This is a genomic window from Streptomyces sp. NPDC044704 (assembly GCF_056433525.1).
In genome coordinates, this window is record NZ_JBWKGY010000011.1 from 118,783 (window position 1) to 280,355 (window position 161,573).

Below are 161,573 nucleotides of genomic sequence, written 5' to 3' on the forward strand. Positions count from 1 at the left end.
CCCCTGGCCCCCGCAAGGGTACGACGGATCCGCCCTACCGCATACTCACTGGTCGCGGAAGCGGACGATCTTGACGAACTCGTCCACGTCCAGTGCCGCGCCGCCGATCAGGGCCCCGTCGACGTCGGGCTGGGCCATGATCGCGGCGATGTTGCCGGACTTCACCGAGCCGCCGTACTGGATGCGGACCTTGTCGGCCAGCTCCTGCGAGTACAGCTCCGCGAGACGGCCGCGGATCGCCCCGCAGACCTCCTGCGCGTCCTCGGGGGTGGCGACCTCGCCGGTCCCGATCGCCCAGACGGGCTCGTACGCGATCACGATGGACTCGACCTGCTCGGCCGGGACGTCCTTGAGGCCGCCGTCGACCTGCTTCAGCGTGTACGGGACCTGCTCGCCGGCCTTGCGGACGTCGAGGCCCTCGCCGACGCACAGGATCGGGGTGATCCCGTGCTTGTAGGCGGCCTTGACCTTGGCGTTGCAGATCTCGTCGTCCTCGCCGTGGTACTGGCGGCGCTCGCTGTGGCCGACGGCCACGAAGGAGCACTTCAGCTTCGACAGCATCGGGCCGGAGATCTCGCCGGTGTAGGCACCGGAGTCGTACTGCGAGATGTCCTGGGCGCCGTACTTGATCTTCAGCTTGTCGCCGTCGACCAGGGTCTGGACCGAGCGCAGGTCGACGAAGGGCGGCAGGACCGCGACCTCGACGGCGTCGTAGTCCTTGTCGGCCAGGGCGAAGGAGAGCTTCTGGACGTGGGCGATGGCCTCGAGGTGGTTGAGGTTCATCTTCCAGTTGCCCGCCATCAGCGGGGTGCGGCCGTTTTCAACTGCGGTCATGTGGGTTCAGCCCTCCAGGGCAGCGAGGCCGGGGAGCGTCTTGCCTTCGAGGTATTCGAGGCTTGCGCCGCCACCGGTGGAAATGTGGCCGAATGCCTTCTCGTCGAAGCCCAGGATGCGGACCGCGGCGGCGCTGTCGCCGCCGCCGACCACGGTGAAGGCGTCGCTGTCGACGAGGGCCTGCGCGATGGCGGTGGTGCCGCCCGCGTAGTCGGGGTGCTCGAAGACGCCGACCGGGCCGTTCCAGAAGACGGTCTTGGCATCGGCGATCTTCGACGCGTAGAGCTCGCGCGTCTTCGGGCCGATGTCCAGGCCCTCCTTGTCGGCGGGGATCTTGTCCGCGGCGACGGTGTCGAAGACCGCCGGGGCCTTGGTCTTCAGGTCCGGGAACTCGGCCGAGACCAGGACGTCGACCGGGAGGACCAGCTCGACGCCGGTCTTCTTGGCGCGCTCCATGTACTCCGTGACGACCGGGATCTGGTCTTCCTGGAGCAGGGAGATGCCGACCTCGTGGCCCTGGGCCTTGAGGAAGGTGTAGGCCATGCCGCCGCCGATGAGGATGCGGTCGGCCTTGCCGAGCAGCTCGTCGATGACGGCGAGCTTGTCGGAGACCTTGGCGCCGCCGAGGACCACGACGTAGGGGCGCTCGACCTCGTCGGTCAGCTTCTTCAGGACGCCGACCTCGGTGGCGATGAGGTAGCCGGCCGCGTGCGGGAGGCGGGCGGGCAGGTCGAAGACCGAGGCGTGCTTGCGGTGGACGGCGCCGAAGCCGTCGCCGACGTAGACGTCCGCCAGCTCGGCGAGCTGGTCCGCGAAGGCGCCGCGCTCGGCGTCGTCCTTCGAGGTCTCACCGGCGTTGAAGCGCAGGTTCTCGATCACGGCGACCTGGCCGTCGGCGAGGGCGGCGACGGTCTCCTTGGCGGACGCGCCGACGGTGTCGGTGGCGAACGCGACCTCCGTGCCGAGCAGCTCGCCGAGGCGGGCGGCGGCGGGGGCGAGGGAGAACTCCGGCTCGACGCCGGTGCCCTTCGGGCGGCCCAGGTGCGAAGCGACGACCACGCGGGCGCCGGCTTCGGCGAGCTTCGCGACGGTCGGCCGGACGGCGCGGATGCGGCCGTCGTCGGTGATCGTGGTGGTGCCCTTGGCGAACGGGACGTTGAGGTCCGCGCGGACGAATACCCGCTTGCCCTGGACGCCCTCGGCGAGCAGTTCGTCGATCGTCTTCATGCTGTTCCTACTCCTTTGATGCCTTCACCCGAAGGGCGAGGAAGGGAGAACGAGGCAAGCAACAGGGCCCGTGCCGCGCTCCATCGCGCTGCCCGGACCCTGTGCTCACATCGTGGTGCCTTGCCCTGCGTACTTAGAGCTGACCGCCGACGAAGACGGTGAGGTCGACGAGACGGTTGGAGTAGCCCCACTCGTTGTCGTACCAGCCGACGACCTTAACCTGCGTCCCGTCCTGCACCATCGTCAGGGAGGAGTCGAACGTGCAGGAGGCCGGCCAGTTGACGATGTCCGAGGACACGATGGCGTCCTCGGTGTAGTCGAGGATGCCCTTCAGCTGGCCCTCGGAGGCCTTCTGGAACGCGGCGTTGATCTCTTCCACGGTGGTCTCGCGGGAGAGCTCCAGTACGAGGTCGGTGACCGAGCCGGTGGGGACCGGGACGCGCATGGCGATGCCGTCCAGCTTGCCCTTGAGCTGCGGGAGGACCAGCGCGGTGGCCTTGGCGGCACCGGTGGAGGTCGGGATGATGTTCTCGGCGGCGGCGCGGGCGCGGCGCAGGTCCGAGTGCGGGAAGTCCAGGATGCGCTGGTCGTTCGTGTACGCGTGGACCGTCGTCATCATGCCCTTGACGATGCCGAAGTTCTCGTCGAGGACCTTGGCCATCGGCGCCACGCAGTTGGTGGTGCAGGAGGCGTTGGAGATGACGTGGTGGTTGGCCGCGTCGTACTTGTCGTGGTTGACGCCCATCACGATCGTGATGTCCTCGTCCTTGGCCGGAGCCGAGATGAGGACCTTCTTCGCGCCGGCCGCGATGTGCTTGGCGGCGTCGGCCTTCTTCGTGAAGATGCCGGTCGACTCGATGACGATGTCGGCGCCCAGTTCGCCCCAGGGGAGGTTCGCGGGGTCGCGCTCGGCGAACGTCTTGAAGGTGTTGCCACCCACCGTGATGGTGTCCGCGGTGTGGGAGACCTCGGCCTTGAGGCGGCCCAGGATGGTGTCGTACTTGAGCAGGTGCACCAGAGTGGCGTTGTCAGTCAGGTCGTTGACACCGACGATCTCGATGTCCGCTCCCTGCTCCAGGAGCGCACGGAAGTAGTTGCGGCCAATTCGGCCAAAACCGTTGATGCCTACGCGGATCGTCACGAACCGATCTCCTCGTTGGTGCGCCGGTCTGTCCGCCGGCGAGCTGTATGGGATGTCCCCGACCGCTTACGACCCTACCTCTCCGTGAGCTTCCAAGTGACATCGGCCGGGGCCTGACACGCCCCGGAGCCCCGTACCACTGGTGCTGGTACGGGGTCCTGGGACTTTGTGCCCCGTCACTCAGGGTGAGTGACGGGAGGGGTGCTGATCAGCGGTTCAGCGCCCGGAGCGCCTTACCGACGAGTACGGCACGATCGGCCGTGGCCGGCACGTGTTCCAGCCCGAAGCCGAGGAGCACGGTGTCACGCGTAGTGACCGCGGCGTAGGACTTGAACAGTTCGCCGGTCCTGGACCAATCGCCCGGAACATCGGGACTTCCGGCCGGGGCGCCCGGGACGGTCCAGCCGCCGAGGGAGGTTTCGAAGCCCTCCGCGGCCTGGTCGGCTCCGGCCACGTTCAAGCGGGCCTCGTCTGCGAACACGCCGCGGCCGCCGGAGCCCGGGTCGGTGATGTAGGCGAGGGAGACCTCGACGGACTTGCCGGCGTAGGCGCTCAGGTCGAAGGAGACCTGCTTCCAGCCGCCGGAGGAGCCGGTGAAGCTGTTCCAGGTTCCGCTGGAGCCCTTCGGCGCGCAGCCGCCCGCCTCCACGGTGAGGTAGCGGCGCAGGAAGGGGTGGCCGTTGACGAAGAACCCGGCCCCGCACTCCGCCGGGACGGCGGCCGAGGTCAGTCCGCCCGCGTCCGGGAGCGTGGTCCAGTCGTCCCCGCCGGCCGTACGGGCCTCCAGCGCGGCGTGGTCGTAGCCCTCCTCGGTGTTCCAGTTGAGGGCCAGCTTGAGCTGCGGCTTGTCGGCGGCGGTGACCTTGGTGAGGTCGATGGTGCGGGTGAGCCGGCGCCAGTCGTCGTCGTCATGGGTGGCCGAGGCCATCCCGGTGCCGGCGTACGGGGCGTACGGGTTCTTCACTCCGGCGTACTGGCCCGCCTGCGCGCTCTTGAACTGCGGGAACTGCGCGGGCGCCAGGGTCTCGGAGGTCACGGTGTAGGCGCCCGGGGCGTTGAGCGGGTTGCCCGCGGCGTCGCCCAGGCCGCCCTTGCCGCCGGTCAGCGCGCCCGCTCCGGTGAAGCCGGTGGGGCCGGTGACGCCGGCCCGGCCGTAGGCGCCGAGCCAGTACTGGCTGAAGTCGTTGGTCACGGCCCGGCCGACCTGGGCGTTGCCGCCCGCCAGTTCACCGGACTCGATGAGCTTGCCGCCCTCGTTGAGGAAGTCGCGGACCGCCAGCTGGGTGTCGCCGCCGGGGGTCTTGGCGCCCGTGTAGTGGACGACGGTGCCGAAGTGCGACAGCACCCCGAGGTGGTGCGGGGCGCCCTGGGTGGCCACGTCCCAGACGGCCGCGGACTTTCCGTTGGCGCGCAGCGCGTCGACGTAGGCCGAGGCGTGCTGGGCCTTGGCGCCCTCCTCGGCCACGACCAGGACGTCCGCGCGGGGCCGCTCGGCGACGGTGTACGTGAAGTGCTCGCTGGAGACCTGCCCGCCGGAGCGGTCGCGGCCGGTGAACCAGACCTCGACCTTGTCACCGGGCCGGGTGCCGTCGACCTCGGCCCGGTACTCGTCGAACCAGTTGTTGTCCTCGCCGCCGTAGGTCTCGCCGCCCTTCCAGGGCTCCAGCTCCTCGTCGTGGGTGCGGCCGCCGTTGACGCGGAAGTTGAGTTCCTTGTCGCGCAGGGACTTGCGGGCGGTGACGGAGACCGTCTGGTCCTCGCCGCGGGCGACGTAGGAGGTCGTGAACGGGTCCGGGGTGAAGTCCGCGGCGCTCAGGCCGACGGCGGAGGCCGGCCGGTCGGGGTGCGCGGCGCTCTCGCCGACGGTCAGCGCGAAGGGGACGTTCTTGGCGAACTCCGCCTGGATGAGCTTCTCGTCGTCCGGGAAGTTGAAGCCGGAGGCGCAGTCCTCGGGCTTCCACCGGTCGTTCGGGTCGATCTCGGAGGCCGTCTGGCAGGTGGTCATCTCGGGCGTGAACATCATGGCGCCGTTGACGTTCGCGGCGTGTCCGTCGGCCTCGCCGTTGGTGGTGTACAGCTCGGAGGAGAGCTGCGGGTAGTAGCCGGGGACGGCCGGGTTCTCCGGGGTGCCGGCGAGCGCCTTGTAGGCGACGTCGTCCGGGGTGGGGGTGGCCACCTGCCAGCCGACGCCGTAGAGGATCAGTTCGGACGCGGAGTGGTAGTTGATGGCGTACTCGAAGCCGATGCGCTTCTGGAAGGCGTCCAGGGCGCGCGTCTCGGGCTCGGAGGCCGCCTTGGGGCCGCGGTAGGTCTCGCTCGCCTCGTTCGGCGAGGAACCCTCGTTGTCATAGCCCCACTTGTAGGAGAAGTTGCGGTTGAGGTCCACGCCGTCGCCGGCGCCGATCTTGCCGTCGCCGTTGTTGTCACGGAGGTTCTTGCGCCACAGGCGGGCGTCGTCGGCGGTGAACGTGTGGTCGTAGCCGTCGGGGTTGGCGGAGAGCAGGAACCAGAGCTCGGTGGAGTCCACCAGCTTCGTGATCCGCGGGTCCTTGCCGTAGTTGTCGAGGGTGTGGTGCATCAGCCGCCGGGTCATCTCGGGGGTGATCCACTCGCGGGCGTGCTGGTTGGACATGTAGAGCACGGAGGGCTTGTCGCCGTCCTTGGCCTTCTTGGCGTTCTTGGTCACCTTGAGGGCGAGGATGTCCTTGCCCTGGACGGTCTTGCCGATGGAGACGACCTTGGTGAGCGCCTGGTGCTGCTGTGCCGTGCGCAGGATCTCCTCCCCCAGGCCGCCGCCGCCGCTGTAGGGGCGGAACACCCCGTCCCCGGCGGCCTTGGCGCGGGCCAGGCCCTGGGCGGGGACCTTGCGTTCGGCGAGTGCGATCCCCTGGGCGGCGAGCTGCTCGGCCTGGTCGCCGGTGAGGAAGAGCTCGACCTTGGCCGTCCCGGTCTCCGGGGCACGCTCGGCGAGTTCGTGGGCGTCCTGGCCGGCTGCCAGGACGAGCGGGACCTGCTCGCGGGTGATGTCGGCGTCGTAGACCCGCACCTCGTCGGCGCCGGATGCGGTGCCGGGCACGGGCTGGGCCTGGGCCGTCGCGGGTAGTGCGGCCAGTGTGGTTCCGAAGACGAGTGCGCTTGCGGCGAGGATCGTTCTCGCGCGGTGCCTCATGTGCCCCCCTGGGCGTCGTCTGCCACGAAAGCGTGCGGACGCCAGGCTCACGACCGGCCCGTGCTCATGTCAATGGGGCATACCGCGAAGGGCCCGCACGGGTGAGCGTGCGGGCCCCTGTCGGCGTACGGGTGCGGCCGGGTCAGCCGGCCATGTTGTCGGCCAGTTCCTCGCTGAGGTCGAGGTTGCACTCGGTGCCCGGGATGCCGAGGTCCTGGGCCCGCTTGTCGGCCATGGCGAGCAGGCGGCGGATCCGGCCCGCGACCGCGTCCTTGGTCAGCGGCGGGTCGGCCAGTGCGCCGAGCTCCTCCAGGGAGGCCTGCTTGTGCTCCATGCGCAGCCGGCCGGCCGCGGCGAGGTGCTCGGGGACCTCCTCGCCGAGGATCTCCAGCGCGCGTTGCACGCGGGCTCCGGCGGCCACCGCGGCCCGCGCCGAGCGGCGCAGGTTGGCGTCGTCGAAGTTGGCGAGGCGGTTCGCGGTGGCGCGGACCTCGCGGCGCATCCGGCGCTCTTCCCAGGCCAGCACCGATTCGTGGGCGCCGAGGCGGGTCAGCAGGGCGCCGATCGCGTCGCCGTCGCGGACCACGACCCGGTCCACGCCGCGCACCTCGCGCGCCTTGGCGGCGATGGAGAGCCGTCGGGCGGCGCCGACCAGGGCCAGGGCGGCCTCCGGTCCGGGGCAGGTGACCTCCAGGGAGGAGGACCGGCCCGGCTCGGTGAGGGAGCCGTGGGCCAGGAAGGCGCCGCGCCAGGCCGCCTCCGCGTCACAGGTGGCCCCCGAGACCACCTGCGGGGGCAGACCCCGGATGGGGCGGCCGCGGCCGTCCACGAGGCCGGTCTGGCGTGCCAGCTGGTCGCCGCCCGCCACGACCCGGACGACGAAGCGGCTGCCCCGGCGCAGACCGCCCGGGGCCATCACGACCAGGTCCGAGGAGTGTCCGAAGATCTCCAGGATGTCCTTGCGCAGCCGGCGGGCGGCGATACCGGTGTCCAGTTCCGCCTCGATGACGATGCGGCCGCTCACCAGGTGCAGCCCGCCCGCGAACCGAAGAATCGCCGAAACCTCCGCCTTCCTGCAGCAGGTCCGGGTGACGGGCAGGCGGGAGATCTCATCCTTCACCGCGGGCGTCATCGCCATGGGCCGATCCTTCCATGCATCCGAAAAATACGGTCGTACGCGGCGGCCAGCAGCTCCGGGTCGTGTTTCGGAGAGCCGTCCTGTCGGGCCACCGGCGCCAGCTCGACCGCGGCACCGAACCGTTTTGCGGCATCGGAGAGGGACTCGCGGTCGGGCACGGCGGCCTCGTCGGCCAGCACCACGTCCAGGGCGAGTTTAGGGGCGTGTCGGGCCAAAACCTCCAAATGACGCTGCGGAGAGAAGCCTTCTGTTTCGCCGGGCTGCGGTGCGAGGTTCAGCGACAGGACGCGCCGCGCCTTCGTCTGGACCAGCGCGTCGAGCAGTTCCGGCACCAGCAGGTGCGGGATGACGGAGGAGAACCAGGACCCCGGACCGAGGACCACCCAGTCGGCGTCGAGCACCGCGGCGACGGCCTCGGGCACCGCCGGCGGGTCCCTCGGCACGACCTGGACGGAGAGCACCTCACCGGGGGTGAGGGCCACCGTGGCCTGTCCCCGGACGGTGTCGACGTCCTCCGGGCGGGCCGGATCGTGCCCCTTGACGAGCGCCTGGAGTTCCAGCGGCACCGCCGACATCGGCAGGACGCGGCCCTGCGCGCCCAGCAGTTTCCCGACCAGGTCGAGGGCCTGGACGGGGTCCCCGAGCTGTTCCCACAGGGCCACGATCAGCAGGTTGCCGACGGCGTGCTCGTGCAGGTCGCCGCGCGACTGGAAGCGGTGCTGGATGACGCGGGACCAGGTCTGGCCCCACTCGTCGTCCCCGCACAGCGCGGCCAGGGCCTTGCGCAGGTCGCCGGGCGGCAGGACGCCGAGCTCCTCCCGGAGCCGGCCGCTGGAGCCGCCGTCGTCGGCGACGGTGACCACCGCGGTGAGCTCACCGGTGATCCGGCGCAGCGCGGCGAGGGAGGCCGACAGCCCCATGCCGCCGCCGAGGGCGACGACCTTGGGGGCGACCACCTTGGGTGCCGCGCCGCGGCGGCCGGTGCGGCCCGCGCCCTCCTCGCCCGTGGGGGCGAGGCGGCGCAGGCGGCGCAGCCGCAGGGTCCGTCCGGTCACTCGCGCCCCATGTCCCGGTGGACGACGACGGTCTCGACTCCCTCGGAGGCGAGGCGGGCGGCGAGCTTCTCGGACATGGCCACGCTGCGGTGCTTGCCGCCCGTGCAGCCGACCGCGATGGTCACGTACCGCTTGCCCTCGCGGCGGTAGCCGGTGGCGATGAGCTGGAGCAGCTCGGTGTAGCGGTCGAGGAACTCCTTGGCGCCGGGCTGGCTGAAGACGTAGCCCGACACCTCCTCGTTGAGCCCGGTGAAGGGGCGCAGCTCCGGGACCCAGTGCGGGTTGGGGATGAAGCGGCAGTCGACGACGAGGTCCGCGTCGACGGGGAGGCCGTACTTGTAGCCGAAGGACATGACGGTGGCCCGCAGCTCGGGCTCCTCGTCGCCGGCGAACTGGGCGTCCATCTTGGCGCGCAGTTCGTGGACGTTCAGGCTGGAGGTGTCGATGACCAGGTCCGCGTCGCCGCGCAGCTCGCGCAGCAGGTCGCGCTCGGCGGCGATGCCGTCGGTGATGCGGCCGTCGCCCTGGAGGGGGTGCGGGCGGCGGACCGACTCGAAGCGGCGGACCAGGGCGTCGTCGGAGGACTCCAGGAAGACGATGCGCCGGGTGACGCCCTTGCTGTCGAGGTCCGAGAGGGACTCGCGCAGCGCGTCAAAGAACTGCCGGCCCCGGACGTCGACGACGACGGCGATGCGCGCCACGTTGCCCTGGGAGCGGGCGCCGAGCTCCACCATGGTGGGGATCAGCGCGGGCGGCAGGTTGTCGACGACGAACCAGCCGAGGTCCTCCAGGCACTTGGCCGCCGTACTGCGGCCGGCTCCGGACATGCCGGAGATGATCACCAGCTCGGGGATGGCCGCCTCGGCGTTGTCGCCGGGCTCCACGGTCGTGCCCGTACTCACCTGTGCTCCGTCTCGGTCGTGCTCGGTCTTGCGTTCGGACTCGTGCTCGGTCATTGCTCGGTCCCCCGTTCGGACGATGCTCCCGCTGGCGCGGGGGTCTCGTCCTCCATGATCTCTCCTGTCGCCGTGTTGACGGCAGGACCAGCGGGAACCGCCTGGGCGAGGGCCGCGGCCACGGTCTCGGCCGTCTTGCGGCCTATGCCCGGGACCTCGCAGATCTGGTCGATTGTCGCCTGTCTCAGCTTCTTCACCGAACCGAAGTGTTTGATCAAGGCCTGCTTGCGGCTCTCGCCGAGGCCGGACACCTCGTCCAGCGGCCCGGACCGCAGCCGCTTGCCGCGCTTGCTGCGCTGGTACTGGATGGCGAACCGGTGGGCTTCGTCACGGACCCGCTGGAGCAGGTACAGGCCCTCGCTGGTGCGGGGCAGGACGACGGGGTCGTCCTCTCCGGGCAGCCAGACCTCTTCCAGGCGCTTGGCCAGGCCGCACACCGCCACGTCGTCGACGCCGAGCTCTTCCAGGGCCCGCTTGGCGGCGGCGACCTGCGGCTGACCGCCGTCGACCACGACCAGCTGCGGCGGGTAGGCGAACCGCTTGGGCCGGCCGTCGTCCTCGGCGGGGACCTCGCCGCCCCGCAGGGCCGCGGTGTCCTCGGCGTGCCCGGTGTGCTCGGCGGTCTCGGCGGTCTCGGCGGTCTCGGCGTTCCGGGCGTCCTCGGGGGACCACTCCCCCGTCTTCAGCTTCTCCTGGAGGTAGCGGCGGAAGCGGCGGGAGACGACCTCGTGCATGGAGCGGACGTCGTCCTGCCCCTCGAAGGACTTGATCTGGAAGCGGCGGTATTCGCTCTTGCGGGCGAGTCCGTCCTCGAAGACGACCATGGAGGCCACGACGTCGTCGCCCTGGAGGTGGGAGATGTCGAAGCACTCGATGCGCAGCGGGGCGCTGTCCAGTTCCAGCGCCTCGGCGATCTCCTCCAGGGCCCGGGAGCGGGTGGTGAGGTCGCCGGCCCGCTTGGTCTTGTGCAGGGCGAGGGACTGCTGGGCGTTGCGGTGGACGGTCTCCATGAGGGCCTTCTTGTCGCCGCGCTGCGGGATGCGCAGGCTGACCAGCGAGCCGCGCCGCTCGGCGAGCCACAGGGCCAGCGCCGGGGTGTCCTCGGGGAGCGCCGGGACGAGCACCTCCTTGGGGACGGCCTCGCCCTGCTCCTCCCCGTAGAGCTGCTGGAGGGCGTGCTCGACGAGTCCGGCGGTGTCCACGGCCTCGACCTTGTCGGTGACCCAGCCGCGCTGGCCGCGGACGCGGCCGCCGCGGACGTGGAAGATCTGCACGGCGGCTTCGAGCTCGTCCTCGGCGACGGCGATCAGGTCGGCGTCGGTGGCGTCGGCGAGGACGACGGCGTTCTTCTCCATGGCCCGGCGCAGGGCCCCCATGTCGTCGCGCAGGCGGGCCGCCTTCTCGTACTCCATCTCCTCGGCCGCCTCGTGCATCTGCTGTTCGAGGCGGGAGAGGTAGGTGCCGGTGCGGCCTGCCATGAAGTCGCAGAAGTCCTCGGCGAGTTCGCGGTGCTCCTCGGGGGTGACCCGGCCGACGCAGGGCGCGGAGCACTTGCCGATGTAGCCGAGCAGGCAGGGCCGGCCGATCTGCGCGGACCGCTTGAACACGCCCGCGGAGCAGGTCCGTACCGGGAACACCCGGAGCATCAGGTCGACGGTCTCGCGGATGGCCCAGGCGTGCCCGTACGGGCCGAAGTAGCGCACGCCCTTCTTCTTGGGGCCGCGCATCACCTGGACGCGGGGGTACTCCTCGTTCATGGTCACGGCGAGGGAGGGGTAGCTCTTGTCGTCCCGGTACTTGACGTTGAACCGGGGGTCGAACTCCTTGATCCAGGAGTATTCGAGCTGGAGCGCCTCGACCTCGGTGGAGACCACGGTCCACTCGACGGAGGCGGCGGTGGTGACCATCGTGGCGGTGCGGGGGTGCAGGCCTGCGACGTCCTGGAAGTAGCTGGCCAGGCGTTGGCGCAGGCTCTTGGCCTTCCCGACGTAGATCACCCGGCGGTGCTCGTCGCGGAACTTGTAGACCCCCGGGGAGTCGGGGACCTGCCCAGGCTTGGGGCGGTAGCTGGAAGGGTCGGCCATGCCGCCCACCCTACTGTCGCGCACCGACAACCGGCCGTACCCGCCGCCTCCGGCACCTCCCCGGGCCCGCCCCGCCGGCGTCCGCCGCCCCGGCCGCGGCGGGACGGGTCGGGGCGGGGCGGGCCCGAGCCGGAGGGCCCGGCCCCTGGAGCGGAGCCGGACCCTGCGGGCGGGGAGGCGGGTGGTCAGGGCCGGCGGGCCGCCGGGCTCCGGCGGCGCAGCACCAGCACCCCCGCTCCGGCCAGCGCGAGCGCCCCCGCTCCGGCCCCGGCCAGCAGGCCGACCGGTGCTCCCGACGCGGGCGGGGCCGGCTCCGCGAAGCCGCCCGCCGCGCCCCGCCGGGCGTACGCGGAGCCGGGGAGCTTGTCCCCGTACGCCTGCGTCACGCGGACCCGGTACGCGGCGAGGCTGGTCCCCCCGGCGCCGACGGCCCGCTCCGCGTCCTCGTCCAGCGGCAGGACACGCCCGCCGGCGGCGACGTACCAGGCGTCGGTCTGGGGTTCGCGGAACACGGTGCCGCCGGGGAGTCTGGCCGCGCCGAGGCCGGCGTAGCGGAATTCGTCGTCGCCGGTGGCGATGTTCACCACCTGCCAGCCGGTCTCCGTCTTCGCGGTCCACAGGGCGGCCTGCTGGCCGTCGGAGGAGACCGCCTTGGTGGCGAGGAACTCCAGGCGGGCGACGTCCGCGCCGGACTTGCCGGCGACGAAGTCCGGGGAGAGGTAGTGGACGGGTACGGTCTCGCCCTCGATCCGGGGCTGCGCCGCGGTGAGCGACACCTTGCCCTCGCGGGAGAAGAACCGGGAGAGGGTGGCCAGGGTTTCGGGCGCGGCGGCCGCCTCCCGGGCCTGCGCCGTGGTCTCGGCGGTGGCGGTCCGCGGCTGCGGGACGGGTGCGGCGGCGGCCTGTCCGCCGAGGGTGAGTACGGCGGTGGCGGCGAGGGCCGCGACGGCGGCGCGGCGCGCGGCCCGGGGTGCGGGGGTCATGGCGGTCACGCCCCGATCCGGTAGAGGGAGTGGGTCCAGGAGAAGGTGCCGTTGTCGACGTACCAGGCGTGGGAGGCCCAGTTGTAGCGGTCGCTGGAGGGCCAGGGGTCGCCCCAGTAGACCCAGCTGCTGGCGGTGTCGTAGCCGTAGATCACGTGCATGTGGCCGCCGCCGTTGGACCACTGGATGCGGGTCTCGACGGGCCTGTTGGCGTTGATCTCGGTCTGGACGGTGGAGTACTGGAGCCAGCCGGTGACGTAGCTGCCGGAGTTGACTCCGGCCCAGCGCAGGCCGGTCTGGACGTTGCCGAGGGTGGCCTGGTTGTTGGGGCACTCGGTGCCCTGCTGGCGGTTGAAGGCGGCGTTGCAGAACTGGTTCTGGCTGTAGCCGCGGCCGAACCAGGTGGCGATGGTGTTGCCGCCCGCGGCCCAGCACCAGTTGGTCTTCTGCTGGGCCTGCATCGTGATGTTCAGGCGCTTGGAGGCGAGGGCGGCATTCGCGGTGTCGGTGCCCGCACCGGCGGCGGCGGCGGTGCCGGAGCCGGTGGGCAGCAGGACGAGGAGCAGGGCGGAGACGAAGGCGGCGAGGGGTAACCGCCTGGTTCTGTTGCGCATCGCGTTCCTCCCGAGGTGGGGACCCGAGGTGGGAAGTGGGGGGATGTGGGGGGGGTGGAGGAGCGCGTCCGGACGCTGTGGAGGAGCATCAGGGTGTTGTCGCGATCAGGTCAACACGCTTCAATACGCGGTGACGTCGCGGTGTGAACGGTGGGGCTGCGGTGTGAACGGTTGACTTCGTTCCACCTGGTCTCCCCGGCCCCGCCGGCCGGCCCCCACGTCGGCTGATGTGAACGTTCACAGAGGAGTCGCCATGCGGCCGACCGGCGACCAGGCGGGCAGGGCGGGCGGGCCGGGAACGGCGGAGATCGGCCAATTGCTGCGCGGCGGTCCCTTCCACCTCGCCCTGCGCGCGGCGCTGGCCGCGCGCGGGCTGCCCCTGCACCGGGTGCAGCACCGGCTCGCCGCCCGCGGCATCAAGGTCGGGGTCACGAGCCTCAGTTACTGGCAGCAGGGCGCCCGCAGGCCCCGGCACCCGGAATCCCTGCGGGCCGTCTCCGCGCTGGAGCAGATCCTGGAGCTGCCGGACGGCGCCCTGCTGCGGCTGCTGGGCACCCCGGAGGGCCCCACCGGGCCGGCCCGGCCGGCGGCCCGCTCGTACCGGGCGCTGGTGAGCGTCGGCGCGGCGGTGGAGCAGCTGCTGGACGGGATGGAACTCCCGGCGGACGGCGGGCTGCACTCGGTCGGGCACCACGAGCGGGTCCGCATCGGGGCGGCGGGCGAGCTGCGCCGCCGCGCCTCGCAGCAGATCGTCCGCGCGCACCGCGACGGGGTGGACCGGTACCTGGCCGTCCACCACGGGGATCCGGGCTGCGACGCCGCCCGCGTGGAGGTCCGGGCCCACGAGAACTGCCGGACGGGCCGGATCCGCTGCCACCCGGAGGCCGGGGTGGTGGTGGCGGAGCTCCTGTTCGACGCCCGGCTGCGGCGCGGGGACACGTACGTCTTCGGCTACGGCATCGAGGACGGCACGGGGGCGCGGAGCACGGAGTACGTGCGCGGGTTCAGCTACGCGGGCGGCCAGTACATGCTCCAGGTCCGCTTCGACGGGGCGGCGCTGCCCGTGCGCTGCCGCCGGTTCGCGCGGACCGGCCCGCTGGCCCCCCGCACCGGGCTGGCCGACCTGACGCCGAGCGGCCGCCACCGGTCCGTCCACCTGGTGGAGCAGGGGGTCCGGCGCGGGATCCTCGGGATCGCCTGGGACTGGGAGTAGCCGACGGGCCCGTACGGCGCGGCCCGGATCGCGAGGGCCGGGAGCCGGGGGACGGGCGGACGGGCGGGGGGCCGGGCGGACGGGCGGGGGTTCGCTCAGCCCGCGATGAGCTTGCCGTTCTCCGCCTTGACCGGGACGGCGGGCAGCGGGGTGGTGGCCGGGCCGCGCAGGACCTCGCCCGTGCCGAGGTCGAAGCGGCTGCCGTGGCAGGGGCAGTTGCCCTGACCTTCGACGATCTTGTCGAGGACGCAGCCGGCGTGCGTGCACTGCGCGCTGAACGCCTTGTACTGGCCCTCCGCCGGGCAGCTGACGACGACCTTGCGCTCCCGGAACAGCTTCGCGCCGCCGACCGGGACGGCGGCCGCATCGCCCAGCTCGACCGGCTCCGTCGGCACGGCGGGGCTGCCGTAGCCGCTGTTGGTTTCGGTGGAGCACGCCGACAGGGCCGCTCCGGCGCCGACGGCCCCGGCGAGCGCGGCGGCGCCCTTGAGGACGGTACGGCGGGCGGCGGGCTGTGACGCGGACATGCGGTTCTCCTGGCGCGAGGGCCGGGCCGCGGGGCGGGCCCGGTGGGGGCGGTGCCCGGCAGGCCCGTCCCGAGGGAGGCCCTGGGCGGGCCCACCCGACGATACCGGGGCCCGATGGGATACCTTCCCCCGCGTGATCGTCGTCGGTGGAGAAGCCCTGATCGACCTCGTGCCCGTCGCGCAGCCGCCGGGCGCCCTGTTGCCGCGGCCCGGCGGGGGGCCGTACAACACCGCGCTGGCGCTCGGCCGGCTCGGTGCGAGCGCCGCCTTCTGCTCCCGGGTGTCCACGGACGGCTTCGGGGAGGGCCTCCTCGCCGGGCTGCGCGCCGCCGGGGTGGACCTCTCGCTCGTGCAGCGCGGGCCGGAGCCCACCACCCTGGCCGTGCCCTCGCTGGCCCCGGACGGCTCGGCCGCGTACCGCTTCTACGTCGAGGGGACCGCCGACCGGCTCTTCACCCTGCCGACCGCGCTGCCGACCGGCGTACGGGCCCTCGCGCTCGGCACCTGCTCGCTCGTGCTGGAGCCCGGCGCGAGCGCGTACGAGGCCCTCCTGCGCCGGGAGTCGCGGCGCGGCCTGCTCACCCTGATGGACCCCAACATCCGCCCGGCGCTGATCTCGGACCCGGCGGCCTACCGCAAGCGCTTCCTCGGCCGGCTGCCGTACGTGTCGGTGCTGAAGCTGTCCGAGGAGGACGCGGCCTGGCTCGGCGGGCGGCCCGCCGACTGGCTCGCGGCGGGCCCGTCGGCCGTGGTGCTCACCCGGGGCTCGGCCGGGCTGACGGTGTGGACGGCCGGGGGCGCCGAGCACAGCGCGGCGGCCAGCCCGGTCACCGTCGCCGACACCATCGGCGCGGGCGACACCGTGAACGCGGCGCTGCTGCACCGGCTCGTGGGGACGGACCCCGCCCGCGCCGACTGGCCGGACCTGCTCGCGTACGCCGCCCGCGCGGCGGCGCTCACCTGCACCCGGGCCGGCGCCGAGCCGCCCTACGCGGCCGAGCTGGACCTCAGCCGATAGCGGCCCACACGGTGCGGGCGACGGCGGGGGCGAACTCCTCGACCGGCTGGACCACTTCGGCGCCGGAGAAGTGCAGGAAGAAGGCCCGCTGGAAGCAGGCGCCGAGGAGCAGCGCGGCGGCGGCGCCGGGGTCGGCGCCGGGCCGCAGGCGGCCTGCGGCGAGGTCGCGGCGCAGCTTCTCGGTCAGGGCCTCCAGCACCAGGTGCGGGCCCGCGCCGATCTTCTGGACGCCCTCGCGGTGGCGGGTGAGCAGGGCCGGCTCGGCGAAGAGCGAGGCCGCCATCGGGATGGCGTCCGCGTAGAAGAGCGAGGCGTTGCGGGCGATGCCGGTCAGGGCCTCTTCGACGGTGTGCTCCCCCGGGTCGGCGGCCAGCGCGGCCATGAGCGGCCCGGCGTTGGGGGTGCGCTCCATCAGCACGCGCACGAAGAGCTCCTCCTTGTTGGCGTAGTGCTTGTAGAGCGCGGCCTCCGAGCAGCCCGCCTCGCGGGCGATGGCCTTGGTGGTGGTGTTGGCGAGGCCGATGGTGCGCATGAGGCTCTCGGCGGCGTCCAGGAGCCGCTCGGGGGTGGGACGGCTTGACGTGGCGGCGGGCATGCGCTCACCCTAGTGGACAGGGGGGTGAGTGAATACTCACCCACCCCTGCTGGGACCATCTACACACACGGGAAGCATCCGTACAGACACAGGGGTCCACGATGAAGCTCACGGTGTTCGGAGCAACGGGCGGCGTCGGCCGCGAGGTCGTCCGTCAGGCGCTCGCCGCAGGCCACGAGGTGACCGCGGTCGTGCGCGACCCCGCCCGGCTGGGCGTGCCCGCGCACGAGCGCCTGCACGTGGCCGTGGTGGCCGATCTGACCGACGAGACGGCCCTGGCGCCCGTCGTGGCGGGCCGGGACGCGGTGGTGTCGGCGCTGGGCGCCGCGAACAACAAGCAGGCACGGCTCACTCCCGTCGCGGGGCCCGCGCTCGCCGCCGTCCTGGCCGTGATGGAGCGGACCGGGGTCAGCCGCCTGTCGGCGATCAGCGCGGCGCCGCTGGGGCCCGACTGCCCCGAGGACGGGGCACTGCTGCGGGTGGCGGTCTACCCGCTGCTGCGGCGGGCCCTGCGCGACCTGTACGCGGACCTCGCGGTCATGGAGGCCGCGATCGGCGCGAGCCGCACCGAGTGGACGGTGATCCGCCCGCCCCGGCTGCTCGACCGGCCCCGCACCGGCACCTACCGGCGCGCCCTCGACGCCAACGTGCCGGGCGGGAAGCACATCGCCCGCGCGGACGTCGCGGACGCCCTCCTGACGACCCTGACCGACCCCTCCACGGTCGGCCACGCGGTGGGCGTGGCCGCCTGACCGGCCGGAGGGGCCGGAGTGGCCGGAGCCATGAGAGCCACCGGGGCACCCTGCGGCCGCCTGCCCTCACGGGCCCGGCCGGGGACCACCCCGCGGCTCCCTGCCGGCCCGGGACCGCCGCGCCGCGCCCGCGCCTCCGCCGGGGAGGGCGGGCGGCCCCGCCCCTGCCCGGCACGCCGCACGGGGCGGGGCCCGGCCATGGATGGCCGGGCCCCGCTCCGTGACGCGTCCTGGCGGCGCGGCGCCCCGCCCTCTCGGCGTGCCCTACGCCTTGCGGGCGCGCGTCGCCTTCTTCGCCGGAGCGGCCTGCTTCGCGGCCGCCGCCGTCTTGGCCGCCGTCGTCTTCTTCGCCGCCGTCTTCTTCGCCGGGGCCGCCTTCTTCGCGGCCGCCGTCGTCTTCTTCGCCGGCCGGGCCGGAGCGGCCGGGGCCGTCGCGTCGGACACCCGGTCCGCGCCCAGGATGTCCCTCAGGAACTTGCCCGTGTGGCTCGTGCTCACCGACGCGACCTGCTCCGGGGTGCCCTCCGCGACGACGAGGCCACCGCCGTAACCACCCTCGGGACCCATGTCCACGACCCAGTCCGCGGTCTTGATGACGTCCAGGTTGTGCTCGATGACGATCACCGAGTTCCCCTTGTCGACCAGACCCGACAGCACCTTGATCAGCTTCGAGATGTCCTCGAAGTGCAGACCGGTCGTCGGCTCGTCCAGGACGTACACCGTCCGGCCCGTCGAGCGCTTCTGGAGCTCGGACGCCAGCTTGACGCGCTGCGCCTCACCGCCCGACAGGGTCGGCGCGGACTGGCCGAGCCGGACGTACCCGAGACCGACCTCGTTGAGCGTCTTGAGGTGGCGCGCGATGGTCGGCACCGCCTCGAAGAAGCCCAGCGCCTCCTCGATCGGCATGTTCAGGACCTCGGCGATGGACTTGCCCTTGTAGTGGACCTCCAGCGTCTCCCGGTTGTACCGGTCGCCGTGGCACACCTCGCACGGGACGTACACGTCCGGCAGGAAGTTCATCTCGATCTTGATCGTGCCGTCGCCGGAGCAGTTCTCGCACCGGCCGCCCTTGACGTTGAAGGAGAAGCGGCCCGGCAGGTAGCCGCGGACCTTCGCCTCCATCGTCTCCGCGAAGAGCTTGCGCACGTGGTCGAAGACACCGGTGTACGTCGCCGGGTTGGACCGCGGGGTCCGGCCGATCGGCGACTGGTCGACGTGGACGACCTTGTCGACCAGGTCGTCGCCCTCGACCCGCGTGTGCCGGCCCGGCACGGACCGGGCGCCGTTCAGCTCGCGGGCCAGGTGCGTGTACAGGATGTCGTTGACCAGGGTGGACTTGCCGGAGCCGGAGACACCGGTGACCGCGGTGAGCACGCCCAGCGGGAAGGACACGTCGATGTCCCGCAGGTTGTTCTCCTTGGCGCCGTGAACGGTCAGCTTGCGCTCCCCGTTCACGGGGCGGCGTACGTCCGGGAGCGGGATGGACCGCTTGCCCGACAGGTACTGCCCGGTCATCGACTCGGGGTTCTTCAGCAGGTCCTTCAGCGAACCGCTGTGGACCACCTTGCCGCCGTGCTCGCCCGCGCCCGGGCCGATGTCGACGACCCAGTCGGCCACCTTGATGGTGTCCTCGTCGTGCTCGACGACGATCAGGGTGTTGCCCATGTCCCGGAGCCGCACCAGCGTCTCGATGAGCCGGTGGTTGTCCCGCTGGTGCAGGCCGATCGACGGCTCGTCCAGCACGTAGAGCACGCCGACCAGGCCGGAGCCGATCTGCGTGGCCAGCCGGATGCGCTGGGCCTCGCCGCCCGACAGGGTGCCGGCGGCACGGTTCAGCGAGAGGTAGTCCAGTCCGACGTCCACGAGGAAGCGCAGCCGCTCGTTGACCTCCTTGAGGACCCGCTCGGCGATCTTCTTGTCGCGGGCGTCGAGCCGCATCTGGCCGAGGAAGTCCGCGCACTCGCTGATCGACATCGCGGCGACCTCGGCGATGGACTTCTCCATCACCGTCACCGCGAGCACGATCGGCTTGAGGCGCGTGCCCTCACAGGTCGGGCAGGGCACCTCGCGCATGTAGCCCTCGAAGCGCTCGCGGCTGGCGTCGCTCTCGGACTCCGCGTGCCGGCGCTTGACGAACGGCACCGCGCCCTCGAAGGCGGTCGTGTACGCGCGCTCCCGCCCGTACCGGTTGCGGTAGCGCACCTCGATCTGCGTCTTGTGCCCGTAGAGCAGGGCCTTCTTCGCGCGCAGCGGCAGCCCGGCCCAGGCGATGTCCGTACGGAAGCCGAGCTCTCCGGCGAGCGCGCCGATCAGCCGCTGGAAGTAGTCCTTGGTGTGGCCGAGCGACCACGGGGAGACCGCGCCCTCGTCGAGCGACTTGTCCTCGTCCGGAACGATCAGCTCCGGGTCCACTTCCATGCGCGTGCCGATGCCGGTGCACTCGGGGCAGGCGCCGAAGGGGGAGTTGAAGGAGAAGGAGCGGGGCTCCAGTTCCTCGAAGGAGAGGTCGTCGTACGGGCAGTAGAGGTGCTCCGAGTACATCCGCTCGCGCTCGGGGTCGTCCTCGGCGAGGTCGACGAAGTCCAGGATCACCATGCCGCCGGAGAGGCCGAGGGCGGTCTCGACGGAGTCCGTCAGCCGGCGCTTGGCGCCGTCCTTGACGGTGAGGCGGTCGATGACCACCTCGATGGTGTGCTTCTCCTGCTTCTTCAGCGTGGGCGGCTCGGAGAGCTGGACGGTCACCCCGTCCACCCTGGCCCGGCTGTAGCCCTTGGTCTGGAGGTCGGAGAACAGGTCGACGAACTCGCCCTTGCGCTCGCGGACCAGCGGGGACAGCACCTGGAAGCGGCTGCCCTCGGGCAGCGCGAGCACCTTGTCGACGATCGCCTGCGGCGACTGCCGCGAGATCGGACGGCGGCACTCGGGGCAGTGGGGCTTGCCGATGCGGGCGAAGAGCAGGCGGAGGTAGTCGTAGACCTCCGTGATGGTGCCGACGGTGGAGCGCGGGTTGCGCGAGGTCGACTTCTGGTCGATCGAGACGGCCGGGGAGAGGCCCTCGATGAAGTCGACGTCGGGCTTGTCCATCTGCCCGAGGAACTGGCGGGCGTACGACGAGAGCGACTCGACGTAGCGGCGCTGCCCCTCGGCGAAGATCGTGTCGAAGGCCAGGGAGGACTTCCCCGACCCGGAGAGGCCGGTGAAGACGATGAGCGAATCGCGGGGGAGGTCGAGCGAGACGTTCTTGAGGTTGTGCTCGCGAGCGCCACGAACGATGAGACGGTCGGTCACGCCGGTCCGCACCTTTCTTGAGAGAGCGGGGGCACGGCCCCCGTCCCAGGGTATGGGGGACGCCGCTGCGATGGACTTGGTCGATGGACTTCCGAGCGTATAGCACGCACATTCGATTTACGGCACTCGGAAGACCGCTTCACCCGATCGTGTGGCGGCGGATCCGGGCCCACTAGGCTCGGTTCCATGACTGATCATGTGCACGACCTGCGATCTGTACGTGAAGCCACGGACCGGCTGCTGACCGCGGTCGCGAAACTGGACAACGCCGCCCTCGCCGAGGAGTCACACCTCCCCGGCTGGACCCGTGGCCACATCCTGGCCCACCTCGCGCGCAACGCGGACGCCCTGGTGAACGTCTTCGAGGCGCGCCCGATGTACGAGAGCGCCGAAGCGCGCGACGCGGACATCGCACGCGACGCCGGCCGGTCCCTGGAAGAACACCTGACGGACCTCCGTGATTCCGGGGCCCGCTTCCTCGCCACCACCGAACCCGACCAGGACTGGTCCCGCACCGTCGAGCTGCGCAACGGCGTCACCGACCTCGCCGCCAACGTGCCCTTCCGCCGCCTCGTCGAGGTCGAGCTGCACCACGTGGACCTGAACGTCGGCTACGAGCTCCACGACCTGCCGGAGGAGTTCACCGACCGCGAGATCGCCTTCCTCGCCGACCGCTGGTCCGGCCGCCCGGACGTCCCACCGGTCACGCTCACGGCGCACGGCGGCCCCGTCTGGCACACCGGCGGCCCGCAGGGCACCCCGGTCACCGTGAGCGGCCCCAAGGACGAGCTCCTGGGCTGGCTGGCCGGCCGCGGCCGCAAGGGCGCCCGCCTCTCCGTCGAGGCCGGCGACGGCCTCCCCGAGCTCCCCGCCCTGTAGGACACCGCCGTCACCGGCACGCACCCCTCTAGGATCGAGACATGACGTACAGCGGAGCGGTCAAAGTCGGCGGTCCGGCCGACGTGCACGAACTCGCGGACCTGATGATCTCCAAGGTCGCGGTGGGTTCGATGAACAACAACGCCTACCTCCTGCGCTGCCGGGCCACCGGCGCGCAGCTGCTGATCGACGCGGCCGCGGAAGCGGACACGCTGCTCAGCCTGATCGGCGACGACGGCATCGAGTCCGTCGTCACCACCCACCGGCACGGCGACCACTGGGGCGCGCTCGCGGACGTGGTCGCCGCGACGGGTGCGCGGACGTACGCCGGCGCCCACGACGCCGAGGGCATCCCGGTCGGCACGGACGTCCTCGTCGAGGACGGCGACACCATCCGGGTCGGCCGCGTCGAGCTGACCGCGCGGCACCTGGTCGGGCACACGCCCGGCTCGATCGCGCTGGTCTACGACGACCCGCACGGGCACCCGCACGTGTTCACCGGCGACTGCCTCTTCCCGGGCGGCGTCGGCAACACGTGGGGGGACGCGCAGGCCTTCGTCCAGCTGCTCGACGACGTCCAGCACAAGCTCTTCGAGCGGCTGCCGGACGAGGCGTGGGTCTACCCGGGCCACGGGAACGACACGACGATCGGTGCCGAGCGGCCGCACCTGGCCGAGTGGCGCGAGCGCGGCTGGTAACGCGCGGCCGCAGCGCGTGGGCGTCGTACGTGGGTTTCGTGCGCGGCCGTAGTGCGCGGCCCGCACGGCCCGGCCGTCAACACCGCGGGGGGCCGTGCACTCCTTCCGGTCGATGATGTCCGAACGCCTGTCCTGGGGGTGTGGGTTGGGGTAGTTGCTGCACCATGCGACAGCACCCCTCCCCGCTCCCCTCCCCCCGTCCCGCTCCCGCACCCGCTCCCGCTCCGCCCTCGATGCTCCGGCTCGCCTCGGCCGCCCTCGCCGGGACCGCCATCGAGTTCTACGACTTCTTCGTCTACGGCACGGCCGCCGCCCTGGTCCTCGGGCCGCTCTTCTTCCCGTCCTTCTCGCCGCTCGCCGGGACCCTCGCCGCGTTCGCCACCTTCGGCGTCGGCTTCCTGGCCCGCCCCCTGGGCTCCGCCGTCTTCGGCCACATCGGCGACCGCTACGGGCGCCGCCCGGTCCTGCTCGGCTCGCTGCTCCTCACCGGCCTCGCCACGGTGGCCGTCGGCTGCGTGCCCTCGTACGCCTCGATCGGCATCGCCGCGCCCCTCCTGCTGGTCCTGCTGCGGTTCCTCCAGGGGTTCGGGCTCGGCGGCGAATGGGGCGGAGCGGTGCTGCTGACCGCCGAGCACGCCCCCGAGCGGCGGCGCGGGCTGTGGTCGAGCTTCCCGCAGATCGGCCCGGCCGTGGGCTTCCTGGCGGCCAACGGCCTGGTGCTGGTCCTGTCGGGCTCCCTGACCGACGCGGAGTTCGCCGCCTGGGGCTGGCGGGTGCCGTTCTGGGCGGCCGGGCTGCTGGCCCTGGCCGGGCTGTGGCTGCGGCGCTCGGTCGAGGAGACCCCGGAGTTCCGTGCGCTCGCCGAGAGCGGCCGGCGGGCCGAGGCCCCGTTCGCCGAGGTCGTACGCGGCCACTGGCGGCTGCTCCTGCTGACCGGCGGGGCGCTCGCGATCGCGTACGCCGTCTTCTACGCGGTCACGACGTGGGCCCTGGCCTACGCGACGGCGGCCCTGGGCGTGGACCGCACGGTGATGCTGGGCTGCGTGATGGCGGCGGTCCTGGTGATGGGGCTGGCGACCCCGCTGCTGGCGGTGCTCGGCGACCGCTGGGGCCGGCGGCCGCTGTGTCTGGCCGGCTGCGCGGCCTGCCTGGTGTGGATGCTGCCGTTCGTGGCCCTGCTGCGGACGGCGGACCCGCTGCTGATGACCCTGGGGTGCACGGTCGCGCTGGTGGGGATGGTGACGATGTTCGCGGTGGTGGGCGCGTACCTGCCCGAGCTGTACGCCCCGCGGATCCGGTGCACGGGCGCCGCCGTCGGCTACAACCTGGGCGGGGTGCTGGGCGGGGCGCTGACGCCCGTCGTGGCGACGGCCCTGGCCGAGGGTTCGGGTCCGCCGTGGGGCGTGGCGGTGTACCTGACCGCGATCGCGGTCGTGAGTCTGGGCTGCTTCGCCCTGCTGCCGGAGACGAACCCGGCGGTGACGGGCGTACGCGCTGACGCCGGGGCGCACGCGGACACGGATGCGGGGGCGGCCGAAGCGGCCGCCCCCGCATAGCCCCGAAGGGCCGTGGTCACGCGTCGACGCTCTCGCTCTCCGGGCCGGCGGCGGCTTCGGCCGCCGCCTGCTTCTTCGAGGCGATCAGGCTGGTGATCGTGGTGATCACCAGGACGCCGCAGATGACGCCCAGGGAGACCGGGATGGAGATCTGCGGGACGTGCACCCCGGACTCGTGCAGGGCGTGCAGCACCAGCTTGACGCCGATGAAGCCCAGGATGACGGACAGGCCGTAGCTGAGGTGGACCAGCTTCTTGAGCAGGCCGCCGATGAGGAAGTACAGCTGGCGCAGACCCATGAGGGCGAAGGCGTTGGCGGTGAAGACGATGTACGGGTCCTGGGTGAGGCCGAAGATCGCGGGGATCGAGTCCAGGGCGAACAGCACGTCGGTGGTGCCGATGGCGAGCATCACGATCATGAGGGGGGTCATGATGCGCTTGCCGTTGTTCAGGATGAAGAGCTTGGTGCCGTGGTACTGGTCCGCGACGCCGAACTTCTTCTCGACGGACTTGAGGAGACGGTTCTCCTCGAACTCCTCGTCCTCCTCGTCCTTGCGGGCTTCCTGGATCAGCTTCCACGCCGTGTAGATCAGGAACGCGCCGAAGATGTAGAAGACCCAGGAGAAGCTGGCGATGATCGCGGCGCCGGCCGCGATGAAGATCGCGCGCAGTACCAGGGCGATCAGGACGCCCACGAGCAGCACGCGCTGCTGGAGGTGGGACGGGACCGCGAACTTCGCCATGATCAGGACGAAGACGAAGAGGTTGTCGACGCTCAGGGACTTCTCGGTGATGAAGCCGGCGAAGAACTCCTGCGAGGCCTGCCCGCTCCCGAAGAACCAGAGGCCGAGGCCGAAGAGCGCGGCGAGGACGATCCAGACGACCGTCCAGATGCCCGCTTCCTTGATCGAAACGTCATGCGGTTTGCGGCCGATGAAGAAATCGGCGCCGATGAGCAGGGAGAGACCCAGAATGGTCGCGACCCAAAGGGCCCAGGAAACTTCCACGGTGAACACGCCTCCGGCGGATGGCTCAGCACTTCGTCAGCGTCATCGCTGCCGGAGGTCTCTTCCACCCGGGCGGCCTGGAGGCCGTGGGCCGACGCCCCGGGACCGGCCGCGTTGGTGAAAACCGCAGTGGTCCGTATTGACGGGCACGCCGTAGCAGGAAAGCAGGAATACTCCCCTCCGCACGCACCAGAGTACCCGTCGACCCCCGAGAAGGTAAAGGGAATCCCAAAGACTGGTCAGCGACTGGTCATCGACCGCTCCGCCGGGCCCGCGCTATGCGCTCCAGTGCCTGGTCCAGGACCCGGCTGCCCTGCGGGGGCAGATCGGGCTCGAAGGTCCAGGCGTGCTGCACCCACGGGTCGGCCAGGTGGTTGTCCGGTACCGGCGACAGCCGCATCAGCGAGCGCCACAGCGGGTCCAGGAGCGGCCCGTACGCCGAGGCCTCGTCACGGTCCGCGACCATCAGCAGGTGCACGCCCACGGCCGGGCCCTCGTCGGCCAGGTAGCGCAGCTGGGTGACGGCACGGTCGTCGAAGCCGTGGGGGAAGTCGTGGACGACGAGCAGCTGCTCGGCCCGGTCCACGTCCGCCGGCAGTTCCTCCGGCGCTCCGGCGCGCAGGGCCATCTGTACGAGGTCCACCCGCCGGGTCAGGTCCGCGAGCGTCCGGGTCACCCCGGCGGCTCCGGCGGCGGGCGGCGAAGCCAGGACACCGGCGCGCACCAGCGGGGCCAGTGCGGCGGCGCCCGCCCCGGCGGCGTCGATGACGTGGACGGACAGGCGGCCCGCCGGCTGGACGGCGAGCAGCCGCACGGCGTGCGCGACGGCCATGTCCATGGCGGCGCGGCGCAGCCGGTCGGTGTCCATCGCCATGGCGGCCTCGGAGCCGGTGCGGCCGTTGTCGATCCACAGTCCGCGCTCCAGCGGGAACCGCATCAGCATGGGGATCCGCAGGTCGGGCCGCTCGGGCAGGCTCAGGTCGCCGAGGCGCAGGGCCAGCGGGGCCTCCTCCGGGGCGACCTGGCCGTGCCAGACCGGGTTGTCCCAGCGGGCGTACGCGGCGGGCAGCGCCGGTTCGACCACCTCGGCCTCGGCGGTCAGCTGGACCAGGTCCCGGTCGAGGACGGCCCGGGCCTGGGCGACGAGCTCCTCGCGGCGGGCCCGGGCGGTGTCGCGGGCGGCGTTGCCGGAGCCGCCGAGGCGGTGGCGGGGGTCGGACAGGGCGTCGTCGAGCTCGCGGTCCAGCCGGGAGTCGGCGAAGTCGACGGCACTGCGGTAGGCGGCGACGGTACGGGCCAGGTCCTCGAACATGCCCCAGACCTGGTTGTAGAGCCGCTCCTCCATGGACCAGCCGCTGGCGTCGCCCGCGACGGGGCGCGGCGGCTGTCCGGGCCCGGCGGCCGGGGCGGGGCGGGGCGCGGGCTCGGGCGGCTCCGTGCTGGTGCGGCGCCTTCGCGGGTGGGCGTAGTCGATGGTGGGCGGGCCGCCGGCGGTGTCCCCGGGGGCGGGGGCGGGGCCGGGCGTTCCCGCGTACGGGACCCCGGAGACGGGGATCGGCTCGGGCGGTTCGGGCGCGGGCGTGACGGACTGCGGGACGGCGTCCTGCGGCCCGGAGTCCGGGCGGGCCGGGTCCTGGTGGCCGGTGTCCCCGAGCGCGTGCGCGTCCCGTACCTGGGTCGGCATGGTGGCGAGCGTGCGGTCGGCGTCGGCGAGCGGCGGGACGGCCCCCAGCGCGGCGGCGGCCAGGGCGGCGGCCTCCGGTCCGGCCAGTCCGCCGTCGGTGAGCAGGGCGGGGAGGCCGGTGGCGTAGCCCTGGCCGACGGCCCGGACCTTCCAGGCGCCCTGGCGCCGGTACAGCTCCACGGCCACGACGGCCGTCTCGGCGTCGAGGTCAGTCAGGGTGAAGCAGGCCAGTTCGGGCCCGCCCTCGGCGGCGACCGCCACGTACGGGGCCGGGACCGCGCCGAAGCGGACCGCTCCGCCGGGCGGGAGCACGAGCACGACGCCGATCCGGTGGACGCCGGCCGCGACCGCGTCGAGGTCGACGGCGAGGGCGTGCCGGTCGGCGACGTCCCCGGGCGCCCGGAGCCCTGGGAGGGCCGGGGAGCCGGCGTGGGCCAGCGCCCCCGGGCCGGTGAACCGGCCCTGCTCGTCGGCGAGCGTGGCCAGGGCCAGTACGGGCGCGCCCGCCGAGACCCTGACCTCCACCCGGCTGTGGGACACGGGGTGGTTCTGCCCCCGGACCAGTTCGGCCGTCATCGTGCAGCCCCTCCCCCGTGCCTTCTTCTCTTCTGCTGTTCCGTGCTGCTCGCGGTACCGCTTCCGGTACCGCTGTCCGTCCTGTTACAGGTGCGGCAGGATCGCCGGCATCAGGTCCTGGAAGGTCCGGCCGTTGGCCGGGTTACCGAGGGCCGTCATCTGCCAGCCGCTGCCGACCCGGGACACCTTCGCCATGATCTGCGCGGTGTACTGGCCGCCGCCGTCGAGGGTGTAACGGGCCAGTTCCTGGCCGTTGGTCTCGTCGACGATGCGGCAGAACGCGTTCTGCACTTCCTGGAAGGTCTGGCCGGTGAACGAGTTCACCGTGAAGACGATCTGGTCGATGTGCACGGGCACGCGCTGGAGGTCGACGAGGATGGCCTCGTCGTCCCCGCCCTGCCCGACGCCGCCGACGAGGTTGTCACCGGTGTGCCGGACCGAGCCGTCGTCGCTCTGAAGGTGCCGGAAGAACACCACGTCGACGGGCTGCTTGTCGGCGAAGAGCACCGCCGACGCGTCCAGGTCGATCTCCCGGGTCCGCGAGCCGAACAGTCCGCGGCGCTTGGCCGCCTGCCAGCCGAGGCCCATGCGGACCGCGGTCAGCGTGCCGCCGTCCGCCTTCTGCAGACTGATGGCCTGACCCTTGGTCATGTTGACCGTCACGCGCTGTCCCCTCTCCATAGCCCGCCCCGATAACGGGTGCGCAGCGTGTACCTGCGGCTGTGACCCAACCCTACTGACCGGCCCCGGGTCAGGCGAGGCCTGCTTCCTTCATCTGGCGAAGCTCCTTCTTCAGCTCCCCGACCTCGTCCCGGATCCGGGCCGCGACCTCGAACTGGAGCTCCGCCGCCGCCGCCCGCATCCGATCGGTCATCTGCTCGATCAGCGAGGCCAGTTCGGCGGCCGGCCGGTCGGTGAGGACCTCGGCCCCCTTGGCGGCCTTGGCGCCCTTGGCTCCCTTCCCGGCCTTGCCCGCGGCCGCCTTGCCGCCCAGCGCGGGGACCGGCGCCTTGGCGCCCTTGCCCTCCTGCCGGTAGCCGGTGCCGAGCAGCTCCTCGGTGTCCAGCTCCTCGCGGGCGATGGTGGCGACGATGTCGTTGATCTTCTTGCGGAGCGGCTGCGGGTCGATGCCGTGCGCGGTGTTGTAGGCGATCTGCTTCTCGCGGCGCCGGTTCGTCTCGTCGATGGCCTTCTCCATCGCCGGGGTCATCTTGTCCGCGTACATGTGGACCTGGCCCGATACGTTGCGGGCGGCGCGGCCGATCGTCTGGATGAGGGAGGTCCCGGAGCGCAGGAAGCCCTCCTTGTCGGCGTCGAGGATCGCCACCAGGGACACCTCGGGCAGGTCGAGGCCCTCGCGGAGCAGGTTGATGCCCACCAGGACGTCGTACTCGCCGGCCCGCAGCTCGCGCAGCAGCTCGATGCGGCGCAGGGTGTCGACGTCGCTGTGGAGGTAGCGGACCTGGATGCCCAGTTCCAGGAAGTAGTCCGTGAGGTCCTCGGACATCTTCTTGGTGAGGGTGGTGACCAGGACGCGCTCGTCCTTCTCGACGCGCGCGCGGATCTCGTGCACCAGGTCGTCGATCTGCCCCTCGGTGGGCTTGACCACGACCTCGGGGTCGACGAGGCCCGTGGGGCGGATGATCTGCTCGACGAAGCCGTCGCCCCGCGAGAGCTCGTACTTGCCGGGGGTGGCCGACAGGTAGACGGTCTGGCCGATCCGCTCCTGGAACTCCTCCCACTTCAGCGGCCGGTTGTCGAGCGCGGACGGCAGCCGGAAGCCGTGGTCGACCAGGGTCCGCTTGCGCGAGGCGTCGCCCTCGTACATCGCGCCGATCTGGGGCACGGTGACGTGGGACTCGTCGATGACGAGGAGGAAGTCCTCGGGGAAGTAGTCGATGAGGGTGTTGGGGGCGGAGCCGCGCTCGCGGTCGTCCATGTGCAGCGAGTAGTTCTCGATGCCGGAGCAGGACCCGATCTGGCGCATCATCTCCAGGTCGTAGGTGGTGCGCATGCGCAGCCGCTGGGCCTCCAGCATCTTGCCCTGCTTCTCCAGCTCCGCGAGGCGCTCGGCCAGCTCGGCCTCGATGCCGCGGACCGCCTTCTCCATGCGCTCGGGGCCGGCGACGTAGTGGCTGGCGGGGAAGACGTAGAGCTCGCGGTCCTCGCTGATGACCTCGCCGGTCAGCGGGTGCAGGGTGGACAGCGCCTCGATCTCGTCGCCGAACATCTCGATGCGGACGGCCAGTTCCTCGTAGACCGGGAAGATCTCGATGGTGTCGCCGCGGACCCGGAAGGTTCCGCGGGTGAAGGCGACGTCGTTGCGCGTGTACTGGATGTCGACGAAGCGGCGGAGCAGCTGGTCCCGGTCGATCTCCTCGCCGATCTTGAGGGAGACCATCCGGTCGACGTACTCCTGCGGGGTGCCGAGACCGTAGATGCAGGACACGGAGGCGACGACGATCACGTCGCGCCGGGTCAGCAGCGAGTTGGTCGCGGAGTGGCGCAGCCGCTCCACCTCCTCGTTGATCGAGGAGTCCTTCTCGATGTAGGTGTCCGACTGCGGTACGTAGGCCTCGGGCTGGTAGTAGTCGTAGTACGAGACGAAGTACTCGACGGCGTTGTTCGGCAGGAGCTCGCGGAACTCGTTCGCCAGCTGGGCGGCGAGGGTTTTGTTCGGCGCCATGACCAGGGTGGGGCGCTGAAGCTTCTCGATCATCCAGGCGGTGGTCGCCGACTTGCCGGTACCCGTCGCACCCAGCAGTACGACGTCCTTCTCACCTGCACGGATGCGCTTCTCCAGCTCGGCGATGGCCGCCGGCTGGTCGCCGCTGGGCTGGTAGGGGCTGACGACCTCGAAAGGCGCCACCGTGCGTTCGATCTTCGATACGGGCCGCATGGGTCAACCGTACGGCCCCCCACTGACAGCAGCGCGGGTCTGGTCCGTTTGTCGTAGTTCGGTGGCGCCGCGGTGATCTTCAACCCATGATCGCCGTGCAACGGCTCTCCGCAGTGCACCGCCGCAACGTCTGCCGCTCCGCACCCGTTTGACGCAGCGGCAGGGCTCACGATCCGAGGAGAACGCACATGTACGTCGTCCGACCCGCCGCCGCGGCCGCGGCCGCCTTCCTGGGACTCACCCTCACCGTGCTGTGCGGCGGGACGACCGCGGCCGCCCCCGGCCCCGGTCCCGCGGCCCCGGCCGCCGGGCCCGGGCCGATGGGGCTCGGCGGCCCCGTCGTGTACGCCCACCGGGGGGCCTCCGCCTACGCCCCGGAGAACACCCTCGACGCGATCGACCTGGCGATGGGGCTCGGCTTCGACTGGGTCGAGAACGACGTCCAGCGCACCAGGGACGGCGAGCTGGTAGTGATCCACGACGACACCCTGGCCCGGACGACCGACGTCGAGGAGGTGTTCCCCGACCGCGGTCCGTGGCGGGTGCGGGACTTCACGGCGGCGGAGATCGCCCGGCTGGACGCGGGGAGCTGGTTCGGGGACGGCCGCTACGCGGGGGCCCGGGTGCCGACGCTGCGGGAGTACCTGGACCGGGTGTCACGGAACCAGCAGCGGCTGCTGCTGGAGATCAAGAAGCCGGAGCTGTACCCGGGGATCGAGGAGGAGACCCTGCGGGTGCTGGAGGAGGCGGGCTGGCTCGACGAGCGCCACGTCAGCGGCCGCCTGGTGGTGCAGAGCTTCAGCGCCGACTCGGTCCGCATCGTGCACGGCCTGCGCCCTGACCTCGTGACCGCCTTCCTGGGCACGCCGACGGTGGCCGACCTGCCCCGGTACGCCGAGTTCACGGACCGGATCAACCCCTGGCACACGACGATCTCCGCGGACTGGGTGGCGGCGGTGCACCGGCTGCGGGGCGCCCACGGCCGGGCCATGGAGGTGGACACCTGGATCGTGGACGACGCGGCCACGGCCCGGAAGGTCCAGGACATGGGCGTCGACGGCATCATCACGAACGCCCCCGACGTGGTGCGCGAGGCGGTGGGCGGCTTCTGACCCCCGGCCCCCGACCCTAGGGCGGCCACTGACCCTCGGGGGCCCCTGACCCCGGCCGCGCTGTCGGTGCGGGGCCGTACCGTGGACGCGTGGACAGCACCGAGCGGCCCCGCGGGCCGCACCTCGAATGGACCGTCGTCCCCAGCGACATCGGTCCCCTGCTCCTGGCCGCGACCCCCGAGGGTCTGGTCCGGGTCGAGTTCCATGCCGGGCCCGACCGGGCCGACCGGATGATCGCCTCGCTGGAATCCCGGCTCGGCGCGGACGCCCGGCGGCCCGAACGGGGCGCGGAGGTCCTGCTGGCCGAGCCGATACGCCAGCTGAAGGCCTACTTCGCCGGCTCCCTGCGGCGCTTCGAGCTGCCGCTGGACTGGCGGCTCAGCTCCGGCTTCAACCGCCAGGTGCTGCTGGAGCTGGACCGGTCCGTGCCGTACGGCTCGGTCGTCGGGTACGGAGAGCTGGCCGCCCGGATCGGGCAGCCGGGGGCGGCGCAGGCCGTGGGCAACGCCATGGGGTCGAACCCGCTGCCGCTGGTGGTGGCCTGCCACCGGGTCGTGGAGAACGACGGCGGCATCGGGGGGTTCGGGGGCGGCGTGGAGACGAAGCGGATCCTGCTCGCGCTGGAGGGAGTGCTCCCGCAACCCCTGTTCTGACCTGGGTGTTCGCGGTCCCGGCGGGTGCGCGCGGCCGTGGCGGAATGCGCCCCGGATACGCGGTTCCCCCGCGCGGTAAGGGGTGGGACACTTCCGCGGTGACTACTCCTGCCGCACCAGGCCTCACCCCGCGCGTCCTGCCCCCGCGACCGCGACGGGGGTGTCCGGCGTGACCGCCTCCCCCGGGACCGCCCCCGGCGCCCCGCCCGTGGCGGGCCGCGAGGGCCCGTCGTTCGACGCGGCGGAGCTGCCGCGGCTGCGGCGCCGGATCTCCGGCGTGCTGATCGCCAGCCAGGCGCTCGGCGGGATGGGCGTGCCGATCAGCATCGCCCTGGCCCCCGTACTGGCCACCGAGATCAGCGGGACCGAGGCGCTGTCCGGCATCGCCTCCACCGCCGCGGTGATCGGCACCGCCCTCGTCTCGCTGCCGCTGGCCGCCCTGATGACCTCCCGGGGGCGGCGGCCCGGGCTGGTCGTCGCGTACGGCGTCGGCACGCTCGGTGCGGGCCTCGTGGTGCTGGCCGCCGCCGTCAAGAGCTTCCCCCTGTTGATGATCGGCATGGCCGCCTTCGGGGCCGCCTCCTCCGCGAACCTCCAGGCCCGGTTCGCCGCGGCCGACCTCGCGGAGCCCGACCGGCGGGCCCGCGCGATCTCCGTGGTCGTCTGGGCCTCCACCGTCGGCGCCGTCCTCGGCCCCAACCTCTCGGCCCCCGCCAGCGACAGCTTCGCCGGCACCTCGATACCCCAGACGGCGGGGCCCTTCGTCTGGGCCGCCGCCGTCTTCGTCCTCACCGGCACCCTGATCGCCGTGTTCCTGCGGCCCGACCCGCTGCTGACGGCCCGGGCGCTGGCCCCGGCCGCGGAACAGGGCCCGCAGGGGCGCTCGCTGCGCGCCGGGCTGGCCGCCGTCAAGGCGTCGCCGCGGGCCCGGCTCGCCCTGCTGACCGTCGCGGTGTCCCACACCACCATGGTCTCGATCATGGTGATGACCCCGGTCGACCTGGGGCACCACGGCGCCGACCTCAGGCTCGTCGGCCTGGTGATCAGCGGCCACATCGCCGGCATGTTCGCCTTCTCCCCCGTCATGGGATGGCTCGCCGACCGCCTCGGCCGGCTCTCCGTGATCGGCCTCGCGGCCGGACTGCTGTCCGTCGCCGCCCTGCTCGCCGGTACCGCGCGGGAGAGCCACACCCAGAGCGCGATCGGCCTCTTCCTGCTCGGTCTCGGCTGGTCCGCCGGCATGGTCTCCGGGTCGGCGCTGCTGACCGACTCGGTGCCGCAGCCCGCGCGGGCCGCCGTACAGGGCCTGAGCGACCTGACGATGAACACGGCGGCCGGCGTCGGCGGCGCCGCGGCCGGGCTGGTCATGTCCCAGGCCGGCTACGGCTGGCTCAACGCGATCGGCGCCGCGCTGCTCCTGCCCATGGCGGCGCTGGCCCTGTTCACGGCGCGGCGCCACCCCGTGGCCGCCAAGGACGGGGGGCGCGCGGACGCGTGAGGGGCCGGCGGCCGCCCGTCGGGCCCGGCAGCGGGCCGGCCGGGCTCAGCAGTTGATGTGGTAGGCCTTGCGCAGCGTCTCGTGGACGGTCCAGGTGGTCCGGTCGCCCTCCCGCAGGACGCAGGCGGACCCGGGCCCGACCTCCAGGGTCGCGCCGCCCTCGACCTCGATGGTCGCGCGCCCGCTGACGACCACGAACAGCTCGTCCGCCTCGGTGTCGGTGACCACCCCGGGGGTGATCTGCCAGATGCCCCGGATCTGCGAGCCGTCCTCGGACTCCCACAGCACCTTGCCGGTCACGACGGGCGTACCGGAGAGGATCTGTCCGGGGTCGAGCTCCTCGGTCTCCAGCTCGGCGTCGGGGACGTCGGCGACGGACACGGCGAAGGAGGCGGGGGCGGCGGGGGCGGGGCTGCGGTCACTGGTGCTCATGGCGCGTCAGCCTAGGGCCGCCGCACCGGCGCCGGGGTGTTCACAGCGTCCAGCGCGGGCTCCGGTGACGCGTCATTCCGTCGAGCGCGTACGGGTCACCGGCCGCCTGGCGCCCAGTACGGGCTGGTGGAACCCGGTGGCGGCCGAGGGGTGCCAGACCGGCTCTCCGAAGCCGGCCTCCCGCACGTACCGCGCCGTCTCCTCCTCGGGCAGGGCCCAGTAGGTCGCCCCCGAGGTGTGCGTGGTCCAGGTCCCGCCGGACGGCAGCAGCTGGAACAGCTCGACGTCGTACCGCTCCCCGTCGGGGTGCCAGTGCCACAGCTGGAAGGTGATGGTCCGCCCGTCGGGGCCGGTGCGCACGTGCGGGGCCTCGCCGCCGGGCCGGGTCCGGCGCAGGGCGCCGTAGGGGCGGGTCGAGAGAAGCAGCAGGCCGCCCGGGCGGAGCACCCGCCGGGTTTCGGCCAGAGCGGCGCGGACGTCCGCCTCGGTCAGCAGGTGCGGGAGGGCGTTGTCGGCGCACACCACCGCGTCGAAGGCCGCGTCGGGGAAGGGCAGGGCCCGCATGTCGGCCGCCGCGACCGGCAGCGCCAGCCCCCGGGCGGTCGCCTCGCGGGCGGCGCGGGCGGCGGCGCGGGCGCTGAGGTCGGTGCCCGTGACGCGGTGGCCCAGGCGGGCCAGGCCCAGCGCCTGGGTGCCGATCCCGCAGGCGTTGTCCAGCACGGTGTGCGGTCCGGGCCCGAGGGAGGCGGTGAGCAGGGCGTCCAGGGCCCGGCCCTGCCGGGTGGTGCTGGCGTCCCAGTCCGCGTACATGAGGTCGTACCGGTCGGCGAGTTCGTCGTAGAAACCGCGGGTGTCCATGGGGGAACGCTAGTGCCGTGGCCGGGAAGGTCTGCCGGGTCGCGGCGTCCGGTGCGGTGCATCTCAAGGCGGAGGGCCGCGGCTCGTACCGGACGTACCTCCGTGGTCCGACAACGCGGAGAGGTGCCGTGCCGGGCGTCGCGACCCGGTGGACCTTTCCGGTCACGGCACTAGTCGGACAGGTTGGTGCGGGAGCGGGGGCAGCGCGTTTGGGGGCGCGCATCATGCGCCATGGATGGGGACATGCCACAGCACAGAGCAACCGAGGTCCCGGTCCTGTCGGAAGAGGTACGCGAGGCGCTCGCCGCCGGGCGGCCCGTCGTCGCCCTGGAGTCGACGATCATCGCGCACGGCCTGCCCCGTCCGCGCAATCTGGAGGTGGGCTTGGAACTGGAGTCCCTGGTCCGGGCGGAGGGTGCGGTTCCGGCGACGATCGCGGTGATCGACGGGGTGGCGTACGCGGGTCTGGACAAGGCCCGGCTGGAGCGGATCGCCTCGGGCGGGGACGTGCGCAAACTCGGGCACCGGGATCTGGCTCCGGCCCTGGCGACGGGCGCGACCGGGGCGACGACGGTCTCCGCGACGGCCCTGCTGGCGGCGCGGGCCGGGCTGCGGGTGTTCGCCACGGGCGGGCTGGGCGGGGTGCACCGGGAGTGGGCGCGGTCGCTGGACGAGTCGGCGGACCTGTCGCTGCTCGCGCGGACCCGGATCACGGTGGTGTGCGCGGGGGTGAAGTCGATCCTGGACGTGCCGGCGACGCTCCAGCGCCTGGAGACGCTCGGGGTGGGGCTGCTCGGGTACGGGACGGCGCGGTTCCCCGGGTTCTACCTCGCCGACTCCGGTGAACCGGTGGACTGGACCGTCCACCGGCCGGAGGAGGTAGCCGAGGTGATGGCCGCCCAGGACGCGGTCGGAGGCCCCGAGTCCGCCCTGGTCGTCGCCCATCCGGTCCCGGAGGCGGACCAGTTGGATCCGCGGCTGCACGACCGGGTGCTGGGCGAGGCCCTCGCCGCATGCCGCGAGCGGGGCATCACGGGCCAGGCGGTGACGCCGTTCCTGCTGGAGTTCCTGGTACGGGCGACGGGCGGCGCCTCACTGGAGGCGAACCTGGCGGCGGTACGGGGCAACGTGCGGCTCGGGGCCCGGATCGCGCGGGCCTGGGCGGCGCGGCCGTGAGCGCGCCCGCGGCTCCGACGGCCCCGCCGGGGGCGCTGCTGGTCGTCGGCGACGTGGTGACGGACGTCGTCGCGGTGCATCCGGAACCCCTGGCCCCGGCCACCGACACCGCCGCCCGGATCCGCACCCTGCCGGGCGGGGCAGGCGCCAACGCCGCCTGCTGGGCAGCGCGTACGGGAACCGCCGAGGTACGCCTCCTCGCCCGGGTGGGCTCCGAATCGGCACGCTGGCACGAGCGGGCCCTGGTCGACGCGGGGGTGCGGCCCCGGCTGGTCGTCGACCGGTCGGAACCGACCGGGACGGTCGTGGCCCTGGTCGGCAAGGACGCCGAGCGGACCTTCCTGACCGACAGCGGGGCCTCCCTGCGCCTGTGCCCCGCCGACTGGGCGCCGGCCCTGCTGGACGGCGCCGCGCACCTGCACCTGTCGGGGTACCTGTTCTTCGCGGACACCAGCCGGGAGCTGGCCCTGGTCGCGCTGCGGGCGGCGCGGACGCGGGGGGTGCCGGTCAGCGTGGACCCCGCTTCGGCGGGGTTCCTGGCCGCGCTGGGCCGCGAGAGGTTCCTGGCCGCCGTCACCGGGGCCGGGGTGCTCCTGCCCAACGAGGACGAGGCCCGGCTGCTGGCCGGCCTGCCCGAACCGGCCGGGGCGACCCGGGCGGCCGAGGAGCTGAGCCGGCGGATACCGCTGGTGGTCGTCACGCGGGGGGCGGGTGGGGCATTGGTGGCCGAGGGCGGCCGGATCACCGCCGAGGTCGCGGCGGAACCCGTCGCTGCGGTGGATTCCACGGGCGCCGGGGACGCCTTCACCGGCGGGTTCCTCGCCGCCCGGCTGGACGGCGCGGACCCGGTGGAGGCTGCCCGCGCCGGCTGCCGGACCGCCGCGCTGGCCGTCGGCCGGCTGGGCGGCCGGCCCTCGTAGGGCGGGCCCGCGGGGTCGCGCCGGACGTGCGGCGTCCGGCACGGCACCGGGGCGGCGGGCGGGCGCTCCTTCCCCGGGCTCAGTCCGGCAGGCCGCTCCAGGCCGGGTGCCCAGGGTCGTCCGCCCTGACCAGGACGTCGGCGGCCTCGGCCGGGCCGGTCTCCCGCGCGTAGCGGGCGAAGGCCGGCAGCGTCCAGCGCGCGGACTCCTCGGTACGGCGGGCAAGGGCCGCCGGGGAGAGGCTGATGTGCACGCCGAGGTCGAAGGGGAACCAGTGCCCCATCAGCAGCGGACCGTGGACGATCACCGCGCTGCCCGGGGCGAGTTCGACGTACGGGCTGCGGGTGGCCCGGTCGGTCACCGGGTCCCACAGGTCGGGCAGGACCCGGCCGCTCCCGCCGGGGTCGGTCGGGCCGAAGACCTCGCGCCACAGGGCGCCGGTGTCGTACCAGCCGCCGAGGTAGGAATCCACGTCCTGGCGCCCGTACTCGAAGCGGAGCGAGGCCGGCCGCAGGAAGCCCTCGGCCGACACCACCAGCACCGAACGGCCGCGCAGGCGCAGCGCGTCGGCGAGGCGGCCGGCGAGCACGCCGGTCCCGGCGGCGGGCGCGCCGTCGATGCCGATGCGCTGCCAAGTCCCCTGCTCCGGGGCCGTGCCGGGGCCGTCGAGGTGGTCGGCCAGGCGTTCGGCCAGCCGCTGCCAGGTGATCGCTTCGAGCTGCACCCGTCCATTGTCAGTGGTGGGGCTTAGTTTTTTCACGAGGGGATCACCGGTGCACAGGAGCCGGCGGCCCGGCTTCGAGGAGGGGTCTGTCATGGCTCGGGAGACGACGTATCTGGAGCTGTCGCAGGAAGACGGCGCCGCGCACAAGTTCTACGAGGTGACGGTGGACGGCACCGCCGTCTCGGTGCGCTACGGACGCATCGGCGCCGACGGCCAGTTGCAGAGTTCCTCGTTCCCGACGGCGGAGAAGGCCCGGGCGGCCGCGGCCAAGAAGATCGGCGAGAAGGTCCGCAAGGGGTACGCGCCGGCCGTGCGCGGGGCGCGCGCCGCCCGTTCGGTGACCCGCCGCCAGGTTGCCTCGGCGCCTTCGACGGCGCGCGCCGTGGCCCCGGTGCTGTGGCGGTTCCGTACCGGCTCCTCGGCGTTCGGCATCCACGTGGACGAGGACCGCTGCTGGGTCGGCAACCAGGCCGGTGACGTCTACACAGTGAGCCACTCCGGTGAGGTACTGGCCCGCTACTCCCTGCCGGACGGGGTGAAGTGCCTGGTCGCGGACGAGTTCTGGATATACGCGGGCTGCGACGACGGCACGGTGTACGACCTGTCGTCGAAGGTGCCGTTCGGGGCCTACGGCATCGCGGCGGACGTGGACATCTACTGGCTCGACATCCACGAGGGCGTCCTGAACGTCTCGGACGCGAACGGCGGCCTCACCGTCATCGACCACGAGGACGAGCACCAGTGGTCGCGGAAGTCCTCCGGGGCCGGTGCCTGGATGGTCCGGGCGGACGAGCGTGCGGTCTACCACGGTCACGGCAACGGCGTGACGGCCTACGCGGCCGACGGCACCGGGGAGTTGTGGCACACGAAGACCCCGGGCGGGGTGCTGTTCGGCTGGCAGGAGGAGCACGCCGTGTACGCGGGCACGGTGCGCAACACCGTGCAGCGCCTGTCGAAGGCGACGGGGGCGGTCGAGGCCGCCTACCCGTGTGACGCGGCGGTGTACTCGTGTGCGACCTCGCCCGACGGGCGGCACGTGTTCGCGGGCGACTCGTCGTCGTCGGTGTACTGCTTCGACGCGGACGGGCGCCGGCTGTGGAAGCTCGGCACCGGGGGTGGCTCCGCGCTGTCGATGCAGTACCTGGACGAGCGGCTGTACCTGGTCACCACGGACGGTTCGCTGGTGTGCGTGGACGCGAGCGAGGCGGCGATCGCGGCCGCCCAGCAGGGTTCCGTGCCCACGGCGGTGGACGTGAAGTCGGCGGCGGCCCTGCCCGTGTTCACCCCGGCGGCCTCGGCCGCCGCGGTGGCGACGGTCTCGCGGGCCTCGGTCCCGGTCGGCGGCATCGTCGTCGAGTGCGTCCAGCAGGGGTCCCGGATGCGGGTGCAGGTGGTCTCGGAGGGCTTCGACTCCGCGTGGAACGTCCAGTTCCCGCGCGGGATCCGGGAGGCCGGGGCGCGGTACGTGGTGGACGGGCTGCACCCGGCCGCCGGTGGCTTCTACCGGGTGCGCGGGGAGATCCGCCGGCTGGTCTGAGCGGGCGCGGGGGGGGCTGGGGCGGCCCGTCCCGCGCGGGTGCGGCCGGGGTCCGTGGTGGACGGGGGTCTCCACGGGCTCCGGCCGTACCCGCGCGGGGCGGGCCGGCTCAGCGGCGGTGTTCGGGGCAGGCGCAGGGGGTGGCGCCGCGCGGGGCCGGGACGGACACCGCGAAGGGGGCGTCCTGCGGGAGGGCGCAGGTCACGTGGAGCACGATCGGCTCGGTGCCGAGGTTGCGGCCGAGGTGGATGTGTCCGGTGCCTTCGGGTTCGACGAAGGTGTCCCCGACCGTGTGCACCTCGACGCTGTCGTCGTCGAGGATCCGCGTCAGGGTTCCGGCCTTGACGACCGCCATCAGCGGCACCTGGTGGTAGTGCCAGCCCGTGCAGCCTCCGGGTTCTATGACGACCTCCCGGCGCATGAGGTCCGAGGGCTCTTTCTCCCTCGGCCGCCTCGCCGTGGCCTGCCGTCCGCCCATGTGCCCTCCCTCATGGGCCCGCCGTGGCCCACTCGACTCACGGTAGGAGGACATCATGACGTCCGAGAAGAGTTGATGAAAGGCTAACAACCTATCTTTACAAGGTGATATACGCACCGGTCAGCGGTATCACCCCCACATGAGTCTCGTCGTTTTCGAGTCACAGAAGCAGATCCACTGCGCGGAGTGCCGGCAGGGCCCGCTGCGTCACCTCGTCCGCGAGGCGGGGGTTCCGCGATGTCTGGAATGTGCCGATCTGGGACACCTGGTCTACCTGCCGCGGGGAGACGCGGCGCTCACCCGGCGCGCCCGGGAGGCCAGTTCGCTGTCGGCCGTCGTCGTACGCCGGCACAAGCGCCGCCGCCGGTACGAACGGCAGGGGCTGTTGGTAGAGGAAGCGGCCCTGGCGCGTGCCGAACGGGCCTGTCTCGCGGACGCCGACGCGCGCGCCCGCCGCCGGGAGCGTGACCGGCAGCGGCGCGCGGCCGAGGACGTCCGCTTCACCGCGGCCTTCACCGCCGAGATCCTGCGGTTGTTCCCCGGGTGCCCGCCGGAGCGCGCGCGGGCCATCGCCGCGCACGCCTCGCTGCGCGGCAGCGGCCGCGTCGGGCGCAGCGCGGCCGGCCGGGCCCTCGACGAACCGGCGGTGTCGGTGGCGGTCCGGGCGGCCGTGCGGCACATCGACACCGAGTACGACGCCCTGCTGATGGCGGGCGTCCCCCGGTTCGCGGCCCGGGCCCGGCTGGCGGCGCGGATCGACGCGATCCTGGACGGCTGGCGGGCGCGGCCCGCTAGTTGAGGCGGAAGCGGCGGTACAGCAGCGCCCCGCCGAGGAGCAGCCCGCCGCCGGCGGGCAGCAGGTAGCCGATGCCCTCGGAACCGGTGTGGGCGAGTGCCGAGGTGTGCCGCGGCGGGACCGGCGGCGCGGGGGGCGCGGGAGGTGCGGGCGGGGTCACCGGCCGCGGGGCGACGGGCGGGGTGACCGGCTGCGGCGGCTTGCCGCCGGTGGGGGTCTCCCCGTTGACGGAGGTGTTCCCGTGGGAGCTGTTGCCGACCCCGACGACGCTCACGGAGTTGCCGCTGAGGTTGATCGGAAGATCGACGGGAAGCTGGATCCCGTTGCCGGACAGCAGTCCTGGCGAATCCTTTCCGCTTCCATGGGCCACCGCTCCTCCGCCGTTGGCCGCAGCGGATCCGCCCCCGCCGGCCCGCTCCGGACCGGAGGGCCTCGGCCCGGGGTTCCCCTCTCCCGGGGAGACGTTCGTACAGCGGTTGCCGGCGGCCGAGTTGAGGACTCCGACCACGCTCACCGTGTTCCCGCACACGTTCAGCGGGGTGTGCACGGGCAGTTGCACCAGGTTCCCCGCGAGCAGCCCGGGGGAGCGTTCCGCCTTCCCGCCCGCTTCCGCATCGGCATGGGCCAGGCCGCCCACCCCCGCGACCGCCAGTCCACCGCCCGCGACCATCGCCGCGATCAAGCCGTTCCGACGACTGTGACGCATCAGTTTTCCTGCCTTCCGGAGGGTTCAGGGGGCATTGCCCCCACACCGGAAACAACGCCGTAAACCCATTCGGGTTATAGCGACGGTAGGCATTTCACTCCATCGTGTACTGGGTACTGCCTACTTCATGACTGAACGCCCGCTGCTCCTCCTCGACGTGGACGGCCCGCTCAACCCGTTCCGGTCCCCCTTCGCCGCCCTGCGCGGGTACACGAGCCACCGGATGCGACCGGACGTCTGGCTCTCCTACCGCGATCCGCAGTCGCGCGCGGCCCGACGCGGTGCCCGGGTCCGCCTCCATCCCTCCCACGGCGCACGGCTGTTGGCCCTGCCCTTCGAGATCGTCTGGGCCACCGCCTGGACGCACCAGGCCAACACGATGATCTCCCCGCACGTCGGTCTCCCCACCGATCTTCCGGTCGTCGAGTGGCCTGAGCTGTTCGCCCGCGACCCCGAGGGCCTCTCGTGGAAGACGCGGCCCCTGCTGGAGTGGGCGGCGGGCCGCCCCTTCGCCTGGGTCGACGACATGATCACTCCCCGCGACCGGGCCTGGATCGCGGCCCGGCACCCGGCCCCCGCCCTGCTCCTGCGGGTCCTCCCCCGGCACGGGCTGCGCGCACGGGACTTCACCACCCTGTCCCGGTGGGCGGGTGAGGTCAGCGGGACAGCGCCGTGACCGGGTCCGGGGAGGGGGCCGCGGCGGGCCACCAGTCCTCGTCGTCCGCGCGGGACTCGTAGGCGTACCAGAGGCCTTCGCGGCCGAGGCGGAGCTGACGGGTGCGGGCGGTGAGGCGGTTGCGCTCCGGACGGAAGCTCCCCAGTCCGGCGGCGAGGAGGGCGGGCCGGGCCCGGTCGAAGGGGCCGGCCGGGGGGTCCCAGGGCTCGTCGAGGACGGTGAGCGCGGGCAGCCCGCCCTGCCGCCAGGCCGCGGCGGCCCGGGCCAGCTCGGTGGTGGAGCGGCCGGTGGCGCGCGCGAGGTCCCGGTACAGGACGCGGGCCGGGCCGGTGAGCCCCGCGGTGTGGTGCGCCGAGGCCAGCCGGACGGCGTCCTGCCACAGGGTGAGGTGTCCGGTCGGGTCGGCTCCGGTGGTGAGCAGCGCGAGGGCGCGGGCGGCCGCGTCGGTCGCGAGCTGGTCCAGGGCCAGCGGGTCCGGCGCGGCGGGGTCGGCCGGGTAGGCGGGCGGCAGACCCGCGGCGGCGGGCGGCGCGAGCGGGGCGGGCAGCGGGGGCAGGCCGGTGCGGGCCACCGCCGCGCGGGCGGGCACGCCGGGGAAGTCCGGTGCGGCGTCGGGCTGTTCGCGCGCGGCGTGGGCGGCGTTGCGCCGGGCGAGTTCGTCGAGGAGTTCCCGCTCGCCGCGGCCCCGCAGCAGGAGCAGCACGAAGGGGTCCTGGTCGAGGAGACGGGCCGCCCGGTAGCAGAGGGCCGCCGCGTGCTTGCAGGGCCGGCCCGCGTCGGGGCAGGAGCAGCGGGGTACGAGCTCGCCGGCTCCGGGCAGGACCGTCTCCGCGAGGGACTGCGGGACCTCCCGCTCCAGGAGGGCCGCGAGGGCGGCGGGATCCGCCGCCACCGCCTCCAGGACCTCCGCCCACTCTGCGTCCGTGAAGGCGCCGAGGGACAGCTCCGTGCGGTACGGGCGGGCATTGCTGCCCCGTACGTAGGCCACGATCCGGCCGGGGGTGACCGTGACGGCTTCGACGTGTCCTTCGGTCGCGTACGTCCGGCCGCGCGCGAGCCGGGCCGCGTCGTGCGCGCGGGCCTCCAGCGCGGCGACCCAGGCCCGCCCCCACCAGGTCTTCGCGTCCAGTCCGGCGGGTACGGTCTCGAAGGTGCGGCGCCGGTCGTCCCGTGCGGTGATCATGCGGGCCTCCGCAGCGAGACGAGGTCGGCGAGTTCCCGGTCGGTGAGTTCGGTCAGCGCCGACTCCCCGGAGCCCAGGACGGCGTCGGCCAGCGCGCGCTTGGACTCCAGGAGTTCGGCGATGCGGTCCTCGACGGTGCCCTCGGCGATGATCCGGTGGACCTGGACGGGCTGGGTCTGGCCGATGCGGTAGGCGCGGTCGGTGGCCTGTTCCTCGACGGCCGGGTTCCACCAGCGGTCGAAGTGGACGACGTGTCCGGCCCGGGTCAGGTTCAGGCCCGTCCCGGCCGCCTTGAGGGACAGCAGGAACACCGGGACCTCCCCGGACTGGAAGCGGTCGACGAGCTCCTCGCGGCGCGGGACCGGCGTCCCGCCGTGCAGGAACTGGTGGGAGATGCCCCGGGCCGCCAGGTGCCGCTCGATGATCCGGCCCATCGTCACGTACTGCGTGAAGACCAGCACCGAGCCGCCCTCGGCCAGGATCGTGTCCAGCAGTTCGTCCAGCAGGGCCAGCTTGCCCGAGCGGTGCGGGATCCGGGGCGGCTCCTCCTTCAGGTACTGGGCGGGGTGGTTGCAGATCTGCTTGAGCGAGGCCAGCAGCTTCATGATCATGCCGCGCCGTTCGATGCCCTCGCTCGCCTCGATCACGGCCATCGCCTCCTCCACCGCCGCCTGGTAGAGGGAGGCCTGTTCGCGGGTGAGGGACACGGGGTGGTCGGTCTCCGTCTTCGGCGGGAGCTCGGGGGCGATGCCCGGGTCGGACTTCTTGCGCCGCAGCAGGAACGGCCGCACCAGCGCCGCCAGCCGGGCCACCGCCGCCTCGTTGCCGCCGTCCTCCTCCTGCTGGTGCTCGACCGGACGGGCGTGGCGGGCGCGGAAGGCGGTGAGGGGACCGAGCAGCCCCGGAGTCGTCCAGTCGAGCAGGGCCCACAGCTCCGACAGGTTGTTCTCCACGGGAGTGCCGGTGAGCGCGACGCGGGCCGGCGCCGGGATGGTGCGCAGCGCCTTCGCCGTCGCCGAATGCGGGTTCTTCACGTGCTGGGCCTCGTCCGCGACGACCATGCCCCAGTCCTGCCCGGCGAGGCGGGCGGCTCCGGCGCGCATGGTGGCGTACGTGGTGAGGACGAAGCCGCCTTCGAGTCCGTCGAGGGTGCGGCTGCCGCCGTGGAAGCGGCGTACCGGCGTGCCGGGCGCGAACCTCTCGATCTCCCGCTGCCAGTTGCCCAGGAGGGAGGCCGGGCAGACGACGAGGGTGGGCTCGGGGCGGTCGCGGTGCAGGTGCAGGGCGATCAGGGTGACGGTCTTGCCGAGGCCCATGTCGTCGGCCAGGCAGCCGCCGAGGCCGAGCGAGGTCATCAGGTCGAGCCACGCCAGCCCGCGCAGCTGATAGTCCCGCAGCGTGGCCTTCAGGGCGGCGGGCGGCGCGACCGGGTCGAGGTCCCCGGTCAGCCGGTCGCGCAGCGCGGCCAGCGCGCCCACGGGGACGGCGGGCACCGGCTCCCCGTCGACCTCGGCCGTCCCGCTCAGGACGGTGGCGAGCGCGTCCACCGGGTCCAGCAGGCCCAGCTCCCGCTTGCGCGCCTTGCGCACCAGCGCCGGATCGACCCGCACCCACTGGTCGCGCAGCCGCACCACGGGCCGGTGCGCCTGCGCGAGGGCGTCCATCTCCCCGGGGGTGAGCCGGTCGCCGCCCAGCGCCAGCTCCCAGGAGAAGGCGAACAGCCCCGCCGCGTCGAAGAAGGCGGTGCCGTCGGTGGCGGAACCCGGAGCGGTGGACCGGACCACGGCGGTCGCGGAGAGCGTACGGGCCAGCTCGCGCGGCCAGTGGACCGGTACTCCCGCCGCCGCGAGCCGGGGTGCGGCCGCGCCCAGCAGGTCCTCCAGCTCCGGGTCGGACAGCGCGAGGGCGTCCGGTACGGGCTGGTCGAGCAGGCGCAGCAGCGGCGGCCAGACCCGGGCGGCGCGGCGCAGCGCGAGCACGGCGTCGATCCGGGCGCGGGGCCCGAACGCGGCGGCGGCCGCACCGGCCCACAGCAGCCCGGCGTCGGTCACCAGCGTCGGGTCGGCGAGGCTGTGGACCTGGACCACCGCGGCGCCCGCCCGGCGCACGTCCTGCGGTTCGGCCTCGTCGAAGAGGCGGAAGGACGACAGGTCGAGCCGCAGCGAGATGCCCACCCCGGCATCGGCTCCGGCCGCGACCTGCGCGGCCCATTCCTGTATCCCCGGTACCCGCTGCGGCTCCTGCGCGGCGAACGGCCGGCCGGCGGCGAAAGGCGCCGCCGCGGTCCTGGGCAGCGTGTCGGCGACGGCGTCGAGGAAGGCCCGCACCAGGGCCTCCGGTTCGGGCAGGGTCAGCGGGCGGCGGCCCGCGAGCGGGCTGGCGTACCCCTCGTACGGCAGGGCGGCGGCGACGGCACGCAGGTGGCCGACGTCCCCGGCGTCGAGCGGGCCCGCGCGCCAGGCGTCGATGCCGTCCGGTGTGACCCCGGGCAGCAGCCGGCCCCGGGCCACGAGGGACAGGGCCTGGGCCGCGGCGGTGCCCCAGGCCCGGGTGACGGGCGAGGCCGCCGGGCTGCGGGCGGCCCGCACGAGGAGGGGGAGGGCTTCGGCGACGGACAGGGACACGCCGGGCACGGTGCGGGTGCGGACCCCGTCGCCGTGCGGGCGGACCACCTGGAGCGGATGGGGGCTCCCGGCCTCGGGCAGCGGATCACCGGCGGGACACCAGAAGACGACCCGCCCCTCACGGGGCACGGCGGCGGGCAGGAACACGGCGGCGCGCCGGAGCAACGACGACGTCGACGCTGCGGGTGATGGCGACTGCGGCATCACGGCGTCCTCCCCCTTCCTGCTCGCCCCGGCTCCGCCCGGTCATGGCGGACCCACTGCCGCCGAGTCTAGGCGGGCCCACCGACAACACCCCCTGACCTGCGGCTACGGCCGCCCCGCCGATGCTGCGCCGCCTACTTCGCCCAGCGGCCCAGCTCGCTCGCGAAGCCGTACTCGGGCCGCCCGGCGGTGGCGCTCGTCCGCCAGGGCCGGCCGTTCTCGTCGAGGCGGAGGGTGCCGGACCCGCCGGGGCCCGTCCAGCGCAGGTCGAGGTACCACTCGCAGTCGCAGCCGGTGGCGGCCGCCACCACCCGCAGCACGGCCGGTTCCCCCGCCGAGACCCGCAGCGGGAACGCCGGTGCCGGGATCCGGTCCCCGCCGTCGTTCCCCGCGACGGGCCGCGCCTGCGGCCTCGGCGCGTCGAGGTTGACGGCGAAGGCGGCCGGGGTGAGGGCGCCGCCACAGCCCTGGGACATCTGGTAGACGTTCCAGGCCGGCGGGGTGCGCCGCGCGGTGACCCGTACGTCCAGGTCCTGGAGGACCACGGCGCCCTCCCCCGTCCCGTGCACGGTGATCTCGACGGTCTGGCTCCCGGCGTGCACCGCCTGCTGCGCCCGCGCCCAGGCGGGGGCGTCCGCCTCCACGGGGGGCGGGGGCATCTGCGCCGGGGTGCGCTCGGAGAGGTAGGCGTGCTCGCAGCCCGCCGCCCACACGTGGGACCGTACGGCCGTCCTGAGCGGCGCCACCGCCGCCGTCGGCGGGGTCGGTGCGGGCGCCGGCGCGGCGGCCGGCGGGGCGGAGGGGGAGGGCGAGGACGCCGGCGGGGTGGCGGCGGGCGGCACCGACGCCGACGGGGAGGGGACGGGCGGGCCCCCGGAGGCCGGCGTACGGGGCTGCGACGGCGAGACGGCGGCCTGGTCCCCCGTCGGCCCCGCCTGTGCGTGACGGCGCTCCGGTCCGGCCGCGGCCAGCACCCCCGCCACCACCGCGGCGGCCGTCACACCGGCGGCGGCCACCGCGACGCCCCGCCGTCGGTACCAGGCCCGCCGCCCTCCCCCAGCGCCCCCGGCCCCGGGAACGGCCCCGGCCCCGACGACCACCACGGCCCCGTTCCCGGAACCGGACGCCGAAGCGGTTGCGCGTACGGCGCCCGGGACCGCCTCCCGGACAGCTGCGGCAGCCGGGCCCGGGAGGGCCTCCGGCCCGGCCCCGGGAGCGGGAGCGGGCACCGCCGCGGACGGCGTCCCGGCGATGGGCTCCGGTCCCGCCCCTGGCGACTCCCCCGGCGCCGGGTCGAGCACCGGCCCGGACGACACCTTCGGCACGGGGCCGGTCTTCGCCCCCGGCTCCCCCACGGGGGCCTCCCCGGGCTCCGCCACAGGCACTGCCCCGGGCGCCGCTCCGGCCCCCACCACGGAGGCCGCCTCCGCCGCCCGGTCCCGTTCGGGCCCCCGTACCGGATCGTGTTCCGCGTGCGCCGCCGACCTGCGCCGGGCGTCGGCCAGCAGCCAGGCCCGGTGCAGTTCCACCGCCTGCTCCCGGCTCGCCCCGCAGGCCCGTGCGAAGCGGTCCAGCACCGCGAACTCCGCGGGCACCGCCTCCCCGTTGCAGTACCGGTGCAGGGTCGACGTACTGGTGTGCAGCCGCCGCGCCAGCGACCCGTAACTCAGCCCCCCGCGTTCCTTCAGCTCCCGCATCAGCCGCGCGAACGTCTCCGTCTCGACCGGCCCCCGCGCCGGCCGTTCCGCCTCGCCCACAGCACTCCCCCGTCCCGTGACGCCGTTCCATGCAGGGGGTGTTCCCCCAGGTGACGGCATGTACGGCCGTTCCAGTGTCCCGGATCGGGCGGGTTCCCTGGCCTGACACCCCGCAGCGGGGGAAGGCTGTGGACGCAGTCGACCTCCACACCGCACCTCTACGGGGAGAACACCGTGTTCCGACGCTCCGCCTCCGGCGCCTCCGCCCTGGCCACCGCGGTCCTCGCGGCCGCCGCCGCCCTGCTCCTGACCACCTCGACCACCGCGACGGCCGCCCCGACCGCGCCCGGGTTCCTGAGCGGAACCGACCTGCCGCCGCACCCCTCCTCCCCCTGGTTCGCCGGGAAGGTCACCAAGGGGCTCCCGGAGACCGCTCCGTTCTGCCTGGACGGGGTGCTCCCGGCGGCCGGCAGCTGGCACCGCACCTTCGGCACCGAGTTCGACACCGGCGCCGCCCAGATCTCCGTGCGGACCGCCTCGGACGCCGCGGCCGCCAAGCTGGTGACGGCCCTGGAGCGCAAGGTCGCGGCCTGCGCCGCCGACTGGCTGCGCGCGACCCCGGGCGGGACGGCTTCCTGGCAGGACTACGGGAAGCTCGCGGTCGAGGAGGGCGCACACGTCTACGGGGTCCACGCCTCCATTCCGGAGTCCGAGCCGGGCGTGCACCTGTACGGGATCGGACGCGACGGTTCCACGGTGACCGTCGTGAACTGGGGCCAGATGGGACACCTGACGGACGCCCCCGTGCCCGCCTTCAAGAAGACGACCACCACGGCCGTCAAGAAGCTCAACCCGTAGCCCGGGCGCCCCGCACCCGCCCCCCGAGTGGGACCATGGAATCCGAGACCCGGCGATCCAGCACGGGACGAGGCGATGGGCATGCGTTCCGGAAACGAGCCGGTGACCGCCCGCAGTCCGCTGCGGCTGCGGTTCTGGCTGAGCTTGTGGGGGCTGGTGTGGGCCGCGGCGGGGACGGCCGCCTTCTCGCTGGCCGGCCGGCCCGGGTGGGCGGCCGCCTGCGGGGTGGTCGCCCTGCTCGCCGCGGTCGACCTGGTCGTCGTGACCCGGCACATCCGCCAGGGCCCGCACTACCAGCCCGGCCGCGACGTCCCGCCGTACGAGCCGCCGCGCGGCTAGGCCGTGTGAAGGCCTCGTGGTGGGAGGCCTCGTGTTCGAAGGCCTCGCCCGGACCGGAACGTCGGGGGGCGTCGTCGAACCGCGAACGTCAGGGGGTGTCGTCGAACCGCGCCGCCGCCAGGTACTCGGGCTGCGGATCGAGGGCGGCGGCCAGCCGGAAGTGCCGGCGGGCCTGCTCGCGCCGGCCGGAGCGTTCGTGGGTGCGGGCCAGCGCGAAGTGGGCGAAGGCGTTGTCCGGCTCGCGCTCCAGCACCAGCTCGAACTCCAGCTCGGCCGGCCGCAGCTGCGCGGCCGCGAAGAAGGCCCGGGCGCGCAGCAGCCGGGCGGCGGTGTTCTCGGGGTGGGCGGCTATGACGGAGTCGAGGAGCTTGACCGCGCCGCGCGGGTCGCGTGCGGCCAGCAGCTGCTCGGCGGCCCGGAAGTCGATGACGTGCGTCTCGGGGCTCGCGGAGCCGGACGACCCCGCTCCGGACGGCGTGGACGGCGGCTGCTGGGGCGGGGGCGTGGTATCGGACACGGTGTCTTTCCTTCCCTCTACGGGCGCGTTCAACGCGCTCCGCAGCACCCGCTATTCCGCGCCGGGCGCTCCCCGCGTGCGCGCCGGACCCGTCAGGCCCCGACGCCGTCCGCGCCGCCGGCGCCCGCGGCGGCCCGCTCGGCCAGCTGTTCCCACACCTTGCGGACCTGGGGCTCCAGCGCCTCCAGCGGTCCGTCGTTGTCGATCACGAGGGTGGCCACCGCCAGCCGCTGCTCGCGAGTGGCCTGCGCGGCCATCCGGGCCCGGGCGTCCTCCTCGGTCATCCCGCGCGGGCCGGTCAGCCGGGCCAGCTGGGTTCCGGGCGAGGCGTCCACGACCACGACCAGGTCGTACAGGGGGGCCAGGCCGTTCTCCGTGAGCAGCGGTACGTCGTGCACGACGATCGCGTCGGGCCCCGCCGCCGCTTCCAGCTCGGCGGAGCGGGCCCCGACCAGGGGGTGCACGATCGCGTTCAGCGTGCGGAGCTTCGCCGGGTCGCCGAAGACGAGGGCTCCGAGTACGGGCCGGTCGAGCGCGCCGTCCGGGGTGAGTACGGACTCCCCGAAGGCCGCCACCACGGCCGCGAGGCCGGGCGTACCGGGCTCCACGACCTCCCGCGCGATCCGGTCGGCGTCGACGACGACCGCCCCGTACCCCGCGAGCAGCCGCGAGACCTCGCTCTTGCCGGCACCGATTCCGCCTGTCAGGCCCACTTTCAGCATGGTCGGCAGCCTAGGGGGTGCCGGTCCGGCCGGACCAGGCCCCCCTGGGCTCCCGTTCCTACTGCTCGCCCTCGCGTTCCGCGAGGAACCGCTCGAACTCGCGGCCGATCTCGTCCGCCGAGGGGATCTCGGCCGGTTCGGCGATCATGTTGCCGCGGGTCTCGGCCCCGGCGGCGGCGTCGTACTGGTGCTCCAGCCCCTGGACCAGGGCGACGAGCTCCTCGTCCCCCTCGCGGATCTGCCGGTCGATCTCGGTCTGCGTACGGTGCGCCTCGGTCCGCAGGGCGTGCGCGACGGCCGGCAGGACCAGCCCGGTCGCGGCGGTGATCGCCTCCAGCGCGGTCAGCGCCGCGTCCGGGTACGGGGAGCGGGCGACGTAGTGCGGTACGTGCGCGGCGACGCCGAGGACGTCGTGCCCGGACTGGCCGAGGCGGAACTCGACGAGCGATTCCGCGCTGCCCGGTACCTGCGCCTCGTCGAAGGGGCTGCGGTGTCCGGGCATCAGGTCGGTCCGGTTGCCGTGCGGGGTGATGCCGACGGGCCGGGTGTGCGGGACTCCCATGGGGATGCCGTGGAAGTTGACCGAGAGCCGGACGCCGAGCCGCTCGACGATCTGCCGGACGGCGACGGCGAACCGCTCCCACTCCACGTCCGGCTCGGGGCCGGAGAGCAGCAGGAAGGGTGCGCCGGTGGCGTCCTGGACGAGCCGGACCTCCAGCCGGGGTTCCTCGAACTCCGTCCAGTGGTCGCGCTGGAAGGTCAGCAGCGGGCGGCGGGCCCGGTAGTCCACGAGCCGGTCCGCGTCGAAGCGGGCCACGACCTGGTGGGGCAGGGTCTCCAGGAGCCGCTCGACGATCTGCTCCCCGGCCTCCCCCGCGTCGATGTACCCCTCGAAGTGGTAGAGCATGACCAGTCCGGCCGAGTCCTGGGCCAGCGCCAGGTCGGCCACCGCCAGGCCCTTGGCGTCCCATTCGTACAAACCCTGTGGATCAAGCACTGTCACCATTCCTCCCTCGCCGCGTTCTCTGGCAAGAACGTCCAAGGGGGCGGCCGCATTCCCCAGTTGACGCCCTGTCCGGTGACGCGGCCCGGTGGCCTCGGGGACGCGGCGGAGCCGGGAACGCGGAAAGGCCCGCCCCCCGGAGGGGACGGGCCTTTCCGTCGGTCTCAGCTCGGCTCACACCGGAGTGTGATGCGCGCTGCGATCAGCTCTGGCCGCCGGCCAGCTTCTCGCGGAGCGCGGCCAGGGCCTCGTCGGACGCCAGGGCGCCCGAGGTCTCGTCCGACTCCGAGGAGTACGAACCACCGGAGAGGCTGGCGCCGCCACCGGCGTTGCCACCGGCGGCCGGGGCGGCAGCGCCCTCGGCAGCGGCGGCCTCGTCGGCCTCGCGGCTCTTGATGACCTGAGCCTGGTGCTGCTCGAAGCGGACCTGCGCCTCGGCGTACTGGCGCTCCCACGTCTCGCGCTGGGTGTCGAAGCCCTCGAGCCAGTCGTTGGTCTCGGGGTCGAAGCCCTCGGGGTAGATGTAGTTGCCCTGGTCGTCGTAGGACGCGGCCATGCCGTACAGGGTCGGGTCGAACTCGACCGACGCCGGGTCGGCACCGAAGGACTCGTTGGCCTGCTTCAGGGACAGCGAGATCCGGCGACGCTCGAGGTCGATGTCGATGACCTTGACGAAGATCTCGTCGTTGACCTGGACGACCTGCTCCGGGATCTCCACGTGGCGCTCGGCCAGCTCGGAGATGTGGACCAGACCCTCGATGCCCTCGTCCACGCGGACGAACGCACCGAACGGAACCAGCTTGGTGACCTTACCCGGGACGACCTGGCCGATCTGGTGGGTCCGGGCGAACTGCTGCCACGGGTCTTCCTGCGTCGCCTTCAGCGACAGGGAGACGCGCTCGCGGTCCATGTCGACGTCGAGGACCTCGACGGTGACTTCCTGACCGACCTCGACAACCTCGGACGGGTGGTCGATGTGCTTCCAGGACAGCTCGGAGACGTGCACGAGACCGTCGACGCCACCCAGGTCCACGAAGGCACCGAAGTTGACGATCGAGGAGACGACGCCGGAGCGGACCTGACCCTTCTGCAGGGTGGTGAGGAACGTCTGGCGAACCTCGGACTGGGTCTGCTCGAGCCAGGCGCGGCGGGACAGGACCACGTTGTTGCGGTTCTTGTCCAGCTCGATGATCTTCGCCTCGAGCTCCTTGCCCACGTAGGGCTGGAGGTCGCGGACGCGACGCATCTCGACGAGAGAGGCCGGCAGGAAGCCGCGGAGGCCGATGTCGAGGATGAGACCACCCTTGACGACCTCGATGACGGTACCGGTGACGATGCCGTCTTCTTCCTTGATCTTCTCGATCGTGCCCCAGGCACGCTCGTACTGAGCGCGCTTCTTGGACAGGATCAGACGGCCTTCCTTGTCCTCCTTCTGGAGAACCAGGGCCTCGATCTCGTCGCCGACCTTGACGACCTCGTTCGGGTCGACGTCGTGCTTGATCGAGAGCTCGCGGCTCGGGATCACGCCTTCGGTCTTGTAACCGATGTCGAGCAGGACCTCGTCCCGGTCGACCTTCACGATGACGCCGTCGACGATGTCGCCGTCGTTGAAGTACTTGATCGTCTCGTCGATCGCGGCCAGGAAGGCTTCCGCGTTACCGATGTCGTTGACCGCTACCTGCGGAGGGGTGGTGGCGGTGGTCTCGGTGCTGCTCGTCATGTGGGAAAGGGCTCCGGTTACGGACAGAAAGTCGTAGGTACTGCTACGCCGGGAGCCCTTATCGGCATCTGCCGAAGAAGCCGGACAGCCAAAGAAGCCCAGAATCCCCAGAGGGGGAGGGCCTCGAAAACCGAGGGGACATTCAACAGATGCAAGCGCAGCCTGCTAGGTCTGAGGAGCACAGGCTCGCAGCGCAACTTGTAGCATACGGGGGCAGCCGGACAGGGTCAATGCGCGAAGGCGCACACCCCGGGCAGATCACCGCACAACCGGCACAAATCGTGGGCGCAGAAGCCCCGATGGGCGATCGGCGACGATTTCCCGAGCCACTCGCAGACTACGACGACGGGCCCCATGAACCAAGAGGACTACGCCCACGAAGACGCGCACGAGGCCGGCTCCGCCGCCGAGGACGACGCGCAGGCCACCCGGCGTGACGCCGGGGAGGCCGAGAGCAGCCGCGCGAGCCGCGGCTGGTGGGACCGCAACGCCGACGACTACCAGAGCGAGCACGGCGCGTTCCTGGGCGACGACCGCTTCGTGTGGGGCCCCGAGGGACTGGACGAGGCGGAGGCGGCCCTGCTCGGCCCGGCGGCCTCCCTCAAGGGCAAGGACGTCCTGGAGATCGGCGCCGGCGCCGCCCAGTGCTCCCGCTGGCTCGCCTCCCGGGGCGCCCGCCCGGTGGCCCTGGACCTCTCGCACCGCCAGCTCCAGCACGCCCTGCGCATCGGCGACGACGTACCCCTGGTCGAGGCCGACGCCGGGAGGCTGCCCTTCCGCGACGCCTCCTTCGACCTGGCCTGCTCCGCCTACGGGGCGGTCCCCTTCGTCGCCGACCCGGTGAACGTCATGCGCGAGGTGCGCCGCGTCCTGCGCCCCGGCGGCCGCTGGGTCTTCTCCGTCACCCATCCGATCCGCTGGGCCTTCCCCGACGAGCCCGGCCCGGAGGGACTGTCCGTCGCCGCGTCCTACTTCGACCGGACCCCGTACGTGGAGCAGGACGAGGACGGCAACGCCGTCTACGTCGAGCACCACCGCACGGTCGGCGACCGGGTCCGGGACGTGGTCGCGGGCGGCTTCCGCCTCGTCGACCTCGTCGAACCGGAGTGGCCGGAGTGGAACGCCCAGGAGTGGGGCGGCTGGTCCCCGCTGCGCGGCAACCTCATCCCCGGTACCGCGATCTTCGTGTGCGAGAGGGACTGACCCCTTGATCCGCCAGGCCGACCTCGACGCCCTTCCCGTACGGGAGGCCGTGCCCGCCCTCGTCTCGGCACTGGACGCCCGCGGCACCGCCGTGCTGTGCGCCCCGCCCGGCACCGGCAAGACCACGCTGGTGCCGCTGGTGCTGGCCGGGCTGGTGGGCGGCGGCCCCCGGCGCCGGGTCGTGGTCGCCGAGCCCCGCCGGATCGCCGCCCGGGCGGCGGCGCGGCGGATGGCCTGGCTGCTGGGCGAGCGGCCCGGCGGGTCGGTGGGCTTCACCGTGCGCGGGGAGCGGGTGGCCGGCGCCGGGACCGTGGTGGAGGTCGTCACGACCGGGGTGCTGCTCCAGCGGCTCCAGCGGGACCAGGAGCTGGCCGGCACGGACGTGGTGGTCCTGGACGAGTGCCACGAGCGGCACCTGGACGCCGACACCGTCGCCGCCTTCCTCCTGGACGTACGCGAAACCCTGCGCCCGGAGCTGCGCCTGGTCGCGGCTTCGGCGACGACGGACGCGGCCGGCTGGGCCCGGCTGCTGGGGGACGCGCCGGTGGTGGAGGCCGCCGGGGTCGCGTACCCGGTGGAGACGGTGTGGGCGCCGCCGCCGCGGCCGGTGCGGCCGCCGCACGGGATGCGGGTGGACCCGGCGCAGCTGACGCACGTGGCGTCGGTGGTGCGGCGGGCGCTGGCGGAACGTTCCGGCGACGTGCTGTGCTTCCTGCCCGGGGTGGGCGAGATCGCCCGGGTCGCGGGGCAGCTGGGCGGGGTGGACGCGGAGGTGCTCCAGGTCCACGGCCGGGCTCCGGCGGCCGTGCAGGACGCGGCGCTGACCCCGGCGGACCACCGCCGGGTGATCCTCTCCACGGCGGTGGCGGAGTCGAGCCTGACCGTGCCGGGCGTACGGGTGGTCGTGGACTCCGGGCTGGCTCGCGAGCCGCGGGTGGACCACGCGCGGGGGCTGGGCGCGCTGGCGACCGTACGGGCGTCCCGCGCGGCGGGCCGCCAGCGGGCGGGCCGGGCCGGGCGGGAGGCGCCGGGGGTGGTGTACCGGTGCTGGGAGCAGGCCGAGGACGCGCGGCTGGCGTCCTTCCCCTCCCCGGAGATCCGGATCGCGGACCTGGCGCAGTTCGCGCTGCAGGCCGCCTGCTGGGGCGATCCGGAGGCGTCCGGGCTGGCCCTGCTGGACCCGCCGCCGGCCGGTGCGATGGCCGCGGCGCGGGAGGTGCTGCTCGCCGTCGGCGCGGTGGACGGCGCCGGCCGGCCGACGCCGCGCGGGCTGCGGATGGCCAGGCTGGGCCTGCACCCGCGGCTGGCGCGGGCCCTGCTGGACGGTTCGGCGGCGCTGGGAGCGCGGCGGGCCGCGGAGGTGGTGGCGCTGCTGAGCGAGGAGCCGCCGCGGGAGTACGGGGACGACCTGGCCGGGGCCTGGCGGGCGGCCCGGCGCGGCGGTGACGGCTACGCGGGCCGATGGCGCGCGGAGGCCGGCCGCCTGGAGCGCGCCGTGCGCGACCCCGCGGGGTCCTCCCCCGCGCCGCCCGTTCCCGGAACCGGCGTGCCCGACGACGGCGCCGCCGGGCTCGTCGCCGCCCTGGCGTTTCCGGAGCGGGTGGCGAAGGCCAAGGGCGCGGGGGCCTTCCTGATGGCCTCCGGGACCGGGGCGGAGCTCGGCGACGGCTCGGGCCTGCGCCAGGCCCCCTGGCTGGCGGTCGCCGTCGCCGACCGGCCGCCGCACTCGGCGTCGGCCCGCGTCCGGATGGCGGCCGTGATCGACGAGGACACCGCGCGGACCGCCGCCGCGCACCTGCTCACCGAGGGCGAGGAGGTCCGCTGGGAGGACGGGGACCTGATCGCCCGCACCGCGCAGCGCCTCGGCGCCGTCGAGCTGGCCGTACGTCCCCTGCGCGCTCCTGATCCGGCGCTCGTGCGGGCCGCCCTGCTCGACGGGCTGCGCGCGGAGGGCCTGGGCCTGCTGCGCTGGTCCGAGGACGCGCGGGCACTGCGGGCCCGGCTGGGTTTCCTGCACCGCGCGCTGGGCGGCGGCTGGCCCGACGTGGCCGGTGACGCCGCCCTGGTGGAGCGGGCCGACGACTGGCTGGAGCCCGAGCTGTCCCGGGCGCGCCGCCGGGCCGACCTGGGCCGGATCGATGCCGGGCAGGCCCTGAACCGGCTGCTGCCGTGGGCCACCGGGGAGGCGGGCCGGCTCGACGAGCTGGCCCCCGAGCGGATCCAGGTGCCGAGCGGTTCCCGGATCCGCGTCGACTACTCCGGTGAGCAGCCGGTGCTCGCGGTGAAGCTCCAGGAGCTGTTCGGGCTGGCCGAGACGCCCCGGGTGGCGGGGGTTCCCGTACTCGTCCACCTGCTGTCGCCGGCGGGCCGCCCCGCCGCGGTGACCGCCGACCTCGCCTCGTTCTGGCAGGGCGGTTACCGCGCGGTGCGGGCGGAGCTGCGGGGCCGGTACCCGAAGCACCCGTGGCCGGAGGACCCGGCGACCGCCGAGCCGACCCGGCACACGAACGCCCGGCTCAGGCGCTGAGCGCTCCGGGCGGCTGCGGGGTCCGCTGCCGTTCGCGGCGGCCGCGGGCCTCCAGCCAGAGGGCGAGGCCGAGGAGGCCGAGGGCGCCGACGGCGAGCCCGGCCGGGGCGTAGGTGTGCAGGGCGAGGACCTTCGTACGGTTGGAGCGGACGAGGTCGAGGGTGTGGTCGGCGTAGTCGGCGCGTATCTTGACGTGTCCGGCGAAGGCGGTGAGCTTGCCGTCGGGGCCGCCGGCCGCGATCCCGCCGCGCATCTCCTGCTGGATGACCTGCTCGGCGTTGACGGGTGCGCCGGTGACCGGGTCGACCCAGAACATCGCCTTGACCGTGTACCAGAGGCTGGTTCCGGTGGTCTGTTCGATCGTCGCCGGGTCGATGCCCTCGATGGGCATCTTCTTCGGCATGGGGACCTTGGTCCAGGGCACGGTCTGCTCGAAGTAGTAGACCTCCATGCCCCGGTAGGTGCGCGGGCCGACGTAGTGGATCGGCGAGGAGGAGCGGGTCTGCGCGTCGAAGTAGAGGTAGTCGCGCGGTTCGGTGAAGAAGGGCCACTTGAACTCGATGCCCTGGCGCGTGACCGGGTCCCCGTCGACCATCTCGCCGGTGGCGTGCACCGGGTCCTGGGTGTGGGCGTCGAAGATGTAGCGCTCGGGGATCTGGGAGACCATCTTCCCGTCCGGGCCGATGATGTACGACAGGGTGTCCCAGACCACGACGTCCTTGCCGGCGTCGGCCTCGATCTCCTTCGAGGCCTCGACGTTGCCCTTGAGGGTCTGGACGATGGTGACCTTGTCCACCTTCTTGGGCTTCATGCCGTCGTTGTAGTCGATGAGGGTCGCGTCCTTCGCCTCCAGCACCATCTCCTGGTACTGGTCGGGCGGGATCTTGGCGAGCCGCGGGTACGCGTACCAGCGCAGCAGTGGTGCGAGGGCCGCGCAGAACACGGCGAGGGCAAGCAGGACGAGGCTCGCTCTGCGTCGCATGGCCGGGCCTCCTCTACTTTCCGGGCGCGGGGGGCGCGGTGGTGAGCAGCGGCTTGGGCGAGGTCTTGCCCTCCGGCACCCCTGCCGCCGTGACGGCGAGGACGAGGGCGAGCGCGGCGGCCAGCCCGATGGCGGCGGCGACGAGTGCGCGCATGCCGGGGCCTCCGAAATCTGATAGGGCGTCAGAGATGGGGCACCGTAGCAACGCGGGGGTGAGATGAGAACCGTCTGGTGCGGGGAGCGCGGGGGGGGGCGGCCGCGGTCCGCGCGGGGGCGGGGACCGCGGCCCGCCCCGTCAGCCGTCCTGGACGTCGGCGCGGCTGACCGCGGGGCCGAGCCCGGGCGGCATGTGCTCCACGACGAGGGCGACGGCCTCCTCGGCGGTGTCGACCAGGGCGATCACGCCGGCGCTGCGCGGGAGGCGGACCCGGAACCGGCCGTCGGGCAGCGGGTCCACGGCCGGGACCTGCACGAGGTACGGGAACTCGGTACAGCTGCTGAGGTTCAGGCTGTGGTGGCTGGTGAAGGGGTGGAGCACGCGCAGGCTCGGCTGCGCGTACGCGGCTTCCAGGAGCGGGACGATCGGCGGGTACGGGCGGTCGGGGCGCCGCTCCAGCTGGTGGTCGCGCATGGCCCGCCAGCTCACCAGGAGCCGCTGCCAGCTCACCTCGACGAACTCCGCCGGTCCCCGCCGGCGCGCGGCCGCCGCATCGGGCAGGACGGGCCGGGGCAGGAGCGGTCTTTCGCCCACGGGGGCGTCAACGTTCTCGTTCATCGCGCCAGTGTGGCGGCGGTCACCGCCCCTGACCAGGGGTGGCGAGCAGGTGAGTACCCGTACTCATGCCCCGGCCGCCCGGGCCGGGCAGGGTGGCGGCATGACCACCGGTGCGCATGACCCACCCGACGGCGCGGAGCGGCCCCGGAGCCTGCCCGCCGACATCGCCACGGCGTTCGGCCTGATCCTCGTCGAACTCCTCGCGCTGGCCCTGCTGTTCGTCGTGTGGGCGCTGTCCGGGTTCGACCTGAACCCCGACAACCCGCCGAGCACCCACCCGGTGTGGGGCTACCTGGTGGGCGCCGGGGTGCTGGTGGTGTTGATGGCGCGGTCGGGGCTGCGCGCCTCCCGTCGGGGGGCGGGGGTGACGGCGACGACGCAGGCGGTCATGGCCATGGGGACCGTGACCCTGATCGTGGCCGCGGCGTACTACCAGGTGCGCGAGGACACCCCGCCCCCGCCGAGCCCCTGCCTCACGTCGCCGTCCGCGCCCTGGTGCAACGGCTGACGCCGGTGCCCGCGCCTACCGGGTACCGCTCGGACTCGCGGAGGGCGCCGGGCCGGGCTTGCCCGAGGAGGTGGGGCCCGGGGCCGAGGGGCTCGGGGCGGGGGTGGTGGGCCGGGCACTGGCGGTCGGACTCGCACTGGGCTTCGGCGTCGGGGTCGGGCTCGGCGCCGGCGTAGGGCTCCCCGTCGGGGTGGGAGTCGGCGTGGGGGTGGGAGTCGGCGTGGGCGTGGGAGTCGGCGTCGGGGTCGGCGTGGGAGTCGGGGCCGGGGTCGACGTCGGCGTCGGGGTCGGCGTGGGCGTCGGCTTCGGACTCGGTGTCGGCTCCGGGGTCGGCTTCGGGTCCGGGGTGGGGCTCGGCTTCGGGCTCGGGGTGGTCACCGGGCCGGGGGCCGGCTTCGTGCCGGGCTGCCCGGCCGGGATACCCGTACCCGTGCCGGGGCCGGTACCGGGGCCCGTGCCGTCGGGGACCTCGTGCGCGCCCGCGAGGTAGTACGAGAACCAGGACCGCACCGTCCGCAGGTACTCCGTGGACTGGTTGTACGAGAGCACGGCCCGGTCCAGGTCGGCCGGGATCCGCAGGTCCCGGGTGCCCGCGCACAGGTAGCGCCCGGCGGCCAGGGCCGCGTCGTGGATGTTGTTCGGGTTGCGCCGTCCGTCGCCGTCGGCGTCCTGGCCCCAGGACGCCCAGGTGGAGGGGATGAACTGCATCGGGCCGACGGCCCGGTCGTAGCGGGAGTCTCCGTCGTAGGCGCCGCCGTCGGTGTCGGAGATGTTCGCGAAGCCGTTGCCGTCGAGGACGGGCCCGAGGATCGGACGCAGCGTGGTCCCGGCGGAGTCCACCCGTCCGCCGCCCGCCTGTCCCGACTCGACCTTGCCGATGGCGGCGAGGAGCTGCCAGCGCAGCCCGCACCCGGGGTCGCTCGCCGCCACCTCCTGCTCGGCCTTCCGGTACGCGGCGAGCACGCTCGCCGGTATCCCCTGCGCGCCCGCGACGGCGGCGACGGGTTCGGTGCGCGGGACCTCGGCCGGGGCCGGGGCCGGTGCGGCGGCGGCCGGGGGCGCGTCGTCCACCGGGAGCACGACGGCGGGGGGCAGGGGGCTCACCAGGGGCGGCAGTTCGGTGAAGTAGGCGGAGTCGCCGCCGGATCCGGCCGCGGACGGCCGGGGCCGTACGCCGTCCTCCCCCGCCGCGGTCATCCGTCCGGTGTCGTCGCCGTTCGGGCCCTGCGAGGCGGTCACCGCGGCGACGACCAGCGCCGAGACCACCGCGGCGAGCCCGCCCCTGCGCAGCCTGCGTCCGAATATTCGAGCCGACATGAGCCGGACCCCTCCCCTAGACGTCCGCGTGACCCTACGTCAACTCCCTTCACAGGGCACGAACAGCGGCCCGGATTTCACCACATCCCCACGTCCTGCGCAGGTCACGCATACTGTCCCGACATCCGGATCCGAGGAGAAGCGCCGTGCCGTTCACTCTCAGCCACGCGGCTGCCGTACTTCCGGCCGTGCGCCGCACCGGGCGGGCGCGGGGGCCCCTGGTGGCTTCGGCACTGGTCCTGGGGTCCTTCGCGCCGGACACCTTCTACTTCATGGACGCGATCGTCGAGGGCGTGATGGGCTACGGCACGTTCACGCATTCCCTGGTGGGCGTGCTCACCGCGGACGCCGCCCTGACCGCCGTCCTCGCCGCGTACTGGCTGCTGCTGCGGGAGCCGCTGACCGCCCTGCTGCCGCGCCGGCGGCAGGGCCGCGTCCACGCCTTCGTCCGCGGTGAACCCTGGCGCGGGCGGCGGCTGCCGTCCCTCGCCCTGTGGTTCTACCTGTCGGCGGTGGCCGGTTCCCTCACCCACGTCGTGTGGGACAGCTTCACGCACCTGGACCGCTGGGGCACGAACGCGCTCCCGGAGCTGGGCGAACCGCTCGCCTTCGGCCTGCCCCTCTACTCCTACCTCCAGTACGGCTCGTCGGCGGCCGCCGCCTGCGCCCTGCTCTGGTTCACGGTGACCGGCCTGCGGCGGCTGCCCGACGGTCCGGCCCCGGCTTCCGTGCCGGTGCTCGGCCGCGCCGAGGTGCTGGGCGCCCTCGCGCTCGTCGCCCTGTGCGTGGCCGCGGGGGTGACGATGCGGGTGGTCCGCTTCTACACGTTCTTCGACCGGATCCGCTCCCCGCTCGACATCATCCCCACCGTCTGCTTCGGCGCCGGCGGCGGTCTCGCCGTGGGCCTCCTCCTCTACGGCGCCCTCGTCCGGCTCCGCCACCGCCACGACCGCCCCCGGAACACCGACGACGAAGCCCGCGCTCGCGTCGCCGCCTGAGCCGTCACCTCCGCACGCACGACCGCCCGCCCCCCTCCGGCACGGGCAGGGGGCGGGCGGTCGTGGCGACGTGCGCGCGTCAGTGCGCGGCGGACTCCCAGTCGGGGCCCACGCCCACGGAGACGTCGAGTGCGGCGCGGAGGTCCACGGCGGCGCCCATCTCCCGGCGGACCAGTTCCTCGACCCGCGCGCGCTCGCCGGGCGCGATCTCCAGGACGATTTCGTCGTGGACCTGGAGCAGCATCCGCGACTTCAGGCCGGCCTCCGAGATGGCCTTGTCGACGCGGAGCATGGCCACCTTGACGATGTCGGCGGCGGTGCCCTGGATCGGGGCGTTCAGCGCCATCCGCTCGGCGGCCTCGCGGCGCTGACGGTTGTCGCTGTTCAGGTCGGGCAGGTAGCGGCGGCGCCCGAACACGGTCGCCGTGTAACCCGTGGCCCGCGCCTCGTCCACCACCCGCTGGAGGTACTCGCGGACCCCGCCGAACCGCTCGAAGAACGTTTCCATCAGGCCGCGGGCCTCGGCGGGCTCGATGTTCAGCTGCTGCGCGAGACCGAACGCGGAGAGCCCGTACGCCAGCCCGTAGGACATGGCCTTGATCTTGCGGCGCATCTCCGCGTCGACCTGGGAACGTTCGACCCCGAACACCTGGGAGGCGACGGTGGTGTGCAGGTCCTCGCCGGTGGCGAACGCCTCGATCAGGCCCTCGTCCTCGGAGAGGTGCGCCATGACCCGCAGCTCGATCTGGCTGTAGTCGGCGGTCATCAGCGACTCGTAGCCCTCGCCGACGACGAAGCCGCGGCGGATCGCCCGGCCCTCGTCGGTGCGCACCGGCACGTTCTGCAGGTTCGGGTCGGTGGAGGACAGCCGGCCGGTCGCGGCGACGGTCTGGCTGAAGCTGGTGTGGACCCGGCCGTCGGCGGCGACCGACTTGACCAGACCCTCGACGGTCACGCGCAGCTTGGCCTGCTCCCGGTGCCGCAGCATGATCACCGGGAGTTCGTGGTCGGTCTGCGTGGCCAGCCAGGCCAGCGCGTCCGCGTCGGTGGTGTAGCCGGTCTTGGTCTTCTTCGTCTTCGGCAGGTCCAGCTCGCCGAAGAACACCTCCTGCAGCTGCTTGGGCGACCCGAGGTTGAACTCGTGCCCGACCGCCGCGTGCGCCTCCTTCACCGCCTGCTGCACGGCTCCGGCGAACTGCTGCTCCATGCCTTCCAGGTGGTCCCGGTCGGCGGCGATGCCCGCCCGCTCCAGCCGGGCCAGCAGCTCGGAGGTCGGCAGCTCCATGCCGTGGAGCAGCTCCGTCGCACCGACCTCCTCCAGCTTGGCCGTGAAGGCGTCGCCGAGGTCCAGGACCGCGCGGGCCTGCGCCATCAGCGCGTCCGCCTCGGCGCTCTCGTCGGCACCGAAGGCCAGCTGGCCGTCCGCGGCGGCGGGCGCCAGCTCCCGGTGCAGGTACTCCATCGACAGGACGTCCAGCGCGAAGGACCGCCGGCCCGGCTTGACGAGGTAGGCGGCGAGCGCGGTGTCCATGGTGACCCCGGCCAGGGTCCAGCCGTGCTCGGGGAAGACCCGCATGAGGCCCTTGGCGTTGTGCACGACCTTGGGCTTCTTCGCGTCGGCCGCCCAGGCCGCGAAGGCCTTCTCGTCGGCCTCGTCCAGGGCGGACGGGTCGAACCAGGCCGCCGCCCCGCCGGCCGCCGCCAGGGCGATCTCGCTGACGTTGCCCTGACCCAGTGCCCAGCTGTCCACGGTGGACACGCCCAGCGGGCCCGCCCCGTGGCTCTTCAGCCACGGCGCCAGCTCACCCGCGCCCAGGACCGAACCGTCCAGTTCCACGGCCGCCACCGGGGCCGGCGCCGCCTCCTCCTCGGCCGCGCCCGGGTCCACGGCCAGCAGCCGCTCGCGCAGCGAGGCGTTGCGGATCTCCAGCACGTCCAGCACCCCGGTCACCGCGGACCGGTCGTACGGCGCACGGGCCAGGTCGGCGGGGCCCTTCGCCAGCTCCACGTCCTTGACCATCTCGGTCAGGACCCGGTTGAGCTTGACGGCCTCCAGGTGGTCCCGGAAGTTCTGCCCGGCCTTGCCCTTGACCTCGTCCGCCCGCTCCACGAGCTCCGCGAACGACCCGAACTGGGTGATCCACTTGGCGGCCGTCTTCTCGCCGACGCCCGGGATACCCGGCAGGTTGTCCGACGGGTCACCGCGCAGCGCCGCGAAGTCCGGGTACTGCTGCGGGGTGAGCCCGTACTTCTCCTCGACCTTCTCCGGGGTGAACCGGGTCAGCTCGGAGACGCCCTTGGTCGGGTACAGCACCGTCGTGTGCGCGGAGACCAGCTGGAAGGAGTCACGGTCACCGGTGACGATCAGGACGTCGAAGCCGGCGGCCTCCGCCTGCGTCGCCAGCGTCGCGATCACGTCGTCGGCCTCGAAGCCGTCCACCGCGAACCGCGGCACCTTCATCGCGTCGAGGAGCTCGCCGATCAGCTCGACCTGCCCCTTGAACTCGTCGGGGGTCTTCGAACGGTTCGCCTTGTACTCGGGGAACTCCGTCGAACGCCACGTCTTGCGCGAGACGTCGAAGGCCACCGCGAAGTGCGTGGGCGCCTCGTCGCGCAGCGTGTTCGCCAGCATCGACGCGAAGCCGTAGATGGCGTTCGTCGGCTGGCCCGTCGCGGTCGTGAAGTTCTCCGCCGGCAGCGCGAAGAACGCCCGGTACGCCAGGGAGTGCCCGTCCATGAGCATCAGGCGGGGGCGGTCCGCTGCGGTCGTCTGGTCGGTCTTCTTCGATGCTGAATCTGCCACGCCCCCGATCCTAGGCGCCCCCGCTGACAAATCCGGCGACGGCGATACCCGGTGCCCGCCCCCGCGCACCGCGCCGGACGGCCCCCGCCCCGGCAGACCGGGCCCCCACCCCGGAAAATCCGGCGCCCACCCCGCCCCCTCAGGCGCATCCGCCCCACCGGCCACCCCCGGCGCACCCCGTCCCGGCCCGGCCGCCCCCGACCGCCCTCCCCCGTTCCCCGAGGCCGTGAAAGGATCGAAAGATGCGGCCACACGCGCTGCACCCGTACGCACGCTCGAAGGGGAGCGCCATGGCGACCAAGCCGCCCAAAGGTGATCCGGTGCAGGACGCGCCGCAGGTCACGCCGCCGAAGCAGGCCGCCGCGGGCCTGCCGGCGATCGGCCACACGCTGAAGGTCGCGCAGGCACAGATGGGCCTCGCCCGCACCGCCCGGACCCTCCTCAAGGTCAACCAGAAGAACGGCTTCGACTGCCCCGGCTGCGCCTGGCCCGAGGGCGACCACCGGCACGCGGCCGAATTCTGCGAGAACGGCGCCAAGGCCGTCGCCGAGGAGGCCACGCTGCGCCGGGTCACCCCCGCGTTCTTCGCCGCGCACCCCCTCGCCGACCTCGCGGAGCGCTCCGGCTACTGGCTGGGCCAGCAGGGCCGGATCACCGAGCCGATGCTCCTGCCGGAAGGCGGCGACCGGTACGAGCCCGTCACCTGGGAACGGGCCTTCGCGATCATCGCGGAGGAGCTGACCGCCCTCGCCTCCCCCGACGAGGCCCTCTTCTACACCTCCGGCCGCACCAGCAACGAGGCCGCGTTCCTCTTCCAGCTCTTCGCCCGCGAGTTCGGCACCAACAACCTGCCCGACTGCTCCAACATGTGCCACGAGTCCTCGGGCTCCGCGCTGAACGAGACCATAGGGATCGGCAAGGGCAGCGTCTCCCTCGAAGACCTCCACCAGGCCGACCTGATCATCGTCGCCGGACAGAACCCGGGCACCAACCACCCGCGCATGCTCTCCGCCCTGGAGAAGGCCAAGTCCGCCGGCGCGAAGATCATTTCGGTGAACCCGCTGCCCGAAGCCGGCCTGGAACGCTTCAAGAACCCCCAGACCCCCCTCGGCATGCTCAAGGGCACCGCCCTCAACGACCTGTTCCTCCAGATCCGCATCGGCGGCGACCAGGCCCTCTTCCGCCTCCTCAACAAACTCGTCATCGAGGCCGAAGGCGCCACCGACGAGGACTTCATCCGCGAACACACCCACGGATACGAGGAGTTCGCGGCCGCCGCCAAGGAAGCCGACTGGGCCGGGACCCTCACCGCGACCGGACTCACCCGCCCCGACATCGAAGCCGCCCTCGCCATGGTCCTCGCCTCCCGGCGGACCATCGTCTGCTGGGCCATGGGCCTCACCCAGCACAAACACGCCGTCGCCACCATCCGCGAGGTCGTCAACCTGCTCCTGCTGCGCGGCGACATCGGCCGCCCCGGCTCCGGCGTCTGCCCCGTACGCGGCCACTCCAACGTCCAGGGCGACCGCACCATGGGCATCTTCGAACGCCCCGCACCCGCCTTCCTCGACGCCCTCGACCGCGAGTTCGGCATCACCTCGCCCCGCGGCCACGGCTTCGACGTCGTCCGCTCCATCCAGGCCCTGCGCGACGGCGAGGCCAAGGTCCTCTTCGCCATGGGCGGCAACTTCGTCGGCGCCACCCCCGACACCGAGGTCACCGAGGCCGCGATCCGCCGCGCCTCCCTGACCGTGCACGTCTCCACCAAACTCAACCGCTCCCACGCGGTCACCGGCCGGCGCGCGCTGATCCTGCCCACCCTCGGCCGCACCGACAAGGACGTCCAGGCGAGCGGCAAGCAGTTCGTCACCGTCGAGGACTCCATGGGCATGGTCCACGCCTCCCGCGGCAACCTCGCCCCCGCCTCCCCGCACCTGCTCTCCGAACCCGCCATCGTGGCCCGCATGGCCCGCGCCGTCCTCGGCGCCGCCTCCGCCACCCCGTGGGAGGAGTTCGAAGCGGACTACGCCGCCGTCCGCGACCGGATCGCCCGCGTCATCCCCGGCTTCGAGGACTTCAACACCCGCATCGCCCACCCCGGCGGCTTCCGGCTCCCCCACGCCCCCCGCGACGAACGCCGCTTCCCCACCAAGACCGGCAAGGCCAACTTCACCGCCGCACCCGTCGAGTACCCGCACCTGCCGCCCGGCCGGCTGCTCCTGCAGACCCTGCGCAGCCACGACCAGTACAACACCACCATCTACGGCCTCGACGACCGCTACCGCGGCATCACCGGCGGCCGCCGCGTCGTCATGGTCAACCCCGACGACGCCGCCGAGCTCGGCCTCGCCGACGGCTCCTACACCGACCTCGTCAGCGAGTGGAAGGACGGCGTGGAACGCCGCGCCCCCGGCTTCCGCGTCGTGCACTACCCCACCGCACGCGGCTGCGCCGCCGCCTACTACCCCGAGACCAACGTGCTGGTCCCCCTCGACTCCACCGCCGACACCAGCAACACCCCCGCGAGCAAGTCCGTCGTCGTGCGCTTCGAACCGGCCTGATAGAACGAGCCACGACACAATGGTTAACGATCGTTGACGAACGGAGCCGGCCCATGGGCGAGCAGCACAGCGTGAAGTTCCCGCAGGAGGTCCTCGACGAGTACGCGGCCCTGGGCATAGACCTGCCCGCGCTGTTCTCGGCGGGCGACCTCGGCCGCCGGATGGAGATCCAGATCCTGGAGGCCTCGGCCGAGCGGGTCGTCGCCACCATGCCCGTCAAGGGCAACACCCAGCCCTACGGACTCCTCCACGGCGGAGCCTCCGCGGTACTCGCCGAGACCCTCGGGTCCGTCGGCGCGATGATGCACGGCGGCATCACCAAGGTCGCCGTCGGCGTCGACCTGAACTGCACCCACCACCGGGGCGTGCGCTCCGGCACCGTCACCGGCGTCGCCACCCCCGTCCACCGGGGCCGCTCCACCGCCACCTACGAGGTCGTGATCTCCGACGAGCAGGACCGGCGCGTGTGCACCGCCCGCCTGACCTGCCTGCTCCGCGACGCCGACCCGGGCACCGCCGGGGCCTGACCCCGCCGCACGGACCCTCCCGCGGGCCCGGACCCGCCCCTCCCGGCGGCTCCGGGCCCGCGCCGCTTCCGGGAACCGGCGCCCGCCGGGGGCCGCGCGTACGGGCGCACGCGTCCCCGCGCCACGGCCCGCACCCCGCGCCCGCGCCCGGCCCGTCCGCCGGACCGTGCGCCGGATCCGGACCCGCGGATCCCGGCAACCGCCCGGAATCCGCCAGTCCGCACACAGGGGCTCCACCGCTGTTGTGTCACCGATGGTGACCGCTTACCGTCCCCTCATGGGGACCCAGCCAGCCACCGCGGCCCGGTACGGATCCGCCGCCCTCCTCGCGGCACTCACCCTGACCGGATGCACCCGTTCCGCCCCACCCGCACCACCGCCGGTCACGGTCACGAGCCCGGCCCCCCGCCCCTCCTCACCCGCACAGGTCTGCACGAGCCTGGTGTCCTACTGGGCGAAGGAGACCCTCAAGGGCAGCAAATGGTCCGGCCTGGACTGGGAGCAGAAGGGCCTGTCCAACGAGCAGTACGAGATCCACGAGGAAGCCGTCGCCGCAGGTCGCGCCGAGGAGCGAACGGCCGGACAGGACAAGGCACTTGAGCTGATCGACCGGCTCGTGACGCAGCGCTGCGCCGAGCGGGACGGAGCCACGGGCAGCTCCGAGAACTGGCGGCCGCCGACGTGAGCCGGGTCACCGGAATCCGCGCGCGCTGTCCGGCTTCCGGGCAGGTGCCCCCGTACCGCCGAACCGCAGGTCGCGGGTTCGCGGCCGGCCGCAGCAAGATCGAACCACCCGGAGCGGACCACAGCGGATCGTCACGCTCTGTATTACCCACGCCATACGGAATCCACCCTTTCCCCCCAAGGAAAGCGACCCCCCGGATTCTTTCGGACACTCACCGCCACATTCGGCCGAATTTGATCAGAGACAGGAGCATGAGGGCCTCAAGCCCCTTAGGGGAACAGGTATTTCTCAGCATGTGGTCATTCCCCGACGTTGCTTAACGCCCGATCTGTCCACACTCCCACCACGCATTCTTGCCCTTGGCATAACAAGAGCGTCACATCCTCCTTTCCCGGCTCCCCGTGCTCGCCACCTCGGGCCTAGAGTCACGGCCAGTCACCGCGCCGCCGGGCGCGAATCAGCACGGCCGTGTACCTCCCAGTGCGGCCCGGCGACCTAACGGCACCTCGACAAGAGGGCGCCGCGCCAGGGAAAGGAAGAATCGTGCGACACCGTTCTTTGCTCGTCCTCACCACCGTGATCACCACGGGAGCACTGACCCTCACCGCTTGCGGATCGCGCGACGGAGGCTCCACCGACAACAACGCCGACGGCAAGAAGACCGTCGTCGTCATCGGCGTGGACGCACCCCTCACCGGCTCCCTCTCGGCCCTCGGCCAGGGCATCAAGAACTCCGTCGACCTCGCGGCCAAAACGGCCAACAAGAACAACGAGGTCCCGGGCATCGAGTTCAAGGTCGAGGCCCTCGACGACCAGGCCGTCCCCGCCTCCGGCCAGGCCAACGCCACCAAGCTCGTCGGCAACAAGGACGTCCTCGGCGTCGTCGGCCCCCTGAACTCCGGCGTCGCCCAGCAGATGCAGGGCGTCTTCGCCTCCGCCAACCTGGCGCAGGTCTCCCCCGCCAACACCAACCCCGCGCTCAGCCAGGGCGACAACTGGGGCAAGGGCGAGATCAAGCGCCCCTTCAAGACCTACTTCCGCACCGCCGCCACCGACGTGGTCCAGGGCAAGTTCGCCGCCCAGTACCTCTTCAAGGACGCCGGCAAGAAGAAGGTCTTCGTCGTCGACGACAAGCAGACCTACGGCGCCGGCCTCGCCGCGATCTTCTCCGACGAGTTCAAGAAGCTCGGCGGCGAGGTCGTCGGCACCGACCACGTCACCGTGAAGGAGACCGACTTCTCCTCCACCGCCGACAAGGTCAAGTCCTCCGGCGCCGACTCCGTCTACTTCGGCGGCCAGTACCCCGAGGGCGGCCTCCTCGCCGACCAGATCAAGAAGACCGGCGCCAACATCCCCACCATGGGCGGCGACGGCATCCAGGACCCCGCCTTCATCAGCGCCTCCGGTGAGGCCAACGAAGGCGACCTCTCCACCTCCATCGGCTACCCGGTCGAGAAGCTCCCCACCGCCAAGACCTTCATCGCCGACTACCAGGCAGCCGGCTACAAGGACCCCTACGCGGCCTACGGCGGCTACTCCTACGACGCCGGCTGGTCCGTCGTCCAGGCCGTCAAGGCCGTCGTCGCCGCCAACGGCGGCAAGCTCCCCACCGACGCCCGCGCCAAGGTCGTCGAGGCACTCGGCAAGGTCTCCTTCGAAGGCGTGACCGGCAAGGTCGCCTTCGACGAGAACGGCGACACCACCAACAAGCAGCTCACGGTCTACAAGGTCGAGGGCGGCAAGTGGATCGACGTCAAGAGCGACACCTTCAACCAGTAAGCCCCTAGCACCACACACCACCCGCACCACCTGAACCACCCCACCACCGCGCGAGGGCGCAAACAGCGCCCTCGCGCGGAGTCTTATCCGACACGCTCATCGGAGGCCCTGCGGTGCACGAACTGCCGCAACAGCTGGCCAACGGCCTGGCCCTCGGTGCCCTGTATGGCCTCATCGCCATCGGGTACACCATGGTCTACGGCATCGTCCAGCTCATCAACTTCGCCCACGGCGAGATATTCATGATCGGCGGCTTCGGCGCGCTCACCGCCTACGCCATCCTCCCGACCGGCACCTCCCTGCTGATCGCGATACCCGTCATGATCATCGGAGGCTCCCTCGTCTCCGTCCTCGTCGCCATGGGAGCCGAACGCTTCGCATACCGTCCCCTGCGCAGCGCACCCCGGCTCGCACCCCTCATCACCGCAATCGGCCTCTCGATCGCGCTCCAGCAGCTCGTCTGGCAGTTCTACCCGGACGCCAAGAAGGCAGTCAGCTTCCCCGAGTTCAAGGGCGAAGCCTTCAAGATCACCGACAGCCTCGCCATCCAGCGCGCTGACGCCTTCGTCCTCATCCTCGCCCCCCTCTGCATGCTCGCCCTCGGCGTCTTCGTCTCGAAGAGCCGCAGCGGCCGCGCCATGCAGGCCACCGCGCAGGACCCCGACACCGCCAAGCTGATGGGCATCAACACCGACCGCATCATCGTCATGGCCTTCGCCATCGGTGCCGCGTTCGCCGCCATCGCCGCCGTCGCCTACGGCCTCGACAAGGGCCAGATCAACTTCGAAATGGGCTTCATCCTCGGCCTCAAGGCGTTCACCGCAGCCGTCCTCGGCGGCATCGGCAACATCTACGGAGCCATGGTCGGCGGCGTCGTCCTCGGCCTCGCCGAAGCCCTCTCGATCGCCTACATCGAAGAGATCCCCGGCATGCAGCAGCTCGGCGGTGGAGCCTGGTCCAACGTCTGGGCGTTCGTACTCCTCATCGTCGTCCTCCTCGTGCGGCCCCAAGGCCTGCTCGGCGAGCGCGTCGCGGATCGGGCGTGAGAACCATGACCACCCACACCACCCCCCAGACCGACGCGGTCAAGCAGGCACCCAAGCCCACCGCCCTGCTCTACGCGATCATCGGCGGAAGCCTCCTGACCGTAGTCAGCGCCTTCCTCGCCTGGACCTGGACCGCAGAGTTCCCCGGCGACCTCACCTACTACGGCAGCCCGGCACCCATCCAGTTCCTCAGCCTCGCCGGAGCCCTCCTCACCACCGCCCACGCGCTCTCCGCGCTCGGCGTCAAGGGCCTGCGCTGGCTCACCCCCACCGGCGCCCGCAAGCCCGTCTGGATCCTCTCCCTCGGCACCCTCGCCGGCACCTGGTTCACGGTCATCGCCATCACCTGGGTCCTCGGCGGCTTCGCCCACCTGGAACCCGGCGCCTACGTCGCCCTCATCGGCTCGCTCGTCCCGGCCCTCGCCGCGTACAAGCTCCCCGACGACAGCCACAAGGCGGCCCCCGCCAAGAAGCTGCCCTCCTGGGCCGAGATCCTCGTCATCACGGTCGCCTTCGCCCTCGGCCTCTTCGTGATCACCTTCGGCATCGACACCGATGACAAGGAACCGCAGCTCTTCGTCACCTACCTGATCATCGTCGGCTTCGCGGCCATCGCCCTCCTCAAGTCCGGTCTCTTCGACCGACTCGGCCTCATCACCGCGAACAACCGCCAGGTCACCCTCATCGGAACCGCGGCCGCCGCGATCGCCTTCCCCTTCATCCAGCAGAGCGGCGACACCTACACGCTCATCGCGGTCAACATCCTCATCTTCGCGACCGTCGCCCTCGGCCTCAACGTCGTCGTCGGCCTCGCCGGCCTCCTCGACCTCGGCTACGTCGCCTTCCTCGGCGTCGGCGCCTACGCCGCCGCCCTGGTCTCCGGAAGCACCGCCTCCGCCTTCGGCATCCACCTCCCCTTCTGGGCAGCGGTCATCGTCGGCGCCCTCGCCTCCCTCATCTTCGGCGTGGTCATCGGCGCACCCACCCTCCGCCTGCGCGGCGACTACCTCGCCATCGTCACCCTCGGCTTCGGAGAAATCTTCCGCATCGCCATGGGCAACCTCGACGGCACCTCCGGCCCCGACATCACCAACGGCCCCAACGGCATCCCCAACATCCCCCACCTCGAACTCTTCGGGTGGAACTTCGGGGAATCCCACACCGTCGGCGGCATCGTCCTCGGCGCCTACGCCAACTACTACTTCCTGATGCTCCTCGTCATGGCCGTAGTCGTCCTGGTCTTCGCCCGAGCCGGCAACAGCCGCATCGGCCGCGCCTGGGTCGCCATCCGCGAAGACGAAACCGCCGCCGAAGCCATGGGCATCAACGGCTTCAAGGTCAAGCTCATCGCCTTCGCCCTCGGCGCCACCCTCGCCGGCCTCGCCGGCACCGTCCAGGCACACGTCAACAGCACGGTCGTCCCCGAGAACTACGTCTTCGCCGGGCCCGTCCCGCCGAACTCCGCGTTCCTCCTCGCCGCCGTCATCCTCGGCGGCATGGGCACCATCCGCGGCCCCATCCTCGGCGCCGCACTCCTCTTCCTGATCCCGGCGAAGCTGGCCTTCCTCCAGGACTACCAGCTCCTCGCCTTCGGCATCGCCCTCATCCTGCTCATGCGCTTCCGCCCCGAAGGCCTCATCGCCAACAAGCGCGCGCAGCTCGAGTACCACGACGACACCGCTGACCAGGCCCCCACGGACCTGGCCACCGCCAAGGCGGGGGCGTGAACACCATGACCACCACAGACACCACCACCAGCACCAAGGCCACCGTCCTCGAAGCCAGCGGCGTCACCATGCGCTTCGGCGGCCTCACCGCCGTCAAGGGCGTCGACCTCAAGGTCAACGCAGGCGAGATCGTCGGCCTCATCGGCCCCAACGGCGCCGGCAAGACCACCTTCTTCAACTGCCTCACCGGCCTGTACGTCCCCACCGAGGGCAGCGTCACCTACAAGGGCACCGTCCTGCCGCCCACACCCCACAAGGTCACCGCAGCAGGCGTCGCCCGCACCTTCCAGAACATCCGGCTCTTCCACAACATGACCGTGCTGGAAAACGTCCTCGTCGGACGCCACACCCGCACCAAGGAAGGCCTCTGGTCCGCCCTCCTGCGCGGCCCCGGCTTCAAGAAGGCCGAAGCCGCCAGCGAAGCCCGCGCCATGGAACTCCTCGAGTTCATCGGCCTCCAGCACAAGGCCGGCCACCTCGCGAAGAACCTCCCCTACGGCGAACAGCGCAAGCTCGAAATCGCCCGCGCCCTCGCCAGCGACCCCGGACTCATCCTCCTGGACGAGCCCACCGCCGGCATGAACCCCCAGGAAACCCGCGCCGCCGAAGAACTCATCTTCGCCATCCGCGACATGGGCATCGCCGTCCTCGTCATCGAGCACGACATGCGCTTCATCTTCAACCTGTGCGACCGCGTCGCCTGCCTCGTCCAGGGCGAAAAGCTCATCGAAGGCACCGCCGCGGAAGTCCAGGGCGACGAACGCGTCATCGCCGCCTACCTCGGCACCCCCTTCGAAGGCGCCCCCGGCGCCGAAGAAGACGCCGCGGTCCAGGCCGCCGAAGCCCACGCCGAAGCCACGGCCACCGAAGCCGAAGCCCCCGCCGAAGCTCCGGCCGACGCGGAAACGGAAGCGGAAGCTCCCGCCGAAGCCGAAGCCGAAGCCACCCCGGAAACCCAGGCCGACGCAGACACCACCACGGACACGGACGAAGACGCGCCCCCCACCCCGGACGCGGACACGGACGGCACCACCAGCACCACCCGCACGGAGGGAGAGGCCAAGTGACCGCACTGCTCAAGGTCGAAGACCTCAAGGTCGCCTACGGCAAGATCGAAGCCGTCAAGGGAATCTCCTTCGAAGTCAACCAGGGCGAAATCGTCTGCCTCGTCGGCACCAACGGCGCCGGCAAGACCACCACCCTGCGCACCCTCTCCGGGCTCCTCAAGCCCAGCGGCGGCAACATCACCTTCGACGGCCAGCCCCTGGCCAACGTACCCGCCCACAAGATCGTCGCCATGAAGCTGGCCCACTCCCCCGAGGGACGCCACATCTTCCCCCGGCTGACGATCACCGAAAACCTCCAGCTCGGCGCCTTCCTGCGCACCGACAAGGAGGGCATCGAGAAGGACATCCAGCGCGCCTACGACCTCTTCCCCATCCTTGGAGAGCGCCGCAAGCAGGCCGCAGGCACCCTCTCCGGCGGTGAGCAGCAGATGCTCGCCATGGGCCGCGCGCTCATGTGCCAGCCGAAGCTCCTCATGCTGGACGAGCCCTCCATGGGCCTGTCCCCGCTGATGATGCAGAAGATCATGGCGACCATCGCCGAACTCAAGGCCACCGGGACCACCATCCTGCTGGTCGAGCAGAACGCCCAGGCGGCCCTGTCGCTGGCCGACCGGGCGCACGTGATGGAAATCGGCAAGATTGTGCTCTCGGGCACCGGCCAGGAACTCCTCCACAACGAGGACGTCCGCAAGGCCTACCTCGGCGAGGACTGACCCCGCCCACCAAGCCGTGAGGCCCGTCTCCCCTCGGGGGGAGACGGGCCTCACGCGCGTGTTCCGGGCGGCGATCCGCGGGGGTCAGCCCTTGGCGGCGTTCGCCTTCTTCTCCTCGGAGTCCTCGATGACCGCCTCGGCGACCTGCTGCATCGACATGCGGCGGTCCATCGACGTCTTCTGGATCCACCGGAAGGCGGCCGGCTCCGACAGCCCGTACTGGGTCTGCAGGATGCTCTTGGCGCGGTCCACCAGCTTGCGGGTCTCCAGGCGCAGCGAGAGGTCCGCGACCTCCTTCTCCAGCGCCTTCAGCTCCGCGAAGCGGGACACGGCCATCTCGATGGCCGGCACGACGTCGCTCTTGCTGAACGGCTTCACCAGGTACGCCATCGCGCCGGCGTCCCGGGCCCGCTCGACGAGGTCGCGCTGCGAGAACGCGGTGAGCATCAGCACGGGGGCGATGGACTCCTCCGCGATCTTCTCGGCGGCGGAGATCCCGTCCAGGACGGGCATCTTCACGTCCAGGATCACCAGGTCGGGGCGGTGCTCGCGGGCGAGCTCGACGGCCTTCTGGCCGTCCCCGGCCTCACCAACGACGGAGTACCCCTCCTCTTCGAGCATCTCCTTGAGGTCAAGACGGATGAGCGCCTCGTCCTCGGCGATGACGACGCGCGTCGTCAGCGGCGGAACGTGCGACTGGTCGGCGTCGGGCGTGGGCGTCGACTCGTGCTCGGCGGTCACGGGGGCTCCTCTTTGCGGGGCTGTGCTGCTTTAGATGAGCCTACCTAGCAGCGCCGCTGGCTGGTCACCCGGTACACTCCCACCAGCAACCCCTGCCGGGTTGGCGCAATTGGTTGACGCGGAGGTCTCAAACACCTCTGTCCGAGAGGACGTGTGGGTTCGAATCCCATACCCGGCACATCCCCTAAAGCGGACGTTCACCTTCTCGTGAATGTCCGCTTTTTGCTACACAGCGCGATTCAGGGTCACACACAGTGTGGGTATGGAGTTCCACAGCTCAGAAACCCGACAAACGGCCATCTCTCTGCTGCGCGGCGGCACACCCAACGCCCAAGTGGCCCGTCAGCTCGGCGTGCCCGTCGGCACGGTCGGCTACTGGAAGCACGCGGACCGCGCCAAGCGAGGCGAGTGTCCCGGTTCCCACCAGTCAGAGTGCCCTCACTGCTTGGACAGCCCCCTCGACTCCGAGGCGTACGCCTACGTTCTCGGCCTCTATCTCGGCGACGGCCACATATCCCGCTACTCAGAGCACCGCGTACCGAACCTGATGATCACGTGTGATGACAAGTGGCCAGGGCTGATGGAGCTGGCCGAGCGAGCCATCAGGCGCGTATTCCCCACGAACAAGGTCTGCCGGGTCCGGAAGACCGGCTGCCACAACGTCAAGGTCTACTCGCTCCACCTGGAGTGCTTCTTCCCCCAGCACGGCCCAGGCCGCAAACACGAGCGGCGGATCGTCCTCGACGGGTGGCAGCAGGAGATCGTCGATGCGTACCCCTGGGAGTTCATCAGGGGGCTGATCCACTCCGACGGGTGCCGGATCACGAACTGGACCACCCGCATGGTCGGCGGGGAACGCAAGCGGTACGAGTACCCGCGGTACTTCTTCACCAACAAGTCGGACGACATCCGTCGGCTGTGTACGGACACGCTCACCAAGGTGGGGGTCGAGTGGACGGTGCTCGCGCGGGGCAGTGACCCCTTCAACGTGTCGATCGCCCGCAAGGCGTCCGTCGCGCTGATGGACGCCCATGTGGGGCCGAAGCACTGAGCCGCGGCTACGGGAGGTCGCTGTCGCCGCCGAGGTTGTCGATCATGCGGCGCAGGACGTTGACGGCCGCCGTGTACTCGGGGGTGTCGATGCCGGCGTGCATGCGTTCGTGGACGGGGCGGGTGCGGGCCCGGGCGCGGCGGCGGCCTGCTTCGCCGGCTTCGGTGAGGGTGAGGCGGTGGTCGGGGGTTTCCGTGGTCCAGCCGCGGGTTGCGAGGTCGTCGTAGAGGGCTTCGAAGTCGAGGTGCTGGGTGTCGAAGCGGGCGAGTTTGGCGGTGAGGGTGGTGCGTGTCCAGGTGGCGGGGGTGGCGGAGAGGTGGTTGAGGATCCACCAGTGGGGCTGGGTGAGGTCTTCTTGGGCGAGGGCCTTGCGGATGCCGTTGATGATGATCGTGTTGGCCGCGCCGGTCCAGTAGCCGATGGCCTGGGCCGCGAGCTGCTCCTGGGGGTATTCCTTGAGCGTCATGGGAGGAACGTAAGACCTTCAGTTAACTTGAGGTCAAGGTGGCGCGCGGGGGTCGACGTAGGGTGCGTACACGATTCGGCCACCACGGAATGGGGACTTCGGTGATGAGTGAGAAGGCTCGTAAGTTGTTCGACGCGCTGGATCTGGACCAGGACGGTGAGCTGACGCGGGTGGAGGTGATCAGCGCGTTGCGGTCGAAGGGGCCGACGTTGGCGGCTCGTGGGGATCTGCCGTTCTGGGCTGTGCAGGATGCGGAGGCGTCGTCGGCGTTGTTCGATGCGGCGGATGCGAATGGTGATGCGGTGTTGTCGTTCGAGGAGTTCGCGGCGGTGGTGGACCGGCGTTTCGGCTGGTGAGGCCGTGCGGCCGGTGAGGTCGGGGGGTGGGGTGGCGGTGGCCGCGTCGGGCCGGGAGGGTGCCCGACGCTGACCGGGGTGCGGGGTGCGGGGTGCGGGGTGCGGGGGTGGGGGTTAGCGGACGGGGTCGCCGATGTGGTGGATGCGGACGAGGTTGGTCTTGCCGCTGACGCCGGGGGGTGAGCCGGCGGTGATGACGACGATGTCGCCGGGTACGCAGCGTCCGATGCGCAGGAGTTCTTCTTCGACCTGGGCGACCATGGCGTCGGTGGAGTCGACGTGGGGTCCGAGGAAGGTTTCGACGCCCCAGGTGAGGTTGAGCTGGGAGCGGGTGGCTTGGTCGGGGGTGAAGGCGAGGAGGGGGATGGGTGAGCGGTAGCGGGAGAGCCGGCGGACGGTGTCTCCGCTCTGGGTGAAGGCGACGAGGAACTTGGCGCCGAGGAAGTCGCCCATTTCGGCTGCGGCGCGGGCGACGGCTCCGCCTTGGGTGCGGGGTTTGTTGCGTTCGGTGAGGGGCGGGAGTCCCTTGGCGAGGATGTCTTCTTCGGCGGCTTCGACGATGCGGGACATGGTCCGCACGGTTTCGACGGGGTGTTTGCCGACGCTGGTTTCGCCGGAGAGCATGACGGCGTCGGTGCCGTCGATGACGGCGTTGGCGACGTCGGAGGCTTCGGCGCGGGTGGGGCGGGAGTTCTCGATCATCGAGTCGAGCATCTGGGTGGCGACGATGACGGGTTTGGCGTTGCGTTTGGCGAGTTTGACGGCGCGCTTTTGGACGATGGGGACTTGTTCCAGGGGCATTTCGACGCCGAGGTCGCCGCGGGCGACCATGATGCCGTCGAAGGCGGCGACGATGTCGTCGATGTTGTCGACGGCCTGGGGTTTTTCGATTTTGGCGATGACGGGGAGGCGGCGGCCTTCTTCGTCCATGATGCGGTGGACGTCTTCGATGTCGTGGCCGCTGCGGACGAAGGAGAGGGCGATGACGTCGGCGCCGGTGCGCAGGGCCCAGCGGAGGTCTTCGATGTCCTTGTCGGAGAGGGCGGGGACGGAGACGGCGACGCCGGGGAGGTTGAGTCCCTTGTGGTCGGAGACCATGCCGCCTTCGATGACGCGGGTGTGGACGCGGGGTCCGTCGATGGCGGTGACTTCGAGGGTGACGCGGCCGTCGTCGACGAGGATGCGTTCGCCGGTGGTGACGTCGGTGGCGAGTCCGTTGTAGGTGGTGCCGCAGGTGTGGCGGTCGCCGGGGTGGTCTTCGGTGGTGATGGTGAACTCGTCTCCGCGTTCAAGGAGTACGGGTCCTTCGTGGAAGCGGCCGAGGCGGATCTTCGGGCCTTGAAGGTCGGCGAGGATTCCGACGCTGCGGCCGGTTTCGTCGGAGGCTTTGCGGACGCGCTCGTAGCGCTCTTCGTGTTCGGCGTAGGTGCCGTGGCTGAGGTTGAGGCGGGCGATGTCCATTCCGGCTTCGACCAGGGCTTTGATCTGGTCGTATGAGTCGGTGGCGGGGCCCAGGGTGCAGACGATTTTCGCTCGGCGCATGGGTCGAGCGTATGCCCCTACCTGTGAGTAGGAAATTGGTTCCGGGTGTCGTCCCAACAACCTTTGGGCGAAAGCTTGTTGACATTTGTTGAATGTGCGTGGGGGTGCTCATCGGAGCACCCCCACGGTGCGTTTTGGGTGGGTTTCGCAGGGGTGCCGGGGTGGGTGTCAGAGCTGGGGCGGGGTCATGGTGAAGCGGGCGTTCACCTGTGCGTGGACGGTCTGGCGCTGGGGTTCGAGGTCGAGGGGCGGGGCGGTGTCGTCTTCGGTGGCGGTGGCGAAGGCCATGGTGCGCATGCCGCTGCCGCCGGGGCGGGCGAAGGGGGTTTCGTTCTCGGCGCCGAGGTCGGCGAGTTCGACGAGGGCGGCGAGGTCGGTGCCGAGGGCGTGGGCGTATTCGCGGGCGCGTTGGACGGCTTCGAGTACGGCTTGGCGGCGGGCTTCGCCGTGGGCGGGTGAGGTGGGGCGCAGGGCCCACCAGGGGCCGTCGACGCGGGTGAGTTCGAGGTCGGCGAGGCGGGTGGTGAGTTCGCCGAGGGTGGTGAAGTCGTTGAGTTCGGCGGTGATGTTGACGCGGCCGTGGTAGGCGCGGACGCGTTCGCCGCGGCCGTGGCGGGTGAGTTCGGGGGTGATGGAGAAGGCGCCGGTTTCGAGTTTTTCGACGGGTTCGCCGTAGCTCTTGACGAGTTCGAGGACGGTGTTGTTGCGTCGGGTGAGGTCTTCGAGTGCGGTGCGGCGGTCGGTGCCGCGGGCGTTGACGGTGATGGTGATGCGGGCGATTTCGGGTTCGACTTCGAGGGTGGCTTCGCCGCGGACGGCTACGCGGGGTACTTCGGGGGTTCCGTAGGGCTGGTGTGCGGTGTCCTGGGTCATGGTTTCACTGTCGCACCGTGGTTGGTGGGGGTGTGTGGTCATCGGATCGAAACCTGGTGGGGGTGTTGCGTCTTGTTACCCGTGGGTCAGAATCTACGCGCGTTGTTCAGGGCCTCACGAGGGAGATGGCATGACGTTCGACCGTAGGAAGTTCATGGGGGCTTCGGCCGCGACGGGTGCGGCCGTGGCGTTGGCGGGTGCCGCGGGCACGCCGGCCGCCGCCGCGCAGCAGGAGCAGGAGGGGGCGCGGGGGCGGGAGCCGCGGACGTACGCGTTCACGGTGATGGGGACGACGGATCTGCACGGGAACGTCTTCAACTGGGACTACTTCACGGACAAGGAGTTCGACGACAAGGCGCACAACGACGTGGGTCTGGCGAAGATCTCGACGTTGGTGGAGCGGGTGCGGGCGGAGAAGGGGCGGCGGAACACGCTGCTGATCGACGCGGGTGACACGATCCAGGGGACGCAGTTGTCGTACTACTACGCGAAGGTGGATCCGATCACGGCGCGGCGTGGTCCGGTGCATCCGATGGCGCGGGCGATGAACGCGATCGGTTATGACGCGGCGGCGCTGGGGAACCACGAGTTCAATTACGGGATTCCGGTGTTGCGGAAGTTCGAGGAGCAGTGTGATTTTCCGCTGCTGGGGGCGAACGCGCTGGATGCGAAGACGTTGCGGCCGGCGTTCGCGCCGTACAGCATGCACCGGTTGCGGACGCCGTGCGGGCGGGACGTGAAGGTGGCGGTGCTGGGGTTGACGAATCCGGGGATCGCGATCTGGGACAAGGCGAACGTGCAGGGGAAGATGACGTTCCCGGGTCTGGAGGAGCAGGCGGCGAAGTACGTGCCGCGGCTGCGGTCGATGGGTGCGGACGTGGTGATCGTGTCGGCGCATTCGGGGTCGAGCGGTACGTCTTCGTACGGTGATCAGTTGCCGTACGTGGAGAACGCGGCGGCTCTGGTGGCGGAGCAGGTGGCGGGGATCGACGCGATCCTGGTGGGTCACGCGCACACGGAGATCCCGGAGTACCGGGTGCGGAACGGGGCGACGGGCAAGGACGTGGTGCTGTCGGAGCCGTTGAAGTGGGGGCAGCGGTTGACGTTGTTCGACTTCGAGCTGGTGTGGGAGCGGGGTCGCTGGTCGGTGTCGAAGGTGGCGGCTCAGGTGCTGAATTCGAACACGGTGGCGGAGGACCGGAAGATCACGCGGCTGTTGTCGGACGAGCACCGGAAGGTGGTGGCGTACGTCAACCAGGTGATCGGTACGTCGACGCAGGCGATGTCGTCGGCGGAGGGTCCGGTGAAGGACGTGCCGGTCATCGATCTGATCAACCACGTGCAGGCGGAGACGGTGAAGGGGGCGCTGGCCGGTACGGAGTGGGCGGCGCTGCCGGTGTTGTCGCAGGCGTCGTGTTTCTCGCGGACGGCGGCGATACCGGCGGGTCAGGTGACGATCCGGGACGCGGCGGGGCTGTATCCGTTCGAGAACACGCTGGAGGCGCGGCTGTTGACGGGTGCGCAGGTGAAGGACTACCTGGAGTATTCGGCGCGGTACTACGTGCGGACGGCGCCGGGTGCGCCGGTGGATCCGGCGGCGTTGACGAACGCGGAGGGGATTCCGGACTACAACTACGACGCGGTGTACGGGGTGACGTACGACGTGGACGTGGCGCAGCCGGTGGGGTCGCGGATCGTGGGGTTGTCGTTCGAGGGTCGGGCGGTGGATCCGGGGGCGCGGTTCGTGTTGGCGGTGAACAACTACCGGGCCTCGGGTGGGGGGAATTTCCCGCATGTTCCGCAGGCCAGGCAGTTGTGGGCGGATTCGGACGAGATCCGCAACACGATCGTGCAGTGGGTGAAGGCGAAGGGGACGGTGGATCCCGCGGGGTTCGCTTCGGTGGGGTGGCGGCTGACGCGGGCGGGTGTGCCGGTGTTCTAGGTGTGCTGCCCGGCGGTCGCCGTGGGGGGGCCGCCGTTCGGGCCGGCTAGGGGTGTTCGACCAGCGGGAGCAGTTCGCCTGTGGGGTGGGGGCGGGTGTGCTCCCGCTGTTCGAGGCCGAAGGTGGTGAAGGCGGTGCGGTGGGGCTGGGGGTAGGGCTCTTTGTCGGTGAGGGTGTTGAGGATGGCGGCGCTGCGCCAGGCGGCGAGGCCGAGGTCGGGGGCGCCGACGCCGTGGGTGTGGCGTTCGCCGTTCTGGACGTAGAGGCTGCCGGTGACGGAGGGGTCGAGGATCATCCGGTGGCGGTCGTCGATGCGGGGGCGGCCGGAGGAGTCCTTGCGGAGGTAGGGGTCGAGGCCGGCGAGGAGGCTGGTGAGGGGGCGTTCGCGGTAGCCGGTGGCGAGGACGACGGCGTCGGTGGTGAGGCGGGTGCGGGTGCCCTGCTGGGTGTGTTCGAGGTGGAGTTCGATCTTGGTGGTGGCGACGCGGCCGGCGGTGCGGACGGTGACGCCGGGGGTGAGGACGGTGTCGGGCCAGCCGCCGTGGAGGGTGCGGCGGTAGAGCTCTTCGTGGATGGCGGCGATGGTGGCGGCGTCGATGCCCTTGTGGAGTTGCCATTGGGCGGGGACGAGCTGGTCGCGGACGGGTTCGGGGAGGGCGTGGAAGTAGCGGGTGTAGTCGGGGGTGAAGTGTTCGAGGCCGAGCTTGGAGTACTCCATGGGGGCGAAGGCGGGGGTGCGGGCGAGCCAGGTGAGGCCTTCGTGGCCGGTGGGGCGGCTGCGGAGGAGGTCGAGGAAGACTTCGGCTCCGGACTGGCCTGATCCGATGACGGTGACGTGGTCGGCGCCGAGGATGCGCTGCCGGTTGTCGAGGTAGTCGGCGGAGTGGATGACGGGGACGGTGGGGGCGTCGGCGAGGGGGCGCAGGGGTTCGGGGACGTAGGGGGCGGTGCCGATGCCGAGGGCGAGGTTGCGGGTGTAGGTGCGGCCGAGGGCTTCGGCTTCGCCGTCGGGGTCGAGTTGGGTGTAGTCGACTTCGAAGAGGTCGCGTTCGGGGTTCCAGCGGACGGCGTCGACCTGGTGGCCGAAGTGGAGTCCGGGGAGGCGGCCGGCGACCCAGCGGCAGTAGGCGTCGTATTCGGCGCGCTGGATGTGGAACTGCTCGGCGAAGTAGAAGGGGAAGAGGCGCTCCTTGTGCTTGAGGTAGTTGAGGAAGGTCCAGGGGCTGGTGGGGTCGGCGAGGGTGACGAGGTCGGCGAGGAAGGGGACTTGGAGGGTGGCTCCGTCGATGAGGAGTCCGGGGTGCCAGCGGAAGTCGCGGCGTTGGTCGTAGAAGGCGGTGGCGAGGGGGCCGATGCCTTGTTGGGGGAGGCCGTGGGCGAGGGCGGCGAGGGAGAGGTTGAAGGGGCCGATCCCGATTCCGACGAGGTCGTGGGGTGCGTCGAGTTGGGCGGTCATCGGTGGGTTCTGCCTTCCAGGAGGGTGACGAGGGTGTCCAGGTCCCGCGCGGTGGTGTGGGGGTTGAGGAGGGTGGCTTTGAGCCAGAGGCGGCCGTCGGTGGTGGTGCGGCCGAGGACGGCGGTGCCGTCGTGGAGGAGGGTGCGGCGCAGGGTGGCGAGGTGGTCGTCGTCCGTGGGGGTGGGCCGGAAGAGGACGGTGGTGATGGTGGGGGGTGCGTGGAGTTCGAAGCGGGGGTGTGCGTCGAGGAGTTCGGCGAGCCGGTGGGCTGCGGTGCAGGTGAGGTCGATGAGGTGGGCGAGGCCGTCGCGGCCGAGTGAGCGCAGGGTGGCGGCGATTTTGAAGGCGTCGGGGCGGCGGGTGGTGCGCAGGGAGCGGCCGAGGAGGTCGGGGAGGCCGGCTTCGGTGTCGTCGGTGGCGTTGAGGTAGTCGGCCTGGTGGGCGAGGGGGGTGAGGAGGTCCCGGTCGGGGACGAGGAGGAGGCCTGCGGCGACGGGTTGCCAGCCGAGTTTGTGCAGGTCGACGGTGAGGGAGTGGGCGCGGTGGAGTCCGGTGACCTTGTGGCGGTGGCGGGGGCTGAGGGCGAGGGGTCCGCCGTAGGCGGCGTCGATGTGGAGTTCGGCGCCGTGGTGGTGGCAGAGGTCGGCGATGGGGCCGAGGGGGTCGATGAGTCCGGCGTCGGTGGTGCCGGCGGTGGCGGTGACGAGTACGGGGCCGGGGGTGTGGGTGAGGGCTTCGGCGAGGGTGGCGGGGTCGAGCACGCCGGTGGGGGTGGGGAGGGTGGTGGCGGGGGGTAGTCCGAGGAGCCAGGCGGCGCGGGGGATGGAGTGGTGGGCGTTGGCGCCGTGGAGGACGGTGAGGTGGGGGCCGTGGCGTTCGCGGGCGAGGAGGAGGGCGAGTTGGTTGGCTTCGGTGCCGCCGGTGGTGAGGAGGGCGTCGGGGTGGGGGGTGTCGTAGAACGCGGTGGCGAGGGTGTGGGTGAGGCGGGCTTCGATGGCGGAGGCGGCGGGGGCCTGGTCCCAGGAGTCGAGGGAGGGGTTGAGGGCGCTGGCGGCGAGGTCGGCGGCGGCCGCGACGGCGAGGGGTGGGCAGTGCAGGTGGGCGGCGCACAGGGGGTGGGCGGGGTCGGCGGCGCCGGCGGCGAGGGTGTGGACGAGGGTGCGGAGTGCTTCGTGGTCGCCGGTGCCGTGGGTGGGGAACATGTCGCCGAGTGCGGTGTGGACGCGGGCGGTGACGGTTGCGGGGCCGCCGGCGGGGAGGGGGCCGTCGCGTTCGGCGGTTCCGGTGCGGAGGGCGTCGAGGACGGTGTCGATGAGGGGCCGCAGGGCTTCGGCTCCGCCGTGGCCGCCGGCGAGTGGGGGCGGCGGGGGCGGGGTGCGGGGCGGCTCGGTCATCCGGGGTCCTTCGCGGAGGCTGGGCGGGGACAGCCTGGTCCCCGCCCAGCTCAACGATGAGACCCGAATGGGGTAACCGCCGGGGTTTGTCCGCCTCTCCGGTGTCGGCCAGGCGTTCGAGGGGGGCCGTCGGGGCCGGGCGGGCGGGGCGGGGCCCGCGCGGGCCGACCGGGCCGCACAGGCCGCACAGGCCGGACCGCGCCGGACCGCGCCGGGCCGCACCGGGCCGTCGGGCCGGGCCGGACCGGGCCGGAAGGACCGGGCCGCACCGCCGGGCCGGGCGGCCGGGCGGGCGGGCGGGCTGGGGGGTTAGGGGGTGGGGGTGCGGATTTGGAGGGCTCGGGCGAGGTCGTCGAGTTGGTCGACGAGCTTGCGGCGGAGGAGGGGGATGAGGTCGGGGTCGTCGAGGGCGGCGCGGCCGGTGCGGAGGTTGGCTTCGTCGATGGCGTGGGCGGGGAAGGCCCAGCGGCCGGCGGCTTCGGCGATGGCGGGGCCGCGGCGGGCTCCGAGGGCGACGGCTTCGGGGTAGTAGCGGGGTACGTAGTCCTGGACGAGGTGGGCCTGTTCGGGCTGCCAGAAGCCCTGGGCGGTGGCGGTGAAGAGGTAGTTGGAGAGGGTGTCGTCGTGGAAGAGGCGCTGCCAGGCGGCGGCTTTGGCCTCGGCGGTGGGCAGGGCGGCGCGGCAGCGGGCGGCGCCCTGCTGTCCGGTGGCGCTGGGGTCGGCTTCGAGGGCGGCGTCGATGGTGTCCTCGTCGAGGGCGCCGAGTACGGCGAGGCGGGCGAGGATGCGCCAGCGCAGTTCGGGGTCGAGTTCGGGGCCGCCGGTGACGGTGCCGTCGGCGAGCCAGGCCGCGAGGGTGTCGGGGTGGGTGGCGCTGTCGATGAGGACGCGGACGGCGGCGAGGCGCAGGCCGGGGTCGGTGCCGTCCTCGGTGCGGCGCAGGAGGTCGCGGGTGAGGGAGGTGATGAGGGTGAGGGCGGCGGCGCGTTCGGTGGGGGCGAGGTAGCGGTCGGCGATGTGGTGGCGGGCGAAGCCGAGGACGCCCTGGACGACGGCGAGGTCGGTTTCCTCGGGGAGGTGGGCGTCGGCGGTGGTGAGGTAGGCGCCGGGTTCGAGTTCGCCGTCGCGGACCATGTCGCGCAGGGAGCCCCAGACGACGGCGCGGGTGAGGGGGTCGGGGATGCGGGAGAGGGAGCGCAGGGCGGTTTCGAGGGAGAGTTCGTCGAGGCGGATCTTGGCGTAGCCGAGGTCTCCGTCGTTGAGGACGAGGAGGTCGGGGCGGCGGCCGCTGCCGGAGAGGATCTCGTCGGTGGGGACGTCGATGCCGAGGAGTTCGCCCCGTTCGAGGAGGCCGTCGGGGGCGAGGGCGTAGGTGCCGGCGGCGATGTGGTGGGGGCGGCTGCCGGTGCGGTCGACGGTGAGGGTCCAGCCTCCGGGGCTTTCCTCGATGCGGGGGGTGAGGGTGTCGACGCCGGTGGTGCGCAGCCATGCCCGGGCCCAGGTGTGGACGTCGCGGTCGGTGTGGGCGGCGAGGGAGTCGACGAAGTCGGCGAGGGAGGCGTTGGCGAACTTGTGGCGGGCGAAGTGGGTGTTGATGCCGGCGAGGAAGTCCTTCTCGCCGAGCCAGGCGACGAGCTGGCGCAGGGCGGAGGCGCCCTTGGCGTAGGAGATGCCGTCGAAGTTGAGGAGGGCGGAGGCGGTGTCGGGGACGTCGTCGGGGGCGGGGGCCACGGGGTGGGTGGAGGGGCGCTGGTCGGCGTCGTAGCCCCAGGGCTTGCGTTCCATGCCGAATTCGGTCCAGGTGCCGGTGAAGCGGGTGGCTTCGGTGAGGGTCTGGTAGCCCATGTATTCGGCGAAGGATTCGTTGAGCCAGATGTCGTCGAACCAGGTGAGGGTGACGAGGTCGCCGAACCACATGTGGGCCATTTCGTGGGCGATGACCATGGCGCGGCGCTGGCGTTCGGTGTCGGTGACGGCGGAGCGGAAGACGAACTCGTCGCGGAAGGTGACGAGGCCGGGGTTCTCCATGGCGCCGGCGTTGAATTCGGGGACGAAGGCCTGGTCGTAGGAGTCGAAGGGGTAGGGCTCGGCGAACTTCTCGTGGTAGCGGTCGTAGCAGTCGGTGGTGACGGAGAGGATTTCGGCGGCGTCGGCGTCGAGGTGGGGGGCGAGGGACTTGCGGCAGTGGATGCCGAAGGGGAGTCCGGCGTGTTCGGTGGTGATGCTGTGCCAGGGGCCGGCGGCGACGGCGGCGAGGTAGGTGGAGATGACGGGGGTGGGGGCGGACGTCCAGGTGGCGGTGTCGTCTTCGCGGTGGCCGGTGCGGGTGGTGATGCCGTTGGCGAGGACGGTCCAGTGGGCGGGGGCGGTGACGGTGAACTCGAAGACGGCCTTGAGGTCGGGCTGGTCGAAGGCCGGGAAGACGCGCTGGACGTCGTCGAGGAACATCTGGGAGTAGACGTACGTCTCCCCGTCCGCGGGGTCGGTGAAGCGGTGGAGGCCTTCGCCGGTGCGGGAGTAGCGCATGCGGGTGTCGGCGCGCAGCTCGTGGGGGCCGGTGGTGAGGCCGGTGAGGGGGAGGCGGTTGCCGGTGAGGCTGGCGGGGTCGAGGGGGCGGCCGTCGAGCGTGGCGGAGCGCAGTTCGTCCGGTTTCAGTTCCACGAAGGTGTCTCCGGCGGCGCGTGCGCTGAAGCGGATGACGGTGGTGGAGTCGAAGGTGTCGTCGCCTGTGGTGAGGTCGAGGGTGACGGCGTAGTGGTGGACGTCGAGGAGCTCGGCTCGGAGCTGCGCTTCGTTGCGCGTCAGTGCGGACATGGGGTCATGCTGCCTGACGGGCGGGCCGTGCCCCAGGGGGTGTCGGCGGGGTGGCGCCGGTGTTCCCGCGGGGGGTGGCCGGCGCCGGTCCGGGGGGTGGTTATTCTTCGCCGGCCGCGATGGTCTCGTGGTGGCGGATGACCTCGGCGATGATGAAGTTGAGGAGCTTCTCGGCGAAGGCCGGGTCGAGCTTGGCGTTCTCGGCGAGCTGGCGGAGCCGGGCGATCTGGCTGGCTTCGCGGCCGGGGTCGGCGGGGGGCAGCTGGTGGCGGGCCTTGAGGTGGCCGACCTGCTGGGTGCACTTGAAGCGCTCGGCGAGCATGTGGACCACGGCCGCGTCGATGTTGTCGATGCTGTCGCGCAGGCGGGACAGTTCCGCGGCGACGGACTCGTCGATATCGCTGTTGTTCATGGTTCCCGAGAATACGTGGCGTGCGGGAGGGATTTTCGGGGGTGGCCGGTCCGTGAGACGGGGGCGGGCGGGGCGGGGTCACAGGGGCAGGGTGGCGGTGACGAGCCAGCCTCCTTCGGGGGCGGGTCCGGCGGTGAGGGTGCCGCCGAGGGCTTCGGCGCGTTCGGCCATTCCGGCGAGGCCGTAGCCGCCGCCGCGGGCCTTTTCGGAGAGGCGGGCGGGGTGGCCGCCGTCGTCGGCGATGCGGATTTCGAGGCCTTCGGGGACGGTGCGCAGGCTGATGCGCACGGCGGTGGCGGTGGAGGCGTGTTTGCCGATGTTGGTGAGGGCTTCGAGGACGATGCGGTGGGCGGTGGCGGCGACGTCGCCGGGGAGGCGGGTGTCGAGGCCTTCTTCGATGTGGAGGGCGACGGGCGGGCCGGTGACGGTGAAGCGTTCGGTGAGCTCGCGGAGGTCGGCGAGGCCGGCGACGGGGGTGGTGGCGGGGGCGGGTGTGCGGTCGTCGTCGTCGTTGTCGTTGTCGCGGAGGATCTTGACGAGGCGGCGCATGGAGCCGAGGGCTTCGTCGCCGGCGGTTTCGATGCGACCGAAGATTTCGGCGGCGCGTTCGGCGGAGACCTGGGTGAAGCGGGCGGCGCGGGCCTCGACGACGATGCCGGTGACGTGGTGGGCGACGAGGTCGTGGAGCTCGCGGGCGAGTTCGAGGCGTTCGGCGGTGCGGACGGCGCGGAGTTCGCGGACGCGTTGGACGGACTGGAGGCGCAGGAGGAGGGAGTAGGCGGCGACGACGACGGCAAGGACGGAGAAGAGCAGGGTGAAGCGGCCGGGGTCGGTGTCGCGGACGGGTGCGGCCATGCAGCCGAGGCCGAGGAGGGGGCCGAGGGTGGCGGCGGTGCGGGCGGGGGCGCGCAGGAGGACCTGGGAGAGGAGGACGAGCAGGGCGATGGCTTCGCCGCCGCCCCAGACGACGAGGGGGTGGTTGCCGAAGACGAGGAGGAGGAGGGTGACGGTCCAGGTGGTGGCGGCCGCGAACCAGGCGCGGGTCAGGAGGGGGATGCGGGGCCAGGGTGCCGCGCTGAGGCAGACGAGGATGCCGGAGACCCAGACGGCGGCGTGGGGGAGGCTGGGCTGGCGGGCGAGGACGACGCCCTCGAAGGTGACGAGGGCGAGGAGCAGCATGGAGAGGAAGAGCCGGATCCAGTCGGCGGCGTGCGGGTGACGCCGCGCCCAGCTCGCGAGCGGACTCACCGTGGGCCTCCGGCGGGCGGAGCGTGACGGACGCCGTCCGCGGCCGCCGCGGACCACGTACGGATCCCCGGCGGGCGCGGCACGGGCCGTACGCCGCCTCCCGGCGGCGGCGCGGGCGGCGCGGCGGCGCCGCGCGGCGCGGGACGTACCGGAGCTCCCGGGGGCGGGGGTGGTGCGGGCTGGGCTGCGGGCTCAGGCGGCGCGGGAAGCGCGGGGACTCCCAGCCGAGGCGGCACGACGGCTTCGGGGCGCGGCGGGGCGGGCCGGGCGGCGGATGCGGGTGGCGCGGGGGCTTCCGACGGCAGGGGCGGCGCGGGGCGCACCGCGGCCCCGGGCGGCGCGGGACGTACGGCGCCTCCCTGCGGCGGGAACAGCGAGGACGGTCCCGGCGGCGGTGCGGGCCGGGCGGCGGGGGCGGGCTGCGGGGAGGGCGTGGGGGCTTTCGGCCGGGGTGGCGCGAGGGCCTCCGACGGCAGGGGCGGCGGTGCGGGCTGGGTGGTGGGGGTGGGTTGGGGGGAGGGTGTGGGGGGTTTCGGTGGGGGTGCGGGGCGTGCCGGGGCCGGGGGTGGTGTGGGGGGTCGGCGCGGGGGCGGGCCGGGGTGGGGGTGGGTCACGCCGTGGTGGCGGCCAGGCCGCTTTCCCAGGCCCAGGCGGCGATCTCGACGCGGTTGCGGGCGTCGAGTTTGGCCTGGACGTTGGCCAGGTGGGTTTTGACGGTGGACAGCGATACGTACAGTTCGGCGGCGATCTCGGCGTTGGTCATCCCGCGGGCGAGGCAGCGTACGACGTCCCGTTCGCGTTCCGTGAGGGGCTCGGCGGGGCGGCGGGCGGCCTGGGCGGCGGGGATGCGGGGGGCCATTTCGCGCAGCAGTCGTACGGTGATGGCGGGTGAGACGAGGGAGTCGCCGACGGCCGCCGCCCGTACCGCTTCAACCAGCATGGCCGGGCTCGCGTCCTTCAGGAGGAAGCCGGAGGCTCCGCCGTGGAGCGCCGCGTGGACGTACTCGTCGAGGTCGAAGGTGGTGACGATGACGATGCGCGGTTTGTCCTGGCCGGCGAGGCGGCGGGTGACTTCGAGTCCGTCGAGGCGGGGCATGCGGATGTCGAGGAGGAGGACGTCGGGCTGGTGCGCGGCGACGGCGGCCAGTGCGGCTTCGCCGTCGACGACGTCGGCGACGACCTCGATGTCGGGCATGCTTTCGAGGATCATGCGGAAGCCGGTTCTGACCATTTCCTGGTCGTCCGCGATGACCACTCTGATCGCCATGCGCTGCCTGCCCCACTGTCGCCCGCTGCCGCCGATGGACTCTTCCCATCGGACCGGTGCGGGCGCCGGTCCGCAACCGCACAGCGGACCGCCGGGAGGGTGCCGCGGGGCCGGGACAGCGGTGTTCCAGCCTCGCGGTACGTCTCTCGACGGTAGGTGCGTTCGGGGCGGGGCGCTTCGTCCTTCCGGCCGGTTCGTGGCCGGCCGGAAGGACGACGGGGTGCCGTGCGGGGTGCCTCGGGCGGTGCCGGTGCCACGAGCCGTGCCGCTGGCCGTGCCACTAGCCGTGCCGCCAGCCGTGCCGCGGGGCGTACCGCGGGCCGTGCCGCTAGAGGGTCGCCGCGGCGTTCTTGATCTGGCTGGCGAAGGTGGAGACCTCCGTGTACACGCCGGGGTAGTCGGGGCGGGCGCAGCCCTGGCCCCAGCTGACGATGCCGACCTGGATCCAGGCGTTGGCGTTGTCGCGGCGGAACATGGGGCCGCCGGAGTCACCCTGACAGGTGTCGACGCCGCCCTGGGCGAAGCCGGCGCAGATCTCCTCGCCGGGGACGATGTCGCCGCCGTAGGAGCTCTGGCAGGAGGCGTCGGAGACGAAGGGGACGGTGGCCTTCATCAGGTAGCGCTGCTGGCCGCCGCCCTCGCGGGTGGCGCCCCAGCCGGCGACGGTGAAGGTGCCGTTGTCGTAGGCCTTGGTCTCGGCGATCTTCAGGGTGGGCAGGTTGATGGGCTTGGCGAGCTTGATCAGGGCCCAGTCCTTGCCCGTGCCGTTGTAGCCGGGGGCCTGGAGGACCTTGGTGGACTTGACCTTGATGGCGCTGGAGCTGTTGAGGTCGACGACGCCGGCGGTGGCGGTGATGGAGGTGTTGTTGCCGGAGCCGTTCACGCAGTGGGCGGCGGTGAGGACGATCTGCTGGGTGTAGAGGGCTCCGCCGCAGCCCATGGAGAGGCGGACCATGAAGGGGAACTCGCCCTGCGCGGCGCGGGTTCCGCCGACGACGGGGGCCTGGGCGGCGCCGGCGCTGGCGGGCTGGAGGCTGGCGGCCGCGAGGGCGACGGCGCCGACGGCGAGGGTGCGCTTGAGGAATCTGGCAAGGGTGGCCATGGTCGACACGCTGCCTTTCGTGGGGGGTTGGGCCGTGCGCGTCATCGGGTGAATGACGGGTCCATGACACATCCGAACGCCGGATCCCATCAAGAACGCGTTTTCGGACAACTTCCGGCCGGGGAGGCGGCGTGACGCAGAACGGCAGGCACAACAGCCCCGTCGAGCACGGATTTCCGCACCTGGAGACCGTCCGCGCCTCGCTCACGGCCCTGTTCCGCCGCCTGTCCCCCGCGGGCGTCCGGGCCTACGCCACGAGCGTCACCCCGGCCGACGCGGCGTTCGGCGACGCCGATGACCTGCACCTCGGCGCCCACCGGGTGGCCTCCGCGATGGTGCGCGCCCTCCGGCTGCCGGACGCGCGCGTGGTGGTCGCGTTCCGGCCGATGCGGGACGCGGCGTCGGTGGAGCTGACGGCGGGTCCGGAGTACTTCGTCGAGGTGAACGACCGCTTCCGCGGGCACCGGCGGGATCTGGCCGCCGCGCTGGCCCACGAGGTCACCCACGTCCTGCTGCACCGCCTGGACCTGCGCATGCCCACCACCGCGGAGGACGAGATCCTCACCGACACGGCCGCCGCCTACCTCGGGGCCGGCTGGCTGCTCCTCGACGCCTACCGGGAGGACGCGCTGAGCCACCAGAAGCTCGGCTACCTCACCCCCGAGGAGTTCGGCTACGTCCTGGCCAAGCGGGCCCTCCACTTCGGGGAGGACCCCTCCCCCTGGTTCAGCAGCCCGCAGGCTTACGAGGCGTACGCGCGCGGCCGCGCCCTGGCCGTGCGGGACCTCGGCCGGGCGCCCCTGGCGGCCGCGGGCCCGCTGGAGCGGCTGCGCTACGCGCGGGCCCGCCGCGAGGGGAGCGGCCCGCCGCGCGGGGCGGCGTACCACTTCGAACGGTGCGCGGGAGAGCGGCGGGTGAGCTTCCCCTGCCCGGTGTGCGCGCAGCGGCTGCGGGTCGCGGTGCGGGGGCCGTCGAGGGTGCGGTGCGGGGTCTGCCGCACGGTGCTGGATTGCGACACGTAGGCCGTCCTCCCGTCCCCGCGCGAGGGGGATTCACCGGGCGGCTACGAAAAGTTTCCTACCGACCGGTAGACAAGGGGTCCGCGCTCATCGAGCCTGGTCGCGTACATGCCAATCCTGTGACCGAGGAGCGCCCCCACATGCGCAGCACCCGCCGCACCTTCCCCACCCGTACGGTCCTTTCCCGCCACGGCGCCGCCGCCGGCGCGGCCGTCGCGGGCGTCGTCCTGGCCCTCCTGCCCGCCGCCTCCGCCGGGGCGGCCCCGGCCCCCGCGCCGCGGCCCGCCACCGCGCCGGCCGCCGTCACCGCCTCCGCGCCCGGGGGCAACGCGGCGATCCTCGGCATCGACTACGCCACCTGGCAGCGCGACGTCGCCGCCGTCATCGACGCGGCCCGTCCCGCGATCGAGCAGCGCATCGCCGCCTCCCCGGCCGGGGAGAAGCCGGCGATCGTCCTCGACATCGACAACTCCTCGCTGGAGACGGACTTCCACTGGTTCTGGACCTTCCCGACGCCGGCGATCGGCAAGGTCCGCGAGCTGACCCGGTACGCGCACGACCGGGGCGTCGCTATCTTCTTCGTCACCGCCCGCCCGGGGATCATCTACTCCCTGACCGAGCACAACCTCAAGGCGGTCGGCTACCCCGTCTCGGGCCTCTACGTCCGTGACCTGCCCGACCTGTTCGGCGAGGTGAGCGCCTACAAGACCGGCAAGCGCGCCGAGATCGAGGCCCGCGGCTACACGATCATCGCGAACATCGGGAACAAGCAGAGCGACCTGGTCGGCGGCCACGCCGAACGCACCGTCAAGCTCCCGGACTACGACGGCAAGCTGTCCTGACCGACGGCGCGCGCGGGGTGCCGGCGGCCGTCAGGCGCCGCCGCCCCCGCCGCAGCCGCCTCCCCCACCGCCGCAACCCCCGCCGCCGCCACAGGAACCGCCCCCGTCACCGCCGAGCCCGCCGAGTCCGACGCCTTCACCGCCGCCGCCCCGGCTTCCGCCCGGGCCGCCCGGGCCGCCCGAGCCGCCCGAGCCGACGATCAGCACCATGCCCAGGGCGAACGACACGACCACGGGCACGAGGGCGATCGCCGCGGTCCACGCCCCCAGCCCGTCCTGCACGTCCTGGAGTCCGGGATCCACGGCGACCCACACCAGGGCGCCCCAGGTACCGGCGCACAGCACTCCACTGACCAGGGCCCAGACCGCGTCCCGGTTCACTCCCCCGCCGCCTTCGTCTTCACACCGCCGTTGTCCCCGCGCCCCGACCGCGGAACACGGGCGTCCGGCCCACGGGACGGCAAAGGCCGTCAGGTGCCGGAGGGGGCCAGCTCCTCCGCGATCACGTTGACCGCCGCCCAGGCGAAGGCCATCGCGGGGCCGATCGTCGCGCCGGGGCCGGGGTAGGTCTCCCCCATGACCGCCGCCGAGCAGTTGCCGGCCGCGTAGAGGCCCGCGATCGGGGCCGCGTCCTCGCGCAGGACACGGCCGTCCCCGTCCGTGACCAGCCCGCCCTTGGTGCCGATGTCCCCCGGGTGCACGGGGACCGCGTAGAAGGGGCCCTTGTCGAGGGGCGCCAGGTTCGGGTGGGGCAGCGTCGGGTCGCCGTAGTAGCGGTCGTAGACGCTCTCGCCCCGGCCGAAGTCCTCGTCGGCGCCCCGCGCGGCGAAGCCGTTGAAGCGGCGGACCGTGGCGGGCAGGCCCGGCGCCGCCATCAGCCCGGCCAGTTCCTCCACGGTCGCGGCCTTCTTCACGAAGCCGCTCTCCAGCCACCGCGCCGGGAAGGGCTGTCCGGGCAACAGCCCGGCGAACAGGTAGCGGGCCTTCGAGCGGGCGTCGAGGACCAGCCAGGACGGCACCGTGCCCGCCCCGGGCCGGTCGGCGGCGTACATCCGGTCGACGAACGCGTGGTACGGCAGGGCCTCGTTGGCGTACCGCTCCCCGTTCTGGCCGACGATCACCATGCCGGGGATGCCCCGGTCGGCGACCAGGAAGAACGGCCGCTCCCCCGGCGGGCACACCGACGGCGCCCCCCACACCCGGTCCAGCAGGTCGGTGGCCGCGCCGAGTTCCCCGCCGAGCCGCAGGGCGTCACCCGTCTGCCCCTCGGAGGCGTGCGTCCAGGCGGTGGAGGTCGGCGCGGGCAGGTGCTTCTCGCGCAGCTCCGCGTCGTGCGAGAAACCGCCCGAGGCCAGCACCACCCCGCCCGCGGCCCGCACCGTCAGCTCCCGGCCCGCACGCGTGACCCGTACTCCGCTCACCCTGCCGGAGGCGTCCGTGACCAGCCCGGTCAGGGGCGCCGACAGCCACAGCTCCCCGCCGAGCCGGTCCAGCGACAGCCGCATCCGGGCGATCAGCGCCTCCCCCAGGGAGAGCGGCCTGCGGCCGGTGACGAGCGCCTTCACCGCCCGCGCCCCGACCTTCAGGGAGGTCCGCCGGCCGGCCCAGGTGCGGCCCGCCATGTTCAGGAAGCGGAAGTCGTACGAGGTCATCGTCAGCCCGTACGTCGGCAGGCCCGCCCGGCGCATTCCGGCGCCGAGCTCCCCCAGCCGCCGGAAGTCGACGATGCACGGTTCGACGGAGCGGCCCTGGGCCATGCCGCCCTGCGCCTCGGGGAAGTAGTCCGGGTATCCGGGGGTGTACATGAAGCGGACCTCGGTGCGGTCGTGGAACTCCCGCACCATGCGCGGCCCGTGGGCGAGGTAGGCCTCCTTGCGGGCGTCGGGGACCCGGTCGCCGACGGTCGCGTCGAGGTAGGCGCGCGCCTTGTCGTGGGTGTCGGCGAGCCCGGCCCGGTCGAGGTGGAAGTTGCCGGGAACCCAGACGGCGCCTCCGGACAGGGCGGTGGAGCCGCCGTACTTGTCGGTCTTCTCCACGACCAGGACGGTCAGGCCCCGCAGCCGGGCGGTGAGGGCGGCGGCCAGTCCGGCCGCGCCGGAGCCGACCACCACCACGTCGTACGCGTGCGCGAACGCGTCGGTCGTATCGGGGGTGTCGGGGGTGTCGGTCGTGTCGGGGGTGTCGGTCGTGTCGGGGGTGTCGGTCGTGTCGGGGGTGTCGGTCATCCGAATGCTCCGGTGGCGTAGTCGCTGCGGAAGTACAGCAGGGGCGATCCGCCGTCGCGGGCGGCGAGTTCGAGGACCCGGGCCGTGACCAGCCAGTGGTCGCCCGCCTCGTGGACGGTGTCGAGCGCGCACTCCACGGTGGCCAGGGCCCCGGCGACGCGGACGGCTCCGTGCGCGGAACGCTCCCAGCCGATCCCGGCGAACTTCTCCTCCCCCGGGCGCCCGAGGGCCTCGCACACCTCCCGCTGCTCCTCGGCGAGGATGCTCACCCCGAACCGGCCTGCGGCCCGTACCCGGGGCCAGCTCGTGGAGGCCTTGCCGACGCACAGCAGCACCAGCGGCGGGTCCAGGGACAGCGAGGCGAAGGACTGGCAGGCCAGGCCCGCCGGGCGGCCGTCGTCGCCGACGGCGGCGACGACGGTGACCCCCGAGGCGAAGGCCCCGAGCGCCTCGCGGAACGCGGCGGGATCCACCGCGGCCGGGTCCACCGCGGCGCCTTCCGGCGCGGTGGGGGTCAGCCGCTCCACTGGTGGCCCCAGAAGCTGTCGGCGGTGATCTCCTTCGCGGTCCAGGTGGCCGGGTCGACGACGAGGCCGTCCCAGCCGTACTCGACCTGGAAGCCGCCGGGGGCCTGGGCGTAGAAGGACACCATGCGGTCGTTGGAGTGCCGGCCGAGGGTGGAGGCGATGGGGATGCCCGCCGCGTGCATCCGGTCGAGGCAGTAGCCGACGTCGTCGAGGCTCTCCAGTTCGACCATGAAGTGGACGATGCCGGGCGGCAGGGCGCCCGGGTAGAGGCCGAGGCTGTGGTGGCGGCCGTTGGGGCTGAGGAAGTACATCCGGTGGACGTCCTTGCCGGGGGCTCCGGTGGGGACGGCGGCCGGGGGCAGCCTCATCGAGTCGCGCAGCTGGAAGCCGAGCAGGTCCTCGTAGAAGGCGAGGGTGGTCTCGGTGTCGGGGGCGGGCAGGACGACGTGGCCCAGACCCAGGTCGCCGGTGACGAAGCGGTTGCCGTACGGGGCGGCGAGGGGGCCGTGGTCCTGGGCCTGACCCCAGTAGATCTCCAGGGGGTTGCCGCCGGGGTCCTCGCAGTGGATCAGGCCCTGGACGCGCCGGTCGGCGAGGGTGGCGTCGTCACCGTGCTCGACGGCGACGCCGGCGGCCTCCAGTTCCCGCGCGGCCTGTGCCAGGGCCTTGGCGTTGGCGACCTCGAACCCGGCGGCGAGGAGGCGGTCCCGGGTCCCGGCGACGAACTGGAAGCGGTGGACGCGGTCGTCGATCCGGACGAGGAGGCGGCTGTCGGTGCTGCCCCGGCCCTCGGTCATGCCGAGGACGTCGAGGACGTACGTGCGCCAGGCGGCGAGGTCGGCGGTCTCGATGCGGAGGTAGCCGAGTGCGCGGATGTCCATGGGGCTCCTAGTGGAGGAAGAAGTCGGTGGCGAGGCGGTTGAACTCGGCGGCGGCCTCGGTCTGGGCCCAGTGGCCGCAGCGCGGGAAGACGTGGAGGCGGGCGTCGGGAATGGCCTTGAGCGCGAGGAAGGCGCCGTCGACGGGGTTGACCCGGTCCTCGCGGCCCCAGGTGAGCAGCACCGGGCAGGTGATGCGGTGGGCCTCGCGCCAGAGCATGGACTCCTCGGGCCAGCGGGCGAAGGCGGCGGCCATCCGGGCGTTGCCGAGCCGGGCGTCGGGGTCGGTGGCCCCGGCGTGGCGCTCCTCGACGAGGGCGTCGGTGACGAGGGCCGGGTCGTGGACGAGGGTGGTGAGGAAGGTGCGCATCCGCTCGCGGGTGGGCTCGGGGTCGAGGCTGAACTCGAAGAGCCGCTTGATGCCCTCGGTGGGGTCGGCGGAGAACAGGTTCAGGGAGATGCCGCCGGGGCCCATCAGGAGCAGCTTCGCGACGCGGCCGGGGTGGTCGAGGGCGATCCGGGTGGCGGTGCCGCCGCCGAGGGAGTTGCCGATGAAGTGGGCGCGTTCGATGCCGAGTTCGTCCATGAGGGCGACGACGGCGCGGGCGCTGAAGGTGAAGTAGTCGCGGTCGGGTTCGGGTTTGGCGGAGCGGCCGTAGCAGGGCAGGTCGACCAGGAGGGTGCGGAAGCGGGCGGCGAAGTGGGGCAGGTTGGCGCCGAAGTTGGACCAGCCGCAGGCGCCGGGGCCGCCGCCGTGCAGCATGATCACGACGGGTGCGGTGGCGGGGCCCGCCTCGTGGTGGTGGAGGGTGAGGCCGGCGGCCCGCGTGGTCCGGGAGGTGTTCTCGTAGGTGGGGTTCACGGCGTCGGTTCCCGTCACAGCATGGTGTCCTGGATGTCGAGGCCGAGGGCGCCCTGGCCGAAGAGGACCAGTGCCCGCTCGGGGTCGTTGGCGGCGTGGCCGCGGCCGGTGTGGACGTCGCGCCAGGCCCGCTGGAGGGGGTTGGCGCCGGTGCGCAGGGCGCCGCCCCCGGCGTTCTCCATGAGGAGGTCGACGGCGGCGACGCAGCGTTCGGTGGCGAGGACCTGGTCGCGGCGGGCCCTGGTGCGCAGGGTCAGCGGGAGGGGTTCGCCCCGTTCGGCGAGGGCGTACAAGTCGCCGATGTTGCGCTGGAGCTGGAGCCAGGAGGCGTCGATGTCACTGGCGGCGCGGGCGATGCGGACCTGGGCGAAGGGGTCCTCGGCGACGTGCTGGCCGTAGGAGATCCGGAAGCGGTCGCGGGTGGCGGCCACGTGGTCCTCGTAGGCGCCTTCGGCGATGCCGACGATCGGGGCGGAGATGGTGGTGGTGAAGACGGCGGCGTACGGGAGCCGGTAGAGGGGCTCGGGGTTGACGGCGTGGCCGGGGACGTCGAGGGCGGTGACGGGGCCGAAGCTGAGGGCGCGGTGCCCGGGGACGAACACCTCCTCGACGACGATGTCGTTGGAGCCGGATCCGCGCAGGCCGACGGTGTCCCAGACCTCGTCGACGCGGTACTGGGTACGGGGGACGAGGAAGGTCCGCATGTCGACGGGCCGGCCCTCGGCGTCGGTGACGAGCGCGCCGAGCAGGGCCCAGTCGGCGTGGTCGCAGCCGGAGGAGAAGTGCCAGCGGCCGCTGAGGGTGAAGCCTCCGGCGACGGGGGCGACCTTGCCGGTGGGGGCGTACGAGGAGCAGATGCGGGTGTCGCGGTCCTCGCCCCAGACCTCGTCCTGGGCGCGGGGGTCGTAGAGCGCGACGTGCCAGGGGTGGACGCCGGTCACGGAGGCGACCCAGCCGGTGGAGCCGCAGGCTTTGGCGATCTCCTTGACGGCGGCGTAGAAGACGCCGGGGTGTGCGGCGCGGCCACCGTGGGCGCGGGGCTGGAGCAGGCGGAAGAAGCCGGCTTCGGTCAGCTCCTTGACGCTCTCCTCGGGGACCTTGCGCCGCTCCTCCGCCTCGCAGGCGCGGGCGCGCAGGGCCGGGGCGAGGGCGCGGACGGCGTCGAGGACGTCTTCGTCGCTCATGGTGTCCCTTTCTCGGGGCGTTGCCGGGGTGGTCGGGTGCCGGGGTGGTCGGGTGCCGGGGTGCGGTGAACGTACGCCGGGGGGTCCGGGGCGCGGAACGGGGTGTTCCCGCTGAGTGGGAAGCCGCCCGCGGAGCGCCCCGCACCCGCCTTTCCACCGATCAGGAGTATTACTGAATGAAATACATGGTTCCGGGTCCTTCCCCCCGCCCGGGCCCGCGTGGCAGGGTCGCCCCAACGCCTCCCCAACGCCTCCCCAAACGCCTCGCCCAGGGGGTTCCTCGTGCTCGATCAGGCCATGGAGACCGGGCCCGTACCGCTCTCGCTGCTGGAGAAGGCCGCCAAGGTCCTGGGTGCCTTCGAGGGCGCGCAGCCGCGGCTCTCGCTGACGGAAGTGGTGCGCCGCTCCGGGATCCCGCGCTCCTCCGCCCACCGGATCCTCGACCAGCTGGTGCGGTTGCGCTGGCTGGACCGGGACGGCCGGGACTACCGGATGGGCATGCGGATGCTGGAGCTGGGCGCGCTCGCCGCCCACCACAACCGGCTGCGCCGGGCGGCCCTGCCGCTGCTGCACGCGCTGCACGAGCAGACGGGGCAGCTGGTGCACCTCTCGGTGCTGGACGGGGCGGAAGTGGTCTGTCTGGAGCGGATCGGCGGCTCGGAGGCCACCGGCGTGCCCTCCCGGGTCGGCGGCCGGATGCCCGCGTACTCCACGGCCGCGGGCAAGGCGATCCTCGCCTTCGGCGACCAGGAGGGCGTCGAGCGGGTCCTGGCCCGGGGGCTGCGCCCGCGCACAGCCCGGACGCTGGTGCGCCCGGCCGCGCTGCGGGCGGAGCTGGCGGCGACCCGCGAACGCGGGACCGCCTACGACCGGGAGGAGAGCTTCCGCGGGATCTGCTGCGTGGCCGCGCCGCTGCGGGGCGCGGGGCGGGCGGTCGCCGCCGTGTCGGTCTCCTCCTGCCGGGGCGAGCGCGAACTGGCCCGGCTGGCGCCGGCGGTCCTGACGTGCGCGCGGGCCGTGTGGCGGGAACTGTACGGGCCGGGCAGGGCGGGCCGTTCGGCGGCCGCGCCGCCCCCGGAGCAGCGGCCGGCGGTCTCGGCGCGGGCGATGGACAACATGATGGGCTGGCTGCGGTTCAGCGAGTGGATGTAGCGGGTACAGATACCCCATCGCACACGTGCCGGGCCCGACCCCTCGCCAGGGGGCCGGGCCCGGCCCCTTTCGGTCGCGGGCCCGGGCGCGGGTTCGGGGCTCGGGTTCGGGTCCGGTTCGGGTTCGGGTTCGGGTTCGGGTTCGGTTCAGTCGTAGGTGACCCGGACCCGGTCGGTCCGCGGGAGGGCCTGGCAGGCCAGGACGTAGCCGTCGGCGAGGTCCTCGCCGTCCAGGACCTCGTTGCGGGTCATCGTGACCTCGCCCTCGACGACCCGGCAGCAGCAGGCGGCGCAGGCGCCCTCCCGGCAGGAGTACGGGGCTTCGACGCCGGCCGCGAGGAGGGCGTCGAGGAGCGTGGTCCGGCGCGGCCAGGGCGCGGTACGGGTGCTCCCGTCGAGTTCCGCCACGGCGACCGCGTCGTCACCGGCCCCCGGGGAGGGCTTCGCGGGGGCGGACGCGTCGGCGAACACGTCGGCGCCGAGGGAGAAGTAGCGCTCGCGGCGGATGCGGGTTCCGGGGGTCCCGGCCGCCCGCAGGGCGGCCTCGGCGGCGTCCATGAGCGGGCCGGGGCCGCACAGCCAGGCCTCGCGGCCGGAGTACGGGGCGACGAGCTCGCCGAGCCGCCCGGCGGTCGGCAGGCCCCGCAGGCTCTCCAGCCAGTGCACGACGGTGAGCCGCTCCGGGTGCCGTGCGGCCAGCCGCTCCAGCTCGTCCCGGAAGATCACCGACGCGGAGTCGCGGTTGGCGTACAGCAGGGCGGTGCGGCCCCGCCCGGCGGCGAGGGCCGACTTGGCCAGGGAGAGTACGGGGGTGATGCCGCTGCCGCCCGCGACGAGCAGCAGGTCCCGGTCCAGGCCGTCCGGGCCGGGGGTGAAGGTACCGGCGGGCGGCAGGACCTCCAGTTCGTCGCCCGGGGCCACGGTGTCGCAGACCCAGGTGGATCCGGGTCCGCCGGGGACCTTCTTGACGGTGATCCGCATCGGCTCGCCGGTGTGCGGGGAGCTGGCCAGCGAGTAGCAGCGGGCCGCCCCGCCGGGTATCCGGAGGGTGAGGAACTGTCCGGGTTCGTAGGGGAGTTCGGGGTCCAGGAGGAGGGAGACCGCGTCCGGGGTCTCCTGGATCCGCTCCAGCACGCGGACCCGCAGCGGCCCGGCGGCCCCGGGGACGCGGGCGGGAGCGGGAGCAGCGACCGGTGCCGGTGCCGGGTTCTCACGCATCGGCGGGCACCTCCAGCCGGCCCTCCCGGACGGCCTCCTCGATGCCGGCGCGCAGCGCCGGGCAGGAGCGGACGCGGGCGCTGAGTTCCCCCGCGGCGACCCGGGCCGCGATGCGCGGGCACACCTGCGCCGCCCGGCCGGTCCACTGCACCTGGGTGTGGGCGGGGCTGAACTTCTCGCACAGCACCTCGGTGCCGCATTCCCCGCAGGTGACGGGGGTCATCACGCGCCGCCCGGGGAGACGGCGCGGCGGGCGAGGTTCTCGGCCACCTCCGCCTTCCAGGCGGCGGTGGCGCGGGTGGTGTCGATCTCGTACTCGAAGCGGCGGACCATCTCGTCCCTGACGTCGGCGGCGTCGACGTAGAACTGCTCGTACCAGCGGCGGAGCTGGTAGACGGGGCCGTCCTCCTCGGTGAGGAGGGGGTTGTCGATGCGGGTCTTGTTCTTCCAGATCTCCACGTCCTGCTCGAAGCCGACGGCGAGGCCCTCGGCGGTGAGGCGGGCCGCCTCGGCGGCCTGTTCGTCGCTCATGCCGGGAAGCTTCTTCACCGTCGCCCCGTACATGAGGACGAAGCTGTTCTCGTCGACCGGGTAGTGGCAGTTGATCAGTACGGATTCCATCTCCAGGCCGCCGCCGACGTCGCTCCACAGCCGGTCGATCATGTACGAGGGGCCGTGGTAGGAGGCGTCGGAGCGCAGGCCGCCGCCAGTGGAGAGGGTGCCGAGGTCGACGTCGCCGCGCGGGGTGGACTCCATGTACTGGGTGGCCACGTGTCCGTCGAAGACGTTCTTGAAGTAGTGCGGGAAGGCGTAGTGCACGTAGTAGAAGTGCGCCATGTCCACGATGTTGTCGACGATCTCCCGGCAGTTGGCGTTCTCCACGCGCAGGGAGTTCCAGCTCCAGTCGCTCCAGTCGGCGCTGCCGTGGCCCTCGATCTCGGGGATGGTGACGTCCGGGGGCGGCGGGCTGCCCTCCGGGTCGTGCCACACGTAGAGCTGGCCGTTGCGTTCGAGGGTGGTCCAGGCGCGGGTCCGGGCGCGCGGCGGGACGCGGCGGGCGTAGGGGACGTCGGCGCAGCGGCCGTTGCCGGACCAGCGCCAGTCGTGGAAGGGGCAGGCGACGGTGTCGCCCTTGACGCTGCCGTGCGCCAGGTTGCCGCCCATGTGGGGGCAGTAGGCGTTCAGGACGCCGAGCTCGCCGTTGTCCGCGCCCCGGAAGACGACGAGGCGGGTCCCGAAGGCCTCGACCTCGTGGGGTCTGCCGTCCTTGAAGGGGGCGGCGAGGCCGAGGCAGTGCCAGCCGCGGGCGAACCGGGTGGGCACGGCCGCCGCCTCGATGACGCGGGGTCCTTCGTCGGTCGGGGCCATGGGGCCCTCCACTTCTTCGTGGTGTGCTGCGGAAGGGCGTACCAGTGCCGGTGGACCTTTTCGGTCACGGCACTAGGCGGGTGGGGCGGAGGCGGCCCGGGCCTCGGCGGCGAGTTCCAGGGCGATGTCGATGAGCTGGTCCTCCTGGCCGCCGACGAGGCGGCGTTCGCCCGCGCGCAGCAGGATCCGCGCGCCGGAGACCCCGTAGCGTTCCGCCTGCCGGTAGGCGTGCACGAGGAAGCTGGAGTAGACGCCGGCGTGGCCCATGAGCAGGGACATGCGGTCGAGGCGGCACTCCTCGTCCATGACGGGCCGCACCACGTCCTCGGCGGCGTCGATGATCGCGAGGACGTCGATGCCGGTGCGGATGCCCATCTTCTGGCAGACGGCGGCGAAGGCCTCGACGGGGGTGTTTCCGGCTCCGGCGCCCAGGCGCCGGGTCGAGCCGTCGATCTGGAGGGCTCCGGCGCGTACGGCGGCGACCGAGTTGCCGACGCCGAGTCCGAGGTTCTCGTGGCCGTGGAAGCCGACCTGGGCGTCGGAGCCCAGCTCGGCGACCAGGGCCGCGACCCGGTCGGTGACCTGGTCCATGACGAGGGCGCCCGCGGAGTCGACGACGTACACGCACTGGCAGCCGGCGTCGGCCATGATCCGGGCCTGGCGGGCGAGGTTCTCGGGGCTGGTGGAGTGGGCCATCATCAGGAAGCCGACGGTCTCCAGGCCCATGGCGCGGGCGAGGCCGAAGTGCTGGACGGAGATGTCGGCCTCGGTGCAGTGGGTGGCGATGCGGCAGATCCGGCCGCCGCTCGCGTGGGCGGCGCGGATGTCGTCCTTCACGCCGAGTCCGGGCAGCATCAGGAAGGCGATCTTCGCGGTGCGGGCGGTGTCGGCGGCGGCCTTGATGAGTTCCTGCTCGGGGGTGCGGGAGAAGCCGTAGTTGAAGGAGGATCCGCCGAGTCCGTCGCCGTGCGCGACCTCGATGACGGGGACTCCCGCGGCGTCGAGCGCGGCGACGACCGAGGTGACGTCCTCGACGGTGAACCGGTGCCGTTTGGCGTGCGAGCCGTCCCGTAGGGAGGAGTCGGTGATCCGGATGTCGAGGGTGTCGGAGTGGGCGGTCACTTCAGCAGCTCCTTGGCGAACTCCTCGCCGACCTTGGTGGCGGCGGCGGTCATGATGTCGAGGTTCCCGGCGTACGGCGGCAGGTAGTCGCCCGCGCCCTCCACCTCCAGGAAGACCGCGACGCGGGCGGCGCCGCCGGTCGCCTCGGAGGGTTCGTCGAACTGCGGCTCGGTGCGCAGCCGGTAGCCGGGGACGTACGAGGCCACCTCGCGCACCACCTGGTGGATCGAGGCGGCGACGGCCGCGCGGTCCGCGTCCGGCGGGATCGCGCAGAAGACGGTGTCGCGCATCGTCACCGGCGGTTCGGCCGGGTTGAGGATGATGACGGCCTTGCCGCGGGCGGCGCCGCCGATGTCCTCGATGCCGCGGGCGGTGGTGCGGGTGAACTCGTCGATGTTGGCGCGGGTTCCGGGGCCGGCGGAGACGGAGGCCACCGAGGCGACGATCTCGGCGTAGGCGACGGGCACCACGCGGGAGACGGCGTACACCATGGGGATGGTGGCCTGTCCGCCGCAGGTGATCATGTTGACGTTGGTCCGGTCGAGGTGGGCGGTCAGGTTGGCGGGCGGGACCACGGCGGGGCCGACGGCCGCGGGGGTGAGGTCGACGGCCTTGATGCCGAGCTCGGCGTAGCGCGGGGCGTTGGCCCGGTGCACGGAGGCGGAGGTGGCCTCGAAGACCAGGTCGGGCAGTTCGCCGCGGGCCAGGAGCCAGTCGACGCCCTCGTGGGAGGTGTCGAGCCCGGCGCGGCGGGCGCGGGCGAGGCCTTCGCTGGCGGGGTCCACGCCGATCATCCAGCGGGGCTCGATGTGCGGGGAGCGGCGCAGCTTGTGGAGCAGGTCGGTCCCGATGTTGCCGGAGCCGACGACGGCTGCGGTGGCTTTCTTCATGCGGTACTCCCGTACGGGCCTCAGGTGAAGGAGAGGGACACCGGGCCGAGCCCGGTGAAGTCGGCGGTGTAGGTCCGTCCGGGGCGCACGTCCACGGCGCGGGTGCACGAACCGGGCAGGATCAGGTGGCCCTTGCGGAGCGGGACGCCGAAGCGGGCGACGGTGCGGGCCAGCCAGGCGACGGCGGTGGCGGGGTCGCCGAGGACGGCGTCGGCGCGGCCCTCGGCGAGGGTTTCGCCGTCGGCGGCGACCCGGACTTCGACGGTCTTCGGGTCGAGCGAGCGGGGGTCGCGGCCCTCGCCGATGACGTAGCCGGCGGAGGAGGCGTTGTCGGCGATGGTGTCGGCGATGGTGATGCGCCAGTCGGCGATGCGGCTGTCGATCAGTTCCAGCGCGGGGACGACGCGTTCGGTGGCGGCCAGGACGTCGGCCTCGGTGCAGCCCTCGCCCGGCAGGTCGGCGCCGAGGACGAAGCCGACCTCGGCCTCGATCCGGGGCGCGCAGTACGCGGCGGCCCGGACGGGGGTGCCGGGGCGCAGTTCCATCGTGTCGAGCAGGTGGCCGTAGTCGGGTTCGCCGACGCCCATCATGGCCTGCATGACGGGCGAGGAGAGCCCGACCTTGTGTCCGGTGACGCGGGCGCCCGCGGTGCCGGTGCGGTGGCGGACGTTGATCAGCTGGATCTCGTACGCGTCCTGTGCGTCGATCCCCTCGAAGAGCTCGGTCAGCGGCCGTACGGGGGCCCGGTGGCGTTCCGCCGCGCGCAGCAGCCGGGCGGCCTCGCGCCGGCGCCGGTCGTCGATCATGGGGCCTCCCGGCCGCGGTGGTGTGTGGTGCGGCAGACGGTAGGCGGGCGGCGGGCCCGGGCGGGAGGTCACGTTCCCGCTGAGCGGGAAAACAGGTGGGGTCCCGCTGAGCGGGAAAAGGGGCGGGGTGCCGCCGAGCGGGAAAGGGGTGGGTCCTGCCGGGCGGGACCGGCCGGGGCGCCGGGGGCAGTGCGCGGCGGGGGGCGGGGCCGCCCCGGCCCCGCCCCCCGCCTCACCTCGCTCCGGCCGTGACGGCGGGCCCTATCGGGGAGGGCACACCGCCCAGGCGAGGTGGTAGAGGGTGTTGACGCTGGCGTCGGTGGAGTCCATCGCCATGAAGCTGGTCGCGGTCTGCGGGTTGGACGTGCCCGCATTCACGCGCAGTTCGGTATTGATGTTGAAATTGCGTTTTTCCCCGCAGGGGGCCCATACCAGGTCGGCGTATTCCGTTTTGTCGGTCGCCTGCCAGTTGTCGTTGAACGGCCCGTTGAACTGATGGGTCCGCTGGGATGTCTGGGGCATTCCCTGGAAGTAGTAGTTCGCCCTTTCCTGGCCCCACGCGCCGGGCTGGAGGAATGCGAATCCGCGGTAGTCCGCCTGGACGATCGCGTAGGTGAAGCCGTTGGGCACGTGGACGCGCAGGTTCAGCTGACAGTTCTTGCGGAAGGCCGTCGGCGGGGCGCCGGGGCCGACCTGGGCGAGGTACTCGCTGTACGTGACGGTGAAGGCGGTGTTGTCCGGGGCGACGGCGACTTCGGCCGTGCCCTCGCGGCAGCCGGATCCGTTCACGGTGGCGAGTTCGATGACGATCTTGTCGGGCGGTGCCGTGATCGGGCCGGGTACGGGGCCGGCGGCGCCGGCCGGTGTCGCCGTGGCGATCAGGGCGGCGACCGCGCCGCCGGCGAGCAGGGTGCGGGACAGCGAGGGGGTCATCGTTGTCACTCCTGACCTTGAGTCGGGGGTTTGCCGTTCTCGCGCCGGGTCAGGCCGCGGTGCATTCCTTCCACTCGAAGTGGTAGACCGTGCTGACGCTGCCGTCGGTGGAGTCCATGCTCATGAAGCTCAGGGCCTGCGGGTTCGACGTCCCGGGGTAGACGCGCAGTTCGGTGTTGACGTTGAGGTTGCGTTCCTCGCCGCAGGGCGCCCAGACCAGGTCGGCGTACTCGGTGCGGTCGCTCGCCTGCCAGTTGTCGCTGAAGGGGCCGTTGAACTGGTGGGTGGTGCGGGCGGTCTGGGCCTGGCCCTGGAAGTAGTAGTTCGCGCGCTCCTGGCCGTAGGCGCCGCGCTGGAGGTGCGCGAAGCCGCGGTAGTCGGCGCGGGCGATGGCGTACGTGAACCCCTGGGGCACGTGGATCCGCAGGGCGAGCTGACAGTTCTTGCGGAACTCGGTGCCGCCGGAGCCGGCGCCCGACTGGGCGAGGTAGTTGCTGTACGTGACGGTGAAGGCGGTGTTGTCGGAGGCGGCGGCGACGTCCGCGGTGCCCTGCGGGCAGCCCGAGCCGTTCACTCCGACGACGTCGACGGTGATTCTGCCGGGCGGCGGTGTCTCCGGGGAGTCGGCTTGAACGGGTACGGCCACGGCCGCGAGGGCCAGGGCCGCCGCGCCGACGCTGAGTCTGCGGAGCTGCATTCTCTTTTCTCCATCCGGTCGGACTTCCACGGGAATTCGGCGTGGACATGCCACCACAACGGTGAGGGGACTGGGAAGGACCCGATATGGCCAACGGTCCGCGTCCGCATTTCCTGGCCGGATTCCGCGAGGGCCGAAAGGCCCGCCGCACCCCGCCCATCAGCCCCGCCGCCCCGCACCGGCGGAACAGGGAGGGGCGGGCCCGGCGCCGAAGATGTCCAGAAGCACGCAGCGGGGGCACGGCCCCCACCGGACCGTGCCCCCGCCGCTCGCCGCCGCTCTCGCCGCCGGCCCCGCTACGACGCCCCGTACACCGGCTGCGGCGGCTCGGAGGCGGCCAGGAGTTTCGCCGCCGCCTCCCCCGCCTCGGCCGGGGTCCAGCGGGCGCCGCGGTCCGCCGTGGGGCCGGGGCGCCAGCCCTCCATCACCGTGATCCGGCCGCCCTCGGTCTCGAAGACCCGGCCCGTGACCCCGGCCGAGGCGTCGGAGCCCAGCCACACCACCAGCGGGGACACGTTCTCGGGGGCCATCGCGTCGAAGGCCCCGGCGGCGGGGGCGGCCATCTCCCGGGCGAAGGTCCGCTCGGTCATCCGGGTCCGGGCGGCGGGCGCGATCGCGTTGACCTGGACCCCGTACCGGCCCATCTCGGCCGCCGCGACCAGGGTCATGCCGAGGATGCCCGCCTTGGCCGCGCTGTAGTTGCCCTGACCCACCGAGCCGAGCAGTCCGGCGCCGGACGAGGTGTTGACCACCCGCGCCGCGACCGGCCGGCCGGCTTTCGCCTCCGCCCGCCACCAGGCGGCGGCGTGCCTGAGCGGCAGGAAGTGGCCCTTGAGGTGGACCCGTACGACCGCGTCCCAGTCGTCCTCGCCGAGGTTCACGAGCATCCGGTCGCGCAGGAACCCGGCGTTGTTGACGAGGGTGTCCAGCCGGCCGAAGGCGGACACCGCGCACTCCACCAGGGCGGCCGCGCCCTCGCCCGTCGCGATGTCCCCGCCGTGCGCCACCGCCTCCCCGCCGCGCTCGCGGATCTCCGCCACGACCCGTGCGGCGGGCCCGTCCGCCTCCGGCCTGCCGTCGAGCCCGACGCCCAGGTCGTTGACCACGACCCGCGCCCCTTCCGCCGCGAAGGCCAGCGCGTGGGCCCGGCCCAGCCCCCGCCCCGCGCCCGTCACGATGACCACGCGTCCGTCCGCCATGCCCATTTCAGGCCTCCTTGTTGACAGTTGCCGCATCCAAAAAAGCCGGGCGCTCCCCGCCGCCGTGCACCAGCAGGCTCGCCCCGCTCACGTACGCCGCCCGGTCCGAGGCCAGGAACACCGCCGCCTCCCCCACGTCCGAGGGCTCCGCCAGCCGCCCCAGGGGCACCGTCGCGCCGACCGCGGCGACGCCCGCCTCGTCCCCGTAGTGCAGGTGCGACAGCTCGGTCCGCACCATGCCCAGGACCAGCGAGTTGACCCGCACCTCGGGCGCCCACTCCACGGCCATCGACCGGGCCAGGTTCTCCAGGCCCGCCTTCGCCGCCCCGTAGGCCGCCGTCCCGGGCGAGGGCCGGGTGCCGCTGACGCTGCCGATCATCACGACCGAGCCGCGCGCCGCGCGCAGCCACGGGTGCGCGGCCAGCGAGGCCGTCAGCGGGGCCACCAGGTTGAGCTCGACGACCCGCGCGTGCCGTTCGGCCTCCCCCTCGCCCAGCAGCCGGTACGGGGTCCCGCCCGCGTTGTTCACCAGGCAGTCGAGCCGCCCGTACCGGTCGGCGACGGCCGCGAAGGCCTCCCGTACGGCGTCCGGGTCGCGCAGGTCGAGGGCGGTGAAGGCGGCCTGCCGGCCGCCCGCCCGCACCGGCCGCTCGGGCGGGCGCCGCGCGCAGAGCACCACCTCGGCGCCCGCCGCGAGGAACGAGCGGGCGATCCCGGCGCCGACGCCGCGGGTTCCGCCCGTGACGACCGCGACCCTCCCCTTGAGCTCCATCGGCTGCTACCTTCCTCACCTAACAAATGTTTGGTGGAAAGGTAGCTGATCCGCTCATGGGTGTCTCCACCTCCAGCCCGGACAAGGGCATCGCACTCGTCACAGTCGACTTCCCGCCCGTCAACGCGCTGCCCGTACGGGGCTGGTACGACCTCGCCGACGCCCTGCGCGCCGCCGGCCGCGACCCGGAGGTGCGCTGCGTCGTCCTGGCCGCCGGGGGGCGCGGCTTCAACGCCGGGGTCGACATCAAGGAGATGCAGCGCGACGCCGGGCACGCCTCCCTCATCGGGGCCAACCGCGGCTGCGCCGAGGCCTTCGCCGCCGTCTACGAATGCGAGGTCCCGGTCGTCGCGGCCGTGCACGGCTTCTGCCTCGGCGGCGGCATCGGCCTGGCGGGCAACGCCGACGCGATCGTCGCCTCCGACGACGCCACCTTCGGCCTGCCCGAACTGGACCGGGGCGCCCTCGGCGCCGCCACCCACCTGGCCCGCCTCGTCCCCCAGCACCTGATGCGCGCCCTCTACTACACCTCCCGCACCGCGACCGCCGCCGAACTGCACGCGCACGGCTCGGTCTGGAAGGTGGTGCCCCGGGCGGAGCTGCGGGCCGCCGCCCTGGAACTGGCGGCCGAGATCGCGAAGAAGGACGGCTACCTGATCCGGCTGGCCAAGGCCGCCATCAACGGCATCGACCCCGTGGACGTGCGCCGCAGCTACCGCTTCGAGCAGGGCTTCACCTTCGAGGCCAACCTCAGCGGCGTCGCCGACCGGGTCCGCGACACCTTCGGGAAGGAAGGGACCCCGTGACCGACAAGACGATGACCCCCGAGGAGGTGGTCGGCCGGCTGAGCAGCGGCATGACCCTCGGCATCGGCGGCTGGGGCTCCCGGCGCAAGCCGATGGCCCTGGTGAGAGCACTGCTCCGGTCCGAGGTCACCGATCTCACCGTGGTCTCCTACGGGGGCCCTGACGTGGGCCTGCTCGCCGCCGCCGGCCGGATCCGCCGGCTGGTCGCCCCCTTCGCCACCCTCGACTCCATCCCGCTGGAACCGCACTTCCGGGCCGCCCGCGAGAGCGGCGCCCTCGCCCTCACCGAGTACGACGAGGCCATGTTCATGTGGGGCCTGCACGCCGCCGCGAACCGGCTGCCCTTCCTGCCCGTCCGGGCCGGCCTCGGCTCCGACGTGATGCGGGTCAACCCCGAGCTGCGCACGGTGACCTCGCCCTACGCCGACGGCGAGGAGTTCGTCGCCGTCCCCGCCCTGCGCCTGGACGCCGCCCTGGTCCACCTCAACCGCGCGGACCGCCTCGGCAACGCCCAGTACCTGGGCCCGGACCCGTACTTCGACGACCTGTTCTGCGAGGCGGCGGACGCCGCGTACGTCTCCTGCGAACAGCTCGTGGAGACCGCCGAGCTCGCCAAGTCCGGCCCGCCGCAGTCCCTCCTCGTCAGCCGGCACGCGGTCACCGGCGTCGTGGAGACCCCGAACGGCGCGCACTTCACCTCCTGCGCCCCCGACTACGACCGCGACGAGGCCTTCCAGAAGCTCTACGCGTCCACCCCCTGGCCCGAGTTCGCCGCCCGCTTCCTCTCCGGCGCGGGCGAGCACGACTACCAGTCCGCCGTCCGGACCTGGCACGAGGAGCAGAGTTGAGCAGCGAGAGCACCCCGGCCGTCAGCCGGGCCGAGTACTGCGTGATCGCCTGCGCCGAGGCCTGGCGCGACAACGGCGAGGTCCTCGCGAGCCCGATGGGCCTGATCCCCTCGTTCGGGGCCCGGCTCGCCAAGCGGACCTTCTCCCCCGACCTGCTGCTGACCGACGGGGAGGCGATGCTGGTCGGCCTCGACGGCACGCCGGAGGGCTGGCTCCCCTACCGCCGCCACCTGACGATGGTCACGGGCGGCAAGCGGCACGTGATGATGGGCGCGAGCCAGATCGACCGGTTCGGCAACCAGAACATCTCCTGCATCGGCGACTGGGAGCGGCCGGCCCGCCAGCTCCTGGGGGTGCGGGGGGCGCCCGTCAACACCCTCAACAACCCGGTGAGCTACTGGATCCCCCGGCATTCGACCCGGGTGTTCGTCGAGCGCGTGGACATGGTGAGCGGGGTCGGCCACGACCGGGCCGAGGCGGCCGGGGTGACCCGTTTCCACCGCCTGCCCCGCGTCGTCAGCGACCTCGGCGTCTTCGACTTCGCCGGCCCGGACCGCTCGATGCGCCTGGCCTCCGTCCATCCGGGGGTGACCCTCGACCAGGTCCGCGGGGCGACCGGCTTCGAGCTCGCGGTGGACGGCGAGGTCCCGTACACGCGGGAGCCGTCGCCGCGGGAGCTGCGGCTGATCCGCGAGGTGATCGACCCCAAGGGGCTGCGCGAGCGCGAAGTGCGGGGCTGACCCGGTGGAGACGGCATTCACGAAGCTGGTCGGGGTCCGCCACCCGATCGTGCAGACGGGCATGGGCTGGGTGGCCGGGCCGCGTCTGGTGTCGGGGGCGGCGAACGCGGGGGCCCTCGGGATCCTGGCCTCGGCGACGATGACGGTGGAGCAGCTGCGGGCGGCGGTCCGGGAGGTCAGGTCCCGTACGCGGGCTCCGTTCGGGGTCAACCTGCGGGCGGACGCCGGGGACGCCGCCGAGCGGGTGGAACTGATCGTCGAAGAGGGCGTCCGGGTGGCCTCCTTCGCCCTCGCCCCTTCCCGGGAGCTGATCGCCCGGCTGAAGGACGCGGGAGTGGTCGTGATCCCCTCGGTCGGTGCGCGCCGGCACGCCGAGAAGGTCGCCGCCTGGGGCGCGGACGCTGTGATCGTGCAGGGCGGGGAGGGCGGCGGGCACACCGGGGACGTGGCGACGACGGTGCTGCTGCCACAGGTGGTCGACGCGGTGGACGTACCGGTGGTCGCGGCGGGCGGCTTCCACGACGGGCGGGGGCTGGTCGCGGCGCTCGCCTACGGGGCGGCGGGCATCGCCATGGGCACCCGGTTCCTGCTGACCTCCGACTCCACCGTCCCCGACGCCGTGAAGGCCGAGTACCTGAAGGCCACCGTCAAGGACGTCACCGTCACGACGGCCGTCGACGGGATGCCGCACCGGATGCTGCGGACGGAACTGGTCGACGCCCTGGAGCGGTCGGGCCGCGCGAGGGCGCTGGCGCGGGCGGTCCGGCACGCGGCGGGCTTCCGGAAGCTGTCGGGGCTGTCGTGGCGGGCGATGGTGCGCGACGGCCTGGCGATGAAACACGGCAAGGACCTGTCCTGGAGCCAGGTCCTGCTCGCCGCGAACACCCCCATGCTCCTCAAGGCGTCCATGGTCGAGGGCCGTACGGACCTCGGAGTCATGGCATCCGGCCAGGTCGCGGGGGTGATCGAGGATCTGCCGTCCTGCGCGGAACTCGTCGACCGCGTCATGGCCGAGGCACACACCGTGCTGGACCGCCTGTACGGACACGGCGGTCCGCACGCGCTCGGCACCCTGCCACCACCAGGGTGATCCCCCTTCTCCGTCACAGGAGTCGTCCACATGAGCCGTGCCCGAATCCGTCTGGCGATCGCGGCGGCCGCCGCCGCGCTCGCCGTCGGAACCCTGCCCGCCTCCGCGAACGCGCAGGCGGCGCCCGGTGCCGGGGTCAGCGCCCGGCACCACCAGCCGTCGTACGGGCAGCAAGCTGAAACAATTCGCCAGATCCCTCTCCAGGGCGCCGTCAACGTCCGGGACCTCGGCGGCTACCTCACCTACACCGGCGGCCGGGTCCGCCAGGGGCTGGTCTACCGCTCCGACGCCCTGAGCAAGCTGACCGCGGCGGACATCACCACCGTCGCCGGTCTCGGCCTCACGAAGGCCGTCGACTTCCGCATCCCGATGGAGGTCCAGTACGACGGCGCCGACAAGCTGCCGCCCGGCCTCTCCCCCACCGCCCGCCCGGTCAGCGACCTCGGTCTCTACGGAACCCTCGTCGGCGCGATCGGCAGCGGCGATCCGGTCAAGCAGGAACAGATGCTCGGCGGCGGCCGCGCCGAGGCCTACATGCGCGACATCTACCGCACGTTCGTGACGAGCCCCGAGAACCGGGCGCAGTTCGCGACCACCCTGCGCGAGATCGCGAACGGCGGCCAGGGCCCGCTGCTGTACCACTGCACGTCCGGCAAGGACCGTACGGGCTGGATGAGTTACGTGCTGCTGCGCGCCCTGGCCGTTCCGGAGGGGACGGCCGAGCGCGACTACCTGGCGTCGAACACCTTCCGGGGTGCCTACGACGCCCAGGTCCGCGCGGGTCTCAAGCAGTCCGGCCGGATGCAGAACCCCGACCTGCTGATCCCGCTCCAGGAGGTCCGCCAGGACTACCTGGACTCCGCGACCGCACAGATGGAGGCCGACTACGGCGACTTCTACGGCTACCTGACGCGGGGCCTCGGCCTGGACCTGCGGACGCTGGCGAAGCTCCAGAGCAAGATGGTCCGGTAGGGGCCGCGGCGGAAAACGCCACCGGGCCGGGCGGCGCGTGATGCGCTGCCCGGCCCGGTGGTACGTCGTACGCCGTCGGCGGGTCAGACCGCCCGGCGGCGGCCCTGGCCGGCGGAACCGACCCGGCTGCGCGCGGACGCCGCGGCCGCGCCACCGGAGGCGCCGCCCCCGCTGCGCCGGCCCTGACCGGCGGAGCCGGCGGCTGCGCCGCCCTGACCGCCCTGGCCGCGGCGGGCCTGGCCCGACCCGGCCGCGGGGGCCTGGCCGGACGCGCCCGAACCGGCGCCGGAGCGGCGGCCACGGCCGCCGGCCGCCGGTGCGCCGCCCGTGGCGGCACCGGTGCGCGAACCGCCGGAGCGGCGGCGCGAGCCCGAACCGGAGCCCGAACCGGAGCCGTTGCGGGGCTTCGGCGGGGTCGCCTGCGGCACCTCCAGCACCACGGGGATGCCCGAGGGCTCCTTGGCGCCGGTGAGGCGGGACAGTTCCTCGTCGGAGGACTTGATCTGCGCGGTGCGCGGGGAGATCCCGGCGTCCGACATCAGGCGGGTCATGTCCCGCTTCTGGTCGGGGAGCACGAGGGTGACCACGCTGCCGGACTCGCCGGCACGGGCGGTACGGCCGCCGCGGTGCAGGTAGTCCTTGTGGTCGGTGGGCGGGTCCACGTTGACGACGAGGTCGAGGTCGTCGATGTGGATGCCGCGCGCGGCCACGTTGGTGGCGACCAGCGCGGTGACCTCGCCCGTCTTGAACCAGTCCAGGGTGCGGTTGCGCTGCGGCTGGGAACGGCCGCCGTGCAGGCCGGAGGCGCGGACGCCGTCCGCGAGGAGCTTCTTGACCATGCGGTCGACCCCGCGCTTGGTGTCGACGAACATGATCACCCGGCCGTCGCGAGCGGCTATGCGGGTGGCCACGGCCTTCTTGTCGGTCTCGTCCATGACGTACAGGACGTGGTGCTCCATCGTGCTGACCGCGCCGGCGGACGGGTCGACGGAGAAGGCGACCGGGTCGTGCAGGAACATCTTGACGAGCTTGTCGATGTTCTTGTCGAGCGTCGCCGAGAACAGCATGGTCTGGCCCTCGGGCTCGACCTGCTTGAGCAGCGCGGTGACCTGCGGCATGAAGCCCATGTCGGTCATCTGGTCGGCCTCGTCGAGGACCGTGATGGCGACCTGCGAGAGGTCGGCGTCACCGCGGTCGATGAGGTCCTTCAGACGGCCGGGGGTGGCGACGAGGACCTCGGCGCCGCGGCGCAGGGCGCCGGACTGCCGGTTGATCGACATGCCGCCGACGACGGTGGCGATGCGCAGGTTGACGGACGTGGCGTACGGCGCGAGGGCGTCGGTGACCTGCTGCGCGAGCTCACGGGTCGGTACGAGGACCAGGGCGAGCGGCTGCTTCGGCTGCGCGCGGCGGCCGGCGGTGCGGGACAGCAGGGCCAGGCCGAAGGCCAGCGTCTTGCCGGAGCCGGTGCGGCCGCGGCCGAGCAGGTCACGGCCGACGAGGGAGTTCGGCAGCGTCGCGGCCTGGATGGGGAAGGGTTCGGTCACGCCCTGGGCGGCGAGGGTCTTCAGCAGCGCCTCGGGCATGTCCATGTCCTCGAACGCGGCGACCGGCGGCAGGGCCGGGGTCAGCGGTTCGGGCATGGTGAACTCTTGGGGCCGGGCTACGGGGGCGGACTTCTGCCGTCCCGCGCCAGCCTTCGGACGCCCCTGGGCCGCACCTCGACCCCGGGTGGGGCGGCGGCTGGGTCGTGCGGAGCTGGTGCTGGTCATGCGGAAAATGCCCTCCTGATACCGGCAGGTAAAACGCGGTCGTGCGTCGTGCCAAACACTGTCGTGCCGAACGCTGCCGTGCCGAACGCCGTCGAGACAGCAGACAAGCCGGGGCCCGCACCTCGCGGCGCGGACCCCGGCATGCTGAAGGAATTAGGCGGGAACGATGTTCTCCGCCTGGGGGCCCTTCTGGCCCTGGGTGACGTCGAAGGACACGCGCTGGCCCTCCTGGAGCTCACGGAAGCCCTGGGTGGCGATGTTCGAGTAGTGGGCGAACACGTCCGGACCGCCACCGTCCTGCTCGATGAAGCCGAAGCCCTTTTCCGAGTTGAACCACTTCACGGTGCCAAGTGCCATTTTGAATCTCCTGAATAGGCGGCAAGGGCCCCATCCGGAGACTCCGGTAAAAACAATTAAAGCGCCTGTCGGAGCATTCCCGTCAGGCGCACATAAAGTTCATGGGTACCACAACTGCAACGAGCTCTAAGCTAGCACACGTCCATCCGGGAGCGCTGCCCCGAGGGTGTGACCTGCTCCGCATCGCCTCCGGAGCAGGTCAGGAGCAGGTCAAGAGCGGGGCACGGCCCGCTACAGCCGCTCGATGATCGTCACGTTCGCCTGGCCGCCGCCCTCGCACATGGTCTGGAGGCCGTAGCGGCCCCCGGTGCGTTCCAGCTCGTGCAGGAGGGTGGTCATCAGCTTGACGCCGGTGGCGCCCAGCGGGTGGCCGAGCGCGATCGCGCCGCCGTTGACGTTGACCCGTGCGGGATCGGCTCCCGTCTCCTTGAGCCAGGCCAGGACCACGGGGGCGAAGGCCTCGTTGATCTCGACCAGGTCGATGTCGGCCAGGGACAGACCGGTCTTCTTCAGGGCGTGCGCGGTGGCCGGGATGGGGGCCGACAGCATGCGGATCGGGTCCTCACCGCGCACGGACAGGTGGTGGATGCGGGCGCGCGGCCGCAGGCCGTGTTCGCGGACCGCCCGTTCGGAGGCGATCAGCATCGCCGCCGCGCCGTCGGAGACCTGGGAGGAGACGGCCGCCGTGATGGTGCCGCCCTCGACGACGGGCTTGAGTCCGGCCATCTTCTCCAGGGTGGTGTCGCGGCGCGGGCCCTCGTCGGTGCGCACGTCCCGGTACGGGACGGTCTCCCGCTCGAAGCGGCCCTCGTCGATCGCCCGCAGGGCCCGCTGGTGGGAGCGCAGGGCGAACTCCTCCATGTCCCGGCGCGTGATGCCCCATTTCGCGGCGATGAGCTGGGCGCCGTGGAACTGGTTGACGGGGGCGTCGCCGTAGCGGGCGCGCCAGCCGGCCGAGCCGGCGTAGGGGCCCTCGGTGAGTCCGAGCGGCTCGGCCGCCTGCCGGGAGGCGAAGGCGATCGGGATCATCGACATGTTCTGGGTGCCGCCCGCGACCACCAGGTCCTGGGTGCCGGACAGGACGCCCTGGGCCGCGAAGTGCACGGCCTGCTGCGAGGAGCCGCACTGGCGGTCGACGGTCACCCCGGGGACCTCCTCGGGCAGACCGGCCGCCAGCCACGCCGTACGGGCGATGTCCCCGGCCTGCGGTCCGACCGTGTCGAGGCAGCCGAACACGACGTCCTCCACGGCGGCCGGGTCGATCCCGGAGCGTTCGACCAGCGCCTTCAGCACGTGGGCGCCGAGGTCGGCCGGGTGGACCGCGGACAGGCCGCCGCCGCGCCGCCCCACGGGGGTGCGCACGGCTTCGACTACGTAGGCCTCGGGCATCGGAACTCCTCTGTTGGGGTCAGGTACGCAGGGCGATCCCGTCGAGCACCATCGACAGGTACTGGCGGGCGATCTCCTCGGGGCTGTGCTGTCCTCCGGGCCGGTACCAGGACGCCGCGACCCACACCGTGTCGCGGACGAAGCGGTAGGTGAGGCGGATGTCGAGGTCGGCGCGGAAGACCCGGTCCGCGACCCCGCGCTCCAGCGTCCCGAGCCAGGCCTTCTCGAACTTCTGCTGCGAGTCGGAGAGGTAGTGGAAGCGGGGCTGGGCGGAGAGGGTGCGCGATTCCTTCTGGTAGATGGCGACGGCGGCGCGGTGCCGGTCGATCTCGCGGAAGGACTCGGTGACGAGGGCCTCGATGGTCTCCCTGGGGCCGAGGCCCGCGGCGAGGACGGTGTCGTAGCCCTGCCACAGTTCGTTCAGGAAGGCCGAGAGGATCTCGTCGAGCATCGATTCCTTGGAATCGAAGTGGTAGTAGAGGCTGCCGGCGAGCATGCCGGCGGCGTCGGCGATCTTCCGGACGGTGGTGGCGTTGTAGCCCTGCGCGGCGAAGACCTCGGCGGCGGTGTCGAGGAGTTCGCGGCGGCGTTCGGGGGACGCCGTCACCTGCGTCTTCTTCTTGTTCGTTGGCACGGGCCCATTCTCGGCCTACGCGTGCTGGCTGCTGACCGACACCGTCTCGCCCGTCATGTACGACGAGTAGCCGCTGGCCAGGAAGACGATGACGTTGGCGATCTCCCAGGGCTCGGCGTACCGGCCGAAGGCCTCGCGGGCGGTGAGCTCGGTGAGCAGTTCCTCACTGGTGACCTTCACCAGGTGCGGGTGCATGGCCAGGCTGGGGGCGACCGCGTTGATCCGTACGCCGTACTCGGCGGCCTCCAGGGCGGCGCAGCGGGTCAGGGCCATCACCCCGGCCTTGGCGGCGGCGTAGTGGGCCTGGCCGCGCTGGGCGCGCCAGCCGATGACGGAGGCGTTGTTGACGACGACGCCGCCGCGGCCGGCGGCCCTGAAGGAGCGCAGGGCGGCGCGGGTGCAGCGGAAGGTGCCGTTCAGGGTGACGTCGAGGACGCGGCCCCACTGGTCGTCGGTCATGTCGACGAGGTCGGCGGTGCCGCCGAGGCCGGCGTTGTTGACGACGACGTCGAGGCCGCCGTGGGTCTCCTCGGCGAGGGCGAACAGGGCGCGGACCTGGTCCTCGTCGGTGACGTCGCAGGGGAGGGAGGTGACGCGTCCGGGTCCGAACTCGGCGGCGAGCGCGTCCTCGGTCTCCTTCAGGCGGCGGGCGTGGGCGTCGCTGACGAGGACGCGGGCGCCCTCCTCCAGGAAGCGGCGGGCGGTGGCGCCGCCGATGCCGGCTCCGGCGGCGGCGGTGATGACGGCGGTGCGCTCTCGCAGCAGCGCGTGGGGGGCCTCGTACCGGGGAGCGGTCATGCCCGTACCTCCTTGGGAAGGCCGAGGATCCGCTCGGCGATGAGGTTGCGCTGGATCTCGTCGGAGCCGGCGTAGATGGTGTCGGCGCGGGAGAAGAGGAAGAGCCGCTGGTGGTCGTCGAGGTCGTACGGGTCCCCGTGCACGCCGGCGGCGACGAGCGAGGCGGCTCCGCAGACGTCCATGGCGAGCTCGCCGAGGTCGCGGTGCCAGCGGGCCCGGAACAGCTTGGCGGTGGAGGGGGCGGTGCCGGGCCGCAGGGCGGTGGCGCGCATGGTTTCCAGTCCGATCCAGGCCTGGACGAGGCGGTCGCGGATCAGCGGGTCGGTGAGGGCTCCGTTGCGCCGGGCGAGGTCGGCGAGGGCTTCGAGTTCGCGGCGGAAGCCGACCTGCTGGCCGAGGGTGGAGACGCCGCGTTCGTAGCCGAGGGTGGCCATGGCGACCGCCCAGCCCTCGCCGGGGGCGCCGACGACGTGGGAGGCGTCGGTGCGGGCGCCGTCGAAGAAGACCTCGTTGAACTCGGAGGTGCCGGTGAGCTGGGTGATGGGCCGCACCTCGACGCCGGGCTGGTCCATGGGGACCAGGAGGTAGGACAGGCCGGCGTGGCGGCGGGAGCCCGGTTCGGTGCGGGCGAGGACGAAGCACCACTGGGCCTGGTGGGCGAGGGAGGTCCAGGTCTTCTGCCCGTCCACGACCCACGAGCCGTCCCGGAGCGCGGCGCGGGTGCGGACGCCCGCGAGGTCGGAGCCGGCGCCGGGTTCGCTGTAGCCCTGGCACCACAGTTCCTCCACGGCGCGGATCGGCGGCAGGAAGCGGCGGCGCTGCTCGTCGGTGCCGTGGGCGATGAGGGTCGGGCCGAGGAGCTGTTCGCCGATGTGGTTGACGCGGGCGGGGGCGTCGGCGAGGGCGTACTCCTCGTGGAAGGCGAGCTGCTCCCCGGTGCTCGCGCCGCGGCCGCCGTGGGCGGTGGGCCAGCCGAGGCAGGTCCAGCCGTGGGCGGCCATGTGCCGTTCCCAGGCGAGGCGTTCGGCGAAGGCCTCGTGCTCGCGGCCGGGTCCGCCGCGCCCCTTGAGGGCGGCGAACTCCCCGGTGAGGTGGGTGCGGAGCCAACTCCGCACCTCGGTGCGGAACTCCTCGACGCTGCTCATGGCCGTACGTTAACCTACCAAACACTTGTTAGGGAAGGATGCCGGTATGCCCGCTGACGACTCCGGAACGCCGGTGCTCTACGAGCGCCGCGGCCCGGTCGCGTACGTGACCATGAACCGCCCCCGCTACCGCAACGCCCAGAACAGCGCGATGACCTACGCCCTGGACGACGCCTTCTACCGGGCCGCCGACGACCCCGCCGTCAAGACGGTCGTCCTGGCCGGGGCGGGCGGGCACTTCTCCGCGGGCCACGACATCGGCACCCCCGGCCGCGACGCCCACCTGCCCTTCGAGCGGCGGGCCGGACTGTGGTGGGACCACAGCACCCGGCCCGGCGCGGAGTCCCGCTTCGCCCGGGAGTCGGAGGTGTACCTGGGGATGTGCCGGCGCTGGCGGGAACTGCCCAAGCCGGTGATCGCCTCCGTCCAGGGGGCCTGCGTGGCGGGCGGGCTGATGCTGGCCTGGGTGTGCGACCTGATCGTGGCGAGCGAGGACGCCTTCTTCGCGGACCCGGTGGTGCGCATGGGCATCCCCGGCGTCGAGTACTTCGCGCACCCGTGGGCGATGCCGCCGCGGATCGCGAAGGAGTTCCTGTACACCGGCGACCGGATGCCCGCCCGGCGCGCGTACGAGATCGGCATGGTCAACCGGGTCGTCGACCGGACGGAGCTGGAGGCCGAGACCGGCCGGCTGGCCCTGCGGATCGCGCAGATGCCCGCCTTCGGACTGGCCCTGACGAAACGGGCCGTCAACCAGGCCGAGGACCTCCAGGGCCTGCACGCCGGCATGGACTCGGTGTTCGGGCTGCACCACCTGGCGCACTCCCACAACGCCGAGACGGCGGCGGACTCGCTCGGCGGCATGAACGTGGCCGCCATGAAGGAGGCGAACGGCTGATGGACCTCGACCACTCGGCGGACGTGGCGGCCTTCCGGGCCGGGGCCCGCTCCTGGCTCCGCGCGCACGTGCCCGCCCGGCCCCTGCCCTCCCTGGAGACGGAGGAGGGCTTCGCGGCGCACCGGGAATGGGAGGCGCTCCTGCACGCGGACCGCTGGTCGGTGGTGTCCTGGCCCGAGGAGTACGGGGGCCGGGGCGCGGACATCGAGCGGTGGCTGGTCTTCGAGGAGGAGTACTGGGCGGCCGGCGCGCCCGGCCGGGTCTCGCAGAACGGCATCAGCCTGCTGGCCCCGACCCTCTTCGACCACGCGAGCCCCGCGCAGCGGGCCCGGGTGCTGCCGTCCATGGCGAGCGGCGAGGTGATCTGGGCGCAGGCCTGGTCGGAGCCGGAGTCCGGTTCCGACCTGGCCTCGCTGCGCTCGCGCGCCGAGCGCACGGAGGGCGGCTGGCTGCTGTCCGGGCAGAAGACCTGGTCCTCGCGGGCCGCGTTCGCGGACCGGGCCTTCGGGATCTTCCGTACGGACCCGGACGCCCCGAAGCCGCACCAGGGGCTGACGTACCTGATGTTCGACCTGCGGGCGCCGGGCGTGACGGTGCGGCCCATCGGACGGCTCGACGGGAAGCCCGCCTTCGCGGAGCTCTTCCTCGACCGGGTCTTCGTACCGGACGAGGACGTCATCGGGGAGCCGGGGCAGGGCTGGCGGATCGCGATGTCGACCACCGGCAACGAGCGCGGGCTGACCCTGCGCTCCCCCGGCCGGTTCCTCGCGGCGGCCGGACGGCTGGTGGCCCTGTGGGAGGAGGCGGGAAACCCCGCCGACACGGCGCTGCGCGACCGGGTCGCGGACGCGGTGGTCGGGGCGCGCGCCTACGAGCTGTTCACCTGGACCCACGCCTCCCGGTTCGCGCAGGGCCACGCGATCGGCGCCGAGTCCAGCCTGAACAAGGTGTTCTGGTCCCAGTACGACATCGCCCTGCACGAGTGCGCCCTGGACCTGCTGGGGGCGGACGCGGAGCTGGCGGACGGCGCGTGGGCCGAGCCGTGGCTGTTCTCGCTGGCCGGGCCGATCTACGCGGGCTCGAACGAGATCCAGCGCGACATCATCGCCGAGCGGCTGCTCGGCCTCCCGAAGGGCCGCCGCTGATGCGCTTCCTGCCGACCGACGAGCAGTCGGACTTCGCCCGTACGCTGCGTTCCCTGCTCGGCGCCGCCGCCGTCCCGGGGACGGTACGGGCCTGGGCGGCCGGGGACCACGCGCCGGGCCGGGCCCTGTGGTCGCGGCTCGCGGACACCGGCCTGTTCGCGCTGGCCGCGGGGGAGGCGTACGAGGGGCTGGGCCCACTGCCGGTGGAACTGGCCCTGGGTTTCGTCGAGCTGGGGCGGGCCGGGGTGGCGGGGCCGGTCGTGGAGACGGCCGCCGCGTCGGTGCTGCTCGCGCACCTGGGCGACGAAGGCCCGGCGAAGCGCTTCCTGCCGGGGCTGCTCTCGGGCGGGGACCTGGCCACGCTGACCCTGCCGGGCGGGTCCCCGTACGCCCTGGACGCGGACGCGGCCGCCCACCGCTTCACCGTGTCCGAGGGCGGCGAACTGCGCCTCGCGGAGGGCCCCGGCGAGCCGCTGGCCTCCCTCGATCCGGCCCGCCGGCTCTCGGCACCGGCGGGCGGGGGCGAACTCCTCGCGGCGGGCCCGGCCGTGACCGCGGCGGCCGGGGAGGCGCTGCGCTGGGCGCGGCTGCTGACGGCCGCCCAGTGCCTGGGCCTCGGCGAGGCCCTGCTGGCGAGCACGGTGGAGTACGCGAAGCGGCGCAGCCAGTTCGGGACGCCGATCGGCGGCTTCCAGGCGGTGAAGCACCGGCTGGCGGACACCCTGCTGGCACTGGAGTTCGCCCGGCCGCTGCTGTGGGCGGCGGCGCTGTCCCTGGCGCCGGGCGAGGTCGCGGCGGCGAAGCTGACGGCCGGGGAGGCGGCGTACGGGGCGGCGCTGACGGCGCTCCAGGTGCACGGCGCGGTCGGCTACACGCAGGAGCTGGACCTGTCGCTGTGGCTGCGCAAGGCCCGCCCGCTGCGCGACGCGTGGGGAACCCCGGCGGCGTGCCGGGCGGAGGTGCTCCGGGCGGGGGCGCGGTAGCTCCGAACAACGGTGCCGCCGGCGGGGCCGGCGGCGTCCGGGGCCGCGGCCCGCGCGGCGGACAGGGCCCGCGTACGGGAGCCTGCGCGGTCCCGCCGCGGTCCCGGCTCCGCGTCAGAGGAGGGCCACGTGGAGGGAGACCACGTAGGGCTCCTCGACCGTGCCGTCCGGGAAGAGGCGCTCCAGCCGGGCGCGTTCGGCGTCCATGAAGGCGCGCGTGCCCTCCTCGCCGAGGAGGAGGAAGGCGGAGTGGCTGGAGAGGTTGGCGAGGTGCGCGTCGAGGGGGATGCGCCGCGACCAGGCGACCGTCCGGGTGGCGAACCCGGACGCGATGCCCTGCGGGAGGGTGCGGAAGTGGGTGGCGCCGTCGGCGGCGAAGAACGCGTGGATGCGGGCGCCCTGTTCGGCGACCCAGGGGACGGCCGCGTCGCTGTCGTTCCACCAGATCGCGAGCGCGCCGCCGGGGCGCAGCACGCGCCGGGCCTCGGGGACGGCGCGGGCGGGGTCGGTCCAGTGCCAGGCCTGCGCGTAGGTGACGAGGTCGAAGGCGCCGGTGGCCAGGGGCAGCCGGTCGCCGTCCCCGCGGACGACCGGGACCGCCGGATGGGCCCGCCGGAACTCGGCGGCCATCCCGTCGCCGGGCTCCACGGCGACCACCCGCGCCCCGCGCGCCCGCATCGGCCCGGTCCCCAGGCCGGTCCCCGCGCCCACGTCGGCCACGCGGGCCCCGGCGAGCGGTCTGCCGGACAGCTCCTCGACTGCGTCGTACAGCGCGTCGGGGTAGCCGGGGCGGTGCGCCGCGTACAGGGCGGCGGCGCTGTCGAACGAGCGGGCGCGTGTGGTCATGCGCCCATGGTGGGCGATGCCCCGCCCCCCGACCAGCCCATTTCGCCCGGGCGGCCGGTCCGGCGGGCGGCGGTTCAGCGGAACTCGCCGACGACCTCGATGCGGCCGACGATGTGCGCGTTGAACTCGGGGAGTTCCCCGGCCGGGACCCACAGTTCCAGGATCGTCTCGCCGCCCGCCTGCCGGACCGGGTAGCGCTCCAGGAAGGCGGAGTCCACCTCGAAGCGGGTCACGTAGCCGACGCCGCTGTGCTTGACGTTCCAGTCGCGGGCGATGCGGTTCGCGTAGTCCTCGTTCAGCACCGGGTAGAAGATCGGCTGCTCCGGCAGCCGGGGCGGCCAGGCGCGCCAGTCGAGGGCGCGGACCAGGTCGAGCTCGGTCGGGCCGGTGGGGCGCCAGAGGGTGGTGGTGGGTGCGGTGGGGACGGACATGCCGGCGAACCTACGCGGTCACGGGCGCGGGCCGCGAGCGGGTTTCGGCGGCGGGGACGGCGGCCGGGGCGGGCTCGTCGTGGCGGGGGCGCCGGTCCGCGCGGGCCCTCAGCGGCGCGGTCGGCGGTCCGCCCGGGCCGTGAGCCGCAGCAGGGTCACGGTCTGGAGCAGCAGCAGCGCCCCGAGCCCGGCCCAGGCGGCCACCGGTTCGCCCGGGCCGCCGTGGCCCTCCCACGCGTCGGCGCCGAGGCGGGCCGCCCCCACCGCGACGAGGGCGACCAGGAAGCGGGCGGTGAACTCCCCCCGGGTTCCGTGCGGTACGGCGGACCCGGCGACGAACACCGCCAGCAGGACGGGGATCCAGGGCGCCCCGGCTTCGGCCAGCAGCAGGGCGGCCCCGGTCTCCACGGCGAGGAGCAGGCAGGTGCGCAGGAGGAAACCAGGCATGGACACATCATGCCGGAGCCCTCCCGCCGCAGCTCCGCCGGCCCGCGCCCGCCCCCGCCCGGCCGTCCCCGCTACGGTGTCGCCGCGAGCCAGGCCGCCGCCCCCGTCCGCGCCGCCGCGCCGGCCGGCAGCGGCAGGCCCAGGAAGCCGTGGAAGACCCCCGGGTAGAGCCGGACCTCGCAGTCCACGCCCGCCTCCCCCAGCCGGCGCCCGTACGCCAGCCCCTCGTCCCGCAGCAGGTCGCAGTCGGCGAGGACGATCAGCGTGCGCGGCAGCCCGGACAGGTCGGGGGCGCGCAGCGGGGACACGTGCGGGTGGGCGGGGTCGCCGCCGTACTGGTCCCAGTACCAGGCCATGTGCGCGGCGGTGTGGAAGTGGCCGCGCCCGTACGCGGTCACGGACTCGGAGCCCATCGAGGCGTCCAGCGGCGGGTACACCAGCAGCTGTCCGGCGACGAGTTCCGGTGCCCGCAGCGCGGTGACGGCCGCGAGGTTGGCGCCGCTGGAGTCCCCCGCGACCACCACCCGTCCCGGGTCGCAGCCGAGGGACGCCGCCCGGGCGCGCGCCCAGAGCAGCACGTTCAGCGCGTCGTCGGGGGCCGCCGGCCAGGGGTGTTCCGGGGCCAGCCGGTAGCCGGCGGAGACGATCACCGCCCCGGAGGCGGCGGCCAGTTCGCGGCAGAGCCGGTCGTGGGTGTCCAGCCCGCACATCACCCAGCCGCCGCCGTGGAGGTACACGGCCAGCGGCCGGCCCGCGGCTCCGGGCGCGGGGTCGTAGACCCTGACCGGGACGCCCCCGGCGAGGGTGTCCCGTACGGAGGCCACGTCCGGGCCCGGCGGGCCGGGTACGGCCGCCGCCCGCAGGGCCGCCACGTCCCCGGGGCCGGGGAAGCCGGCCGTCATCGCGTCGCACAGCAGCCGGGCGGCGGGCGACAGGGAGTCCCGGGTCATCCGGCCGTCATCCCCCCGTCGACCGCGAACTCGGTGCCGGTCACGTAGGAGGAGGCGTCCGAGCACAGGAACACCACCAGCTCGCCGACCTCCCGCGGCCGGCCCATGCGTCCCAGCGGTACGTGCGACCAGTCCCGGCCGGCGACGGCCTCGGCCACCATCGGGGTGTCGATGGCGCCCGGGTGCACGGAATTGACCCGGATCCCGTCCCCGGCGAGGTCGAGCGCCGCCGAGCGGGTCAGCCCGCGCAGGGCGAACTTGGTGGATCCGTAGGCGGCGTGACCGCGGATCCCGACGAGCCCGGCCGTGGAGGAGATGTTGACGACCGAGCCGCCGCCGGCGGCCCGCAGCAGCGGGGCCACCGCCTGGATGCCGAGGAAGGGGCCCAGCAGGTTGACCCGCAGCAGGGCCTCGAAGCCCTCCGCGCTCTGCTGCTCGACGTGCGCGGTGCGCCACAGGGCGGCGTTGTTGACCAGTGCCGAGACGGTGCCGAAGGCCGCGACGGCCGCCTCGGTCACCCGGGCCCAGCCGGCGGCCTCGGTCACGTCGTGGTGGACGTAGAGGCCCTGCGCGCCGAGCTCGGCGGCGACCGCGCGGCCCTCCTCCTCCCGGACGTCGGTGACGACGACCCGTGCCCCCGCCTCCGCGCACAGCCGGGCTTCCGCCGCGCCCTGGCCGCGCCCGGCCCCGGTGATGACGACGACCTTCCCGTCGAGGGTGATCACGGCTCAGCCCTCCAGTTCCAGGGTGCGGAAGTGCGGGATGACCTTCTCGCCCCACTGCCGGATGGTCTCCATGCAGGCCTCCTGCGGCACGGTGCCCATCTGGATCAGGCACATCACCTCGTCGACGCCGATCTGGCGGAGCTGTTCCACGTAGGCGATGGCCGTGTCGGCGCTGCCGTACGCGTGCTCCGCGTTGTAGGTACCGGTGTCGACGGGACGGGCCGGGATGTTCGCCTCGTGCAGCCGGGCGACCAGTTCCTCGCGGCCCTGGGCGAGGGCGGCGACGTGGGAGGCGGCGTCCTCGTCCTCGGAGTATCCGGTCGGCGCGGGCGCGTTGCCGTACCAGTGCGCGATGGACTCGGCGAAGAAGCGCTGCCCCCGGGTGCCCAGGCGCAGGGCCCGTTCGGCGTCGTCCAGGACGATGGTCGGGCAGAGGGCGGAGAGGTGGTCGTTGACCTCGCTCGACACGAGGCGCTCGCCGCTGCGGCCGGCGACGGCCTCGTCGTAGACCTTGCGCATGGCCCGTACGTCGTCGGCGCCGGCGAAGCCCATCACCAGGGCTCCGATGCCCAGTTCGGCGGCCAGCTTGAGGGTGTCGTGCTTGGAGCAGGCCATGAACAGGGGCGGGTGCGGGTCCTGCACGGGCCGGGGCAGGACCGCCCCGGGACCGATGTCAAGGGAGCCGTGCCACTCGAACTCCGGCTCCCGCCAGGCGGCGGAGAAGATCCGCAGCGCCTCCTCCATCTGCGGGTAGGTGTCCTCGGGGCGCACCCCGTACATGGACATCTCCTGGCGGGTGGCCCCGCGCCCGGCGCCGATGTCGACGCGGCCCCCGGAGAGGACGTCGAGCATGGCGGCCCGCTCGGCGACGCGCACGGGGTGCTGGTAGCCGAACGGCATGGTGACCACGCCGTGGCCGATGCGGATCTTGTGCGTGCGGGCGGCGACCCAGGTCAGGAAGATCTCGGAGGCGCTCATGTGCGCGTACTGGGTCAGCGCGTGGTGCTCGACGGCCCAGATCCGGTCGAAGCCCATCTCCTCGGCGAAGACGGCCTGTTCGACGCAGTCGTGGATGACCTGGCGTTCGCGTGCGGGGGTGGGGTCGACGAGCTGCGCCTCGAAGATCATCGAGAACTTCACGGTGAGGTTCCTCCGTCCGGTGGCCCGCGCGCGTGCTTCCCGCGGCAGGCGTTCCCAGGATGTATTTCTAATAGGAATACTTCTAGCAGTCATACACCTTGGAGGGAAGGGCGCCGGCGGGAGCGGTCGTAGACTGCGCTGCGTGGCAGACGAGACGAACAAGCGAGCGCTCCCCGCGACCAGCTGGGCGGTGCTCGGCCTGCTCTCCTTCGGCGAGGAACTGTCCGGCTACGACCTGAAGAAGTGGTCGGACTGGTCCCTGCGCTTCTTCTACTGGAGCCCGTCCTTCAGCCAGATCTACAGCGAGCTCAAGCGCCTGGAGAAGGCCGGCTACGCCACCTCGCGGATGATCGCCCAGGACACCGGGACCCGCGACAAGCGCGTCTACCGGATCACCGACGAGGGCACGGCGGCCGTACGGGAATGGGCGCGCGAGGCGCCGGTCGACCCGCCGGTGCTCAAGCACGGGCCGATGCTGCGACTGTGGCTGGGCCACCTGCTGGAGCCGGAGCAGATGCGCGAAGTGCTGGCCGGGCACCAGGAGTTCGCGGAGAAGATGCGCCGCCGGGCGGTGGCCGACACCGAGGGCGCGAAGGACGAGGCGGCGTGGGCGTACCCCGCGCTCACCCTCAAGTGGGCCGAGCGGTACTACGCCTCCGAGCGCGACCTCGCGGCGGCCATGCTGGAGGACATCGAGGCCCTGTCGGCGGAGCGCGGCAAGCAGCCGTAGGAGCGCCGGAAGTAGAGCAGCGGCGCGCCGTCGCGGCGCGCCGCCGGCGCGGTGACCCGGCCGAGGGCGATGAGGTGGTCGCCGCCGTCCAGTACGTCCTCCAGGGCGCATTCCACGGTCGCGAGGACCCCGTCGAGCAGGGGTGCGCCGCCCGCGCCCGGCCGCCAGGGCACGCCGGCGAACTTGTCGCCGCCCGTGACCGCGAACCGGCGGCACAGCTCCTCCTGGTCCGCCGCCAGGATGTTGACGGCGAAGGCGCCCGCGGCGCGGATCCGCGGCCAGGTGGCCGAGGTGCGGGCCGGGCAGAAGCAGACCAGCGGCGGATCGAGGGACACCGAGGAGAAGGACTGCACGGCCATCCCGGCGGGACGGCCGTCGCTTCCGCACGCCGTGATGACGGCGACGCCCGTGCAGAAGCTGGACAGCACCGCCTTCAGGTCCGCCCCGGGCGGGACGGGCGCGGCAGGCGGGATGGAAGGGGTGGCGGGGGTCGACACGAGGGGCCTCCGGAGAAGGTTATTCCTACTAGGTATATGCCTAACCGAAACACCTGTGATTGGATACCGCCCACGCTCGCTCGTCAAGTAGGGAGGGTTCGTGACCAGCCCCCGCCAGACCCCGCAAGTGCCCCCGCCCGCACCGTGGTTGACGCCCAAGGCGCCCCCGCTGCCCGCCACCCTCGCCCTGCTCCCCGCGTACGCCGCCGCCGCGTTCGGGGACCGCGAGGCACTGGCCGACGGGGAGGTCCGCTGGAGCTTCGCCCGGCTGGCCGCCGAGATCGCCGCCGCCTCCCGGGCCGCCCTCGCCCACGGCATCCGCCCCGGCGACCGGGTCGCCGTCTGGGCCCCCAACAGCCGCCAGTGGATCACCGCCGCCCTCGGCGCGGTCGGCGTCGGCGCCGTCCTCGTACCGGTCAACACCCGCTACAAGCCCGCCGAGGCCGCCGACGTCATCCGCCGCAGCGGCGCCCGCGTGCTGTTCACCGAACGCGGCTTCCTCGGCACCGACTACGCCCGCGACCTGCACGCCTCCGGCGAGGACCTCGGCGCGCTCGCCTCCACCGTGCTCCTGCGCGGCGGCAGCGGACCCGAGTCCTACGAGGCCTACCTCGCCGCCGGGGAGGCCGTCCCCGAAACCGAACGGGCCGCCCGCGCCTCTCTCGTACGCCCCGAAGACCTCAGCGACCTCCTGTACACCTCCGGCACCACCGGCCGCCCCAAGGGCGTGATGGCCACCCACGGCCAGGGCGTCCGCCTCTACGCCTCCTGGTCGGAGCTGGTCACGCTGCGCCCCGGCGACCGCTGCCTGCTGGTCAACCCCTTCTTCCACACCTTCGGATACAAAGCCGGGGTCCTCGCCTGCCTGCTGCGCGGGGCCACCATGCTCCCCGAGGCCCGTTACGACACCGACCGCGTCCTGGCCCGCATGGCCGCCGAGCGGGTCACCTGCCTGATGGGCCCGCCGACCGTCTTCCACGGCCTGGTCCGCCACCCCGCCCGGGCCGCCCACGACCTCTCCGCGCTGCGCCTCGCCGGTACCGGCGCCGCCTCCGTGCCCGCCTCCCTCGTCGAGGAGATCCGCGGCGAACTGGGCGCGCCCGAGGTGTTCACCGCGTACGGGCTGACCGAGTCCGGCGGCGTCGTCTCCGTCTGCCCCACCGACGCCGACGCCCTGACCGTCGCGCACACCGTCGGCCGGCCCCTGCCCGGCACCGAGGTCCGCATCGCGGGCCCCCTCGGCGAGGTGCTGCCCGCCGGGGAGCCCGGCGAGGTGCAGGTCCGCGGCTACCACGTCACCCCGGGCTACCTGGACGACCCGGCGGCCACCGCCGAGGCGATCCTGCCCGGCGGCTGGCTGCGCACCGGGGACGTCGGGGTCCTGGACGGGCGCGGCTACCTCGCCATCACCGACCGGCTGAAGGACATGTACGTGGTCGGCGGCTTCAACGCCTATCCGGCCGAGGTGGAGAACGTGCTCCTGACCCATCCCGCCGTCGCCGACGCCGCCGTCGTCGGCGCCCCGGACGAACGCCTCGGCGAGGTCGGGGTCGCCTTCCTCGTCACCACCGCCCCGGTCACGGCCGAGGAGCTGACCGCCTGGGCCCGGGAGCGGCTGGCCAACTTCAAGGTCCCCCGGCGGTTCACGGTGCTGGCGGAGCTGCCGCGCAACGCCGGCGGCAAGCTCCTGAAGAACGGGCTGCGCCGCGCGGCGCGAGGGGAGTCGGCGTGATCACCCTGGAGCCCACCGCCGAGCAGCGGGAACTGCGGGACGCCGTACGGGCGGTCCTCGCGCGGCACCCCGGCCACGCGGCCTGGGTCCCGCTGACGGCTCAGGTCGGCGCGGCCGCGCTGGCGGTGCCGCAGGAGTACGGCGGACTGGGCTGCGGGGCCGCCGAGGTCGCCGTGGTGATGGCGGAGCTGGGCCGCGCGCTGAGCCCCGTACCGTACCTGGGTTCGGCGGTGCTGACCGTGGGGGCCCTCCTCGCGGCCGGGGACCGGCGGGCCTGCGCGGAGCACCTGCCGGGGCTGGCGGAGGGGTCCGCGGTGGGGGCGCTGGCGTGGGCCGAGGAACCGGCCGGGGGCGGCGGGCGCGGCAGCTGGGAGGCGGCCGCCCTGCACGCCCGGGCCGAGCCGGACGGCGGCCACTGGCTGCTCACGGGGACCAAGCGGTACGTCCTGGCCGGCCCGGTGGAGCCCTCCCTGCTGCTGGCGTTCGCCCGGGACCGGGACACCGGGCGACTCGGCCTGTACGAACTCACCGCCCCGCCGGACGGGTTCACCGTACGGTCCACCATGGATCCGAGCCGCCCCCTCGCGGAGGTGCTCCTGGACCGCACCCCGGCCCGGCTGCTCGCCGCCCACGGCGACGCGGTGCTCGCCCGGGTCCGCGACGTGGCGTGCACCGCGCTGGCCGCCGAACAGGCGGGCGCCGCCGGGCGGGCGCTGGAGGTCACGGTCCGCCACGCGAAGGACCGCTGCCAGTTCGGCCGCCCCATCGGCTCCTTCCAGGCGGTCAAGCACCGCCTCGCCGACATGCACACCGCCGTCGAGACCTCCCGTTCCCTCGCCCTCGCGGCGGCCTCCGCCGGAGCCCCGCCGGAACTCGCCGCGGCCGCCCGGTCGGCCTGCTCGCAGGCGTACGCGTACGTCGCGGGCGAGATGATCCAGCTGCACGGCGGCATCGGCATCACCTGGGAGCACGAGGCCCACGCCTTCTTCAAGCGTTCCCACGGCTCCGCCCAACTGTTCGGCGCCCCCTCCACCCACCGCTCCCGCCTTGCCGCAACCCTGGGATTCACCCCGGCCCCCTGACGTACGCTCGGCACATGACGGGCAGCGCGATGGACCTCCGCACGGTCGAAAGGACCGCTCCGGCACTCGTGAACCTGTACAAGAGCGCCGGGATCTCGCTCCGCAAGCACGGCCTGGAAGGCGGGCGGGCCGCGGTCTACCTGGTCCTGGACTACTCCGGCTCCATGCGCCCGTACTACCGGGACGGCAGCGTCCAGGCCCTCGCGGACCGGGTGCTGGGCCTCTCCGCGCACCTGGACGACGACGGTCGGGTGCCGGTGGTGTTCTTCTCCACCGAGGTCGACGCGGTCGAGGAGATCACCCTCAGCGCGCACGAGGGGCGGGTCACCGCGATCGCCGAAGGCCTCGGCCACATGGGGAAGACGGCCTACCACGCGGCGATGGAGGCGGTCATCGACCACTACCTGGACTCGGGGGCGACGGATCCGGCCCTGGTCGTCTTCCAGACCGACGGCGGACCGACCAGCAAGCCGGCGGCGGAGGAGTACCTGTGCAAGGCGGCCCGCCTCCCGCTGTTCTGGCAGTTCGTCGGCTTCGGCAACACCCGCAGCACCCAGTTCGACTTCCTGCGCCGGCTCGACGAACTGCCCGTGCCGGCCCGGCGGGTCGTGGACAACGCGGGCTACTTCCACGCCGGAGCCGACCCCCGCGCGGTGGCCGACGACGACCTGTACGACCGGCTCCTCGGGGAGTTCCCCTCCTGGCTGGCGGCGGCCCGGTCCGCGGGCGTCGTGCGCGCCTGACCGGCGGGTGTCGGGGGCGGCGCTTTGATGGAGGGATGACGACGAACAACTGGGCCGCCTTCGAAAAGGCCCAACCGGAGTTCGCGGCGGCCGTCCGGGCCCGCTTCGCGCAGTTCCCGCACCACGTGCTCGCCACCCTGCGCAAGGACGGCTCCCCCCGGGTGGCCGGGCTCAACGTCGACTTCCGCGGCGGCGAGCTGTGGCTCGGCATGATGCCCGGCTCCCTGAAGGCCAAGGACCTCCAGCGCGACCCGCGTTTCGCCCTGCACACGAACCCGGGCGAGGGGGAGACGATGCCGGACGGGGACGTACGGATCTCCGGGCGGGCGGTGGAGGTGGTCGACCCGCCCGAACTGCACCGGTACGCGGAGGAGACCGAGAGCCCCCACCCCTTCCACCTCTTCCACGCCGACCTGACCGAGGTCGTCCACATCGGCGTGGAGGGCGACGACCTGGTCGTCCGGTCCTGGACCCCGGCGCGCGGCGTCCGCACCCTGCGCCGGGGCAACGACGACGAGCCTCCGCGCGAGGACCCGCCGGGCGGCGGCGGCCCCTCCGGCGAACAGCCCGGCGGGCAGCCCGGCGGGCAGCCCGCTAGCTGAGCGGCGGGAGACCGCCGGCCGGGCCGAGGGCGGCGGGGTCGACGTCCAGCCAGTTCCGGTCGATGTTGAGGGTCACCCCGCCGTACGAGGCGTCGTGGTCGCCCCGGAACTGGTGGGCGCGGCGCGGCCCGGCCCACTGCGCGGTGCGCGCGGGCAGGCCCAGGTCCTTGTCGGCGACGGAGGCCGCGCCGTTCCACTGGGCGCCCCACAGCACGTCGGGCATGGCCTGCGGGGCCTGGTGGTAGTGGGCGCTGAGCGCCTTCACCCCGGAGCTGGCCGCCACGTACGCCCCCGAGCGGAAGCCCCGCTCGTGCAGCCGCACCGTCCAGGCGGTGAGGTAGGCGACGGCCGGCGCGTCCCAGGTCGCGCGGTCCGAGTAGTTCTCCAGGTCGTTGTACAGGATCGTGCCGGGAGCCAGCCCGAGGGAGCGCGCCGCGTCCGCCGCCCCGTCGGCGGCGGCCTTGCCCTGCTCGTTCGCCTCGGAGGGGTCGGGCGACAGTCCGGTGCTCGGGCTGTGCCAGGGCTGGGGACCCACCCAGATCGGCATCAGGTGCCAGCCCGCCGCGGTCTGCCGCCGGATCCAGCCGGCCGTCAGCTGCGGCTGGGCGCAGGCCCGGGCCTTGCCCCCGATGTAGATGCCGACCGCGCCGAAGGGGGATCCGGACCGCCAGCTGTCCATCGCACGCTGGGTCGGGGCGGTGCAGGCGTCGAAGCCCAGCCCGGTGAAGGCCTCCTGGGCGGAGCGGGGCGCCGCCGCCACCGCGGGTACGGCGGGGGCGGCGGGGCCCGGCCGGGCGGGAGCGCCCTCGCCCCCGCCCGGGGCCCGGCCGGCTTCGACGGCCCGCGCCAGGAGGCCGCGTACGGTGTCCGGCGCGGCCCCGTACGAGAGCGTGGCCATCACCCCGGAGCGGCGCAGGGCGTACCGCACCTCGTTGCTGTCGCCCTCGGCCGGTGGCAGGGCCCGGCCGCCGGCCACCGCGAGGGTGGGGATGTCGGCGCGCGGCGGGGCGCCGTCGATCGGCTCCAGGTGCAGGGTGTCGGCGCGGGGGGCGACGGCCCGGCCGCCGCACTCGCTCTGGGTGCCGGCGTGCCCGAGGTAGAGCGTGGGCAGGTCCAGGCGCAGACAGGTCTCGGGGTGGCGGTCGAGGTCGAGGATCCGCCAGTCCGCGGGGACGGTCAGGCGCAGCCCCTGGTAGTCGACGGTCCGCCCGTCGGCGGCGACGGCGGGCGACAGGGACGCGACGGGCAGCAGCAGGGCGGCGCCCAACAGGCAGCGCAGCAGCGTTCGGGAGGCCATGGGGCCAGTGTCCAGAGTCCGCGGGCCCGCTTCCGGGGCCCTCGGATCCGACGGCTGGTCCGTCCGGCCCAGCGGGTCCCGCCGCTTCTGACGGGGCGTCGGTCAAGGGTCCGCGCCACTTCACCCGCACGAGCGAACCGGTCCCGGCCGCGTCGGAGTCGGGCTGACGACGGGCGGCGCGCACCCCCGTGGCACGCCGCCCGCCGGCCCCGGTCAGCAGGATTCCGGGTGACGGAGGGCCCCACCACCCCGGCCTTCGCGCACCGTCGGCACCCACCTGCCGCACATCTACCGCAAGACGGGCGTCACGACGCGGTCCGGCCGATGGCGCGCCCGAACCCCGGGGCGCTGTCGGTGGGTTGGAGTAGCGTGACGGAGATCGAACGGATCTGCGAACCAACGGGGGAACCATGAAGCGCACGCGCACGCGCACGAACAAGGGCCGCAAGGCCGTCACCCTGGCAGCCGTGGGCGCGGCGCTGGCGATGACGGTGGGGGCGGGCCAGTCCGCCGCGGACGAGGAACTCATCGGCTACCCGGGGCCGGACGGCCTGATCTGGGTACAGGAGCAGACCGGCAACGGCGGCTTCGTCTCGGGCGGGCTGGCGCCCTGGCTGGACAGCTTCACCACCTTCGCCTGCGAGGGCGGCGGCAGCATCGAGGTGGTCTTCCACCTGGAGAACCACCCGGACCGGGACCCCGCGCCCTTCACCCTGGACTGCCCGTCCGGCACCCCGGCGCGCATCACCGTCCCCCTCGGCACCGGCCTGAAGGGCGGCTTCGTCGCCACGGTGACGGCCTCGTCCCCATCCACCCGCTGGGCCGCCACGGTCGTCCAGCCGGAGTAGCCGACCCGGAAGGTGCCCGCCCCCTCGATGCGCGGAGGCGGCGGGCAACCGGGCCACTCGACTCAGGCTTCCGCCGACTTGAACCCGGCCCAGGCCGACTTACCGACCCGATCGTCACGGATCTCGAATTCGTCCGCGAGGGCGGTCACCAGCCAGAGTCCCCGGCCACGCTCGGCGTCGGGTTCCGCGTGTTGCACAGTCGGGCGACCCGGCCCACTGTCGCGCACTTCGAGCCACAGAATCCCCGCCTCTCGGGCGACGCGGACGGAGAACTCACGCCCCCACGGAACTCCGTGCACCACGGCGTTCGAAGCAAGCTCCGAAACGCAGAGCCGCATGTCGTCCCGCCGCTCGGACACACCCCACTCGGCGAGCGTGTCACCGACGAACTGCCGGGCCGCACGCACCGAGGTGCGCGCACGAGGGAAACGCTGCTGCCGGGACAAGGACACAGCCCCCACCACTTTCACTCTGTGCGTCCAGTGCCACACCGAACGTATCGGTATTCGCGAAAAGCAGCAAGGTTTGCAAGGGTGGGTTCACTCCATCCCGTCGCATACCGTGGGGGGTTGGAGTACGCACCACATCCAGGAGGCATCGTGAGCGGCAATGAGTGGACCAGCACATCGATGCCGTACCTGACTCCGCGAGCGTCCGGCACCACCGACGCGTGGTCCGAAGAGGCCAGGGCTGCGGGCCGTTCCGGGAGTCAGCGCATCGTCCACGCCGGCAAGGTTCCGGCGCCCGCAGCCGTAGCGCTCCTCCTCCGCCTGCCCGAGGGCGACCCCGTCGTGGTGCGTCGCCGGATCATCGAACTCGACGATGAGCCGAACGAGTTGACGGACACGTACTATCCGGCGGACATCGCGTCGGACACTCCTCTGGCTGCCAAGGAAAAGATCCGTGGCGGCGCCGTGACCCTCCTCGCCACCCTCGGACATGTAGGCGTACGGGTCGTGGAGGACGTGACGGCGAGGATGCCGCGCGCCGAGGAGCGTGAGCAGCTCCGCCTCGGGTCCGGCGAACCGGTGCTGCAACTCACGCGCACCACCTATGACACGGCGGACCGACCTGTCCAAGCGGACGTGATGGTCATGCCGGCCTCCCGTCAACAGCTGCGGTACGAGATCAGGATCGGTTGACCTGTGCCCCACTCCGAAGCCGAAGCACTCGATCCACGGCCGCTCCACGCCCGCATCGCCGCCGATCTTCGCGACGAGATCATGAGCGGCAGTATCGCGCCAGGCGCCAAACTGCCCTCGACCGCACAATTGAAGGCCCGGTTCGACGCTTCCAACGCCACGATCCAAAAGGCCGTTCACCTGCTGAAGGACGAAGGACTCGCGATCGGCCGCGCGGGAGCCGCCGTGACGGTACGGGAGAACCGCCAGCGAACACTCCGCCCCGCGAAATCCCTCACGCCGGCGGCGGACGGAGAAACGTACCCGTGGCTCGCCGAGCTCTCCGAGCAACCTTCGGCCGCGCGCAGCACACTGCTCGCCGTCGAAGAGGTGCGCACCACTGGTGACGTCGCCGCCGCACTCGGATGCGCTGAGGGGAGTCCGGCCGTGTGTCGCCACCAGCTGATCCGCATCGACGGCGAACCTGCGGAGCTGGTGAGCTCGTACTATCCGCCGGACATCGCCCACGGCACTCCGCTGGCCGAACCGCGCAGGATCCGAGGAGGCACGCCGACGCTCCTCGCAGAACTGGGGTTCCCACCCCGTCACAGCGTCGACCGGATCTCCGCCAGGGTCGCCACGCAGGAGCAGTACACCGCCCTCCGGCTGCCCGGTGATCTCCCGGTCCTCCGCACCCTTCGTACGGTGTACGGGGACGGCCAGCGAACCATCGAGGTCACGGTGATGGTCAAAGCCGGGCACCTCTACGAGCTGCGGTACGAGTTCGGTCCCGAATGACCGCCCCCGCACGCCACGGCGCCCGTCATCCCTGGTCGGGGACATGACGGGCGCCGTGTCGGAGTTCCGCACTTCGTTGTACGGACCGTATGAGGGGTCCCGCCCCGAGGGGCGGGGGGTGACGGTGGTTACACCATCAGGGAGCGGTCCGTCGGCTTGACCGGGTACGGGAGGGCGCTGGCGCCGGTCAGGAAGCGGTCCACGCCGCGGGCGGCCGAGCGGCCTTCCGCGATGGCCCAGACGATGAGCGACTGGCCGCGGCCCGCGTCACCGGCGACGAAGACGCCGTCGACGTTGGTCTTGTAGGAGGCGTCGCGCTCGATGTTGCCGCGCGCGTCCATCGCCAGGCCGAACTGCTGGACCAGGCCGTTCTCCTGGTCGGTGCCCGTGAAGCCCATCGCCAGGGTGACCAGCTGCGCGGGGAGGACGCGCTCGGTGCCGGGCTTCTGGGTGAGCTTGCCGTCGACGAACTCGACCTCGACCAGGTGCAGGGCCTTGACGTTGCCGTCCTCGTCGCCCTCGAAGTGGGTGGTGGAGACGGAGTAGACCCGCTCGCCGCCCTCCTCGTGCGCCGAGGTGACCTTGTACAGCATGGGGAACGTCGGCCAGGGCTGGTTCGCGGTGCGGTCCTCGCCCGGCTTCGGCATGATCTCCAGCTGCGTGACCGAGGCCGCGCCCTGGCGGTGGGCGGTGCCCACGCAGTCCGCGCCGGTGTCACCGCCGCCGATGACGACGACGTGCTTGCCCTCGGCCGTGATGGGGGGCGCCATGAAGTCGCCCTCCTGGACCTTGTTCGCGAGCGGCAGGTACTCCATCGCGAAGTGGATGCCGTTCAGCTCGCGGCCGGGGACGGGCAGGTCGCGGGAGACCGTGGCGCCCGCCGCGATGACCACCGCGTCGAACCGCTTGCGCAGGTCGGTTGCCGTGATGTCCCGGCCGACCTCGATGCCCGTACGGAACTTGGTGCCCTCCGCGCGCATCTGCTCGATGCGGCGGTTGATGTGCACCTTCTCCATCTTGAACTCGGGGATGCCGTAGCGCAGCAGCCCGCCGACGCGGTCGGCGCGCTCGTACACGACCACCGTGTGCCCGGCCCGGGTCAGCTGCTGGGCCGCGGCGAGACCCGCCGGGCCGGAGCCGATGACGGCGGCCGTCTTGCCGGACAGGCGCTCCGGCGGCTGCGGGGTGACGTCGCCGTTGTCCCAGGCCTTGTCGATGATCGAGACTTCGACGTTCTTGATCGTGACGGCGGGCTGGTTGATCCCGAGGACGCACGCCGACTCGCACGGAGCGGGGCACAGGCGGCCCGTGAACTCCGGGAAGTTGTTCGTGGCGTGCAGGCGCTCGGAGGCCGCGCTCCAGTCGTCGCGGTACGCGAAGTCGTTCCACTCGGGGATCAGGTTCCCGAGCGGGCAGCCGTTGTGGCAGAACGGGATGCCGCAGTCCATGCAGCGGCCGGCCTGCTTGCTGATGATCGGGAGCAGCGAGCCCGGGACGTAGACCTCGTTCCAGTCCTTGAGGCGGTCAGCCACGGGACGGGAACAGGCGGTCTCGCGCCCGGTGGTGAGGAAGCCCTTCGGGTCAGCCATGGGTCGCCGCCTCCATCATCTTCTCCGTGGTCTCGGATTCCGAGAGTCCGGCCAGCTCAGCGGCGTCCTTGGCGGCGAGCACTGCCTTGTACGTGGTCGGGATGATCTTGCTGAAGCGGTCCACGGAGGTGGACCAGTCAGCGAGGAGCTTCGCGGCCACGGTCGAGCCGGTCTCCTCCTCGTGGCGGCGCACCACATCGTGCAGCCACTGCTTGTCGGCGTCGGAGAGGACGGTCTCGACCGCCTCCGCGTTGCCGGTGTTGACGTTGTGCGGGTCGAGGTCGATGACGTACGCGACGCCGCCCGACATGCCCGCCGCGAAGTTGCGGCCGGTCTCGCCGAGGACCACGGCCTGGCCGCCCGTCATGTACTCGCAGCCGTGGTCGCCCACGCCCTCCGAGACGACCAGGGCGCCGGAGTTGCGGACGCAGAAGCGTTCGCCGGTGCGGCCGCGCAGGAACATCTCGCCGCCGGTGGCTCCGTAGCCGATGGTGTTGCCGGCGATGGTGGAGTACTCGGCGAGGTGGTCGGCGCCGCGGTCCGGGCGGACGACGACGCGGCCGCCGGAGAGGCCCTTGCCGACGTAGTCGTTGGCGTCGCCCTCCAGGCGGAGGGTGACCCCCTTCGGCAGGAAGGCGCCGAAGGACTGGCCGGCGGAGCCGGTGAAGGTCAGGTCGACGGTGTTGTCGGGCAGGCCCGCACCGCCGAACTTCTTGGTGACCTCGTGGCCGAGCATGGTGCCGACGGTCCGGTTGATGTTGCGGATCGCGACCTGGGCGCGGACCGGCTGGGCTTCCTCGGCCGTCGCGGCGTTCAGCGCGTCGGCGGCGAGCTTGATCAGCTCGTTGTCGAGGGCCTTCTCCAGCCCGTGGTCCTGCTCGATCAGAGCGTGGCGGACCGCGCCCTCGGGCAGCTCGGGCACGTAGAAGAGGGGCTCCAGGTCGAGGCCCTGCGCCTTCCAGTGCGTGACGGCCTTGCTGGTGTCGAGGAGCTCGGCGTGGCCGACGGCCTCCTCGATGGAGCGGAAGCCGAGCTCGGCGAGGAGCTCGCGCACCTCCTGCGCGATGAACTCGAAGAAGTTCACGACGAACTCGGGCTTGCCGGAGAAGCGGTCGCGCAGGACCGGGTTCTGGGTGGCGATGCCGACCGGGCAGGTGTCCAGGTGGCAGACGCGCATCATGACGCAGCCGGAGACGACGAGCGGCGCGGTCGCGAAACCGAACTCCTCGGCGCCGAGCAGCGCGGCGATGACCACGTCGCGGCCGGTCTTGAGCTGGCCGTCCGTCTGGACCACGATGCGGTCGCGCAGCCCGTTGAGCAGCAGCGTCTGCTGGGTCTCGGCGAGGCCGAGCTCCCAGGGGCCGCCCGCGTGCTTGAGCGAGGTGAGCGGGGAGGCGCCCGTACCGCCGTCGTGGCCGGAGATGAGGACGACGTCCGCGTGGGCCTTGGAGACGCCCGCGGCGACCGTTCCGACGCCGACCTCGGAGACCAGCTTCACGTGGATGCGGGCGGCCGGGTTGGCGTTCTTGAGGTCGTGGATCAGCTGGGCGAGGTCTTCGATGGAGTAGATGTCGTGGTGCGGCGGCGGGGAGATCAGGCCGACGCCCGGGGTGGAGTGCCGGGTCTTGGCGACCCACGGGTAGACCTTGTGGCCGGGCAGCTGGCCGCCCTCGCCGGGCTTGGCGCCCTGCGCCATCTTGATCTGGATGTCGTCCGCGTTGACCAGGTACTCGGAGGTCACGCCGAAGCGGCCGGAGGCGACCTGCTTGATGGACGAGCGGCGCGCCGGGTCGTACAGGCGGTCCGGGTCCTCGCCGCCCTCACCGGTGTTGGACTTGCCGCCCAGCTGGTTCATGGCGATGGCGAGGGTTTCGTGCGCCTCCTTGGAGATGGAGCCGTACGACATGGCGCCGGTGGAGAAGCGCTTGACGATCTCGGAGACCGACTCGACCTCGTCGACGGAGATCGACGGGCGGTCGCTCTTGAAGCCGAACAGGCCGCGGAGCGTCATCAGGCGCTCCGACTGCTCGTTCACGCGGTCCGTGTACTGCCGGAAGATGTCGTACCGGCGGTTGCGGGTGGCGTGCTGGAGGCGGAAGACCGTCTCCGGGTCGAACAGGTGCGGCTCGCCCTCGCGGCGCCACTGGTACTCGCCGCCGATCTCCAGCGCGCGGTGCGTGGCCGCGATGCCGGAGACGGGGTAGGCCTTGGCGTGGCGCGCGGCCACCTCCTTGGCGATGACGTCCAGGCCGGCGCCGCCGATCTTCGTGGCGGTGCCCGCGAAGTAGGTGCCGACGAACTCCTCGTTCAGGCCGACGGCCTCGAAGACCTGGGCGCCGCGGTAGGAGGCGACGGTGGAGATGCCCATCTTCGACATGACCTTGAGGACGCCCTTGCCGAGCGCGTAGATCAGGTTCTTGATGGCCTGCTCCGGCTCCAGGCCGGACAGGAAGGTACCGGCGCGCAGGAGGTCCTCGACGGACTCCATGGCGAGGTACGGGTTGACGGCGGCCGCGCCGTAGCCGATCAGCAGCGCGACGTGGTGGACCTCGCGGACGTCACCGGCCTCGACCAGCAGGCCCACCTGGGTGCGCTGCTTGGTGGCGATGAGGTGGTGGTGCACGGCGGAGGTGAGCAGCAGCGACGGGATCGGCGCGTGCTCGGCGTCCGAGTGGCGGTCGGAGAGGACGATCAGGTGCGCGCCGTTGGCGATGGCCGCGTCGACCTCGCCCCGGATCTCCTCCAGGCGGGCGGCCAGCGCGTCGCCGCCGCCGGAGACCCGGTAGAGGCCGGACAGCGTGGCGGCCTTCATGCCCGGCATGTCGCCGTCGGCGTTGACGTGTATGAGCTTGGCCAGCTCGTCGTTGTCGATCACCGGGAAGGGCAGGGTGACGCTGCGACAGGACGCGGCGGTCGGCTCCAGGAGGTTGCCCTGGGGGCCCAGCGAGGACAGCAGCGAGGTGACGAGCTCCTCGCGGATGGCGTCCAGCGGCGGGTTGGTGACCTGCGCGAAGAGCTGCGTGAAGTAGTCGAAGAGCAGCCGGGGGCGCTCGGACAGGGCCGCGATCGGGGAGTCCGTGCCCATCGAGCCGAGGGGCTCGCCGGCGGTGCGGGCCATCGGCGCGAGGATGACGCGGAGCTCTTCCTCGGTGTAGCCGAAGGTCTGCTGGCGGCGGGTGACCGAGGCGTGGGTGTGGACGATGTGCTCGCGCTCGGGCAGGTCCGTCAGCTCGATCTCGCCGGTTTCCAGCCATTCGGCGTAGGGCGCGGCGGAGGCCAGCTCGTCCTTGATCTCGTCGTCCTCGATGATCCGCTTCTGGGCGGTGTCGACGAGGAACATCTTGCCGGGCTGGAGGCGGCCCTTGCGGACGACCTTGGCCGGGTCGATGTCGAGGACGCCGACCTCGGAGCCGAGGACGACGAGGCCGTCGTCGGTGACCCAGTAGCGGCCGGGGCGCAGGCCGTTGCGGTCGAGGACCGCGCCGACCTGGGTGCCGTCGGTGAAGGTGACGCAGGCCGGGCCGTCCCAGGGCTCCATCATCGTGGAGTGGTACTGGTAGAACGCGCGGCGGGCCGGGGCCATGGAGGTGTGGTTCTCCCACGCCTCCGGGATCATCATCAGCACGCTGTGAGGCAGCGACCGGCCGCCGAGGTGGAGGAGCTCCAGGACCTCGTCGAAGGAGGCCGAGTCGGAGGCGTCCGGGGTGCAGATCGGGAAGATCCGGTCGAGGGCGCCCTCGCCGAAGACTCCGGAGGCCAGCTGGGACTCGCGGGCCTTCATCCAGTTCCGGTTGCCCTTGACCGTGTTGATCTCGCCGTTGTGCGCGACGAAGCGGTACGGGTGGGCGAGCGGCCAGGACGGGAAGGTGTTCGTCGAGAACCGGGAGTGGACCAGCGCGAGCGTCGACGCGAAGCGGCGGTCGGAGAGGTCCGGGAAGAAGGGCTCCAGCTGGCCGGTGGTCAGCATGCCCTTGTAGACGATGGTGCGGGCGGACAGCGACGGGAAGTAGACGCCGGCCTCGCGCTCGGCGCGCTTGCGCAGCACGAAGGCCTTGCGGTCCAGCTCGATGCCGGTGCTGCCGTTGCTCACGAAGAGCTGGGAGAAGGCCGGCATCGTGGCGCGGGCGCCGTTGCCGAGGAGGTCCGGGGAAACCGGAACCTCGCGCCAGCCGAGGACGGTCAGCTTCTCCTGGGCGGCGATGGCCTCGATCTGCTCCACGGCGACGGCCTGTGCGGTGCCGTCGGCGGGGAGGAAGGCGATGCCGACGGCGTAGGCGCCGGCCTCGGGAAGGTCGAAACCGGCCACCTCGCGCAGGAACGCGTCGGGGACCTGGGAGAGGATTCCGGCGCCGTCGCCCGAGTCCGGCTCGGAGCCGGTCGCGCCACGGTGCTCAAGGTTCCGCAGTACGGTCAGCGCCTGCTCGACGAGGGTGTGGGTCGCCTCGCCGGTGAGGTTCGCCACGAATCCGACGCCGCAGGCGTCCTTCTCGTTGCGCGGGTCGTACATGCCCTGCTGGGCGGGGCGACCGTCCATGGGCGACCAGGCGTTGGTGCTGAAGCCGGTCGCGGAGTGCGTGGATGCGGAACGCATCGGCTCTCCCGTCGTCGTCGTGGCATATGTGCATAGCCGAGGGACGACGTTGGCCCTCTGCGAAATTTCGTGCAGGTTACATGATGGCGGCAATCCCGAGAAGCGGATATTGCGTTCCAGCATGCGGACACGGCACGAAGCCAGAAAGAAAGGGACCCACGCGGAGACTGCGGCCGTTCCACAGGGTTTGCTGCGGACACGGCCCGGGGCGGAGGTCCCGGCGCGAGGCGGGCATCATTGCCCGCGCGCCCTGGTGTGATGCCCGGTGGACACGGAATCGAAACCGCCGGGTAACGGACTACTTATGTTGCGTACTGCATAGTGTCTCACTCCTGCGACGGTCAGCCTACGACGCCACCGATCCAGGTTCCCAGGATGTACGTCACACCGGCGGCCGCGCCACCCAGGACGAGCTGGCGCAGCCCGCTGTACCACCAGGAGCGGGCCGTGACCCGGGAGACGACGGCGCCGCAGGCGAAGAGCCCGACGAGGGCCAGCAGCACCGCGGGCCACAGGGCGGTCGCCCCGAGCAGGTAGGGCAGTACGGGGAGCAGCGCGCCCAGGGCGAACGAGCCGAACGACGAGACCGCGGCGACGGCCGGCGAGGGCAGGTCGTCGGGGTCGATGCCGAGCTCCTCGCGGGCGTGTATCTCCAGCGCCTGCTCCGGGTCGCGCGACAGCTGCATGGCGACCTCGCGGGCGAGGGACGGCTCGACCCCGCGCGAGACGTACAGCTCGGCCAGCTCCTCCATCTCGTCGACGGGGTGCTTGCGCAGCTGCTGGCGTTCGACGTCGAGCTCCGCCAGGACGAGCTCGCGCTGCGAGGCCACCGAGGTGTATTCACCGGCGGCCATCGAGAAGGCACCGGCCGCGAGACCGGCCAGTCCGGTGATCACGACGGTCTGCGGGGCGACCGCACCGCCGGCCACGCCGGTCATCAGGGCGAGGTTGGAGACCAGCCCGTCCATGGCACCGAACACGGCCGGCCGCAGCCATCCGCCGTTGACGTCCCGGTGGGTGTGGTTGTCACGGTGGGCGGTGTGCAGCGGTGCTTCGATGTCGATGATGGACATGCGTGGTTCCTCCCCATTACGTGTGAGTGGGTACGCGAAAGCAACGCGAGCCCTGCCCACGCGGGGCCACTCCCCCTGAACACCTCGAAACTACGCACGATTTTTGCCGCCCGCCAGCAAGGAAGGCCGTACTTACCTGGGGTTTCGTCCCTCGGCGACCGGGTGACGGGGGCGTTCGGGGGGTGTTTCGCGGCGACCGACAAACCACATGCCGTGGCACAAATCCCCCAAGGGCTCATCATGAGTCCCATCAAGTGGAGAGGCGCGCCATGGAGCTGATTGCATGCAATCCGCAGGTCCTCCTCGAACGGGCCAGGGGCGCACTTCTCGGCCTCGCCGTGGGTGACGCGCTGGGCGCCCCCGCCGAGAACATGAAGCCGTCGGAGATCCGGGCGAAGTGGGGCCGGATCGAGGGGTTCGTCTCGGACGACCCGGCCGGCACGGACGACACCGAGTACGCCATCTTCTCGGGCCTGCTGCTGGCCCGGCACGGCTCCGCCCTCACCGTCGCGCACGTCGAACGGGCCTGGCACCACTGGATCGCCGACCTCGACGAGGGGCCGTTCCGCGGCGCGGGCTTCTCCGAGCGGGGCACCCTGGAGAACCTCCGCCGGGGCCTGGCCGCGCCGATCTCGGCGCAGCACCGCCACGCCTGGTCGGACGGTCTCGCCATGCGGGCGGCCCCGTTCGGGGTGTTCGCGGCGGGCCGGCCGGCCGAAGCGGCCCGGCTGGTCGCGATCGACGGCACCGTCAGTCACGACGGCGAGGGCATCTACGGCGGCCAGGCCGTGGCGGCGGGCGTCGCCGCGGCGATGGCGGGCGGCTCCCCCGCCTCCGTGGTCTCGGCGGCCCTGTCGGTGATCCCGTCCGACTCCTGGACGGCCCGCTCCCTGCGCCGCGCCGTGACCGCCGCCCCGCGCGGGGAACGGGCGGTCCGCTCGGCCGTCGTGATCGGCGGGTACCCGTGGACGGACCTGGCGCCGGAGGCGGTGGGACTGGCGTTCGGCGCGTTCGCGGCGTGCCGGGGGGACTTCACGGACTCCGTCCTGACCGCCGTCAACATGGGCCGCGACGCCGACACCACGGCCGCGGTGGCGGGCGCCCTCTCCGGCGCCCTGTCCGGCGCCGCGGCGATCCCCGCCGACTGGGCGGCGGTCATCGGCCCGGTGCGCGGCAGCTGCCTCCCCTCGATGCGGGGCTACCACGTCCTCGACATCGCGGACCTCCTCACCCCCGAATACGAGACCCCCCGATGACCCCGCCCCCGTACGCCCCGGACGACTCGCCCGCTCCGGCCGCAGGGGCCGTCCCCCCGATCCCCACCGCACCGGAAGCGGCCGCCCCGGCCCGGCCCGGCGGCCCCTCCACCGCCCCGGGCCCGGTGGCAGTGCTCTCCGCCGGGGTGGCCGCGGATCCCCCGCCGCCGCCCGGCTCCACCGCACCCGCCGGCGCGTGCGCACCCGCCCCGGCCCCGGCCCCGGCCCCGGCGGAGCCGTACCGGCCGACGGGGCCCGGAGTCCCGGAGGGGCCGGGGCCCCGGGCGCTGCCGCCGTCCCGGGGCGCGGCCGTGGACGCCGGCCCCCCGGGCCCCGCGCCGCACCCGGTGCGGGCCCGCCCCGCCCCTGCCGGAGCCGCGCTCCTCACCTCCGACGCCGCCGGTACGGCCCCGCCCGGGGGCCGGGTCGCCGAACGCCTCCGCCCCGCCGCCGAGCCGCCCGCCCGGGAGGCCGGACCCGGTGGCGGAGGGACGCGTACGGCCGGGGTCCGGGTCGTCGGACGACCGGCCGCCGCCGATCCGCCCGACGGGGACCCGCCCGACGGGGACCCGCGCCCCGGGACCGCCGGACCCCGCACCCCGCCGGAGGCGCCCCGGCGGATCGAGGGGCTGCTCCTCGGGCTCGCCGCCGGCGACGCGGCCGGCTGGCCCGCCGCCCGGCACCGGGCCAGCCGGATGCCCGAGTGGACCCGCCGCCTCACCCGCGAGCTCGACACCTTCGCCGAGCACAACGCCACCACCACCCTCCCCGTCCCCATCGCCCTGAACCAGCCCCCCGAGCCGTTGCGCCTCGGCCCGTCCGACGACGCCGAATGGGCGGCCTTCGCCGCCGAGTCCGTGCTCACCGCCGCCGGGGTGCTGCTCAGCGACCTCTCCCGGTCCCGCCGCATGCGCGCCGCCATCGACCTGGCCTGGAACGCCCTGGCCTCCGAGGTCGCCGCGGCGGCCGAACGCGCGCCCGAGGTCGAGTCGGCCGTCCTGCCGCTGCGCGCCCGGATCTCCGTCCGCGCCGGCCTCGGCAACCTCGCCGCAGGACTGCGCCCGCCCGCCACCGGCCACGACAACCCGCACTACTTCGACGACGCCGCCTGCGTCCGCGCCTGCGTCCTCGCCGTCGTCCACCCCGGCGACCCCCGGGCCGCCGCCGACCTCGCCGAGTTCGACGCCCGCTACACCCAGGACGGCGACGGAGTCCACGGCGCCCGCGCCATGGCGGCCGCCCTCGCCACCGCGCTCGGCGGCGCGGACACGGACGCCGCCGTCGACGCCGCCCTGCACCAGCTCCCCGGGTCCACCGAGATCGGCCGCAACGCCCGGCACGCCGTCGCCCTCGCCCGCGCCGAACCGGACGGCGGCGCCTTCGCCCTCGTACCGCTCCTGGAACACCAGATCGTCGACCACGTCTACAGCTACGGCATCGCCGCCGCCGAGACCGTCCCCGTCGCCCTCGCCCTGGCCACCGCCGCCCGCGGCCGGGTCTCCGAGGCCGTACCCGCCGCCGCCTGCCTCTCCCGCGTCGCGGACTCCGCCCCCGCCCTCGCGGGCGCCCTCACCGGGGCCCTCGGAGGCGGGGACTCCCTCCCCCCGTCCTGGCGCGAGGCCTGCCGCGTCCTGTCCGGCTGCGCCCTGCCCCGGCTCGCCGGAACGGACCTCGTCGAACTCGCCGCGCTCCTCACCCGCACGGAACTCACCTCACCCAAGGGATGATTCGGACATGACCCACACCCCCCTCACGCTCGACGACCGGGTGGCCGGCTGCCTGGTCGGGGCCGCCGTGGGAGACGCGCTCGGCGGCCCCGTGGAGGGCTGGTCCCCGGAGCAGATCGCCGAACGGCACGGCGGCCGCGTGCACGGCATCGTCGGCCCCTGGTACGAGGACTGGCGCACCGCCCGGCCCATCGCGCCGTACCACAAGGGCGACGGACACGTCACGGACGACACCCTCATGACGCACGCGCTGGTACGGGTCTACGCGGCCGTGCGCGACCACCTCGACGCCTACGCGATCGCCGAGCACCTCGTCCCCGACCTCATGTCCACCCCCCGCTGGATCCCCGAACTCGAAGCCGAGGCCCTCCCCCTCCAGCGGGTCTTCCTCGCCGAGAAGTGGATCGTGACCCGGATCCACTACGCCCACGCCGACCCGCGCGAAGCCGGCACCGGCAACATCGTCAACTGCGGCGCCGCGATGTACACGGCGCCGGTCGGGCTGGTCAACGCGGGCAACCCGGCGGCCGCGTACGCGGAGGCACTGGACGTCACCGGCGCGCACCAGTCCTCGTACGGACGGGAGGCCGCGGGCGTCTTCGCGGCGGCCGTCGCGGCCGCCTGCACCCCGGGCGCGACGGCGGCCTCGGTCGTGGAGACGGCCCTGTCCCTGGCCAAGGACGGCACCCGGTCCGCGATCGCCGCCGTCTGCGAAGTCGCCTCGCGGCACCGGGACTTCGAGTCGTCCCTCGTCCCGCTGCGCGCGGCGGTGGCCCCGTACGACTCGGTCGGCCCGGACTACCGCAACCCCTCCCTCGGCGCCCGCCGCCCGTCCCGCCTGCACTCGATCGAGGAACTCCCGGTCGCCCTCGGCATGCTGCTGATCGGGAACGGCTCCTACGAGGCCTCCGTGCTCGGCGCGGTCAACTACGGCCGGGACTGCGACTCGACCGCGACGATGGCCGGGGCGCTCGCCGGCGCGCTGGGCGGGGAGGGCGCGGTGCCGGCCGGCTGGGCGAAGCAGGTCGCCGAGGCCAGCCGCCTGGACCTGCACGCCCCGGCCGCGGAACTGGCCGCCGTGGCGCGGGAGGTGTTCGCGCGGGACCGGGACCGGCGCCGCGCCCACGAGAGCGCCTTCACGGCGATGGCGTCCCCCCGGTGACGGGATCCCCCGCCGGGGATCCGGCGCCGCCGGCCGGCACCCGGCCCGCCCCCGGTGCGCCGGGTGGCCCGCCGGACGGGCCGGCCCCCGCCCACCTGGTACGGCTCACCTGGGCCCAGCCGGAGGACCTCCTCGGGCACGAGCTCCGCCAGGCCGCGGAGGACGGCCGCGATCCCGGCCCCGTCCTGCGCGCCTGGCTCGCGGCGGGCGGCCGCCCGGCCCCCACCCGCGCCGGGGCCTCCCCCGCCCCGGCCCCGCCGGAACTGCGCGCCCTCGCCGCCCGCCTCCTGACGGACCTCGACGCCCTCCCCCTCCCCGCCCCCCACGACGAACCCGACACCTGGCCCGCCATCCAAGCCACCTGGCCCCCGGCCACGTCCCCGGCCGCCACCCCGCCCGGACGCGCGGCCTTCCCCGGCGGCACGCCCGCCGCCCACCGCCCCGCACCCGCCCCGGGCCCGGTCGGGGCGCCCCCACCACCCGGGCCCGCCGACACGAACCGCACGCCCGGCCCCGGGCCCGGGACCGGCCCGGGCGGCCGCGGCGTGGAGGGCGGGCTGCGGCGCAGGCTGGAGGCGGCGTGGGTCGGCCGCGCCGTCGGCTGCGTGCTCGGGAAGCCCGTCGAGAAGCTGCCGCTCGACGGGATCCGGGCCCTGGCCCGCGCCACCGGCAACTGGCCGCTGGACGACTGGTTCACCGCCCGCGGCGTCCCGGCGGAGCTCCTCGCCGCCCACCCGTGGAACCGCCGCTCCGCCGCCACCTCCCTCGCCGAGAACATCGACGGCGCGCCCGAGGACGACGACCTCAACTACCCCCTGCTCGGCCTGCTGCTGCTCCAACGGCACGGCAAGGGCTTCACCACCGCCGACGTCGGCCGGCTCTGGCTCGACGAACTCCCGGCGGGCCGGACCTTCACCGCCGAGCGGATCGCCTACCGCAACCTCCTCCAGGGCCTCGAACCCCCGCTCACGGCCCGCCACCACAACCCGTTCCGCGAGTGGATCGGCGCCCTCATCCGTGCCGACGTCCACGGCTGGACCAACCCCGGCGACCCGGCCGCCGCCGCCGCGCAGGCCCACCGTGACGCCGTCCTCACCCACACCGCCAACGGTGTCTACGCCGCCCTGTTCGTGGCCGCCGCGATCGCCGAGGCCGCCGGCGGCCGGGCCGACGTCCACGGGGCGCTCCGGGCCGGGCTGGCCGTCGTACCGCCCCGCTCGCGGCTCGCCGCGGCCGTGCGCTTCGGGATCCGTACCGCCCGCGACGAGGCGGACTTCGACCGGGTCGTGGACCGGCTCCACACCTGTTACGGCCACTACCACTGGGTACACGCCCTGCCGAACACCGCGCTGCTCGCGGCCGCCCTCACCCACGCGGACGGCGACTTCACCCACTCCGTGTGCCGGGCGGTGTCCGGCGGCTGGGACACCGACTCCAACGGCGCCACAGCCGGTTCGATCGCCGGGATCCTGGCGGGGTCCCCCGACCGGATCCCGGACCGGTGGACCGCCCCGCTGAAGAACCGGCTCGCCACGACCGTCCCCGGCTTCGACGGCATCGGCTTCGACACCCTCGCCCACCTCACCGCCCAGGAGGCAGCCCGCTCATGACGGCCATCGCCGTGCTCGGCAGTACGAACATGGACCTCGTCGCCTACGTGCCCAAGGCCCCCCGCCTCGGGGAGACCGTGACCGGCCGCGAGTTCCGCACCGTCCCCGGCGGAAAGGGCGCCAACCAGGCGGTCGCCGCCGCCCTCCTCGGCGGGGAGGTGGTGATGATCGGCGCGGTCGGGGCCGACGCGTTCGGGGTGCGGCTGCGCGCCGCGCTCTCCGCCTCCGGCGTCGACACGACCGCCCTGCGCACCGTCGAGGGCGCCAGCGGCACCGCCCACATCACCGTCGACGACGAGGGCGCGAACAGCATCATCGTCATCCCGGCCGCCAACGCCCTCGTCACCGGCCTGGAGGCGGGCGACGAGGCGCGGATCGGTTCCGCCGACTCCCTGCTCCTCCAGCTCGAACTCCCGCTGGAGGCCGTGGCCGCGGGCGCCCGGGCCGCCCGCGCCCACGGGGTCCGTACGGTCCTCACCCCGGCCCCCGCCCGCCCGCTGCCGCGCGACCTGCTGGAACTGGTCGACGTCCTGGTGCCCAACGAGCACGAGGCCGCCACCCTCACCGGTTTCACCGATCCCCTCGGGGCCGCCGAGGCGCTGCTGCGCGAGGTGCCGGAGGTGGTGGTCACGCTGGGCGCGGCCGGGGCCCTGTACGCGGCCCGGGGGCGGGAGCCGCTGACGGTGGCCGCGCCCCGGGTGCGGGCCGTGGACACCACCGCCGCCGGGGACACGTTCGTCGGCGCGCTCGCGGTGGCCCTGGGCGAAGGCCGTCCGATGCCGGAGGCCCTCGCCTGGGCCGCGTGCGGCGCCGCGCTGTCCGTGCAGCGGCCCGGCGCCCAGGACTCGATGCCCTCCCGTGCCGACCTCGTGGCGTTCGCCGCCGGACAGGGCATCCGCTGATGACCGCCCCCCTCGCGGCCGCCCGGCCCGGCTCCGGTCCCGGTCCCCTCGCCGGGCTCCGCGTCCTCGACCTGGCCACCCTCTTCGCCGGGCCGCTGGCCGCCACCCTGCTCGGCGACTTCGGTGCCGAGGTGGTCAAGGTGGAGCACCCCGGCCGCCCCGACCCGTCCCGCGGCCACGGTCCCGCCAAGGACGGGATCGGCCTGTGGTGGAAGCTGCTGGGCCGGAACAAGCGGACGATGACCCTCGACCTGTCCACGTCCGGCGGCCGGGACACCCTGCTGCGGCTCGCCGCCACCGCCGACGTCGTCATCGAGAACTTCCGCCCCGGCACCCTGGAGAAGTGGGGTCTGGGCTGGCCGGAGCTGTCGGCCGCCAACCCGCGCCTGGTCCTGGCCCGTGTCACGGCCTTCGGCCAGCACGGCCCGTACGCCCACCGTCCCGGGTTCGGGACCCTGGCCGAGGCCATGAGCGGCTTCGCGGCGATCACCGGGGAGCCTGACGGCCCGCCGACGCTGCCGCCCTTCGGGCTCGCGGACTCCATCGCCGCGCTGACCACCGCGTACGCGGTGATGACGGCCCTCGCCGGCCGCGACCGCACCGGGCACGGGCAGGTCGTGGACCTGGCCATCATCGAGCCGATGCTGGCCGTCCTCGGCCCGCACCCGCTCTGGTACGACCAGCTCGGCTACGTCCAGCCGCGCACCGGCAACCGGTCCACGAACAACGCCCCCCGCAACACCTACCGCAGCGCGGACGGCCGCTGGCTGGCGGTGTCCGCCTCCGCCCAGTCGGTCGCCGAGCGCGTCGTACGGCTGGTCGGGCGGCCCGAGCTGGCCGGCGAGCCCTGGTTCGCGACCGGCTCCGGCCGCGCCGCGCACGCGGACGTACTGGACGACGCGGTCGGCGGCTGGATCGCCCGGCACAAGGCGGACGAGGCGGTCGCGGCCTTCGAGGACGCCGAAGCGGCCGTCGCCCGGGTCTACGACGTACGGGACGTCATGGACGATCCGCAGTTCGCGGCCCTCGACACGGTCACCGAGGTCGAGGATCCCGAACTCGGTCCGATCCGCATGCAGAACGTCCTCTTCCGGCTTTCCGGGACCCCCGGCGGGATCCGCTGGGCGGGCCGCCCGCACGGAGCGGACACCGACGAGGTCCTCACCGGACTCGGCCTGACCGGGGACGAGATCGCCGCACTGCGCACCGAGGGGGCACTGTGATCCTGACCTGGCTCTACGCACCGGGCGACCGCCCGGAGGTGGTCGCGAAGGCGCTGCGCTGCGGTGCCGACGCCGTCATCGTGGACCTGGAGGACTCGGTGTCGGTCTCCCGCAAGGAGTACGCGCGCGCCGCCACCGCCGAGCTGCTCACCGAGCGGCCGCCGGTGCCCGTCCACGTCCGCGTCAACGCGCTGGGCTCGCCCTGGGCGGGCGCCGACATGACGGCGCTGGCCCGGCTGCACGGGCTCGCCGGGCTGCGCCTGCCCAAGATCGACGCCCCGGAGCAGATCACCCGCGTCGCCGACCGCACGGGCGGAGTGGCCCTGTACGCGCTGCTGGAGTCGGCGCTGGGCGTGGAGAGGGCGTACGAGATCGCCCGGGCCCACCCGTCGCTGCACGGGCTGACCCTCGGTGAGGCGGACCTGCGGGCCGACCTGGGGGTGAGCGCGGAGGCGGGGCTGGACTGGCCGCGGTCCCGGGTGGTGGTCGCCGCCCGCGCGGCCGGGCTCGCGCCGCCGGCCCAGTCGGTGTTCCCCGACATCCGGGACCTGGAGGCGCTGGCCGCGTCCTGCGTGCGCGGCCGGTCGCTGGGTTTCCTGGGCCGGGCGGCGATCCATCCGCGCCAGCTCCCGGTCATCGAGCGGTCCTACCTGCCGGGGCCCGAGGAGGTCACCGCCGCCGAGGAGATCGTGTCGGCGGCCCGGGCGATGCCGGGGGCGCTGGCGCTGCCCGACGGCCGGTTCGTGGACCCGGCGGTGGTGGCGGCAGCGCACCGGACGCTGACCCTGTCGCGGCGGTCCGGGTAGCCGGAAGGGGGCGCCGCGACCCGCGACGCCCCCTTCCGGAGGAAACCCCTGGCGAAGACCCCGGCAAGAACCCCCCGAGGAACCGGTTCAGCTCTTGCCCGCCCCCGCGGCCTCGTCCTCGCCGCCCTTGGCGAGGTCGGTCTTGGCGAGGTCGGTCTTGACGCCGCCCGCGGGCTTCGGGGCCCCGGCACCCGGCGTGCCCGGCTTGGCGGGCTCGGCCGGCTTGCGCGGTGCGTCCTTGACGGCCTTGGCACCGGCCACGGCGGCCTTCGGCGCGTCCTTCCCGCCCTCGGCCGGGGTGTCGCCCGCGGCCGCCTGGGGCTCCACGACCTCCTCGCGGCCGGGCCGCAGCCTCGCCGACAGGACGAAGTAGGTCACGGCCAGGACGAAGACCACGATCGCGGTCCACACGTTCAGGCGCAGGCCCAGGATGTGGTGGGCCTCGTCGACGCGCATGTACTCGATCCAGGCGCGGCCCGCGCAGTACGAGGCGACGTACAGGGCGAAGGCGCGCCCGTGGCCGAGCTTGAAGCGCCGGTCGGCCCAGATCACCAGAAGGGCGACGCCGACGCACCACAGCGACTCGTACAGGAAGGTCGGGTGGTAGGTTCCGGCCTCCCGGTTCGGGCCCTCGGTGATCTTCACCGCCCACGGCAGGTCGGTGGCCCGGCCGTACAGCTCCTGGTTGAACCAGTTGCCCCAGCGGCCGAAGGCCTGGGCCAGGGCGATGCCGGGGGCCAGGGCGTCGGCCCAGGCCGGCAGCGGGATGCCGCGCAGCCGGCAGCCGATCCAGGCACCGACCGCACCGAGCGCGATCGCGCCCCAGATGCCGAGGCCGCCCTCCCAGATCTTGAAGGCGTCGACCCAGTTGCGGCCGGCGCCGAAGTACAGCTGGTAGTCGGTGATCACGTGGTAGAGGCGACCGCCGACAAGGCCGAAGGGCACCGCCCACACGGCGATGTCCGCGACCGTGCCCGGCTTTCCGCCGCGCGCGATCCAGCGCTTGTTGCCGAGCCAGACGGCGACGAAGACGCCGATGATGATGCAGAACGCGTAGCCGCGGAGCGGGATCGGTCCGAGATGGATCACGCCGGTCGACGGACTGGGGATATAGGCAAGGGTCATGGCAGACCTGACGCTACCCTGCCGGGCGGTACCGACCGCAACCCGCCCGGCAAGCTGACATCAAAACCACACACGGCCCGCACCCGCTCCGGGCCGCCTTCCCTCCCGCGGTCACCCGCCGCGGCCCCTCTCCGCGGCCCGTCTCCGCTCAGTCCCGCGCGGTGCCCCCGTCCACCGCCTTCGCCCCGGTCGCGGGGGACGTCTTCCCGGAGCCCGACGGGGACGCGGAGGCCGAGGGGGAACCCTTGCCGGAGGTCTTCGGGGCCCCGGACGCGCCGCCGGGGGCCTTCGCCGCCGCCTCGACCTTCGCCTTGAGCTTCTGCGGGGTCAGCGGGTCGGCCTGGTCGGCGAAGATGTCCTTGCCGTCGAGCAGCACGGTGGGGGTGCCCCGGAAGTTCCCGGCCCGGAAGGCCTCCTGTGACTTCCCGACCCAGCTGTTGTGCGTGCCGTCCTCCACGCAGCTGCGGAAGGCGGGGGTGTCGAGCCCGTCGACCTTCCCGGCCAGCTCCAGCAGCTTGGCGTTCTTGCCGTAGGCGTCGTCGACCTCCTCGGGCTGGTTCGCGAAGAGGACGTCGTGGTACTCGGCGAACTTGCCGGCGTCCTGCGCGCAGGCCGCGGCGTTCGCGGCCTTCAGCGAACCGCTGCCGCCCATGTTTCCGTCGATGAGGGTGACGATGTGGTAGTCGGTCTTGAGGAGCCCCTTGGCTTCGAGCTCGTGGATGGTGTCCTTGTAGTTGGTCTCGAAGGACTTGCAGGCGGGGCAGCGGAAGTCCTCCCAGACGGTCAGCTGCGAGGGGGCCTCGCCCTTGCCCGTCTGGATGGCGAGCGCGTCCTTGCCGGTGGCCCCCGACGGCGCGACCACCGGGCCGGCCTTCGCGGACTTGTCGCCGGATCCGGCATTGGCGGCGATCAGGCCGACGACGGCCGCCAGGCCGAGTACGCCGACCACCGCCGCCGACACGACGAGGGTCCGCCGGCGCTTGTCCCGGGTCTTCTGCCGCTCGCGCTCCACTTGGAGTCGCTCCCGGGCCGATCGTTTCGTCGCATCGCGGTTCGCACCGTCGTTCTTCTCGCTCACGTTCGGCCAAACGAAGCGGGGAGGCACTCGCGTGCCTCCCCGCTCCCACTTCCACCCGATCGGGCTACAGAACCCCCGATGGGGCCCGCCCGGCGTCAGGACCTGCGTACGCCTTCCGCAAGTTCGCCCGCCAGGGCCCGCACGGCGGTCAGGCCGGACGGCAGGTCCGGGGCGTCCAGCAGCAGCTTCACGAAGGCCGAGCCGACGATGACCCCGTCGGCGAAGCCCGCGACCTGCTTGGCCTGTACGGCGTTCGAGACGCCCAGGCCGACGCAGACGGGGAGCTCGGTCGTGGCGCGGGTGCGGCGCACCAGCTCCTGGGCCTCGTTGCCGACCGACTCGCGGGTGCCGGTGACGCCCATGAGGGAGGCGGCGTAGACGAAGCCGGAACCGGCGGCGGTGATGGTGGCCAGCCGCGCGTCCTGGCTGCTGGGGGCCACGACGAAGACGGTCGCCAGACCGTGCTTCTGCGCGTGCTCGCGCCACAGCGCGGACTCCTGGACCGGCAGGTCGGGCAGGATGCAGCCCGCGCCGCCGGCCGCCGCGAGCTCGGCGGTGAACCGCTCGACGCCGTAGCGGTCGATGGGGTTCCAGTACGTCATGACCAGGATCGGGACCCCGGTCGCCTCGAAGGCCTCGCGGACGGTGCGCATGACGTCGGCGATCTTCACGCCGCCGCGCAGGGCGATGTCGTCGGCGGTCTGGATGATCGCGCCGTCCAGGACCGGGTCGCTGTGCGGCAGGCCGATCTCGACGACGTCGGCGCCGCCCTCGATGACGGCCTTGACGGCCTCGATGGCGCCGTCGACGGTCGGGAAGCCGGCCGGGAGGTAGGCGACGAGGGCCGCCCGGTCCTCGGACTTGGCCTTCGCGAGGGTGCTGCTCAGCAGTTCGATGTTGCCGTTGCTCACTTCGACTCCCCCTCGGTGCCTTCGCCGTCGTACAGCCCGAAGTAGCGGGCCGCCGTGTCCATGTCCTTGTCGCCGCGGCCGGACAGGTTGACCACGATCAGGCCGTCCTCGCCCAGCTCCTTGCCCAGGTCGAGGGCGCCGGCGAGGGCGTGCGCCGACTCGATGGCCGGGATGATGCCCTCGGTGCGGGAGAGCAGGCGCAGGGCCTGCATGGCGGCGTCGTCGGTGACGGCGCGGTACTCGCCGCGGCCGGTGTCCTTGAGGTAGGAGTGCTCGGGGCCGATGCCCGGGTAGTCCAGACCGGCGGAGATCGAGTAGGGCTCGGTGATCTGGCCCTCCTCGTCCTGGAGGACGTAGGAGCGGGAGCCGTGCAGGATGCCGGGTTCGCCCGCGGTCAGCGTGGCGGCGTGCTCGCCCGAGTCCACGCCGTGTCCGGCGGGCTCGAAGCCGACCAGGCGGACGCCGGCGTCCGGGATGAAGGCGTGGAAGAGGCCGATGGCGTTGGAGCCGCCGCCGACACAGGCCGCGACGGCGTCGGGGAGCCGGCCGGTGCGCTCCAGGATCTGGCGGCGGGCCTCGACGCCGATGACGCGGTGGAAGTCGCGGACCATCGCGGGGAAGGGGTGCGGGCCGGCGACGGTGCCGAAGAGGTAGTGGGTCTCGTCCACGTTGGCGACCCAGTCGCGGAACGCCTCGTTGATGGCGTCCTTGAGGGTCCGGGAGCCGGACTTCACGGCGATGACCTCGGCGCCGAGCATCCGCATGCGGGCCACGTTGAGGGCCTGGCGCTGGGTGTCGATCTCGCCCATGTAGATGGTGCAGTCGAGGCCGAAGAGGGCGCAGGCGGTGGCGGTGGCCACGCCGTGCTGGCCGGCTCCGGTCTCGGCGATGACGCGGGTCTTGCCCATGCGCTTGGTGAGCAGCGCCTGGCCCAGCACGTTGTTGATCTTGTGCGAGCCGGTGTGGTTCAGGTCCTCGCGCTTGAGGAAGATCCGCGCGCCGCCCGCGTGCCCGGCGAAGCGGGGCACCTCGGTGAGGGAGCTGGGCCGGCCCGTGTAGTTGACCATGAGCTCGTCGAGCTCGGCCGCGAAGGCCGGGTCGTTCTTGGCCTTCTCGTACTCGACGGCGACCTCGTCCACGGCGGCGACGAGGGCCTCCGGGATGAACTTGCCGCCGAAGTCGCCGAAGTAGCCCTCGGCGTTGGGGACGTGACCCTCGGGGTCCGGGATGAAGAACGAGCTGGTGGGCATGGCCACTACTCCTACGTGATGCGGAAGCGGTACCGACGGCTGGCTGGCGAGCACCGTATTGCGCCCCCGGTCCACGGCCCGTGCGCCCCGCCGGGGGCTCTGGGCGTACGGACGGGCCGGTCCGCGCCGGGAGCCTGGGGCTGCGGGCGAGGGACCGTGCGCGGCCGCCGGCCGGTCACCCCTCGGGGGGTACCGGGCCGGGAACGGCCGTCGTCAGGGCGCGGTTCCGCCGCGCCATCGCATGCCGTTGACCTGACCGGGCTCGGAGCCGATCACGTAGCGCACCCGCCGGCCGTGCACGCGCCGGGCCGGGGCGCGGCAGCCGCGGGGGCGGCAGCCGCGCGCCAGGGGCGCGTGCGTCGTCGGCACACCGGCCGGGCCGTTGCCGGGCCGGGTGCGGACGCAGGAGCGGGGGGCGGCCACGGAGGGGTCAGCTCCGGCCGTGGCGCAGGGCGGGGTGGGCGCCGGCGGCGACGAGGTCGGCCACGGCCGCCTTCGGGTCGCGGCCGGTGACCAGGGATTCGCCGACGAGCACGGCGTCCGCACCCTCGTTGGCGTAGGCGATCAGGTCGTGCGGTCCGCGGATGCCGGACTCGGCGATCTTCACGATGTGGTCGGGGATCTCCGGGGCGACGCGCTCGAAGGTGGAGCGGTCGACCTTGAGGTCCTTCAGGTTGCGCGCGTTGACGCCGATGATCTTGGCGCCCGCGGCCACCGCGCGTTCGACCTCGTCCTCGTCGTGGACCTCGACGAGCGGGGTCAGGCCGATGGATTCGGCCCGCTCGATGAGGGAGACCAGGGCCTCCTGCTCCAGGGCCGCGACGATCAGCAGCGCGAGGTCGGCGCCGTAGGCGCGGGCCTCCCACAGCTGGTAGGCCGTGACGATGAAGTCCTTGCGCAGGATCGGGATGTCCACGCGGGCGCGGACGGCCTCCAGGTCGGCCAGCGAACCGCCGAAACGACGCTGCTCGGTGAGGACGGAGATGACCGCCGCACCGCCCGCCTCGTAGTCGGCGGCGAGCCCGGCCGGATCTGCGATCGCGGCCAGCGCGCCCTTGGACGGGCTGGACCGCTTGACCTCGCAGATCACCTTGACGCTGTCGCCACGCAGCGCGGCGACACCGTCCTTGGCCTGGGGCGCCTTGGCGGCACGCTCCTTGAGCTCGTCGAGGCTCACGCGGGCCTGCCGTTCGGCAAGGTCTTCGCGGACCCCTTCGATGATCTCGTCGAGCACACTCACGCGAGCGGCCCCCTTCCGGGTTGATGACGGTCGGCCGCCTTGCGGAACAGGTATCACTGCAAGGTCGACACTCAAATGGTATCCGCAGGTCGCCGCGGCCTCCGCACGGACTTCGTCGTTTCCCATTGACTGGACAGTCGGAATATGGCCTTCCCCTAGGCCACGCCTAGGCCCCGCCCGGGTTCAGGGCGCCAGAGCGGAGCCGAACGGGAAATTCCGGACAACGGCGAAAGCCGTCGTCAGCGCGGCGACCGTCCACCAGGCGACCGGACCCAGCGCGAGCCGGGGCGCCGGCCGGCCCCGGAAGGCCCGGACGAGCCACAGGGCCGCGAAAGCGGCGAAGACGAGGTAGCCGGCCACCGCGAGGGCGTTCGCCCCGAGGGCGGTCACCAGGTCGCCGTGGGCGAAGGCGTGCGCACTGCGCAGGCCGCCGCAGCCGGGACACAGGACGCCGGTCAGGCGGAACAGCGGGCAGACCGGATAGTGCCCGGGCTCGTTGGGATCCACGGCGCCCACGTACGCGAAGGCGGCCGCGGCCCCGGCCACGGCGAGCACGGGCGCGGCCAGCCGCCGGGCCCGGGAGGCCGGTACGGGCCCGGCCGGCGGCCGGGGCGCCGCGGGCACCGGGGGCGGCGGAGCGGAGGGGGTGCGAGGGGCGTCCACCCGCAGATTCTCTCCGCTCATGACAAAAGGCGCAGCCCGACGGGCCGCGCCTTCCGCGTCTGCGGGCCCTGCCGGACCACGGTCCGCGCTCAGACCTTGGCGGGAACCCGGTTCGCGGCGATGACCTCGGCGAGGTCGCGGTGGGTGGCCTTCGGCGCGCCCATGCCCGCGGCCCGCATCGCGAGACCGACGACGCCGCCGAGCGCGACGACGACGAGGCCCGCCCAGAACCCGAGCGGGTTCGCCAGCACCATGAAGGCGCCGGAGACGCAGAAACCGATGAAGGCGATGATGACACCGGTCCAGGCGGCCGGGGTGTGTCCGTGGCTCGTGCCCGCCATGAGTTGCTCCTCGTTGCTCTGTCTCACGTGCTGTGCCGCACGCTCGCTGTCATTGTCCCGCACGGGACGGGGTGATCCTTCAGCGGGTCGGGTCCTCGCCGCGGTCCAGAGCCTTCCACAAGTCCTCCGGCCGGTCCGGGTCCACCACCGCCGGTTTGCGCGGGCGCGGGCTGCCGTCCCGCTCGTAGCGGCCCCCCATGGCGGGCCAGCTCCGGCCGAAGCGCAGCGCGAGCAGCCCCGCGAGGAGGATCAGCACCGCTCCGCCGGCCGTGATGTACGGCCACGCCGTATGGGTCACCTCCGCCACCCGCGCGGCCGTGTCCGCCGTCGCGGTGGCGGCCCGGTCGTCCAGCGTGCGGCGGTCGTCGGCGGCGGCCAGCGCGGACAGCGCGGCGCCGAGGCCGCTCAGCGCGAGCAGCCCGGACACCAGCAGCCGGCTCCGGCCGCGCACGGCGAACACCGCGACCAGGGCCGCGAGGCCGACGATGGCCAGCGCCGCCGGCAGGCCGGTCACGGCCCGCCCGTCCGCGCTCAGCGGGAGCAGGCCACCGCCGACGGCGGCACTGCCCCGCGCCCAGACGCGGCCGGAGGCGAGCAGGACGACGGTGGCACCGAGCGCGCCGAGCAGCAGGGCGACGGCCACACTGCGGCGGCCTGCGGAGCTCTCGGGGGCCTCGGCTTCGTTCCGGGGGTGGGGTACGGCACTCACGTACCCCACTATCCCCTACGGCCTCAGGCCCGGTGGAGGCGGTTCGCCGCTCCCACCGCGCGGAGCACGGCCGCCGCCTTGTTGCGGCACTCGTTGTCCTCCAGCTCGGGCACCGAATCCGCGACGACACCCGCGCCGGCCTGCACGTACGCCGTCCCGTCGCGCAGCAGCGCGGTACGGATGGCGATGGCCGTGTCGGAGTCCCCGGCGAAGTCCAGGTAGCCGACGCAGCCGCCGTACAGGCCGCGGCGGGAGGGCTCCAGCTCCTCGATGATCTGCATCGCGCGCGGCTTGGGCGCGCCCGAGAGGGTGCCGGCCGGGAAGCAGGCGGTGAGCACGTCGAAGGCCGTCCGGCCCTCGGCGACCCGCCCGGTGACCGTGGACACGATGTGCATGACGTGCGAGTACCGCTCGATGCTCATGAAGTCGACGACCTCGACGGAGCCCGGCTCGCACACCCGGCCCAGGTCGTTGCGCCCCAGGTCGACGAGCATCAGGTGCTCGGCGCGCTCCTTGGGGTCGGCCAGCAGCTCCTCGGCGAGGTCGTTGTCCTCCTGCGGGGTCGCGCCGCGGTGGCGGGTGCCGGCGATCGGGTGGACCATCGCCCGCCCGTCCTCGACCTTGACCAGCGCCTCGGGGCTGGACCCGACCACGTCGAAGCCGTTCTCGAAGCGGAAGAGGTACATGTACGGCGACGGGTTCGTGGCCCGCAGCACCCGGTACACGTCCAGCGCGGACGCCTCGCAGGGGGTCTCGAACCGCTGCGAGGGCACCACCTGGAAGGCCTCGCCGGCCCGGATCCGCTCCTTGACGTCCTCGACGGCCGCCTGGTACTGCTCGCCGCCCCACAGGGCGGAGAACTCGGGCAGCTCGGAGGCCGGCAGCGGGGTCGGGACGTACGGGGCGGGCCGCGCGAGGTCCGCCTCCATGGCGTCGAGGCGGGCCACGGCGTCCGCGTACGCCTCGTCCACGCCCGTGTCCAGGTCGTTGTGGTTGATCGCGTTGGCGATCAGCTGGACCGTCCCGTCCCAGTGGTCCAGGACCGCCAGGTCGGAGGTCAGCAGCATGGTGAGCTCGGGCAGCTCCAGGTCGTCGCGGGTGTGCTCCCCGATGCGCTCCAGGCGGCGCACGATGTCGTAGCCGAGGTAGCCGACCATCCCTCCCGTGAAGGGGGGCGTGCCGCCCGCGAGGTCGCGGGGGGTGTGCAGGGCCTCGACGGTGGCGCGCAGCGCGTCGAGGGGGTCGCCGTCCGTGGGGACGCCGACGGGCGGGGTGCCGATCCAGTGCGCCTGCCCGTCCCGGACGGTCAGGGTGGAGTCGCTGCGCACGCCGATGAAGGAGTACCGGGACCAGGAGCGGCCGTTCTCGGCGGACTCCAGCAGGAACGTCCCGGGGCGCTCCCCGGCCAGCTTGCGGTAGAGCCCCACCGGGGTGTCCCCGTCGGCGAGCAGCTTGCGGCTGACGGGGATGACGCGGCGGTCCACCGCGAGTTTGCGGAACGTCTCGAGATCCATGGCGTGGGAACCTACCTATTCGGCGTCGGCGAGCAGGACATCGGCGTCGAAGCACGTGCGGGCGCCGGTGTGGCAGGCGGCCCCTACCTGGTCGACCTTGACGAGCACGGTGTCCGCGTCGCAGTCCAGGGCGACGGACTTCACGTGCTGGAAGTGGCCGGAAGTATCCCCCTTGACCCAGTACTCGCCGCGGCTGCGGGACCAGTAGGTGCAGCGGCCCGTGGTCAGGGTGCGGTGCAGGGCCTCGTCGTCCATCCAGCCGAGCATGAGCACCTCACCGGTGTCGTACTGCTGGGCGATGGCCGGTACCAGGCCGTCCGCGGAGCGCTTGAGGCGCGCGGCGATGGCGGGGTCGAGGGAGGACGTACTCATGTGGGACATTGTGCCGGGTCACCGGGGCCGCGATGGATCACTGTCCACGTGATGGGCGGGCGGGGGGCTGCTTCCGGCCGTAGGCTTGCCGCCATGTCTACCCATGCGAAGCGTGAACGACTGCTGCTGGCCGACCTGTTGGAAGCGGCGGGCCCGGAGGCGCCGACGCTGTGCGAAGGCTGGCGGGCGCGGGAACTGGCCGCGCACGTGGTGGTGCGGGAGCGGCGGCCGGACGCGGCGGGGGGTCTGCTGCTGAACGTGCTCAAGGCGCGGCTGGACAAGGCCATGGAGGAGTACACCGCCAAGCCGTACGAGGAGCTGCTTCAGCTGATCCGGACCGGGCCGCCGAAGATGTCGCTGTACGCGCTGAAGCAGATCGACGAGGCGGCGAACGCGGTGGAGTTCTACGTCCACGCCGAGGACGTGCGGCGGGCCCAGCCGGACTGGTCGCCGCGGGAGCTGGACCCGGTGTTCTCGGACGTCCTGTGGTCCCGCCTGGACCGGCTGGCCCGCCTCACGGGGCGCCGCTCGCCGGTGGGCCTCGTCCTGCGGCGGCCGAACGGCCAGACCACGGTCGCCCACAAGGGCACCCCGGTGGTGACGGTCACCGGGGAACCGGGGGAACTGACGCTGTTCTGCTTCGGCCGCCAGGCCGCTGCCGCGGTGGAACTGGACGGCCCGAAGGAAGCAGTGGCGACCCTGACGACTACCCGCCTGGGCCTCTGACCTGGCCGGTCGGAGGTCACGGGGCAGCTGCTGCGGGGCACTCCCCCTGGCCGGGGGCTGCGGGTGGGTCGGGGCCGGGGGCTGCGGGTGGGTCGGGGCCGGGGGCTGCGGGTGGGTCGGGGCCGGGGGCTGCGGGTGGGTCGGGGCCGGGGGCGGGGGGGGGGGGGGGGGGGGGGGGGGGGGGGTTTTGGGGGGGGGGGGGGGGGCCCCCGTGCGCGGGGGGCCGGGGCGCCCAAAAC

Annotated in this window: 148 protein-coding genes and 1 tRNA gene; 59 read left to right on the forward strand and 90 right to left on the reverse strand. The window is 73.0% G+C overall.

The annotated features are described in order from the left end of the window. Nucleotides 1-45: 45 nt before the first annotated feature. The 10 genes from tpiA to AC07B0_RS25540 all read right to left on the reverse strand — a co-directional run bounded on the left by tpiA (nt 46) and on the right by AC07B0_RS25540 (nt 13,201). Entirely contained in the window at nt 46-834 is a 789-nt protein-coding gene (gene tpiA / locus AC07B0_RS25495) for a triose-phosphate isomerase (protein WP_478898997.1), read from the reverse strand. Between the two features lie 6 nt (nt 835-840). After that, complete coding sequence (locus AC07B0_RS25500; RefSeq protein WP_356879730.1) at nt 841-2,061, reverse strand: phosphoglycerate kinase; 1,221 nt, start codon at nt 2,059-2,061, stop codon at nt 841-843. A gap of 133 nt (nt 2,062-2,194) precedes the next feature. Beyond that, nucleotides 2,195-3,202 (reverse strand): type I glyceraldehyde-3-phosphate dehydrogenase, encoded by a 1,008-nt coding sequence (gene gap / locus AC07B0_RS25505; RefSeq protein WP_356879732.1) that lies wholly within the window; start codon nt 3,200-3,202, stop codon nt 2,195-2,197. Nucleotides 3,203-3,410: 208 nt separating this feature from the next. Further along, nucleotides 3,411-6,371 carry a M14 family metallopeptidase gene (locus tag AC07B0_RS25510; RefSeq protein ID WP_478898998.1) on the reverse strand — a complete coding sequence of 987 codons (2,961 nt, stop codon included), beginning with the start codon at nt 6,369-6,371 and terminating at the stop codon, nt 3,411-3,413. Between the two features lie 142 nt (nt 6,372-6,513). Further along, nucleotides 6,514-7,509 carry a DNA-binding protein WhiA gene (whiA, locus tag AC07B0_RS25515; RefSeq protein ID WP_356879736.1) on the reverse strand — a complete coding sequence of 332 codons (996 nt, stop codon included), beginning with the start codon at nt 7,507-7,509 and terminating at the stop codon, nt 6,514-6,516. Next, a complete protein-coding gene (locus tag AC07B0_RS25520; RefSeq protein WP_467291330.1) occupies nt 7,500-8,564 on the reverse strand; it encodes a gluconeogenesis factor YvcK family protein in 1,065 nt (354 codons plus the stop codon). The genes whiA and AC07B0_RS25520 overlap by 10 nt, the downstream gene beginning before the upstream one ends. After that, nucleotides 8,561-9,520 (reverse strand): RNase adapter RapZ, encoded by a 960-nt coding sequence (gene rapZ / locus AC07B0_RS25525; RefSeq protein WP_356879740.1) that lies wholly within the window; start codon nt 9,518-9,520, stop codon nt 8,561-8,563. Before rapZ ends, AC07B0_RS25520 begins: the two co-directional genes overlap by 4 nt. After that, nucleotides 9,517-11,604, reverse strand: coding sequence for an excinuclease ABC subunit UvrC (uvrC, locus tag AC07B0_RS25530; RefSeq protein WP_478866017.1), 2,088 nt, complete (start codon nt 11,602-11,604; stop codon nt 9,517-9,519). Before uvrC ends, rapZ begins: the two co-directional genes overlap by 4 nt. 185 nt (nt 11,605-11,789) lie before the next feature. After that, nucleotides 11,790-12,587: a hypothetical protein gene (locus AC07B0_RS25535; RefSeq protein WP_469380306.1), complete on the reverse strand. Its 798-nt coding sequence runs from the start codon at nt 12,585-12,587 to the stop codon at nt 11,790-11,792. Nucleotides 12,588-12,592: 5 nt separating this feature from the next. After that, nucleotides 12,593-13,201: a papain-like cysteine protease family protein gene (locus AC07B0_RS25540; RefSeq protein WP_467291326.1), complete on the reverse strand. Its 609-nt coding sequence runs from the start codon at nt 13,199-13,201 to the stop codon at nt 12,593-12,595. Nucleotides 13,202-13,454: 253 nt separating this feature from the next. On the opposite strand from AC07B0_RS25540, the gene AC07B0_RS25545 reads away from it, so the two are divergent. Continuing rightward, nucleotides 13,455-14,414, forward strand: a complete 960-nt coding sequence (locus AC07B0_RS25545) for a hypothetical protein (RefSeq protein ID WP_469380231.1) — start codon at nt 13,455-13,457, stop codon at nt 14,412-14,414. Nucleotides 14,415-14,509: 95 nt separating this feature from the next. Here the strand turns inward: AC07B0_RS25545 and AC07B0_RS25550 are convergent, their stop codons facing one another. Further along, the gene (locus AC07B0_RS25550; RefSeq protein WP_478898999.1) at nt 14,510-14,941 is read right to left on the reverse strand and encodes a Rieske (2Fe-2S) protein; all 432 of its coding nucleotides are present in this window, start codon (nt 14,939-14,941) and stop codon (nt 14,510-14,512) included. Between the two features lie 133 nt (nt 14,942-15,074). Between AC07B0_RS25550 and AC07B0_RS25555 the strand changes: the two genes are divergently transcribed. Further along, complete coding sequence (locus AC07B0_RS25555) at nt 15,075-15,959, forward strand: carbohydrate kinase family protein (RefSeq protein ID WP_467291321.1); 885 nt, start codon at nt 15,075-15,077, stop codon at nt 15,957-15,959. Here the strand turns inward: AC07B0_RS25555 and AC07B0_RS25560 are convergent. Next, entirely contained in the window at nt 15,949-16,554 is a 606-nt protein-coding gene (locus tag AC07B0_RS25560; RefSeq protein ID WP_478899000.1) for a TetR/AcrR family transcriptional regulator, read from the reverse strand. The two genes, AC07B0_RS25555 and AC07B0_RS25560, sit on opposite strands and share 11 nt — an antisense overlap. A 101-nt stretch (nt 16,555-16,655) precedes the next feature. Between AC07B0_RS25560 and AC07B0_RS25565 the strand changes: the two genes are divergently transcribed. After that, the gene (locus AC07B0_RS25565; RefSeq protein ID WP_356879754.1) at nt 16,656-17,306 is read left to right on the forward strand and encodes an NAD(P)-dependent oxidoreductase; all 651 of its coding nucleotides are present in this window, start codon (nt 16,656-16,658) and stop codon (nt 17,304-17,306) included. A 264-nt stretch (nt 17,307-17,570) separates the two neighbouring features. Here the strand turns inward: AC07B0_RS25565 and uvrA are convergent, their stop codons facing one another. Next, nucleotides 17,571-20,594: an excinuclease ABC subunit UvrA gene (gene uvrA, locus AC07B0_RS25570; protein ID WP_478899001.1), complete on the reverse strand. Its 3,024-nt coding sequence runs from the start codon at nt 20,592-20,594 to the stop codon at nt 17,571-17,573. A gap of 186 nt (nt 20,595-20,780) precedes the next feature. Between uvrA and AC07B0_RS25575 the strand changes: the two genes are divergently transcribed. The 3 genes from AC07B0_RS25575 to AC07B0_RS25585 all read left to right on the forward strand — a co-directional run bounded on the left by AC07B0_RS25575 (nt 20,781) and on the right by AC07B0_RS25585 (nt 23,727). After that, nucleotides 20,781-21,473, forward strand: coding sequence for a maleylpyruvate isomerase family mycothiol-dependent enzyme (locus AC07B0_RS25575; RefSeq protein WP_478899002.1), 693 nt, complete (start codon nt 20,781-20,783; stop codon nt 21,471-21,473). Nucleotides 21,474-21,514: 41 nt separating this feature from the next. Continuing rightward, nucleotides 21,515-22,171, forward strand: coding sequence for an MBL fold metallo-hydrolase (locus AC07B0_RS25580; protein WP_469380218.1), 657 nt, complete (start codon nt 21,515-21,517; stop codon nt 22,169-22,171). A 233-nt stretch (nt 22,172-22,404) separates the two neighbouring features. Next, nucleotides 22,405-23,727: an MFS transporter gene (locus tag AC07B0_RS25585; protein ID WP_478899037.1), complete on the forward strand. Its 1,323-nt coding sequence runs from the start codon at nt 22,405-22,407 to the stop codon at nt 23,725-23,727. 16 nt (nt 23,728-23,743) lie between these two features. Here the strand turns inward: AC07B0_RS25585 and AC07B0_RS25590 are convergent, their stop codons facing one another. From AC07B0_RS25590 to uvrB, 4 genes are all read right to left on the reverse strand, one after another. Beyond that, nucleotides 23,744-24,733: a TerC family protein gene (locus tag AC07B0_RS25590; protein ID WP_356879762.1), complete on the reverse strand. Its 990-nt coding sequence runs from the start codon at nt 24,731-24,733 to the stop codon at nt 23,744-23,746. Nucleotides 24,734-24,983: 250 nt separating this feature from the next. Further along, nucleotides 24,984-26,993, reverse strand: coding sequence for a TerD family protein (locus AC07B0_RS25595; protein ID WP_469380215.1), 2,010 nt, complete (start codon nt 26,991-26,993; stop codon nt 24,984-24,986). Between the two features lie 84 nt (nt 26,994-27,077). Beyond that, entirely contained in the window at nt 27,078-27,656 is a 579-nt protein-coding gene (locus AC07B0_RS25600) for a TerD family protein (protein ID WP_329103171.1), read from the reverse strand. Nucleotides 27,657-27,744: 88 nt separating this feature from the next. Next, complete coding sequence (gene uvrB, locus AC07B0_RS25605; protein WP_356879766.1) at nt 27,745-29,892, reverse strand: excinuclease ABC subunit UvrB; 2,148 nt, start codon at nt 29,890-29,892, stop codon at nt 27,745-27,747. 188 nt (nt 29,893-30,080) lie between these two features. On the opposite strand from uvrB, the gene AC07B0_RS25610 reads away from it, so the two are divergent. The 3 genes from AC07B0_RS25610 to AC07B0_RS25620 all read left to right on the forward strand — a co-directional run bounded on the left by AC07B0_RS25610 (nt 30,081) and on the right by AC07B0_RS25620 (nt 33,155). Continuing rightward, complete coding sequence (locus tag AC07B0_RS25610) at nt 30,081-31,004, forward strand: glycerophosphodiester phosphodiesterase (protein ID WP_478899003.1); 924 nt, start codon at nt 30,081-30,083, stop codon at nt 31,002-31,004. Between the two features lie 89 nt (nt 31,005-31,093). Continuing rightward, nucleotides 31,094-31,657: a methylated-DNA--[protein]-cysteine S-methyltransferase gene (locus AC07B0_RS25615; RefSeq protein ID WP_478899004.1), complete on the forward strand. Its 564-nt coding sequence runs from the start codon at nt 31,094-31,096 to the stop codon at nt 31,655-31,657. Nucleotides 31,658-31,865: 208 nt separating this feature from the next. Next, on the forward strand, nt 31,866-33,155 hold the full coding sequence (locus tag AC07B0_RS25620) for an MFS transporter (RefSeq protein ID WP_478899038.1): 1,290 nt from the start codon (nt 31,866-31,868) through the stop codon (nt 33,153-33,155). Between the two features lie 45 nt (nt 33,156-33,200). Here AC07B0_RS25620 and AC07B0_RS25625 read toward each other — a convergent pair whose 3' ends face one another. Next, complete coding sequence (locus AC07B0_RS25625) at nt 33,201-33,587, reverse strand: cupin domain-containing protein (protein ID WP_467291305.1); 387 nt, start codon at nt 33,585-33,587, stop codon at nt 33,201-33,203. A gap of 72 nt (nt 33,588-33,659) precedes the next feature. Then, nucleotides 33,660-34,445, reverse strand: coding sequence for a class I SAM-dependent methyltransferase (locus tag AC07B0_RS25630; protein WP_478866022.1), 786 nt, complete (start codon nt 34,443-34,445; stop codon nt 33,660-33,662). A 243-nt stretch (nt 34,446-34,688) separates the two neighbouring features. On the opposite strand from AC07B0_RS25630, the gene AC07B0_RS25635 reads away from it, so the two are divergent. Then, the gene (locus AC07B0_RS25635; protein ID WP_478866023.1) at nt 34,689-35,621 is read left to right on the forward strand and encodes a pseudouridine-5'-phosphate glycosidase; all 933 of its coding nucleotides are present in this window, start codon (nt 34,689-34,691) and stop codon (nt 35,619-35,621) included. Next, entirely contained in the window at nt 35,618-36,541 is a 924-nt protein-coding gene (locus AC07B0_RS25640; protein WP_469380206.1) for a carbohydrate kinase family protein, read from the forward strand. Before AC07B0_RS25635 ends, AC07B0_RS25640 begins: the two co-directional genes overlap by 4 nt. Nucleotides 36,542-36,620: 79 nt before the next feature. Here AC07B0_RS25640 and AC07B0_RS25645 read toward each other — a convergent pair whose 3' ends face one another. Continuing rightward, the gene (locus AC07B0_RS25645) at nt 36,621-37,265 is read right to left on the reverse strand and encodes a nucleoside/nucleotide kinase family protein (protein WP_469380203.1); all 645 of its coding nucleotides are present in this window, start codon (nt 37,263-37,265) and stop codon (nt 36,621-36,623) included. 91 nt (nt 37,266-37,356) lie between these two features. Between AC07B0_RS25645 and AC07B0_RS25650 the strand changes: the two genes are divergently transcribed. Beyond that, entirely contained in the window at nt 37,357-38,802 is a 1,446-nt protein-coding gene (locus tag AC07B0_RS25650; RefSeq protein ID WP_469380201.1) for a WGR domain-containing protein, read from the forward strand. A gap of 109 nt (nt 38,803-38,911) precedes the next feature. On the opposite strand, the gene AC07B0_RS25655 is transcribed toward AC07B0_RS25650, so the two are convergent. Next, nucleotides 38,912-39,280 (reverse strand): cupin domain-containing protein, encoded by a 369-nt coding sequence (locus AC07B0_RS25655; RefSeq protein WP_467291294.1) that lies wholly within the window; start codon nt 39,278-39,280, stop codon nt 38,912-38,914. 139 nt (nt 39,281-39,419) lie between these two features. Between AC07B0_RS25655 and AC07B0_RS25660 the strand changes: the two genes are divergently transcribed. Continuing rightward, on the forward strand, nt 39,420-40,079 hold the full coding sequence (locus AC07B0_RS25660; protein WP_478899005.1) for a DUF2293 domain-containing protein: 660 nt from the start codon (nt 39,420-39,422) through the stop codon (nt 40,077-40,079). On the opposite strand, the gene AC07B0_RS25665 is transcribed toward AC07B0_RS25660, so the two are convergent. After that, nucleotides 40,072-40,782: a chaplin gene (locus AC07B0_RS25665; protein WP_356879960.1), complete on the reverse strand. Its 711-nt coding sequence runs from the start codon at nt 40,780-40,782 to the stop codon at nt 40,072-40,074. The two genes, AC07B0_RS25660 and AC07B0_RS25665, sit on opposite strands and share 8 nt — an antisense overlap. A gap of 127 nt (nt 40,783-40,909) precedes the next feature. On the opposite strand from AC07B0_RS25665, the gene AC07B0_RS25670 reads away from it, so the two are divergent. Next, nucleotides 40,910-41,458, forward strand: coding sequence for a hypothetical protein (locus tag AC07B0_RS25670; RefSeq protein ID WP_356879962.1), 549 nt, complete (start codon nt 40,910-40,912; stop codon nt 41,456-41,458). Here AC07B0_RS25670 and AC07B0_RS25675 read toward each other — a convergent pair. The 3 genes from AC07B0_RS25675 to AC07B0_RS25685 all read right to left on the reverse strand — a co-directional run bounded on the left by AC07B0_RS25675 (nt 41,439) and on the right by AC07B0_RS25685 (nt 47,226). After that, a complete protein-coding gene (locus AC07B0_RS25675) occupies nt 41,439-42,641 on the reverse strand; it encodes an SWIM zinc finger family protein (protein ID WP_469380197.1) in 1,203 nt (400 codons plus the stop codon). The genes AC07B0_RS25670 and AC07B0_RS25675 overlap by 20 nt on opposite strands. Further along, a complete protein-coding gene (locus tag AC07B0_RS25680; RefSeq protein ID WP_478899006.1) occupies nt 42,638-45,469 on the reverse strand; it encodes a DEAD/DEAH box helicase in 2,832 nt (943 codons plus the stop codon). Before AC07B0_RS25680 ends, AC07B0_RS25675 begins: the two co-directional genes overlap by 4 nt. A 134-nt stretch (nt 45,470-45,603) precedes the next feature. Then, complete coding sequence (locus tag AC07B0_RS25685) at nt 45,604-47,226, reverse strand: helix-turn-helix domain-containing protein (protein ID WP_478899007.1); 1,623 nt, start codon at nt 47,224-47,226, stop codon at nt 45,604-45,606. 174 nt (nt 47,227-47,400) lie between these two features. Between AC07B0_RS25685 and AC07B0_RS25690 the strand changes: the two genes are divergently transcribed. Both AC07B0_RS25690 and AC07B0_RS25695 read left to right on the forward strand, forming a co-directional pair. Beyond that, nucleotides 47,401-48,024, forward strand: coding sequence for a hypothetical protein (locus AC07B0_RS25690; protein ID WP_469380190.1), 624 nt, complete (start codon nt 47,401-47,403; stop codon nt 48,022-48,024). Nucleotides 48,025-48,105: 81 nt separating this feature from the next. Beyond that, nucleotides 48,106-48,363, forward strand: coding sequence for a DUF6343 family protein (locus tag AC07B0_RS25695; protein WP_467291282.1), 258 nt, complete (start codon nt 48,106-48,108; stop codon nt 48,361-48,363). Between the two features lie 88 nt (nt 48,364-48,451). On the opposite strand, the gene AC07B0_RS25700 is transcribed toward AC07B0_RS25695, so the two are convergent. The 4 genes from AC07B0_RS25700 to rpsA form a co-directional block, all read right to left on the reverse strand. Further along, nucleotides 48,452-48,880 carry a tetratricopeptide repeat protein gene (locus AC07B0_RS25700; RefSeq protein WP_356879974.1) on the reverse strand — a complete coding sequence of 143 codons (429 nt, stop codon included), beginning with the start codon at nt 48,878-48,880 and terminating at the stop codon, nt 48,452-48,454. Nucleotides 48,881-48,972: 92 nt separating this feature from the next. Further along, nucleotides 48,973-49,602 carry a dephospho-CoA kinase gene (coaE, locus tag AC07B0_RS25705; RefSeq protein WP_356879976.1) on the reverse strand — a complete coding sequence of 210 codons (630 nt, stop codon included), beginning with the start codon at nt 49,600-49,602 and terminating at the stop codon, nt 48,973-48,975. A 58-nt stretch (nt 49,603-49,660) separates the two neighbouring features. Further along, nucleotides 49,661-50,599 (reverse strand): PAC2 family protein, encoded by a 939-nt coding sequence (locus AC07B0_RS25710; RefSeq protein ID WP_356879978.1) that lies wholly within the window; start codon nt 50,597-50,599, stop codon nt 49,661-49,663. Between the two features lie 208 nt (nt 50,600-50,807). Beyond that, nucleotides 50,808-52,325 carry a 30S ribosomal protein S1 gene (gene rpsA, locus AC07B0_RS25715; protein ID WP_356879980.1) on the reverse strand — a complete coding sequence of 506 codons (1,518 nt, stop codon included), beginning with the start codon at nt 52,323-52,325 and terminating at the stop codon, nt 50,808-50,810. A 354-nt stretch (nt 52,326-52,679) separates the two neighbouring features. Here rpsA and AC07B0_RS25720 point away from each other — a divergent pair, with 354 nt between their 5' ends. Beyond that, nucleotides 52,680-53,528, forward strand: coding sequence for a class I SAM-dependent methyltransferase (locus AC07B0_RS25720; protein ID WP_467291278.1), 849 nt, complete (start codon nt 52,680-52,682; stop codon nt 53,526-53,528). A 4-nt stretch (nt 53,529-53,532) separates the two neighbouring features. Further along, nucleotides 53,533-56,055 carry an ATP-dependent helicase HrpB gene (gene hrpB / locus AC07B0_RS25725; RefSeq protein WP_469380183.1) on the forward strand — a complete coding sequence of 841 codons (2,523 nt, stop codon included), beginning with the start codon at nt 53,533-53,535 and terminating at the stop codon, nt 56,053-56,055. Here hrpB and pgfA read toward each other — a convergent pair. From pgfA to AC07B0_RS25740, 3 genes are all read right to left on the reverse strand, one after another. After that, nucleotides 56,045-57,037 carry a cell envelope lipid trafficking protein PgfA gene (pgfA, locus tag AC07B0_RS25730; protein WP_478899008.1) on the reverse strand — a complete coding sequence of 331 codons (993 nt, stop codon included), beginning with the start codon at nt 57,035-57,037 and terminating at the stop codon, nt 56,045-56,047. The genes hrpB and pgfA overlap by 11 nt on opposite strands. Nucleotides 57,038-57,050: 13 nt before the next feature. Beyond that, nucleotides 57,051-57,191, reverse strand: a complete 141-nt coding sequence (locus AC07B0_RS25735; RefSeq protein ID WP_356879988.1) for an SPW_0924 family protein — start codon at nt 57,189-57,191, stop codon at nt 57,051-57,053. A 141-nt stretch (nt 57,192-57,332) separates the two neighbouring features. Then, nucleotides 57,333-57,812, reverse strand: a complete 480-nt coding sequence (locus AC07B0_RS25740) for a DUF6193 family natural product biosynthesis protein (protein ID WP_478899009.1) — start codon at nt 57,810-57,812, stop codon at nt 57,333-57,335. Nucleotides 57,813-57,912: 100 nt separating this feature from the next. Between AC07B0_RS25740 and AC07B0_RS25745 the strand changes: the two genes are divergently transcribed. After that, nucleotides 57,913-58,320 (forward strand): DUF6234 family protein, encoded by a 408-nt coding sequence (locus tag AC07B0_RS25745; RefSeq protein WP_356879992.1) that lies wholly within the window; start codon nt 57,913-57,915, stop codon nt 58,318-58,320. A gap of 15 nt (nt 58,321-58,335) precedes the next feature. On the opposite strand, the gene AC07B0_RS25750 is transcribed toward AC07B0_RS25745, so the two are convergent. After that, nucleotides 58,336-59,637: a lytic transglycosylase domain-containing protein gene (locus tag AC07B0_RS25750; protein ID WP_478899010.1), complete on the reverse strand. Its 1,302-nt coding sequence runs from the start codon at nt 59,635-59,637 to the stop codon at nt 58,336-58,338. A gap of 146 nt (nt 59,638-59,783) precedes the next feature. Here AC07B0_RS25750 and AC07B0_RS25755 point away from each other — a divergent pair, with 146 nt between their 5' ends. Further along, nucleotides 59,784-60,635 (forward strand): DUF4184 family protein, encoded by an 852-nt coding sequence (locus AC07B0_RS25755; RefSeq protein ID WP_356879996.1) that lies wholly within the window; start codon nt 59,784-59,786, stop codon nt 60,633-60,635. 79 nt (nt 60,636-60,714) lie between these two features. Here the strand turns inward: AC07B0_RS25755 and polA are convergent, their stop codons facing one another. After that, nucleotides 60,715-63,438 (reverse strand): DNA polymerase I, encoded by a 2,724-nt coding sequence (polA, locus tag AC07B0_RS25760; RefSeq protein ID WP_356879998.1) that lies wholly within the window; start codon nt 63,436-63,438, stop codon nt 60,715-60,717. 290 nt (nt 63,439-63,728) lie between these two features. On the opposite strand from polA, the gene AC07B0_RS25765 reads away from it, so the two are divergent. The 8 genes from AC07B0_RS25765 (at nt 63,729) to AC07B0_RS25800 (ending at nt 73,543) form a co-directional block, all read left to right on the forward strand. Continuing rightward, nucleotides 63,729-65,999 (forward strand): FdhF/YdeP family oxidoreductase, encoded by a 2,271-nt coding sequence (locus AC07B0_RS25765; protein ID WP_478899039.1) that lies wholly within the window; start codon nt 63,729-63,731, stop codon nt 65,997-65,999. 53 nt (nt 66,000-66,052) lie between these two features. Continuing rightward, nucleotides 66,053-66,526: a PaaI family thioesterase gene (locus AC07B0_RS25770; protein WP_356880000.1), complete on the forward strand. Its 474-nt coding sequence runs from the start codon at nt 66,053-66,055 to the stop codon at nt 66,524-66,526. A 277-nt stretch (nt 66,527-66,803) separates the two neighbouring features. Next, nucleotides 66,804-67,211: a hypothetical protein gene (locus tag AC07B0_RS25775; RefSeq protein ID WP_478899011.1), complete on the forward strand. Its 408-nt coding sequence runs from the start codon at nt 66,804-66,806 to the stop codon at nt 67,209-67,211. A 543-nt stretch (nt 67,212-67,754) separates the two neighbouring features. Continuing rightward, nucleotides 67,755-68,990: a branched-chain amino acid ABC transporter substrate-binding protein gene (locus tag AC07B0_RS25780; protein WP_356880004.1), complete on the forward strand. Its 1,236-nt coding sequence runs from the start codon at nt 67,755-67,757 to the stop codon at nt 68,988-68,990. A 113-nt stretch (nt 68,991-69,103) separates the two neighbouring features. After that, nucleotides 69,104-70,036, forward strand: coding sequence for a branched-chain amino acid ABC transporter permease (locus AC07B0_RS25785; RefSeq protein ID WP_356880006.1), 933 nt, complete (start codon nt 69,104-69,106; stop codon nt 70,034-70,036). Nucleotides 70,037-70,041: 5 nt separating this feature from the next. Further along, on the forward strand, nt 70,042-71,763 hold the full coding sequence (locus tag AC07B0_RS25790) for a branched-chain amino acid ABC transporter permease (RefSeq protein WP_469380297.1): 1,722 nt from the start codon (nt 70,042-70,044) through the stop codon (nt 71,761-71,763). Between the two features lie 5 nt (nt 71,764-71,768). Next, nucleotides 71,769-72,830 (forward strand): ABC transporter ATP-binding protein, encoded by a 1,062-nt coding sequence (locus AC07B0_RS25795; protein ID WP_478899040.1) that lies wholly within the window; start codon nt 71,769-71,771, stop codon nt 72,828-72,830. Continuing rightward, nucleotides 72,827-73,543, forward strand: coding sequence for an ABC transporter ATP-binding protein (locus tag AC07B0_RS25800; protein ID WP_356880010.1), 717 nt, complete (start codon nt 72,827-72,829; stop codon nt 73,541-73,543). Before AC07B0_RS25795 ends, AC07B0_RS25800 begins: the two co-directional genes overlap by 4 nt. An 84-nt stretch (nt 73,544-73,627) precedes the next feature. Here the strand turns inward: AC07B0_RS25800 and AC07B0_RS25805 are convergent, their stop codons facing one another. Beyond that, entirely contained in the window at nt 73,628-74,284 is a 657-nt protein-coding gene (locus AC07B0_RS25805) for an ANTAR domain-containing response regulator (protein ID WP_356880012.1), read from the reverse strand. 94 nt (nt 74,285-74,378) lie between these two features. Between AC07B0_RS25805 and AC07B0_RS25810 the strand changes: the two genes are divergently transcribed. Then, a tRNA-Leu gene (locus AC07B0_RS25810) sits at nt 74,379-74,462 on the forward strand. Between the two features lie 84 nt (nt 74,463-74,546). Further along, a complete protein-coding gene (locus AC07B0_RS25815; protein WP_478899012.1) occupies nt 74,547-75,335 on the forward strand; it encodes a transposase in 789 nt (262 codons plus the stop codon). A 7-nt stretch (nt 75,336-75,342) separates the two neighbouring features. Here AC07B0_RS25815 and AC07B0_RS25820 read toward each other — a convergent pair whose 3' ends face one another. Then, nucleotides 75,343-75,801 carry a MarR family transcriptional regulator gene (locus tag AC07B0_RS25820; RefSeq protein WP_356880014.1) on the reverse strand — a complete coding sequence of 153 codons (459 nt, stop codon included), beginning with the start codon at nt 75,799-75,801 and terminating at the stop codon, nt 75,343-75,345. A 104-nt stretch (nt 75,802-75,905) separates the two neighbouring features. On the opposite strand from AC07B0_RS25820, the gene AC07B0_RS25825 reads away from it, so the two are divergent. Beyond that, nucleotides 75,906-76,157, forward strand: coding sequence for an EF-hand domain-containing protein (locus tag AC07B0_RS25825; protein WP_478899013.1), 252 nt, complete (start codon nt 75,906-75,908; stop codon nt 76,155-76,157). A 114-nt stretch (nt 76,158-76,271) separates the two neighbouring features. Here AC07B0_RS25825 and pyk read toward each other — a convergent pair whose 3' ends face one another. After that, nucleotides 76,272-77,699, reverse strand: coding sequence for a pyruvate kinase (gene pyk, locus AC07B0_RS25830; RefSeq protein WP_356880018.1), 1,428 nt, complete (start codon nt 77,697-77,699; stop codon nt 76,272-76,274). Nucleotides 77,700-77,867: 168 nt separating this feature from the next. Continuing rightward, the gene (locus AC07B0_RS25835; protein ID WP_469380163.1) at nt 77,868-78,572 is read right to left on the reverse strand and encodes an SIMPL domain-containing protein; all 705 of its coding nucleotides are present in this window, start codon (nt 78,570-78,572) and stop codon (nt 77,868-77,870) included. 130 nt (nt 78,573-78,702) lie between these two features. Here AC07B0_RS25835 and AC07B0_RS25840 point away from each other — a divergent pair, with 130 nt between their 5' ends. Next, entirely contained in the window at nt 78,703-80,514 is a 1,812-nt protein-coding gene (locus tag AC07B0_RS25840; protein WP_469380161.1) for a bifunctional metallophosphatase/5'-nucleotidase, read from the forward strand. Nucleotides 80,515-80,560: 46 nt separating this feature from the next. Here the strand turns inward: AC07B0_RS25840 and AC07B0_RS25845 are convergent, their stop codons facing one another. From AC07B0_RS25845 to AC07B0_RS25875, 7 genes are all read right to left on the reverse strand, one after another. Then, entirely contained in the window at nt 80,561-81,970 is a 1,410-nt protein-coding gene (locus tag AC07B0_RS25845; protein ID WP_478899014.1) for a lysine N(6)-hydroxylase/L-ornithine N(5)-oxygenase family protein, read from the reverse strand. Next, the gene (locus tag AC07B0_RS25850; protein WP_469380157.1) at nt 81,967-83,364 is read right to left on the reverse strand and encodes a pyridoxal phosphate-dependent decarboxylase family protein; all 1,398 of its coding nucleotides are present in this window, start codon (nt 83,362-83,364) and stop codon (nt 81,967-81,969) included. The genes AC07B0_RS25845 and AC07B0_RS25850 overlap by 4 nt, the downstream gene beginning before the upstream one ends. A gap of 309 nt (nt 83,365-83,673) precedes the next feature. Next, nucleotides 83,674-86,178 carry an aminopeptidase N gene (pepN, locus tag AC07B0_RS25855; protein ID WP_478899015.1) on the reverse strand — a complete coding sequence of 835 codons (2,505 nt, stop codon included), beginning with the start codon at nt 86,176-86,178 and terminating at the stop codon, nt 83,674-83,676. 100 nt (nt 86,179-86,278) lie between these two features. Beyond that, nucleotides 86,279-86,590 carry a chorismate mutase gene (locus AC07B0_RS25860; protein WP_356880030.1) on the reverse strand — a complete coding sequence of 104 codons (312 nt, stop codon included), beginning with the start codon at nt 86,588-86,590 and terminating at the stop codon, nt 86,279-86,281. Between the two features lie 78 nt (nt 86,591-86,668). Continuing rightward, nucleotides 86,669-87,838, reverse strand: coding sequence for a sensor histidine kinase (locus tag AC07B0_RS25865; RefSeq protein ID WP_478899016.1), 1,170 nt, complete (start codon nt 87,836-87,838; stop codon nt 86,669-86,671). A 610-nt stretch (nt 87,839-88,448) separates the two neighbouring features. Then, nucleotides 88,449-89,105 carry a response regulator transcription factor gene (locus AC07B0_RS25870; RefSeq protein ID WP_356880034.1) on the reverse strand — a complete coding sequence of 219 codons (657 nt, stop codon included), beginning with the start codon at nt 89,103-89,105 and terminating at the stop codon, nt 88,449-88,451. A gap of 328 nt (nt 89,106-89,433) precedes the next feature. Continuing rightward, nucleotides 89,434-90,207, reverse strand: coding sequence for a S1 family peptidase (locus AC07B0_RS25875; RefSeq protein WP_467291239.1), 774 nt, complete (start codon nt 90,205-90,207; stop codon nt 89,434-89,436). Nucleotides 90,208-90,338: 131 nt separating this feature from the next. Between AC07B0_RS25875 and AC07B0_RS25880 the strand changes: the two genes are divergently transcribed. Further along, entirely contained in the window at nt 90,339-91,229 is an 891-nt protein-coding gene (locus AC07B0_RS25880) for a hypothetical protein (protein ID WP_478899017.1), read from the forward strand. A 137-nt stretch (nt 91,230-91,366) separates the two neighbouring features. Beyond that, nucleotides 91,367-92,068, forward strand: coding sequence for an HAD family acid phosphatase (locus AC07B0_RS25885; RefSeq protein WP_356880040.1), 702 nt, complete (start codon nt 91,367-91,369; stop codon nt 92,066-92,068). Between the two features lie 30 nt (nt 92,069-92,098). Here AC07B0_RS25885 and AC07B0_RS25890 read toward each other — a convergent pair whose 3' ends face one another. The 6 genes from AC07B0_RS25890 to hsaA all read right to left on the reverse strand — a co-directional run bounded on the left by AC07B0_RS25890 (nt 92,099) and on the right by hsaA (nt 97,744). Next, nucleotides 92,099-92,449, reverse strand: a complete 351-nt coding sequence (locus AC07B0_RS25890; protein ID WP_478899018.1) for a hypothetical protein — start codon at nt 92,447-92,449, stop codon at nt 92,099-92,101. Between the two features lie 89 nt (nt 92,450-92,538). Next, entirely contained in the window at nt 92,539-94,293 is a 1,755-nt protein-coding gene (locus AC07B0_RS25895; RefSeq protein WP_478899019.1) for an FAD-dependent oxidoreductase, read from the reverse strand. Next, nucleotides 94,290-94,820: a flavin reductase family protein gene (locus AC07B0_RS25900; protein ID WP_478899020.1), complete on the reverse strand. Its 531-nt coding sequence runs from the start codon at nt 94,818-94,820 to the stop codon at nt 94,290-94,292. Before AC07B0_RS25900 ends, AC07B0_RS25895 begins: the two co-directional genes overlap by 4 nt. Continuing rightward, nucleotides 94,808-95,701: a VOC family protein gene (locus AC07B0_RS25905; protein WP_478899021.1), complete on the reverse strand. Its 894-nt coding sequence runs from the start codon at nt 95,699-95,701 to the stop codon at nt 94,808-94,810. Before AC07B0_RS25905 ends, AC07B0_RS25900 begins: the two co-directional genes overlap by 13 nt. Before the next feature lie 7 nt (nt 95,702-95,708). Continuing rightward, nucleotides 95,709-96,578 carry a 4,5:9,10-diseco-3-hydroxy-5,9,17-trioxoandrosta-1(10),2-diene-4-oate hydrolase gene (gene hsaD, locus AC07B0_RS25910; protein ID WP_478899022.1) on the reverse strand — a complete coding sequence of 290 codons (870 nt, stop codon included), beginning with the start codon at nt 96,576-96,578 and terminating at the stop codon, nt 95,709-95,711. Further along, nucleotides 96,575-97,744 carry a 3-hydroxy-9,10-secoandrosta-1,3,5(10)-triene-9,17-dione monooxygenase oxygenase subunit gene (hsaA, locus tag AC07B0_RS25915; protein ID WP_478899023.1) on the reverse strand — a complete coding sequence of 390 codons (1,170 nt, stop codon included), beginning with the start codon at nt 97,742-97,744 and terminating at the stop codon, nt 96,575-96,577. Before hsaA ends, hsaD begins: the two co-directional genes overlap by 4 nt. A gap of 282 nt (nt 97,745-98,026) precedes the next feature. On the opposite strand from hsaA, the gene AC07B0_RS25920 reads away from it, so the two are divergent. Continuing rightward, nucleotides 98,027-98,896 (forward strand): IclR family transcriptional regulator, encoded by an 870-nt coding sequence (locus AC07B0_RS25920; RefSeq protein ID WP_356880053.1) that lies wholly within the window; start codon nt 98,027-98,029, stop codon nt 98,894-98,896. A gap of 146 nt (nt 98,897-99,042) precedes the next feature. On the opposite strand, the gene AC07B0_RS25925 is transcribed toward AC07B0_RS25920, so the two are convergent. The 10 genes from AC07B0_RS25925 to AC07B0_RS25970 form a co-directional block, all read right to left on the reverse strand. Continuing rightward, nucleotides 99,043-100,113 (reverse strand): 2Fe-2S iron-sulfur cluster-binding protein, encoded by a 1,071-nt coding sequence (locus AC07B0_RS25925; RefSeq protein WP_478899024.1) that lies wholly within the window; start codon nt 100,111-100,113, stop codon nt 99,043-99,045. Next, nucleotides 100,106-100,336: a hypothetical protein gene (locus tag AC07B0_RS25930; RefSeq protein ID WP_356880057.1), complete on the reverse strand. Its 231-nt coding sequence runs from the start codon at nt 100,334-100,336 to the stop codon at nt 100,106-100,108. The genes AC07B0_RS25925 and AC07B0_RS25930 overlap by 8 nt, the downstream gene beginning before the upstream one ends. After that, nucleotides 100,336-101,481 carry a 3-ketosteroid-9-alpha-monooxygenase, oxygenase component gene (locus AC07B0_RS25935; protein ID WP_478899025.1) on the reverse strand — a complete coding sequence of 382 codons (1,146 nt, stop codon included), beginning with the start codon at nt 101,479-101,481 and terminating at the stop codon, nt 100,336-100,338. Before AC07B0_RS25935 ends, AC07B0_RS25930 begins: the two co-directional genes overlap by 1 nt. A 72-nt stretch (nt 101,482-101,553) precedes the next feature. After that, complete coding sequence (dmpG, locus tag AC07B0_RS25940; RefSeq protein WP_356884296.1) at nt 101,554-102,603, reverse strand: 4-hydroxy-2-oxovalerate aldolase; 1,050 nt, start codon at nt 102,601-102,603, stop codon at nt 101,554-101,556. Next, the gene (locus AC07B0_RS25945; protein WP_469380133.1) at nt 102,600-103,493 is read right to left on the reverse strand and encodes an acetaldehyde dehydrogenase (acetylating); all 894 of its coding nucleotides are present in this window, start codon (nt 103,491-103,493) and stop codon (nt 102,600-102,602) included. Before AC07B0_RS25945 ends, dmpG begins: the two co-directional genes overlap by 4 nt. A 20-nt stretch (nt 103,494-103,513) precedes the next feature. Then, nucleotides 103,514-104,299 carry a 2-keto-4-pentenoate hydratase gene (locus AC07B0_RS25950; RefSeq protein ID WP_469380132.1) on the reverse strand — a complete coding sequence of 262 codons (786 nt, stop codon included), beginning with the start codon at nt 104,297-104,299 and terminating at the stop codon, nt 103,514-103,516. A 261-nt stretch (nt 104,300-104,560) separates the two neighbouring features. Next, a complete protein-coding gene (locus AC07B0_RS25955) occupies nt 104,561-105,220 on the reverse strand; it encodes a DUF4360 domain-containing protein (RefSeq protein WP_356882748.1) in 660 nt (219 codons plus the stop codon). Between the two features lie 61 nt (nt 105,221-105,281). After that, the gene (locus AC07B0_RS25960) at nt 105,282-105,929 is read right to left on the reverse strand and encodes a DUF4360 domain-containing protein (protein WP_356882675.1); all 648 of its coding nucleotides are present in this window, start codon (nt 105,927-105,929) and stop codon (nt 105,282-105,284) included. A 296-nt stretch (nt 105,930-106,225) separates the two neighbouring features. Further along, the gene (locus AC07B0_RS25965; protein WP_356882677.1) at nt 106,226-107,134 is read right to left on the reverse strand and encodes an SDR family oxidoreductase; all 909 of its coding nucleotides are present in this window, start codon (nt 107,132-107,134) and stop codon (nt 106,226-106,228) included. 1 nt (nt 107,135) lies between these two features. Next, complete coding sequence (locus tag AC07B0_RS25970; protein WP_469380129.1) at nt 107,136-107,900, reverse strand: SDR family oxidoreductase; 765 nt, start codon at nt 107,898-107,900, stop codon at nt 107,136-107,138. 56 nt (nt 107,901-107,956) lie between these two features. Between AC07B0_RS25970 and AC07B0_RS25975 the strand changes: the two genes are divergently transcribed. From AC07B0_RS25975 to AC07B0_RS25995, 5 genes are read left to right on the forward strand one after another with little or no spacing between them, the layout of a single operon-like run. Then, nucleotides 107,957-108,706: an enoyl-CoA hydratase family protein gene (locus AC07B0_RS25975; RefSeq protein WP_356882681.1), complete on the forward strand. Its 750-nt coding sequence runs from the start codon at nt 107,957-107,959 to the stop codon at nt 108,704-108,706. Beyond that, a complete protein-coding gene (locus tag AC07B0_RS25980; protein ID WP_356882683.1) occupies nt 108,703-109,554 on the forward strand; it encodes a CoA transferase subunit A in 852 nt (283 codons plus the stop codon). Before AC07B0_RS25975 ends, AC07B0_RS25980 begins: the two co-directional genes overlap by 4 nt. Then, the gene (locus AC07B0_RS25985; RefSeq protein ID WP_469380126.1) at nt 109,551-110,294 is read left to right on the forward strand and encodes a CoA-transferase subunit beta; all 744 of its coding nucleotides are present in this window, start codon (nt 109,551-109,553) and stop codon (nt 110,292-110,294) included. Before AC07B0_RS25980 ends, AC07B0_RS25985 begins: the two co-directional genes overlap by 4 nt. A 4-nt stretch (nt 110,295-110,298) precedes the next feature. Beyond that, a complete protein-coding gene (locus AC07B0_RS25990; RefSeq protein ID WP_469380125.1) occupies nt 110,299-111,384 on the forward strand; it encodes an NAD(P)H-dependent flavin oxidoreductase in 1,086 nt (361 codons plus the stop codon). A 30-nt stretch (nt 111,385-111,414) separates the two neighbouring features. Then, the gene (locus AC07B0_RS25995) at nt 111,415-112,356 is read left to right on the forward strand and encodes a tyrosine-protein phosphatase (RefSeq protein WP_356882689.1); all 942 of its coding nucleotides are present in this window, start codon (nt 111,415-111,417) and stop codon (nt 112,354-112,356) included. 83 nt (nt 112,357-112,439) lie between these two features. On the opposite strand, the gene AC07B0_RS26000 is transcribed toward AC07B0_RS25995, so the two are convergent. The 6 genes from AC07B0_RS26000 to AC07B0_RS26025 form a co-directional block, all read right to left on the reverse strand. After that, nucleotides 112,440-114,128, reverse strand: a complete 1,689-nt coding sequence (locus AC07B0_RS26000; RefSeq protein WP_469380123.1) for a DEAD/DEAH box helicase — start codon at nt 114,126-114,128, stop codon at nt 112,440-112,442. A gap of 153 nt (nt 114,129-114,281) precedes the next feature. Further along, nucleotides 114,282-114,485, reverse strand: coding sequence for a cold-shock protein (locus AC07B0_RS26005; RefSeq protein ID WP_052872633.1), 204 nt, complete (start codon nt 114,483-114,485; stop codon nt 114,282-114,284). Between the two features lie 231 nt (nt 114,486-114,716). Next, complete coding sequence (locus AC07B0_RS26010; protein WP_469380119.1) at nt 114,717-115,874, reverse strand: acetyl-CoA C-acetyltransferase; 1,158 nt, start codon at nt 115,872-115,874, stop codon at nt 114,717-114,719. Nucleotides 115,875-115,893: 19 nt separating this feature from the next. After that, nucleotides 115,894-116,508: a TetR/AcrR family transcriptional regulator gene (locus AC07B0_RS26015; RefSeq protein WP_356882695.1), complete on the reverse strand. Its 615-nt coding sequence runs from the start codon at nt 116,506-116,508 to the stop codon at nt 115,894-115,896. A 15-nt stretch (nt 116,509-116,523) separates the two neighbouring features. Beyond that, nucleotides 116,524-117,306, reverse strand: coding sequence for an SDR family oxidoreductase (locus AC07B0_RS26020; RefSeq protein WP_356882697.1), 783 nt, complete (start codon nt 117,304-117,306; stop codon nt 116,524-116,526). Continuing rightward, nucleotides 117,303-118,451 (reverse strand): acyl-CoA dehydrogenase family protein, encoded by a 1,149-nt coding sequence (locus tag AC07B0_RS26025; RefSeq protein ID WP_478899026.1) that lies wholly within the window; start codon nt 118,449-118,451, stop codon nt 117,303-117,305. The genes AC07B0_RS26020 and AC07B0_RS26025 overlap by 4 nt, the downstream gene beginning before the upstream one ends. A 46-nt stretch (nt 118,452-118,497) precedes the next feature. Here AC07B0_RS26025 and AC07B0_RS26030 point away from each other — a divergent pair, with 46 nt between their 5' ends. From AC07B0_RS26030 to AC07B0_RS26040, 3 genes are read left to right on the forward strand one after another with little or no spacing between them, the layout of a single operon-like run. Then, nucleotides 118,498-119,349, forward strand: coding sequence for an enoyl-CoA hydratase (locus AC07B0_RS26030; RefSeq protein ID WP_469380115.1), 852 nt, complete (start codon nt 118,498-118,500; stop codon nt 119,347-119,349). Further along, on the forward strand, nt 119,349-120,494 hold the full coding sequence (locus AC07B0_RS26035; RefSeq protein ID WP_478899027.1) for an acyl-CoA dehydrogenase family protein: 1,146 nt from the start codon (nt 119,349-119,351) through the stop codon (nt 120,492-120,494). The genes AC07B0_RS26030 and AC07B0_RS26035 overlap by 1 nt, the downstream gene beginning before the upstream one ends. Further along, nucleotides 120,494-121,477 (forward strand): acyl-CoA dehydrogenase family protein, encoded by a 984-nt coding sequence (locus tag AC07B0_RS26040; RefSeq protein WP_478899028.1) that lies wholly within the window; start codon nt 120,494-120,496, stop codon nt 121,475-121,477. The genes AC07B0_RS26035 and AC07B0_RS26040 overlap by 1 nt, the downstream gene beginning before the upstream one ends. Before the next feature lie 114 nt (nt 121,478-121,591). On the opposite strand, the gene AC07B0_RS26045 is transcribed toward AC07B0_RS26040, so the two are convergent. From AC07B0_RS26045 to AC07B0_RS26070, 6 genes are all read right to left on the reverse strand, one after another. After that, the gene (locus AC07B0_RS26045; protein ID WP_478899029.1) at nt 121,592-122,323 is read right to left on the reverse strand and encodes a class I SAM-dependent methyltransferase; all 732 of its coding nucleotides are present in this window, start codon (nt 122,321-122,323) and stop codon (nt 121,592-121,594) included. A 74-nt stretch (nt 122,324-122,397) separates the two neighbouring features. Continuing rightward, the gene (locus AC07B0_RS26050; RefSeq protein ID WP_356882709.1) at nt 122,398-122,754 is read right to left on the reverse strand and encodes a hypothetical protein; all 357 of its coding nucleotides are present in this window, start codon (nt 122,752-122,754) and stop codon (nt 122,398-122,400) included. 108 nt (nt 122,755-122,862) lie between these two features. Next, nucleotides 122,863-123,201, reverse strand: coding sequence for a hypothetical protein (locus tag AC07B0_RS26055; protein ID WP_469380105.1), 339 nt, complete (start codon nt 123,199-123,201; stop codon nt 122,863-122,865). Between the two features lie 71 nt (nt 123,202-123,272). Beyond that, nucleotides 123,273-124,151, reverse strand: a complete 879-nt coding sequence (locus AC07B0_RS26060; RefSeq protein ID WP_478899030.1) for an alpha/beta hydrolase — start codon at nt 124,149-124,151, stop codon at nt 123,273-123,275. Then, nucleotides 124,148-124,876, reverse strand: a complete 729-nt coding sequence (locus AC07B0_RS26065) for an SDR family NAD(P)-dependent oxidoreductase (RefSeq protein ID WP_356882715.1) — start codon at nt 124,874-124,876, stop codon at nt 124,148-124,150. Before AC07B0_RS26065 ends, AC07B0_RS26060 begins: the two co-directional genes overlap by 4 nt. A gap of 3 nt (nt 124,877-124,879) precedes the next feature. Then, nucleotides 124,880-126,016, reverse strand: a complete 1,137-nt coding sequence (locus AC07B0_RS26070; RefSeq protein WP_469380100.1) for an LLM class flavin-dependent oxidoreductase — start codon at nt 126,014-126,016, stop codon at nt 124,880-124,882. Nucleotides 126,017-126,158: 142 nt separating this feature from the next. On the opposite strand from AC07B0_RS26070, the gene AC07B0_RS26075 reads away from it, so the two are divergent. Continuing rightward, entirely contained in the window at nt 126,159-126,746 is a 588-nt protein-coding gene (locus AC07B0_RS26075) for a PadR family transcriptional regulator (protein ID WP_356882719.1), read from the forward strand. Here the strand turns inward: AC07B0_RS26075 and AC07B0_RS26080 are convergent. Continuing rightward, entirely contained in the window at nt 126,665-127,243 is a 579-nt protein-coding gene (locus AC07B0_RS26080; RefSeq protein WP_356882721.1) for a flavin reductase family protein, read from the reverse strand. The two genes, AC07B0_RS26075 and AC07B0_RS26080, sit on opposite strands and share 82 nt — an antisense overlap. A 100-nt stretch (nt 127,244-127,343) precedes the next feature. On the opposite strand from AC07B0_RS26080, the gene AC07B0_RS26085 reads away from it, so the two are divergent. The 4 genes from AC07B0_RS26085 to AC07B0_RS26100 are packed head-to-tail and all read left to right on the forward strand — an operon-like array spanning nt 127,344 to nt 131,402. After that, complete coding sequence (locus AC07B0_RS26085; protein ID WP_478899031.1) at nt 127,344-128,975, forward strand: FadD3 family acyl-CoA ligase; 1,632 nt, start codon at nt 127,344-127,346, stop codon at nt 128,973-128,975. Next, nucleotides 128,972-130,057: an acyl-CoA dehydrogenase family protein gene (locus AC07B0_RS26090; protein ID WP_478899032.1), complete on the forward strand. Its 1,086-nt coding sequence runs from the start codon at nt 128,972-128,974 to the stop codon at nt 130,055-130,057. Before AC07B0_RS26085 ends, AC07B0_RS26090 begins: the two co-directional genes overlap by 4 nt. 14 nt (nt 130,058-130,071) lie before the next feature. After that, nucleotides 130,072-130,800 (forward strand): VWA domain-containing protein, encoded by a 729-nt coding sequence (locus AC07B0_RS26095; RefSeq protein WP_478899033.1) that lies wholly within the window; start codon nt 130,072-130,074, stop codon nt 130,798-130,800. A gap of 35 nt (nt 130,801-130,835) precedes the next feature. Beyond that, a complete protein-coding gene (locus tag AC07B0_RS26100; protein ID WP_469380090.1) occupies nt 130,836-131,402 on the forward strand; it encodes a pyridoxamine 5'-phosphate oxidase family protein in 567 nt (188 codons plus the stop codon). On the opposite strand, the gene AC07B0_RS26105 is transcribed toward AC07B0_RS26100, so the two are convergent. Next, nucleotides 131,395-132,699 (reverse strand): DUF1906 domain-containing protein, encoded by a 1,305-nt coding sequence (locus AC07B0_RS26105; protein ID WP_469380087.1) that lies wholly within the window; start codon nt 132,697-132,699, stop codon nt 131,395-131,397. The genes AC07B0_RS26100 and AC07B0_RS26105 overlap by 8 nt on opposite strands. Nucleotides 132,700-133,109: 410 nt before the next feature. On the opposite strand from AC07B0_RS26105, the gene AC07B0_RS26110 reads away from it, so the two are divergent. Beyond that, entirely contained in the window at nt 133,110-133,547 is a 438-nt protein-coding gene (locus tag AC07B0_RS26110; protein ID WP_356882733.1) for a hypothetical protein, read from the forward strand. Between the two features lie 62 nt (nt 133,548-133,609). On the opposite strand, the gene AC07B0_RS26115 is transcribed toward AC07B0_RS26110, so the two are convergent. Next, the gene (locus AC07B0_RS26115) at nt 133,610-133,999 is read right to left on the reverse strand and encodes an ATP-binding protein (protein ID WP_469380085.1); all 390 of its coding nucleotides are present in this window, start codon (nt 133,997-133,999) and stop codon (nt 133,610-133,612) included. 177 nt (nt 134,000-134,176) lie between these two features. On the opposite strand from AC07B0_RS26115, the gene AC07B0_RS26120 reads away from it, so the two are divergent. Together AC07B0_RS26120 and AC07B0_RS26125 are read left to right on the forward strand one after the other, a co-directional pair. Then, nucleotides 134,177-134,689 carry a GntR family transcriptional regulator gene (locus AC07B0_RS26120; RefSeq protein WP_469380295.1) on the forward strand — a complete coding sequence of 171 codons (513 nt, stop codon included), beginning with the start codon at nt 134,177-134,179 and terminating at the stop codon, nt 134,687-134,689. Between the two features lie 3 nt (nt 134,690-134,692). Beyond that, nucleotides 134,693-135,466 carry a GntR family transcriptional regulator gene (locus AC07B0_RS26125; protein WP_356882740.1) on the forward strand — a complete coding sequence of 258 codons (774 nt, stop codon included), beginning with the start codon at nt 134,693-134,695 and terminating at the stop codon, nt 135,464-135,466. A 128-nt stretch (nt 135,467-135,594) separates the two neighbouring features. On the opposite strand, the gene AC07B0_RS26130 is transcribed toward AC07B0_RS26125, so the two are convergent. From AC07B0_RS26130 to AC07B0_RS26140, 3 genes are all read right to left on the reverse strand, one after another. Next, complete coding sequence (locus AC07B0_RS26130) at nt 135,595-137,055, reverse strand: glutamate synthase subunit beta (RefSeq protein WP_467291180.1); 1,461 nt, start codon at nt 137,053-137,055, stop codon at nt 135,595-135,597. Next, complete coding sequence (gene gltB, locus AC07B0_RS26135; RefSeq protein WP_478899041.1) at nt 137,048-141,589, reverse strand: glutamate synthase large subunit; 4,542 nt, start codon at nt 141,587-141,589, stop codon at nt 137,048-137,050. Before gltB ends, AC07B0_RS26130 begins: the two co-directional genes overlap by 8 nt. A 398-nt stretch (nt 141,590-141,987) precedes the next feature. Further along, nucleotides 141,988-142,719 (reverse strand): VIT1/CCC1 transporter family protein, encoded by a 732-nt coding sequence (locus AC07B0_RS26140; RefSeq protein WP_478899034.1) that lies wholly within the window; start codon nt 142,717-142,719, stop codon nt 141,988-141,990. Between the two features lie 269 nt (nt 142,720-142,988). Here AC07B0_RS26140 and AC07B0_RS26145 point away from each other — a divergent pair, with 269 nt between their 5' ends. The 7 genes from AC07B0_RS26145 (at nt 142,989) to AC07B0_RS26175 (ending at nt 151,405) form a co-directional block, all read left to right on the forward strand. Continuing rightward, nucleotides 142,989-143,975, forward strand: coding sequence for an ADP-ribosylglycohydrolase family protein (locus AC07B0_RS26145; RefSeq protein WP_356882746.1), 987 nt, complete (start codon nt 142,989-142,991; stop codon nt 143,973-143,975). A 287-nt stretch (nt 143,976-144,262) separates the two neighbouring features. Then, complete coding sequence (locus tag AC07B0_RS26150; protein WP_478899042.1) at nt 144,263-145,702, forward strand: ADP-ribosylglycohydrolase family protein; 1,440 nt, start codon at nt 144,263-144,265, stop codon at nt 145,700-145,702. A gap of 7 nt (nt 145,703-145,709) precedes the next feature. Beyond that, nucleotides 145,710-146,864, forward strand: a complete 1,155-nt coding sequence (locus AC07B0_RS26155; protein WP_469380080.1) for an ADP-ribosylglycohydrolase family protein — start codon at nt 145,710-145,712, stop codon at nt 146,862-146,864. Nucleotides 146,865-146,959: 95 nt separating this feature from the next. Further along, on the forward strand, nt 146,960-148,474 hold the full coding sequence (locus AC07B0_RS26160) for an ADP-ribosylglycohydrolase family protein (protein ID WP_478899043.1): 1,515 nt from the start codon (nt 146,960-146,962) through the stop codon (nt 148,472-148,474). Then, on the forward strand, nt 148,471-149,376 hold the full coding sequence (rbsK, locus tag AC07B0_RS26165; protein ID WP_356882662.1) for a ribokinase: 906 nt from the start codon (nt 148,471-148,473) through the stop codon (nt 149,374-149,376). The genes AC07B0_RS26160 and rbsK overlap by 4 nt, the downstream gene beginning before the upstream one ends. Next, complete coding sequence (locus AC07B0_RS26170) at nt 149,376-150,599, forward strand: CaiB/BaiF CoA transferase family protein (RefSeq protein WP_356882660.1); 1,224 nt, start codon at nt 149,376-149,378, stop codon at nt 150,597-150,599. Before rbsK ends, AC07B0_RS26170 begins: the two co-directional genes overlap by 1 nt. Next, nucleotides 150,596-151,405 (forward strand): HpcH/HpaI aldolase/citrate lyase family protein, encoded by an 810-nt coding sequence (locus AC07B0_RS26175; RefSeq protein ID WP_356882658.1) that lies wholly within the window; start codon nt 150,596-150,598, stop codon nt 151,403-151,405. The genes AC07B0_RS26170 and AC07B0_RS26175 overlap by 4 nt, the downstream gene beginning before the upstream one ends. 87 nt (nt 151,406-151,492) lie before the next feature. Here AC07B0_RS26175 and lgt read toward each other — a convergent pair whose 3' ends face one another. From lgt to hisI, 11 genes are all read right to left on the reverse strand, one after another. After that, nucleotides 151,493-152,530 (reverse strand): prolipoprotein diacylglyceryl transferase, encoded by a 1,038-nt coding sequence (gene lgt / locus AC07B0_RS26180; protein WP_478899035.1) that lies wholly within the window; start codon nt 152,528-152,530, stop codon nt 151,493-151,495. Between the two features lie 148 nt (nt 152,531-152,678). Then, nucleotides 152,679-153,608, reverse strand: a complete 930-nt coding sequence (locus AC07B0_RS26185; protein ID WP_469380073.1) for a DsbA family protein — start codon at nt 153,606-153,608, stop codon at nt 152,679-152,681. A gap of 95 nt (nt 153,609-153,703) precedes the next feature. Further along, on the reverse strand, nt 153,704-154,519 hold the full coding sequence (gene trpA, locus AC07B0_RS26190) for a tryptophan synthase subunit alpha (protein WP_356882652.1): 816 nt from the start codon (nt 154,517-154,519) through the stop codon (nt 153,704-153,706). Next, nucleotides 154,516-155,769 carry a tryptophan synthase subunit beta gene (trpB, locus tag AC07B0_RS26195; protein WP_478865547.1) on the reverse strand — a complete coding sequence of 418 codons (1,254 nt, stop codon included), beginning with the start codon at nt 155,767-155,769 and terminating at the stop codon, nt 154,516-154,518. Before trpB ends, trpA begins: the two co-directional genes overlap by 4 nt. A gap of 213 nt (nt 155,770-155,982) precedes the next feature. Continuing rightward, nucleotides 155,983-156,192 carry a tryptophan biosynthesis modulator TrpM gene (gene trpM, locus AC07B0_RS26200; RefSeq protein WP_467291163.1) on the reverse strand — a complete coding sequence of 70 codons (210 nt, stop codon included), beginning with the start codon at nt 156,190-156,192 and terminating at the stop codon, nt 155,983-155,985. Nucleotides 156,193-156,199: 7 nt separating this feature from the next. Continuing rightward, on the reverse strand, nt 156,200-157,009 hold the full coding sequence (gene trpC, locus AC07B0_RS26205; RefSeq protein WP_266788879.1) for an indole-3-glycerol phosphate synthase TrpC: 810 nt from the start codon (nt 157,007-157,009) through the stop codon (nt 156,200-156,202). Nucleotides 157,010-157,192: 183 nt separating this feature from the next. After that, nucleotides 157,193-157,693, reverse strand: a complete 501-nt coding sequence (locus AC07B0_RS26210) for a DUF2752 domain-containing protein (RefSeq protein ID WP_478865546.1) — start codon at nt 157,691-157,693, stop codon at nt 157,193-157,195. A gap of 68 nt (nt 157,694-157,761) precedes the next feature. Beyond that, nucleotides 157,762-158,013, reverse strand: coding sequence for an HGxxPAAW family protein (locus AC07B0_RS26215; RefSeq protein WP_356882646.1), 252 nt, complete (start codon nt 158,011-158,013; stop codon nt 157,762-157,764). A 79-nt stretch (nt 158,014-158,092) separates the two neighbouring features. Beyond that, on the reverse strand, nt 158,093-158,731 hold the full coding sequence (locus AC07B0_RS26220) for a TIGR02234 family membrane protein (RefSeq protein WP_469380065.1): 639 nt from the start codon (nt 158,729-158,731) through the stop codon (nt 158,093-158,095). A 14-nt stretch (nt 158,732-158,745) separates the two neighbouring features. After that, nucleotides 158,746-160,236, reverse strand: coding sequence for an anthranilate synthase component I (locus AC07B0_RS26225; protein ID WP_356882642.1), 1,491 nt, complete (start codon nt 160,234-160,236; stop codon nt 158,746-158,748). 15 nt (nt 160,237-160,251) lie between these two features. Further along, on the reverse strand, nt 160,252-160,617 hold the full coding sequence (gene hisI, locus AC07B0_RS26230; protein ID WP_356882640.1) for a phosphoribosyl-AMP cyclohydrolase: 366 nt from the start codon (nt 160,615-160,617) through the stop codon (nt 160,252-160,254). Nucleotides 160,618-160,701: 84 nt separating this feature from the next. On the opposite strand from hisI, the gene AC07B0_RS26235 reads away from it, so the two are divergent. Then, nucleotides 160,702-161,334: a TIGR03085 family metal-binding protein gene (locus tag AC07B0_RS26235; RefSeq protein WP_356882638.1), complete on the forward strand. Its 633-nt coding sequence runs from the start codon at nt 160,702-160,704 to the stop codon at nt 161,332-161,334. The last annotated feature ends 239 nt before the right edge of the window (nt 161,335-161,573 follow it).

Excerpts from the sequence above, each read along its gene's own strand:
- whiA (WP_356879736.1), bottom strand. The coding sequence starts at position 7,509 with ATGGCGATGACGCCCGCGGTGAAGGATGAGATCTCCCGCCTGCCCGTC.
- AC07B0_RS25500 (WP_356879730.1), bottom strand. The coding sequence starts at position 2,061 with ATGAAGACGATCGACGAACTGCTCGCCGAGGGCGTCCAGGGCAAGCGG.
- uvrC (WP_478866017.1), bottom strand. The coding sequence starts at position 11,604 with ATGGCCGACCCTTCCAGCTACCGCCCCAAGCCTGGGCAGGTCCCCGAC.
- AC07B0_RS25565 (WP_356879754.1), top strand. The coding sequence starts at position 16,656 with ATGAAGCTCACGGTGTTCGGAGCAACGGGCGGCGTCGGCCGCGAGGTC.
- AC07B0_RS25750 (WP_478899010.1), bottom strand. The coding sequence starts at position 59,637 with ATGTCGGCTCGAATATTCGGACGCAGGCTGCGCAGGGGCGGGCTCGCC.
- AC07B0_RS25585 (WP_478899037.1), top strand. The coding sequence starts at position 22,405 with ATGCTCCGGCTCGCCTCGGCCGCCCTCGCCGGGACCGCCATCGAGTTC.
- AC07B0_RS26225 (WP_356882642.1), bottom strand. The coding sequence starts at position 160,236 with ATGGATCTCGAGACGTTCCGCAAACTCGCGGTGGACCGCCGCGTCATC.
- AC07B0_RS25770 (WP_356880000.1), top strand. The coding sequence starts at position 66,053 with ATGGGCGAGCAGCACAGCGTGAAGTTCCCGCAGGAGGTCCTCGACGAG.
- AC07B0_RS26145 (WP_356882746.1), top strand. The coding sequence starts at position 142,989 with ATGGAGCTGATTGCATGCAATCCGCAGGTCCTCCTCGAACGGGCCAGG.
- gltB (WP_478899041.1), bottom strand. The coding sequence starts at position 141,589 with ATGGACGGTCGCCCCGCCCAGCAGGGCATGTACGACCCGCGCAACGAG.
- AC07B0_RS26210 (WP_478865546.1), bottom strand. The coding sequence starts at position 157,693 with ATGAGCGGAGAGAATCTGCGGGTGGACGCCCCTCGCACCCCCTCCGCT.
- AC07B0_RS26235 (WP_356882638.1), top strand. The coding sequence starts at position 160,702 with ATGTCTACCCATGCGAAGCGTGAACGACTGCTGCTGGCCGACCTGTTG.
- AC07B0_RS26215 (WP_356882646.1), bottom strand. The coding sequence starts at position 158,013 with ATGGCGGGCACGAGCCACGGACACACCCCGGCCGCCTGGACCGGTGTC.
- AC07B0_RS25960 (WP_356882675.1), bottom strand. The coding sequence starts at position 105,929 with ATGCAGCTCCGCAGACTCAGCGTCGGCGCGGCGGCCCTGGCCCTCGCG.
- AC07B0_RS25560 (WP_478899000.1), bottom strand. The coding sequence starts at position 16,554 with ATGCCCGCCGCCACGTCAAGCCGTCCCACCCCCGAGCGGCTCCTGGAC.
- hsaA (WP_478899023.1), bottom strand. The coding sequence starts at position 97,744 with ATGAGCGACGAAGACGTCCTCGACGCCGTCCGCGCCCTCGCCCCGGCC.
- AC07B0_RS25680 (WP_478899006.1), bottom strand. The coding sequence starts at position 45,469 with ATGCCGCAGTCGCCATCACCCGCAGCGTCGACGTCGTCGTTGCTCCGG.
- trpB (WP_478865547.1), bottom strand. The coding sequence starts at position 155,769 with ATGCCCACCAGCTCGTTCTTCATCCCGGACCCCGAGGGTCACGTCCCC.
- AC07B0_RS25885 (WP_356880040.1), top strand. The coding sequence starts at position 91,367 with ATGCGCAGCACCCGCCGCACCTTCCCCACCCGTACGGTCCTTTCCCGC.
- AC07B0_RS25790 (WP_469380297.1), top strand. The coding sequence starts at position 70,042 with ATGACCACCCACACCACCCCCCAGACCGACGCGGTCAAGCAGGCACCC.
- AC07B0_RS25655 (WP_467291294.1), bottom strand. The coding sequence starts at position 39,280 with ATGGGCGGACGGCAGGCCACGGCGAGGCGGCCGAGGGAGAAAGAGCCC.
- AC07B0_RS25540 (WP_467291326.1), bottom strand. The coding sequence starts at position 13,201 with ATGCGCAACAGAACCAGGCGGTTACCCCTCGCCGCCTTCGTCTCCGCC.
- AC07B0_RS26170 (WP_356882660.1), top strand. The coding sequence starts at position 149,376 with ATGACCGCCCCCCTCGCGGCCGCCCGGCCCGGCTCCGGTCCCGGTCCC.
- AC07B0_RS25510 (WP_478898998.1), bottom strand. The coding sequence starts at position 6,371 with ATGAGGCACCGCGCGAGAACGATCCTCGCCGCAAGCGCACTCGTCTTC.
- AC07B0_RS26050 (WP_356882709.1), bottom strand. The coding sequence starts at position 122,754 with ATGTCCGTCCCCACCGCACCCACCACCACCCTCTGGCGCCCCACCGGC.
- AC07B0_RS25650 (WP_469380201.1), top strand. The coding sequence starts at position 37,357 with ATGGCTCGGGAGACGACGTATCTGGAGCTGTCGCAGGAAGACGGCGCC.
- rpsA (WP_356879980.1), bottom strand. The coding sequence starts at position 52,325 with ATGACGAGCAGCACCGAGACCACCGCCACCACCCCTCCGCAGGTAGCG.
- pgfA (WP_478899008.1), bottom strand. The coding sequence starts at position 57,037 with ATGCGACGCAGAGCGAGCCTCGTCCTGCTTGCCCTCGCCGTGTTCTGC.
- AC07B0_RS26000 (WP_469380123.1), bottom strand. The coding sequence starts at position 114,128 with ATGACCAGCACCAGCTCCGCACGACCCAGCCGCCGCCCCACCCGGGGT.
- AC07B0_RS25840 (WP_469380161.1), top strand. The coding sequence starts at position 78,703 with ATGACGTTCGACCGTAGGAAGTTCATGGGGGCTTCGGCCGCGACGGGT.
- AC07B0_RS25925 (WP_478899024.1), bottom strand. The coding sequence starts at position 100,113 with ATGCGTGAGAACCCGGCACCGGCACCGGTCGCTGCTCCCGCTCCCGCC.
- AC07B0_RS25850 (WP_469380157.1), bottom strand. The coding sequence starts at position 83,364 with ATGACCGAGCCGCCCCGCACCCCGCCCCCGCCGCCCCCACTCGCCGGC.
- pyk (WP_356880018.1), bottom strand. The coding sequence starts at position 77,699 with ATGCGCCGAGCGAAAATCGTCTGCACCCTGGGCCCCGCCACCGACTCA.
- AC07B0_RS26030 (WP_469380115.1), top strand. The coding sequence starts at position 118,498 with ATGCCCGCTGACGACTCCGGAACGCCGGTGCTCTACGAGCGCCGCGGC.
- AC07B0_RS25735 (WP_356879988.1), bottom strand. The coding sequence starts at position 57,191 with ATGCGCGCACTCGTCGCCGCCGCCATCGGGCTGGCCGCCGCGCTCGCC.
- AC07B0_RS26010 (WP_469380119.1), bottom strand. The coding sequence starts at position 115,874 with ATGCCCGAGGCCTACGTAGTCGAAGCCGTGCGCACCCCCGTGGGGCGG.
- AC07B0_RS26095 (WP_478899033.1), top strand. The coding sequence starts at position 130,072 with ATGACGGGCAGCGCGATGGACCTCCGCACGGTCGAAAGGACCGCTCCG.
- AC07B0_RS25765 (WP_478899039.1), top strand. The coding sequence starts at position 63,729 with ATGGCGACCAAGCCGCCCAAAGGTGATCCGGTGCAGGACGCGCCGCAG.
- AC07B0_RS25860 (WP_356880030.1), bottom strand. The coding sequence starts at position 86,590 with ATGAACAACAGCGATATCGACGAGTCCGTCGCCGCGGAACTGTCCCGC.
- AC07B0_RS26060 (WP_478899030.1), bottom strand. The coding sequence starts at position 124,151 with ATGACCCGGGACTCCCTGTCGCCCGCCGCCCGGCTGCTGTGCGACGCG.
- AC07B0_RS25610 (WP_478899003.1), top strand. The coding sequence starts at position 30,081 with ATGTACGTCGTCCGACCCGCCGCCGCGGCCGCGGCCGCCTTCCTGGGA.
- AC07B0_RS25835 (WP_469380163.1), bottom strand. The coding sequence starts at position 78,572 with ATGACCCAGGACACCGCACACCAGCCCTACGGAACCCCCGAAGTACCC.
- AC07B0_RS25630 (WP_478866022.1), bottom strand. The coding sequence starts at position 34,445 with ATGGACACCCGCGGTTTCTACGACGAACTCGCCGACCGGTACGACCTC.
- AC07B0_RS25665 (WP_356879960.1), bottom strand. The coding sequence starts at position 40,782 with ATGCGTCACAGTCGTCGGAACGGCTTGATCGCGGCGATGGTCGCGGGC.
- uvrB (WP_356879766.1), bottom strand. The coding sequence starts at position 29,892 with ATGCGGCCCGTATCGAAGATCGAACGCACGGTGGCGCCTTTCGAGGTC.
- AC07B0_RS25935 (WP_478899025.1), bottom strand. The coding sequence starts at position 101,481 with ATGGCCCCGACCGACGAAGGACCCCGCGTCATCGAGGCGGCGGCCGTG.
- AC07B0_RS26130 (WP_467291180.1), bottom strand. The coding sequence starts at position 137,055 with ATGGCTGACCCGAAGGGCTTCCTCACCACCGGGCGCGAGACCGCCTGT.
- AC07B0_RS26020 (WP_356882697.1), bottom strand. The coding sequence starts at position 117,306 with ATGACCGCTCCCCGGTACGAGGCCCCCCACGCGCTGCTGCGAGAGCGC.
- tpiA (WP_478898997.1), bottom strand. The coding sequence starts at position 834 with ATGACCGCAGTTGAAAACGGCCGCACCCCGCTGATGGCGGGCAACTGG.
- AC07B0_RS25945 (WP_469380133.1), bottom strand. The coding sequence starts at position 103,493 with ATGAAGAAAGCCACCGCAGCCGTCGTCGGCTCCGGCAACATCGGGACC.
- AC07B0_RS25895 (WP_478899019.1), bottom strand. The coding sequence starts at position 94,293 with ATGACCGACACCCCCGACACGACCGACACCCCCGACACGACCGACACC.
- AC07B0_RS26055 (WP_469380105.1), bottom strand. The coding sequence starts at position 123,201 with ATGCCTGGTTTCCTCCTGCGCACCTGCCTGCTCCTCGCCGTGGAGACC.
- AC07B0_RS25670 (WP_356879962.1), top strand. The coding sequence starts at position 40,910 with ATGACTGAACGCCCGCTGCTCCTCCTCGACGTGGACGGCCCGCTCAAC.
- AC07B0_RS25675 (WP_469380197.1), bottom strand. The coding sequence starts at position 42,641 with ATGATCACCGCACGGGACGACCGGCGCCGCACCTTCGAGACCGTACCC.
- AC07B0_RS25845 (WP_478899014.1), bottom strand. The coding sequence starts at position 81,970 with ATGACCGCCCAACTCGACGCACCCCACGACCTCGTCGGAATCGGGATC.
- AC07B0_RS25905 (WP_478899021.1), bottom strand. The coding sequence starts at position 95,701 with ATGGACATCCGCGCACTCGGCTACCTCCGCATCGAGACCGCCGACCTC.
- pepN (WP_478899015.1), bottom strand. The coding sequence starts at position 86,178 with ATGTCCGCACTGACGCGCAACGAAGCGCAGCTCCGAGCCGAGCTCCTC.
- AC07B0_RS25970 (WP_469380129.1), bottom strand. The coding sequence starts at position 107,900 with ATGGAGCTCAAGGGGAGGGTCGCGGTCGTCACGGGCGGAACCCGCGGC.
- AC07B0_RS25720 (WP_467291278.1), top strand. The coding sequence starts at position 52,680 with ATGAACCAAGAGGACTACGCCCACGAAGACGCGCACGAGGCCGGCTCC.
- AC07B0_RS25795 (WP_478899040.1), top strand. The coding sequence starts at position 71,769 with ATGACCACCACAGACACCACCACCAGCACCAAGGCCACCGTCCTCGAA.
- AC07B0_RS26045 (WP_478899029.1), bottom strand. The coding sequence starts at position 122,323 with ATGACCACACGCGCCCGCTCGTTCGACAGCGCCGCCGCCCTGTACGCG.
- AC07B0_RS25815 (WP_478899012.1), top strand. The coding sequence starts at position 74,547 with ATGGAGTTCCACAGCTCAGAAACCCGACAAACGGCCATCTCTCTGCTG.
- AC07B0_RS25550 (WP_478898999.1), bottom strand. The coding sequence starts at position 14,941 with ATGTCCGCGTCACAGCCCGCCGCCCGCCGTACCGTCCTCAAGGGCGCC.
- AC07B0_RS25535 (WP_469380306.1), bottom strand. The coding sequence starts at position 12,587 with ATGACCCCCGCACCCCGGGCCGCGCGCCGCGCCGCCGTCGCGGCCCTC.
- AC07B0_RS26110 (WP_356882733.1), top strand. The coding sequence starts at position 133,110 with ATGAAGCGCACGCGCACGCGCACGAACAAGGGCCGCAAGGCCGTCACC.
- AC07B0_RS26140 (WP_478899034.1), bottom strand. The coding sequence starts at position 142,719 with ATGTCCATCATCGACATCGAAGCACCGCTGCACACCGCCCACCGTGAC.
- AC07B0_RS25545 (WP_469380231.1), top strand. The coding sequence starts at position 13,455 with ATGCGGCCGACCGGCGACCAGGCGGGCAGGGCGGGCGGGCCGGGAACG.
- AC07B0_RS25930 (WP_356880057.1), bottom strand. The coding sequence starts at position 100,336 with ATGACCCCCGTCACCTGCGGGGAATGCGGCACCGAGGTGCTGTGCGAG.
- AC07B0_RS26025 (WP_478899026.1), bottom strand. The coding sequence starts at position 118,451 with ATGAGCAGCGTCGAGGAGTTCCGCACCGAGGTGCGGAGTTGGCTCCGC.
- AC07B0_RS25995 (WP_356882689.1), top strand. The coding sequence starts at position 111,415 with ATGAGCCGTGCCCGAATCCGTCTGGCGATCGCGGCGGCCGCCGCCGCG.
- AC07B0_RS25820 (WP_356880014.1), bottom strand. The coding sequence starts at position 75,801 with ATGACGCTCAAGGAATACCCCCAGGAGCAGCTCGCGGCCCAGGCCATC.
- AC07B0_RS26105 (WP_469380087.1), bottom strand. The coding sequence starts at position 132,699 with ATGGCCTCCCGAACGCTGCTGCGCTGCCTGTTGGGCGCCGCCCTGCTG.
- AC07B0_RS25580 (WP_469380218.1), top strand. The coding sequence starts at position 21,515 with ATGACGTACAGCGGAGCGGTCAAAGTCGGCGGTCCGGCCGACGTGCAC.
- AC07B0_RS25635 (WP_478866023.1), top strand. The coding sequence starts at position 34,689 with ATGCCACAGCACAGAGCAACCGAGGTCCCGGTCCTGTCGGAAGAGGTA.
- hisI (WP_356882640.1), bottom strand. The coding sequence starts at position 160,617 with ATGTCCCACATGAGTACGTCCTCCCTCGACCCCGCCATCGCCGCGCGC.
- AC07B0_RS25575 (WP_478899002.1), top strand. The coding sequence starts at position 20,781 with ATGACTGATCATGTGCACGACCTGCGATCTGTACGTGAAGCCACGGAC.
- AC07B0_RS26100 (WP_469380090.1), top strand. The coding sequence starts at position 130,836 with ATGACGACGAACAACTGGGCCGCCTTCGAAAAGGCCCAACCGGAGTTC.
- rapZ (WP_356879740.1), bottom strand. The coding sequence starts at position 9,520 with ATGACCGAGCACGAGTCCGAACGCAAGACCGAGCACGACCGAGACGGA.
- AC07B0_RS25975 (WP_356882681.1), top strand. The coding sequence starts at position 107,957 with ATGGGTGTCTCCACCTCCAGCCCGGACAAGGGCATCGCACTCGTCACA.
- AC07B0_RS25875 (WP_467291239.1), bottom strand. The coding sequence starts at position 90,207 with ATGGCCACCCTTGCCAGATTCCTCAAGCGCACCCTCGCCGTCGGCGCC.
- coaE (WP_356879976.1), bottom strand. The coding sequence starts at position 49,602 with ATGCTGAAAGTGGGCCTGACAGGCGGAATCGGTGCCGGCAAGAGCGAG.
- AC07B0_RS25625 (WP_467291305.1), bottom strand. The coding sequence starts at position 33,587 with ATGAGCACCAGTGACCGCAGCCCCGCCCCCGCCGCCCCCGCCTCCTTC.
- AC07B0_RS25660 (WP_478899005.1), top strand. The coding sequence starts at position 39,420 with ATGAGTCTCGTCGTTTTCGAGTCACAGAAGCAGATCCACTGCGCGGAG.
- AC07B0_RS26040 (WP_478899028.1), top strand. The coding sequence starts at position 120,494 with ATGCGCTTCCTGCCGACCGACGAGCAGTCGGACTTCGCCCGTACGCTG.
- AC07B0_RS25825 (WP_478899013.1), top strand. The coding sequence starts at position 75,906 with ATGAGTGAGAAGGCTCGTAAGTTGTTCGACGCGCTGGATCTGGACCAG.
- AC07B0_RS26005 (WP_052872633.1), bottom strand. The coding sequence starts at position 114,485 with ATGGCACTTGGCACCGTGAAGTGGTTCAACTCGGAAAAGGGCTTCGGC.
- AC07B0_RS25745 (WP_356879992.1), top strand. The coding sequence starts at position 57,913 with ATGACCACCGGTGCGCATGACCCACCCGACGGCGCGGAGCGGCCCCGG.
- AC07B0_RS26120 (WP_469380295.1), top strand. The coding sequence starts at position 134,177 with ATGCCGTACCTGACTCCGCGAGCGTCCGGCACCACCGACGCGTGGTCC.
- AC07B0_RS25870 (WP_356880034.1), bottom strand. The coding sequence starts at position 89,105 with ATGGCGATCAGAGTGGTCATCGCGGACGACCAGGAAATGGTCAGAACC.
- AC07B0_RS26035 (WP_478899027.1), top strand. The coding sequence starts at position 119,349 with ATGGACCTCGACCACTCGGCGGACGTGGCGGCCTTCCGGGCCGGGGCC.
- lgt (WP_478899035.1), bottom strand. The coding sequence starts at position 152,530 with ATGACCCTTGCCTATATCCCCAGTCCGTCGACCGGCGTGATCCATCTC.
- AC07B0_RS25695 (WP_467291282.1), top strand. The coding sequence starts at position 48,106 with ATGCGTTCCGGAAACGAGCCGGTGACCGCCCGCAGTCCGCTGCGGCTG.
- AC07B0_RS25950 (WP_469380132.1), bottom strand. The coding sequence starts at position 104,299 with ATGATCGACGACCGGCGCCGGCGCGAGGCCGCCCGGCTGCTGCGCGCG.
- AC07B0_RS26155 (WP_469380080.1), top strand. The coding sequence starts at position 145,710 with ATGACCCACACCCCCCTCACGCTCGACGACCGGGTGGCCGGCTGCCTG.
- AC07B0_RS25775 (WP_478899011.1), top strand. The coding sequence starts at position 66,804 with ATGGGGACCCAGCCAGCCACCGCGGCCCGGTACGGATCCGCCGCCCTC.
- rbsK (WP_356882662.1), top strand. The coding sequence starts at position 148,471 with ATGACGGCCATCGCCGTGCTCGGCAGTACGAACATGGACCTCGTCGCC.
- AC07B0_RS25740 (WP_478899009.1), bottom strand. The coding sequence starts at position 57,812 with ATGAACGAGAACGTTGACGCCCCCGTGGGCGAAAGACCGCTCCTGCCC.
- AC07B0_RS25965 (WP_356882677.1), bottom strand. The coding sequence starts at position 107,134 with ATGGGCATGGCGGACGGACGCGTGGTCATCGTGACGGGCGCGGGGCGG.
- AC07B0_RS25595 (WP_469380215.1), bottom strand. The coding sequence starts at position 26,993 with ATGACGGCCGAACTGGTCCGGGGGCAGAACCACCCCGTGTCCCACAGC.